At 70.4% G+C, this 230,686-nt stretch carries 191 protein-coding genes, 5 tRNA genes and 4 pseudogenes (1 of these 200 cut by a window edge); 76 read left to right on the top strand and 124 right to left on the bottom strand.

Annotated elements, in window-relative coordinates; all coding sequences use genetic code 11:
* Positions 1–43: 43 nt before the first annotated feature.
* Positions 44–916: a spermidine synthase gene (locus OG622_RS31715; RefSeq protein ID WP_371580036.1), complete on the bottom strand. Its 873-nt coding sequence runs from the start codon at positions 914–916 to the stop codon at positions 44–46.
* A 103-nt stretch (positions 917–1,019) separates the two neighbouring features.
* Complete coding sequence (locus OG622_RS31710; RefSeq protein WP_371580035.1) at positions 1,020–1,394, bottom strand: hypothetical protein; 375 nt, start codon at positions 1,392–1,394, stop codon at positions 1,020–1,022.
* A 258-nt stretch (positions 1,395–1,652) separates the two neighbouring features.
* Here OG622_RS31710 and OG622_RS31705 point away from each other — a divergent pair, with 258 nt between their 5' ends.
* The gene (locus OG622_RS31705) at positions 1,653–3,164 is read left to right on the top strand and encodes a hypothetical protein (RefSeq protein WP_371580034.1); all 1,512 of its coding nucleotides are present in this window, start codon (positions 1,653–1,655) and stop codon (positions 3,162–3,164) included.
* Positions 3,165–3,295: 131 nt separating this feature from the next.
* Here OG622_RS31705 and OG622_RS31700 read toward each other — a convergent pair whose 3' ends face one another.
* Positions 3,296–3,889, bottom strand: coding sequence for a histidine phosphatase family protein (locus tag OG622_RS31700; RefSeq protein WP_371580033.1), 594 nt, complete (start codon positions 3,887–3,889; stop codon positions 3,296–3,298).
* A 204-nt stretch (positions 3,890–4,093) separates the two neighbouring features.
* On the opposite strand from OG622_RS31700, the gene OG622_RS31695 reads away from it, so the two are divergent.
* From OG622_RS31695 to OG622_RS31665, 7 genes are all read left to right on the top strand, one after another.
* The gene (locus tag OG622_RS31695) at positions 4,094–5,125 is read left to right on the top strand and encodes a phosphatase PAP2 family protein (RefSeq protein WP_371580032.1); all 1,032 of its coding nucleotides are present in this window, start codon (positions 4,094–4,096) and stop codon (positions 5,123–5,125) included.
* Positions 5,076–6,269, top strand: coding sequence for a hypothetical protein (locus tag OG622_RS31690; RefSeq protein WP_371584285.1), 1,194 nt, complete (start codon positions 5,076–5,078; stop codon positions 6,267–6,269). The genes OG622_RS31695 and OG622_RS31690 overlap by 50 nt, the downstream gene beginning before the upstream one ends.
* Positions 6,260–7,891: a hypothetical protein gene (locus tag OG622_RS31685; protein ID WP_371580031.1), complete on the top strand. Its 1,632-nt coding sequence runs from the start codon at positions 6,260–6,262 to the stop codon at positions 7,889–7,891. The genes OG622_RS31690 and OG622_RS31685 overlap by 10 nt, the downstream gene beginning before the upstream one ends.
* A complete protein-coding gene (locus OG622_RS31680; protein WP_371580030.1) occupies positions 7,888–9,231 on the top strand; it encodes an AAA family ATPase in 1,344 nt (447 codons plus the stop codon). Before OG622_RS31685 ends, OG622_RS31680 begins: the two co-directional genes overlap by 4 nt.
* 238 nt (positions 9,232–9,469) lie before the next feature.
* On the top strand, positions 9,470–9,832 hold the full coding sequence (locus tag OG622_RS31675; RefSeq protein WP_037703437.1) for a hypothetical protein: 363 nt from the start codon (positions 9,470–9,472) through the stop codon (positions 9,830–9,832).
* Positions 9,833–10,142: 310 nt separating this feature from the next.
* The gene (locus tag OG622_RS31670; protein ID WP_371580029.1) at positions 10,143–10,832 is read left to right on the top strand and encodes a bifunctional DNA primase/polymerase; all 690 of its coding nucleotides are present in this window, start codon (positions 10,143–10,145) and stop codon (positions 10,830–10,832) included.
* Positions 10,823–10,896: transfer RNA gene (locus tag OG622_RS31665), tRNA-Lys, on the top strand. Before OG622_RS31670 ends, OG622_RS31665 begins: the two co-directional genes overlap by 10 nt.
* A 100-nt stretch (positions 10,897–10,996) precedes the next feature.
* On the opposite strand, the gene OG622_RS31660 is transcribed toward OG622_RS31665, so the two are convergent.
* Complete coding sequence (locus tag OG622_RS31660; protein WP_371580028.1) at positions 10,997–12,412, bottom strand: M6 family metalloprotease domain-containing protein; 1,416 nt, start codon at positions 12,410–12,412, stop codon at positions 10,997–10,999.
* Between the two features lie 536 nt (positions 12,413–12,948).
* Between OG622_RS31660 and OG622_RS31655 the strand changes: the two genes are divergently transcribed.
* Entirely contained in the window at positions 12,949–14,670 is a 1,722-nt protein-coding gene (locus OG622_RS31655) for a putative bifunctional diguanylate cyclase/phosphodiesterase (protein WP_371584284.1), read from the top strand.
* A 22-nt stretch (positions 14,671–14,692) separates the two neighbouring features.
* Here OG622_RS31655 and OG622_RS31650 read toward each other — a convergent pair whose 3' ends face one another.
* From OG622_RS31650 to OG622_RS31640, 3 genes are all read right to left on the bottom strand, one after another.
* The gene (locus OG622_RS31650) at positions 14,693–15,808 is read right to left on the bottom strand and encodes an LLM class flavin-dependent oxidoreductase (RefSeq protein WP_371580027.1); all 1,116 of its coding nucleotides are present in this window, start codon (positions 15,806–15,808) and stop codon (positions 14,693–14,695) included.
* Positions 15,809–16,016: 208 nt separating this feature from the next.
* Entirely contained in the window at positions 16,017–16,748 is a 732-nt protein-coding gene (locus tag OG622_RS31645) for a decarboxylase (RefSeq protein WP_371580026.1), read from the bottom strand.
* Positions 16,745–17,554: a decarboxylase gene (locus OG622_RS31640; RefSeq protein ID WP_371584283.1), complete on the bottom strand. Its 810-nt coding sequence runs from the start codon at positions 17,552–17,554 to the stop codon at positions 16,745–16,747. Before OG622_RS31640 ends, OG622_RS31645 begins: the two co-directional genes overlap by 4 nt.
* Positions 17,555–17,781: 227 nt before the next feature.
* Between OG622_RS31640 and OG622_RS31635 the strand changes: the two genes are divergently transcribed.
* Together OG622_RS31635 and OG622_RS31630 are read left to right on the top strand one after the other, a co-directional pair.
* On the top strand, positions 17,782–18,741 hold the full coding sequence (locus OG622_RS31635) for a D-2-hydroxyacid dehydrogenase (protein WP_371580025.1): 960 nt from the start codon (positions 17,782–17,784) through the stop codon (positions 18,739–18,741).
* A 20-nt stretch (positions 18,742–18,761) separates the two neighbouring features.
* Positions 18,762–20,177: an amidase gene (locus OG622_RS31630; RefSeq protein WP_371580024.1), complete on the top strand. Its 1,416-nt coding sequence runs from the start codon at positions 18,762–18,764 to the stop codon at positions 20,175–20,177.
* A gap of 161 nt (positions 20,178–20,338) precedes the next feature.
* Here the strand turns inward: OG622_RS31630 and OG622_RS31625 are convergent, their stop codons facing one another.
* A complete protein-coding gene (locus OG622_RS31625) occupies positions 20,339–20,833 on the bottom strand; it encodes a DUF3830 family protein (protein WP_371580023.1) in 495 nt (164 codons plus the stop codon).
* 130 nt (positions 20,834–20,963) lie between these two features.
* Between OG622_RS31625 and ehuB the strand changes: the two genes are divergently transcribed.
* The 6 genes from ehuB (at position 20,964) to OG622_RS31595 (ending at position 25,200) form a co-directional block, all read left to right on the top strand.
* Complete coding sequence (gene ehuB / locus OG622_RS31620) at positions 20,964–21,887, top strand: ectoine/hydroxyectoine ABC transporter substrate-binding protein EhuB (RefSeq protein WP_371580022.1); 924 nt, start codon at positions 20,964–20,966, stop codon at positions 21,885–21,887.
* Complete coding sequence (gene ehuC, locus OG622_RS31615) at positions 21,884–22,597, top strand: ectoine/hydroxyectoine ABC transporter permease subunit EhuC (protein ID WP_371580021.1); 714 nt, start codon at positions 21,884–21,886, stop codon at positions 22,595–22,597. The genes ehuB and ehuC overlap by 4 nt, the downstream gene beginning before the upstream one ends.
* Positions 22,597–23,247 carry an ectoine/hydroxyectoine ABC transporter permease subunit EhuD gene (gene ehuD / locus OG622_RS31610; RefSeq protein WP_371580020.1) on the top strand — a complete coding sequence of 217 codons (651 nt, stop codon included), beginning with the start codon at positions 22,597–22,599 and terminating at the stop codon, positions 23,245–23,247. Before ehuC ends, ehuD begins: the two co-directional genes overlap by 1 nt.
* A 10-nt stretch (positions 23,248–23,257) precedes the next feature.
* Complete coding sequence (ehuA, locus tag OG622_RS31605; protein ID WP_371580019.1) at positions 23,258–24,040, top strand: ectoine/hydroxyectoine ABC transporter ATP-binding protein EhuA; 783 nt, start codon at positions 23,258–23,260, stop codon at positions 24,038–24,040.
* A gap of 214 nt (positions 24,041–24,254) precedes the next feature.
* Positions 24,255–25,013 carry an IclR family transcriptional regulator gene (locus OG622_RS31600; protein WP_371580018.1) on the top strand — a complete coding sequence of 253 codons (759 nt, stop codon included), beginning with the start codon at positions 24,255–24,257 and terminating at the stop codon, positions 25,011–25,013.
* Positions 25,014–25,126: 113 nt separating this feature from the next.
* Positions 25,127–25,200 (top strand) — tRNA-Lys (locus tag OG622_RS31595).
* A 57-nt stretch (positions 25,201–25,257) separates the two neighbouring features.
* Here the strand turns inward: OG622_RS31595 and OG622_RS31590 are convergent.
* The 7 genes from OG622_RS31590 to OG622_RS31560 all read right to left on the bottom strand — a co-directional run bounded on the left by OG622_RS31590 (position 25,258) and on the right by OG622_RS31560 (position 33,214).
* Positions 25,258–25,911 (bottom strand): response regulator, encoded by a 654-nt coding sequence (locus tag OG622_RS31590; RefSeq protein WP_371580017.1) that lies wholly within the window; start codon positions 25,909–25,911, stop codon positions 25,258–25,260.
* Positions 25,896–27,134 carry a sensor histidine kinase gene (locus OG622_RS31585; RefSeq protein WP_371580016.1) on the bottom strand — a complete coding sequence of 413 codons (1,239 nt, stop codon included), beginning with the start codon at positions 27,132–27,134 and terminating at the stop codon, positions 25,896–25,898. Before OG622_RS31585 ends, OG622_RS31590 begins: the two co-directional genes overlap by 16 nt.
* Positions 27,135–27,205: 71 nt before the next feature.
* Positions 27,206–28,852: a long-chain-fatty-acid--CoA ligase gene (locus OG622_RS31580; RefSeq protein WP_371580015.1), complete on the bottom strand. Its 1,647-nt coding sequence runs from the start codon at positions 28,850–28,852 to the stop codon at positions 27,206–27,208.
* Positions 28,853–28,892: 40 nt separating this feature from the next.
* Complete coding sequence (locus OG622_RS31575) at positions 28,893–29,360, bottom strand: DUF3592 domain-containing protein (RefSeq protein WP_371580014.1); 468 nt, start codon at positions 29,358–29,360, stop codon at positions 28,893–28,895.
* 119 nt (positions 29,361–29,479) lie between these two features.
* Complete coding sequence (locus tag OG622_RS31570) at positions 29,480–30,097, bottom strand: lytic polysaccharide monooxygenase (protein WP_371580012.1); 618 nt, start codon at positions 30,095–30,097, stop codon at positions 29,480–29,482.
* A gap of 97 nt (positions 30,098–30,194) precedes the next feature.
* Complete coding sequence (locus tag OG622_RS31565; RefSeq protein ID WP_371580011.1) at positions 30,195–31,340, bottom strand: SPFH domain-containing protein; 1,146 nt, start codon at positions 31,338–31,340, stop codon at positions 30,195–30,197.
* An 89-nt stretch (positions 31,341–31,429) separates the two neighbouring features.
* Positions 31,430–33,214, bottom strand: coding sequence for a peptidoglycan-binding protein (locus OG622_RS31560; protein WP_371580010.1), 1,785 nt, complete (start codon positions 33,212–33,214; stop codon positions 31,430–31,432).
* 1,016 nt (positions 33,215–34,230) lie between these two features.
* On the opposite strand from OG622_RS31560, the gene OG622_RS31555 reads away from it, so the two are divergent.
* From OG622_RS31555 to OG622_RS31535, 5 genes are all read left to right on the top strand, one after another.
* Positions 34,231–34,887, top strand: coding sequence for a hypothetical protein (locus OG622_RS31555; RefSeq protein ID WP_371580008.1), 657 nt, complete (start codon positions 34,231–34,233; stop codon positions 34,885–34,887).
* 247 nt (positions 34,888–35,134) lie between these two features.
* Positions 35,135–36,298, top strand: coding sequence for an ISAs1 family transposase (locus OG622_RS31550; protein ID WP_371580007.1), 1,164 nt, complete (start codon positions 35,135–35,137; stop codon positions 36,296–36,298).
* A gap of 91 nt (positions 36,299–36,389) precedes the next feature.
* A tRNA-Lys gene (locus OG622_RS31545) sits at positions 36,390–36,463 on the top strand.
* 473 nt (positions 36,464–36,936) lie between these two features.
* Complete coding sequence (locus OG622_RS31540) at positions 36,937–38,934, top strand: glycosyltransferase family 2 protein (protein WP_371580006.1); 1,998 nt, start codon at positions 36,937–36,939, stop codon at positions 38,932–38,934.
* Positions 38,931–40,868 carry a galactose oxidase-like domain-containing protein gene (locus OG622_RS31535; protein ID WP_371580005.1) on the top strand — a complete coding sequence of 646 codons (1,938 nt, stop codon included), beginning with the start codon at positions 38,931–38,933 and terminating at the stop codon, positions 40,866–40,868. The genes OG622_RS31540 and OG622_RS31535 overlap by 4 nt, the downstream gene beginning before the upstream one ends.
* Before the next feature lie 204 nt (positions 40,869–41,072).
* On the opposite strand, the gene OG622_RS31530 is transcribed toward OG622_RS31535, so the two are convergent.
* The 6 genes from OG622_RS31530 to OG622_RS31505 form a co-directional block, all read right to left on the bottom strand.
* Positions 41,073–42,095, bottom strand: coding sequence for a glycoside hydrolase family 6 protein (locus tag OG622_RS31530; protein ID WP_371580004.1), 1,023 nt, complete (start codon positions 42,093–42,095; stop codon positions 41,073–41,075).
* Between the two features lie 582 nt (positions 42,096–42,677).
* Positions 42,678–43,382, bottom strand: coding sequence for a class F sortase (locus OG622_RS31525; RefSeq protein ID WP_371580003.1), 705 nt, complete (start codon positions 43,380–43,382; stop codon positions 42,678–42,680).
* A 9-nt stretch (positions 43,383–43,391) separates the two neighbouring features.
* On the bottom strand, positions 43,392–44,105 hold the full coding sequence (locus OG622_RS31520; RefSeq protein WP_371580002.1) for a hypothetical protein: 714 nt from the start codon (positions 44,103–44,105) through the stop codon (positions 43,392–43,394).
* Between the two features lie 138 nt (positions 44,106–44,243).
* On the bottom strand, positions 44,244–45,023 hold the full coding sequence (locus tag OG622_RS31515) for an HAD-IIA family hydrolase (RefSeq protein ID WP_371580001.1): 780 nt from the start codon (positions 45,021–45,023) through the stop codon (positions 44,244–44,246).
* Positions 45,024–45,159: 136 nt separating this feature from the next.
* Positions 45,160–46,101, bottom strand: coding sequence for a cell wall protein (locus OG622_RS31510; protein WP_371580000.1), 942 nt, complete (start codon positions 46,099–46,101; stop codon positions 45,160–45,162).
* A 226-nt stretch (positions 46,102–46,327) separates the two neighbouring features.
* On the bottom strand, positions 46,328–47,503 hold the full coding sequence (locus OG622_RS31505; RefSeq protein WP_371579999.1) for an ROK family protein: 1,176 nt from the start codon (positions 47,501–47,503) through the stop codon (positions 46,328–46,330).
* Positions 47,504–47,559: 56 nt separating this feature from the next.
* On the opposite strand from OG622_RS31505, the gene OG622_RS31500 reads away from it, so the two are divergent.
* On the top strand, positions 47,560–48,645 hold the full coding sequence (locus OG622_RS31500; protein WP_371579998.1) for a Gfo/Idh/MocA family oxidoreductase: 1,086 nt from the start codon (positions 47,560–47,562) through the stop codon (positions 48,643–48,645).
* Complete coding sequence (locus OG622_RS31495; protein ID WP_371579997.1) at positions 48,642–49,157, top strand: heme-degrading domain-containing protein; 516 nt, start codon at positions 48,642–48,644, stop codon at positions 49,155–49,157. Before OG622_RS31500 ends, OG622_RS31495 begins: the two co-directional genes overlap by 4 nt.
* Before the next feature lie 290 nt (positions 49,158–49,447).
* Here the strand turns inward: OG622_RS31495 and OG622_RS31490 are convergent, their stop codons facing one another.
* From OG622_RS31490 to OG622_RS31465, 6 genes are all read right to left on the bottom strand, one after another.
* Positions 49,448–50,305 (bottom strand): fumarylacetoacetate hydrolase family protein, encoded by an 858-nt coding sequence (locus OG622_RS31490; protein WP_371579996.1) that lies wholly within the window; start codon positions 50,303–50,305, stop codon positions 49,448–49,450.
* Between the two features lie 147 nt (positions 50,306–50,452).
* Positions 50,453–51,262 (bottom strand): YidC/Oxa1 family membrane protein insertase, encoded by an 810-nt coding sequence (locus tag OG622_RS31485; protein WP_371579995.1) that lies wholly within the window; start codon positions 51,260–51,262, stop codon positions 50,453–50,455.
* Positions 51,263–51,434: 172 nt separating this feature from the next.
* On the bottom strand, positions 51,435–51,746 hold the full coding sequence (locus OG622_RS31480; RefSeq protein ID WP_037703485.1) for a DUF6412 domain-containing protein: 312 nt from the start codon (positions 51,744–51,746) through the stop codon (positions 51,435–51,437).
* Positions 51,747–51,980: 234 nt separating this feature from the next.
* Positions 51,981–52,229, bottom strand: coding sequence for a hypothetical protein (locus OG622_RS31475; protein WP_371579994.1), 249 nt, complete (start codon positions 52,227–52,229; stop codon positions 51,981–51,983).
* Entirely contained in the window at positions 52,226–53,560 is a 1,335-nt protein-coding gene (locus OG622_RS31470; RefSeq protein ID WP_371579993.1) for a S8 family serine peptidase, read from the bottom strand. Before OG622_RS31470 ends, OG622_RS31475 begins: the two co-directional genes overlap by 4 nt.
* Positions 53,561–53,830: 270 nt before the next feature.
* The gene (locus tag OG622_RS31465) at positions 53,831–54,535 is read right to left on the bottom strand and encodes a class E sortase (RefSeq protein WP_371579992.1); all 705 of its coding nucleotides are present in this window, start codon (positions 54,533–54,535) and stop codon (positions 53,831–53,833) included.
* Between the two features lie 272 nt (positions 54,536–54,807).
* Between OG622_RS31465 and OG622_RS31460 the strand changes: the two genes are divergently transcribed.
* The 3 genes from OG622_RS31460 to OG622_RS31450 all read left to right on the top strand — a co-directional run bounded on the left by OG622_RS31460 (position 54,808) and on the right by OG622_RS31450 (position 58,019).
* Positions 54,808–56,367, top strand: coding sequence for a beta-1,6-galactanase (locus tag OG622_RS31460; RefSeq protein ID WP_371579991.1), 1,560 nt, complete (start codon positions 54,808–54,810; stop codon positions 56,365–56,367).
* A 199-nt stretch (positions 56,368–56,566) separates the two neighbouring features.
* The gene (locus tag OG622_RS31455) at positions 56,567–57,583 is read left to right on the top strand and encodes an SEC-C metal-binding domain-containing protein (protein ID WP_371579990.1); all 1,017 of its coding nucleotides are present in this window, start codon (positions 56,567–56,569) and stop codon (positions 57,581–57,583) included.
* A 130-nt stretch (positions 57,584–57,713) separates the two neighbouring features.
* Complete coding sequence (locus OG622_RS31450) at positions 57,714–58,019, top strand: barstar family protein (RefSeq protein WP_371579989.1); 306 nt, start codon at positions 57,714–57,716, stop codon at positions 58,017–58,019.
* Positions 58,020–58,102: 83 nt separating this feature from the next.
* Here the strand turns inward: OG622_RS31450 and OG622_RS31445 are convergent.
* Together OG622_RS31445 and OG622_RS31440 are read right to left on the bottom strand one after the other, a co-directional pair.
* Positions 58,103–58,279: pseudogene (locus OG622_RS31445) on the bottom strand (transposase); the annotation flags it as partial.
* Positions 58,280–58,382: 103 nt separating this feature from the next.
* Positions 58,383–59,152: pseudogene (locus OG622_RS31440) on the bottom strand (transposase).
* Between the two features lie 72 nt (positions 59,153–59,224).
* Between OG622_RS31440 and OG622_RS31435 the strand changes: the two are divergent.
* Together OG622_RS31435 and OG622_RS31430 are read left to right on the top strand one after the other, a co-directional pair.
* Positions 59,225–59,608: a hypothetical protein gene (locus OG622_RS31435; RefSeq protein ID WP_371579988.1), complete on the top strand. Its 384-nt coding sequence runs from the start codon at positions 59,225–59,227 to the stop codon at positions 59,606–59,608.
* Between the two features lie 307 nt (positions 59,609–59,915).
* The gene (locus OG622_RS31430; protein WP_371579987.1) at positions 59,916–61,031 is read left to right on the top strand and encodes a hypothetical protein; all 1,116 of its coding nucleotides are present in this window, start codon (positions 59,916–59,918) and stop codon (positions 61,029–61,031) included.
* Between the two features lie 19 nt (positions 61,032–61,050).
* Here the strand turns inward: OG622_RS31430 and OG622_RS31425 are convergent, their stop codons facing one another.
* On the bottom strand, positions 61,051–61,896 hold the full coding sequence (locus OG622_RS31425; RefSeq protein ID WP_371579986.1) for a DUF6602 domain-containing protein: 846 nt from the start codon (positions 61,894–61,896) through the stop codon (positions 61,051–61,053).
* A 148-nt stretch (positions 61,897–62,044) separates the two neighbouring features.
* Here OG622_RS31425 and OG622_RS31420 point away from each other — a divergent pair, with 148 nt between their 5' ends.
* On the top strand, positions 62,045–65,206 hold the full coding sequence (locus OG622_RS31420; RefSeq protein WP_371579985.1) for a DUF3427 domain-containing protein: 3,162 nt from the start codon (positions 62,045–62,047) through the stop codon (positions 65,204–65,206).
* Between the two features lie 14 nt (positions 65,207–65,220).
* Here OG622_RS31420 and OG622_RS31415 read toward each other — a convergent pair whose 3' ends face one another.
* Positions 65,221–65,874 carry an ATP-binding protein gene (locus OG622_RS31415; RefSeq protein WP_371579984.1) on the bottom strand — a complete coding sequence of 218 codons (654 nt, stop codon included), beginning with the start codon at positions 65,872–65,874 and terminating at the stop codon, positions 65,221–65,223.
* 203 nt (positions 65,875–66,077) lie between these two features.
* Here OG622_RS31415 and OG622_RS31410 point away from each other — a divergent pair, with 203 nt between their 5' ends.
* The 3 genes and pseudogenes from OG622_RS31410 to OG622_RS31400 form a co-directional block, all read left to right on the top strand.
* On the top strand, positions 66,078–66,923 hold the full coding sequence (locus tag OG622_RS31410) for a helix-turn-helix domain-containing protein (RefSeq protein WP_371579983.1): 846 nt from the start codon (positions 66,078–66,080) through the stop codon (positions 66,921–66,923).
* Entirely contained in the window at positions 66,923–67,123 is a 201-nt protein-coding gene (locus tag OG622_RS31405; protein WP_371579982.1) for a DUF397 domain-containing protein, read from the top strand. Before OG622_RS31410 ends, OG622_RS31405 begins: the two co-directional genes overlap by 1 nt.
* A gap of 238 nt (positions 67,124–67,361) precedes the next feature.
* A pseudogene (locus OG622_RS31400) lies at positions 67,362–68,219 on the top strand (glycosyltransferase); the annotation flags it as partial.
* 63 nt (positions 68,220–68,282) lie between these two features.
* Here OG622_RS31400 and OG622_RS31395 read toward each other — a convergent pair.
* On the bottom strand, positions 68,283–70,913 hold the full coding sequence (locus OG622_RS31395; RefSeq protein ID WP_371579981.1) for a valine--tRNA ligase: 2,631 nt from the start codon (positions 70,911–70,913) through the stop codon (positions 68,283–68,285).
* 535 nt (positions 70,914–71,448) lie between these two features.
* On the bottom strand, positions 71,449–71,874 hold the full coding sequence (locus OG622_RS31390; RefSeq protein WP_371579980.1) for a MerR family transcriptional regulator: 426 nt from the start codon (positions 71,872–71,874) through the stop codon (positions 71,449–71,451).
* Positions 71,875–71,944: 70 nt separating this feature from the next.
* Between OG622_RS31390 and OG622_RS31385 the strand changes: the two genes are divergently transcribed.
* Together OG622_RS31385 and OG622_RS31380 are read left to right on the top strand one after the other, a co-directional pair.
* A complete protein-coding gene (locus OG622_RS31385; RefSeq protein WP_371579979.1) occupies positions 71,945–73,183 on the top strand; it encodes an MFS transporter in 1,239 nt (412 codons plus the stop codon).
* 185 nt (positions 73,184–73,368) lie between these two features.
* Positions 73,369–73,989 carry a GNAT family N-acetyltransferase gene (locus OG622_RS31380; protein ID WP_371579978.1) on the top strand — a complete coding sequence of 207 codons (621 nt, stop codon included), beginning with the start codon at positions 73,369–73,371 and terminating at the stop codon, positions 73,987–73,989.
* A 97-nt stretch (positions 73,990–74,086) separates the two neighbouring features.
* Here the strand turns inward: OG622_RS31380 and OG622_RS31375 are convergent, their stop codons facing one another.
* The 5 genes from OG622_RS31375 to OG622_RS31355 all read right to left on the bottom strand — a co-directional run bounded on the left by OG622_RS31375 (position 74,087) and on the right by OG622_RS31355 (position 79,011).
* The gene (locus OG622_RS31375) at positions 74,087–74,833 is read right to left on the bottom strand and encodes a dienelactone hydrolase family protein (protein WP_371579977.1); all 747 of its coding nucleotides are present in this window, start codon (positions 74,831–74,833) and stop codon (positions 74,087–74,089) included.
* Positions 74,834–75,101: 268 nt separating this feature from the next.
* Complete coding sequence (locus tag OG622_RS31370) at positions 75,102–75,461, bottom strand: hypothetical protein (protein WP_371579976.1); 360 nt, start codon at positions 75,459–75,461, stop codon at positions 75,102–75,104.
* Positions 75,458–75,937, bottom strand: coding sequence for a hypothetical protein (locus OG622_RS31365; RefSeq protein WP_371579975.1), 480 nt, complete (start codon positions 75,935–75,937; stop codon positions 75,458–75,460). The genes OG622_RS31370 and OG622_RS31365 overlap by 4 nt, the downstream gene beginning before the upstream one ends.
* A 285-nt stretch (positions 75,938–76,222) precedes the next feature.
* Positions 76,223–77,770, bottom strand: a complete 1,548-nt coding sequence (locus OG622_RS31360) for a hypothetical protein (RefSeq protein WP_371579974.1) — start codon at positions 77,768–77,770, stop codon at positions 76,223–76,225.
* Between the two features lie 278 nt (positions 77,771–78,048).
* Complete coding sequence (locus tag OG622_RS31355) at positions 78,049–79,011, bottom strand: alpha/beta fold hydrolase (RefSeq protein WP_371579973.1); 963 nt, start codon at positions 79,009–79,011, stop codon at positions 78,049–78,051.
* Between the two features lie 124 nt (positions 79,012–79,135).
* Here OG622_RS31355 and OG622_RS31350 point away from each other — a divergent pair, with 124 nt between their 5' ends.
* Positions 79,136–79,438: a hypothetical protein gene (locus OG622_RS31350; protein ID WP_371579972.1), complete on the top strand. Its 303-nt coding sequence runs from the start codon at positions 79,136–79,138 to the stop codon at positions 79,436–79,438.
* A 219-nt stretch (positions 79,439–79,657) separates the two neighbouring features.
* Here the strand turns inward: OG622_RS31350 and OG622_RS31345 are convergent, their stop codons facing one another.
* Positions 79,658–80,608 (bottom strand): GlxA family transcriptional regulator, encoded by a 951-nt coding sequence (locus OG622_RS31345; RefSeq protein WP_371579971.1) that lies wholly within the window; start codon positions 80,606–80,608, stop codon positions 79,658–79,660.
* A 196-nt stretch (positions 80,609–80,804) separates the two neighbouring features.
* Between OG622_RS31345 and OG622_RS31340 the strand changes: the two genes are divergently transcribed.
* Positions 80,805–81,329, top strand: a complete 525-nt coding sequence (locus OG622_RS31340; RefSeq protein ID WP_371579970.1) for a protease — start codon at positions 80,805–80,807, stop codon at positions 81,327–81,329.
* Positions 81,330–81,377: 48 nt separating this feature from the next.
* A complete protein-coding gene (locus tag OG622_RS31335) occupies positions 81,378–81,878 on the top strand; it encodes a levansucrase (protein ID WP_327748853.1) in 501 nt (166 codons plus the stop codon).
* Between the two features lie 33 nt (positions 81,879–81,911).
* Here OG622_RS31335 and OG622_RS31330 read toward each other — a convergent pair whose 3' ends face one another.
* The 3 genes from OG622_RS31330 to OG622_RS31320 all read right to left on the bottom strand — a co-directional run bounded on the left by OG622_RS31330 (position 81,912) and on the right by OG622_RS31320 (position 85,604).
* Entirely contained in the window at positions 81,912–82,370 is a 459-nt protein-coding gene (locus OG622_RS31330) for a hypothetical protein (protein WP_371579969.1), read from the bottom strand.
* A 185-nt stretch (positions 82,371–82,555) separates the two neighbouring features.
* Complete coding sequence (locus tag OG622_RS31325) at positions 82,556–84,046, bottom strand: MFS transporter (RefSeq protein ID WP_371579968.1); 1,491 nt, start codon at positions 84,044–84,046, stop codon at positions 82,556–82,558.
* A gap of 193 nt (positions 84,047–84,239) precedes the next feature.
* A complete protein-coding gene (locus tag OG622_RS31320) occupies positions 84,240–85,604 on the bottom strand; it encodes a DUF445 domain-containing protein (protein WP_371579967.1) in 1,365 nt (454 codons plus the stop codon).
* A gap of 237 nt (positions 85,605–85,841) precedes the next feature.
* Between OG622_RS31320 and OG622_RS31315 the strand changes: the two genes are divergently transcribed.
* The gene (locus tag OG622_RS31315; RefSeq protein ID WP_371579966.1) at positions 85,842–87,167 is read left to right on the top strand and encodes an SGNH/GDSL hydrolase family protein; all 1,326 of its coding nucleotides are present in this window, start codon (positions 85,842–85,844) and stop codon (positions 87,165–87,167) included.
* A gap of 83 nt (positions 87,168–87,250) precedes the next feature.
* Here OG622_RS31315 and OG622_RS31310 read toward each other — a convergent pair whose 3' ends face one another.
* The 4 genes from OG622_RS31310 to OG622_RS31295 all read right to left on the bottom strand — a co-directional run bounded on the left by OG622_RS31310 (position 87,251) and on the right by OG622_RS31295 (position 91,019).
* Positions 87,251–88,102: a DUF1707 domain-containing protein gene (locus tag OG622_RS31310; protein ID WP_371579965.1), complete on the bottom strand. Its 852-nt coding sequence runs from the start codon at positions 88,100–88,102 to the stop codon at positions 87,251–87,253.
* A gap of 116 nt (positions 88,103–88,218) precedes the next feature.
* Positions 88,219–89,226, bottom strand: coding sequence for an ATP-binding cassette domain-containing protein (locus OG622_RS31305; RefSeq protein WP_371579964.1), 1,008 nt, complete (start codon positions 89,224–89,226; stop codon positions 88,219–88,221).
* 13 nt (positions 89,227–89,239) lie between these two features.
* Positions 89,240–90,055, bottom strand: a complete 816-nt coding sequence (locus tag OG622_RS31300) for an ABC transporter permease (RefSeq protein ID WP_371584282.1) — start codon at positions 90,053–90,055, stop codon at positions 89,240–89,242.
* A gap of 163 nt (positions 90,056–90,218) precedes the next feature.
* On the bottom strand, positions 90,219–91,019 hold the full coding sequence (locus tag OG622_RS31295) for an ABC transporter permease (RefSeq protein ID WP_371579963.1): 801 nt from the start codon (positions 91,017–91,019) through the stop codon (positions 90,219–90,221).
* Between the two features lie 1,235 nt (positions 91,020–92,254).
* Between OG622_RS31295 and OG622_RS31290 the strand changes: the two genes are divergently transcribed.
* Positions 92,255–94,606 carry a transglycosylase domain-containing protein gene (locus OG622_RS31290; RefSeq protein WP_371584281.1) on the top strand — a complete coding sequence of 784 codons (2,352 nt, stop codon included), beginning with the start codon at positions 92,255–92,257 and terminating at the stop codon, positions 94,604–94,606.
* A 137-nt stretch (positions 94,607–94,743) separates the two neighbouring features.
* Here OG622_RS31290 and OG622_RS31285 read toward each other — a convergent pair whose 3' ends face one another.
* Positions 94,744–95,085: a co-chaperone GroES gene (locus OG622_RS31285; protein WP_371579962.1), complete on the bottom strand. Its 342-nt coding sequence runs from the start codon at positions 95,083–95,085 to the stop codon at positions 94,744–94,746.
* A gap of 34 nt (positions 95,086–95,119) precedes the next feature.
* A complete protein-coding gene (locus OG622_RS31280) occupies positions 95,120–95,458 on the bottom strand; it encodes a DUF3618 domain-containing protein (protein WP_371579961.1) in 339 nt (112 codons plus the stop codon).
* Positions 95,459–95,563: 105 nt separating this feature from the next.
* Between OG622_RS31280 and bcp the strand changes: the two genes are divergently transcribed.
* The 3 genes from bcp to OG622_RS31265 all read left to right on the top strand — a co-directional run bounded on the left by bcp (position 95,564) and on the right by OG622_RS31265 (position 97,373).
* Complete coding sequence (gene bcp / locus OG622_RS31275; RefSeq protein ID WP_371579960.1) at positions 95,564–96,031, top strand: thioredoxin-dependent thiol peroxidase; 468 nt, start codon at positions 95,564–95,566, stop codon at positions 96,029–96,031.
* Between the two features lie 272 nt (positions 96,032–96,303).
* Complete coding sequence (locus OG622_RS31270) at positions 96,304–97,233, top strand: HNH endonuclease (protein WP_371579959.1); 930 nt, start codon at positions 96,304–96,306, stop codon at positions 97,231–97,233.
* A 57-nt stretch (positions 97,234–97,290) separates the two neighbouring features.
* Positions 97,291–97,373: transfer RNA gene (locus OG622_RS31265), tRNA-Leu, on the top strand.
* Positions 97,374–97,433: 60 nt separating this feature from the next.
* On the opposite strand, the gene rdgB is transcribed toward OG622_RS31265, so the two are convergent.
* From rdgB to OG622_RS31245, 4 genes are all read right to left on the bottom strand, one after another.
* Positions 97,434–98,036, bottom strand: a complete 603-nt coding sequence (gene rdgB / locus OG622_RS31260) for an RdgB/HAM1 family non-canonical purine NTP pyrophosphatase (protein ID WP_319767326.1) — start codon at positions 98,034–98,036, stop codon at positions 97,434–97,436.
* Between the two features lie 41 nt (positions 98,037–98,077).
* Complete coding sequence (locus tag OG622_RS31255; RefSeq protein WP_371579958.1) at positions 98,078–98,476, bottom strand: hypothetical protein; 399 nt, start codon at positions 98,474–98,476, stop codon at positions 98,078–98,080.
* Positions 98,477–98,633: 157 nt separating this feature from the next.
* Entirely contained in the window at positions 98,634–99,371 is a 738-nt protein-coding gene (gene rph, locus OG622_RS31250) for a ribonuclease PH (RefSeq protein ID WP_371579957.1), read from the bottom strand.
* 77 nt (positions 99,372–99,448) lie between these two features.
* A complete protein-coding gene (locus tag OG622_RS31245; RefSeq protein WP_371579956.1) occupies positions 99,449–99,682 on the bottom strand; it encodes a glucose PTS transporter subunit EIIB in 234 nt (77 codons plus the stop codon).
* A gap of 271 nt (positions 99,683–99,953) precedes the next feature.
* On the opposite strand from OG622_RS31245, the gene OG622_RS31240 reads away from it, so the two are divergent.
* Positions 99,954–101,231 carry a PTS transporter subunit EIIC gene (locus OG622_RS31240; RefSeq protein ID WP_371579955.1) on the top strand — a complete coding sequence of 426 codons (1,278 nt, stop codon included), beginning with the start codon at positions 99,954–99,956 and terminating at the stop codon, positions 101,229–101,231.
* Between the two features lie 67 nt (positions 101,232–101,298).
* Here the strand turns inward: OG622_RS31240 and OG622_RS31235 are convergent, their stop codons facing one another.
* Positions 101,299–102,051 carry an MBL fold metallo-hydrolase gene (locus OG622_RS31235; RefSeq protein ID WP_371579954.1) on the bottom strand — a complete coding sequence of 251 codons (753 nt, stop codon included), beginning with the start codon at positions 102,049–102,051 and terminating at the stop codon, positions 101,299–101,301.
* A gap of 327 nt (positions 102,052–102,378) precedes the next feature.
* On the opposite strand from OG622_RS31235, the gene OG622_RS31230 reads away from it, so the two are divergent.
* Complete coding sequence (locus OG622_RS31230; protein WP_371579953.1) at positions 102,379–102,867, top strand: type II toxin-antitoxin system PemK/MazF family toxin; 489 nt, start codon at positions 102,379–102,381, stop codon at positions 102,865–102,867.
* 163 nt (positions 102,868–103,030) lie between these two features.
* Here OG622_RS31230 and OG622_RS31225 read toward each other — a convergent pair whose 3' ends face one another.
* From OG622_RS31225 to clpS, 8 genes are all read right to left on the bottom strand, one after another.
* Positions 103,031–103,981: a PLP-dependent cysteine synthase family protein gene (locus OG622_RS31225; RefSeq protein ID WP_371579952.1), complete on the bottom strand. Its 951-nt coding sequence runs from the start codon at positions 103,979–103,981 to the stop codon at positions 103,031–103,033.
* Between the two features lie 6 nt (positions 103,982–103,987).
* The gene (locus tag OG622_RS31220) at positions 103,988–104,266 is read right to left on the bottom strand and encodes a MoaD/ThiS family protein (RefSeq protein ID WP_371579951.1); all 279 of its coding nucleotides are present in this window, start codon (positions 104,264–104,266) and stop codon (positions 103,988–103,990) included.
* A gap of 114 nt (positions 104,267–104,380) precedes the next feature.
* Positions 104,381–104,476 carry a putative leader peptide gene (locus OG622_RS31215; protein ID WP_338898029.1) on the bottom strand — a complete coding sequence of 32 codons (96 nt, stop codon included), beginning with the start codon at positions 104,474–104,476 and terminating at the stop codon, positions 104,381–104,383.
* 101 nt (positions 104,477–104,577) lie between these two features.
* Complete coding sequence (locus OG622_RS31210) at positions 104,578–105,645, bottom strand: LacI family DNA-binding transcriptional regulator (RefSeq protein ID WP_371579950.1); 1,068 nt, start codon at positions 105,643–105,645, stop codon at positions 104,578–104,580.
* 118 nt (positions 105,646–105,763) lie between these two features.
* Positions 105,764–106,186: a Mov34/MPN/PAD-1 family protein gene (locus tag OG622_RS31205; RefSeq protein ID WP_371579949.1), complete on the bottom strand. Its 423-nt coding sequence runs from the start codon at positions 106,184–106,186 to the stop codon at positions 105,764–105,766.
* 77 nt (positions 106,187–106,263) lie between these two features.
* Complete coding sequence (locus OG622_RS31200) at positions 106,264–107,709, bottom strand: amino acid permease (protein ID WP_371579948.1); 1,446 nt, start codon at positions 107,707–107,709, stop codon at positions 106,264–106,266.
* Between the two features lie 453 nt (positions 107,710–108,162).
* Positions 108,163–108,765: a DUF2017 domain-containing protein gene (locus OG622_RS31195; protein ID WP_371579947.1), complete on the bottom strand. Its 603-nt coding sequence runs from the start codon at positions 108,763–108,765 to the stop codon at positions 108,163–108,165.
* A gap of 11 nt (positions 108,766–108,776) precedes the next feature.
* Entirely contained in the window at positions 108,777–109,094 is a 318-nt protein-coding gene (clpS, locus tag OG622_RS31190; RefSeq protein ID WP_371579946.1) for an ATP-dependent Clp protease adapter ClpS, read from the bottom strand.
* Between the two features lie 111 nt (positions 109,095–109,205).
* Here clpS and OG622_RS31185 point away from each other — a divergent pair, with 111 nt between their 5' ends.
* Both OG622_RS31185 and OG622_RS31180 read left to right on the top strand, forming a co-directional pair.
* Complete coding sequence (locus OG622_RS31185) at positions 109,206–110,534, top strand: nicotinate phosphoribosyltransferase (protein WP_371579945.1); 1,329 nt, start codon at positions 109,206–109,208, stop codon at positions 110,532–110,534.
* Between the two features lie 383 nt (positions 110,535–110,917).
* On the top strand, positions 110,918–111,505 hold the full coding sequence (locus OG622_RS31180; RefSeq protein WP_371579944.1) for an isochorismatase family protein: 588 nt from the start codon (positions 110,918–110,920) through the stop codon (positions 111,503–111,505).
* A gap of 23 nt (positions 111,506–111,528) precedes the next feature.
* Here OG622_RS31180 and OG622_RS31175 read toward each other — a convergent pair whose 3' ends face one another.
* The 3 genes from OG622_RS31175 to OG622_RS31165 form a co-directional block, all read right to left on the bottom strand.
* Positions 111,529–112,899 (bottom strand): protein kinase, encoded by a 1,371-nt coding sequence (locus OG622_RS31175; RefSeq protein WP_371579943.1) that lies wholly within the window; start codon positions 112,897–112,899, stop codon positions 111,529–111,531.
* A gap of 158 nt (positions 112,900–113,057) precedes the next feature.
* Complete coding sequence (locus OG622_RS31170) at positions 113,058–113,546, bottom strand: hypothetical protein (protein WP_371579942.1); 489 nt, start codon at positions 113,544–113,546, stop codon at positions 113,058–113,060.
* A 123-nt stretch (positions 113,547–113,669) separates the two neighbouring features.
* Positions 113,670–116,024, bottom strand: a complete 2,355-nt coding sequence (locus OG622_RS31165; protein ID WP_371579941.1) for an immune inhibitor A domain-containing protein — start codon at positions 116,022–116,024, stop codon at positions 113,670–113,672.
* 466 nt (positions 116,025–116,490) lie between these two features.
* On the opposite strand from OG622_RS31165, the gene OG622_RS31160 reads away from it, so the two are divergent.
* A complete protein-coding gene (locus OG622_RS31160; RefSeq protein ID WP_371579940.1) occupies positions 116,491–116,781 on the top strand; it encodes a hypothetical protein in 291 nt (96 codons plus the stop codon).
* A 200-nt stretch (positions 116,782–116,981) separates the two neighbouring features.
* Here the strand turns inward: OG622_RS31160 and OG622_RS31155 are convergent, their stop codons facing one another.
* Positions 116,982–117,671 carry an RDD family protein gene (locus tag OG622_RS31155; protein WP_371579939.1) on the bottom strand — a complete coding sequence of 230 codons (690 nt, stop codon included), beginning with the start codon at positions 117,669–117,671 and terminating at the stop codon, positions 116,982–116,984.
* Between the two features lie 93 nt (positions 117,672–117,764).
* Positions 117,765–119,441, bottom strand: a complete 1,677-nt coding sequence (locus OG622_RS31150) for an RDD family protein (protein WP_371579938.1) — start codon at positions 119,439–119,441, stop codon at positions 117,765–117,767.
* Between the two features lie 265 nt (positions 119,442–119,706).
* Between OG622_RS31150 and OG622_RS31145 the strand changes: the two genes are divergently transcribed.
* Positions 119,707–120,120 (top strand): SsgA family sporulation/cell division regulator, encoded by a 414-nt coding sequence (locus tag OG622_RS31145; RefSeq protein ID WP_371579937.1) that lies wholly within the window; start codon positions 119,707–119,709, stop codon positions 120,118–120,120.
* Between the two features lie 25 nt (positions 120,121–120,145).
* Here OG622_RS31145 and OG622_RS31140 read toward each other — a convergent pair whose 3' ends face one another.
* A complete protein-coding gene (locus OG622_RS31140; protein ID WP_371579936.1) occupies positions 120,146–121,546 on the bottom strand; it encodes an FAD-binding oxidoreductase in 1,401 nt (466 codons plus the stop codon).
* A 97-nt stretch (positions 121,547–121,643) separates the two neighbouring features.
* Between OG622_RS31140 and OG622_RS31135 the strand changes: the two genes are divergently transcribed.
* Positions 121,644–123,044, top strand: coding sequence for a tetratricopeptide repeat protein (locus OG622_RS31135; RefSeq protein WP_371579934.1), 1,401 nt, complete (start codon positions 121,644–121,646; stop codon positions 123,042–123,044).
* Positions 123,045–123,337: 293 nt separating this feature from the next.
* Here OG622_RS31135 and hppD read toward each other — a convergent pair whose 3' ends face one another.
* Positions 123,338–124,492, bottom strand: a complete 1,155-nt coding sequence (gene hppD, locus OG622_RS31130) for a 4-hydroxyphenylpyruvate dioxygenase (RefSeq protein ID WP_371579933.1) — start codon at positions 124,490–124,492, stop codon at positions 123,338–123,340.
* Between the two features lie 123 nt (positions 124,493–124,615).
* Here hppD and OG622_RS31125 point away from each other — a divergent pair, with 123 nt between their 5' ends.
* A complete protein-coding gene (locus OG622_RS31125) occupies positions 124,616–125,086 on the top strand; it encodes an Lrp/AsnC family transcriptional regulator (protein ID WP_371579932.1) in 471 nt (156 codons plus the stop codon).
* 34 nt (positions 125,087–125,120) lie between these two features.
* On the opposite strand, the gene OG622_RS31120 is transcribed toward OG622_RS31125, so the two are convergent.
* Positions 125,121–125,921, bottom strand: coding sequence for a S16 family serine protease (locus OG622_RS31120; protein ID WP_371579931.1), 801 nt, complete (start codon positions 125,919–125,921; stop codon positions 125,121–125,123).
* A 99-nt stretch (positions 125,922–126,020) separates the two neighbouring features.
* Positions 126,021–126,497 (bottom strand): MarR family winged helix-turn-helix transcriptional regulator, encoded by a 477-nt coding sequence (locus OG622_RS31115; protein ID WP_371579930.1) that lies wholly within the window; start codon positions 126,495–126,497, stop codon positions 126,021–126,023.
* Positions 126,498–126,581: 84 nt separating this feature from the next.
* On the opposite strand from OG622_RS31115, the gene OG622_RS31110 reads away from it, so the two are divergent.
* Positions 126,582–127,421, top strand: coding sequence for an alpha/beta fold hydrolase (locus OG622_RS31110; RefSeq protein WP_371579929.1), 840 nt, complete (start codon positions 126,582–126,584; stop codon positions 127,419–127,421).
* Between the two features lie 101 nt (positions 127,422–127,522).
* Here OG622_RS31110 and OG622_RS31105 read toward each other — a convergent pair whose 3' ends face one another.
* The 5 genes and pseudogenes from OG622_RS31105 to OG622_RS31085 all read right to left on the bottom strand — a co-directional run.
* Positions 127,523–128,164 (bottom strand): IclR family transcriptional regulator, encoded by a 642-nt coding sequence (locus OG622_RS31105; protein ID WP_371579928.1) that lies wholly within the window; start codon positions 128,162–128,164, stop codon positions 127,523–127,525.
* A 338-nt stretch (positions 128,165–128,502) separates the two neighbouring features.
* On the bottom strand, positions 128,503–130,296 hold the full coding sequence (locus OG622_RS31100) for a DEAD/DEAH box helicase (protein ID WP_371579927.1): 1,794 nt from the start codon (positions 130,294–130,296) through the stop codon (positions 128,503–128,505).
* 160 nt (positions 130,297–130,456) lie between these two features.
* Positions 130,457–130,846: a type II toxin-antitoxin system death-on-curing family toxin gene (locus OG622_RS31095; protein ID WP_371579926.1), complete on the bottom strand. Its 390-nt coding sequence runs from the start codon at positions 130,844–130,846 to the stop codon at positions 130,457–130,459.
* Positions 130,843–131,043, bottom strand: a complete 201-nt coding sequence (locus OG622_RS31090; protein ID WP_327729476.1) for a CopG family transcriptional regulator — start codon at positions 131,041–131,043, stop codon at positions 130,843–130,845. Before OG622_RS31090 ends, OG622_RS31095 begins: the two co-directional genes overlap by 4 nt.
* Positions 131,034–131,531, bottom strand: a pseudogene (locus tag OG622_RS31085) (MFS transporter); the annotation flags it as partial. The gene OG622_RS31090 and the pseudogene OG622_RS31085, both read right to left, overlap by 10 nt.
* A 127-nt stretch (positions 131,532–131,658) precedes the next feature.
* Here OG622_RS31085 and OG622_RS31080 point away from each other — a divergent pair.
* Positions 131,659–131,730: transfer RNA gene (locus OG622_RS31080), tRNA-Cys, on the top strand.
* Positions 131,731–131,868: 138 nt separating this feature from the next.
* Here OG622_RS31080 and OG622_RS31075 read toward each other — a convergent pair.
* The 11 genes from OG622_RS31075 to OG622_RS31025 all read right to left on the bottom strand — a co-directional run bounded on the left by OG622_RS31075 (position 131,869) and on the right by OG622_RS31025 (position 144,683).
* A complete protein-coding gene (locus OG622_RS31075; protein ID WP_371579925.1) occupies positions 131,869–132,123 on the bottom strand; it encodes a hypothetical protein in 255 nt (84 codons plus the stop codon).
* 175 nt (positions 132,124–132,298) lie between these two features.
* Positions 132,299–132,913: an SUKH-4 family immunity protein gene (locus OG622_RS31070; protein ID WP_371579924.1), complete on the bottom strand. Its 615-nt coding sequence runs from the start codon at positions 132,911–132,913 to the stop codon at positions 132,299–132,301.
* 167 nt (positions 132,914–133,080) lie between these two features.
* On the bottom strand, positions 133,081–135,396 hold the full coding sequence (locus OG622_RS31065) for a xanthine dehydrogenase family protein molybdopterin-binding subunit (RefSeq protein ID WP_371579923.1): 2,316 nt from the start codon (positions 135,394–135,396) through the stop codon (positions 133,081–133,083).
* Complete coding sequence (locus OG622_RS31060; protein ID WP_371579922.1) at positions 135,393–137,234, bottom strand: 2Fe-2S iron-sulfur cluster-binding protein; 1,842 nt, start codon at positions 137,232–137,234, stop codon at positions 135,393–135,395. The genes OG622_RS31065 and OG622_RS31060 overlap by 4 nt, the downstream gene beginning before the upstream one ends.
* Positions 137,231–138,124: a xanthine dehydrogenase family protein subunit M gene (locus tag OG622_RS31055; protein ID WP_371579921.1), complete on the bottom strand. Its 894-nt coding sequence runs from the start codon at positions 138,122–138,124 to the stop codon at positions 137,231–137,233. The genes OG622_RS31060 and OG622_RS31055 overlap by 4 nt, the downstream gene beginning before the upstream one ends.
* A 287-nt stretch (positions 138,125–138,411) precedes the next feature.
* The gene (locus tag OG622_RS31050) at positions 138,412–140,184 is read right to left on the bottom strand and encodes a beta-N-acetylhexosaminidase (protein ID WP_371579920.1); all 1,773 of its coding nucleotides are present in this window, start codon (positions 140,182–140,184) and stop codon (positions 138,412–138,414) included.
* Position 140,185: 1 nt separating this feature from the next.
* Positions 140,186–141,028 (bottom strand): carbohydrate ABC transporter permease, encoded by an 843-nt coding sequence (locus tag OG622_RS31045; protein ID WP_371579919.1) that lies wholly within the window; start codon positions 141,026–141,028, stop codon positions 140,186–140,188.
* On the bottom strand, positions 141,025–141,972 hold the full coding sequence (locus OG622_RS31040) for a carbohydrate ABC transporter permease (protein WP_371579918.1): 948 nt from the start codon (positions 141,970–141,972) through the stop codon (positions 141,025–141,027). The genes OG622_RS31045 and OG622_RS31040 overlap by 4 nt, the downstream gene beginning before the upstream one ends.
* Before the next feature lie 4 nt (positions 141,973–141,976).
* On the bottom strand, positions 141,977–143,278 hold the full coding sequence (locus OG622_RS31035; protein ID WP_371579917.1) for an extracellular solute-binding protein: 1,302 nt from the start codon (positions 143,276–143,278) through the stop codon (positions 141,977–141,979).
* A gap of 341 nt (positions 143,279–143,619) precedes the next feature.
* Positions 143,620–143,904 (bottom strand): DUF3039 domain-containing protein, encoded by a 285-nt coding sequence (locus tag OG622_RS31030; RefSeq protein ID WP_371579916.1) that lies wholly within the window; start codon positions 143,902–143,904, stop codon positions 143,620–143,622.
* A 206-nt stretch (positions 143,905–144,110) separates the two neighbouring features.
* On the bottom strand, positions 144,111–144,683 hold the full coding sequence (locus OG622_RS31025) for a YqgE/AlgH family protein (protein ID WP_371579915.1): 573 nt from the start codon (positions 144,681–144,683) through the stop codon (positions 144,111–144,113).
* A 309-nt stretch (positions 144,684–144,992) separates the two neighbouring features.
* Between OG622_RS31025 and murA the strand changes: the two genes are divergently transcribed.
* The gene (gene murA, locus OG622_RS31020) at positions 144,993–146,339 is read left to right on the top strand and encodes a UDP-N-acetylglucosamine 1-carboxyvinyltransferase (RefSeq protein WP_371579914.1); all 1,347 of its coding nucleotides are present in this window, start codon (positions 144,993–144,995) and stop codon (positions 146,337–146,339) included.
* Between the two features lie 182 nt (positions 146,340–146,521).
* Here murA and OG622_RS31015 read toward each other — a convergent pair whose 3' ends face one another.
* The 10 genes from OG622_RS31015 to OG622_RS30970 form a co-directional block, all read right to left on the bottom strand.
* Positions 146,522–146,803: an HU family DNA-binding protein gene (locus OG622_RS31015; protein ID WP_005486790.1), complete on the bottom strand. Its 282-nt coding sequence runs from the start codon at positions 146,801–146,803 to the stop codon at positions 146,522–146,524.
* Positions 146,804–147,050: 247 nt separating this feature from the next.
* Positions 147,051–148,463 (bottom strand): NAD-dependent malic enzyme, encoded by a 1,413-nt coding sequence (locus OG622_RS31010; protein ID WP_371579913.1) that lies wholly within the window; start codon positions 148,461–148,463, stop codon positions 147,051–147,053.
* Between the two features lie 404 nt (positions 148,464–148,867).
* Complete coding sequence (locus OG622_RS31005; RefSeq protein ID WP_371579912.1) at positions 148,868–151,174, bottom strand: UvrD-helicase domain-containing protein; 2,307 nt, start codon at positions 151,172–151,174, stop codon at positions 148,868–148,870.
* A 104-nt stretch (positions 151,175–151,278) separates the two neighbouring features.
* Positions 151,279–152,067: a zf-HC2 domain-containing protein gene (locus tag OG622_RS31000; protein WP_371579911.1), complete on the bottom strand. Its 789-nt coding sequence runs from the start codon at positions 152,065–152,067 to the stop codon at positions 151,279–151,281.
* A gap of 29 nt (positions 152,068–152,096) precedes the next feature.
* Positions 152,097–152,672 carry a sigma-70 family RNA polymerase sigma factor gene (locus tag OG622_RS30995; RefSeq protein WP_013003188.1) on the bottom strand — a complete coding sequence of 192 codons (576 nt, stop codon included), beginning with the start codon at positions 152,670–152,672 and terminating at the stop codon, positions 152,097–152,099.
* 290 nt (positions 152,673–152,962) lie between these two features.
* Entirely contained in the window at positions 152,963–153,547 is a 585-nt protein-coding gene (locus OG622_RS30990; protein WP_371579910.1) for an ABATE domain-containing protein, read from the bottom strand.
* 328 nt (positions 153,548–153,875) lie between these two features.
* A complete protein-coding gene (locus OG622_RS30985; protein WP_371579909.1) occupies positions 153,876–155,096 on the bottom strand; it encodes a uroporphyrinogen-III synthase in 1,221 nt (406 codons plus the stop codon).
* Between the two features lie 162 nt (positions 155,097–155,258).
* The gene (locus tag OG622_RS30980; RefSeq protein ID WP_371579908.1) at positions 155,259–156,641 is read right to left on the bottom strand and encodes a nitrate/nitrite transporter; all 1,383 of its coding nucleotides are present in this window, start codon (positions 156,639–156,641) and stop codon (positions 155,259–155,261) included.
* Between the two features lie 280 nt (positions 156,642–156,921).
* Positions 156,922–158,670: a fatty acyl-AMP ligase gene (locus OG622_RS30975; protein WP_371579907.1), complete on the bottom strand. Its 1,749-nt coding sequence runs from the start codon at positions 158,668–158,670 to the stop codon at positions 156,922–156,924.
* A 153-nt stretch (positions 158,671–158,823) separates the two neighbouring features.
* The gene (locus OG622_RS30970; protein WP_371579906.1) at positions 158,824–161,061 is read right to left on the bottom strand and encodes an MMPL family transporter; all 2,238 of its coding nucleotides are present in this window, start codon (positions 161,059–161,061) and stop codon (positions 158,824–158,826) included.
* A gap of 379 nt (positions 161,062–161,440) precedes the next feature.
* On the opposite strand from OG622_RS30970, the gene OG622_RS30965 reads away from it, so the two are divergent.
* A complete protein-coding gene (locus tag OG622_RS30965; RefSeq protein WP_371579905.1) occupies positions 161,441–162,637 on the top strand; it encodes an acyltransferase family protein in 1,197 nt (398 codons plus the stop codon).
* A 170-nt stretch (positions 162,638–162,807) separates the two neighbouring features.
* On the opposite strand, the gene OG622_RS30960 is transcribed toward OG622_RS30965, so the two are convergent.
* Together OG622_RS30960 and OG622_RS30955 are read right to left on the bottom strand one after the other, a co-directional pair.
* Positions 162,808–164,559, bottom strand: coding sequence for a serine hydrolase domain-containing protein (locus tag OG622_RS30960; protein WP_371579904.1), 1,752 nt, complete (start codon positions 164,557–164,559; stop codon positions 162,808–162,810).
* Between the two features lie 192 nt (positions 164,560–164,751).
* The gene (locus OG622_RS30955) at positions 164,752–165,492 is read right to left on the bottom strand and encodes a TetR/AcrR family transcriptional regulator (protein ID WP_371584280.1); all 741 of its coding nucleotides are present in this window, start codon (positions 165,490–165,492) and stop codon (positions 164,752–164,754) included.
* Between the two features lie 317 nt (positions 165,493–165,809).
* Here OG622_RS30955 and OG622_RS30950 point away from each other — a divergent pair, with 317 nt between their 5' ends.
* Positions 165,810–167,339 (top strand): MFS transporter, encoded by a 1,530-nt coding sequence (locus tag OG622_RS30950; RefSeq protein ID WP_371579903.1) that lies wholly within the window; start codon positions 165,810–165,812, stop codon positions 167,337–167,339.
* A gap of 194 nt (positions 167,340–167,533) precedes the next feature.
* On the opposite strand, the gene OG622_RS30945 is transcribed toward OG622_RS30950, so the two are convergent.
* The 16 genes from OG622_RS30945 to OG622_RS30870 form a co-directional block, all read right to left on the bottom strand.
* Positions 167,534–168,796, bottom strand: a complete 1,263-nt coding sequence (locus OG622_RS30945) for an acetylornithine transaminase (RefSeq protein WP_371579902.1) — start codon at positions 168,794–168,796, stop codon at positions 167,534–167,536.
* A complete protein-coding gene (argB, locus tag OG622_RS30940; RefSeq protein WP_371584279.1) occupies positions 168,793–169,731 on the bottom strand; it encodes an acetylglutamate kinase in 939 nt (312 codons plus the stop codon). The genes OG622_RS30945 and argB overlap by 4 nt, the downstream gene beginning before the upstream one ends.
* A gap of 59 nt (positions 169,732–169,790) precedes the next feature.
* Complete coding sequence (argJ, locus tag OG622_RS30935) at positions 169,791–170,942, bottom strand: bifunctional glutamate N-acetyltransferase/amino-acid acetyltransferase ArgJ (RefSeq protein WP_371579901.1); 1,152 nt, start codon at positions 170,940–170,942, stop codon at positions 169,791–169,793.
* The gene (argC, locus tag OG622_RS30930) at positions 170,939–171,979 is read right to left on the bottom strand and encodes an N-acetyl-gamma-glutamyl-phosphate reductase (protein ID WP_371579900.1); all 1,041 of its coding nucleotides are present in this window, start codon (positions 171,977–171,979) and stop codon (positions 170,939–170,941) included. The genes argJ and argC overlap by 4 nt, the downstream gene beginning before the upstream one ends.
* A gap of 209 nt (positions 171,980–172,188) precedes the next feature.
* Positions 172,189–172,686, bottom strand: coding sequence for an AAA family ATPase (locus tag OG622_RS30925; RefSeq protein WP_371579899.1), 498 nt, complete (start codon positions 172,684–172,686; stop codon positions 172,189–172,191).
* 242 nt (positions 172,687–172,928) lie between these two features.
* On the bottom strand, positions 172,929–174,158 hold the full coding sequence (locus OG622_RS30920) for a cytochrome P450 (protein WP_371579898.1): 1,230 nt from the start codon (positions 174,156–174,158) through the stop codon (positions 172,929–172,931).
* Between the two features lie 469 nt (positions 174,159–174,627).
* A complete protein-coding gene (locus OG622_RS30915; protein ID WP_371579897.1) occupies positions 174,628–175,524 on the bottom strand; it encodes a dimethylarginine dimethylaminohydrolase family protein in 897 nt (298 codons plus the stop codon).
* Complete coding sequence (locus OG622_RS30910; RefSeq protein ID WP_371579896.1) at positions 175,521–175,736, bottom strand: MbtH family protein; 216 nt, start codon at positions 175,734–175,736, stop codon at positions 175,521–175,523. The genes OG622_RS30915 and OG622_RS30910 overlap by 4 nt, the downstream gene beginning before the upstream one ends.
* Positions 175,737–175,776: 40 nt before the next feature.
* A complete protein-coding gene (locus OG622_RS30905) occupies positions 175,777–177,105 on the bottom strand; it encodes a lysine N(6)-hydroxylase/L-ornithine N(5)-oxygenase family protein (RefSeq protein ID WP_371579895.1) in 1,329 nt (442 codons plus the stop codon).
* An 83-nt stretch (positions 177,106–177,188) separates the two neighbouring features.
* A complete protein-coding gene (locus tag OG622_RS30900; protein WP_371579894.1) occupies positions 177,189–177,884 on the bottom strand; it encodes an FMN-binding negative transcriptional regulator in 696 nt (231 codons plus the stop codon).
* A gap of 115 nt (positions 177,885–177,999) precedes the next feature.
* Complete coding sequence (locus tag OG622_RS30895) at positions 178,000–194,265, bottom strand: amino acid adenylation domain-containing protein (protein ID WP_371579893.1); 16,266 nt, start codon at positions 194,263–194,265, stop codon at positions 178,000–178,002.
* A 6-nt stretch (positions 194,266–194,271) separates the two neighbouring features.
* Positions 194,272–197,907 carry an amino acid adenylation domain-containing protein gene (locus tag OG622_RS30890; RefSeq protein ID WP_371579892.1) on the bottom strand — a complete coding sequence of 1,212 codons (3,636 nt, stop codon included), beginning with the start codon at positions 197,905–197,907 and terminating at the stop codon, positions 194,272–194,274.
* Positions 197,908–198,063: 156 nt separating this feature from the next.
* Entirely contained in the window at positions 198,064–198,978 is a 915-nt protein-coding gene (locus OG622_RS30885; RefSeq protein ID WP_371579891.1) for a hypothetical protein, read from the bottom strand.
* 68 nt (positions 198,979–199,046) lie between these two features.
* Positions 199,047–202,964 (bottom strand): SDR family NAD(P)-dependent oxidoreductase, encoded by a 3,918-nt coding sequence (locus OG622_RS30880; RefSeq protein ID WP_371579890.1) that lies wholly within the window; start codon positions 202,962–202,964, stop codon positions 199,047–199,049.
* Positions 202,961–203,821: a thioesterase II family protein gene (locus OG622_RS30875; protein ID WP_371579889.1), complete on the bottom strand. Its 861-nt coding sequence runs from the start codon at positions 203,819–203,821 to the stop codon at positions 202,961–202,963. Before OG622_RS30875 ends, OG622_RS30880 begins: the two co-directional genes overlap by 4 nt.
* Before the next feature lie 335 nt (positions 203,822–204,156).
* Positions 204,157–205,275: a ParB/RepB/Spo0J family partition protein gene (locus OG622_RS30870; protein WP_371579888.1), complete on the bottom strand. Its 1,119-nt coding sequence runs from the start codon at positions 205,273–205,275 to the stop codon at positions 204,157–204,159.
* A 491-nt stretch (positions 205,276–205,766) separates the two neighbouring features.
* Between OG622_RS30870 and OG622_RS30865 the strand changes: the two genes are divergently transcribed.
* Complete coding sequence (locus tag OG622_RS30865; protein WP_371579887.1) at positions 205,767–206,423, top strand: ScbR family autoregulator-binding transcription factor; 657 nt, start codon at positions 205,767–205,769, stop codon at positions 206,421–206,423.
* A gap of 321 nt (positions 206,424–206,744) precedes the next feature.
* Here OG622_RS30865 and OG622_RS30860 read toward each other — a convergent pair whose 3' ends face one another.
* Entirely contained in the window at positions 206,745–207,395 is a 651-nt protein-coding gene (locus tag OG622_RS30860; RefSeq protein WP_371579886.1) for a ScbR family autoregulator-binding transcription factor, read from the bottom strand.
* A 503-nt stretch (positions 207,396–207,898) separates the two neighbouring features.
* The gene (locus OG622_RS30855) at positions 207,899–208,363 is read right to left on the bottom strand and encodes a helix-turn-helix domain-containing protein (protein WP_371579885.1); all 465 of its coding nucleotides are present in this window, start codon (positions 208,361–208,363) and stop codon (positions 207,899–207,901) included.
* Between the two features lie 359 nt (positions 208,364–208,722).
* On the opposite strand from OG622_RS30855, the gene OG622_RS30850 reads away from it, so the two are divergent.
* The 8 genes from OG622_RS30850 (at position 208,723) to OG622_RS30815 (ending at position 212,643) form a co-directional block, all read left to right on the top strand.
* Positions 208,723–209,505, top strand: a complete 783-nt coding sequence (locus OG622_RS30850) for a hypothetical protein (protein ID WP_371579884.1) — start codon at positions 208,723–208,725, stop codon at positions 209,503–209,505.
* Complete coding sequence (locus OG622_RS30845; protein WP_371579883.1) at positions 209,505–209,723, top strand: hypothetical protein; 219 nt, start codon at positions 209,505–209,507, stop codon at positions 209,721–209,723. The genes OG622_RS30850 and OG622_RS30845 overlap by 1 nt, the downstream gene beginning before the upstream one ends.
* 294 nt (positions 209,724–210,017) lie before the next feature.
* On the top strand, positions 210,018–210,425 hold the full coding sequence (locus OG622_RS30840; protein ID WP_371579882.1) for a hypothetical protein: 408 nt from the start codon (positions 210,018–210,020) through the stop codon (positions 210,423–210,425).
* A 100-nt stretch (positions 210,426–210,525) separates the two neighbouring features.
* Entirely contained in the window at positions 210,526–211,104 is a 579-nt protein-coding gene (locus OG622_RS30835) for a phage tail protein (RefSeq protein WP_371579881.1), read from the top strand.
* A gap of 132 nt (positions 211,105–211,236) precedes the next feature.
* Positions 211,237–211,524, top strand: a complete 288-nt coding sequence (locus OG622_RS30830) for a hypothetical protein (protein WP_371579880.1) — start codon at positions 211,237–211,239, stop codon at positions 211,522–211,524.
* A 65-nt stretch (positions 211,525–211,589) separates the two neighbouring features.
* Positions 211,590–211,952 (top strand): hypothetical protein, encoded by a 363-nt coding sequence (locus tag OG622_RS30825; RefSeq protein ID WP_371579879.1) that lies wholly within the window; start codon positions 211,590–211,592, stop codon positions 211,950–211,952.
* Positions 211,953–211,973: 21 nt separating this feature from the next.
* The gene (locus OG622_RS30820) at positions 211,974–212,120 is read left to right on the top strand and encodes a hypothetical protein (protein WP_371579878.1); all 147 of its coding nucleotides are present in this window, start codon (positions 211,974–211,976) and stop codon (positions 212,118–212,120) included.
* Between the two features lie 139 nt (positions 212,121–212,259).
* Positions 212,260–212,643, top strand: a complete 384-nt coding sequence (locus OG622_RS30815; protein ID WP_371579877.1) for a hypothetical protein — start codon at positions 212,260–212,262, stop codon at positions 212,641–212,643.
* 90 nt (positions 212,644–212,733) lie between these two features.
* Here the strand turns inward: OG622_RS30815 and OG622_RS30810 are convergent, their stop codons facing one another.
* Entirely contained in the window at positions 212,734–213,129 is a 396-nt protein-coding gene (locus OG622_RS30810) for a hypothetical protein (protein WP_371579876.1), read from the bottom strand.
* 394 nt (positions 213,130–213,523) lie between these two features.
* On the opposite strand from OG622_RS30810, the gene OG622_RS30805 reads away from it, so the two are divergent.
* From OG622_RS30805 to OG622_RS30765, 9 genes are all read left to right on the top strand, one after another.
* On the top strand, positions 213,524–214,024 hold the full coding sequence (locus OG622_RS30805; RefSeq protein ID WP_371579875.1) for a hypothetical protein: 501 nt from the start codon (positions 213,524–213,526) through the stop codon (positions 214,022–214,024).
* Positions 214,025–214,033: 9 nt separating this feature from the next.
* Positions 214,034–215,134 carry a hypothetical protein gene (locus OG622_RS30800; protein WP_371579874.1) on the top strand — a complete coding sequence of 367 codons (1,101 nt, stop codon included), beginning with the start codon at positions 214,034–214,036 and terminating at the stop codon, positions 215,132–215,134.
* Positions 215,135–215,227: 93 nt separating this feature from the next.
* Positions 215,228–216,067 (top strand): hypothetical protein, encoded by an 840-nt coding sequence (locus tag OG622_RS30795; RefSeq protein WP_371579873.1) that lies wholly within the window; start codon positions 215,228–215,230, stop codon positions 216,065–216,067.
* Entirely contained in the window at positions 216,054–218,474 is a 2,421-nt protein-coding gene (locus OG622_RS30790) for a hypothetical protein (protein ID WP_371579872.1), read from the top strand. Before OG622_RS30795 ends, OG622_RS30790 begins: the two co-directional genes overlap by 14 nt.
* Positions 218,467–218,868, top strand: a complete 402-nt coding sequence (locus OG622_RS30785; RefSeq protein WP_371579871.1) for a hypothetical protein — start codon at positions 218,467–218,469, stop codon at positions 218,866–218,868. The genes OG622_RS30790 and OG622_RS30785 overlap by 8 nt, the downstream gene beginning before the upstream one ends.
* Entirely contained in the window at positions 218,865–219,512 is a 648-nt protein-coding gene (locus OG622_RS30780; protein WP_371579870.1) for a hypothetical protein, read from the top strand. Before OG622_RS30785 ends, OG622_RS30780 begins: the two co-directional genes overlap by 4 nt.
* A 99-nt stretch (positions 219,513–219,611) precedes the next feature.
* Positions 219,612–220,469 carry a peptidoglycan-binding protein gene (locus OG622_RS30775; protein ID WP_371579869.1) on the top strand — a complete coding sequence of 286 codons (858 nt, stop codon included), beginning with the start codon at positions 219,612–219,614 and terminating at the stop codon, positions 220,467–220,469.
* 18 nt (positions 220,470–220,487) lie between these two features.
* Complete coding sequence (locus tag OG622_RS30770) at positions 220,488–220,721, top strand: hypothetical protein (RefSeq protein WP_371579868.1); 234 nt, start codon at positions 220,488–220,490, stop codon at positions 220,719–220,721.
* Positions 220,708–220,968 (top strand): hypothetical protein, encoded by a 261-nt coding sequence (locus OG622_RS30765; RefSeq protein WP_371579867.1) that lies wholly within the window; start codon positions 220,708–220,710, stop codon positions 220,966–220,968. Before OG622_RS30770 ends, OG622_RS30765 begins: the two co-directional genes overlap by 14 nt.
* Positions 220,969–221,055: 87 nt before the next feature.
* Here OG622_RS30765 and OG622_RS30760 read toward each other — a convergent pair whose 3' ends face one another.
* Both OG622_RS30760 and OG622_RS30755 read right to left on the bottom strand, forming a co-directional pair.
* Positions 221,056–222,546 (bottom strand): ATP-binding protein, encoded by a 1,491-nt coding sequence (locus tag OG622_RS30760; protein ID WP_371579866.1) that lies wholly within the window; start codon positions 222,544–222,546, stop codon positions 221,056–221,058.
* A gap of 78 nt (positions 222,547–222,624) precedes the next feature.
* Positions 222,625–223,116, bottom strand: a complete 492-nt coding sequence (locus OG622_RS30755) for an ATP-binding protein (RefSeq protein WP_371579865.1) — start codon at positions 223,114–223,116, stop codon at positions 222,625–222,627.
* 215 nt (positions 223,117–223,331) lie between these two features.
* On the opposite strand from OG622_RS30755, the gene OG622_RS30750 reads away from it, so the two are divergent.
* Together OG622_RS30750 and OG622_RS30745 are read left to right on the top strand one after the other, a co-directional pair.
* Complete coding sequence (locus OG622_RS30750; protein WP_371579864.1) at positions 223,332–224,183, top strand: helix-turn-helix domain-containing protein; 852 nt, start codon at positions 223,332–223,334, stop codon at positions 224,181–224,183.
* Between the two features lie 11 nt (positions 224,184–224,194).
* Entirely contained in the window at positions 224,195–224,410 is a 216-nt protein-coding gene (locus OG622_RS30745) for a DUF397 domain-containing protein (RefSeq protein WP_371579863.1), read from the top strand.
* On the opposite strand, the gene OG622_RS30740 is transcribed toward OG622_RS30745, so the two are convergent.
* From OG622_RS30740 to OG622_RS30720, 5 genes are all read right to left on the bottom strand, one after another.
* A complete protein-coding gene (locus OG622_RS30740; RefSeq protein WP_371579862.1) occupies positions 224,386–225,255 on the bottom strand; it encodes a hypothetical protein in 870 nt (289 codons plus the stop codon). The genes OG622_RS30745 and OG622_RS30740 overlap by 25 nt on opposite strands.
* A 163-nt stretch (positions 225,256–225,418) precedes the next feature.
* A complete protein-coding gene (locus OG622_RS30735; protein WP_371579861.1) occupies positions 225,419–226,600 on the bottom strand; it encodes an acyltransferase in 1,182 nt (393 codons plus the stop codon).
* Positions 226,597–229,053 carry a glycosyltransferase gene (locus tag OG622_RS30730; RefSeq protein ID WP_371579860.1) on the bottom strand — a complete coding sequence of 819 codons (2,457 nt, stop codon included), beginning with the start codon at positions 229,051–229,053 and terminating at the stop codon, positions 226,597–226,599. Before OG622_RS30730 ends, OG622_RS30735 begins: the two co-directional genes overlap by 4 nt.
* Entirely contained in the window at positions 229,053–229,832 is a 780-nt protein-coding gene (locus OG622_RS30725; RefSeq protein WP_371579859.1) for a hypothetical protein, read from the bottom strand. Before OG622_RS30725 ends, OG622_RS30730 begins: the two co-directional genes overlap by 1 nt.
* Before the next feature lie 525 nt (positions 229,833–230,357).
* On the bottom strand, positions 230,358–230,686 hold the 3' end of the coding sequence (locus tag OG622_RS30720; protein WP_371579858.1) for a LysR family transcriptional regulator. It continues 646 nt past the right edge of the window; the window shows 329 of its 975 coding nt (coding positions 647–975); its start codon lies beyond the right edge, outside the window — the gene reads right to left on this strand; the stop codon is at positions 230,358–230,360.

Genomic DNA, 230,686 nt, shown 5'->3' with positions numbered 1-230,686 from the left:
ACCGGCGCTTCCGCGGACCGTTACGTCTGAGAACCCCGCGCCCTCAGCGGAACACCGACGACGGCGGCACGGGCGAGGCCACCGCCCCCGCGTCCGTCACCGGCACCGCGCCGCCCGTGAAGTCGGTGAGCGCCCTGCCGTGTTCGACGCGGCCGGGGTGCGGGTCGGAGGCGGCACGGCGGGTCAGTTCGGCGACGGGGAGCGGCTGGTCGGAGGCGACCAGGACCGCGTTGCCGAATCGTCTGCCCCGCAACACCGTGGGGTCGGCGATCAGTGCCAGCTCCGGGAAGACGGCGGCGGCGGTGGCGATCTGGCCGCGAAGATGGGCCAGCGGCGGGCCGTCGGCGAGGTTGGCGGCGTAGTACCCGCCGGGCTTCACCACCCGCCGTACGTCCGTGAGGAATTCCGTCGACGTCAGGTGCGCCGGGGTGCGCGCCGCGCTGAACACATCCGCGATGACCAGGTCCGCCCACCCGTCCGGCACCTTCGCGAGCCCTTCGCGCGCGTCCGTCGACCGCACCCGTATGCGCGCGTTCGGATCCAACGGCAGTTCCCGCCGGACCAGTTGGACGAGTGCCGCGTCACGTTCGACGACCTGCTGGGTGGAGCGGGGGCGCGTGGCGGCGGCATACCGGGCGAGGGTGAAGGCGCCCCCGCCGAGGTGTACGGCGTGCACGGGCCGCCCGGCCGGGGCGACGAGATCGATGACATGTCCGAGCCGGCGCTGGTACTCGAACGACAGATACGCCGGATCGTCGAGATCGACGTGCGACTGCGGTGCCCCGTCGACCAGCAACGTCCACGCCCGAGGCCGGTCCCGATCGGGTTGCAGCTCGGCAAGCCCCCCGTCGACCTCCTCGACAACGGCGTCGGCCCCTTGCCCACGCCGCCCCTGCCCCTTCTTGGACCTGCCCACCAGTCCATTATCGGGCCTGGAGGGCGGTGGGCGCGACGAGCCCACGACGAACCGCAGCCGCCGACGAACCGGGACCGGAACTCCTACGTCGACCGGGCGCGACTCACCGGCAGTTGTCCGCCGCCTCGATCAACCGCGCCGCCTCGTCCAACGCCGCCCGCAACACCGTCGGATCGGTCGCGAGGTCCGCCTCGCCAAGCGGAAGCAACCAGTCCGCCCCGTCCGCGGGAACGAGCACCGCCCCCCGACCGTCGCTCTGCGTACACGTGCTCCCCGGCACGTCCCACGCGTCAGCCGTACCGGGCGGCACCAGAAACCCGAGGGTGTCGCAGGTGTCGTCGTGCAGGACGGGCCCGACCGTCATGACGGGCCCCACCACGTCGAGGGCACCCCGACGGAGAATGTCGACCGCCTCCAGCCCTTGCCGGGCGGGCACGGTCACCATGTCGCACTCGGAACGGGGTTCGAGATTCTTCATCCGGGCCTCCCAGGCCTGCCAGCCACCTGCCCAACGCGCCACTCCGTCAACGGCTACGGCGAAACTGCGCCGCAAAGGATGGCAGTTCATGGCAGATCCGGGATGAGATATCCGGTTTGTAGCCAAACCTCGCGTGGGGGCACCGACGGGGCGGGTACGTTCTTGCCCCGCCGGACACAGCGGAACCAACCGTGCAGCACGCACACAAGTCCTAATGAATCCGGCATGGTTCGACGGTTCGCGAGAGAGGGCCCGGCCATGACGTCGTCATCGGTGACCTCGTCCCAGTTTCCCCGGCCACAGCGGCCGAACCTCGCCTTCAGGCGGCTGCGCGGGCAGCGTTCGCCGGGCGAGTTCGCCGCGGCGGTACGGCGGGCCGCGCGTGAGATCGGCGAGCGGGTGAGCTGTGACGCGCGGTACGTCGGGCGGGTCGAGGCGGGCGAGATCCGCTGCCCCAACTACGCGTACGAGCGGGTGTTCCTGCACATGTTTCCCGGCCGCACACTGACCGACCTGGGGTTCGCGCCCCGCGCGGAGGTACGCGGTCGGGGGGCGCGCCCCGCCGAAGAGGCGCCCTCCCCTCGCAACAAGAGCCGCTCTCACCTCTCACACGGAGTGAGGGGTGAGACGGAAGGGGCGTACGAGCCGTATGACACGCAAGAGATGTACGACATGCAGGACCCGCGGGGCGACACGGGCTACGTGCGCGGCCGGCGGGGCTCGCAGCACACGTACCAGAACCACGAGGAGAGCGACGTGCAACGTCGCGCATTCATGACCGGAGGCAGCGCCGCGGTGGCGGCCGCCTCGCTCGGCCCCTTCGCCCTGGGGGGCACCGCGTCGGCCACCGGCCGTCCCGTCCACCGGGCGGGCACGGGGGAGGCGGGGGCCCTCGAAGCGGCCGTACGCAAGATCCGGCTGCTCGACGACCGGCACGGGGCGGACGGGCTGTACCGCAGGGCCTCGGCGCCGCTGCGGGCGGCGTACGCGCTGCTCGACGCGGGCACCACCCGGCAGGCCACCGCCGACCGGCTGTACTCGGGGGCGGGAGAACTGGCCATCTCGGTGGGCTGGTTGGCCCATGACTCGGGGCGGTTCGACGACGCCCGCTCGCACTACGCGGAGGCCCTCGCCACGGCCCGGATGTCGGGGGACCCGGGGCTGGAGGCGCACGCCTTCTGCAACACCGCGTTCCTCGCGCGGGACGCGGGCCGGCCGCGCGAGGCGGTACGGGCGGCGCAGGCCGCGCAGCGGGTCGCCCGGCCGCTGGGCTCGCCGCGACTGATGTCCCTGCTCGCGCTGCGGGAGGCGGGCGGCTGGGCGGGGCTCGCCGACCGCACCGGGTGCGAGCAGGCGCTGGCCCGGGCGCACGCCCTGTTCGGGCGGGGGGCCGGCGAGACCGACCCGGAGTGGATGAGCTTCTACGGGGAGGCCGAGCTGGAGGGCCTTGAGGCACAGTGCTGGTCCACGCTGGGCGACTGGCCACGGGCGGCCCGGCACGCGCGCCGGGCGGCCGGGACGCAGAACCCGCACTTCACGCGGAACATCGCGCTGTACACCGCCGAGCTCGCCGACGACCTCGCGCGCGGGGGGCGCCCCGACGAGGCCGCGGCGGCCGGAACGCGGGTCCTGGACCTCCTCGACGAGGTCCAGTCCTCCCGTGTCCAGCAGATGCTGGCGGCAACGGCCCGGGTACTGCTGCCGCACCGCCGGGCCTCGGGGGTGTCGGCGTTCCTGGAACGGCACGCGGGGGTCGCGCGGACGGCTTAGGAGTGGCTTAGGCGGCGGTTTCGAGGGTGCCCCCAGCCGCGCGGCCGGGCGGGGGCACATCGCGTGGCCCGGCGCTCACGGGGTGCCGCCGCACCCACCGGTGCCGCCCCCGACGGCACGACTGCCCGCGGTCATGACAGATGCCCCGTGTCGTTCCAGGACTCGATCGCCGGGTCGCCGTAGGCCCAGCCCAGCACCGACAGAGAGGTCGGGTTGAGGCGGACGCGGGCCGCGAAGCCGACGTCCAGCCCCAGCCAGCGCGCGGCTATGGACCGCAGGACGTGCCCGTGGGCGAAGACCAGCACATCGCGGTCCTCGCCGCGCGCCCACGCGACCACCTCGTCCGCGCGCGCGGAGATCTGCTGAAGGGTCTCCCCCTCGGGGACGCCGTCGCGCCACATGAGCCAGCCGGGCCGGAAGGCCTGGATCTCGGCGGGCGTCAGCCCCTCGTACGCCCCGTAGTCCACCTCCATCAGCGTGTCCCACTCGGTGGCCCGCTCGCCGAAGCCGGCCAGATCGCAGGTCTCACGCGCGCGGGACAGGGGACTCGTCCGGACGTCGACACCGGGCAACCCGTCCAGGGGCGCCCGGTGAAGGCGCTCCCCGAGGAGCTTGGCACCGCGCCGGCCCTCTTCGAGGAGCGGGATGTCCGTCCTGCCGGTGTGCTTCCCGAGCAGGGACCATTCCGTCTGTCCATGCCGGGCCAGCAGGATGCGCGGTGCCATGGGCGACCTTTCCAAGGCCTTCTGCGAGAAGGGAGAATTCGGAGGCGGATGATTCCATCATCGCGCACGCTGTCGGGGGGCAACCCGTAAGGCGATCTCTGCGTCTTGGACTTCGTCCTGCACTAGGGCCACAGCTGAACCACGCACAGATGAACACCGCACACGGGCGGACACCGAGGCACGCAGATGGGGGAGGACGTTCGGATGTCGCAGACCGAGGCGACCGAAGCACCGGTTACCAGAAGGACCGGCGCACCGGTTACCGAGGGGGCGCCGAACGCGCGGCTCCGCTGGTGGACCGAACTGCCGCTGATCCTGCTGGTGTACGGGGCGTACTCGGCCGGGCGGCTGCTCGCCCGCGGCGACACCGCCCACGCCGTCGACCACGGCCTGGAGCTCCTGCGGATCGAGAAGGCCCTGTGGCTCAACGCCGAGCATCCGCTGAACCGCCTGTTCACCCGTGAGCCCTGGATCGGGATACCCGCCGACTTCTGGTACGCGTCACTGCACTACCTGGTCACGCCCGCGCTCCTGATATGGCTCTTCAGGTCCCGTACCGTGCGCTATCGCGCGGCCCGCACCTGGCTGCTGACCTCCACCTTCATCGGCCTTGTCGGCTTCACCCTGCTCCCCACCTGCCCGCCCCGGCTGCTCGACCCGTCCCACGGATTCGTCGACACCATGGCCTACTACAGCTCGTGGGGCTGGTGGGGCGGCGAGGCCAGCGCGCCCCGGGGCCTGGGCGGCATGACGAACCAGTACGCGGCGATGCCGAGCCTGCACGTCGGCTGGGCCCTGTGGTGCGGTGTGATCCTCTGGCGCTTCGGCGGCGGCTCGCGGCTCGTGCGGACCGCCGCCGTCGCGTACCCGCTGATCACCACGATCGTGGTGATGGGCACCGCGAACCACTACTTCCTCGACGCGGTGGCGGGCGCCGCCGTGATGGGGGCGGGCCTGCTGCTGACACCGCTGGTGCTGCGGACCGCGGACCGGTGCCGGACGGCGCTCGGCCTGCGGACGATGACCGCGGGCCGGTTCGACGGCGGTGACCGACCGCACGGTGAGGAGCCCGTCGTTCCAGCCACGGCCGCCTCTCGGGGCTCAATTTCCCCCATTGTCAGTGGTGGATGCCAGACTTCCCCGGGTGAGCGAATTCCACGGCAGCGGATCATCGAACCCGAGCCGGGTGCCGCCCCCTCGCAAGCAGGGGACGGCGCTGCGGCAGCGGCTCGCTGAGCTGCGCGGCCCCGAGGTCCCACCCAAGGCGCTGGACGCGCGCGCCCTCGCCGCGCTCGCGGCCAACCCGGGCTGTGAGCGCCGCGCGCTGCTGGACGGCGCGGGCGTGAACAAGGCGGTGCTGGCGGACGCGCTCGGCTCGCCCTCCGCCTTCGGCCAGTCCCAGTTCGCCTTCATGCGGGGCAACGCCTTCGAGGCCAAGGTCAAGGCGGACGGCGGCGCGGAGCTGCTGCGGCTGGTGCACGAGAGACTGGACCCCGGCGCCGAGCCACCGACCTCCGCCAAGGTCCCCGACCTCACCGCCGTGGGCCCCGAGGGCCGCGCCGCCCGTACGGCACTGGCGTTGCGCGACGCCACGGACGCCGGCGGCTGGGCGCTGCTCGACCACCCCATGCTCGCGCTCGACGTCGCGGGCACCCCCGCGTTCCTGGAACCGGACGCGGTGGTGGTCCACCCGGACGGCACCTGGTCGGTCGTCGAGATCAAGTCCTTCCCGATGCTGGACGGTTCGGCGGACCCGGCGAAGGTGGGCGCGGCGGCCCGCCAGTCCGCGGTGTACGTGCTGGCGCTGGAGGAGGTCGCAGCCCGCCTCGGCGGCGACGCCCGCGAGGGCGCCCCCACCCCCGAGGTGCGTCACCGGGTGCTGCTGGTCTGCCCCAAGGACTTCACCAACCTCCCGACGGCCGCCGCGGTGGACGTTCGCAAGCAACGGGCGGTCACACGCCGCCAGTTGACGCGGCTGACCCGCATCGAGGAGATCGCGGACACCCTCCCCGAGGGCACCTGCTTCGCCACCGACCTCCCCCAGGAGCAGCTGACGACGGCCGTCGAGGCACTGTCCGCCTCCTACGCCCCCGAGTGCCTCGCCGCCTGCGAGCTGGCCTTCCACTGCCGGGCCCGCTCCCGCACGGAGGGCGCGGTGACCTCCCTGGGCCGGGCCACGCGCGCCGAGCTGGGCGGCCTCACTACGGTCGACGACGTCCTGGCGGCGGCCCACGGCAGGGCCGGCGACCCGGACGACCCCGCCGTGGCCGCGCTGCGCAGGGCGGCGGAGCTGCGGGCGGAGGCGTTGGGAGTCCCTGCCGAGCGCCCGGTAGCCACCGCCCTCACCGGTTCGGCCCCGGAGGGGGTTCCGTGTCGCTGATCTCCACCCTGGCCCGCCTCGAAGCCGTCAGCACAGGCCGCGCCCAGCCCGCCGCGACCGTCCTGCACCGGCATCTCTCGGACCGCCCCCTGGTCCTCGTGCCGCTCACCACCGCCGGTGAGGCCGGGGCCCCGCTCGGCGCGCTCGTCGGCACCGACCGGGACGCGCCCCGGCTGCTGGTGGTGCCCCAGCCCCGGGACCGGGACCTGCGCTTCGCGTTCCTGGCCGAGCTGGCGGACATCGTGCTGCCGTACGTGGACTCGTACGCCGACGTCGTGGAGGCGGCCGAGCGCAGCGAGACCGACCCGGAGACCGGCAAGCGCGTCAAGGTGGAGGTCGAACTGTGCGCGGACGCGCCGCAGTTGATCCTGCCGAGCCGGACGGGCATCGACTTCGTACGGCTCCTCGGGCGCTCCATGCGGTTCCGGCGCACCGCCGAGCAGGACCCGGAGGCGCCCCATCCGGCGCCGCCACGCGTGCCGTTGCTCGGGCGGTGGCTCACGCACTTCGGGGAGCGGGCCCGGGTGCCGGGCTCCTCGCTGCTGCTCGCGCTGACCGACCTGTTGTCGCGGCACTGGGCGACCGGGCAGTCCGGGGTGGAGGACCAGCATCTGGCGTCGCTGCTCGCCTGGATCGACCCCCCGGAGGGGGAGCCGGGCGAGGCGGCGGCGCGGCGGGCCGAGCTGGCGCGGGACGCCGGGGGCCAGTTGCTGTGGCCGCCCGCCGGGCCCGCGACCGATCCGGCGTTCGACAACAAGCTGCTGGCCCCGGCCATCGAGCGGTACGACCGGGCGCGGCTCGCCCTGGCCGCCGCCGAGGACGGTCTGGAGGCCGACGACCGGCTGGGTGCGCTGACCGCCGCCGAGCGGGAGATCCACGCCCTCGTCGAGAGCCGCACCCGGCCCACGTGGGACGCGGTCTGGCACGGCCTCGACCTGCTGCGCGCCCTGCCGGAGGGCGCCCACGCGGCCGACCGGTGGACCCGCGACCGCTGGTCCTTCACCGGGCACCGGGACCGGATCGTCGCCGGGGAGCCCCCACAGCCCCGGATCGACGACGCGGTCACCGCCGCGAACAAACTGGCCGCGCGCGAGCGGGAACAGGCCCGCCTCGACGCCCAGGAGGCCCTGGACGACCCCCTCGTCATGGCCGGGCGACGGCTGGCCGGGGAGGCGTTCGCCGGTGAGGTCACGGACGTCGTCATGGCCTACAGCGAGAGCAAGCGGCCCAGCCCACGGCCCCTGGTCACCGTACGGACGCGGGACCGGCCGCATCTCGGGGAGCGGGCGAAGGTGTACCGCTCGCTGGGCGGGAAGCCGCAGGCGGCGGAGTTCGTGGGGTACGAGGGGAGCGAGGGGGACGAGGAGGACGGAACCGGCGGTCACGACGGCGGGCTCCTCGTCCTGCGGATCATGGACAAGATGGGGCGGGGCAAGGAGCCGGAGGTGGGGTCGGTCCCCGAGAAGGGGGACCTGCTCTGTTTCACCCTCTTCGAGCACGACCAGCGGGGCGGGGCGAAGCTGCCGGACCCCGAGGAGACACCGTGGACGCACGGCGGGCCGCCGGGTGAGCCCGACGCCGTACCACTGCCGGATCCGGTGACCGCGGAGGATGTCCTGTGACCCCCACCGAGGCCGTACTCGACCCCGGGGCGGCGGCCGGCCGGGCCACCGACGCGATCCTGCGCGACACGCTGCACGGCGACGCGCGCGGTGTCGTCGTCGACTCGCCGCCCGGCGCCGGGAAGTCGACGCTCGTCGTCCGCGCGGCGCTCGAACTCGCCTCCGCCGGACGGCCCCTGATGGTCATCGCGCAGACGAACGCGCAGGTCGACGACCTGGTCATCCGGCTCGCCGAGAAGGACCCGGACCTCCCGGTCGGCCGGCTGCACAGCAGCGACAGCGACCCGTACGACAAGGCACTGGACGATCTGGCGAACGTACGGAAGTCGACGAAGGCGGCCGATCTGGCCGGGCTGGACGTCGTGATCTCCACGGCCGCGAAGTGGGCGCACGTCAACGGGGTCGAGCCGTGGCGGCACGCGATCGTCGACGAGGCGTACCAGATGCGGTCGGACGCGCTGCTGGCCGTGGCGGGGCTGTTCGAGCGGGCGCTGTTCGTGGGTGATCCCGGGCAGCTGGACCCGTTCGCGATCGTGGGCAGCGAGCAGTGGGCGGGGCTGTCCTACGACCCGTCGGCCTCGGCGGTGAGCACCTTGCTGGCCCACAACCCGGAGCTGCCCCAGCACCGGCTGCCGGTGTCCTGGCGGCTCCCGGCGTCGGCGGCGCCCCTGGTCTCCGACGCGTTCTATCCCTTCACCCCCTTCCGCAGCGGTACGGAGCACGGGGACCGGCGGCTCGGGTTCGCGGTGCCGTCGGACGGCTCCGGTCCGGACCGGGTGATCGACGAGGCGGCCGAGTCGGGATGGGGGCTGCTGGAGCTGCCGGCCCGGCACACGCCACGGACCGATCCCGAGGCGGTACGGGCCGTCGCCCTGGTCGTACGTCGACTCCTCGACCGGGGCGGGGCGGCGACCTCGGAGCGGTCCGAGGAGCCCGTGCCGCTGACCGCCGACCGGATCGCCGTCGGCACGGCCCACCGCGACCAGGCCGCAGCGGTGCGCTCCGCGCTGACCGAGCTGGGCGTCTGCGACGTGGTCGTGGACACGGCCAACCGGCTCCAGGGGCGCGAGTACGACGTCACGGTCGTCCTGCACCCGCTGTCCGGGCGCCCCGACGCGACGGCGTTCCACCTGGAGACCGGGCGGCTGTGCGTCCTCGCCTCCCGACACCGGCACGCCTGCGTCGTGGTGTGCCGGGCGGGCGTCACCGACCTGCTCGACGACCATCCGTCGATCGAGCCGGTGCAGCTGGGGGTGACCGTGAAGTTCCCGGACGGCTGGGAGGCGAACCACGCGGTGCTGGCGGAGCTGGGGAAGCACCGGGTGGGTTGGCGGCCCTAGCCGGGGCCGGTGGGACAGCGGGTCCGACGCCCTGACCGGGGGCGCGCGGTGCGGGCCGCCCCGGGCGCGTGCGAGCGGGCGGCGCCTTCGGGGACGTAGGTGTGTGGAGGTCGGCGGGTGGGGAGCCTGGGCAGGGTCGATGCCCACTTGCGCGGTCACGAGACAATGGACGGTGGCCCTCCACTCGGGACACCCCCGGGGACCGGCCCACAGAACCGTCGTACGAGGAGGAGAAGACATGGCGGAGCCCACGTCGCGTCGGAACGAACCGCGGCTACGCCCCGCGCCCCTGCTCTTCGAGCCGGCGGAGGCGGCCGGCGATCCCGAGCACTTCTTCGATCTGGAGTCGATCGACGATCCGCGGGCGTTGCTCTCGCGGGCGACGGAGTTGGCGCAGGCGTTCCGGGCGGCGGCCGACCGCGCCGTGGAGTTCCAGGCGATCGCGGCGGCTCAGCTGGCGGATCCTCGACGGTTCGATCGGCTGACCTCGGCGGATATCGCGGAGCGCGCGGAGTGGACCGAGGACTACGCCAAGAAGATGGTCGAGTACGGACGGGAGCTGCTGCGGGGGCGGGACGTCAGCGGGCCGGAGTCCATCTGAGCGGGGGGTCGTGCGGCCGGGGTTCCTGGTGACCCGGGGCCGGGCTCGGGGCGGGGTCTCGCTCACCGGCGCTTGCCGGGTGCCGCTTCGCCCGCCCTCCCCCCGTCCGCCCATCGCTCCCAGCACGCCCCGTGCCCCCGTGCTCCCGGGGGCACGGCTGCGCCGCAGCCACGCGGGAGGCCGCATATGCAATACCCGAAACGACGTCTGGCATATGCCGGTTGGGCAAGATACCCCACTTGCCCATCTCCCGTACCAGTTTCTGGCAACTGCACGGGTTCGGGCCGTCACGGGCGGTAGACCTGGATGCATGAGCGGTGGAGTTGAGACGGGCAGGTACCCGCAGGACGGGGCAGATGTCGCGAGGGTCACGGCGGAGGGGGCGGCTTGGCTGGCCTCGGCAGGAACGTATCCGCGCAGCACGTTGACGCTGTGGGAGGAGCGGCCGGCCGCGCCGGTGGTGCTGCCGTGCGGGAGCGTGTTCGACGTCGTCAGCGTGCCGGCGATCTTCGGGCGGCGCATGCTCGACCGGTTATGGGACGAGGGCGCCGGCTCCGGGCCGGTCGCCGTCTACCGCGGACGCATGCTGCTGTTCGCCTCCCCCGGCACCGCCCACCGGCTGCCCACGCTCCTGGAGTGGGAGGAGTGGGGCTCCCCCGGCCGCACCGGCGCCGTCCCGCCGCTCCTCTGCCACGGCGCGGGCGACGCCGTGACCGTCCCGGCCGTCCTCCAGACCGGAGGCGACAGCGCCCTCGAAGGCGGCACCAGGGGCAGCGGCGAGGCCGGCGGCAGCACGCCGGACGCGCCCGGTGTCGCCCGGATCGGGTCCCGTTGGCTCGTCGCTCCGGACACCCGCCGACCTTGGCTTCCGGGGCCCGAGGTACTGCTCTGGGCGGCCGTCCGGGCGGCCCGCGCGAGTGCCTCCGCGACCGTGCGCGTATCGATTTTTCCTCCCCCCGATCAGGGTGCTAAGGTCTACGACGTCAGCAGGCGCCGCTAGCTCAGTTGGTTAGAGCAGCTGACTCTTAATCAGCGGGTCCGGGGTTCGAGTCCCTGGCGGCGCACGACACGGAAGAAGCCCCTCGCGGAAGCGGGGGGCTTCTTCCGTCGCCGCGCCGCCCTCCCCCGCCCTCCCCGCCCGCACCCGGTCTCCCCATCCGGCCGCTACCGCCCCGTCGTGATCCGCACCGTCCACGCGCCGGTCGCCGTACGCCCCTCCACCTCCACCTCCACGGCCTCCCCCGGCACCTTGAAGCTCTCGCCCACACCCACCGGCGCGTCCGCGAGGGGCGGGTACACGGACTCCTCCCAGCAGGCCTCCGTGCGCGGGTGGGCGTCGAGGACCTCGATGGGGCCGCCGCCGGACTCGGCGCCGCCGCGGACGCGGTAGACGAGGACGCCCTGTGTGCAGACGGAACCGTCGTTGCCGACCGCGCCGCGCGCCTCGATCGCGAGCACGCTGTCGGAACCCGTACGGACGACCGCCAGCTTCTTGCCCCGTCCGGCCCCGAAGGCCCGCGCCCCGACACCGGCCACCGCCGCGCCCTCACCCGCACGCCCGACGGCCTCACCACCCCCGACCTCGCCCGTCTCGCCCGTCTCGCCCGTCTCGGCCATCTCGGCCATCTCGGCCATCTCGGCCATCTCGGCTTCCGCCGTCTCCCCCTCGTACGCCCCCCGTGGCCCCGCCCCCACCGCCTCCAGCGTCAACCGGGTGCCCCCCACCCCCCGTACGCACGTCACCTGGCGCGGTTCCAGCCAGCCCAGCTTCCACTTGTGCCAGGCGAACAGATCCGGGGCCAGGGCGAACTGGCTGCCCATGAGGTCCCAGTCGCCGACATGGGTGTCCCAGTCGCCCTTGCCGTCGACGGGGCGGTGGTAGAGGTCGGGGAGATCGAAGACATGGCCCGTCTCGTGGGCGAGGACGAGCCGGTCCGGTGGATGCCGCTCGAACACGGTGACCACCCGGCGGAGGCCCGTGCCGTCGACCTCCAGCGGGGATTCGAGGTTGACCACCTTCGTCGCGTCCGAGTCGACGCCGGGCGCGTGCGGGTCGGCGACGAGGTACACGACGTCGTACCGGGAGAAGTCGACGTGCGGGTCGGCCGTGGCGAGCGCGTCCCTGAGGTAGGCGGCCCGGTGCGACGCGTTCCAGTCACGCCGTATGGCGTACGCCGTCGACGGCTGGGGCATCTCCAGCCACTCACGTCCCGGATGGGGGTGAAGTGCGAACTTGCCGTACGAGGCGCGTTCGAAGAACTCGCTGGTGGCCGGAAAATGATCCGCGGTCAGCTCGGCCGGTGTGGTGAGAGGGGCCGCGTCCGGGAATGACAAGAATACGAGTACGGCGTCGAGGTCGCGGGTGGGGCGTGGATACGCGGAGTTCCAGGTGTCGAGACCCTCCGAGTGATGTGCCTGGGTGCGTCGCAGCGTGCACGGCTCCGACAGCGGCACGGCGGAGGGGGCCGCGATCAGGGAGGTCGCGGCGAGCGCGGTGAGGGAGGTGAGCATGGCCGCTGTACTGCGCAGAGCGGGCGCCCGGTCGCCCAGGAGTTCCTTCCAGAGGAGCGGACGCTGCACGGAGACCTCCGGATGCGGATCTTGTGGACACCGCGTCCAGATTTTCGGAATTAGTAGTACTTTGCCCTGTTTGCCTGCACCAAAAGAGTGAGGAACGGGCGAGAAGGAGCCGGATCACCACCAATGGCCGACACCCCGAGTGCTCACGGAACGTCACAATCGGTCGACAGAGCGAGGAAGCCGTTCAGGTCGGGGCAGAAACGATCTGTCAGATCAGGTCGTTGTTCAGGGAGACTGGAGAGTGGCTAGAAGGCCCAGAGGGCAGCCTCTATGATCGGCACACTTTCCTGCACGGACACGGCTTGAGCGCCCGTACGTACCTGGTTGGGCCGCTCCGACGAGACACATGAGACCGTACGAAAACGAGTGCACTGCGGGAGCGAACGGTGAGCGGAACGTCCCAAGGGCCGGCGCCCGTGGCAGACCTCGTCCGGCCGGCGATCACAGAGCGTCACGTCAATGCGTCAGTTCAGTCGAGCCAGTCGTCGGGGGAGAGTCCCACCGCACCCGCCGCCTTCTCCGTCGCGCCACTCGCCATGGCCGTGGTCGACCGGGACGGGCTGGTCGTCACCGCCAACGGGGCGATGGGGACGCTGCTCGGGACAGGCGCGGAGCCGCTGGTCGGGCGGGTCGCCGCCGACCTGGTGGACCTCGCCTCGGACACCCGCACCTGGCACGCCTACCGCGAGGTGCTGCGCGGCCGGCAGGCCCGGCTGCGCTGTACACGCCGACTGAAACAGCCGGACGGGACCTGGCTGTGGGTGCAGGTGTCGGTGGCGCCGCTGCCCGAGGAGGAGCGGGCGGTCCTCCTCTCGGTCACCGACATCAGCGCCAACCGCCTGCTTCAGGCCAGGCTCCATCACCTGCAGATGCACGACCCGGTGACCCGGCTCCCCAACCGCACCCTCTTCTTCGAACAGCTCTCCGCCGCCCTCGAACGGGAAACGTACGACGAGGTCGGCACCGGCCGGATCGGTCTGGTCTATCTGGACCTGGACGGCTTCAAGGCGGTCAACGACACCCTCGGCCACCGTGTCGGCGACCGGCTCCTCACGGCCGTCGCCGAGCGGCTCACCCGGTGCGCCGACGAGGCCGCCCTCCTGCGCACGGCCGGTACGGCGGCCGGGGCGCCGCTGGTGGCCAGACTCGGTGGTGACGAGTTCGCGCTGCTCGTGGAGGACTCCACCGGCACGGAGCAACTCGCCGACCTGGCCGACTCGGTCCTCAAGGCCCTGCAGGCCCCCTTCGACCTGGCCGGTCAGCGGCTGTCCGTCTCGGCCTCGATCGGCGTCGTCGAACGGCAGTCGGCGAGCACGACGGCGACCGGGCTGATGCAGGCCGCCGACACGACGCTGTACTGGGCGAAGGCCGACGGAAAGGCCCGCTGGACGCTGTTCGACCCGGAGCGCAACGCCCACCGCATGACCCGTCAGGCCCTGTCGTCCACGCTGCGGGCGGCCGTCGGACGGGGCGAGTTCGCCCTGGAGTACCAGCCGCTGGTGGGCATGGCGGAGGGCGAGGTGCGCGGGGTCGAGGCGCTGGTGCGCTGGCATCACCCGCAGTTCGGCCTGTTGACGCCGAATCGGTTCATCTCATTGGCGGAGGAGGACGGCTCGATCGTCCAGCTCGGGCGGTGGATTCTGGCCACCGCCTGCCGGCAGGCCCGCCGCTGGCAGATCGACCACCCGGACCGGGCGCCGATCTTCGTCAGCGTGAACGTGGCCGTCCGCCAGGTCTGGGACTCCGACCTGGTCGCCGACGTCGCCGAGATCCTCGCGGAGACCGGGCTCGCCCCGCACCTGCTGCAGCTGGAGCTCACCGAGTCCGCGCTCATGGGCTCCGCCGGCCGCCCCCTCCAGGCCCTCAGGGCCCTCAGCGACATGGGCGTACGGATCGCCATCGACGACTTCGGCACCGGGTACTCCAACCTCGCGTACCTGAGCCGGCTGCCGGTGTCGGTGCTGAAGCTGGACGGGGCGTTCGTACGGGGGTTCCAGTACGAGAGCGCTGAGGAGAGCGGGGCCGCCGGGGACGACGGGCAGCCCAACCCCGCCGACGAGATCATCGTCGAGGCCCTCGTACAGCTCGCCCACCGGCTCGGGCTGTCGGTCACGGCGGAGGGCGTGGAGACCGACGCGCAGGCCGCCCGGCTGCGCCGGCTCGGCTGCGACACCGGGCAGGGGTGGCTGTACTCCCGCGCGGTGTCGCCGGAACGGATCGCGGAACTGCTGGGGGCGGCGGCCTGCCCTCAGGCCTGAGGTCCTGACCTCAGGCCTGCGCTCAGGCCTGAGGTCCGGCTTCGGTACGGGGGACGCGCGGCAGGTCGTAGGCGTCCGCGATCAGTTCGTACGAGCGCAGGCGCAGGTCGGCGCTGTGGGCGTGGCTGGTGAGCATCAGCTCGTCGGCGCCGGTGCGCTTCTGGAGGTCGTCGAGGCGGGTGCGGACCTCGTCGACGGTGCCGTGGACGACGTCCGCGTTCCAGGAGTCGATGAAGTCCTGTTCGGCCACGCTGAATTCGTACGCCTCCGCCTCCTCCGGCGTCGGGACGAGGCCGGGGCGGCCGGTGCGCAGGCGGATCATGTTCAGCGCGGCGGCCCTGACCTGGCGGCGGGCCTCCTTCTCCTCGTCCGCGGCGAGGGCGGAGACGCCGATCAGCGCGTACGGGACGTCGAGGACCGGCGAGGGGCGGAACGACTCGCGGTACAGGTCGAGCGCCGGGATCGTGTTCCGCGCGGAGAAGTGGTGGGCGAAGGCGAAGGGGAGGCCGAGGGAGCCGGCCAGGCGGGCGCTGAAGCCGGAGGAGCCGAGCAGCCAGACCGGGGGGCGGTGCGGGGACTGCACGCCACCGGGTGAGGTGCTCTGGATGGGGCCCGGGACCGCGTGGATACGGCGGTAGGGGTGGCCGTCGGGGAAGTCGTCGTCCAGGAAGCGGGTCAGCTCCGCGAGCTGCTCCGGGAAGTCGTCGGCGCCCTCGTTCAGGCGGGCCGAGCGGCGGAGGGCGGCGGCGGTGGCGCCGTCCGTGCCGGGGGCGCGGCCGAGGCCGAGGTCGACGCGGCCGGGGGCCATCGCTTCGAGGGTGCCGAACTGCTCCGCGATGACCAGCGGGGCGTGGTTGGGGAGCATCACGCCGCCTGAGCCGAGGCGGATGCGGGTGGTGTGGGCGGCGAGGTGGGCGAGGATCACCGCGGGGGAGGACGAGGCGACGCCGGGCATGGAGTGGTGTTCGGCCACCCAGTAGCGGTGGAAGCCGCGGACTTCCGTCTGGCGGGCGAGGGCGACGCTGGTGCGGAGGGCGTCTGTGGCGGTGCGGCCGGCGCCGACGGTGACCAGGTCGAGGACGGAGAGGGGGACCGGGGCGGTGCCCTTGGCTTCGCCTCGTATCTCGGCTGTGGTCACGGCGGGGCCTCCTGCGGGCGGGCGGTTTGTGGGTACGGGGTGGGGTAACAGGAGGGTGGCTCCGGTTATTCCCCGCCCCCGCCGCCCCTAGGCGTCCCATCCAACGTCCCGTCCTCAAGGGGCCGCGCCCCTTTGACCCCCATCCGCGGACTCGTCGTGGTTGCTCGCGCGGTTCCCCGCGCCCCTTTGGGGCGCGGGGGGCCCGTGGCTATACCTGCACGATCGGTTCCCTGGTGAACAGGGCGCCCAGTTGTGGGGCGTTCACCCTCCTGTCCGCCAGCCTCAGGGCCTCCCAGACCGTGACCTGGTTGGCGGTGAGGACCGGTTTGCCGAATTCCTTCTCCAGGGTGGGGATGTGGGAGGCGGTGTGCAGGGCCGTGTCCGGGAGGAGCAGGGCGTGCGCGTCCGGGTGGTCGGCCGCGCGGGCGAGGGTGAGGATCTCGTCCAGGCCCCAGGTGCCCACCTCCGCCGCCGTGACGATGCCCGCGCCCCGCACCGCGAGGACTTCCACGCCTGCCGCTGCCAGGAAGTCGACGAAGAGCCGGGCCACGTCGTCGGGGTAGGTCGCGGCCACGGCCACCCTGGTGGCTCCCACCTCCCGGGCCGCGTGGACGAAGGCGAAGGACGTGGAGGAGGCGGGGAGGCCCGCCGTGCGGGCGAGGGTGCGGATCTGGTCGTGGGCGCCTTCGTAGCCGTAGACGAAACTGCCGCTGGTGCAGGCCCAGACGATGGCCTCCGCGCCGGAGAGACGCAGGGCCTCGCAGCCGGCCGCCAGTCGTTCGGGGGCGCCCATCTCGCGCAGGGCGTCCACGCGGTGGGCGTCCTCACCGATGTCGGTGTGCACCACGTCCACCCGGATGTCGCTGGCGAGCAGCTGCTCCATACGCGGATAGTCGTCCTCGGCGGAGTGGCCCGGATAGAGGAAACCGAGTGCGGTCATGCCCAACCTTCCTGTTCTTCCGGCAGTACCGGCGGTGGCGGAACAGGTCCCGCACCGAACGTCTGCCTGGCCGACTCGTCGAGCAGAGCCTGGTACGGACCCACCGCCCGGGTACCCAGATGACGCAGCGCCGCCCACATCGTCACCTGGTTGGCCGAGAGAACGGGCATCCGCAGTTCCGCTTCCAGCTGGGGGATGACGTCGTACGTGGGGAGGTTGGTGCAGGAGACGAAGAGGGCGTCCGGCGTCACCGTACGGACCGCGAGACGGGCCATGGCGACCACATCGTGGTACGGGACCTTCCAGATGTGCCGGACCAGGCCGAGCGAGGCGCGGCCGGTGACCAGGATGCCCGCCTCCGCGAGGTACTCCTCCAGGGACCGGGTGACCGAGACGGTGTACGGGGTGACCAGGGCGACACGGCGGACGTTCAGCTCGGTCAGTGCGGTGAGCAGCGCGCCGGAGGTGGTGACCGCGTGCGCGGCGCCCGCGCGGGTCATCGCCTCGCCCATCGCCCGCTCCCCCGCGACCCCGCCGACGAAACTGCCGCTGGTGCAGGCGTAGGCCACGACCTCGGGCGCGACCTCGTTCAGGGCCCGGACCGCGTGGTGGAGCGTCTCGTGTTCGGAGACCAGGCGGGCCAGGTCGAGGCTCACCTCGACCGGGACGTACGGGGTCCGGGTGAGGTGGAGGGAGACGTCGTTCGGGACCCAGCGCCACAGCTCACGGTCGAGGGCGAAGTCGAAGGGGGCGATGACACCGACGCCGCGCTGCGGCCGGGGTCCACCGAGGAAGGAGACATTCATGACGGTCACCGGCCTCACGGAGAGAGATGTGCGGACGACAGAACGTGCGCAAGTCCGTGTTGACGAAGGTAGGTTCGGGTGCGAGCGTGGTCAATCAGTGCACGTCACACGCATCTCGTGGGGCCGGTGGAACCGCTTCCGTCGTGAGCAGAACCGCTTCCGTCGTGAGTAGAGCCGCTTTCGTTGTGAGTAGAGCCGTTTCCGTCCGTGATTGGTGTCCTACGCCTATGACCTCGTCGCATCGCCCGAATCTCCTCGTCCTCGACACCGAGCCGCGGCCTCGGCTCGGGCGGCTCACCGGGCGGGCCACGATCGAGTACGCCGACGCCTCGACGCTGGCCGCGCGGCTGCCGTACGCCGATGTGCTGCTGGTGTGGGACTTCGCGTCCCGCGTGGTGCGGGACGTCTGGCCGGATGGCGGGCCTCGGCCGCGCTGGGTGCACACGGCGAGCGCGGGCGTCGACCATCTGCTGGGTCCCGGGCTCGCCGCCGACGAGGACACGGTGGTGACGAACGCGCGCGGGGTCTTCGAGGCGCCGATCGCCGAGTACGTCGCCGCGCTCGTCCTGGCCATGGCCAAGGATCTGCCGCGCAGCTGGGAGTTGCAGGGGCGGCGGGAGTGGCGGCACCGGGAGGCGCTGCGGGTGGCGGGCGGCCGGGCCTGTGTGGTGGGCTCCGGACCGATCGGGCGGGCGATCGCGCGCCACCTCAAGGCCCTCGGCCTCCATACGGCCGTGGTCGGCCGGGCCGCGCGGGCCGGCGTCCACGGTCCGCAGGACCTCGACCGGCTGCTGGCCCGCGCCGACTGGGTGATCGCGGCCGCGCCGCTGACGGAGGCGACGTACGGCATGTTCGATGCCCGCCGGTTCGGGGTCATGCAGCCGTCCGCGCGGTTCGTGAATGTGGGGCGTGGGCAGCTCGTGGTGGAGGACGCGCTCGTCGAGGCGCTGCGGAAGCGGTGGATCGCGGGGGCGGCGCTGGATGTCTTCGAGCGCGAGCCGCTGGGCCCGGACGATCCGCTGTGGGAGGTGCCGGGACTGCTCGTCTCTCCCCACATGAGCGGGGACACGGTGGGGTGGCGGGACGAACTCGGCGCCCAGTTCGTGGAGTTGTTCGAGCTGTGGGAGGCGGGGAAGCCGCTGCCCAACGTGGTCGACAAGCAGCGCGGGTACGTGCCCGGACACTGAACTCCCCTGGGAGGGGCCGCATGTCGGAGCCGACGCGATTGACGGAGCTGTCCGCCGTACGACTCGTCGAGGGGTATCGCAAGGGTGAGTTCAGTCCCGTGGAGGTGGCGCGGGCGGCCCTGGAGCGGGCCGAGCGGGTGCAGCCGGACGTGAACGCGTTCGTGCGGATCGACACCGAGTCGGCCCTCGTGCGGGCGCGGGAGTCGGAGGGGCGCTGGCGGCGGGGGGAGCCGGCCGGGGCGGTGGACGGGGTGCCGGTCACGGTGAAGGACATCCTGCTGATGCGGGGCGGGCCGACCCTGAAGGGCTCCAGGACCATCTCGGCTTCCGCGGAGGGCAGTTGGGACGAGGACGCGCCTTCCGTGGCCCGGCTGCGGGAGCAGGGAGCCGTCTTCCTGGGGAAGACCACGACGCCCGAGTTCGGCTGGAAGGGCGTCACCGACTCGCCGTTGAGTGGCGTGACGCGGAATCCGTACGACCTCTCGCGTACGGCCGGGGGTTCCAGCGGGGGTGCCGCGGCGGCCGTCGCGCTCGGGGCGGGGCCGCTGGCGCTGGGCACGGACGGGGGCGGCAGTGTGCGTATCCCGGCCGCCTTCTGCGGGGTGTTCGGGCTGAAGCCGACGTACGGGCGGGTGCCGTTGTATCCCGCGAGCGCCTTCGGCACGCTGGCGCATGTCGGGCCGCTGACGCGGGACGCGGCGGACGCCGCGCTGATGCTGGACGTCATCTCCGGGCCCGACGCGCGGGACTGGTCGGGGCTCGGGCCGGCGTCCGGGTCCTTCACGGACGCGCTCGCCGGCGGGGTGCGGGGGCTGCGGGTCGCGTACTCGGCGTCGCTGGGTGGGCAGGTCGCCGTGCAGCCGGGCGTCGCCCGCGCGGTGCGGCGGGCCATGGAGGGGCTCGCCGGGCTCGGCGCGCACGTCGGCGAGGCCGACCCCGACTTCTCCGATCCCGTCGAGGCGTTCCACACGCTGTGGTTCAGCGGGGCGGCGCGGGTGACGCAGCGGCTGGGGCCGCGTCAACGGGAGGTGCTGGACCCCGGGTTGCGGGAGATCCGGGAGCTCGGGGCGCGGTTGTCCGCGCTGGACTATCTGGCCGCGGTGGATGTGCGGATGGATCTCGGACGGCGGATGGGGGCGTTCCACGAGCGGTACGACGTTCTCGTCACGCCCTCGTTGCCGGTGACCGCGTTCGAGGCGGGGGTGGAGGTGCCGGGCGGTTCCGGGTACCGGCGGTGGACCGGGTGGACGCCGTTCACGTATCCGTTCAACCTGACGCAGCAGCCTGCGGCGAGTGTTCCCGTGGGGGTGGACGGGGGTGGGTTGCCCGTGGGGGTGCAGGTGGTGGCTGCTCGGCATCGGGATGATCTGGTGCTTCGGGTGGGGCATGCGTTGTACGAGGCGGGGGTCGCGGGGGTTGTGCCGCCCCGGCTCTGATCGCCCCCGCCGCCCCTACCCGTCCCTCCGCCAGGGGCGCTGCCCCTTCGACCCCGAGGGGTTCGTTGTCGGGTGCGGGTGGGTGGGGCTTCTCGCGCAGTTCCCCGCGCCCCTGAGAAGCAGGGGCTGATACGCCCCCGAGCCATGGGGCGCCCGCACCGTCATGCCCGGCTGAATCGCAGGCTCTCCCCCAGCGCCCCCGCCCTCCACAGGTCGTTGCACGCTTCCGCCATCTCCTCCAGGCCGTCGACCACCTGGCCCCAGACGATTCCCGGCACCCACCCCACGTCGCCGTTCAGCAGCAGGTTGTTGCGTTCGTAGAAGAGGGCCAGGTCGACGAGGGTCGTCCCCGGGCGGACCTCCTCGTCGTAGCCGTACGCGTTCGTGGCCAGCTCCGTGCCGGCGAAGGAGAAGTAGCAGAGGTCGCCGGGGATGGGGGTGACGGTGGGGTTCTCCAGGGGCGGCTCACGGTCGGCGAAGGGCGGGAAGAGGGCGTAGATCTCGTTGCGGGCGTATTTGGCGTGGTAGACGTCGCCGGCCAGGGGCAGGGCGCCCCAGACGGCGGCGCAGGTGAGCGGCGCACGGTCGTCGAGGAGTTTCGCCCGGCACACGACCTGGCGCTTGAGCAGGGAGATCTCTATGTAGCGGTCGGCCATGTCTTCCATGGTGCAGCCGGGGTCAAGGGCGCCTCGGGGTCCGGCCGGTTCCCGCCGGGTGTGTGCAGGGGGCGTGAAGGCCCCGGCAGTGGCGCGAATACATCGCATCGGGTCGGGTAGCCGCGCGGCCATGGCTCCAGCAACAGAGACCTCCGGGAGAACCGGGAAGACACGCGACCCCAGCCGCCGGGCACTGCTCGCCGGCGCCTCCGCGCTGGCCACGGCGGGCGCGCTGGGCGCCGCCGGGTGCAGCCGGGTGGCAACCGCCTCCGGCACGGAGGGGGGTGAGCTGCTGGACCGGCTGCGGGCGCAGGGCGTCGTGCGGCTCGGTATCGCGGGAGAGATCCCCTTCGGCTACATCGACACGGACGGCGAACTGACCGGCGAGGGGCCGGAAGTGGCCAGGGTCGTCTTCAAGCGGCTGGGCGTGGGGCGGGTTCAGCCCGTTCCCACCGAGTTCGGCTCGCTCATACCCGGGCTGAACTCCCAGCAGTTCGATGTCGTCTCCGCCGGGATGTACATCAACCCCGACCGCTGCGCGGAGGTCATCTTCTCCGAGCCCGACCATCAGATGCTGGACGCGTTCGTGGTGCGGAAGGGCAATCCGAAGGGCCTCAACGACTACGCGGACGTGATCCGTGCCAAGGCCCGGTTCGCCACGGGATCGGGGTACGCGCAGATCGCGCATGCCGTCGAGGCCGGGTACCCGGAGAGCGACATCGTCATCGTGCCCGACCAGGTGGCCGGGTTGAACGCCGTGGAGGCGGGGCGGGTCGACGTGTTCGCGGGGACGTCGCTGACCACCCGCGAGGTGGTCAAGAAGTCCCGCACGACGGAGGCGACCAAGCCGTTCGCCGCGCTCGTCGACGGCGAGCCGCGGGTGGACGGCGCGGGCTTCGCGTTCCGGCCGGCCGAGACGCGGCTGCGGGACGCCTTCAACGTCGAGCTGCGGAAGATGAAGGAGAGCGGCGAACTGCTGCGCGTCCTGCGGCCCTTCGGCTTCACCAAGGTCGAGATGACCGACCTGACCACGAAGGAGCTCTGTCGCGCATGACACAGGGACTCTGGGAACTCGTCCTGCGCGGCGTCTGGGTCACCCTCCAACTGCTGGTCCTCGGCGCGCTGCTGGCCACGGTCGTCTCCTTCGTGGTGGGGGTCGCGCGCACCCACCGGCGGTGGATCGTCCGCTTCGTCGCGGGCCTGTACACCGAGGTCTTCCGCGGCACCTCCGCACTGATCATGATCTTCTGGGTGTACTTCGTGCTGCCGCTGGCCTTCGGCTGGCAGCTGGTCCCGATGTGGGCGGGCGTCCTCGCCCTCGGGCTGACGTACGGGGCGTACGGCGCCGAGATCGTGCGCGGCGCCCTGACCGCCGTGGATCCGGCGCAGCGCGAGGGCGGTATCGCGCTGAGCTTCACCCCGTGGCAGCGGATACGGCTGATCCTGCTGCCGCAGGCGGTCCCGGAGATGATCCCGCCCTTCGCCAACCTGGTGGTCGAACTGCTCAAGGGCACGGCGCTGGTGTCGATCATCGGCATGGGTGACCTGGCGTTCAGCGGCAGCCTGGTACGGCTGGCGTTGCAGGAGAGCGTGGAGATCTACACCTATCTCCTGCTCATCTACTTCGTGATCGCGTTCCTGCTCACCCGGGGCATGCGGGTGCTGGAGCGGCGGCTGAAGGCCGGGATCGGCAAGGCCCCGGTGAAGACGACCGTGGCGCCCGTACGGGTCGCCGAGGGCGCGAGCGCCGGAGGTGGTGCGTGATGAACTGGGACTGGAACGCGGTCGTCGACTTCCTGCCGCACTTCCGGAAGGGCCTGCTGGTCACCCTGCAGGCGCTGGCCCTGGGCTCGGTCGTCTCCTTCGCCCTCGGACTGGTGTGGGCGCTGCTCGTGCGGACACCGACCCGCTGGGTGAGCTGGCCGGTAGGGGTCGCCACGGAGTTCGTCCGGAACACTCCTCTGCTCGTCCAGCTGTTCTTCCTCTTCTATGTGCTGCCGGCCTGGGGGCTGACCTTCTCGGCGCTGACCACGGGCGTCTTCGCGATCGGGCTGCACTACTCGACGTACACGATGCAGGTCTACCGCGCCGGCATCGAGGCGGTGCCCGTGGGCCAGTGGGAGGCGGCCACGGCGTTGAACCTGCCGATGCGGCGCACCTGGACGGTGGTGATCCTGCCGCAGGCGGTCCGCCGGGTGGTGCCCGCGCTGGGCAACTACGTGATCTCGATGCTCAAGGACACACCGATCCTGATGGTGATCACGGTCCCGGAGATGCTGGGCGAGGCACGGCTCTACGCCCAGGAGACCTTCCGTTTCACCGAGCCCCTGACCGTCATCGGGGTGGCCTTCATCCTCATCTCCTATCTGGCCTCCCTCCTTCTGCGAACCCTGGAGCGACGTCTTGTCCGCTGACACCCCGCTGATGAAGCAACCCGACGCCGAGTCCGGTTCCGGCGCCCCCGTGGACAGCGCCGAGCTGATCCGCTTCGAGAACGTGACCAAACGATTCGGCAGCAACACCGTCCTCGACCGGCTGGACTTCTCGGTCGACGCCGGCAAGCACGTCACGCTGATAGGCCCGTCCGGCTCCGGCAAGACGACGATCCTGCGGCTGCTGATGACCCTGACCAAGCCGGACGAGGGCACGATCACCGTCGGCGGGCAGCAACTGTTTCCGGCGAGCGAGAAGCAGTGCCGTGAGGTCCGCAAGAACATCGGGATGGTGTTCCAGCAGTTCAACCTCTTCCCGAACATGAAGGTGCTGCGGAACATCACCGAGGCGCCCGTCAACGTCCTCGGGCTCTCCAAGGACGAGGCCGAGGCGCGCGCCCGCGAGCTTCTCGACCTGGTGGGGCTCGCCGACAGGTGCGACTCCTACCCGAGCCAGCTCTCCGGCGGGCAGCAGCAGCGGGTGGCCATCGCGCGGGCGCTGGCGATGCGCCCGCAGGTGCTGCTCCTCGACGAGGTGACCTCCGCGCTCGACCCCGAGCTGGTCGCGGGCGTCCTCGACCTGCTCAGGGACATCGCCCGCACCACCGACATCACGATGCTCTGTGTGACCCACGAGATGAACTTCGCCCGGGACATCTCGGACCAAGTTCTGATGTTCGATTCTGGCCAGGTGATCGAGTCGGGCAGCCCCGAGAAGATCTTCGGCGATCCGTCGCACGAACGAACGCGCGAGTTCCTGGGAGCGGTCATCTGACGACTCCGAGTGAACGGGCGAACGCGTGGGAACATGCGAGGTCCGCCCGCCGGGCCACGCCTCTGGCATATGCCAGAGTGCTGGTCCGGCAGTTGAGAGGCCTGGAGGTGCCGGGAATTTCTCGTGAACAACCCCTCCACGCACGGCTCTTGGGCCGTATCGTGGGAAACGGCAAGCTGTCCGAAAAACGGCCCGAGAAGCGCAGGGGGAAACCGTGGCGCTCAAGCACGAGCCGACCGCGCCGTACCACTCGGCCCAGGACGCCCTGCGCGTCCTGGAGACGGTGGCGCAGCACGCAGGTGGCGTCACCGACGCCGAGATCGCCCGTCGCACCGGTGTCGACAGCGAGCGGCTGACCGCGCTCCTGCGGATGCTGCGTCGCGAGGGATACGTGGAGCAGACCACCGACGGCGCCTACGTCACCGGTGCCGCACTCGCCCGGCTGGGCTCCGCGGAAGGCCATGACCAGGCCGTGCGCGAGCAGCTCCAGCACACCCTCGACCGGCTGCGCGACTCAGTGGGCGCCGCCGTCTACATCACCCGATACCTGGACGGCGAGATCCAGGTCACCGGCTGGGCCGACAGCCCGGCCATGCCCGCGGTCCACGAGTGGGTCGACTTCCGCTCCTCCGCCCACGCCACCGCCTTCGGCAAGGGCCTGCTGGCCCAGCTCGACCTCAACGGCCGGCGCGACCACCTCTCGCGCCACCGCCCGGCCCGGCTCACCGCCCGCACGATCACCAACGAGAAGGTGCTGCTGAGCAAACTCGCCGCCCAGACACCCACGGTCCCGGTCCTCGACCTCCAGGAGTACGCACCGGGCACGGTCTGCGCGGCCGTCCCCCTCACCGCGGGCTCCGCCGTCGGCTGCCTCGCGCTGTCGCTCCCGCTGGAGCACGCGCACCGGTTGCGCGCGGCGGCGAACACGTTGAACCGGGGAGCCGCTCCGGTACTGCTGTCGTTGGCGATCTAGTGGCTGCGTGTCCGTCGGAGATCCAGCTCACGTTTAACTGGTCGAAGGCACCCGTGCGGACCAGGTAGTATTTTCTCTGTCGCCAGCCGCCGAAGGCGGGGGCGACAGAGTCTGCGCCGCTAGCTCAGTTGGTTAGAGCAGCTGACTCTTAATCAGCGGGTCCGGGGTTCGAGTCCCTGGCGGCGCACAGAAAGAAGGCCCCTCGCTCCGGCGAGGGGCCTTCTGCTTGCCCTCGCGCGTCACGTCACGCCCGTAGATACGTGAGCACGGCCAGCACCCGGCGATGCGTGTCCCCCGCCGGCGGCAGGTCCAGCTTTCCCAGGATGTTGCCGATGTGTTTGCCGACGGCCGCCTCGCTGACGACCATCGCGCGGGCGATCGCCCCGTTCGACTTCCCCTCGGCGACCAGCCCGAGCACTTCCCGTTCGCGCGGGGTGAGCGCCGCCAGCGGATCACGCCGGCGCCGCAGCAACTGCCGTACGACCTCGGGGTCGACGACCGTGCCGCCGGCCGCGACCCGCTCCACCGCCTCCGCGAACTGTTCGACCTGGCCGATGCGGTCCTTGAGGAGATAGCCGACGCCGGTGCCGTCGCCGGTGTCCAGCAGCTCGGCGGCGTAGGCCCGTTGGACGTACTGGCTGAGGACGAGGACGGGCAGGGAGGGGTTCGCCGCGCGTAGTTCGAGGGCGGCGCGCAGGCCTTCGTCCGTGAGGCCGGGCGGCATGCGTACGTCGGTGACGACGAGGTCGGGGGCGTACGACGCCACGGCCGCCTTGAGGGACTCCGCTTCCCCGACCGCCGCGACGACCTCGTGCCCGAAGCGGGTCAGGACGCCGACGAGTCCTTCACGCAGCAGCACGCTGTCCTCGGCGAGCACGATCTTCAGCGCTGCGGGCACGGGATCTCCAGGGACAGGACGGTCGGGCCGCCGGCCGGGCTGTGGACGGACAGTCTCCCATCGAGCACGGCGAGCCGGTCGGCGAGCCCGGTGAGGCCCGTGCCCCGCGCGGGGTCGGCGCCGCCCGTCCCGTCGTCCCGCACCTCCATCCGCAGCCGCCCGCCCGCGTACCGGCCGCTGATCCACGCCCGGTCCGCCCCGCTGTGCCTGCCGATGTTGGCGAGCGCCTCCCGGACCGCGAAGTACGCGGCCGACTCCACGGACTCGGTGAAACGCGGGAGTTCGACGTCCACCTCCACGGGTACGGCGGAACGGTCGGCCGCGTCGGCGAGGGCGTCCGGCAGGCCGTAGTCGGCGAGAACCTGGGGATGGATGCCCTGGATCAACTCGCGGAGTTCACCCAGGACTTCGTCGGCCTCCCGGTGGGCGGTGGCCAGCCGGTCGGCCAGTTCGGGCGGGGCGTCCAGCCTGGCCAGGCCAAGGGTCATGCTCAGGGACACGAGCCGCTGCTGGGCCCCGTCGTGCAGATCGCGCTCGATCCGGCGCCGCTCCGCCTCGAAGGCCGCCACCAGCCGGGCCCGCGACCGTGTCACCTCTGCCAGCCGCCGCTGCGCCTCCGCCTCGCTCGGCGCGAGCAGCAGCCGGGCGAGCGCGGCGCGGGCCCGCGCGTACTGGACGAGGGGCCACAGCAGCGCGAGGAGGAGGACGACGCCGAGGGCCGTGCACCACAGGGCCTGGCCGTAGGAGTCGATCAGCCAGAGCTTGGCGATCCGCGCGTCGCCACCGGCACTGCCCGTCGTCGCCAGCCGCACCGGCGCCCCGATCAGCGCGCCGGGCATGCCCAGCGCCCCGAACAGCACGAGCGCGTCCAGCGGCCACAGCACGAACCCGAAAAGCCCCGTGTACGCCAACTCCCGCCAGGTCGCCCGCTCGGCCAGCCGCAGCCGGGCCCACGCGGCGAGACCGGGCTCGGCAGGGGTGGCGTGCGGGTCGGGCGGCGCCGGAGTGCGGGTGAGGGCCAGCCGCCGCCGTTCGAGCGCACCGACGGGGATGCCCGACAGGACGGCCACGGCGAGCAGCGGCAGACCCACGAGAACCGGGGCCAGGGCGAGACCCAGCGTGCCCAGGACCAGGAACACCACGAGCAGCGGGCAGCCGACCAGGACACCGCTCACGAGGTAGGCCACCGCGCGCCACACATCCCGTACGACCGTTCGGATCATGAGTTCACGGTATGCGGGGGCGGCGGGCGACGGCCATATGCGCAGGGGGCGTTCGGGAGGTATGCCCAGCCCTACCTCGCCAACAACTCCTCCCGCCCCCGCGCCCGGTACTCCGTCACCAGGCGGGCCAGATCCACCGCGGAGAACTTGCGGTAGGCCCACTTCCCCGGCGGGCGCCACCAGACCGGGTCCGGGCAGCGGAAGCCCTCGCGGCGGAGGGTGGCACGCTGGATCTTGTTGGTGGCGGTGACGGGCATGGCCGGGACGACGCGTACGAAGCGTGGGGTCATCTTCGTGCCCAGGTCGGGCTGGGACACGAGGAACTCGGCGAAGCCGTCCGGGTCGAAGGCGCCCGCGATGGTCGCCATGACCTGGTCCCCGGCGACCGGGTCGGGGACCGCGTAGACGGCGACGGCCTCGGCGCCCTCGTAGCGGGCGAGGATGTTCTCGATGACGGCGGCGGCGAGGTTCTCGCTGTCGACGCGGAGGCGGTCGTCGGTGCGGCCGGCGAAGTAGAGGAAGCCGCCGGGGTCCCGGTAGAAGAGGTCGCCGGTCCAGTACCAGCCGTCGCGGCGGCGGGCGGCGTCCGCCTCCGGGTTGCGCCAGTAGCCCTCGAAGGGGTTGGGGCCGCGGTTGACCAACTCCCCTATCGCCTCGGTGCCGTTGAGCAGACGGCCGTCGTCGGCGAGGAGGGCCGGGGGGCACTCCTCGCGGGTCTGCGGGTCGACCACCGCGAGGTCGTCGCCGGGTGCCGCCCGCCCGATCGCGCCCGGCGGCGCCCCGGCTGTCCGCTGGATCGCCGCCCCGCCCTCGGACGACCCGTATCCCTCCACGAGCCGCACCCCGAACCGCTCCTCGAACGCCGCCGCGTCCACCGCCCCCGCCTCCGTGCCGAAGCCCATGCGCAGCGGGTTGTCGCGGTCGTCGGGGCGGGGCTCGGTGGCCAGGACGTACTGCACGGCCCGTCCGACGTAGGTGAAGTACGTGGCCCCGTACGCCCGTACGTCGTCCAGGAAGCCGGAGGCGGAGAACCGGCGCCGTAGCGCGATCCCGGCTCCGGCGACCAGCGCGGGGGCCCAGTCGGCGATGACGGCGTTGCCGTGGAACAGCGGCATGCAGACGTAGTGCACGTCGTCCCGTCGCACCCCGAAGCGGTCCACCAGCGCCCGCCCGGCCGCCGCGAGCCGCCCCTGGGTGCAGATCGCGGCCTTGGGGGCGCCGGTGGAGCCGGAGGTGAAGTAGAGGAGGAGGCGGTCGGCGGGGGTGGCCCGGGTCGGGTCGGGCGCGGCACCGACGTACGGGGCGAGGAGGTCGGCGTAGGCCTGAGTGTCCGTCACCAGGGTCTGCACGTCAGGGAGTTCCAGGTCGCCGAGGAGCGGCAGGTACGCCCGTTCCGTGATCAGTACCCGGCACTCGGTGTGCAGGATGTCGCGGGCCAGTTCGGGGCCCCTGCGGGTGGGGTTGATCCCGGCGACGGCGGCGCCCGCGAGGGCTGCCGCGCTCAACCACAGGGGAAATTCGGGGGTGTTGTCGAGGAGGACGCCGATGTGCGGTTCGACGGCCGGTGGCAGGAGGTCGGCGAGCAGTGCCGCGCGGGCGGCGGCTCCGGTGGTGATCTCGTGGTGGGTCAGGACCTGTTCCTCGAACCACAGCCCGGGCCGGTGGTCGTCCCACCGGTCGGCGACGAGCTGTGCGACCGTGCGCGTCGTGGACTCCATGCCCGCGCACGGTAGTTGACGTCCCGTCAGTTGAGGAGGGTCACGGCGTCGGGAAGGAGGTGTCCGTGGAGAACTGGTGGTAGGTGACCATGAAGAAGACGCAGAACGCGAAAGCCACCCCGAGGAAGCTCAGGAGGCCGAGGCTGGCCGCCGCCTGCTTGACCCGGCCGGGCTCGTGGGCCGTGGCCACCACGTCCGGGCCTTCGGTGTAGTAGACGGTGACGAAGTCGCCCTCGACCGTCGTCATCGGCCCGTCCTCCTCCTCGAAGCGGATGGCCTGGCCGTCATGGGTCCTGAACTCGTACACGTGGTGGATCGTCGTGCGCACACGGCTGTGCTCACCCACGCTCTCGCTGACCGTCGTGAACGTCTTCAGACAGCGCGCCTCGGCCGTCAGGCCGCTGTTCCAGGCGCTTCTGATCTGCAGCCAGCGGCGCAGCACCCGGTACGCCTGGAAGGCGATGACGGTCATGATGACCCCGGGAATGAGGTAGAAGAAGGCGTCCATGGTGTTCCCCCGCGGTTCGGCCGCCGCCCTGGTCGGCGGCTTGTGGGGAACGTACCCGTGCGGGGGCCCCGCGCAGCTCAAGGGATGCTCAGAACTCGCGGGGCCGGGTGCGGCGATGCTCAGAAGGTGACGTCCGAGCAGGCGTAGAACGCGTTGGTGGTGTCCGCGACCGTCCAGACCGCGAGGATGATGTGGTGACCGCTCAGCCCGGACGGCAGACGGCCGGTGTGGGAGAGCGTGGACGGTGGGCGCTGGCCGTTGTACGGGACGGTGAAGAACGGGGTGAGGTTGAGGTCGGAGCGGGCCAGGGCGTGGTTCTGGTTCCAGCCCGCCCTGGTGACGTAGTACTTGAAGTCGGTGGTGGCGTGCATGGCGGTGAACTGCCAGCGGAACGTGTAGTTCTGATTGCCCGTCACCCTGGTGGTGGGCCAGGCGCCGCCGCCCGGCCTTGTCGACGCGTCGAGCTGGTTGAACCTGCTGTTGCCACCGGAGCAGAGCCGGCCGTCAGCCGGCCCTGAGCCCGGGAAGCCCTTCGGTCCTTCGACACTCTGCGGTTCCCACTGGATGTCGCCGCAGTTGGTGACGGTGCCGTTCTGACAGAGCTTCTGCCGGCTGACGGGGAGGTCGGTGTAGCCGTGGCCGCTGGCGCCACCGCTGGAGAGCACGAGCGCTCCGGTGGTGGCGAGGCCGACCGTGGCCGCATACCACTTGGTCCTGCTTCGCGCGTGATTGCGCATGCTGCCGCTCCCTGGAGTACGTGGGGATGTTTCCAGGTCTAGACCAAGTCCCAGATTATGAGCGACCCCTGAACATGTCCATACCAATTGCAGTGGTTCACGACGACACTTCGCGCCGCCCTGTGCAGAACGCCACCGTCAGGTCCTTCACCAGCGCCTTGCGTTCGTAGTCGTCCAGCTCGACCAGGCCGCGCAGGGTCAGCCGGGTCACCGTGTCCTCGACCGAGTCGACGACGGAGGTGAGGACGGTGTCGCGGTGCTGGGCGTCGAGCGCGGCGATCCGGCGGCGCTGCATCACGGCGGCCACCTCGGGCGCGTACTCGATCAGGGTCGGCTGGACCGAGAACACCTCCATCCCGACCGGCGCCGCGTCCGCCACCACCAGCCGGGTCAGCGCCTCGCCCACCGCCTCCGTGTTGCGCAGCGTCGCGTCCCTGACCAGCGCGCCCGGCGGCACGTCCGCGGGCAGCTGTGCCAGCACCCGGGAGACCGCCGCCTCCACGCACTCGCGCAGATACCGCTCGTGGTCCTCGATCCCGAGCAACGCCCGCGCGGTGTCCCTGACCCGCCACACCACGAGGACGACCACCCGCAGCGCGACCCCGTTCGCGTCGACGGCCGCCATCGGCTCGCTCCGCCAGTGCCGCAGCCGTACGTCGACCCGGCGGCGCAGCACGAGCGGGTTCACCCAGAGCAGCCCCGTGCGGCGGACGGTCCCCCGGTACCGCCCGAAGAGCCCCAGCACCCAGGCCCGCCCGGTCCGCCCCCGCGCCAGCCCGCCGAACCCGAACAGCGCCAGGGCCCCGGCCCCGGCGTACGCGGCCCACTGCGCCGGGCCGAGTCCGGCACCCGCGTACGCGGCCGGCAGCCCGAGCGCCCGCACCGCGAGCCCCGGCAACGCCCCGGCCCACCACGTGGTGAGGACACATCCGGCCACCCCGCACACCCCGCCCAGCACCCCCACCACCCCGGGCACCACCCGCGCCGGCCGCTCGACCAGCTCGGGGTCGACCTCGACGGCGGGGCGCGGCTTCGCGGACGCGGGCCCCTGCCGCACCCTCGGCTGCTCGCCGGTGCCCCGCCGCCGGCCCACGACGGCGGGGATGACCGGTACGGCCACCGGGACGGGGTCGTCCCGGAACAGCAGATGCACGGGGATCTCGGTGGTGGTCTCGTTCTGGATGAGCCGGGCGGGCCGGGCGGCCCCTTCGGGCTCCGGTGTGGTCGAGGTGGTCGTACTCATACGTGCCTCCGTGCCTCCGCGCAGGAAGAGCCGTGGTGAGAGCGTTCGAGGGGGTGGTGGTCCGGGTTTCGGAGGGGCGGGTGCAGGCGTCAGGAGAAGAGCCGACGCCAGGTCTCCGGGCCCGGATAGCCGTCCGCCGCGCCGCCGCGCCACCCCTGGGCCCGTTGGAACGCCTCGACGTTCCGCCGGTCCGGCTCGCCCCAGCGCGGCCCCGGACCCGAGGTGTAGTACTTGCCGAACCCCTTCTTGACCAGCTGTTTCCCCAGCTGCGTGACGTACGCGTTGTCCGCGCCCGGCCGGAACATGCCGCGCCCCGGATAGCCCCGGACACCGTGCGAGGCGGGCGTCACGGGAGCCCTGGGTGTCATGGGAGCTCCGGGTGAGGCGGGGACGGGGGCCCCGGGCGAGGCGGGCCCGCTGGGCGGGACGGGCTTCCCGGGGATGGCGGACCTACCAGGGGGAGCGGGCTTACCGGGGACAGCGGGCTTACCAGGCATGGCGGGTTTCCTCGATTCGCCGGGCGCGGTCGGTTCTCCCGGAGCTCCGGGTGCTCTGGTTGCGCCAGAGGTGCGGGAGGTGACGGAGGTGGCGGGCTCTTCCGGGCTTCCCGGTGGCCGGTGGACCACCGGTGGCTTGGGCGTCGGCGGCTTGGGCACCGCCGGCTTGGGCACCGCCGGCTTGGGCACCGCCGGCTTCCCCTTCGGACCCGCGTTCCCGGCCAGTGGGATGTCCTTGCCCCTCCCGGTGACCAGATACGACCAGGTCAACGGGCCCGGAATGCCGTCCGCGAAGCGGCCCGACCAGCCCTGCGCCCGCTGGAACGCCAGGGTGGCCCGGAGGTCGGATTCCGACCGGATCGGCCCCGGTCCCCCGCTGCAGAAGCGGGCCCCGCCGCGCCGCACCAGCATCTGCCCCAGCCGGGCGACGTACTTGTTGTGCGCGCCGGACCCGAAGGCCTCGGGGCCCGGGAAGCGGCCACTACCCGGCCCGGCGGCCCCCTTCGCAACCGACTTGTCCGGCTCGTTCGACCCGTTCGGCCTATCTGGCTTATCCGGCGGGGCAACGGGTGAACCGGAGCGGCCGGAGGCGTCCGGCTCGTCGTCCGGCCGGCCCGCGCCGTCGCCGATCAGTCCCCTGTGGCGGTACGGCACGTAGCTGGTCGCGTTGTCCCAGTACGCGTACGGGGTGGCCCGCCTGCGGGCGTACGGACGGGTCGACTCGTAGGCGATGTAGTGGGTCTCGGCGTAGTCCGTCCAGCCGCCGAAAATGACGACGTGCGAGCCTGTTTGAGGGTCCTTCGGATTATGGAAGAGCAGCATGTCACCCTGCTCCAGCCGGTCCTTCGAAATCCGCTGCGCGAACTTGTCGAGGCTGCCCGTCCATTCGTTTCCGGGGAGGCCCCAGGCCATCGAGACGAACCCCGAGCAGTCCTGCCGATATCCGTCGGACCAGTACTCGCGCATGCTGTACGACACCTCGGCCGCGATCCAGGTCTTGGCCCGCCTGATGATTTCGGCGCGGGTGGCGGGCGGCGTCATCACCTCCTTCGGCGGCTCCTCCCCGTCCGCGGGCCGACCGCCGGGGCCGTGCAGCGGAGCCTTCTTCCCCTGGGGAGTATCTGGCCCCTCACCTGCGGGAACGCCACCGGGATGAGCCGGGCCGTGGGCCACCGCGACCGCCGGCACGACATGCCCCGCGCCGAGTGCGGCACCGGCGGCGGTGGCCACGACAAGGGCGTTCCTGACGGTTCTGGCCGCCGGGTGACTCAGATGGGCGTACTGGGCCGAGTACGGCATGACCCGCCGCCAGTGGACACAACCGGGGCATTCACAATCGGCCCCCGGTTCGATCTCCTCGAATACCGGAGTCTCCATGCGATTCCCCTCGCGAACCGACCGAAGAATTCCACGCTTCTGCACGCCCGTCAGTTTCTCAACTGTCATCCGGTGCCGCATGCTGACGGTCCAAATGATGTACACGGCCCACCGGTCCCCTCGCCTCGCCCGCACCGGCCCCGTGGACTAGGGCCGGCTCCCGTCGGCGACGATCTCGACCTTCCCGGCTTCCCGGCTTCCCCAGCCATCTCGGCCATCCCGGCCTCGCCGCCGACCGCCGGTCGACGACCGCGTCGAGTCGCGAGCGACCGCCCCAGGCCCCCCGTGACGGTTCGTCAGAAGCGAGCAACACCCATGCGGGGGCGCGTAGTTACCGAACGGCTTAGTAATTCCACAAGGTGACTCCCGAGTAGAGTTTCGTTCATTGAGTCCGCTCGCGATCAACCTTGACGGCCCGGCCCGCCGGCTGCATGATCAGCGCTGAACCAGAGCCGCATGACCCGAAGAAGTCCCCCTTGAGGCTTGACCAGTCCCACACGACTTCTTCACATGGGAGAGCGAGGCACGGGGGTTTCGGACAGGCACGCCAAAAGTGCCGCCTTCCCTCGATGTCGCGCCTCTTCCGCCGTTGCCTGCCTGCGCGTTCGCGGAACCATCTCCAAAGACCCCCCACCTTCTTTGGGAGCCGTTCATCACCCCCCACCCACTCCCGTCCCCTTCGCGTACCCTCCTTCATTTTTCGTGACCTCTTTCCTCACCCTCTGGCATTTTTCGTAGGGGCGAAAGGGGTGTTTACAGCTGCCCGAAAAATGCATTCCCTGCACACTCACTGAAATCCCTCTCAAAACTGTCCGACAGCGTTGACTGCGTAAGTGGTGAGTGCCATATTCATCACGTCAGAAGGCATCGCCCCTTGAATGCAGAGGTTCCTTCCGTGCTGGAACGCATTGGGAGCGATGAGGTCCCGGTAGTGCCATCATGTCCACGTGATTCCTGTCATGCAGAGTCGCACCTGTCTGCATACGTCAGGTTTTTCGTGTGGAGAGAGGATGAGAATGAACAAGAAGTTGTGGACCCGTCCACTGGCCACGGCTCCGTTCCTAGCCTTCGTGGTTCTTTTCTCGGCGGACCCTGCCCATGCGGTGGGAGGTTGCCTCCGTGACTCGGACACGGACCAGGTACAAATCGCTCCGAAAGCTACTTCATTCAAGGAGCAAGCCAGGTCCGTGGCGCGGCAGCAAGCCGCGAACAGCTGGCAGGACGTGGTCTGGAGGGGGACTGAAAAGAAGTGCGCATCCAACTCTCCAGGCAACTGCAATTACTCCTGGAGCGTAAACAAGACCACAAGCTTTGGTTGGGCTGTAGGTGGTCAGGTCAGCCTCGGTAACGCTAGTTCGCCGAGCAAGAAGTGGTACAACTTCGTTTTGTCTCTCATCCCCTCGATCCAAAAGTCGTCCACGATCAGCACCACGGAGACATTCGAGCAACCGGTCCCCCCTAATGGGTTTGGTCAGCCGTGGCAGGTGGTCCAGCGTCGGTGGAAGTCGGGCGACTATGTGGGCGGATGGGTCAACCAGAACAGGGCATGCACCTTTGGCCTCAACCAGGCCGGTCACGTATACACCTGGGACCCGAACGTGAGATGGGGTTATTGGCAGGCCAACATCCGGGAGCGAGAGTATGACGGGATCGCGGTGAACGGTAAACTCTGACCTCACATCCGCGCCATGCTCGTCACCCGTAAGCCGGGGTGACGAGCATGGCGCGGATCGCTGACTTCGGCTCAGGGGCCGTTGCGTGATCACGTTTCGTCCGGAGCGCCGTGCCGGCCCGTCTTTGGAGGGGAAGTCCCGGTTCGGGCGGGAGCGGACGCAGTGCAGGCACGGTCTCAGTGATCATGTGAGCGTCGAAGTCCCATGAACACCTGGCGAGTTTGTGCCTGCTCCTGCGTCTTCTCCCATGTCCACCGCGCCGGCCCAACTGGGCCGGACTGCCGCGCCGGTCCCGCCGGCGGACGCGGTCGCACTGTCCGGCTTCCTGGACCTGGTGCCCGACCCGCGAGGCGTCCGTGGCCGCCGCTACCGGTTGTCCGCCCTGGTCGCCGCGGCCGCGGCGAGTGTCCTGGCCGGTGCCCGCCCGCTCACCGCGATCACGGAATGGATCAGCGACGTCCCCGCGTGGGCCTGCCGGATTCTCGGCTTCCCCACCGACCCGCTCTCCGGCACCGTGTCCGTCCCGCACCCCCACACCCTGCGCCGTCTGCTCGTCCAACTCGACGGCGACGCCCTGGACCGGGCGATCGGCGCCTTCCTTACCGCCCGCGCCACCCCGGCCGGCCCCGGACTGCGGGCGATCGCTGTTGACGGCAAGGCCCTGCGCGGCTCACGCACCCACGTCACCGGGCACGTCACCCTGCTCGCCGCGATGGACCACACCGGTCACGTCCTGGCCCAGCGCCAGGTCGCCGACAAGAGCAACGAGATCCCCGCCTTCCGGCCCCTGCCGGACAGCGTCGACCTGACCGGCACGGTCATCACCGCCGACGCGCTGCACACCCAGCACGCTCACGGCACCTACCTCCGCGAGCGCGGTGCCCACTACATCGCCCAGGTCAAGGCCAACCATCCCGGTCTCTTCAACCGCGTCCGCCGCCTGCCCTGGCGCGAGATCACGCTCGACCACTACGACCGCACCCGGGCCCACCACCGCCTGGAGATCCGGCGGCTGAAGACCGCCGCCTTCGCCCACCTCGACTACCCCGACGCACGCCAGGCCCTGCAAGTCGTGCGCTGGAGGGCGGACTTCACCACCCGCAAGCTCACCATCGAGCGCGTCCATCTGATCACCAGCCTGCCACCCGGCGCGGCTACCGGCGCCCAGCTCGCCGACTGGATCAGAGGGCACTGGAAGATCGAAAACCTTCTGCACCACGTCCGTGACCGCACATTCCGCGAGGACGACTCCAAGATCCATGCCGGCCATCTCCCGCGCATCATGGCCGGCCTGCGCAACCTCGCCATCGGCGTCCACCGTCAGGACGGCCACACCAACATCGCCGCCGCCCTACGCCACACCGCTCGCGACAGGCGAAGGCCCCTGACCGCCCTCGGCATCACCGGATGAATCCGGACAGACCACGATCATGCAAAGGACCCTGGGCTCCCCGCCCCCGTGGTCAGGAGCACCCCCACCCCTCCGCTAAGCTTTTTCTCGCGCGCCGCTAGCTCAGTTGGTTAGAGCAGCTGACTCTTAATCAGCGGGTCCGGGGTTCGAGTCCCTGGCGGCGCACCGTACGGAGAGGCCCCTCGCCAGAGCGAATCGCGAGGGGCCTCTCCGTATGTGCACGTCGCCCCGCACAGTCCCCTCTCGCTCCCCTCCCACTCGCCACAGATCCTCCACTGATGCCCCAATAACCGCGTATGACCGGTAAACGCCGCGTTCGCGTCTTGTGATCAAGCTTCACAGCATAGAACCCTGGGCCGCAAGAGACTGCGAATACGCGGCAGTTGGGGGACCGCGAGCGGATTCTGCCCTGGGATGGGTGTCCTGGGACCTCGCCGACGCACACCGTGCACGCGCCCACCGAACAAACGTGCCAAAGGGGCATTAATGCAACCGGAAGGTCGTCGTCGAGTGTCTCCATGGTGTAGATCACATGGTGACGATGACCCACTGATGTGTCCGTAACGGTCGAGGGGGACCGATTCGGATGAAAAGCCGACGAACACACACTCGAAGAAGTGTGTGCGGGGGGATAACTCATGACGTCGACGCCGACGGGCGCCCGGCACAATTACGACCCATCCGAAACGACCCGGCTCAAGGTGCCGTCGCACCGGACCGGAGCCTTCCGCAGGCTCAAGAAGACACTTCCCAGATACGACTACGAGCACTACAGCCGACTCGCCGGGCCGCTGACCCAGCCCGATCCGACCAAGCCCTACACGGTGCAGTACCGCTCACTGATCTCCCAGGAGCCGCACCGACTGCGGGTCGCTCTGATGCTGACGGCCGCACCGCTGCTCTCCCTGGTCCTGCTGGCCTGGCTGCTGCAGCAGGAGCACTGGACCAAGCGCGACTACGTCGAGTACGAGTTCCTGCCCGCCCTCGACATGGTCATGCTGATCTCGATCGGCCTGATCGAGTTCTTCCGCTGCATGAACGTGCTGTCGAACGCGCACGCCACCCTGGTCGCCCGCGATCCGATCCCGGTGGTGCCCGAGACCGGCACCAGAGTCGCCTTCCTCACCTCCTTCGTGCCCGGCAAGGAACCGCTGGAGATGGTGACGAAGACACTGGAGGCCGCGGTCAGGCTCCGCCACCGCGGGCTTCTGCACGTGTGGCTGCTCGACGAGGGCGACGACCCGGATGTGCGGGCGGTCTGCGCGCGTCTGGGCGTGCACCACTTCTCCCGCAAGGGGATCGCGAAGTGGAACCAGCCGAAGGGCCCGCACCGCGCCAAGACCAAGCACGGCAACTACAACGCCTGGCTGGACGCGCACGGTGACGGCTACGACTTCTTCGCCTCGGTCGACACCGACCACATCCCGCTGCCCAACTACCTGGAGCGGATGCTCGGTTTCTTCCGCGACCCGAACATCGGCTTCGTCATCGGCCCCCAGGTGTACGGCAACTACGACAACTTCGTCACCAAGGCCGCCGAGTCCCAGCAGTTCCTGTTCCACGCGCTGATCCAGCGCGCCGGCAACAAGTACGGCTCCCCCATGTTCGTCGGCACCTCCAACGCCGTACGGATCAAGGCGCTCAAGCAGATCGGCGGCCTGTACGACTCGATCACCGAGGACATGGCCACCGGCTTCGAGATCCACCGCCACAAGAACCCGGCGACGGGCAGGAAGTGGCGCTCGGTGTACACGCCGGACGTGCTCGCGGTGGGTGAGGGGCCCAGCGCCTGGACGGACTTCTTCACCCAGCAGATGCGCTGGTCGCGCGGGACGTACGAGACGATCCTCAAGCAGTACTGGAAGGGCTGGTACTCGCTGCCGCCGAGCAAGCTCTTCAACTACACGATGATGATCATCTTCTACCCGATGTCCGCCCTCAACTGGATTCTGGCGGCGCTGAGTTGCGCCCTGTTCCTGGGCCTGGGCGCCTCGGGTGTGAACATCGATCCGACCGTGTGGCTGATGCTCTACGGCAACGCCTCGGCACTTCAGATAGGCCTGTACGTCTGGAACCGCCGGCACAACGTCTCCCCGCACGAGCCGGAGGGCTCCGGCGGTGTGGCAGGCATGGTGATGTCCGCGCTGTCCGCGCCGCTCTACGCGAAGGCGCTGATCGACTCGGCCCTGCGCCGCAAGAGCAAGTTCGTGGTCACGCCCAAGGGGGACTCGGCGAGCCCCGACAGGTGGTTCGGCACCTTCCGGTACCACTGGTACTTCATCGTCATCTTCGGGGCCTCGATCACCGCCGGTTTCGTCTTCGGCAACGCGCACCCCGCGATGATCACCTGGGCCGTCTTCGCCATGACGATCACCGCTCTGCCCATCTTCGCCTGGCGTTACATGCTGCGGCAGGACAAGAAGAAGGCCGCCGCCGCGGCCGAACTGCAGGGTTCCATGGTGGCGCCGCCCGAGGCGGCTCCCGCACCGTTCGCGCCGCCACCCACACCGCACGCCCCACACGCACCTCACGCTCCCCAGCACAAGCCGAGCTGGGCGGCGTCCGGGTCGGGCAGCGGGGGTAGCGACCAGACCATGCAGATCGCCCTGGGCGGACTTGGGGGACGTAAGGAATGAAGGACCGTGCAGGCCGCCGCCGCGCCCGTCGCCTCGCGATCGGCGGGGCGGTGGTCCTCGCGCTCGCCGGGATGAACGGGCCATGGGTGTACCGCTTCAGCACCGAGAAGTACCACGACTACAAGATCAACAGACCCGAGTACAAGGCGGCCAACGGGCACTGGAAGGTCGTGGAGTTCCCGGAGGAGTACCGGCAGAACACGATCCACGCCGCCCTCCTGCACACCGGCAAGATCCTGCTGATCGCGGGTTCGGGCAACGACGCCGACAACTTCGACGCGAAGAAGTTCGACACCCGCGTCTGGGACCCGGTCAAGCAGACGATCAAGCGCGTACCCACCCCGGCCGACCTGTTCTGCACGGGGCACACCCAGTTGTCCAACGGCAATCTGCTGATCGCGGGCGGCACCAAGCGCTACGAGAAACTGAAGGGCGATGTCACCAAGGCCGGCGGCCTGATGATCATCCACAACGAGAACCCCGACAAAGGGATGCGGATCAAGGCGGGGACCGAGTTCGTCGGCAAGGCGAACGGCAGGACGTTCGTCCTCAAGGACACCGTCGACATCAAGAAGGCCGTCAAGACCTTCGATCCGGACACCGGCAAGTTCACCGGCAACAAGCCGGGGATCGCGCGCGCCTACGTCGAGGCCGAGCGGCGCGGCAAGAAGTACGAGACGGGGACGGAGGACAACTACCGGATCGTGGGCCTGAAGGGCGAGGACGCGCGGAACACGTACGGCATCGCGCAGAAGCTCGCCCTCGACAAGAAGGACTTCCAGGGGATCAGGGACGCCTACGAGTTCGACCCGGTCGCCGAGAAGTACATCAAGGTCGACCCGATGAACGAGGCCCGCTGGTACCCGACGCTGACCACCCTCACCGACGGCACGGTCCTCAGTCTCTCCGGCCTCGACGAGATCGGTCAGCTGGTCCCGGGCAAGAACGAGGTCTACGACCCCGAGACCAGGAAGTGGACGTACACGAAGGGCGTCCAGCAGTTCCCGACGTACCCGGCGATCTCCCTGATGCAGAACGGCAAGCTGTTCTACTCGGGCGCGAACGCGGGGTACGGGCCGGACGACATCGGGCGTGACCCCGGTGTCTGGGACCTGAAGAGCAACAAGTTCACCAAGCTCCCCGGTATGAGCGACGGCAAGCTGCTCGAAACCGCCGGGACCGTGCTGTTGCCTCCGGCGCAGGACGAGAAGTACATGGTCATCGGGGGTGGCGGGGTCGGTGAGTCGGAGCGGTCCAGCAAGAAGACCCGGCTGATCGATCTGCTGGCCGACGAGCCGAGGTTCGTGGACGGGCCGGAGATGGCGAAGGGCACGCGGTATCCGCAGGCCTCGATCCTGCCCGACGACACGGTGCTCATCTCCGGCGGCTCGGAGGACTATCGCGGGCGCGGCGACTCCAACATCCTTCAGGCGCGGCTGTACGACGCGAGGAGGGGCGGGATGCGACGGGTGGCCGACCCCCTGGTCGGCCGGAACTACCACTCCGGGTCCATCCTGTTGCCGGACGGGCGGGTGGTGTTCTTCGGGTCGGACTCCCTCTACTCCGACAGGGCCAACACCAAGCCGGGGGAGTTCGAGCAGCGGATCGAGATCTACACGCCGCCGTATCTGTTCCGCGACGCGCAGCCGACGTTGACGGGTGGGCCGAAGACGGTCGCGCGCGGCGGGAAGGCGACGTTCGGCACGCGGCACGCGTCGGCGGTCAGGTCGGCGCGGTTGATCCGGCCGAGTGCGTCGACACATGTGACGGATGTGGACCAGAAGTCGATCGAGGTGGACTTCGAGGCGGACGGTGATCGGATCACGGTGACCGTACCGAAGAATCGCAATCTGGTGCAGTCGGGGTGGTACATGCTGTTCGTGACGGACGACGCGGGGACGCCGAGCAAGGCGCGGTGGGTGAAGGTTCCTTAGGGGCCGCGTCGGGGTTGCTTTTCGGGTGCGGGCGCAGGTGCGGGTGCGGGTGCGTGGGGGCTGGTCGCGCAGTTCCCCGCGCCCCTTAACAGCATGGGTGGCGCCCGGGGTCTTTTAGGGGCGCGGGGAACTGCGCGACCAGCCACGAACAACTCGCAGCCGCCCAACACCCCCGCGCCCTCACCCCATTAGGCGCCCCGGTCCTCAGTCAGACGCCTTCGCCAGGTCCAGCGCGTACTCCGGCCACCACTCCCCCGCCTTCGGTCCGCCCTTGCACTCGCCGTCCGACTCTCCCGGCCGCTTCACCCACAGATACGCGTCCACCAGCGAGTCCGCGGTCTTGGTCGTCGGGGTCTCCCCCAGCGCCCGCCCCGGCGGGTTGCACCAGCGTTCGTCCTCGTCGCCCTCGGTCCAGGGGCCGTTGCCGTTGCGGCTGGTGTCGACGACGAACGGCTTGTCGCCGATCTTCGAGGAGAGCTGCCTGCCGTACTCGATGGAGTCCTCGGTGGTGTAGAAGTTCGAGACGTTGACGGCGAAGCCGTCCGCCTGTTCGACGCCGGCCCACTTGAGGGGGTCGTAGATCTCCTCGGGGTCGCCCCAGCCGGCGTTGCCCGCGTCCAGATACACCTTCGTGTTCTTCAGCGCGCCGAGCCTCTCGATCGCGCCCTTGAGCAGGTCGTACCGCTCCTCGTGGAACTCCTCCGGGGTGCAGCCGTCCACCACGTGAAGCACCGCGTCGGGCTCCAGGACGACCGTGGCCGCCCGGTCCCCGATGCCCTGGGCCACGCCGTCGATCCACGACCGGTACGCGTCGCCGTCGGCCGCGCCGCCGCCGGAGTACTGGCCGCAGTCGCGGTGCGGGATGTTGTAGAGGACGAGGACGGCGTCCCGGCCGGCCTTCTCCGCGGCCTCGGTGAAGCCCTCGGCCTCCTGCTCCGGGTTCTCCGGGCCGATCCACTCGCCGGTCGGCTGCTCGGCGATCATGCGGATCAGCTTGGCGTCCTTGTCCTTGCCCGCCTTCTCGTAGGCGGCGACCTGTATCGCCGCGTTCCCTCTCGGATTGACCCAGAACGGGGCCGTGCCGCGCGGCTGTTGGGTGATGTCGGAACCGGAGGACCGCTCGCCCTCGCCGTCATCGCTGTCTCCCCCGAAACACCCGGCGAGCAATAACGCCGCCCCTGCCACCCCCACGGACGCCCGAACCCCGGCCCCCCTACTGCCGTACATCCAACTCCCCCTTGGGTGCACCGTCGTAAGCACCAATCCTGACATAAGTTGCGCCTCGCCCACGGGGTCGTCGCCGCCTTGGCCGAGAAGCTGTCACTCCTGACCACGACGGGTGGGAGGCGTGTGCGGATGGGGGCGGAATCCGCCCGTATCGCCGGGCGGAGCACCAGGACGGCCGACTCGCGGAAGAAGCCTGCCGTCCCGCCTTCACCTGGACTGATGACATAGAGCCACGGCTTGTCGACTTGGCGTCAAACAGCCTCTAGCCGGTGGCGCCCGCACGCTCTAGAGTCGCAGACGAACGGCCCCGGCCCCCGGCCCCGGCCTGTCGTGCCCTTCCGGGTGGTCCGAGTCGCAAGACCTCCCGTGTCGCCGTCGGGTTACTCCCGCAGCCCGAGCGCGCACGGTCGAGGACCAGCCCGGTCGGCGCCCCCAGGGGGGAGCGGGTCGTCGACCGGGCCAGGTGTGCACTCCCGGGGGCCGCTCTCACGGTCCTGTTCAGGTCGGGATCCTGTTCCGGTCGGGAGTTCCGGGTCGGGATCACGCTCAGGCGGGCCCCGTTCCCGTCAGGTCCCGTTCCACTCAAGGTCCCGTCCCGCTCAAGTACGCGGAGACGACGACGTTCGCCGTATAGGTGCGGCTCGTCTTGTCGAAGGTGCCGCCGCAGGTGACGAGGCGGAGTTCGGCGCGCCCCGACTGCCGTACGCCGTAGGCCTGTTGGGCGTCGAAGTCCTTGCGGCCGATGACCTGGACGTCGTCCACGGTGAACTCGACGATCCGCCCGTCGCTGCGGGCGACCCGGATCTTCTCGCCGACGCGCAGCGCGCTCAGCTTGTAGAAGACGGCGGGCCGGGTCTCGGTGTCGACGTGCCCGACGAACAGCGCGGTGCCGGTAGCCCCCGGCCGCGCACCGCCCGCGTACCAGCCGACGACGCCCGGCTGACCGTAGGAGGGCGGTTCGATCGCCCCTTCCCGGTCGAGGCCGCGCGCCACGACCGGCGCCTGCACACCCATCGCGGGGATGTCCAGCCGCTGCGGGCGCGCGCCTCTCAACGGCTCGGCGGCGGGCGGCAGTTCCGCATGGGCGGGCCGCCCGACCGCCGCCACGTCGCCGGTGGTCGGCGCGGACCCACCCGCACGTACGTCGGTGACCTTCAGGCTCCACAGCCACAGGCCGAGCAGCAGCACGGCCCAGGCGACACCGGCGACGACACGGCCGGTTCCGCCGCCGGACCTGGTCTCATCCCAGGTTCCGCCGTCGTCGTCGAAGTAGTCCCGTCCGGACACGGCGCCTCCTCACTCCGTACCGCGGGTGCGGCTCCGGCGTGCGCCCCGCGCCACGACCGCCGCCGCCGCGACCCCGACGAGGATCAGCCCGACCACCGCGTGGCGGGTGCCGGGGCCGGCGTGCCGGGCGTCGTCCATGAAGTTGGCCGGATCGGCCGAGCCCCGCCCGTCCGCCGACCCGGCCGCCGCGAGCCGGGCCGCCGCTCCGCCGCCGCCCGCCCGCACGGGGGCGACCGGGGAGGCGGGGGACGAGGGCCGCGGGGAGGAGGCGGGCCTGGTGGCCGGCGGTTTGGAAGCCGGTGGTTCCGTGGCCGGCGGTTTGGAAGCCGCTGGTTCCGTGGCCGGTGGCTTGTGGCCGGCGGGCTTCCCGTCGCCGACCTTGATGGCCCCCGTGACCTTGTCTTCCTTGCCGTCGCAGGTGATCCGTACTTCGTAGGTGCCGGGTTCGAGCGAGGACCGTACGCGGGTCTCCCCGGCGAGCGTGCCGAGGCTCCTGCCTCCGAGCTGGGTGAGCAGCGCGTCCGCGACGAACGCCTTCGAGGCGGCCGTTCCGGACCTGCCCCCGCAGCCCTCGGCCCGCACCTGGATGTCGCTGCCGGGCGCCGGTGAGGCCGGCACCACCGAGACGTTTCCCGAATCGGCCGCGCGGGCCGGGGACGCCGACGCGGTCAGCGCGGCCGCCACCACCGTGGCGGCACAGAGAGCGACTCTCAATGAGCCCATGGTGAACCTCCAGACACCTGAGACTCCCCCGCCGGACACCGGGCCGCATCCGGGGAGGGCCCGCGGCTGCTCCGTACGGGTGTCCGGAGGTTTATCCCGCCGCCCAGGGGCTCAACGGGTTCGGTGGACTCAGCGGGTTCAGATGCGGTCGACGAGGTCCGCGATCGAGTTCACGACCTTCGACGGGCGGTACGGGAACTTCTCGATCTGCGCGGAGGTCGTCAGGCCGGTGAGGACGAGGAAGGTCTCCATCCCGGCCTCGATGCCCGCGAGGACGTCCGTGTCCATGCGGTCGCCGATCATCGCGCTGGTCTCGGAGTGCGCGCCGATCGCGTTCAGGCCGGTGCGCATCATCAGCGGGTTCGGCTTGCCCGCGAAGTACGGCTTCTGCCCGGTCGCCTTGGTGATCAGCGCGGCCACGGCTCCGGTCGCCGGCAACGGGCCCTCGGTGGAGGGGCCGGTCTCGTCCGGGTTGGTGGCGATGAACCGGGCGCCGCCGTTGATCAGCCGTACCGCCTTCGTCATGGCCTCGAAGGAGTATGTGCGGGTCTCTCCGAGGACGACGTAGTCGGGCTGGTGGTCGGTGAGGACGTACCCGATGTCGTGCAGCGCGGTCGTCAGGCCCGCCTCGCCGATCACGTACGCCGTGCCGCCGGGCCGCTGGTCGTCCAGGAACCGTGCGGTCGCCAGGGCGGAGGTCCAGATGTTCTCCACGGGCACGTCCAGGCCCATGCGGGCGAGGCGTGCGTGCAGGTCACGCGCTGTGTAGATCGAGTTGTTGGTGAGCACCAGGAAGGGGCGCCCGGATTCGCGCAGCTTCTTTATGAAGGCATCGGCGCCCGGGATCGGCACGCCCTCGTGGATGAGCACACCGTCCATGTCGGTGAGCCACGACTCGATGGGCTTGCGCTCTGCCATGTGCGATCTCCTGCCGGCCTCTGTCGATTTCCCGCCGTACGTCCGTACATCCGTACGTCCGAGTCCGCCCCAACCCTAGTGAGGCCTGGCTGAAAAGAGGAGGCCGATCTTGGCCGCTGAGATCGTCCTCATCAGGTCAGCGGGCACGTCGGCGGACGGCCACCACCAGGAGCCCGCCGACGGACAGGAGGAGAAGCCCGGTCACATAGGGCAGCGCCTCGCGCGTACCCGATTCGGCCAGCTCGTCGGCGTGCGGCCGCCCGCTCCGTACGGCCTCGGGATCACCGTCCGCGGCACCGCCGCCGTCCTGGTCGACCTCTTTCCCTCCGGTTTCCTTCCCGACTTCCTCTCCGTCTTCCTCCCCTGCTTCCTCTCCGTCTTCCTCTCCGTCTTCCTCCCCTGCTTCCTCCCCTGCTTCCTCCCCGTCTTCCTCCCTGGCTTCCTCTCCGTCTTCCTCTCCGTCTTCCTCTCCGTCGGTGATCCGGAAACGGTAGTCGTCCGACTCCCCCACCCACTCGCCGTCGTCGCCCCGCCGCTCGACGACGGCCGCTTTCGCCACGACGTCGTTCGGTACGGCCGCGTCGGAGGTGAGGGCGAGGCGGACCCTGACGGTGAGGGTGCGGCCGGGCGGCACGGTGAAGCCTGTTCCGCCGCCGTCCCCATCTCCGCCGAGGACCCCGACCAGTTCGTCCGAGTCGGTCCGTTCGAAGGTCACCGGGTGGGCAGTGGTGCTTTTGGCGTCCTCGTAGAACTCCAGCTGCGGCTGCGTCCGCTTCAACGTGCGGGCGCCGTCCACCAGCACGACCACCGGATGGATGTTCGCGCAGGTACGGGAGGTGGTGTTGGTGAGCTCCAGCGCCCAGGTGTGGAAGCCGCCGCCGGCGACGTAGGTGGCGGGGCCGCCACGGATACGGGTCCGGATCGGGAAGGCGCCGCTGTCGGCACCGGCACAGGTGGGCTCACGGTCGTCCGCTGCCGCGAGCGAGGGCTCGGGGGCACCGTCGAGCGCCACCGCGGGACCACTGACGAGGGCGGCCGCTGTGGCGAGGGCGAGGGGCAGACAGGGACACAGTCGCATGAACACATGACCATGCCATCTGCCTGCGCCAAGGGGCCCCGCCACGCCTTGGGGGCGGAGGACTGGGGCGGAAGTCCGCTCGATCAGCCGAGCGAGGGGCGCTTCCTGCCGGACCGGACCGGGCCGTCGGACCGGGCCGTCGGACCGGGTTGTCGGACGGGGCCGTCGGACGGGACCGACCCGGACATCGGGCCGGACCGGCCCTGAGCACCGCCTCGAAGGCCCCTCACCCGTCCGCACGCCCGAACAACGGCGCGAGCAGCAACTGAGCCGCCCCCTCCGCGACCCACGACGCCCCGCCCTCGACCGCCCGCACCGGCACGTCCGGATCCTCTCCCTGCCGCCGGGCCCACGCGTCGAGCACGAACCCCACCCCCCGCACGAACGCCTCGGGCCGGGCCTCGACCGTGCGCCCGCCCAGCAGGACGAGCTCGATGTCGAGGAGCCCCACGAGGTTCGCGGCACCGGTACCGAGCACCCGCGCCGCCTCGTCCACGTCTCCCCGCGCCATCGCCGCGAGGCACAGCGCCTCGACACACCCCCGGTTCCCGCACTCGCACAACGGCCCGTCCAGCTGGACGACCTGATGTCCGAACTCACCGGCCCGGGTCCGGGCCCCCCGGTGCACCGCCCCGTCGATCACGAGCCCGGCGCCCAGCCCCGTACCGAGGTGGAGGTAGGCGAAGGAGCCGTGCGCCCCCGAGACCGCCGCGAGCCCGAGCGCCGCCGCGTTGGTGTCCTTGTCCACCACCACCGGCATCCCCAGCCGCCGCGCCAGCGCCGCCCGCAGCGGAAACCCGTCCCACTCCGGGAACCCGGTGACCCGGTGCAGGACGCCGTGCAGATGGTCGAGGGGGCCGGGGAGGGCGACACCGACGCCGAGTACGGGCAGGAGGGGAGAGCCGTAGGAATCGTGTGCGGGGTCGACCGGCATCGCGGTGCGGCTCTCGCTCACCCCCGTCAGCAGCGCCTCCACCTCCCGCGCGGCACCCTCGACCACGGTATCCGCCCCGGCTCCCAGGTTCAGCGGCGCATGCCGCTCCGCGACCACCGCGCCGGTCAGATCGCAGAGCACGGCCGTCAGCTCGTCGCGGTCGAGGTGGAGGCCGACCGCGTGCCCGGCGTCGGGCACGAGTCGCAGGACGGTGCGCGGCTTGCCCCCGGTGGACGCCCGGTACCCCGCCTCCGTCAGGAGCCCGTCCGCGCGCAGCCGGGCGGTGATCTTGCTGACGGCCTGCGGGGTGAGCCCCGTCCGGTCGGCCAGCTCGAGCCGGCTTATCCCGGCCAGGCCGGCGGTACGCAGCAGGTCCAGCACCAGCGCTCCGTTGTGGCTGCGCAGGGCGAGAAGATTCACGCCGGTCACTCCTGCGGTACGCCCGTTGCCGTTGCCGTTGCCGTTCACCCCTCCATTGTCCCTCGCGCTTGCACTTTGGCAACAGCGTTGCTTAAGTGGGCGGTATGACAGGCACCAGCACAGACAGGCCCCTACGCGTCGCCGTGGTCGGCTACGGCCTCGCCGGCTCCGTCTTCCACGCCCCGCTGATCGCCGCGACGGAGGGCCTGACCCTCGACACGGTCGTCACCTCGAACCCGGAGCGGCGGGCACAGGCCCGCGCCGAGTTCCCGGAGGTACGGTTCGCGGCCACGGCGGACGAGCTGTGGGGCCGGGCGGAGGAGCTGGACCTGGTCGTCGTCGCCTCCCCGAACAAGACGCACGTCCCCGTAGCCACCGCCGCGCTGGAGGCGGGCCTCGCGGTCGTCGTCGACAAGCCCGTCGCCGGTACGGCGGCCGAGGCGCGCGAGCTGGCCGCCCTCGCGGACTCCCGGGGCCTGCTCCTCTCCGTCTTCCAGAACCGCCGCTGGGACAACGACTTCCTGACTCTCCGGGGGCTCCTCGCCGACGGCGAGCTGGGCGAGGTCCGTCGCTTCGAGTCCCGCTTCGAACGCTGGCGCCCCCAACTCAAGGGCGGCTGGCGCGAGTCCGGCGACCCCGCAGAGATCGGAGGTCTCCTCTACGACCTGGGCAGCCACGTCGTCGACCAGGCCCTCACCCTCTTCGGCCCCGCCGCCCTCGTGTACGCCGAGTCCGACCTCCGCCGCCCCGGCGCCGAGACGGACGACGACACGTTCATCGCCGTCACCCACGCGAGCGGCGTCCGCTCCCACTTCTACGCCTCTGCCGTCACCCCCCAACTCGGCCCGCGTTTCCGGGTGCTGGGCTCCGAGGCGGGTTACGTCAAGTACGGCCTCGACCCCCAGGAAGCGGCCCTCCGCGAAGGCGAGCGTCCCGCGCCCGGCGCCGACTGGGGCCTGGAACCCGAGAACCTCTGGGGCCGCGTGGGCGCCGGCGACTCCCCGCTGACCGACGGCGGCCGCCCCGTCCCGACCCTCCCGGGCGACTACCCGGCGTACTACACGGCCGTGGCCGCCGCCCTGCGCGGCACCGGCGAGAACCCGGTCACGGCACACGAGGCGGCCGCCGCGCTGGACGTACTGGAAGCGGCGCGGAAGTCGGCGAGCGAAGGTGTGGCGGTGAAGCTGTGACAACCGACGCCAAAACCTCCCCCTCCCCCTCCCCTGCCTCTGCCCCCGCCGCCCCGAGCATCGACGAACTCGAAGCCCAGGAACGCCGCCTGATGCTCCCCCGGTTCACACACGAGGACGCCTGGACCTTGGGCTCCCTGCTGGTGGACCTGGCCCGTGAGCGGAACGCCCCCGTCGCCATCGACATCCGCCGCGGCCCCCAACAGCTCTTCCACGCCGCCCTCCCCGGCTCGACCCCGGACAACGACGCCTGGATCGACCGCAAACGCCGAGTGGTGGAGCACTACGCCAACTCCTCCTACCTCATCGGCGCCCGTTTCCGAGCCAAGGGCACGACCTTCGAAGCCTCGTCCCGCCTGGACCCCGACCACTACGCGGCCCACGGCGGCTCCTTCCCCCTGGCGGTAGAGGGCACAGGCGTGATCGGCACGGTCACGGTCTCGGGCCTCCCCCAACTGGAGGACCACGCGATGGTGGTGGAAGCACTGGAACGCTTCAAGCGCGACCTGTAACTACCGGGTCCGAGCCGCGCCCCTTCACCCAGGGGCGCGGAGAACCGCACGATGCTTCAGGACCGGGGAGAACTGCCCGTTTCCAGGACCACGGCAAACTCCGCGCCGCTCTACGACCGAGGGAACCCACGCGTTTTCAGGGCCACGGCGAACTCCGCGGCGCTTTACGACCAAGGGAACCCACGCGTTTCAGGGGCGCGGGGAACTGCGCGACAAGCCACACCCAGCCCGCAGCCACCAACGAACCGCAGCCCCCACCCCCTCAGGCACCCGGCCCCCAAGCGGAGCGCCTACGCGTTCTTGAACTCCTGCCGTTGCCGGCCGAGCCCATCGATCTCCAGCTCCACCACAGCCCCGGCCCGAAGGAACGGCTTCGGCTCAGGCTCCCCCAGAGCCACCCCCGCCGGCGTCCCGGTGTTGATGACATCCCCGGGATAGAGCGTCATGAACTGACTGACGTACCGCACGACTTCACTCACCGCGAAGATCTGCTCCCCGGTCGTCCCGTCCTGCTTCAACTCCCCGTTGACCCACAACCGCAGCCCCAGCTTCTGCGGATCGGGAACCTCGTCCGCGGTCACCAACCACGGCCCCAACGGATTGAACGTCTCGCAGTTCTTGCCCTTGTCCCACGTGCCCCCGCGCTCCAACTGGAACTCCCGCTCGGACACGTCGTGCGACACGGCGTACCCGGCGACATGCGCGAGCGCCGCCTCACGCGACTCGACGTACCGGGCCGTACGCCCGATGACGACCGCGAGCTCGACCTCCCAGTCCGTCTTGGTCGACCCGCGCGGCACCAGCACCGTGTCGTGGGGCCCGACCACCGTGTCCGCCGCCTTGAAGAAGATCACCGGCTCGGCGGGCGGCTCGGACCCCGTCTCACGCGCGTGGTCGTGGTAGTTGAGCCCGATGCAGACGATCTTGCCGATACGGGCGAGCGGCGGCCCGATCCGCAGCCCCGCCGCGTCCAGGACGGGCAGCTCACCGCTCTCGGCAGCGGCCCGGACCCTCCCGAGCGCCTCGTCGTCCGCGAGCAGCGTGCCGTCGATGTCCGGGACGACGCCCGACAGGTCCCGCAGGACTCCCTCGGCGTCGAGCAGCGCGGGGCGCTCCGCACCCGCCGTACCGACTCGCAGCAGCTTCATGGTCGCCATCTCCCTCGATCGTCCGCCGCCCGACCGATGGGTGCAGCCATCGGAGGACTGGTCGATCCTCCAAGGTCACGGTCCACTCCGCAATACCCGGCTCACGGACTGGACCGCCCCACGCCCCGCTCCTCCCCGCCCGCCGCTCTACCGGGCGGCGGCGGCCGACGAGGCACCGGTACCGCTGCCGGTGCTGGTACCGGCAGCGGCCCCGGCCGCGGTCACGGGCAGCGGGTAGAGGAAGGCCCGCTCCACCGCACTCCACGTCGTACTGGTCACCACGTACAACGCGGCCGCCAGCGGCACCACCGCCACGCTGACCAGCGTGAAGAAGGACATGAACGGCATGAACTTGCTGACGGCCCCCATGCTGGCCGCCATCCCGGGCACCTGCTCGTCCGACACGGCCGGCATCCCGGCCGCACCCGCCGCCATCATCCGCTTCATACGGCGGAAGTTGAACGCCGCGACCCCGGTGACGATCACGAACAAGCCCACGTAGACGAGCCCCTGCGCCCCGAACACGCCGCCGTCGCCCAGCGCGTCGTGCCAGCGGTCGCCGAGCGGGGCCGCGAAGAGCCGGTGGGTGAGGAGGGCGTTGGCCTCGCCGCCGATCGTCCGGTTGGAGAACAGGTGGTAGAGGAGGAAGAAGGCCGGCAGCTGGCAGAGGCTGGGCAGGCAGCCGGAGAGCGGCGACACCTTCTCCTTCGTGTGCAGCTCCAGCATGGCCTTCTGCAGTTTCTCCGGGTTCTTCGCGTGCTTCTTCCGCAGCTCCGCGATCTGCGGCTGCAACGCGACCCGCGCCCGCTGCCCCCGCGCCGCCGCCCGGGACAGGGGGTGCACGAGCAGCCGTACGAGTGCCGTGAACAGGACGATCGCGACGGCCGTCGCGGAGGCGTGGAACAGCGGCTGGAGCAGATCGGCGAGGCGCGCGACAAGGTCGGCGAAAACGGACATGAGTGGGAGCCCTCCAGGGGGTCTCGTCGTGCCAGGAAGGGGTCGTCCGGGGACGAGACGTCGTTCGGTGACGCCGTCGGGTGATGTCGTCCGGTGACCCGGGGAATGGCGCGACGGCCCGCGGAAAGGGCACGTGCAGACAGGTACTACGTCAGCTGGCTGGGAGCGTGCCCTACGCGGTGGCCGTCAGGAGGGCACGTCCGGGCGCCCGGGGCCGTGTACGGCCGCGAGCGTCGGGATCACGTTGGGACAGGAACGCCGTACGGCGCTCACGGTCCCGTATGGCTGTCCGTACGCGTGTACGGGGCACGACGGGCGCGCAGCGCGAGGCGATCACCGCGCAGGCGGCGAACGCGGAGCCGGCCGCGGCGGTCGCGGCGAAGGCGACGGCAGCGGAGAGCGTGCCGGTGTCCAGCACCGAGAGTTCGAAAAGGACGAGGAGCAGCACGGCGACGGGGCGCGGATCGGCCCAGGCCCGGAACATGGCTCACTCCCCCTTCTGACGCTTCGGCCTCATGCTGTCGCTTCGGCCTCATGCCTTGGTGACGCACTTTCGGCCCGTACGGCCGGTCACCCTTTCCGTTTATACAGGACGCCACTGACGATCGGGGCGGTGGGCAGTGGGTCGCCTTGCTGGATGGCCGGGGGTTCTGGGCGGTGGCCAGGAAGACGGAGAAACGCCCCGGACGGCAGGGCCTGTCCGGGGCGGTCCTCCGGCTCACTGGATCGGGGAGTCGGGCGGGGGAAGCCGGATGACGCGCTCCCGGTCGAGCGATTCGACGCCGTCGATCGCCTCCAGGACCGGGATCCGTTCCTCCGCGACGGTTCCGGAGAGCGTGCCGACGATCGGCTGCTCGCCCGTGACCGTCAGTCCGGCCCGGCGTAGGGCCTCGACGACTTCCGCGAACCGGTCGGGGTCGACCGCGAGGACGACCCCGACCGGCTCGGACGGGGACGCCTCGCTCACGGGGCCTGGAGCAGGCCCGAGCCGACATCCCTGACGGGCTGCGCCATCGGGAACGCGCCGGCCTTCAGACGGGCCACGAGATCGGCCGCGGACACGTTGGGGTGCGCCTCGGCCAGCAGGGCGAGGACACCCGCGACGTGCGGCGTTGCCATGCTCGTGCCGCTCAGGTTCTGGTACCTGCCACCAGGGGCAGCCGAGCGCACGTCCCTGCCGGGAGCGGCGATGTTGATCTCGCCGCCCTGGCCGTTGACGCCTCCGTTGGAGAAGGACGACGGTGTGAGTGCCCTGTCGAGAGCGGCCACCGCGAGGATGGAGGGGCAGTTGGCGGGCCGGCCGACAGGCTGAATGACCGGGGGCCGCTCGCTTTCGTTGCCCGCCGCGGCGACGATCACTGTCCCGCGCTCGAGCGCGCGCTTGGCCAGGATCTCGTACGTCTGCGGGAAGAGCTCACCCTGCTGGACCCCCGCGCCGAGCGACATGGAGATCACCCGCGCGCCACGGGCGACGGCCCAGGCCATGCCCGCCAGGACCTGGCCGTCGGTGCCGCTGCCCCTGTTGTTGAGGACCTTTCCGGCGAGGATGCGGGCGTCGCAGGCAACGCCGTAACGGGGTCCCTCCTGGGGTTTGGCCGGGCCGGCGACGGTGCCGATGCAGTGGGTGCCGTGGCCGTTGCGGTCCTCGACCGCCTCGCCGACCACGAAGGACATGGTGTCCTCGATGCACCCGACCAGGTCCGGGTGGGTGATGTCCACGCCGGTGTCGAGGACGGCGACCATCACACCGCGTCCGGTCAGATGGGTCAGGTTCGCCCGGATCGCCTGCAGGCCCCAGGTGAAGCTCTGTTCGTCCGAGGCCGGGCCCTGGGCGGCGGCGATTTCGGCCCTGGTGTGGCGGTCGACAACCTCGTCGTCACTGCGGTAGGCCGGGTAGAACTCGGTCGGCGCCTGCGTCGGGGCGGTGATCGGCATGGCGTACACCATGCGCTCCGGCTCCGCCGCGATGATCGCCGGGTCGGCCTCGGCCGCGGTCACCAGCGCGTGGCGCTGGTCGGGCCGCACCTCGACGACGGCGGCGGCCAGTTCCTCGAAGTGCACCGAGACGTCGGGTCGCTCCAGCAGTTCGGAGACGTTCCCTACCTCGGTTCCGCGGACACGTTCGACGGTCGCGATGTCGGCGGAGGAACGCAGTGCGTTCAGTCCGCTCTCCTGGTTGCTCGGGTCGAGCAGGACCACGTACCGACCGGTGTACTCCGCACCCTGGCCGGTGGCGGCACCATTGGGTCGGTTGGGCTGCCCGTCGAAGGCACGCCTGTCCATGGGTCCGTTCGCCATTGAATTTCCCGCTTTCTGTGCGCTACCCCCGAGGGTTCGTGGACGCGCGTCGAATCATGGGGCGTCGGCAGTTGAGGATGCGCCAGGTTCGTGGGCGCGGCCGAGCCGCGCGTCGACGCGCGGCGCCATCGCCTCCGGCGACGCAGTCCGTGCTGGACCGTTGCCTGCGCGAGGCGCCTCGAACACCGTCGCATCGGGCGCGAAGGTCGGCAACACAGTGCCGCCGCACGTGGCAGGAGCCGGCCCCACAGCCCTGGCAACGGCCCCCGTTCACCTGAGCCGCACCGACCGGAGCTTCCCCCACACCACAAGGCGGTACGTGGAGGTGTAGGCGGGCGTGCAGGTGGTGAGCGTGAGGTAGTGGCCGCGCTCGCCGTACCCGTACGACGGCCGCACGTCGCTGCGCGGGACGGACCGCAGGACCCCGCCGTCGCCGGGCGCGGTCTGCGGGAGCGTCCGGTCGACGACGTACGTGTGGACGGCGTCCCGGGTCTCGACGCGGACCTCGTCACCGGGTTCGAGCCGGTCGAGGTGGCGGAAGGGCTCGCCGTGGGTGTTGCGGTGCCCGGCGAGCGCGAAGTTCCCGGGCCGGCCGGGCTGCGCGGTCCCCGGGTAGTGCCCGGCGTACCCCTTGTCGAGGACGTCCGCCCGGCCGACCCCCTCGGCGACGGGCACGCGGAGGTGGAGGCGGGGGATGACGAGGACGGCGTAGGCCTCGGCCGGGCGTGGCGACGTGGACGGCCCGGTGAGCGGGGCCGGGGCGGCGAGCGGTACCCGCCCCTCGTCGAGGTCACCGGTGGCCGACCGCTCCCTCCCCCAGTCCCTCTCCAGCGCGGCCACCTCCCGAGCCGCCCCCTCCTGGGCCTGCCGGTTGGTCCACCACAGCTGATGGGCGACGAAGAGCAGGAGGACGAGCCCGAGGGTGACGGCACACTCGGCGGCGACCCGGAGCGCACGGGAGTGGGCGACTTTCATCTCCCCTTCTCACAACCCTTGAAAGAAAGAGGAGAAAGCGCTGTCACACCTCTCGACAACCTCACCTTTCACCCCTGACTCTTCCGATGGCGCAACTGAGCAGTTGTCCCCACTGAGCAGTTGCCCGCACCGAGTAGCTACCTGCACTGAGCAGTTGTCCGGCATTGAGAGTTGTTGCACTGCGTAGTTGTTGCACCGAGCAGTTCGGAAGGTGGCCGGTCCCCCAACCCCACCTTTCCCTCCCTTCGGCACCCGCATCCCCCGGAGCTGACATGACTGCATTCCCCGACCCCAAGGACAACCAGGCGAAACCCACCGCGGAGACCCCGGCCCCGGCCACCGAAGGCCCCCCGACGGCCTTCGGCCGCAGAGCCCTCCTGGCCGCGGCCGGCGGCGCGGTGGTCGGCACCGCCCTCGGCACGGGCACGGCACACGCGGACGCGACCATCGCCATCAACCCCGCGACGAAGTACGGCACTTGGGAAGGCTGGGGCACCTCGCTCGCCTGGTGGGCCAACGTCTTCGGCGCCCGGGACGACTTCGCCGACCTGTGGTTCACCACCAAGACGACGACGTACAACGGCACGGCCCTGCCCGGCCTGGGCATGAACATCGCCCGCTACAACCTCGGCGCGAGCAGCTGGAACACGGTGGAGGGCTCGACCATGGTCGAGTCGGCGAACATCCCCGCGTTCAAGCAGATCGAGGGCTTCTGGCAGGACTGGAACAACGAGGACCCGAACTCCTCCGCCTGGGACTGGACGGCGGACACGAACCAACGCGCGGCCCTGACGAAGGCGGTGTCCCGGGGCGCGACCACCGAACTCTTCGCCAACTCCCCCATGTGGTGGATGTGCTCGAACCACAACCCCTCGGGCGCGTCCGGCGGCGGCAACAACCTCCAGACCTGGAACTACCGCCAGCACGCCTCCCACCTGGCGGCGGTCGCCCTTCGTGCGAAGAACAACTGGGGCGTGAACTTCGCGACGGTCGACCCCTTCAACGAGCCGGCGGCGTCGTGGTGGACGGCGACCGGCACCCAGGAGGGCTGCCACATGGACCCGGCGGTCCAGGCCGCCGTACTCCCGTACATGCGCAGCGAGTTGGACGCGCGCGGCCTGACGTCGGTCCGCATCGCAGCCTCGGACGAAACGAACATCGACACGGCCCGCTCGACGTGGAACTCCTTCGGCGCCTCCACGAAGTCCCTGGTCAGCCAGGTGAACGTACACGGCTACCAGGGCGCGAACGGCCGCCGCGACCTCCTGTACACGGACGTGGTCACCACCGCCGGCAAGAAGCTCTGGAACTCGGAGACGGGCGACAGCGACGGCACGGGCTGGACCCTCGCCCGCAACCTCTGTTACGACTTCCGCTGGCTGCACCCCACGGCCTGGGTCTACTGGCAGGTGATGGACCCGACGGCGGGCTGGGCGATGATCGCGTACGACGCGAACACCCTCCAACCGACGACGGTCCAGACCAAGTACTACGTAATGGCACAGTTCAGCCGCCACATCCGCCCGGGAATGACCATCCTGGACACGGGCTCCAGCTACACGGCGGCGGCGTACGACGCGGCGGCGAAGCGCCTGGTGATCGTGGCGATCAACACCGCCACCTCCGCCCAGACCTTCACCTTCAACCTCTCGGGCTTCACCACGGTGACCGGCGGCACGAACGGCCTGGTCCCCCGCTGGAACACCCACACCTCGGGCGGCAGCGACCGCTACCGCGCCTACTCGGACACCCGCCTGAGCGGCAAGTCGGTGGCGGTGCCGTTCGCGGCGGGAGCGGTGCAGACACTGCAGATCGACGGGGTGACGATCTAAGGAGCCGACCGGAGTCGGACCGGAGCCGAGCGCGGGCGCGCGGGCCGGGGGTCACCCCCGGCCCGCGCCCCGGCTCGGGGCGGCCCGGCGCGGAGGACGCTCTCGCTTCCCGCGGCGCCCTGGCCTGCTCCCCGCACCCCTGCACCTACCTCAACCCGTACCTCACCTCCGTCCCCCATGGGGCAGTACCGTGTCGTCCATGCGCCCCGACACGCCTGCCGAGAACGTCGACCACAACGCCGAAGCGGCACGCCTGGAGCGGACCGCCGACCTCTACCCGGAGGACGCCGAGCACCTGCTCCTGCAGGCCGCGGCCCACCGGGAACTCTCCGGCGACCGCCCCACCGCGACGGCCCTCTACGACCGCCTACTGTCGTCGTCCGTCCCTCTCGACAACCCCCACCTCGTACGAGCGCTGAAAGCCGCCAACCTCTGGGAGTACGGCCACGAGGCGGAGGCCCGCGCGATCATCGACGGAGTCCGCGCCGCGGCCCCGCGTGACCCGGCCCCCTGGGTGATCGTCGCCGAGGCCCTGGAGTCCCACGACGAGCTGGAAGCGGCCCAGGACACCTTCACGGCAGCCGTGACCCTCCTCCTGACAGACGTCCCGGAACCCCCGTACGCCACCCGCGCCCTCCTCTTCGGCCGCCACCGCGTCCGCCGCATGCTCGGCTCGGTCCACGACGAGTGGGACGCCGTGGCGGACACCCAGCACTCCTCCTCGGTCTCCCTGGACGAGCTGCACGACCCGAAGCGCGTGTGGTCCCTGGGCTCGGACAACCCGGCGGAACTCCAGGCCGAAATCTCCCGCCTACGGGCAGAGTTGGGCGCCTACCGCGAGGCCCTGTCCCGCCCCTTCCCGGTAGCGGTCCTCCACTGGCCGGCGAACGAACTGAGCGAACTGGTAACGGCGTACCCGGGCCTCTCCACCGAATACCCGTCCCACGAGGAGCACTTGGCGACCATAGAGTCCTCGCTACGAGAGCTCTCCTCCTCAGGCACCCCGAACCTGGGCATCGTCACGGGCACGGTCCCGTCCTACGAGGCCTTCGCCGCCTCGGAGGGCTCCTCCCCGGCCGACGCGACACTGCTGCCGCAGTACGCGACGACGTTGGCTGCGCGGGGGTTGGCTGTGGAGTGGCCGCCGCAGCGGGGGCGCGCTTGTTGGTGTGGGTCGGGGCGGGTTTATGGGGAGTGCCACGGTAGCGAGGGGTGATCAACAGGCTGGTGCGGGGCAACCCACCCGGGGCGCCCCTCTCAGCAACCCGGCTCGGCACCACGAGGGACTACTCCCTCGTGCACAAAGAGCGCCGCCGCCTTAGATGAGGGTTGATTACTCTGTCCTGATGACCAAAAGGATTGAGTCGGAACTGGTGGTTGACCTGCGGGGTAGGCCGATCGAGACGCTCGACGACTTCTGGGACGCCGTAACTGAGCCTTGCGGACTGCCGGGGTGGTTCGGCCGGAACACGGAAGCCTGGCGGGACACCATCCAGACACGAGGCATCTCCGAGGCCATCGACAGCTACGACGTCCTGGTCGTGCACGTGGACAAGCAAGGAGTCTTCGCTGCCCGGAACCGTGAGGCCCGCGCCCTGCGAAGTGCCTTTTCGGGGAAGCAGTCGCGACTGGTCGTGCACGAGCTGCTCTGATCACCGCGTCGAGCGGGATCAGGTGAGGATGGCCGCCAGGTGCCGTCGACGGCACACCTGATCAGGCCTTTGTGTGCCGTCTAGAAGGAACCGAGCTCGTCCGGCAGGTCCCGCCACGGCGAACAGGTGCGGTACTTCCACGCGATGGCTTCAAGGGTGCGGCGGCGGTCGGCCCACCGCCGACCGCGGACCGGATTGGCCGGCATCAGCGGCTTGATCTGGCCCCACATCGCATCAGTGATCACTAACCGGATGGACACGTCTGATCAACTGACCAGCCCACCAAAGAGACACGCCCTAGCGCGCCCTAAGCGCTGTCCCGCAAATGATCGACGATGTGTTCGTTGACCAGCCTGTTCTTCGTCAGCCGGCCAGGGTGAGGTTGTGGAGGCGGGCGATGCCGAGCATGGCGTAATGGACGCCGTCGCCCTTGAGACGGCAGTCGCGGAGGATCTTCCAGGTCTTCATCCGGGCGAAGGTGTGCTCGACGCGGGCGCGGACCTTGCGATGGGAGGTGTTGTGTTCCTCCTTCCAGGCCGGGAGTTCGGTCTGGCCCTTCTCGCGGCGGTGAGGGATGACCAGGCCGGTGCCCCGGCAGCCGCCGTCCGCGATGACCGTGGTCTTACCGACGGCCTCCTTTGCGCCGGACAACTCCCATGCCTTGCAGTCGTTGCGGTTGCCCGGCAGTGGCCAGCCGACAGCGACGACGAGTCGTGTGTCGGCGTCGATGACGACTTGATGGTTGGTGGAGTACCGGCAATTCTTCGACTGCTCGGCGACGGTGTGGTCGCGTGTGGGCACCAGGGTGCCGTCCACGATCAGCACGGTGTCCCGGCGGAACCGCTTGCGTGGCTGGAGCGCAAGCGCCGGGCCGAGGTCGTCGACCATGCGATCGGCCGCGGACTTCGACACCCCGAACAGTGGTGCGAGTTGGCGCAGTGTGAGGTTGGTGCGCCAGTACGCGGCGACCAGCAGAACCCGATCCTCCAGGGGCAGGCTCCACGGCCTGCCCTTGCGCACCGGATCCGCACCCTCACAACGCAACGCGCTGATCTGCTTGTTGAACTGACGCGGGCTCAACCCGGTGAACGGGCTTTCCAGGACGGCTCCGACGCCGTGATCACACCAGCCACGGCGAGATCATTTCAGTTGCCGTCGCCCGTTCCTCAGGCCGATCCTGTGGGCTCGGTCAACGAGGAGGACACGTGGGGCTCGTTCTGTTCCCAGGAGACGACGACACCAGCAGCCCGGATGTGTCCTGGTCCCACACCGGCTTCGGAGTGTTCCGGCGGTGGCTGGCGCAGGCCGAGGGGTTCGAACTAAACGAGATGGGCGGCTTCGGTGGACAGCGCCCCTGGAACGACGTCTTCACCACCCTGGCACCACTCCTCAATCATCCCGACGACGACGGCCCCGACCTGACACCGATCCAGTGCGCCGCGATCCTGCCCCGCCTGCGAGAGATCGCCGACCAGCCGCAAGAGGGAAGCATCGACCCGCTCCTCCAACGCCACCTCGACGACGCCCGCCAGTTCGTGGTCGTCCTGCAGCTCTGCATCGAGAAGGACGTCGACCTCCTCTTCGGCTGACGTCGGCCGGCGCCAACGGCTAACTGTGACCAGCAGTTACGGGACAACTCTTAGGGAGCCCGGAGGAGCGTGTCAGCTTCGAGCCAAATCGGCCGCTGGAACAGGGCCTGCCGTCCGCAGGGCTCCCACTGGTGAAGGCCAACGCGACAGCCGCTCGGGCCTAGTCGGGCAACGACAAAGGGCTCCCGACACCTGCGGGTGAGCTCGGAGCCACACGCCGACATCGACGAGCCTTCCCTAGCTCACGGGCTCGCTCATCACCGCCACCCACTCATGTCACCGAATTGACAGTTGTTAGGGTCATGACATGACGACCAAGGCTAGCGCGATCGTTCCCGGAGATGTGCGCACGCGGGCAGAGATCAGGCAGGCATTCGGAGGAAGCGGACAAGGCGGCATATGCCCCTCCGTTGAAAAGCAGAGTGTCAACCTCTATTCGGACCCCGCTGTCGGAGAGGTCAACGGATACTACGATGGCTGGCTGGTCGAGGAAGACGAACTGGGGCCCACTTTCGAGTACACCGGGGCTGGGAAGTCCGGCAACCAGACATTCGCCGGGATCGCGGGCTCAGGCAACCGAGCCATCTTACGTCACGCTGAACAGAATCGAACGCTACGAGTTTTCACACAGGTCGGCTTAGTTCCCAATAGTGGAACCAAGACTCATCAGTACCTCGGGGAATTCACTCTGGACACACTGGAACCTTACGTGTGGCGCAGAGTACACGGCGAGGACGGCAAGGAACGCAACGTAATCGTTTTTTGCCTTCGGCCAGATGGGGACTTTCAGCGCTCATCAAAGAACCTGATCCCAGCCGCGACAGATACCACCTGGGAACTTGTCCCCTTCGAGATAGTGACCGCGGCCACCCTCCATCGTGATCCCGCGACTACCGGGGAAATGCTAACTTCCAAGCAGCGAAAGAAAAAAGCGAGCCCTCCACGAAAGGCTGCCGAGAATTCTGCCACCAGTGGCACATTTGTCGTGTCAGAGGCTTTCAATAAGAAGATGAGTCTCCGCTCGTCCGCCGCTGCCCACATCGCCGTTCGCCGTGAAGCCGAACTGACTCGCACCTACATGGCCTATCTGAAATCTGTCGGACATAAAACCGGCGCCTTCCAGATAAAAGTCAAAGGCCTCACGTCCACCCTAAAGACAGATCTCTATGACGCGACGGAACATGTGCTCTACGAAGCCAAAGGTTCTAGCGCACGTGAGGAAGTAAGAATGGCCCTGGGACAGATTCTGGACTACAGCCGTTACGTGCGGACCAAGGATCACCCCGAGCCGCCCAAGCGCGTCATCCTTCTCCCAGCAGCGCCCGACCTGGACATGTTCGACCTGTGTAAATCGCACGGAGTGGAAATAGTATACAGAACAGAAAATGGTAGCTTCATCGGGGAATCATTACCCGCCGATTAGCCCATTGGCGCCTTCTCCCTCACGGGCCTTCCAACATCTTAAGGGGCCTACCCGCGGGAGTCATGCGCCAGCGACGCGAAATAACGCCGAGGCGAGTGGCTCCCGCATACGGCACAAGGTCCAGCGGATTCATCCACGCATCAGAGAAGTGAATATTTAAGTGCAGCGCGAGAGCCAGTAAAATATCCTGAGATGCATCCGTATCGATTTGCGCGAGCAGTGACCCCGGCCCGGGTGAGCGTTCGAGCAGATGATCAACGGGGTTCTGCCACTGAAGTTGCCCCTTGCCCAGCACCCAGACACTATCAGGCCATTCGACTGGCGGCCGGGTTTGACACCATTCCATGAGGTGACTACCAATGGTCTCCAATTTGAGACTACTAAAGGCGATGATGATCCCAGAGGTTGGGAAGAAGTCGTAAGTTTTCCCGTAGGCCGACGTTTTCCGCGAGATAAGGCCAGGCGTCGGGCGATATGAATTCTTCGACATACTCCGCAGCTTGCTGATCTTGTTACACGCGTCTACGAGTTGATCCTTGTCCAGTTTGGTCTTCACTTCGACAACGCCATAAACGCACTCATTTGGGAGGATTCGATACCCGTTCAGAGTAGTGAAGGGTGGGGTACCTCGATCCGCGAGAACGATGTCGCACTGAGGAGAGGTCTCCCCTGAAGCAGTGACAATCTCGGCGTTATGTATCGTTTCCACATGGGATGGCAGATAGCTGGCGAGAAACTCACGAACAAGAGCTTCTCGGGAAGTTCCCGCTTCTCCGTTGTGACTGAAGTTCCTGGACTGCTCGAAGTCTGCGCGCATCCGCATGGCAACTGAGCTGAGGATGCTTCCAAGTTTCTCTTGAGGCATGAAATAATTCTAGGCAGGTACACCGGCCACTGCAGCTACGGAAGGCAACTCGGCCCTCTCCCCCATCCAGCAGTCGGCCATCCTCTGCGCACTGTCAGCGCCCTCTGTTACACATGGGCACAACTGCTGAGCGTTCAAGGGAGTCAGAGTGTCTGAGTCGGGGGATCTCGCGCAGCCGGCCGTGGGGGCGTACGAGCAGCTCATCACCGTGCGCTTCGAGCAGACGCTGAAGGAGTTCGCAAACCTCGGATGGCATCCGGTGAGCGACACGGTGGGAGCCGAATCCGTACCCCACGTCCTAGCAAGGCACATCGCCCGGACAGTACGTCGCGTACTGCAAGGCCTCCCTGCCGAGGAGCGGGTCTACGCGGTGAACCACATCCTGGAGTCCATCAGCACGCTGAAGGGAGCACAGGAGTGGGTGGAGTTGGTGGCGGACGGACCTCGTCAACTCCTGGCGCTGACCCGACAGGAGGCCCCCGGTGTCTTCGCTGTCCGACCCGGTATCCCACTCTCCGACACCGCACTCATCACCAACGCACCGGAAGACCCCAGCCTGGGCTTCGAGTTGCGTGCAGAGCTCGCCACTGCTGATCGCGTCGACCTGCTCTGCGCGTTCGTGAAGTGGCACGGTCTGCGCATCATCGAGCAGTCCTTGAAGGCAGCCCGCGAACGGGCCGTGCCCGTACGTGTCATCACGACGACGTACATCGGTGCCACCGAGCGGCGCGCACTGGATCGGCTGGTGCGGGAGTTCAACGCGGAAGTCAGGGTCAACTACGAGACGAGGTCAACTCGCCTCCACGCCAAGGCTTGGCTGTTCAGGCGAAAGAGCGGTTACGACACTGCGTACGTCGGCAGCTCCAACCTCTCCAAGGCCGCGCTGCTCGACGGGTTGGAGTGGAACGTCCGGCTGTCGTCCATCGCCACACCCGACGTATTGCGAAAGTTCGACGCAACCTTCGAGGCGTACTGGAGCGACCCGTCCTTCGAGCTGTACGACCCGGACACCGACGGCGCTCGACTCCAGGAAGCATTGGCGATCGCCGGGGGCACCTCGAACACCTCAGCCTCGGATCGCAGGATCACCCTGTCCGGTCTCGAAGTACGACCCTACGCCCATCAACGCGACATGTTGGAGCGCCTCGAAGTCGAGCGCAAAGTGCATGACCGGCACCAGAATCTGCTGGTCGCGGCGACAGGTACCGGCAAGACCGTGATGGCAGCACTGGACTACAAGCAGCTACGCAAGAAGCACGGCCGTGACCTGCGGCTGCTGTTCGTCGCTCATCGCAAGGAGATTCTCCAGCAGTCCCTACGGACCTACCAAGACGTCTTGGTCGACGCGAACTTCGGCGAATCCCTGCACAGCGGGGAGATTCCGGAGCGCTGGACGCATGTTTTCGCCAGCGTGCAGTCACTGAACGCGCGCACCTTGGACCAGCTCGCTGCTGATCACTTCGACGTGATCGTGATCGACGAGTTCCACCACGGGACTTCGCCGACGTACCGGAAGATCCTCGATCACTTCGAGCCGCTGGAGCTGCTTGGACTGACTGCGACTCCCGAGCGCATGGACGGCAAGAACATCCAGGACGAGTTCTTCGATGGGCGCATCGCTGCCGAGATGCGGTTGTGGGAGGCCTTGGAGAACGACCTACTTAGCCCCTTTCACTACCTCGGCATCAGCGACAACACCGACCTGAGTGCGGTGAAGTGGCATCGCGGGGCGTACGACGCAAGCGCGCTGAGCGATGTGTTGTCCGCCAACCGCGCGCGGGCGTTGCTGGTCTTGAAGGCCGTTGAGGAGAAAGTCGCCGATCCAAGTGCCATGCGCGCCTTGGGCTTCTGCGTCTCTGTTGCGCATGCGCACTTCATGGCGGAGTCCTTCCGCAAGGCTGGCCTCAACGCCGTTGCCCTGTCTGCCGGGACCTCTGCCGAGGAGCGCAAGCAGGCCCTGGCTGACCTCACCTCCGGGGCGTTGCAGGTGATCTTCTCGGTCGACCTCTTCAACGAGGGCCTGGACATCCCCGACGTAGACACTCTGCTCTTGCTACGCCCCACCTCCAGCGTCACGGTGTTCTTGCAGCAGCTCGGCCGAGGTCTCCGGCGTACCGAAAACAAGGCGGTGCTGACCGTGTTGGACTTCATCGGCCAGCACCGCAAGGAATTCCGCTTCGAGAACCAGTTCCGCGCCCTGACGAACCTGACCCGCAAGCGGCTCTTGGACAACATCGAGCACGACTTCCCGCAGCTCCCGTCCGGCTGCCAGATCATCCTTGAGGAGAAGGCCAAGAAGACCATCATCGCCAACATCAAGGACCAGATCGGCGTCAACGTCACAGCACTGGCGCGCGAGGTGGCGGACTACGCCGAGCTGAAACTCAGCCGCTACCTCGACGAGAGCGGGCGCGAGCTCAAGGAGCTGTACCGGGGCAACGGAAACGCTTGGACGGGTCTACTCCGCCGCTCCGGCCTCCTGAAGGGTGAGGCTCCGGAAGGCGAGGCCGCACTGCTCAAGCGCATCTCCGCGTTCCTCCACGTGGACGACCCGCTACGGGTCGCCGCGTACACGCGAATGTTGGAAGACGATGCCCCCGCCTACACCGCCCTGGACGAGCAGGGGCAGGCCTATGCTCGTATGCTCTTCTTCCAGTTGTGGCCACTCGGCGGCATCGTCCGCAAGGGGTACGCCAACTACGACGCCGGGTTTGCAGCCCTGCAAAAACAGCACGCGGTCCGCAGTGAGCTGCGCCAGGTACTGGAGTACAACCTCGCCCACACCGAGCACGTACCAATCCCTCTCTTGGGCTTGGGTGGTCAGGGAGGCGTCCCCCTCACCGTGCATGCCTCGTACAGCCGCGAAGAGATCCTGCCTGCGTTGGGGCAGTCGTACATCGGCGGCTTCATGCCGGCCGACTTCCGCGAGGGCGTGAAGTGGTGCGACTCGATCAAGACGGACGCGCTCCTCATCACGCTGGAGAAAGACGAGAAGGACTTCTCGCCGCAGACCAGGTACCACGACTACGCACAGAGCGAGACTCTCTTCCACTGGGAGTCCCAGAATCAGACTTCCGTGGCTTCCCCCACTGGCCTGCGCTATCAGCATCATGTCGCTGAGGGCAGCCACGTCCTGCTCTTCGTGCGCCGCTACAAGAGCACCGACATGGGCGGCGCCCAGCCGTGGATACTCCTCGGCCCGGCTGAGTACGAGAAGCACACCGGAAGCAAACCGATGGCGATCACGTGGAAGCTGAAGCACGAGATGCCAGCGGACGTGTGGACGTACTCGACGATCAAAGCCGGGTAGCGCCACAGGTCGAGTCAGCCCACCACCCCCACTTCCGCTGCAAAGCGCATCTGGGCTCGGTCCAATGCGTCATCAGCATCCCTGCCATGCGCCCGGAGCCAGTGGAGAAGATCAGCAATAGCACCGATCGCTGCTTCCTCTCCCGTAGCTGCACGCAGCCGACCGGACCCAGCTGCGGGCGGCGGCTCTGCCGCGGTGTAGAGGCAGAGCACCTCCTCCGCTCTCGTAACGTGGGGCCCCCCGCGATGCCCGTCGGGCGAGATCAAGGCGGTAGGGAGCTCGCACCACGTCACCTTGCGATCGGCGAAGAGCTGGACGCCCCACCGGTCAGCGATGAGGGCAATGAGCTCCATTCCCCTTCCGTTTTCGGAGTTGACGCCTTGACTCAGGAGCATGGGCAGAGCGCGAGTATCGGGGTCATGGACCTCGATCCGCAAGCGGGTGCTCTCCATGGAAACCGCGAGGGTGGTGGGAGTACCAGGACCGACGTGAGTGATCACGTTGGAAACGAGCTCGCTGACGCAGAGCTGAGCTGCGTCGATGAGATCGTCGAGGCCCCAGAGCCCCAAGTGAACCCTCAGCACACGCCGTAGAGCTGCAACTTCCTCGGGCTCCGCCAGGAACTGAAGATCCCAGGGCTTCCTTGGCATGCAGATCGTGCAGTCCATGCTCAACTCCTTCTCGCCTGCATCAAGTTGCGCAACGCATCCAGCCGCACACTTAGAGTTGCACTGGAAGTCTCAAAATGGAACTCTCATCAGCGTTGGAGTAGGAGCGCGCTGTCACACCTCACGCCCCCGGCGCACACCATCTTGCCGACCTATCCAGGCAACCAGGACGATCTAACGGATCGATACGAAGGGCAGCAAACATGCCAATTGGACCCACCACGCGCAGGCGCCAACTAGGTGCGGACCTGCGCCGCCTTCGCGAGCTCAAGGGGCTGACCCTTGAGGAGGCAGGCACACGCGTAGGCATCTCAAAGGCGACGCTGAGTCGCTACGAGACGAAAGAAGGCACAGTCAAGTGGCCGGCCGTGGACGCCCTTTGCCGCGAGTATGGAGCCATCGACGAAGAACGTCTGGCTCTGGTCGAGCTCGCAAAGGGAGCCAAAATTCAGGGCTGGTGGCGGTCGCTCGACGATCCGATCCCCGACTCCATGAACCTCATGCTCACGCTTGAGGACGAGGTTGTACGCGAAGACCACTACGCCTGCATGTACATCCCTGGCCTGCTCCAGACCCGCAAGTACGCGGAAGCCGTTCACCGAGCTTCGGAGGTCGAATGCGCGGAGCGGGAAGTGCAGCACATGGTCGACATCCGAATGAAGCGACAGGAGCTCCTTGAACGGGACGAGCCCCCGCACGTCTGGTGCGTTATCGACGAAGCAGCCATCCGGCGCAGGGTCGGGGGGCGTGAAGTCATGCACGAGCAGCTACAACACCTACTCATCATGGGCGAGCGCCCAAACATCACAGTCCAAGTACTCGCCTTCTCAACAGGCGCTCATGCAGCGGCAGTTGGCAGCTTCGCTATCCTGCGCGGCCCGAAGCCCGAACTGGACGTGATCTACGTCGACCTGCTCGGTGGGGGGCTCTTCATGGAGAAGCCTCAGGAACTGGGGCGCTATAGGTTGGCGTTCCAGTACCTGAGCGCGCAGGCGCTCGATCTTGAGTCTTCAGCGACACTGATCGACCGTCTTAAAAAGGAGACGTGATGACCGCATTGCCCAAACACTTCTGGTTCAAGTCCTCTTACAGCGGAGGGAGCGGGACAGAATGTGTCGAGTGCGCGCACACCGGAGACGCTACTCTCATACGCGATTCAAAGCGTTCCAGAGAAGCTCTAGTCGTTGTTCGAGGTCAAGCATGGAATTCATTCACAGAAGCACTTAAAAACACGACGTTGGGAAGCTGAGACCAATCATTTTTTGTACTTTAGTCAGGGCCCGCGACGGATGCTCTTCGTACTCAGGGCACCGAGTGGAGCCGCCGTTACGTACTGGACGCCGTCCAACTGTTCCTGACCGTCGACTTCAGGGAACAGGCCCAGGACCGAACATGTTCACCCCACCCCCCAGAAAGATCTCACCTCAGACGCGAGCGTGTAGGACACTCCTCATGGGACTGCGGACGACAAGGAGCAGAAGTATCGCGTCGAAGCCGTGGAGTCCCTGATCCAGCAGCCCCACGCGTTCCCGTACGAAGTCGTGGTCGTGGATGACGGCTCCGACGACCACCGCACGCTTCGTGCCATCTCGCTGTGCGCCGAGCGCACCGGCGTCCGCATCGTCCGCCAGGAGCACAGCGGGCACCACGCCGCGAGGAACGCCGGCATCAACGCTGCCGGCTTCGAGTTCGTGATGCAGCTCGACGCCGACGACCGGCTCGCCACGGCACCCGAGTTGTTGCAGGCCGGCAGCTACCCGGACCAAGCCGTCAAGCTCCTCACGACGCACCAGCACGTGGCCTTCGTCCACACCATGTCTCGGATGATCGGCGACTTCGACGGGCTCACCATCTCCTCCTACCCCTGCCGCGAGGAGTTGGTCCTGCGCAAGCACCACGTGCCCACCTCGATCGTCTGCCGCCGTAACGACGCCGTCTGCGGTGGTCTCTACGACCCGCACGTACGGAAGTGGGGGGACTGGGCGTTCGCCGTGAACCTCCTCGCCGGGCGTTTCCGCAGGGGCGACCAGAACCACATCGTGTGCATCGGCGGCCCGCTGCACGAGTACCGGATCCACTCGCGCACACGACGGGTCTCCAACGTCGAGATCTCCGAGTTCGAGATGACACTGCTCGTGGTCGAGAAGAACCTCGACCTGTTCCGGCACCACTTCAACCGCGACGACTCGGCCGAGGACATCACGCGCGACGTCCTCGCCTCGAAGCCGTCTCGGCTCGTCGACCTGATCCGGATGGCCGAGTTCGACCTCGAACAGGCCCTGACGGTCGCCCGCCAGCGGGAGTTCTCTCTGTCGAGCCCCTTCGAGTGGCTGGGAATCCCATAGAGAGAACCCACTTACGAAGGAAGCCCCGGACGATGTCCGGGGCTTCCTTCACTGCTCTGGCTACTACACCGGCGGCAGGTTGCTGATCTGATTCTGCAGCCGGACGATGTCCCCTTCGGCCTTCGTCAGGCGGGTACGGATCTTCTCGACCACGTTGTCCGGGGCCTTCGCCAGGAACGCCTCGTTGCCGAGCTTTGCCTCCGCCTGAGCTTTCTCCTTCTCGGCCGCGGCAAGGTCCTTGGCCAGCCGCTTGCGCTCGGCCGCGACGTCGATCGTGCCGGACAGGTCGAGCGCGACCGTGGCGCCGGCGACCGGGAGCGTCGCCGTGGCGCTGAAGCCGTCACCCTCCGGCTGCAGTCGCAGCAGCTGACGGATGGCGGCCTCGTGGGCTGCGAGCTGCGTACCCGACAGGTCCAGGCGGGCCGGGACCTTCTGACCAGGCTGCAGCCCCTGGTCCGACCGGAAGCGCCGAACCTCGGTGATCACCTGTTGGAGGCTCTCGATCTCCGCCTCGGCGGCGGCATCGCGGAACCCCCTGTCCGTCGGCCAGTCGGCGATCACGATGGACTCGCGGCCGGTGAGCGTGGTCCACAGCGTCTCCGTCACGAACGGAACGATGGGATGCAGCAGTCGCAGCGTCACGTCCAGGACCTCGCCCAGGACGCGAGCCGAGACCTTGGCCGCGTCGCCGCCGGTCATGAACGTCGTCTTGGACAGCTCGACGTACCAGTCGAAAACCTCGTCCCACGCGAAGTGGTACAGGGCATCGGCGAGCTTCGCGAACTGGTAGTCGTCGTAGTACGCGTCCGCCTCGGCCACCACGGTGTTCAGCCGGGACAGGATCCAACGGTCCGTGGCCGAGAGCTGCTCGGCCGGGGGCAGCTCACCCTCGACCGTGGCGCCGTTCATCAGCGCGAACCGCGTCGCGTTCCAGACCTTGTTGGCGAAGTTCCGGGACGCCTGGACCCAGTCCTCGCCGATCGGCACGTCGGTACCGGGGTTGGCGCCCCGGGCGAGCGTGAACCGCAGAGCGTCGGAGCCGTACTTGTCCATCCAGTCCAGCGGATTGACCGTGTTACCGAACGACTTCGACATCTTCTTGCCGTGCTCGTCACGGACCATGCCGTGGAACGCGATGGTGTGGAAGGGAACCTCACCGTCCATCGCGTACAGGCCGAACATCATCATCCGGGCGACCCAGAAGAACATCAGGTCGTACCCGGTGACCATGGCCGAGTTCGGATAGAACTTGGCCAGGTCCGCGGTCTTCTCGGGCCAGCCCAGCGTGGAGAAGGGCCACAGGCCGGAGGAGAACCAGGTGTCGAGGACGTCGGTGTCCTGCTCCCAGCCCTCGCCGGTCGGCGGCTGCTCGTCGGGGCCGACGCACACGGTCTCGCCGTTCGGACCGTGCCAGACGGGGATCCGGTGGCCCCACCACAACTGCCGTGAGATGCACCAGTCGTTGAGGTTGTCGACCCAGTCGAAGTACCGCTGCGACAGGTCGGCGGGGTGGATGTCCACCCGGCCGTCGCGGACCGCGTCACCCGCGGCCTTGGCGAGCGTCTCGACCTTCACCCACCACTGCAGAGACAGCCGCGGCTCAAGGGTTGTCTTGCAGCGGGAGCAGTGGCCGACCGAGTGGACGTACGGCCGCTTCTCGGCGACGATCCGGCCGTCGGCGCGCAGCGCGGCGACGATCGCGGAACGCGCCTCGAAGCGGTCCAGGCCCTCGAAGGGGCCGTGGACGGTGATGACGCCGCGCTCGTCCATGACGGTCAGCGACTCCAGGCCGTGGCGCTGGCCGATGGCGAAGTCGTTGGGGTCGTGGGCGGGCGTGACCTTGACGGCACCGGTGCCGAACTCCGGGTCGACGTGCGTGTCGGCGACGACGGGAATCGTGCGGCCCGTCAGCGGCAGCACGATGCGCCGACCGACGAGATGCTTGTATCGCTCGTCGTCCGGGTGAACGGCGACGGCGGTGTCACCGAGCATGGTCTCCGCACGCGTGGTGGCGACGACGACCGTGTCGTCCCCCTCGCCGTACTTCAGTGAGACGAGCTCACCGTCGTCGTCCTGGTAGTCGACCTCGATGTCCGAGATGGCCGTCAGGCAGCGCGGGCACCAGTTGATGATGCGCTCGGCGCGGTAGATCAGGCCGTCGTCGTACATCTTCTTGAAGACGGTCTGGACGGCACGGGACAGGCCCTCGTCCATGGTGAAGCGGTCGCGGCTCCATGCGACGCCGTTGCCCAGGCGCCGCATCTGGCCGGCGATCTGCCCGCCGGACTCGGCCTTCCACTGCCAGACTCGCTCGACGAACGCCTCGCGGCCCAGGTCGTGGCGGGACTTGCCTTCCTTGGCGAGCTCCCGCTCGACGACGTTCTGTGTCGCGATGCCGGCGTGGTCCATGCCCGGCTGCCACAGCGTCTCGTAGCCCTGCATGCGCTTGCGGCGGGTGAGGGCGTCGATCAGCGTGTGCTCGAAGGCGTGGCCCAGGTGGAGGGAGCCGGTGACGTTCGGCGGCGGGATGACGATGGTGTACGCGGGTTTGTCGCTCTTCGCATCAGCCTCGAAGTAACCGCGCTCTACCCAGCGCTCGTACAGCGTTCCCTCTACCTCGGCCGGCGTGTACTGGGTCGGCAGTTCGGGGGCGCTGTTCGGCCCACTGTCGGGGCGCTGAGTGTTGTCGGTCACGACGGCCATTCTAGGGCCGTGGCACTCGTCGCCTCGCCTGACTATTACTCGCACGCCATGCCATGGTCAGGGCAGAAAAGTGGCCGCACGGAGGTAATTCGAGTGTGACCAAGAACACTCCCGTGCGACCAGTTTCAAGCCTACCTCTCCGCCTCACCGGAATCGCAATTCTCCAAGCCGCTCCATGCACCCGGCGCTGTCGCCCTGCTGCGTGGCCCGAAGAAACGGGGTGTGGGGGGCCGTGCTGTCGGCACGCTGGAACGAGCGAACGGCGCCACCACATGCTGCCGCCGGACCCCTGCCCAGGTCGGCGCGGCGCTGGGCTGGAGCGGCTCCAAGGTCAACCGGATGGAGACGGGTAACGGCCGACATCGATGCCCTCTGCCAGACAGGCCTTGGTGCACAAGAACCCCGTGTAGTCAGGTCCAGCACCCCGCGTACGTGGCTTGGAGGGGAGCGACCGGCTGACCTGGCCTCGCCGATGAGCCATTTTGACGCGAGGAACGCCTCGCTCTCTTGACCTGGGTGTTGCGGGTCAGGACGTTGCTGACACCACCGAGGGGGAGTTCGGTGTTCCGTGGGGGCTGCCAGGCGCCGGCGCTCGGCATTGTCCGACTTCAGTCAGGTACTCGCTCATCGCATCACGGTTGCGGATGAGTACGTCGATCCGCTCGGTGAGCCGGTCTCGCTCGGCGGCCAGCAAGGCCAGCATCTCCGGTGTCGCATCGGGAAAGTGGATCGATCGAGGTTTGTCCAGGCACGGAAGGATCTGCTTGATGATGCGAGTGGGGAGCCCTGCATCCAGCAGGCCACGGATTTGGTTGACCCGGTCCACGTAGCGGTCGTCATACTCCCGATACCCGTTCGCGCCGCGGTCCGGGACAATCAGCCCCTGCTCCTCGTAGTAGCGAAGTAGCCGACGGGACGCACCCGTCAGTCGCGACAATTCACCGATCCTCACACCCGCCGAAGCTACTCGGCGCACCTCGACTTGACCATCACATCTATGTGAAGGTTTCAAGATTCGGTCCATGACCACCACGTCTTCTGACACACAGTCTCGTAAGCGACAGGTCGGCCTGCCATGGTCGGCGCTGTTGGCACTGGCGACTGCCGTCTTCATCACGAGCTTGACGGAGACTCTGCCTGCCGGTGTGCTGCCCGAGATGTCGGCCTCACTGGGCACCAGTTCAGGTGCTACCGGCCAGGCCGTCACCGTCTATGCGGCCGGTACGGCGTTGACCGCGATCCCGCTCGCCACGGCGACAGCATCTGTTCCGCGGAAACCACTGCTGCTCGGCGCCATGGCCGTCTTCCTGGTCGCCAACACGCTGACTGCGGCTGCACCGGGATACATCGTCCTGCTTGCGGGCCGGTTCCTCGCCGGTGTGGCCGCGGGCCTGGCGTGGGCGATCCTCGCCGGCTACGCCCGTCGTATCGCACCTGCCGGCTTGGAAGGCCGCGCCATCGCAGTGGCGATGGCCGGGATCCCTGTGGCGTTGTCCTTGGGGGTTCCGGCCGGCACGCTGATCGGTGAACAGGTGGGATGGCGGGCAGCGTTTGGCGCTGTCTCCCTGGTCACTCTTGCCGTCATCGGCTGGATCAGCGTGTCCGTCCCCGGCGTGGGGCAACCCGCCATTGAACAGGCTGACACCAACCGTTCGGACCACGCACCAGAATCAGCGAAGTCGCCCCTGCGGCAGACCCTGGCGGTGCCCGGTGTCGCGGCGATCATGGTCACGGTCACGACGTTCGTTCTCGGACACACGATCATCTATGCCTACATCGCTCCCTACCTACAGCACGCCGGGCTCGGGTCAGCGACCGACGCGGTTCTCCTTGCTTTCGGTGTCGCATGCCTGGTGAGCATCTGGTATGTCGACCGCCGGCTACGGGCTCTGATGGTCACCGGCGCAGTGCTGTTCACTCTCGCCACCGCAGCTCTTGCCGTCACCACAACCCACTCGATCGTTTGGGTCGCCGCTGTTCTTTGGGGCCTGGGGTGGGGCGGCGCCCCGACCTTGCTGCAAACCGCAGCCGGACAAGCCGGAATGCGGCGCAGCGGCGCTGCTGCTGACACCGCGCAAGCGGTCCTCGTCACCCTCTGGAACGCCGCGATGGCCCTTGGTGGCATCATCGGTGGGCTCCTGCTGCAGAGCTCGGGCGTCAACGTGGTCGCAGTGTCAGCCGCCGCCCTCGGGGCAGTCAGCCTGCTCATCGTCGTCGGGGCCCGACACCACGCATTCCGCAACACTCAGGCCACGCCATGACACACGCCGACTGCTTTACGTCCCGTCCCGGATCTGGCGTACCAGCCAATCACCGGTGAGGAATGGGGCCGGGAGACCCGGTACTCCTATGAGTCCTACTCGAACACGGGAGCGTGGGCCGAAGCTTCCGACCTGGTGGGCAATTGCCTCGCGCACGAGCCGCCCCGCGATCTACCCTCGCGGCCATGACGCCATACGATGCGCCTGAAGGCTCCTTGATCGCTCCCGGTGGTACCGGTGATACCGGCCTGGTGATCCGGCAAGAGACCGCTGACGATCACCGAGATGTGCGCGAGGTTCATAGACGCGCCTTCGGTGACGGCGACCGGGTTCCCGGGCTCGTGGAGGCACTTCGCGTTGCGGAGGCGGCGTTGGCGCCGATGTCCTTCGTCGCTGCCGTTGGTGATCGGGTCGTCGGGCATGTCCTGCTGAGCGCGGCGCGGTTGGACGCTCCGCGCCGGATCGTGGACGTCCTGTCCCTGTCACCGCTGGGCGTGGTCCCGGAGTTCCAGCGTCAGGGCATCGGTGCTCGGCTCGTCGCGCACGCCCTCGCGGCGGCCGACAGCCAGGGTGTGCCGTTGGTGTTCCTGGAGGGTTCGCCGCACTACTACGGCACGCGGGGCTTCGAGGGTGCCGGCGCGGTGGGCTTCCGTTCGCCGTCGCTGCGTATTCCTGAAGCTGCCTTCCAGGTCGCGCGGTTGTCCGCTCACGAGCCGTGGATGACGGGCACCTTCGTCTACTCGGAGGTGTTTTGGGCCTTTGACTGCGTCGGCCTGCGCGACCCCGGCGATTCCTCCCCGGCGTGATCGCCGGGGCCTCCTCGCAAGAAACAGGTGAACGAACTCCGCTGAACGCGCTGATCAGGCGCGGAGCCCGATCAGCGCGTCGCGGGCAACGGGGATGTCAGCTCAGGTGCCGGGTGAAGAACCTCAGTGCGCTGTCCAGCTCGAACATCGGGATCTCCGCGTGTTTGCCGGGATTGGCGTGCAGGGTCTTCTCGGTTGAGGCGAAGAGGTCGAAGAGGGCCAGGCTCGCTGTCCGCGGGACCATCTCGTCGTCCCACTGCACCAGGAACTCCAGCGGGACGGTGATCCGGGCGGCGGCCTCGGCCGAGGTCTCCGCTCCGTTAAGGCCCAGGACCGCCGCGCGGACGCGGGGCTCGGCGGCGATGAACGGAACGCCGAGTGCGCAGCCCAACGACATTCCGCAGTAACCCACCGGACCGGCGCCGACGTGGTCGAGCTGTTGGAGCGCGTCCAGGACCGCCCGCCATTCCGGGACGCTCTGGCCGGCGAGGAGTGTGTGGAACCGGGCGAGTGCCGACGTCACTTCGCCGCCGGTCCGCATGCGGGTCCGCAACTCCGAGATGGCCTGGTTGTGTTCCTCGTCGCGTGGCCGGTCGCCGTGGGCCGGCGCGTCGACGGCCGCCACCGCGAAACCGCACTCGGCCACGAAGCGGCGGGCACGTGCCTCGATGCCGGGGGCCTTTTTGTGCTGGCCGCCTCCGTGTCCCATCAGGATCAGGGGGCGGGGCCCGGCGGCGGCGCCGTCCGGAGTCCACAGCACGCCGGGGATCTCACCGGAGGTGAAGGAGAGGGTGAAGAACTGTTCGGTGACGCCGTCGGACGACGTCTGGGAGGTGAAGCGCATGTGCGTTTCAAGCCTTTCGGGATGCCTTCTACGGGCACTCCCTAGCCGATACAAGGGAGGGAGGCCCGACCTGTCACAGCGTTGATCGGTCTCACCTCCTCGGCTCCCAGCGGCACTTGGCAGCGCCGAACGTACCACGACCGACCGGCTTCCCCTGTCCGCGATCACGGCAGGCCGAGACCCGGGCCCGGCCACGCTGCATGACCTGGGATGGAACACGGCCGTCGATTCCTGGCGTCCGGTTCGGCTTCTCCTCCACTGTGTGGGATCAGCTCTTGTCCGTGGCTCTCGGATGCCCCGTGCCGGCGAAGGCGATCCAGCAGGTGTCGCGGGCTGTGTCCAGGAGGTACCAGACGCGGCCGCCGCCGGTCACCTCGATCTGCCACTGCTCGCAGGTCTGTCCGCGGTGGGTTCCGTGAGCCAGAGCACCCTTGAGCCGGTGCTGCCGGGGTGTCTCGATCGTCGGCCTGGGGTTGGTTCGCATGGTGACCCAGGCTCGGTAGGTGTTCTCCCGGGCCTGCTGGGCGAGGCTCTCCCAGCCTTTGGCCGAGGCCGCGTCCGCGAAGCGCACTTCCCAGTGGCCGTGTGGTGCCGGTGGTGCGGCGCGGTCTCCGCGGCCCGCGGTCATGCGATGTCCCGGGGGTCGGGTACCGGGCCGTAGTCCTCGGAGTGGTGCCGGGTGAGCGCGGCCAGGAGTTCGGGGTCGGAGTAGACCTCCGCCGTGTGCTGCCAGGCGATGAGCAGCTGGGCGACGGACGCGCTGTTGCCGATCGAGTCGGCGGCCCGCATGGTGTCGACCAGTTCGACGGCGAAGGCGTGGAGATCGGGCTCGGGCAGGAAACGGACCCATGGGAAGGCGTCCGGCAGTATGTCGAGGAGCAGTTCCGTGCTGCCGGGCTCTCGGCGAGCCATCGCGGCCAGCATCCGGGTGGCCGCGGACACCACGGTCTGGTCCTGCTCGGCCCGCGCCGCGGTGGTGAGGACCAGATCCTCGCCGTCTCGGCGGTGCAGAAGCAGTCTCGGCGATTCCTGGAGCCGGGCCAGCGTCTGCTTGTTCTTGTTCACCAGCTCGGAGAAGTTCACAACGGCACTCTCGGTACTCATAACTTTGAAAGTACTTCGAAACTGACGCGGGCGCCATCACTCGCAAGAGGGACGCGGGAGCAGTGACACGACACGCACCACACGAGCAACCAAGCGCCTGCGGCCGTCCCCAGCGCCTCCGGACAGTTGACGGGCGAGCGTGGCCCGGTTGAGAGCGCGGGCGGTGAGCTTCCTGGTCCCCATGGCGCGATTCTCTCGCACCGGGGTCCGACGCAGCAGGCCCTGTTCCACCCCTTCGTACGGGGCGGAACAGGGCCTGCGCGGAGGGAGCAGGGGCGCGACCTACTACGTCGTCTTCGCCTCGCCCTTCGTCAGCAGCCACTCCTCGTGCAGGGCGCCGAGGGGGATCTTCGTCTGGAAGATCGGGGTGCCGAAGATGGAGAGTTGGAGGTTGAGCGTGCCGGTGAGGTCGATGCCGCCGTACAAGGCCCAGGAGCCGGAGGCGGAGCCCGTGCCGTCCGACGATCCCTCGGCTGTCGCGTCGGCCTCGGCGCGGAGGTAGGGGGCCACGTCGGCGGTGACGCCGACCGTGCCGTAGAGGCCGATCGTCGCCTCGGCGCCCATCGCGGCCTTGACGTCGCCGACGGCGGTGACCGTCGTCTTCAGCGGCTCACCGGTCATGTGGGACTCGCTGACGCCGGTCCAGCCCTTGGCCCAGGTGAAGTTGCCACCGACCTTGAAGTCGCCCTTGAGGTCCTGCTCGACGTCGACCGTCACGCGGCCGTCGGCGTCCACCTGGAAGTAGCAGACGAGGTCCAGGTTGACGACGATCGGGACCGGGCCGACCTGGATGACGGGGTCGGCGTGCAGTTCCGCGAAGGGGATACGGATCGGCTTGCCGTCGGTCGAGCCGGCCGCGCGGCCCTTCAGCGACCACTGGGAGGCCCAGTCGCCGGTCAGGCCCAGGAACGCGCCGCCCGGCGAGGAGCCCGTGCCGGACCCGGAACCGTCGTACGAGAAGGCGACCTCGGGGGCGAGCTGGACGAAGCCCTCGACCGACGCGGCGGCCGAGGCGGGGGCGCCCGGGGCGGTCTCGACGGCGGCGCCCACGTCGATGCGCAGGCTGCCCAGCGGGAGCTTCGCGCCCTCGGGGCCGAAGGTGAGGTCGCCGGTCTTCGCCCAGGAGACCTTCACGCCCTGGACGAGCGGGTCGACCTCCAGGGTGGACGGGTCGACGGGGACCGTGCCGTCCGCCTCGCTCTCGCCCAGGACCGAGTTGAGCTTGGCCGGCTCCGTCTCGACCGTCGTACCGCCGTCCGCCGCGGTCTCGACGATCTCCGTCACCTCGGCCAGTACGCCGTCAGGGGCGCCGGGGGCGGGTGCGCTGGCTATGACGTCGCCGACGGCCACGGCGGCCTTCGGCTTCGCGTCGCCCCCGGTGCCCGTGCCCGTGTCGGTACCGGTGCCGGTGCCGGTGCCCTGGGACGTGTCCGAGTCCGCGCCGGAGCCCGTGTTCTCGTCCGGGTCCGGGGAGCCGGTGGCCGTCTTCGACGGGGCCGTCGACGGCTCGGCGTCCGAAGCGGACGACGGCGCCGAGATGACCGCCCGGCCGCTCTTGCTGTCGTAGGACGCGACCTTGAGCGTGGACTTCTTGGCCTTGCCCTGGTCGGCCGCGTCGGCGTCGGCCACGGCGGTGGGGGTGGCGTCGCCGGTCGGGGCGGAGACGACGGCGAGTTGTTCCTCGGCCGCCCCGGGTCCGGGGGTCTCGGCCGTCGTGGCGGCGGCCTTGCCGACGGTGGCGGGGGAGTTGGTGGAGCAGCCGGTGGCCAGCAGGGTCGCGACGGTGATCGCCGACAGTGCCGAAACCAGGGCATGTCTTCTGAGCTTGTACACGCGTGAGTCCTCGGGAGCGATGACAGGGGGGTGCGCTTCAGGAGGGACGCCAAGGCGACATGACGAAGGCGGCATGACGCGATGACAGAGAGCAGGCGCGAGTGGAGAGAGGGCACCTGGCGGTGGGGGGCGGCCGTGACGGCTCAGCTGTCCTCATGACAGTGCGCACGCGGCGGTTACCCCCCAGTAGCCATGCATGAGCATGCCAGGACTACGGGGGCGTCGCGGACCACTTCCCCCACGTCCCGGAGGTGACGTGGGTCACAATCGCGCGCGACTCAACTGCTGGCCACGGAAAGGGAATTGAGGAATCCCGCCATCGCGGCATGCAGCCTGTGCGGCTGGTCCAGGTGTACGTCGTGGCCCGCGCCCTCGATGACGGCGAGGTCGGTCCTGGCACCCGGGGCCCGACCGGCCGGCATCCTCGCGGCGTCGGCCGCCGGCATGGTGCCCCGGGCTCCGCGTACGACGAGGGCGGGGCAGATGGTGGCGGCCCACTCGGAGTCGTACGACGCCTCGGTCAACTCCTCGATCGCGGCGAGCATCGTGGCGCGGTCGGCCCGGGGGTGCCAGCCGTCGGCGCGGCGTTCGAGGTTGCGGGACCAACTGGCGTGACCGAAGAAGTCGGTTGCCCGGGACGGGGAGTCGAAGGGGGTGGGCCAGCTGTCCATCCAGGCGGCGATGTTGGCGGGGAGGGCGGGGTCGGGGGCGCCCGGGCCCGCTTCGATCAGGATCAGGGAGTGGATGAGGTCCCGGTGGGCGGCTGCGGCGAGGAAGGCCGTGTGGCCGCCGAGGGACTGGCCCACCAGGGTCAGCGGGGTCCGGTGCACTTGAGGGGACTGGCGGTCATGAGGAGGCCGGGGCGTCTGAGGGGGCCGGCGGTCATGAAGAGGTCGGGGCGCCTGAGAGGGCCAGCGGGCATGAGGGGGGAGGTGGGGCCGGTCCCGGTCGTCGCCCAGCCCCAGTTCGCGGATCACCGTCACCGCGTCCCGCACGCAGGCCGCCCTGCTCATGTCCGCCGGGCGGCCGGTGCTCGCGCCATGGCCCCGGGCGTCGTACGTCACCACGCGGTGGCCCTCCGCCAGGAGCGGCGGCAGCAGCTCGTCCCACTCCCCCATGTGACCGGCGAGGCCGTGCAGGAGGAGGAGGGTGCGGTCGGCGGACTTCTGCTCCGGGACGTGGTCGCGGTAGGCGAGGCGGATGCCGTCCGGGGTGGTGAGGGAGCCGGTTGTGGCATGCATGGGCTGATGGTTGCCGTACGGCCGGGCAGGATCAACCGGGTTTCCCTCTGTGGGGCCGGTGGGTCGCGGCGCAGTAGCCTCGGGCTCGACACAGGCCGGTACGGCCGGGAGGTTGGAGGCAGGGATGGCGAAGATTCCCACGGCGGCGGTGGCCGCGAGCGGGCTCATCGGTGGGTACGGGGTGGCTCGCTGGACGAAGAAGCGGCCGCTCGGTGGAGCGGTGCTCGCGGTGGCGGGGGCCGCGGCGGCTCGGCAGTGGCAGCGGGCGGCCGGAGGCACGGCGGCGGGGGCGCTGACCGCCGGGTATGTGGCCGCGTTCGCCGGGTCGCATCCGTTGGCGAAGAAGGTGGGGGCCTGGCCTGCGGTGTTCGGGGTGGCCGGGGTGGTCGCGCTGGCCTCTTGGGTGGTGGCCGACCGGAAGGGTTAGGGATTCCGCCGTCGGGGAGTGCGGGTTGTTCGTAGCTGCTCGCGCCCACGCGGTGGAGCCGCGCGAAGTCACAGCCCCCGCGCCTTTGCAAGACGGAGGCGCGCCCCTGGAAGACGGACGAAAGCGTGCCTCTGCACGACAGCCAAAGGCGCGCCGCTGAAACCCGAAGGCGCTCCCCTCACTTCGCCCCTCATTTCGCCGCTCACTTCGCCGCCGCCGTCACTCCCCCCTGAACGCCCGCCGGTACGCGTACGGGCTCGTCCCCACCACCCTCTTGAAGCGGTCCCGGAACGCTGTCGGGGAGCCGAAACCCGCCTGGGTCGCGACGCGTTCGACCGTGTGGTCGGTGGCCTCCAGGAGGTACTGGGCGCGGCGGACCCTTGCCCGGTGCAGCCACTGCAGGGGCGTCGTGCCGGTCTGTTCGCGGAAGCGGCGGTTCAGGGTGCGGGCGCTGGTGCCGGCGTGGAGGGCGATGTCGTCCAGGGTCAGATCCCGCTCCACGTTCTCCTCCAGCCAGCGCAGCAGGGGTTCCATCGTCGCGCCGGCGGGGGCCGGGGGCTGGTCCTGGACGATGAACTGGGCCTGGCCGCCCTCCCGTTCGAGGGGCATGACGCACATCCGGGCGGTGAACGCCGCGACCGCCGAGCCGTGGTCCCTGCGGATCATGTGCAGGCACATGTCCATGGCCGCAGCGGCGCCCGCCGAGGTCAGGAACTGGCCGTTGTCGACGTAGAGGACGTTCGGGTCGACGGTCACCTCCGGGTGCCTGGCGGCCAGATCGGGGGCCGCGATCCAGTGGGTCGTGGCGCGCAGCCCGTCCAGCAGGCCCGTCGCCGCGAAGAGGAACGCGCCGACGCAGATCGAGGCGATCCGCGTCCCGCTCGCCGCCGCCGCGTGCAGCGCCTCCGTCACGCCCGGCGGCAACGGCACGGTCGGGTCGGCCGTCCCCGGCAGGATGATCGTGTCGGCCTCGGCCAGCGCCTCAAGGCCGTACGGCGCGCGCACGCTGAACGGCCCCGCCCTCACTTCCCCGCCCCCCTCCACGGAGCAGACCCGCACCCGGTACGCCTCCCGCCCGTCCGGCAGCCGGGCCCAGCCGAAGGTGTCGATGGGGGCGGACAGGTCGAAGGGGATCACGTCGTCCAGCGCGAGTACGGCCACGGTGTGCATGGCGGGAGTGTAGGCCTGCGCCGAGATTCCGCCATGCGCCCTGACGCTCCCGTTCCGCCAAGGGACCGCCCCCTCGGATGAACCCCGGCCCACTCTCTTTGAGGCCTTGGCGACCCAGGCGACCCTGGCGAGAATCCGTTGACCTCTGGCAATCCCGCCACTTCTACGAGATCGTTCCGCGCCCTACCGTCCCAGCGTGACCAAGTTCCTGCTCTCCCTCCACGTCCTCGCCGCGATCATCGCCGTCGGGCCCATCACCGTCGCGGCCAGCATGTTCCCGCCGAGCGCGCGCAAGGCCCTGGCCGAACCCGGGAGCGAGCGGGCGGTGTCGGCCGTACGGCTGCTGCACCGGATCTGCCGGGTGTACGGCGGTGTGGGCATCGCCGTGCCCGTGCTCGGGTTCGCCACCGCGATGAGCATGGGGGTGCTGAAGGACGCCTGGCTGATCGTGTCGATGCTGCTGACCGCCCTCGCGGCCATGGTCCTGCTGGCGCTGGTGCTGCCTCGGCAGGAGGAGATCCTGGAGGGGATCGGCGGAGAGGACGGGAGCGGGACGGCCGACGAAGCCGGGACTGACGACGGGGCCGGGGCCGGGACCCGGACCGCCGTCGGGGTCAAGGCCACCGCCCAACTCGCCATGTTCACCGGGGTGTTCAACCTGTTGTGGGCGACGGTCACGATCCTGATGATCGTCCGGCCCGGTTCGACTACGGGGGCCTGACTCCCACCCGGCTTCCCAGCGGCGCTCGCGTGGGTGCATGATCCCGCCATGCATCCACAGCAGTCGCCCTCCCAGGCCTACCTCGCCTCCGTGGCCGCCCGTCTCGCCGCCGACGAATGCCAGACCTGGTGGGAGGACTGGGGTGGGGTACCCGTGCTCGTGGGGCGGCGGGCCGACTTCCGGCTGCGGTGGTTGGCGAAGATACATCTGTTCACGGTGGCGGTCGCTGTCCCGGAGATCACGATGCCGACGATCGGCACCTTCACCTTCCAGGCGATGGAGTACGCCAAGCGCGTCAAAGGCGGGCTGCCGGCCGGCCTGCAGACCGGGATAGGTATTTTCCCCGTGCTGGTCAGCGACCGGGTGGACCCGGCCGCCATACAGTGGGCGGAGGCACAGGCGCGCCACGAGTGGGGCATCACGGCCCGGCCCGTCGTGGTCGACAGCGCTCGCCAGTATGTGGGTGTCTGTCGGCGCAAGGGTTTCGTGGGCAGGGCCTACGCGTCGCACATGCTCAAGAAGGGCGGGCTCTATCTCGACGGCCGGTGACGCGGCGGTGGCGCCGCCCGCCCTCACGATGGCTCACCGCTGGGCCCTGATCAGCCACTCCTCGTCGGCCGGCTCCGTCCGGAACCCCCGTGCCACCGATGCCGCCACCAGCACCCACGCGCCCAGCACCAGCGTGAAGAAGGCCCAGGACAGGGGCCAGACAGAGGCGTCCAGGGGTTCGGGATGGGTGTGGAAGGTGGTGTACATCAGGGCGGACGGCGGGACGGCGACCAGGAGCACCGGCCAGGCCAGGGCGTCCCGGTGGCCGAAGTAGGCCGCGAGGAGCAGCAGGACGAGGGCGAGGACGACGACCCCCGTGACGGTCACGGGGGTCGTCTCCGTGAGGGAGCCCTTCAGTTCGGGACGGTTGTTCAGGTCCCACGGGAGGCAGAGGCGGTACGCGGCCGCGGCGAGGGCGGCGCCGAGCAGGCGGGTCAGCCAGCGTTCCGGCCAGGGGCGCGTGCGCAGGGGGCGGAGCAGCTTCTCGGTCATACGTACGAGGGTTCCGGGGTGGGCGGCGGGCCGACAGAGTACGGGTACTCAGACCGGCCTGCTCCCCCGTACCCAGAGCGGCAGCGCCCCGAAGGGCGCGGGGAACTGCGCGATCACCCACGACGGCGCCGCGGACGACCGACCACCCATCCCGCAACCACCCACCCCGCGCCCTCAGCGGAGCGTCACGCCTTCGCCGACAGCGGCTCGGCGATGTCCTCCAGGGAGCGCCGCTCCGCGCGCACCGCGAGGAACGCGGCCACCAGGCCCGCCGCGCACATCAGGCTCGCGCCGATCTGGAAGGCGAGGACGGTGTCGCCGACGACGCCGGACTTCGTCAGCTCCGCGAAGATCAGCGGGCCGCTGATACCTCCGGCGGCCGTACCGAGGGCGTAGAAGAAGGCGATGGCCATCGCGCGGGTCTCCATGGGGAAGACCTCCGAGACCGTCAGATAGGCGCTGGAGGCTCCGGCCGAGGCGAAGAACAGCACCACGCACCAGCAGGCCGTCAGGGTCACCTCGTCGAGCGAACCCCGGCCGAACAGCCAGGCCGTGCCGAAGAGCAGGACGCCGGACAGCAGGTACGTCGACGAGATCATGATCTTGCGGCCGACCGTGTCGAACAGCTTGCCGAGCAGCAGCGGGCCGAGCAGGTTGCCGGCGGCGATGACGGCGAAGTAGTAGCCGGTGTCGGAGGTCGGGACGTCGTAGAACGTGGTGAGGATCGCGCCGAAGCCGAAGGTGATCGCGTTGTAGAGGAACGCCTGCCCGATGAAGAGGGAGAAGCCGAGGACCGCGCGGCGGCGGTAGTGGGAGAACACCGTGCGGGCGATCGTGCCGAAGCCGACGCTCCCGCGCTGATGGATGGTCATCTCCCGGTCGGCCGACGGCAGTCGGCGGCCCTGCTCCGCCTCCACCCGCTCCTCGACCTCCCCCACCAGCCGTTCGGCCTCCTGTTCCCGGCCGTGGATGAGCAGCCAGCGGGGGCTCTCGGGGACGTTCCGACGGACCAGCAGGATCACCAGGCCCAGCACCACACCGAGGGCGAAGGTCAGCCGCCAGCCGACGTTCGCCGGGAAGATGTCGGTGTTCAGGGCGACGATCGACAGCAGTGAGCCGCCGATCGCGCCGAGCCAGAAACTGCCGTTGATGACGATGTCGACGCGACCCCGGTACTTGGACGGGATCAGCTCGTCGATCGCCGAGTTGATGGCCGCGTACTCGCCGCCGATGCCGAAGCCGGTGAGGAAGCGGAAGAGGAAGAACCACCAGGTGGAGAAGGACACGGCCGTCAGCGCGGTCGCCGCCAGATAGACCACCAGCGTCACCATGAACAGCTTCTTGCGGCCGAACCGGTCGGTCATATGGCCGAAGAAGAGGGCCCCTAAGCAGGCGCCGGCGACGTACAGGGCGGCCGCCGCGCCCGTGACCTGCGCGGACGTGATCGGTAGACCACTGCCCTCCTCGGAGAGCCGACCCGCGATATTGCCGACGACGGTCACTTCCAGACCGTCGAGGATCCACACCGTGCCGAGGCCGATCACCACCGTCCAGTGCCAGCGCGACCAGGGAAGACGGTCCAGGCGCGCCGGTACGGCGGTGGTGATCACACCCGGAGACTTCGGTGAACCGGGTTCACCGGGTGAACCGGGTGACTTCGGGGCTGTGACGGACATGGGCTCCGGCTCCCTCCACCTTGAGCGAACCGGACCCGGGTGCCCTCACCCACAGGGATTAGGCCCCACCACGCACCGGACCCCACCACCCACCGGACTCGGTCACCCACCGGACTCGGCCACGCACCGGCCCCGACCACCCACCGAACTCGACCACTCACCGGACCCGACCGGGTCACCCGGACGGACGGCCCTACGCCCCCATCGCCCGCGACACCGTGTAGATCAGCAGGCCCGCCAGGGACCCCACCACCGTGCCGTTGATCCGGATGAACTGCAGGTCGCGGCCGATGTTGGCCTCGATCTTCTTCGTGGTGTGCTCGGCGTCCCAGCTCGCGACGGTCTCGGTGATGAGGGAGGTGATCTCCGCGCGGTAGGTGGCCACGACGTGGACGGCCGCCCCCTCAACCCACCTGTCGACCTTGGCCTGCGCGCTCGGCTCGGTGGCCATCCGGGTGCCCAGCGAGAGCAGGGACGTGCGGACCCGCAGCCGCAGTTCGCTGCGCTCGTCCTCGGCGGCGGACACGATCATCGACCGTACGGCCGTCCACGCTGAGGCGATGAGGTCCTGGACCTCACCCCGGCCGAGCACCTCACCCTTCAGCCGCTCCACCCGCGCACGGGTCTCCGTGTCGGACTGGAGGTCGGTGGCGAAGTCGGTGAGGAAGCGGTCGAGGGCGCCGCGCGCCGGGTGGGTGGGCGAGTCACGCATCTCGGTGGTGAAGCGCAGCAACTCCTTGTAGACCCGCTCGCCGATCCGCCGGTCGACGAACCGGGGGGTCCAGCCGGGGGCGCCGCCCTCGACCGCGTCCATGACCTGCTCGTCGTGAAGAATCAGCCAGTTCTGGGCGCGGGCGCAGATGAGATCCACGATCCGCCGGTGGCCGCCGTCGGTGACGATCTTCTCCAGCATCTTGCCGATCCCGGGCGCTATCTCCTGCGCGTTCGCCCGCCGGGTGATCGCCTCCCCGACCACGGCCTGCACGTCCGAGTCGCGCAGCACGGTCAGCGCGCCCCGGAGCGCGGTCGCCAGCTCGGCCGTCACCCGGTCGGCGTTCTGCGGCTCGGCCAGCCACGCGCCGAGCCGGCTGCCGATGCCGACGGCCCGCAGCCGCTGCCGTACGACATCCTGGGAGAGGAAGTTCTCGCCGACGAACTCACCGAGCGAGACGCCCAGTTGGTCCTTCTTGGTGGGGATGATCGCGGTGTGCGGGATGGGCAGCCCGAGTGGATGCCGGAACAACGCGGTCACCGCGAACCAGTCGGCCAGCGCACCCACCATGCCCGCCTCGGCGGCCGCCGCGACATAGCCGGCCCAGGCGCCCGCGCCCTCGTGCGAGGCCCACTTGGCCAGCACGTACACCACGGCCACGAAGAGCAGCAGCCCGGCCGCGATGAGCTTCATCTGCCGGACGCCGCGCTGTTTCTCCTCGTCGGCGGCGCTGAAGGTGGTCATGGTGCGGTGCGACAGACGCGGCTCGGCGCTCGCTGCCGCGTCCGCGGCATCGGCCGCTTCAGCCGCCGCCTCGTCCGTCGCTCCCGCTTTCGTACGGTCCATTCGCTCCACCCGTTCCTGTCCCCCGTACACATTGTCCGTTCTTCGACGCTTCAACTCTTGGTGACGTACTCCATAGATCTACAAAGACCTACTCCTGGAACGGAACAGGAGTTCCCCGCGTCTGTCCGGGCGGGGGAACCGATGGGGGTTCTCGCAAGCAGCCCCCATCCCATGCCGCATCATGGGGTGATCACAGCGGAGCCTCGTGGCTCCACAGCCCGAGGAGTAGCACACCGCATGACCAGGCATCACGGTTATGCACTTCTGGCGGCCATCGCCGCCCTGGTCGTGGCGATCTCGGCCGCGATATACGTCGGCGTCGGCATCGACGACGGCGCCCCCCGGCAGGAGACCTTCGCCCGCGCGCCCCGCAACAGCGCCGCCCCCGCCTCCACCGGCGTCTGGGTCGGCGCCTGGGCCGCCTCGCCGAGCGGATCGGAGCCGGGCACCGAGAGAGACGGCCTCGCCGGCCACTCGGTACGCAACGTGGTGCACACGACCGCCGCCGGTACGAGTGCCCGCGTCACGCTGTCCAATCTCTACGGCCAGCAGCCGCTGACCATCACCCACGCCTCGCTCGCCGTGGCCGCCTCGACGGACACCCCGGCCGCGGCGGCCGACACCATGCGCCGCCTCACCTTCGGCGGCAGCCCGACGGTCGTCATCGCGGCCGGTCAGCAGGTGGTGAGTGACGCCGTACGGGTGGCGATCCCGCACGACAGCGACGTACTGATCACCACCTACTCCCCGACCCCGTCCGGCCCCGCGACCTACCACGCGCACGCCCGGCAGATCTCGTACACCGCCGAGGGCGACCGGGCCGAGGACGTCACCGGGGAGCCGTACACCACCCAGTCCCTGCACTGGCGGTACGTCACCGCCGTGGACGTGCTGAGCAACGAGTCCGACGGCACGGTCGTGGTCCTCGGCGACTCGCTCACCGACGGCGTCACCTCCACGGTCGGCGAGAACCGACGCTGGACGGACGTCCTCTCCGGCCGCCTCCGCGCCGCCACCGGTTCCTCCGACACACCCCGCTACAGCATCGTCAACGAGGGGATCAGCGGCAACCGCGTCCTCACCGACGGCAACGGCCGCCCCGCCGAGAACCCCAGCGGTCTCTCCCGCTTCCAGCGCGACGTCCTCGGCCGTACGGGTGTCAAGGCCGTCGTCATCGACCTCGGCGTCAACGACATCCTCAAGAACCCCGGCCAGGCCGACCCCGACGCCATCACCGCCGGCTTACGCAGGCTCGTCGACCAGGCGCACGCCCGCGGTCTCCGCGTCGTGGGCACCACCCTCATGCCCTTCCACGGTCACCGCGGCTACTCCGACCAGCGTGAATCCGTCCGCCAGACCATCAACGCCAAGATCCGCTCCGGCAACGTCTTCGACACCTACGTCGACTTCGACAAGGCCCTACGCGACCCCTACGCCCCCCGCCGCCTCCGCCCCGACTACGACTCGGGCGACCACCTCCACCCGAGCGACAAGGGCTACGAACGGATGGCGGAGGTCTTCGACCTGGAGAAACTGAAGGGCGCGGCGCCGGCAGAGCTGTAGCCCGGTGAGGGGCGCGGGGAACGGCGCGGGGAACCGCGCGAGCGCGCGAGCCACAACGCACCCGCAGCCAATCCGGCCTACCGCTACCGCTCCCGTCTCCGCCGCCGCTCCCGCTCCTCCTCGCGTCGGGAGCGCACCGCGTCCCTGATCTGGTCCATGGCCTCACGATGCGCCTCGTGCATCTCATGCCCGTGGTCACGATGGGACGCGTGCAGTTCGCGCCGGGCCTGCCGGCGTTCCAGCCGCTCCTGCCGCCGGGCCTCCTTCAACCGCTGCCGCTCGGCCCTCGGGACCTTGCGCTCGACCCCGACCCCGCCCCAGAACGCGAACCCGGTGATGATCACGCGCGGAGCGCCCGGCTCCCCCGGAACGCCCTCCTCCCTGTGGTCGAAGCCGCCCATGATCCCGATGCCCCGGACGACGACCTCGACCCCGGGCGGCACGATCACGTTGATCCCGCCCATGATCGCCACGCAGTTGATCGTGACCTCTCGGTCCGCGAAGTACGCGTCCCGCAGATCCAGTTCCCCGCCGCCCCAGAACGCGAAGCAGTCGAACCGCTCGGGCACGGTCCACTGCCCCTTGCGTTCGAAGCCGGACATGACCGCGACGCCCCACGTGGACGTACCGTCGCCGCCGACGATCCGCTCGGGCCAACTCGCCTCCCCCGCGGGCCCCTTGACCAGTGAGACGGGCGGCGGCGGCACGACCGCCGGCGGTGCCACGGCTCCCGCGCCGGGCAGATCACGGGTGATCGGCGCCAGCTCGCCGTACGTCCGCGCCTTGTACGTGGCGTCCAGCCGTTCCTCGAACTCCTCCATGTCGAGCCGCCCTTCCGCGAGGGCGTCCCGCAACTGCTCGGTGACTCGTTCACGATCGGCGTCGGAGGCACGAAGGTCCGCGGCGGCCGGAACATCCGGCAGGTCGTCCGTCATACGAATCAGCGTACGAGGAACCCCCGCGCGGGGCTACGAGACGACCCCACCCGACTCCAGCCCGTCACCTCACCCCGCCCCCTCCCCGGCCTACGACACCGTTCTACGACCCCGCCCTACGACACGGCCTGCCCCGTCTCCGCCGCCCGCTCCGCCACCCGCTCCGCCTGTTGCGCGTACATCTGGGCGATCACGGCCTCGATGTCCGGCTCCCGCACCGACAGGTCCAGCAGCGGATACTCCGCGGCGATCCGCGCCACCAGCGGGGCCGCCGACTCCGACGCCGGGAAGGCGAGCCACTGCCGGGGCCCCTCCACCCGTACGACCCGGGCGGGCGCGGCCTCGATCGGCGGCAGCTCGCGCTCCAGGTCGACGACGAGTGTCCGCTCGCTCTCGCCCACCTCGTGCAGCCCGGTCAGCGGCCCGTCGTACATCAGGCGCCCGTGGTCGATGACCATCACCCGGCGGCACAACTGCTCGATGTCCTGGAGGTCGTGCGTGGTGAGCAGCACGGTCGTGCCCTGCTCGGTGTTGAGTTCCTTGAGGAACTCCCGGACCTTGGCCTTGCTGATGACGTCGAGCCCGATCGTCGGCTCGTCCAGATACAACACCTCGGGGTCGTGCAGCAGGGCCGCCGCGATGTCCCCGCGCATCCGCTGGCCGAGCGAGAGCTGCCGTACGGGCACGTCCAGCAGGGCGCCCAGTTCGAGGAGTTCGACACAGCGGTCGAGGTTCTCGCGGTAACGAGCGTCGGGGATGCGGTACATGCGGTGCATCAGCCGGTAGGAGTCGATGAGGGGAAGGTCCCACCACAAGGTCGTACGCTGCCCGAACACCACCCCGATACGCCGGGCGAGACGCGTCCGCTCGCGGGACGGGTCGATGCCGGCGACCCGCAGCCGACCCCCGCTCGGCGTCAGGATTCCGGTCAGCATCTTGATCGTCGTCGACTTGCCCGCGCCGTTCGGCCCGATGTAACCGACCATCTCCCCTCTCGCCACCGTGAAGGAGATCGAGTCGACCGCCCGCACCTCATGCCGCTCCCGCCGCATGAACCCGGTCTTCTTGCGGACGTCGAAGACCTTCTCCAGCCGGTCGAGTTCGATGAACGTGCTGTCTGCCACGCCTGGCTCCTCCCTAACTCCCCGTACTCCGATACGAACGCAGCCCCGCCCGCCACGCGAGCCCCGCCAGCGCACAGCAGGCCACACCGACCAGCGGAGGTGCGAAGGCCAGCCAGGTCGGCAGGTCGAGCGGATAGGGGCGGCCCAGGACGTACAGCCCGGGCACCCAGTTGACGAAGGCGAGCGGCAGGACGAACGTCACACCGCGCAGCAGGTCCTTGGCGAAGAGGGCCGGCGGGTACTGCAGCAGGGTCGCGCCGCCGTACGTGAAGGCGTTCTGCACCTCGGAGGCGTCCTGCGCGACGAACTGGAAGGCCGCGCCGGCGACGAACACCGCCGCGAAGATCAGCCCGCCACTGCACACCATCAGCGGGATCATCAGCACCTTGGCCGGTGTCCAAACGATGTCGAGCGTGGTCAGGGCGTACCCGAGGACGAACAGGCCCTGGGTGATCCGGCCGAGGCGGCGCAGCGCGAACTTGTCGGCGGCGACCTGGGCGAGCACCGGCACCGGGCGGACGAGAAGGGTGTCCAGGGTGCCGTCACGGACCCGGCGGCCGAGCCGGTCCATGGAACCGATCATCAGATCCGCGAGGCCGAACGCGACCCCGGAGGTGCCGTACAGGAGAGCGATCTCGGGCAGGGTGTAGCCGCCCAACTCGTCGACCTGGGAGAACATCAGCAGGATCGCGACGAAGTCGAAGGAGGTCGCCGCGAAGTTCCCGAAGGTCGTCATGGCGAAGGAGGCGCGGTAGGCCATCGTGGAGCGGATCCACATGGCGGCGATCATGCGGTAGGCGCGCAGACCGTCGCGGACACGGCTGTACAGGCCGTACTCGCCGAACGGGTTCTCCGCGGCCGTCCCCTCGCCCGGCGCGCCCACGCCTCCACCCGCCCGGCCGCCCGCGCCTCCTTCGGCCCGTCCGCCTGTTCGTCCGCCTGTTCGTCCGCCCGCGGGTTCGCCTGCCCGCTCCTCCGCCCGCTCGTCCACGTCAGCCACCCTGGACCACCACCTTCCGCGTCGCCGCCGACTGGATCAGCCGCCCGACCGCCAGCAGCGCCGCCGCCCAGGCGAGCTGGAAGGCGTACGTCCCCCAGGGGTCGGCCTCGCCCAGCAGGACGTCCGCCGGGGCCTGGAGCAGCGCGGACCAGGGCAGGAGGCGGGCGAGGTCGCCGAGGGCGCCGGGGAAGACGTTCAGCGGGAGGAGCATCCCGGAGAAGAAGACTCCGGTGAGCCAGGTGATCTGCATCGCTCCGGCACCGTCGAGGAGCCAGAACGCCCACAGCGCGACGATGTACCGGATCGCGAAGCTGACGACGGCCCCCAGGACGACCGCGACGAGACAGGCGAGCCAGGGCAGCGGACCCGAGGGCAGCGCCAGGTCGAAGAAGAGCGCGCCGCACACCATGGGGACGACACCGCGTCCGAGCAGCTGGAACAGGGCCCGGCCCATGTCCGCGGCGAGCCACCACATCTGGAGGTCGACCGGCCGGTACAGATCGACCGCGATGTCCCCGGTCCGGATCCGCTCGATCAACTCCTCCTCGAACCCCACACTCCCCAGCACCATCACCGCGAACATGGCCTGGCCGACCCATACATAGGTGAGAGCCTGCGCCTGGTCGTAGCCGCCGAGGTGAGGCTTCTCGTGCCAGAGCGCCAGGTAGGTGTATGCAAGGATGAAGCCGAAGACGGTGTTGGTGAACACCCCCGCGGCGGTGGCCACCCGATATGTCGCGTACCGCCTGAAACCACCGGCGGCGACGGCGGCGTACAACCGCCCTGTGCCCACGTGGAAACCCCCATCCGCTGCGAAGAGTTAGGCGAAAGGCCGAGGCCTGGACCGATTCGGGCCGAAGCGAAGAAGCCTAGTCCGCCGCCGGAGGGGCCTGCCACGCGTTTTCGGGGGCGGACGGTGGTGCTCGTGGAGTGTGCGGGGCACGTGTCGGGATCCGGGAACGGATCGAGCGGTACGAGAGTCTTTACTCAAGGGCACAGAACCGGCCCGGAGCGGGCGCAAAGCGTACGAGTCCGTACGGAAATGAACGTACGACGCGAAAACAGGAGCACGGCAGCACGATGAGCGACGAGCCGCAGCCGAAGCGGAACGGCCCGGGCTGGGCACCGAGAGACCCGGAGCGACGCACTCCGGGCACGACTCCGGGGTCCGGCGACAACGCCGCCAAGGGAAACACCGACGCCAAGCCCGGCACGACGCCGGGCGGGAGCCCGGACCCGGCGCCCACCGGGACGCCTGACCCGGCCTCCCCCCGGAGGCCTGACGCGGCGCCCACCCGGAGGCCTGACGCGCCATCCGCCCGAAGGCCTGACGCGGCGTCCGCCGGGAAGCCCGGTGCGCCATCCGCCGGGACGCCCGGCACTCCGCCCGGCGGGAGGCCGGACGGAAAGTCCGGCTCGGCGTCCGGCGGGAACCCCGGTACGCAGTCCGGTGCGGCTGCTGGCGCGCAGTCCGGTGCGGCGGCCTCCGGCGGGAAGCCCGGATCGGCTCCTTCCGGATCGGCATCCGGCGGGAAGCCCGGCTCGACTCCGCCCGGGTCGAATCGTCCCGGCTCGGCTCCCGGCGGAACGCTCGGTGCGGGATCCGGATCCGCCCGGACACCGGAGGGCAAGCCGACGTCGGCCTCCGACGGCAAGCCCGTCGGGGCTCGTGACGGCCGGCCCGCCGGGGCCCACGACGCCAAGCCCGCCGCCGGACGCGACGGCGCCCCCTCCGGGGTCCCGGACGCCAGGGCAGCCAGGGCCGCCAGGGCTGCCCGAGCCGCCGGAGCACGTGACGGCAACCCCGCCGGCGCCCGCGGTGGGTCCGCCCCCCGGCCGCCTGCCGCGGCAGCCGGCACGGCAGCCGCCGCCGCTGACGACAGCCCCACCACCACCCTGGGCATCACGCCGGGCCGGAAGTCCGCCGCCGCGCCCGCCCGGCCCGCGGCCGACACGCCGACCCAGGCCCTGGGCGTCATCCCCGCCGGGACGGCCACCGCCGCCCCGGCACCCGCCACCGCGCCCGACATCACACCCGACCCGGCGGCCGGAGACGGCAAGGCGAAGAAGGGCAAGCGGCCCAAGCGCAAGGGCTGGAGGCGGCTGTTCCCCACCTGGCGCATGGTGCTCAGCGCCTTCATCATCGGGCTCATGTTGATCGTCGGCGCCTTCGTACTGGGCTACAACATGGTCCACATCCCCAAGGCGAACGCGTTCGCGACCAAACAGAGCAACGTCTACCTGTACGCGGACGGCAGTCAGATCGCCCGCGACGGCGAGGTCAACCGCGAGAACGTCCCGCTGACGAAGGTCTCCAAGGCAGCCCAGCGCGCCGTACTGGCCGCCGAGGACCGCGACTTCTACTCCGAGCCGGCCATCGACCTCAAGGCGATGGCCCGCGCGGCCTGGAACACCGCGACAGGCAAGGGCAAGCAGTCCGGTTCGACGATCACCCAGCAGTACGTGAAGAACTACTACCTGGCCCAGGACCAGACCGTCACCCGCAAGGCCAAGGAGTTCTTCATCTCGATCAAGCTGGACCGCGAGGTGACCAAGGACGAGATCCTGGAGGGCTACCTCAACACCAGCTTCTTCGGCCGCAACGCCTACGGCATCCAGGCCGCCGCCCAGGCCTACTACGGCATCGACGCGGACCGTCTCACCGCCGAGCAGGGCGCCTACCTCGCCGCCCTGGTCAACGCCCCGAGCATGTACGACGTCGTCGCCCACCCCGAGAACAAGGACGCGGCCGTCGCCCGCTGGAACTACGTCCTCGACGGCATGGTCAAGGAGGGCTGGCTCAAGCAGTCCGAGCGGACCGGCGCGAAGTTCCCGATGCCGAAGCAGGCCACCACCTCCACCGCCTTCTCCGGTCAGCGCGGCTACCTGGTCGAAGCCATCAAGTCGTACCTCATCAGCAACAAGATCATCGATGAGAAGGCGCTGGAGAACGGCGGTGGCTACCGCATCACCACCACCATCCAGCCCAAGATGCAGGACGCCTTCATCAAGGCCGTCGACAACCAGCTGATGGACAAGCTCGACAAGAAGAACCGCAAGGTCGACAACTACGTCCGCGCCGGCGGTGTCTCCATCGACCCGAAGACCGGCAAGGTCATCGCGATGTACGGCGGCATCGACTACACCAAGCAGTACGTGAACAACGCGACCCGCCGCGACTTCCAGGTCGGCTCCATCTTCAAGCCCCTCGTGTTCACCTCCGCCGTGGAGAACGCCTCCAACAACCAGAGCGGCCAGGCGATCACCCCGAACACGGTCTACGACGGCACCAACAGGCGCCCCGTGACGGGCTGGACCGGCGGGACGTACGCGCCGGAGAACGAGGACTACCACAACTACGGCAACATCACCGTCCGCCAGGCCACCCAGAGCTCCGTGAACTCGGTGTACGCGCAGATGGCCGTGGACATCGGGCCCGAGAAGGTCGAGAAGACCGCGATCGACCTCGGCGTGCCGAAGAACACCCCGGACATGAACCCGTACCCGTCCATCGCCCTGGGCACCGCCACCGCGAGCGTCCTCGACATGACGGAGGCGTACGCCACGCTCGCCAACCACGGCAGGCACGGCACGTACACGATGATCGAGAAGATCAGCAAGGACGGCGAGGTGGTCGAGATCCCCTCCACGGAGTCCACCCAGGCCGTCAGCCGCAAGGCCGCCGACACCACCACCTCCGTCCTGCAGAGCGTGGTCCAGAGCGGCACCGCCACCGCCGCGCAGGCCTCCGGCCACCCGGTCGCCGGCAAGACCGGCACCGCCGAGGAGGACCAGGCCGCCTGGTTCGCGGGCTACACCCCGGACCTCGCCACCGTCGTGTCCGTCATGGGCCAGGACCCCAAGACCGGCGCCCACAAGTCGCTGTACGGCGTCATGGGCCTGCAGCGCATCAACGGCGGCGGGGCGCCCACGGAGATCTGGGCGCAGTTCACCAAGGCCGCCCTCAAGGGCAAGAAGGTGAAGGACTTCGACCTCGACCTCCAGGTCGGCGCCGACGTCGTCTACACCCCGCCCAGCACCCCCGCCGACGAGCCGGGCGCCACCGGCGAGGAGGAGACCGGCGGCGCAACGGGCGACGAGGAGACCGGCGGCCCCACGGACGAGGACACCGGCGACAGCACGACCACCGGCGGCACGCCCACGACCGACGGCGGCACGACGTCCACGGGCGGCACGTCGACGGACGGAGGTACCACGTCCACCGGCGGCACCACGACAGACGGCGGCACGACGTCCACCGGCGGCACCACGACCGACGGCGGAACCACGTCCACCGGCGGCGCCACCACCGACGGCGGCGGCACAACGGACGGCGGAGCGACAACAGGGGGCGAGACCTCGGTGGGACCGTTCGGCTAGCTACGGCTGCTCAGTGACCGGGGGGCCTTCACCCCCACCCGGGCAGAAGGCGGTAGAAGGCGGTGGGGGTGGTGACCATGGTCACCACCCCCACCGCCTTCTACCGCCTTCTACCGCCTGCGCATCAGAGATACAGGTCAGAGATACAGGCCGGTGGAGTCCTCCGACCCCTCGAACCGGTCGGCGGCCACGGCGTGCAGATCGCGCTCGCGCATCAGGACGTACGCGACGCCCCGGACCTCGACCTCGGCACGGTCCTCGGGGTCGTAGAGGACGCGGTCGCCGGGCTCGACGGTCCGGACGTTCTGGCCGACCGTGACGACCTCGGCCCAGGCGAGGCGCCGGCCGACGGCCGCCGTCGCGGGGATCAGGATGCCGCCGCCGGAACGCCGCTCGCCCTCGGCGGTGTCCTGCCGCACGAGCACACGGTCGTGCAGCATCCGGATGGGCAACTTGTCGTGCTGGGTCTTCTCGCTCACGCCCCGAACCTACCTGTCCCGATCCCGGTCCGCGTCAGGCCCTGCGACGCCGCGTGCCGAGGGCGAGGAACCCGACGACTCCGACGACACCGACGACCACGAGGGCGACGGGCACGATGCGCTCGACCCGGGGCGCCCCGCCCTCGTCGACGAACTGGCCCCTGACGTCACTCACCACACGGTTGACCGAGACGTAGGCCTTGCCGAGGGTGTGATCGATGTTCGAGACGACCTTGGCCTTGGCGTCGCCCACGATCGTCCTGGGATGCACGCGGACGCCGATCTCGTCGAGCGTCTCGGCGAGGTTGTCGCGGCGGCGCTTGATGTCCGCCTCGATCTCGGCCGGGGTTCTGATGTCCGAGGTCTCCGCCACCGCGCGGCCTCCCGTTGTCGGTTGTCCCTGAAATCTCTTGGTTGCGGACAGTCTGTCAGCTCGACCCGGCGCCGTACCGCCAGGGCCCGCCATTACGCTGGACCGATGAGCGAGCGACTCCAGCCCGGTGACGTGGCCCCCGCCTTCACCCTCCCCGACGCCGACGGCAACGAGGTGTCCCTGTCCGACCACAAGGGCCGCAAGGTCATCGTCTACTTCTACCCGGCCGCCCTGACCCCCGGCTGCACCAAGCAGGCCTGCGACTTCACCGACAACCTGGAGCTCCTCGCGGGCGCGGGGTACGACGTCCTCGGCATCTCCCCCGACAAGCCCGAGAAACTCGCCAAGTTCCGCGAGAAGGAGTCCCTGAAGGTCACCCTTCTCGGCGACCCCGACAAGACGGTCCTCGACGCGTACGCCGCCTTCGGCGAGAAGAAGAACTACGGCAAGACCTACATGGGCGTCATCCGCTCCACGATCATCGTGGACGAGGAGGGCAAGGTCGAACAGGCCCTGTACAACGTCCGCGCGACAGGCCACGTGGCGAAGATCATCAAGGACCTGGGCATCTGAGCTCCACACCAGCCACCCTCACGGCCCGCACCGGAACGATCCGGTACGGGCCGTTCCGCATCTTGGGCGTGACTGTCCGATTAGCGGTTCGTTACTCCGTACGAGACTGCGAACGCACAGTCGGAGATGGAGGGTGGAAGGGCGTGCAGAACAAACCAGGACCTGGACCTTTGACATGGGGAAGCTCTGAGCACAGGCCGACGCCGCCTGATCCGTACAGCAAGGAACGACTCGCGCTGCTTGTTCCCGAGGCTCGGAACTGGACAGACCTGATGCGGCGGCTCAGCCTGAACACGAGTGGGGGGCAGCGGCGCATAATCCAGCAGAAGGTCGCCGGTCACGGGCTGGACACGAGCCACTTCGCCAAGCGCAGCCCGTGGCGCAAGTACCCAGATGCCGCCATCGCCGAAGCCGCCGCCTCTTCGTCTTCACTGCGCGAGGTAGCACTCAAGCTGGGCGCCACTCCGGCCACCGGCACGCTGTCCCATATCCGACGCCGCATCGACGCGGCAGGAATCGACATCAGCCATTTCCCCGGCATCGACCGCCCCGAGCTGGACCTACCCTTCACCACCGAGGAGTTGAGAGCAGCCGCAGGCACAGCGCACAGCGTGCGCGGCGTGGCGCGTTCATTGGGCGTTGCAGACGACAGCCGCTCGCGCGCCACGCTGCTCCGCATGTTGCGCGAACGGGACGTTGACACAAAGCACTTCTCCCACACCCGTTTGCCGATTCACGAGGACACACTTCGCACCCTGATCCCACAGGCATCGAGCTATGCCGATGTGATGCGTGGCCTCGGTCTGGCCGTTAATGACACCAACCATCGACGCGTGCGGCGTGCCGCGGCGCGCCTCGGACTCGACACCAGCCACTTCAGGCGCCGCGCCTGGGGCAAGCCGGACAGCCCGGCCCCCGCGTCGACGGCCCGTCGCGTACTCGTCGTCCTGCCCGAGCACGCCGGACGAACCAACAGGGCCCAGTTGCACCGAGCCCTGACCGAAGTCGGAGTGCCGTACGCGTGCGCAAGTTGCGGCAACACCGGTGAATGGCTGGGCCGCCGCATCACCTTGCAGATCGACCACGTCAACGGGGACTGGCACGACAACCGCCAGGAGAACTTGCGGTACCTGTGCCCGAACTGCCACGCACTGACGGATACGTGGTGTCGACAGAAAGAGCGAACGTCGCTCGCCGGATAGGTGCCGATCACCGTACACTTGCAGCCGCCCGTCATGCCCGACGACGACGGGCGGCTAGCGGCCTTGGCGGAACGGTAGACGCCTCGCATTTAGGGTGCGATGGGAGTAATCCCGTGAGGGTTCGAATCCCTCAGGCCGCACTTACCTTCACTTTCAAGGTCCGGCTTGCGAATTTCACAAGCCGGACCTTCTCGTGCACCTCAGCCCAACAACTCCCGCAACACCGGCACCAGCCCCCGGAACGCCTTCCCCCGGTGACTGATCGCGTTCTTCTCCTCGGCGGTCAGCTCGGCGCAGGTTCGGGTGTCGCCGTCCGGCTGGAGGATGGGGTCGTAGCCGAAGCCGTTCGTGCCGGTGGGGGTGTGGCGCAGTGAGCCGCGCAGCCGGCCCTCGACCACCCTCTCCGTGCCGTCGGGCAGCGCGAGGGCCGCCGCGCAGTTGAAGTGGGCGCCCCGGTGTTCGTCGGCGATGTCGCCGAGTTGGGCCAGCAGCAGCTCCAGGTTGGCCCTGTCGTCGCCGTGGGTGCCTGCCCAGCGGGCGGAGAAGATGCCGGGGGCGCCGTTCAGGACGTCGACGCAGAGGCCGGAGTCGTCGGCGATGGCGGGGAAGCCCGTGGCCCGGGCCAGGGCGTGTGCCTTCAGCAGGGCGTTCTCGGCGAAGGTGACGCCGGTTTCCTTGACGTCGGGGACGTCGGGGTAGGCGTCCGCGCCGACGAGCTCGTGGGCGAGGCCTGCGTCGGCGAGGATGGCCTTCAGCTCGGTGAGCTTGCCGGCGTTGCGGGTGGCGAGGATCAGGCGGGTCATGCCCACCAGTATCGCGATCCCCGCCGCCCGGTTCGCATGGGTTACGAGGTGCAGACCTTCGTCAGTTCGCCCGCCGCGTCGGTGATGCCGCTGATGTCGGGGGTCGTGTCGCCGTTCTCCACGGCGGTGCGGGTGTCGGTGACGGCCCCCTGGAGGGAGTCGACGGCCTTGGTGACGTCGGTGTTGTCCGTCTTGTCACCGATCTCGTCGAGGTTCTTGTCGATGGAGTCGAGGGACTCCTCCAGCTGCGTCGGGTCGTTCGCCGCGTTCTGCACGGCCTGCTGGAGGTCGTCCACGCTCTGGGCGATGGCGTCGGCGGTCTGGACGCAGTCCAGGGCCTTGTTCACGGCGTCGCAGCCGGTGGTGAGGCCGGCCGTGAGGGCGACGGCAGCTACGGCTCCGGCGATGGTGGTCATACGGCGTCGGCGGCTCGCGGCCATGGAACGGTCCTCCTACTGGTTGCAGGCCTGACGGCCCCGGGAACGGCTGGTGCCGGTGTGGCCGGGCGCACGGTGGTGTGCCGTGCGCCCGTATGTGCAAGGACGCGGGCGGGGCCGCCGTGGTTGCTGTCGGCGGCCATCGCTCTTGGGGTGCCCTTTACCTTTCGAGGACCGTATCAAGTGCCTTGCGCTGCAGGAGCGCCAGATCCGTGCAGCCGGAAACGGCGAGGTCCAGCAGCGAGTTGAGTTCCTCGCGGGCGAACGGCTCGGCCTCGGCGGTGCCCTGGACCTCGACGAAGCGGCCGTCGCCGGTGCAGACGACGTTCATGTCGGTGTCGGCCTTCACGTCCTCCTCGTAGCAGAGGTCGAGGAGGGGGACGCCGCCGACGATGCCCACCGACACCGCGCTGACCGTGCCGGTGAGGGGCTGACGGTTGGCCTTGATCAGCTTCCTGCCCTGGGCCCAGGACACGGCGTCGGCCAGCGCGACGTACGCGCCGGTGATGGCCGCCGTACGCGTGCCGCCGTCGGCCTGGAGGACGTCGCAGTCCAGGACGATCATGTTCTCGCCGAGCGCCTTGTAGTCGATGACGGCGCGAAGGGAGCGGCCGATGAGGCGGGAGATCTCGTGGGTGCGGCCGCCGATCTTGCCGCGTACGGACTCGCGGTCGCCGCGGGTGTTGGTGGCGCGGGGGAGCATGGAGTACTCGGCGGTGACCCAGCCCTCGCCGCTGCCCTTGCGCCAGCGGGGGACGCCTTCGGTGAAGGAGGCGGTGCAGAAGACCTTCGTGTCGCCGAAGGAGACGAGGACGGAGCCCTCGGCGTGCTTGCTCCACCCGCGTTCGATGGTGACCGGGCGGAGCTGTTCGGGCGTGCGGCCGTCGATTCGAGACATGGCGCCGAGCCTAGCGGCACATGCGGAGAGGGCCCTCCCGCGCCGGGAAGGACCCCCGTCGGTGGAAGCGGGCGCGGTTACATCATGTCTTCGATCTCCGTGGCGATGGGGTCGGCGTCCGTGCCGATGACGACCTGGATCGCGGTGCCCATCTTGACGACTCCGTGGGCGCCGGCGGCCTTGAGTGCGGCGTCGTTCACGAGGGAGGCGTCATGGACCTCGGTGCGCAGGCGCGTGATGCAGCCCTCGACCTCTTCGATGTTGTCGAGGCCGCCGAGCCCGGCGACGATCTTCTCAGCCTTGGTGGCCATGGCGATTTCTCCTTGGTCTGCCTGATCCGGACCGCTGTGCCCTACGGACCGTATGCGACTGGTCTACACCACCGGGCGGGTGCCCGCCAAGCAGAAACGACCGGTGACGGCCGGGCGAGATCACGAAGGCATAAAACGGGAATCGCGGGTTCCTTGGGTGACCCTCAGCGTGCTACAACAGGTCTACACCACTGAATGGTGTAGACCTCTCCCGTGCTGCCCTCCCCCACACTCCCGTCCCTGGGCGGCGCCCTGCCTACTGGAGGAAGTTGTGACCACGGCCAGCGCCGCTCCCGCGGCCGCAGACAACAAGGGCCCCGGCCTGGGCTCCCGCACCATGGCTGTCCTGCAGCGTATCGGCCGCAGCCTGATGCTGCCGGTCGCCGTCCTGCCGGCCGCCGCCCTGCTCGTCCGCCTCGGCAACAAGGACATGCTCGGGCGCGAGGCGTTCCCCGACTTCGTCACCAAGTTCGCGGGCTTCATGGCCGCGGGTGGCGGTGCGATCCTCGACAACATGCCGCTGCTGTTCGCGGTCGGCATCGCGATCGGCTTCGCGAAGAAGTCGGACGGCTCGACCGCGCTCGCCGCGGTCGTCGGCTACCTCGTCTTCCAGAAGGTCCTCGGCACCTTCACCGACCCCAGCCTGCCCCAGGTGGCGACGGCCGTCGACGGCAAGGTCGTGATGGTGGACAAGGCGGTCGACGCCGGTGTCCTCGGCGGTGTGGTGATGGGCCTCGTCGTCGCCCTGCTCTACCAGCGCTTCTACCGCACCAAGCTGCCCGACTGGGCCGGCTTCTTCGGTGGCCGCCGTCTGGTGCCCATCCTGGCCGCCTTCGCGGGCCTGTTCATCGGCATCGTCTTCGGGTACATCTGGCCGGTCCTCGGCACGGGGCTGCACAACTTCGGTGAGTGGCTGGTCGGTTCGGGCGCGGTCGGCGCGGGCATCTTCGGTATCGCCAACCGTGCGCTGATCCCGGTCGGCATGCATCACCTGCTCAACTCGTTCCCGTGGCTCCAGGCCGGTTCCTTCGATGGCAAGAACGGTGACATCGCGCGCTTCCTGGCCGGTGACCCGACCGCCGGACAGTTCATGACCGGCTTCTTCCCGATCATGATGTTCGGTCTGCCGGCCGTCTGTCTCGCGATCTACCACACGGCCCGCCCCGAGCGCCGCAAGGTCGTCGGCGGCATGATGTTCTCCCTCGCGCTCACCTCGTTCATCACCGGTGTCACCGAGCCGATCGAGTTCACCTTCATGTTCATCGCCCCGATCCTGTACGCCATCCACGCCGTGCTCACCGGTGTCTCGATGGCCCTGACCTGGGCGCTCGGTATGAAGGACGGCTTCGGTTTCTCGGCCGGCGCGATCGACTTCGGCCTCAACCTCGGCATCGCCACCAATCCGTTGGGGCTTCTCCTGGTCGGTCTGTGCTTCGGCGCCCTCTACTACGTGATCTTCCGGTTCGCGATCGTCCGGTTCAACCTGCCGACCCCCGGCCGGGAGTCGGACGAGGAGCTGGCCGAGCTGCAGAAGGCGGAGGCCAAGTAGCCGTCGCGGCTCCCCCGAGCGCGAAGAAGGCCCCCGGATTCCGGGGGCCTTCTCCGTACGTCCGGCCCTAGATCTCGTACGACATCCTCGGCACCGCCAGTTCCACCGGGCCGTCGTACACCTCGCGGGCGTCGGCGAGGTTGACCTGCGGGTCGGTCCACGGCGGGATGTGGGTGAGGAGGAGACGGCGGGCGGCTGCCCGGGCGGCCGTCTCACCGGCCTCGCGGCCGTTGAGATGGAGGTCCGGGATGTTCTCCTTGCCGTGCGTGAAGGCGGCCTCGCACAGGAACAGGTCGGCGTCGCGGGCCAGTTCGTCCAGGGTGTCGGTGACGCCGGTGTCCCCGGAGTACGTCAGGACCCGGCCGCCGTGCTCGATCCGGATGCCGTACGCCTCGACGGGGTGGGCGACCCGTTCCGTGTGGATGGTGAAGGGGCCGATCTCGAACGTGCTCGGCTTGACCGTGTGGAAGTCGAAGACCTCGCTCATGGAGGAGGCGGACGGGGTGTCCGCGTAGGCCGTGGTCAGGCGCTGCTCGGTGCCCTCGGGCCCGTAGACCGGGATGGGGGCGCAGCGGCCGCCGTCATGGCGGTAGTAGCGTGCGACGAAGTACGCGCACATGTCGATGCAGTGGTCGGCGTGCAGATGGCTGAGGAAGATCGCGTCGAGGTCGTAGAGACCGCAGTGGCGCTGCAGCTCGCCGAGGGCACCGTTGCCCATGTCGAGAAGCAGCCGGAAGCCGTCGGCCTCTACGAGGTAGCTCGAACAGGCCGATTCCGCGGAAGGGAACGACCCCGAGCAGCCGACGACGGTGAGCTTCATGAGAGCTGGAACCTCCGCGCTGGCGTGAAGTCGTGACAGTCGTGTCAGTCGTGACGTGCAGACGGGTTGCGGATTGCAGTTAGCGGGGTTGCGAAGGACGGGCAGGGGTGCAAAGAGAGTTGTGCGGTCCGTTGAGCGTAAGGCGCAAAAGGGTGGGTCGCTCCTCCGCCAGGGGTCGTTGTGGGCGAACTCACCTGTGGTGTCACCGGTTCGGCTGGTGGCAGGGCTGTTGAGGCGCGCGTGGGCCGGGGTGAGGTGGTACCGAAGAGCGCGGAGGCGCGCGTCAGGGCGGGCGTGAGCGCGGTGCGCGCCGGTACCGTCGTGGCTATGGACACAACATGGTGGCTGGCGCTCGCGGCAGTGGTGTTGCTGGCGCTGGTCGCTTCGGTCGTCGACGGGTGGGGGCGGTCGCGGCGGCCGCCGCGGCGATCGGGGCGGCCGGGTGGGCGGAGTCGGCCGCCGGGGCGTTCCGAGCGGTCGGAGAGGCCCGGCGCCGGGCCCGTGCCGCGGCCCCGGCCCGCCGAGATCTGGTGGGCGAGCGTGCCGTTCGAGGACGGGCCCGGTGGCAAGGACCGGCCCTGTCTCGTCCTGGCCGTGCGCGGGGACCGGGCGCGCGTCGCCAAGATCACCAGTCGGTACCGTGACGAGCGCCCCGGGGTGATTCCGCTGCCCCCGGGCACCGTCGGCGACAGCGGGGGCCGGCCCAGTTTTCTGGAGACGGGCGAGCTTCGTGAGGTGCCGGTCCGCGACTTCCGGCGGAAGGCGGGCGTGGCGGATCCGATCCTGTGGGACCAGGTCCGCCACCTGTCGAACTGACGGGGACTTTTTTCGCCCCCGCCGCCCTTACCCGTCCCACCCCATCCCCAGGGGCTGCGCCCCTTCGACCCCCACCCGCGGGCTCGGTGGGGCTTCTCGCGCAGTTCCCCGCGCCCCTGAAAAAGCAGGGGCTACGGGCCCCGTGCAGGCAGCGTGCCCGCTCCTACGCCCAGAGCTGGCCCTGCAGTGTCTCGATGGCCTCTTCCGTCGTCGCCGCCGTGTAGACGCCCGTCGAGAGGTACTTCCAGCCGCCGTCGGCGACGACGAAGACGATGTCGGCCGGCTCGCCGGACTTCACCGCCTTGTTGCCGACCCCGATCGCGGCGTGCAGCGCGGCCCCTGTGGAGACCCCCGCGAAGATGCCCTCCTGCTGCAGCAGCTCCCGCGTACGCGTCACGGCGTCGGCGGAGCCGACGGAGAAGCGGGTGGTGAGGACGGACGCGTCGTACAGCTCGGGGACGAAGCCCTCGTCGAGGTTGCGGAGGCCGTAGACGAGGTCGTCGTAGCGCGGCTCGGCTGCGACGATCTTGACGTCCGGCTTCTGTTCGCGCAGGAAGCGGCCCACGCCCATCAGGGTGCCGGTGGTGCCGAGACCGGCGACGAAGTGGGTGATGGAGGGGAGGTCCGCGAGGATCTCCGGGCCGGTCGTCGCGTAGTGGGCGCCCGCGTTGTCGGGGTTGCCGTACTGGTAGAGCATCACCCAGTCGGGGTGCTCGGCCGACAGCTCCTTGGCGACGCGTACGGCCGTGTTGGAGCCGCCCGCCGCCGGGGACGGGATGATCTCGGCGCCCCACATGTTGAGCAGGTCGCGCCGCTCCTGGGAGGTGTTCTCGGGCATGACGCAGACCATGCGGTAGCCCTTGAGCTTCGCCGCCATGGCGAGGGAGATGCCCGTGTTGCCCGAGGTGGGCTCCAGGATCGTGCAGCCGGGCGTCAGCCGGCCGTCCTTCTCCGCCTGTTCGATCATGTGCAGGGCGGGCCGGTCCTTGACCGAACCCGTCGGATTGCGGTCCTCCAGCTTCGCCCAGATACGGACGTCGGCGGACGGCGACAGCCGCGGCAGGCGCACCAGAGGGGTGTTGCCCACCGCGGCCAGCGGGGAGTCGTAGCGCATGGGTGATCAGGCCATACCGCCGGCCACCGCCGGCAGGATGGTCACGTTGTCGCCGTCGGTCAGCTTGGTGTTGATGCCCTCCAGGAAGCGGACGTCCTCGTCGTTCAGGTAGACGTTGACGAAGCGGCGCAGTTCACCGGCGTCCACGATGCGGGCCTGAATGCCCGTGTGGCGGCTCTCCAGGTCGGTGAACAGGTCGGCGAGGGTGGCACCGGCTCCCTCCACCGCCTTCTGACCGTCGGTGTACTGGCGGAGGATGGTGGGGATGCGGACCTCGATGGCCATGGTGTGCGGCTCCTGTCGGGAGTGGTCGGGTCGGTTGCGCGGGGCAGCGCGAAGTGCGTGGTCACACGGGTGGTGGCGCCGCCACTCACGGCCGTACGGCGGCAGGGGTCGGCGTCAACAGATGGCGCTGGCAAGCCTGCACAGGTCGACGTGCAGCCGCGCCACGAGCAGTACGCCCGGCGTCTTCTCGCTCACGTCGTCAAGAACCATGCGCTCATCGTATCGATTCCCGGTCCGGGTCCCGGAATGTGATCCCACATGCCGGACGGATTCGGGCCGGGGAGTGAGACCGGGGCACTTGGAGACCGGTTTCAGGCCGACTGGCGGACGACCAGTCGTGTGGGTGTGACCACGGAGGACAGGGGGTGTCCGGCCGCCGGGTCCCTTCCGTCCGCCTGCTCCTCCGTGCTGCTGAACAGCAGCCGGGCCATCAGCCGGCCCATGCCCTCGATGTCCTGGTGGACGGTGGTGAGCGGCGGGTCGGTGTGCTCGGCGATGGGCGCGAGGTCGTCGAAGCCGACGACGGCCACGTCGTCCGGCACCCGGCGCCCGCGCTCGCGCAGTACCTGGAGCGCGCCGGAGGCCATGAGGTCGGAGGCGACGAAGACGGCGTCCAGGTCGGGGCGGCGGTCGAGAAGCGCGGCCATGGCGTCGACGCCGCCCTGCCGGGTGTAGTCGGACTGTTCGACCAGGAGGGGCGAGGCGTCCGGCAGGACGTCCCGGTAACCGTCCAGGCGGTCGAGGGCGGAGGCCTCCCGGTCGACCGGGCCGGTGATCGTCGCAACGTGTTCCCGGCCCAGCGAGACCAGATGGCGGACGGCCTCGCGGGCCCCGCCCCGGTTGTCGGCGTCGACGTACACACGGTCGTGCACGGGCTCGCCGTCGCGGACCATCGGCCGGCCGCCGAAGACGGCGGGCAGGCCGAGCTTGTCGATCATGCCGGGCAGCGGGTCGTCGGCGCGCAGGGAGAACAGCAGGGCGCCGTCGACGTGGCCGCCGCCCAGGAAGTCACCGACGCGCGGGTACTCCTCGGGATCCTCCAGGAAGAGGAGGACGGGCTGGGCCCCGTGGGCGACCAGTTCCTTGCGGATGCCCCGGAGGTGGAGGTCGAAGAAGGGGTCGATGAAGAGTCGGTTCTGCGGCTGGCTCGCGACGACGGCGATGGCGTTGTTGCGGCGGGTGACCAGCTGGCGGGCGGCGGAGTTCGGCACGTAGCCCAGCTCGGCGATGACCTCCCGGACCCGTTCGACGACCGTCGCGCGCACCTTGTCCTCGCCGTTGATCACCCGCGACACGGTGGACTTCGACACCCCCGAGCCGCGTGCGACATCGTCGAGTGTGGGGCGTCGGCCGTGCAGTCGTCGTGCCTGTTGTGTCAACACCGTCTCCGTCGCGGGCCGTTGTGTGCGTGCGTGCGCGTGCGTACGAACACCGTAGCCGCCAACTCCGGTTGTCGTCGGCTCGGTACGCGTCGACGATCCGCATCTTCTCCTCGGTTCAGTACGCGTCGACGATCCGCACCTCCTCCTCGGTCACCTCGCCCTCGACGATCCTGAAGGAGCGGAACTGGAACTCGCCGAGTCCGTCGGTGTCGGCCGTCGAGACGAGGACGTAGTGGGCGCCGGGCTCGTTGGCGTAGGAGATGTCCGTGCGGGAGGGGCGGGCCTCGGTGGCGGTGTGGGAGTGGTAGATGACCACCGGCTCCTCGTCGCGGTCGTCCATCTCGCGGTAGAGCTTGAGCAGGTCGCCCGAGTCGAACTCGTAGAACGTGGGCGACATGGCCGCGTTCAGCATCGGGATGAAGCGTTCGGGCCGGTCCGAACCCTCCGGTCCCGCGATGACGCCGCACGCCTCGTCGGGATGGTCCTTGCGCGCGTGGGCGACGATCTGGTCGACGAGGGCCTGGGTGATGGTCAGCATGCCGGCCAGCATAAACAGAGGGGCTGTCCCGTACCGAGGAGTGGTACGGGACAGCCCACATGCTGAGCGGTAGAGCCTCAGCCGACCTTCTCGAACTCCGTCTCGCGGCGGTCCGTGACCTCCGGGCTGCGGGACTTCAGTACGGCCCAGCCGATGCCGAGGGCCGCCGCCCAGCCGGCCATGACGTACAGGCTGACGCGGGCCTCGTGGTCGTAGGCGATGAGGCAGGTGACGAAGAGCAGGAACACGATGGCGATCCAGCTGCCCACCGAGCCGCCCGGTGCCGGGAAGGAGGAGGCGGGCAGCCGGCCTGCGTCGACCGCGCGGCGGTAGCGGACGTGGCTGAACAGGATCATCAGCCAGGTCCAGATACCGGCGCCGGTGGCGACGGAGACGACGTAGCCGAAGGCCTTCTCCGGGACGATGTAGTTCAGGATCACGCCGAGGCCCATGAAGAGCACGGACACGGCGATGGCGAAGGCCGGCGTCTTGGTGACGGACAGTCTGTTGAAGACCTTGGGGGCCTCACCGCTGTCGGCCAGGGTGCGCAGCATGCGACCCGTGGAGTACATGCCGGAGTTGCAGGAGGACAGGGCCGCGGTCAGGACCACGAAGTTGACGATCGCGGCGCCCGCCGGGATGCCGATCTTCGCGAAGGCCGCGACGAAGGGGCTGACCCCGGGGGCGAACTCGGTCCACTTCACCACGCACAGGATGACGGTGAGGGCACCGACGTAGAACAGGCCGATGCGCCAGGGCAGAGTGTTGATCGCCTTGGGGAGGGTCTTCTCCGGGTTCTCGGACTCACCGGCGGTGACGCCGACCAGTTCGACGGCGAGGTAGGCGAACATCACGCCCTGCAGGGTCATCAGCGAGGAGCCGATGCCCTTGGGGAAGAAGCCGTCGAAGGCCCAGAGGTTGGAGACGGCCGCCGTGTCACCGGCGGCGCTGAAGCCGAAGGTGAGGACGCCGAGACCGATCACGATCATGCCGATGAGGGCGGTGACCTTGATCATCGAGAACCAGAACTCGATCTCGCCGAACAGCTTCACCGAGATCAGGTTGGCCACGAACAGGATGACCAGGAAGATCAGGGCCGTCACCCACTGCGGGACGGACGGGAACCAGTAGTTGATGTAGATCGCGGCCGCGGTCAGCTCCGCCATGCCGGTGACGACCCACAGCAGCCAGTACGTCCAGCCGGTGAAAAAGCCGAAGAACGGGCCGAGGAACTCGCGGGAGTACTCCGCGAAGGAGCCCGAGACGGGGCGGTAGAGCAGCAGTTCGCCGAGCGCCCGCATGATGAAGAAGATGATGACGCCTGCGACGGCGTACATCAGGATGAGGCTCGGTCCCGCCTTGGCGATGTTCGTGCCGGCGTTGAGGAAGAGGCCGACGCCGATGGCGCCGCCGATCGCGATCATCTGGACCTGGCGGCTGCCGAGCCCGCGCTCGTACCCCTCTTCGGGTGCGTCGCCGCGCACGGCATCGTCGCCGTTCTTGTTGACCTGAGCGGAGGTCATGTGTGGTGCGCCTTTCTCCACGCTGGGCCGATCCGGGCCGTTCGTCAGCCCCGGATCGGGTTCCGATCCCCCCGGATGTGATGGAGCGGTGCCTGGCCGACGGTCGTCGGCTCGATGGCCCGCCCGAGCGGAACATGGGTGGCGTCCGCCGGGCGGTCGTGAAGATTTATCACGGTCGCAATCTTGATCCACTGGGCGTTCTGTGGCGTACAACACAGGGAGAACTGGACAAAAAACACCCGCGAGGGCATCCCTCGCGGGTGTGGTGACCCGATCGTTATCCGGATCTGAGTGCCCTCTGAGCGAACGCTGAGCGGCCGTGGAGAAGACATGGAACGAACGTGCGGCGGGTGTGGAGGGGTGCCGGGAAGACGGCCCCCTTCCCGGCCTCAGGGCATCAGGGCCTGACCTCGGGGCAACGCGTCAGAGCATCCGGGATCAGGGCGTCAGGGATCAGGGCATCAGCGTCGTGACGAGTGAGTCCTGAAGGCCGCCCAGCCACAGGTAGGCCATCACCATCGGCTTGCGCGGGTCCTCGTCCGGGAGGCGGTAGAGGAGGTCGGTGTCCTCCTCGTCGACGACGTCGAGCCGGGAGCCGATGGCCAGACGCAGGTCGTTGAGGCAGCCGAGCCAGTGCCGGGAGTCGTCCGCCGACAGCTTCAGCACGGCCCCGCCCTCACCGGTCGCGGCCAACGCGTCCAGGGAGTGGATCACCGCGAGGGCCTTCTCGCGCTTGCCGGCCCGCAGGTCGTTCTCGGTGAAACGGCGGAACTCCGAGGAATACGCCCGCTGCTCCTCCGCCTGCTTGGCCGTCGGCGTGCCCTCGGGGTCGCTGTAGGCGTCCGGGAACAGCCGCAGCAGGACGGGGTCCTGGGGCGGCTCGCTCGGGCCCTCGGCGAAGAGCTCGGCGAGCGGATCGTCGCCGGCGTCCTCCGCGGGTCCCGGGCCGATCAGCTCCAGGAGCTGCACCGCCAGTGAGCGGATGATGGAGATCTCGACCTCGTCGAGCGCGACGGCCGCGCCGCCGCCGGGGAGCGATTCGAATTGTCCTGGCATCAGGTGCGTCGCTACTTCCGGTCCTGCTGGAGGGTGGCCCACAGACCGTAGCCGTGCATGGCCTGTACGTCGCGTTCCATCTCCTCGCGTGATCCGCTGGAGACGACCGCGCGGCCCTTGTGGTGGACGTCGAGCATGAGTTTGGTGGCTTTGTCCTTCGAGTACCCGAAGTACGCCTGGAAGACATACGTCACATAGCTCATGAGGTTCACCGGATCGTTGTGGACGATCGTGACCCACGGAACGTCCGGTTCGGGTACGGCGAAGACCTCCTCCGCCGATTCGGTCTTCTCGATCTCCATGGGTACGGCTGCCGTCACACCGCCCATGCTGCCACCACAGGGGGGTGCCCGCACAAATGCGGCCCTCCGACCAGGGCATCCGGGAAACGATCACCCGGAAATCGTCAGATTGACGAGATGGGAGTACGATCCCTTGCCATGAACACAGCGGACCTTGGTTTGCCGGTCGACGTCCCCTCGACCGCGCTCTTCACGGACCACTACGAACTCACGATGCTGCAGGCCGCGTTGAAAGCGGGTACGGCCGAGCGGCGTTCGGTGTTCGAGGTCTTCACGCGGCGGTTGCCGGAGGGACGCAGGTACGGCGTGGTGGCCGGCACCGGACGGGTGCTGGACGCCGTGGAGAACTTCCGTTTCGACCCGGGCGTCCTCGGCTTCCTGAGGGAGCGCTCCATCATCAACGCGGAGACCCTCGACTGGCTCGCCGGCTACCGCTTCGGCGGAGACGTGTGGGGTTACCAGGAGGGCGAGGTGTACTTCCCGGGCTCGCCGATCATGCGGGTCGAGGGCACCTTCGCCGAGTGCGTCCTCCTGGAGACCGTGATCCTCTCCATCCTCAACCACGACTCGGCGATCGCGGCCGCCGCCTCCCGGATGTCCAGCGCCGCCGGGGGGCGCCCGCTGATCGAGATGGGCGCCCGGCGCACGCACGAGCTGGCCGCCGTGGCCGCCTCCCGCGCCGCGTACCTCGGCGGCTTCACCTCCACCTCGGACCTGGCGGCCGGCTTCCGCTACGGCATCCCGACGGTCGGCACCAGCGCCCACGCCTTCACCCTGCTCCACGACCGAGAGCGGGACGCCTTCCAGGCCCAGGTGGACTCGCTGGGCCGGAACACCACGCTGCTCGTCGACACCTACGACGTCACCGAGGCCGTACGGACCGCCGTGGAGGTCGCCGGGCCCGAGCTCGGCGCCGTGCGCATCGACTCCGGTGATCTGCTCCTCGTCGCCCACCGGGTGCGGCAGCAGCTGGACGAGCTGGGCGCGACCGACACGCGGATCATCGTGACCTCGGACCTCGACGAGTACGCCATCGCCTCGCTGGCGGCGGCGCCGGTGGACGCGTACGGCGTCGGGACGCAGCTGGTGACCGGCTCCGGTCATCCCACCTGCTCGATGGTCTACAAGCTCGTCGCGAGGGCGGAATCCGCGGACCCCAAGGACCCGCTGGTGGCCGTGGCGAAGAAGTCCAGCGGCGGGAAGACGTCCGTCGGGGGCCGCAAGTGGGCGGCCCGGCGGCTGGACGAGCACGGCGTGGCGGAGGCCGAGGTCATCGGCACCGGGCCGGTGCCCGACGATCTCCAGGAGCGCCAGCTTCTCGTCCACCTGATCAAGGACGGCCGGGTTCTCTCCCGGGAGCCCCTGGACGTCGTGCGCGAACGGCATGTGACCGCCCGGGCGAACCTGCCGCTGTCGGCGACGCAGCTGTCGCGCGGGGAAGCGGTCATCCCGACGGAGTACGTCTGAGCCGCCCGACGGAGTACGTCCGGGTCGCCCGACGGAGTACGTCCGGGCCGCCCGACGGAGTACGTCTGAGCCGCTCGGGTACGTGCTGGGTGGCGGGCGGGCGCACGCTGGGGGCGGATCGGAGTGAACGTGTCCGGCGCGCCCTGCCGCGAGCCCCCGAGCGCCCGCGTGTTCGGCCTGTGCTCCGGTCCGCGCATCGGTCGAGCGCCGGATGCCCCCTCCCGAACAGCTCTCGAAGTCTCTAGGCTCGGAAGTTCGTAGTTTCGAAGTCCAGCGTTCGAAGTCCAGGCTTGAAGTCCAGGGCTTGAAGTCCAGCGTCCCGAAGTCCAGCGTTTCGTGTCCCACCCACCCGAAGAACCGAAGAGTCTAAGGACACCGACACCATGCGCCGCGCCTTGATCGTCGTTGATGTGCAGAACGACTTCTGCGAGGGGGGCAGCCTCGCGGTGGCCGGCGGTGCCGATGTGGCCGCCGCCGTCACCGAGCTCATCGGCCAGGCGGCCGGCCCCGGCTACCAGCATGTGGTGGCCACCCGCGACCACCACATCGCGCCCGGTGGCCACTTCTCCGACAACCCCGACTACGTCCACTCCTGGCCCGCGCACTGTGTCGCCGGGACGGAGGGGGTCGGGTTCCACCCCAACTTCGCCCCCGTGATCACCTCCGGGGCGGTCGACGCCGTCTTCGACAAGGGGGCGTACTCCGCCGCCTACAGCGGTTTCGAGGGCGCCGACGAGAACGGCGTGACCCTCGTGGACTGGCTCCGCGCCCGCGAGATCACCGAGATCGACGTCGTCGGCATCGCCACGGACCACTGTGTACGGGCCACCGCCCTGGACGCCGCGAGGGAGGGCTTCCGCACCCAGGTGCTGTTGGACCTCACCGCCGGGGTGTCCGAGGAGACGACGGAGCGGGCCCTGGAGGAGCTGCGGCAGGCGGGCGTGGAGCTGTCGGGCAAGCCGGTGGTCTAGTTGTACTGCCCAGCCGGTTCGGTCTAGCTCTCCAGAATCCCCAGCTCGTTCAGCAGCCCGGCCACGACCATCGCGACCACCACGAGCGCCACGGCCACGGCGATGATCTTCAGCTGACGCCCCGCACCGCCGGGCCCACGGTTCGACCGGCCCTTCGGACGGTGCGAGGCCCCGGCCCGAGCGTCGTCCTGATGTCGTCCGGCGGCAGACGCCGTCGCCTGCGCCGCGAGCCCCGTCTGCGGCGGAGCGAAGGCGGCCGGTTCGGGGAGTTGCCGCAGGCCCGACGCGACCGGTTCGGGGAGCTGCCGCAGCTCCGACGGGGCCGGTTCGTGGGCTCCCCGCAGACCCGACGGGGCCGCTTCGTAGGTCTCCTGCGGACGCGCCGCCCCCGGCTCGTAGGGCAGGCGCGGATCCCGTGCGGCCGGTGCCTGAGGCTGTCGGTCGTCCTTCGCGGTCGTTCGGTACGACGCGGGCGCGGGCGGTAACGACGTCGCGGCCACATGCTGTGACGCGCCCTCAGCCACTGGGGTCGCCGCCGGAGCCGGTTGCCACCAGTCCTCGCCACGGATCAGCGTCGTACCCTCCGCCGCGGCGATCCGGTGACACTCCTCGATGATTTCGGAGAGCGCGGCCCGGTCCGTCGGTTCCTTGGCCAGACAGCGCGCGATCAAGGGGCGCAAGGGCTCGGGGCACTCCGCCAGATCCGGCTCCTGGGCCACGATCCGATACAGCAGCGCATGGCCGCCGCCCTCGCCGAACGGATGCCCGCCGGTCGACGCGAAATGCGCCAGGAGGCCGAGCGCGAAGACGTCGAGTGCCGAAGTCACGGGTTTGCCCTCGGCCTGCTCCGGCGACATGTACGCGGGCGTGCCCAGGCGCATGTCGGTGCCGGTCAGCGCCGTCGCGTCGGTGGACCGGGCGATGCCGAAGTCGATGACACGGGGACCGTCGCCGGCGAGCAGTACGTTCGTCGGCTTCAGATCGCGGTGCACCACGTCGACCGCGTGGATGGCCTGGAGTGCCTCGGCCACGCCCGCGGTAAGCAGCAGCACGGTCCGCAGGGACAGCGGCCCGTGTTCGAACACGGCGCGCGCCAGCGAGGGCCCAGCGACATACGCGCTGGCCAACCACGGTTGCGGTCCCTCGGTGCTGCTGTCGAGCACCGCCGCGGTGTACGCCCCCTGCACCCGGCGTGCCGCCTGTACCTCGCGGGCGAAGCGGCGCAGGAACTCGGGGTCCTGTGCGAACTCCTGCCGGATCACCTTCAGGGCGACGGGCTGGCCGCCTCGGCTGTGGGAGAGGTAGACACTGCCCATCCCGCCCTCACCCAGCTTTCCGCGCAGCACATATCCCGATATCTCAGCCGGATCCGCCGGCCCCAGAGGCTCGACCATATGAAGTTCGTGCCCGCCTTCCCGATTCCCGACCTCCGATCAAGGTCGGCGGCCAGGCTATGGGAATTTGTGATTCGCGATGGGCGGTTTCGAACAAGGGTTCCGGGCAGAGGTGGTTCTCAGCCGCGTGGGCTTGTGGCGGGCCAGGAGTCACACGCTTAACTTCGCCTCCTCAGCAGCGCCCTGATCGGATGCCACAGCTCGGGGGCCGTCGCGGCCGGGCACGCGAGTGAGCCGCGCCATATCAGGCCGTCCGGGTGGTGCAGGACGGCCGTGATCTCGTCCGGGGTCGGGGGCGCCGCGTTGCCGCGGAGGTAGATCGCCCGTATGCCCAGGTTGCGGAGCCGGGTGAGGGCCCGGGCACGGTTCGCGGCGAGGACGAGGACGCGTACGGCCCCGTCGCCCGGCACAGCCCCGGCCGGAACGTCCGACATGGCCCCGGAGGGAACGCCGAACGCCGCCCCGGACACAGCCGGAGCAGCGGACCCAGGCCCGACCGCGGTCGCGGCGCCGGTCACGGCCCCGACCACATCTCCGGAGCCGGCCACGGGCAGCATGCTCTCCGCGCCCCGCGCCGGCGTTCCCGGCAGGTTGAGCGCGACGACGACATTGCCGTCCGGCAGATTGCAGAAACCTCCTGCGGCCATGCAGGTCACACCCCCGTGCGCGTCAGTGTCAATAAGAAAGCCACAGCACGCACCTAAACACGTCCGGCCGCGACCCGCCAAGGGGGTCGCGGCCGAACATGCTCTGACCTGCGGAAATGCGATTTACTTCACTGCGGGGCCGACCTTGACCGACATCGTGGAGCCGTCCGCGGCCTCCTTGACGATCTCGATCTTGGTGTTGGTGTCAGTGATCTTGACACCGGCGAGCGGGGTGGCCGCGTCGTAGTAGGTGTTGGTCCGGTCGTTGAACACGGACACACCCGCCGACGACGGGATCGTCGTCAGCACGTCCGCCTTGTGCAGCTTCAGACCGTCCGTGCGGTAGAGGCTGAACGGCGAGTCGTAGGACTGGATCCGGCTGCGCATCGCCGTGCCGTCGGCCCACTTCAGCGCCGCCGGGTGGGAGTCGACCGGCAGGACCAGACCCGCGCCCGGGTGGACACTGGTGTTGTTGTCCGCCTGCGAGGTGTCCCACTTCCAGATCAACAGACCGTTCTGGTACGGGAAGTGCTCCACCCAGTCCGGACGCGTGGTCGAGAAGCCGAAGTTGTACGGGCCGACCTTCAGGGTCTCGTCGTACGACACGTACTGACGGTTCTCGGCGATGTAGTACTGCGCGTAGTCGTCCGTGATCGACGCGCCCACGCGGGAGAAGCCCTTGGCGGTCCAGGCCGCGTCCGCGCTCTCCGCGTTGTCCGAGAAGAGGACGGAACCATCGGCGGTCACGGCGATCGAGTCGGCCGCGAAGCCCTTCGGGGCCACGCCGCCGTCCGTCGCGTAGCGGAAGCGGAGGTCGAACTTCTTGCCCGCGTAGGCGTTCAGGGAGTACGACAGCTTCTTGTACGCGGCGGAGGAACCGGTCAGCGCGGGCTTGCCACTGGCGTCGCGCGGGATCGCCGCGCCGTCCACCGTGCCGTCGACCGTCGTCCAGTTGGCGCCGCCGTCGGTCGACACCTCGGTGTAGAGGTAGTCGTACTCGGCCTCGATGTCGTACCAGCCGTCGAGGGTGAGCGCGGCCGAGGACTTGCCCGTGAGATCCACGGAACGGGTCAGCGTGTTGGAGAGGTTGTCACCGCTGCCGCTCCACCACTGGGTCGAACCCTGCGCCGGCTCGACGATCTCGGTGGCGACCTTCTTCTTCGGCAGCTCGACCACGAGGGCCTGCTTGTCCTTGCTGTTGTACTCCGCGACCCCGAGCTTGTGCCGCGACTTCGTCGCCGCCTTCGCCGTGTCGTAGTCGAGCCAGCCGAGCTGCAGCTTGTCCCAGGCCGTCATGTCGCCGGGCAGGTCGCCGATGGCGTCCTTGCCGGTGCCGAGCCAGGAACCGGACGACATCAACGTCCAGAAGCCGGTGGAGTTGTCGCCGCCCGCGGTGTCGTAGTGGTCCGGCAGACCGAGGTCGTGACCGTACTCGTGGGCGTAGACACCGAGTCCGCCGTTCTCCGGCTGGACGGTGTAGTCGCCGACCCAGATGCCGGTGTCACCGATCTTGGCGCCGCCGAGCTTGTTGTCGGCCGGGCCCGTCGCGCCCGCGTCGGAGCCGAACGCGTACCAGCGGTGGGCCCAGATGGCGTCCGTGCCCTGCGCGCCGCCGCCGGCGGACTCGTCCTCACCGGCGTGCACGACCTGGAAGTGGTCGATGTAGCCGTCGGACTCGTTGAAGTCGCCGTCGCCGTCGAAGTCGTAGCGGTCCCACTGGTCGAACTCGGCCACGTCCGCCTTGATCTCGGCGTCGGTGCGCCCCGCTGCCTTCTGCTGGGCGACCCAGGACGTGACACCGTCGCTGACGATGTTCCACACGCTGGAGCAGTTGGTCTGACCGCAGGCGTTGTTGCCGTAGCGGGCCTCGTTGTAGGGGACCTTGACCCAGTCGGAGACCTCGCCCTCGACCGAGTAACGACCCGAGGACTGCTTCTCGTAGTACTTCTTGACCGACTCGTCGTTCTTGCCGGTGCCGAAGTAGAGGTCCTGGAAGTACTGCTGGTCGTAGTCCGCCTGCCAGGCCGTGGAGTTGTCCTTGGCCCGGTCCGGCTCGGCTATCTCGTTGTGCGCCGGGCCTGCGGTGCCGCCGTAGCGGCTGTCGATCTTGTCGCCGAACTCGACGAGGATCGTGAAGATCTTGTCGGTCTTCTCGCGGCCGAGCTCGACGTACTTGCTCTTGCCCTTCTTGCTCTCCAGCTTCACGACCTGCGAGCCGTCACGGTCCTTGACCGTGGCGTCGCCGGATATGACCTGCTGCAGGGCTTCCTCGCGCTGGGCCTCCTGAGTTTTGCTCAGGGGCCCGTCGAGGTCGTGTTCGCCGGCGTGCTCGTGGTCCGCCGGGTCGTGCCGGTCCACGGACGCCGCCGGTGCGGCGTCCGCGGCCTGCGCCACCGTGAGGGCCGACATGGTCGCGGCCGCCGTGGCGACCGCGACGCCGATGGCTGCCGCTCTGAACGTCCAGGGTCTGCTGGTCACTTGAGGTCCTCCCCCGCGTCCGTTCGCGCGGACGGGGATGGTCCTGTGTGGAGGAATCCGCGCGCGGTATACGCGTGTAGTCAAGTGACGTCATTCGATCGGAGTTTCGAGACAAAAGACAGATCTTGACTTGGACAGGTCAAGTGCATTAATGGGCGTCCACAGGAAGCGCTTGTTCGTTATGCGGACGTTATGTGTATCGCTCACATGTCTCTCGAACCGGCGCGCGTGCGCGTCCCCTTGCCTGACCCATGAATCCGTGCGCCCCCTGTGCACCCGGCACCGTGTGTCAGGTCACGCTTACCCGTCGTTCCACTCGGGCACCCTGGCGAATAGAGTCGATTGGCGGAGCGCCGGAAGTCGGTGAAAGCCAAGCCGACGGCACTGCTTCACCTGTGATTCGTATCCGCACCCTCCCCTTCATCGTGAGAGGCACGGGGAGACCCCACCCGAGGACACGATTGCCATGCCTCGTCCGACGACCGCACAGCTCGCCTACGGCTCCTGCACCGTGATCCTGTCCACCCTCGCCATGCTGCTGCTCTCACAGACGACTTCCGGCGCGGGCATCGCGGTGATCGCCCTTGCCGCCCTGGCCCTGGGCCTGCTCGTCGCACTGACCGTGCCGCTGCCCAAGCCCGCGCCCGGCGCCGCCGCGCGCCGCCCCCACGCATCCGTCGCCGCCCCGGCCCCGGCCCCGGCGGCCGTGGAGTCCGAGATGGTCCGGGAGCCGGTGCACGAGCCGACGGGCTCCTGAACCGGCACTCGGTGACAGCTTGCTGAAACGCTTCGGCGGGCCCGGGGACCAAGATCCCGGACCCGCCGTCGCCGTGTCACCGGCCGTCGCCGTGTGACCGGCCGTCGCAGTCGTGTCGACCTCCGCCGTCGTGCCGTCGGCCGTCGCCGTCGTGCCGCCCGCAGTCGCCGTGTCGCCGCGCGCCCGGCAAGCGCCTCGGCTCACCCGATGCTGACCACCACCGTCTTGGCCGCCTTGTCGTGCAGACCCTGCTTGTAGGGCTTGTCGAAGAAGCTCCAGCCGCCCGCGATCGCCGTCCAGATGCAGGCACAGCAGAAGGCGAAGGGGATCCACAGCACGGCCGCACGGATCAGCGCGGTCTGCACGGAAGGGGTGGAGCCGTCGTTGAGGTTCGCCACCCGCAGCTTCAACAGCTTCTTGCCGAGGGTCTGGCCGTTCTTGACGGTGAAGACCGTGTCGTACGCGATGTAGAGGACCGCGGCGAGCGTCTCCTGCGCCAGGGACTTGCCGAACTCGAAGCCGTCCGAGTCCACGGTGTACTGGCTGATCCGGAACGCCCACGCCAGCAGCCCCACCACGATCGCCACCAGGATCATGTCGATGATCCGGGCCAGCACCCGCTTCCCGCTGTCGGCGAGCGGCGGCATGCCCGAGAGCGGGTCATTGGGGTACTGCCCACCGCCGTAGGGGTCACCGCCGTGGGGCGGGGGCTGACTCCCGTACGGCGGCTGACCCCCGTACGGCGGTTGCTGCCCGCCCCCGGGCGGCGGCGGTTGCCGGGGCGGCGGGTCGTACGGAGAGCCGCCGCCCTGGTGTGGTGGGGGCTGCTTCCTGAACTGGTCGTCGTCCGGGGACTGACCGGAGCCGAAGGGCGGCGGTTCGGTACTCATGGCCCGAGTCGACCGCGAACCCCCCGGCTCCGCATCCGGCACAGGGCCGTACGGGGTACTTGGTTCCCGTGCGGCCCTGTCCCGCCCGTACCGCTACTTCCCCGCCACGAACGTGTGCGCCGCCTTGTCGTGCCAGCACTGGCGCCACGGCTTGTCCCACACGCACCACAGGACGCCGATCACGCCGATACCGAGCAGACCGGAGACGGTGTGAACGAGCCAGCGGCGCAGGGAACGCCCGAACGACGGGGGCTCGTGGCCCTCGATGTCCCGGACGTCGAGGCCGAACAGTTTCTTGCCGAGGGTGCGGCCCCACCGAGCGGTGGGCAGCACTTCATAGACGGCGCTGACCAGGAACAGGACACCGACGATGATGCCCAGGTAGACGGAGGTCGTGCCGTCGACCAGCCAGACGGTGACCCTCTCACCGGACAGCTTGGCCGCGTCGATCTTCTCGTCGATGTGGTCCATCGCCTTGGTGCCGAACGGCACGGCGGCCGCGGCCGTGACGGCGCCGACGACCAGGCTGTCCACGAGCCGGGCGGCCAGCCGTCTGCCGAGCCCCGCGGGTCTGACCTCGGACTGCCGCCGCGCCGCCGCCTGGAAGGGGTCCTCCACCACCGGCTTCCACGGCGCGACCAGCTGCTCCTCCTCGCCCCCGGCCAGCCGGTGCACCTGCTGGGCCCAGGAGGGCTGCCCACCGCCGAGGCCGACGGCCATGGGGGCCTCGGCCGACTGCCGGGCGGCGGCCTGCGGGGGTACGCCCGGCGCGGGCTGGGCGATCTGCGGGGCGGAAGCGGCCGGCGGGGCCTGCGGGGCCTGCTGCGGGAAGGCGCCGCCGAACTGGGAGTGCTGCGGCTCCGGTTGCCGCGCGGCCGGGAGGACAGGGGCGGCCGGGGCGGCCGGAGCGATCGCCGCCGGGGCCGCCGGGGCGGTGCCGCCCGGCTGCGGCCCCTGCTGCGGAGCCGGCGGGCCCTGCGGCGGCTGCGGCCCCTGCTGGGGGCCGGACGGTGCCGTCGAGGGCGCGCCGGACTGCGGGGCGAGGCCCAGGGCCTGCTGGGCGGCGACCTGGGCGGGGGTCAGGGGCGAGCCGAAGGGGGCGGGGGACGCGGGTGCGCCTCCGTCCTGCTGCCCGGCGCGCGAGGAGGGCGGACCGAACGCCATGGTGCCGTCCGACCGCGAGGGGTCCGCACCCTCGGCGGCCTCGGGGCGCCCGGACGGGGTGGGGCGGCGGAACACCACCGTGCCCTCCGGGGCCCCGGCGTCCTCGTCTGCCGCCGCCGGCGGGTTCGTCGCCGTACCGTCCGTGCTCGCCGTACGCCCGAAGTCGCCACTGTCGGCGGGGCCGTCGCCCGGGTCCGCCGCGAGGGAGACCCGGGGGTCGCGCGGGTCCGCGCCGGGGGTCGAACCCCAGGACACCCGGCGGTCCTTGTCGCCGCCGAAACCGGTCTGGCGGGAGCGGTCGGCGCCCCACGCGGAGGCGGGCTCGGGACGGATGCCGTGCAGGGGCTTGTCGGCGGCCGGGCGGCCCTGTTCGCCGTCGGGCGCGGGGTCCTCGTCGAAGAAGTGCGGGCCCGTCTCCTCCACGGCGCCGGACGGGCCGGAGCCGGGCGGCGGGGCGAGCGGCTCGCCGTCGGAGGGCGCCGGACGGCTCGTACCCGGCACCCAGGCCGCGCCGTTCCAGTACCGGACATATCCAGGAATGGACGGGTCCGGGTAATACCCTTCGCGGGGCCTGTCGTCGCCGGGGGCCGGGGTTGGGGCGCTCATGTCCGTCGTCCCGTATCTGCTCGTGGGTTTGATGGAGGCATCCAGATCTACCAGACGCCGGCGCGGTCCATGACCGCTGCCTCCGGACTCGCCCCATTCACGCACGGATCTGCTACGGACGGACAGGGCCGCCGGTCACCGGGAGCCGGTCGGTGAACTCGTCGAAAAAAAGTTTCGTGAACCCGCGTAATGCTTCGGGGCCCCCGCCCCTCTCACTCGTACGGGCCCACGCACAGGGCCCCTCTACGAGAGAGGAACGACCACCATGCGGCACACCGTCGTGGAGCGCGAACTGGAGATCGGACTCGTCCTGTCGCCCGAGCGCAGCATCCCCGTACCGGCCAAGCTCGGCTTCCGCAGCGACGACCCGTACGCCGTCCACATCACCTTCCACGTCAACTCCGACCGTCCGGTCCACTGGACGTTCGCGCGGGAGCTGCTGGTGGAGGGGGTGTTCCGGCCGTGCGGGCACGGGGATGTGCGGGTGTGGCCGACGAAGGTGTCGGGCCGGAGCGTCGTGCTGATGGCGCTCAGCTCGCCGGACGGGGACGCGCTGCTCGAAGCGCCCGCCGCCGCCGTGTCGGCCTGGCTGGAGCGGACCCTGCGGGTGGTGCCGCCGGGCTCGGAGTTCGACATGCTGCGCATCGACGACGGGCTGGCCGATCTCCTCGCCCAGTGAGGCGCGTGCCTCGGAACCGAGGGGATCAGAACAGCTTGCCCGGGTTGAGGATGCCCAGCGGGTCGAAGGCGGACTTCACCGCCCGCTGCATCTCCATGCCCACCGGGCCGAGCTCCCGCGCCATCCACTCCTTCTTGAGGATGCCCACGCCGTGCTCGCCGGTGATCGTGCCGCCGAGTTCCAGGCCGAGGGCCATGATCTCGTCGAAGGACTCGCGGGCGCGCCGGGACTCGTCGGGGTCTGCCGCGTCGAAGCAGACGGTGGGATGTGTGTTGCCGTCGCCGGCGTGTGCGCAGACCCCGATGGTCAGGTCGTACTTCTCGGCGACGCGCTCCACGCCCTCGATCAGCTCGCCGAGCTTCGAGCGCGGCACGCACACGTCGTCGATCATCGTCGTGCCCTTCACCGCCTCCAGCGCGGTGAGCGACAACCGCCGCGCCTGGAGCAGCAGTTCGGACTCGGCCGCGTCGTCCGCCGGTACGACCTCGGTGGCGCCCGCGGCCTCGCACAGCGCCCCGACCGCGGCGAGGTCGGCGGCCGGGTCCGGGGTGTCGAAGGCGGCGAGGAGCAGCGCCTCCGTGGTCTCCGGCAGGCCCATGTTGGCGAGGTCGTTGACGGCTTTCACCGTCGTACGGTCCATGAGTTCGAGCAGTGAGGGGACGTGCCCGCCGGCCATGATCCGGCACACCGCGTCGCACGCGGCGGCGGCCGACGCGAACTCCGCCGCCAGCACCAGCTGCTGCGGCGGCTGCGGCCTGAGGGCGAGGGTCGCCCGCACGACGATGCCGAGTGAGCCCTCCGAGCCGACGAAGAGCCGGGTGAGGTCGTAGCCGGCGACGCCCTTCGCGGTGCGCCTGCCGGTGGACATCAGCCGGCCGTCGGCGAGCACGACGTCCAGGCCGAGGACGTACTCGGCGGTCACCCCGTACTTCACACAGCACAGGCCGCCGGAGGCCGTGCCGATGTTGCCGCCGATCGTGCACATCTCCCAGCTGGAGGGGTCCGGCGGGTAGCAGAGTCCGTGCTCGTTGACCGCGCGGGAGAGCGTCGCGTTGATGACGCCGGGTTCGACGACGGCGATGCGGTCGACGGGGTTGATCTCCAGGATCCGGTCCATCTTGGTGAGGGACAGGGCGATACAGCCCTCGGAGGCGTTGGCCCCGCCGGACAGACCGGTGCGGGCGCCCTGCGGGACCACCGGGACGCGCAGTTCCGTGGCGACGCGCATGACGTGCTGCACCTGTTCGACGGTCCGGGGCAGCGCGACGACCGCCGGGACGCCCGCCTCGCAGAAGCTCGCCATGTCGTTCGCGTACGAGGCCGTGACGTCCGGATCGACGAGGACCGACTCCGGCGGCAGGCCGCTCAGCAGACGGTCGACGAGGTTGCCGGTCGCTTCGTCACTGGGGGCTTGGATACGGCTCATGATCCAAGCTTCACACTCACGGCCATCGGTGTGAACCCGTCGGCGCGGGCGTTCGGGTGCCGGATGTGGTCGTCGTATTTGACGCACAGTGAACGGCATGTCTGTGGAGAACGAGCGGCGGGCGGCACGGCGGTGGGTCGCCGGGTGGGTACAGAGGCAGGGGCCGGGGCGGAGGGTGGCCGCGGCTGTCGTCGGGTGTTTCGTGCTCGGGGGTGTGCTGATGGTGGTGCCGCCGGACGGGGGTGCCGGGGGCGGCGGGCGGGCGGCACGGGTGGTGGGTGCGGCCGGGCCCGAGGGGCGGCGGGCGGGGGCCGTGATGGCGGCCGGGGTGCCCGCCGCGCTGCCCGAGGTCGTCGCGACCGTCCGGGAACGTGCGGCCGGGGTGCGGGCCCGTCCACGTGACCACGCCTCGTGGGCGGTGCTCGGTGTGGCGTACACCGAGCGGGCCCGGCGGACCGGTGCCGTCGCCGACTACCCGAGGGCCGAACGCGCCCTGCGCACCTCGCTGCGCCTCCGGCCGAGCGGCAACGCGGACGCCCTCGAGGGCCTGACCGCCCTCGCGAACGCCCGCCGCGACTTCCGGACGGCGCGGCACTGGGGCGAGGAGGCCGTACGGGTGTCGCCGCGGCGGTGGACCTCGTACGCCCTGCTCATCGACGCGTACGACGGGCTCGGCCGGTACAGGGCGGCCCGCGCGACCCTGGACAGGATGCTCGCCGTGCACTCCGGGCCGGCGGCGCGGGCGCGGGCCGCGCAGGTCTACTGGGACCAGGGGGCGCGCGAGGACGCGGCCGCGGCGATCTCGGACGCGGCGGCTTCGGAGACGACGGCGGCGGGGCCGTCGGCCGTGGGCGCCGCGTGGTGGGCGCTGGCCGGGGAGCTGGCCTGGGAGCGGGGGGAGGCGGCGGAGTCGTTGCGGTACTGCGCGGCCGCGCGGGGTGAGCCGGAGGGCGACGCGTGCCGGGGGCGGGCGCTGGCGGCTTTGGGGCGTACGGCGGAGGGGGTGCGGGCGTACCGGGTTTCGCTGTCCCGGCGGCCGTCGGCGCGGGTCGCGCTGCGGTTGGGCGAGTTGTACGAGTCGCTGGGACGGGCGGCGCGGGCGCGGGAGCAGTACGGGGTGGTGCGGGCGCTGGTGGCGCGGTCCGCCGCGGCCGGGGTGAACGAGTCTCTCGTCCTCGGCGCGCTGGAGGCGGACCACGGGGATCCGGGGGTGGCGGTGCGGGTGCTGCGTGCGGAGTGGGGGCGGCAGCCGAGTCCTCGGGTGGCGGATGCGTTGGGGTGGGCGTTGCATCGGGCCGGGGCGGACGGGGAGGCGCTGGGGTTCGCGCGGCGGGCGACGGATCGGGCGCGGGGTGGGGAGGTGCGGAGTGCGGCCTACGCCTGTCACCGGGGGGTGATCGAGCGGGCCCTGGGGTTGGAGGCTCCGGCGCGGCGGCATCTGGCTGAGGCTCGGCGGCTCAATCCGTATTTCTTGGGGGGTGGGGGATCGTTCGCGTGAGGGGGGCGCGTGAGGGGTGGGGTGGTTCGCGTGAGGGGGTGGGGGGTTCGGTTCGTTGGCGGGTGCGGGGTTCGGTGGGGGCTGGTCGCGCAGTTCCCCTCGCCCCTGAAAGATCAGGCCCTGCGGGCCTGAAAGGGCGAGAGGACCGTGGGCCTGGCAGGCGACGGGACGGTGGGCCGAAAAGCATGGGGCGCAGCCCCTGCTTCTCAGGGGCGCGGGGAACTGCGCGACCAGCCCCCACGCGCCCGCGGTCGCCCGATCGCAGTCACCCCCGAGCTATGAGGCGCGCCCGGTCACAGGTTGCCCCTCTTCTCCTGCTCCCTCTCGATCGCCTCGAACAGCGCCTTGAAGTTGCCCTTCCCGAAGCCCATCGACCCGTGCCGTTCGATGATCTCGAAGAAGACCGTCGGCCGGTCCTGGACCGGCTTGGTGAAGATCTGCAACAGATACCCGTCCTCGTCCCGGTCCGCGAGGATCTTGAGTTCGCGGAGGGTGTCGACGGGGACGCGGGTGTCGCCGACCCACTCCCCCAGCGTGTCGTAGTACGAGTCGGGCGTGTTCAGGAACTCGACCCCGGCCGCCCGCATCGTCCGTACGGTCCGGACGATGTCGTTCGTGTTGAGCGCGATGTGCTGGACGCCCGCGCCGCCGTAGAACTCCAGGTACTCGTCGATCTGGGACTTCTTCTTGGCGATGGCGGGCTCGTTGATGGGGAACTTGACCTTCAGGGTGCCGTCCGCCACGACCTTCGACATCAGCGCGCTGTACTCGGTGGCGATGTCGTCGCCCACGAACTCCTTCATGTTCGTGAAGCCCATGACCCGGTTGTAGAACTCCACCCAATCGTTCATGCGTCCGAGCTCGACGTTGCCGACGCAGTGGTCGATGGCCTGGAAGGTGCGGCGGGCGGGCGGCTCGACAACGGGGTCGGCGGCCACGTACCCGGGAAGGTAAGGGCCGTCGTAGCCGGAGCGCTCGACGAGGGTGTGCCGGGTCGTGCCGTACGTGGCGATCGCGGCCAGGACGACCGTGCCGTGCTCGTCCTTCACCTCGTACGGCTCGGCGACGCCGCGGGCGCCGTGCTCGATGGCGTAGGCGTACGCGCGGCGGGCGTCCGGGACCTCGATGGCGAGGTCGACGACGCCGTCGCCGTGCTCGGCGACGTGCTCGGCGAGGAAGTGGCCCCAGGTGGTGGCGGGTTTGACGACCGAGGTGAGGACGAACCGGGCCGAGCCGTTCTCCAGGACGTAGCTCGCCGTCTCGCGGCTGCCGGTCTCGGGGCCGGAGTAGGCGACGAGGCGCATGCCGAACGCGGTGGAGTAGTAGTGGGCGGCCTGTTTGGCGTTGCCCACGGCGAAGACGACCGCGTCCATTCCCTTGACCGGGAAGGGGTCTGCCTGCCGGGCGGTGTCGGGGATGTGCTGTGTGTGCGCGGAGGTGGCTGCCATGGCCGCAGACTCCTCCCGCATCCACAAGGTGCGCAACAGTTCGTGTTTCTGCTGGACAATCTGTTCAGCGGAGCACGCCCAATCCCGCTTGTTCTGTACAGGATGACCATCCCGGGAGGTCTCATGGCGATCGATCATCTGGACGGGCGGCTGATCCTCCTGCTCGCGCGCGAGCCGCGGATCGGGGTACTGGAGATGTCACGGCGGCTGGGGGTCGCGCGGGGCACGGTGCAGGCCCGGCTCGACCGGCTCCAGTCGAACGGAGTCATCCGCGGGTTCGGACCCCAGGTCGATCCGGCCGCGCTCGGCTACCCGGTCACGGCGTTCGCGACGCTGCAGATCAGGCAGGGGCAGGGGGCGGACGTACGGGCCCACTTGGCGACCGTGCCGGAGGTGCTGGAGCTGCACACGACGACCGGCAGCGGGGACATGCTGTGCCGGCTCGTGGCCCGTTCGAACGCCGATCTCCAGCGGGTGATCGACCGGGTCGTCGGTTTCGACGGCATCGTCCGGGCCGCCACGGCGATCGTCATGGAGAACCCCGTTCCGCTGCGGATCATCCCGCTGGTGGAGCAGGCGGCGCTCCACGAGTGAACGGGCCGTCGTCTCCGGGGGGCAATAAGCCGGGTCAGCAGCCGGGTACGGAACCCTTGCCCGTCTCCAGCGCGACGAGCGAGCCGACCGCGCCCTTCAGGGTCGTCACCGGGATGAGCCGCAGCCCCTTGGGCAGTTCGGCCTTCGCGTCGGAGCACTCGGCCTTGGGGACGAGGAAGACGGTCGCGCCGTCGCGCCGGGCGGCCTGGGTCTTGAGGGTGACCCCGCCGACCGCGCCGACCCGGCCGGCCGGGTCGATGGTCCCCGTACCGGCGATGACGCGGCCGCCCGTGAGGTCGCCGCCGCTGCCGTCGCCGTCGAGCTTGTCGACGATGCCGAGGGAGAAGAGCAGGCCGGCGCTGGGGCCGCCGACATCGGCGAGCCGCAGGGTGACCTTGATGTCGCCGGGCTCCTCGCCGAGGTAGGCGAGCGCCGCCTCGGTCGCCGTGTCCTGGGACTCCTTCATCTCGGCCTCGTTGTACTCCTGGATCTCCTCGGTGGTGTCGCCGCTGGGGTAGACCGCCTCGCGCGGCATGACGGCCTGGTCCGTGCGGAACCAGCCGTCGAGCACATCACCGAGTCCGACGCGGGTGGCCGGCCCCGTCGCCTCGATCGTCGTCATCCGCAACTGCCCGCTGGTCGTCCGGGCCTTGGCACCGCTGATCGTGATCACCGGCTCCCCCTTGTTCTCGCCCAGCACGTTCGCCGTCATCCCCGGCTGCGCCACGGAGAACGGCAACGGCGCGAACACCGCCGTGGCGAGCAGCCCCACCACGGGCAGGGCGCATACGGCTACGGCCACGGGACGCGAAAGGCTGGAGAGACGAGAGAGCACGGGGTCAATCTAACGCGAGGGGCACTTCCGGCCAGGGGCCGGTGGTACCCGGGGGCGCGGTACCCAGGGGCGCGGGCCGGCTCGGTGGGCCGGCGGGCCTCAGTTGACGTCCACGTCCTCGAAGAGTCCGAGGAGATGCGTCAGCACCCGTACGCAGGCGTCGACGTCGGCCCCCGTCAGCTCACCGCTCGCCTGTTTCAGCAGCACGCTCTCCCGGGCGACCAACGCGTCGATGGTCGCCCGGCCGGCATCGGTCAGCCGGATCAGGGAGGACCGCTGGTGCGCGGGGTTCGGGATGGCCTCGACGAGCTCCCGCCCCGCCGCCTCGTTGACCATCCGCTGCACGAACTGTCTGCTCAGCGCCAGCGTCCGGCCCATCTGCGGCACGGTCATGGGCCGCCCGCCCATGCGCAGCAGCTCCAGGACGGCGCGTACGCCGACGGGGAACCCCTCTTTGCGCTCCTTCAGCTCCAGCGCGCGGGTCGTCCGCCGGTAGAGGGGCCCCAGGACGGCGAACACCTCGGACAGTCGCCCGGCGAGCACGTCGGGCGGCAGCGGCTCATTGGTCTCTGTCACGGGGTCATTCTCTTTCACACTCCACTGCCGAGCAGAATGACAACCCAGTTGTCATCACCCTCCCAATATGACACCTTAGTTGTCATGACTGATGCCTCACAGGTACGCACGCACACGTTTCAGTCCGACGACGGTCCGCTCGCCTACCTGGACGTCGGTTCGGGCACCCCGCTGGTGCTGCTGCACGGCGGCTTCACGGATCACCGCATGTGGCGCGACCTGGTGCCCGCCCTGGCGGCCGACCACCGCGTCATCGCACCGGATGCCCGGGGGCACGGCGCCTCCGCCAACGCGAGCAGGCCGTTCCGCCTCACCGACGATCTCGCCGCGCTGCTGCGCCACCTGGACACAGGCCCGGCGGTCCTGATCGGCATGTCGATGGGCGGAGGCACGGCCGTCGACACGGCACTGGAGCACCCCGGACTCGTACGCGCCCTCGTCGTCAGCGGCGTCGGCACCAGTGAGCCCGAGCACACGGATCCCTGGACCAAGGACAGCGTCGCCCGCTACTACGGCACACTGATGTCCGGCGACATCGAGGGCTGGCTCGATGTGGTCGCCGAGGCCGTCGCCGGCCCGCACCGCACGGTCGACGACGTGGACCCCGACATCGTGCGGCGCGTACGGGAGATGAGCCGCGCCACCGCCGCCAAGCACACCGTGGGCGAGACGGACTGGCACGTCCCGGTGACCGACACCTGGGCCCGCGCCGCCACCGTCACCGCCCCCACCCTCGCCGTCAACGGCACCCTCGACGCCCCCGACCTCATCGCCATGGCCGAACGCCTGACCAGGACGGTCGCGGGCAAGGGCCGGGCCATCTCGATCGAGGGGACCGGCCACTACGCCAACATGGAACAGCCGGACACGTTCACCAAGCATCTGCTGGACTGGCTGAGCACGCTCAACGCCGAGGCGGCGTAACCGCGCGAGCGACCGACCGGCCGACGCCACCCCGCGACGCCACCCCGCGTCACCGCTCCGCGACGCCACCCCGCGTCACCGCAGCGCGTCACCACCCCACGTCACCGCAGCGCGTCGGCCACCTCTCGGGCCGCGTCCATGACACGCGGCCCGACCCGCTCCGGCACCGCGTCGGCCAGCATGACGACTCCCACACTGCCCTCGACCCCGGTCACCCCGAGCAGCGGCGCGGCGGCCCCGCTGGCCCCCGCCTCCAGCTCCCCGTGCGTGAGCGCGTACCCGGGCCAGTCCCCCGGCTGCTGCCGGCCCGACAGGATCGCCCGCCCCGCGGCCCCCCGGTCCAGCGAGTGCCGGAAGCCGGCCCGGTACGCCACGTGATAGTCCGTCCACGTCGGCTCGACGACCGCGACGGCCAGCGCCTCGGTCCCGTCCACGAGCGTGAGATGCGCGGTCGCCCCTATGTCCTCGGCCAACGAGCGCAGCGCGGGCAACGCGGCCTCCCGCACCAACGGATGCACCTGCCGCCCGAGCTGCAGCACACCCAGCCCGACCCGGGCACGTCCGCCCAGGTCACGTCGGACGAGGGAGTGCTGTTCCAGGGTGGCGAGCAGGCGGTACACAACGGTTCGGTTGACCCCGAGCTTGTTGGACAGCTCGGTGACGGTCAGCCCGTGATCGGTGTCGGCCAGCAGCTTGAGGACACGCAGTCCCCGATCAAGCGTCTGAGAGGTCTCCGCGGTCACGACGCCCACTCCTTCTTGGTGAGGGCGGCGACCCCTGTCACGGCTGATGCGTCACCGGTCCCGTTCGGCGTCGCGCTACAGAGGCCGCCGATCGGCTGAACCCGGATGATCCGGGCGGAGTCGCTTCACGGCTGCGCTCCGCGGCGGCGCTGCCACGGGGCGTGTACGTAGCGGGGACAGTAACGAGCGGGTTCGCTGAGCGGAAGACTCCGTCCAGAATCCGGTCAGCGACCGGTACGGACTACTTCGATTTGTGACTATATGTACGGGCGCATCACACACAGCGCACTCCCTGGGAGCGCACTCCGCGGAGCCCACCACTCCCCGCGCCCCGGACGTCACTTCATCCGGGTGGCCCACTCCTGCACCTTGGCGATCCGCTGCCGCAGCTGCCCCGCCGTGGCCTCGGCACTCGGTGGTCCACCGCACACCCTGCGCACCTCGGTGTGGATGACACCGTGCGGCTTGCCGCTCTGATGGGAGTAGGCGCCGACCATGCCGTTGAGCTGTTTGCGCAGCTCAAGCAGTTCCTTGTGGGTGACGACGGGCCGCCGGTCGGCCGGCAGCTCCACCAGGTCGGCCTCGGCGTCCGGCCTCTTGCGGCTGTGCGCGATCTGCCGCGCCTGCCGCTTCTGCAGCAGCAGCTGCACCTGGTCCGGCTCCAGCAGCCCCGGAATCCCGAGGTAGTCCTGCTCCTCCGCGCTCCCGGGGTGGGCCTGCATGCCGAACTCGGCGCCGTTGTACATGACCCGGTCGAACACGGCGTCGGACTCCAGCGCCTCGAACGGCAGCATGTCCTGGTCGCCGGTGTCCTCGTCCTGCTCCCTCTCCGCCTCCGCCAGGAGCTTGTCCTCCTCGGCGTACGGGTCCTCCTCGCCCTCCTTCTTCGGCTTGTCGAGGGCGTGGTCCCGCTCCACCTCCATCTCGTTGGCGAAGGTGAGCAGGTCGGGGATGGTCGGCAGGAACACGGACGCGGTCTCGCCGCGCCGCCGGGACCGTACGAAACGTCCGACGGCCTGGGCGAAGAAGAGCGGGGTGGAGATGGTGGTGGCGTAGACCCCCACGGCCAGCCGGGGCACGTCGACGCCCTCGGACACCATCCGCACGGCGACCATCCAGCGGTCGGTGCCGGCGCTGAACTCGTCGATGCGGTTGGAGGCGCCCGAGTCGTCGGAGAGGACGACCGTCGCGCTCGTCCCCGTGATCTCGCGGATCAGCTTGGCGTAGGCGCGGGCGGAGTCCTGGTCGGTGGCGATGACGAGGGCACCGGCGTCCGGGATGCCCTTCCTGACCTCGGTGAGCCGCTGGTCGGCGGCGCGCAGCACGCTCGGCATCCACTCACCGCGCGGATCGAGGGCCGTACGCCAGGCCTGGCTGATCGCGTCCTTGGTCATGGGCTCGCCGAGGCGCGCGGCGATCTCGTCGCCCGCCTTGGTCCGCCAGCGCATGTTGCCGCTGTAGGAAAGGAAGATGACGGGCCGCACGACGTTGTCGGCGAGCGCGTTGCCGTAGCCGTAGGTGTAGTCGGCGGACGACCGCCGGATCCCGTCCGTCCCCTCCTCGTACGCCACGAAGGGGATGGGGTTGGTGTCGGAACGGAAGGGTGTACCGGTGAGCGCGAGCCGCCGGGTGGCGGGCTCGAAGGCCTCCAGGCACGCCTCGCCCCAGGACTTGCTGTCCCCCGCGTGATGAATCTCATCGAGAATGACGAGGGTCTTGCGCTGCTCACTGCGGTTGCGGTGCAGCATGGGCCGCACACCCACACCCGCGTACGTGACCGCGACCCCGTCGTACTCCTTGCTGAGCGGCCCCGCGCTGTACTCCGGGTCCAGCTTGATCCCTATCCGCGCCGCGGCCTCGGCCCACTGCTTCTTCAGATGCTCCGTGGGCGCCACGACCGTCACCTGCTGCACGACGTGGTGGTGCAGCAGCCAGGACGCGAGCGTCAGCGCGAAGGTGGTCTTCCCGGCGCCGGGGGTCGCGACCGCGAGAAAGTCCCGCGGCTGCTCCTGGATGTATCTCTCCATCGCCCCCTGCTGCCAGGCACGCAGCTTGCCGGCGGTACCCCATGGGGCGCGGCCGGGAAAGGCCGGAGAGAGGTGGTGGTTCGAGGAGGCGGCGGTGGTAGTCACGGTCTCCGGTCTGGGGGTCGAGCGGCTCGGCGGGTAGCCCCGGGCGACTCGCGCAGCGACCCGCCCACCACGGCTACGTATGACAACCGGGCCACCCTACCGGCGACCCGCTTGCGCCAACGCGCGAACTGGACCGGGTCGGCCGCAGATGGGACTCAGCTCACATCGGCTGCTCGGCAAGCTCCCGCAGAGCCTCGGAGATGGCCTTGACCTCATCCATGTCACCGGTGGCCACGGCGATCACAAGGCGTTCGGCAGCGTCGATGTCCGGCCGGAGCTGCACGTCGTTCATGGCGAGAAAGACGACACAGGATGTCCAGGCCGTGCGCTTGTTGCCGTCGACCAGGGGATGGTTGATCACGAGCGACTGCAGGAGGGCCGCCGCCTTCCCGAACAGGTCGGTGTACGCCTCCTGCCCGAACATCGAGGCAGAGGGGCGATGCACAGCCGACTCCAACAGGCCCGCGTCCCGAACGACAACGCCCTGGTCATCGACGGCAAGCTCGGCGATGGCCAGGGCGTCCTCAGCCGACAGGTAGACGCATGTCACTTGAGCCGCTCCAACAGCTCGGCCCACTTGACGGTCTGCTCCTTGGCGGCCTTTCGTACGAGGGCCTCATGAGCCGTCCTGGCCAGGTAGTCGTCCACCGCCTTGAGCAGTATGGCGTGCATGCTTGTGCCCTCCTCGTCGGCACGCAGCTTCAGAGCCTCGGTCTGGTCGTCACGAAGACGTAGGTTCATAGCCATACCAAAACGGTACCACTAGAGGGGTCAAAGTGGTACCACTTTGAGATGGACGTGGCTCGCACCCGCATGGTCACCCAAGCGCCCACCAGCGCCACCCCCGCCATCGGCAGGAACACCGCGGCGAAGGCGGCGGCCGGGTGCGAACCGGCACCGGAGGCCGTGGTGGTGGCCGTGTGGGCGACCGTGCCGCCGCCCAGCGCGGCGAAGGCGCCGCCACCGGCGGCGAGGAGGAGCGCGTCGGAGAGTCCGGCGGACATCTGGAGGGCGGCGGAGTTGATGCCGGCCTGTTCGGGCGCGGAGAGGTGGAGCAGAAGGACACTGGTGGAGGAGATGACGAGCCCCATCCCGAAGCATCCGAAGGCCCACGCCACGGCCACGGTCCACACCGGGACGGAGTGGACCAGCGCGCCCGGCAGCGTGGTGATCGCAGCCGCGGACAGCACCACTCCCACCGCCATCAGCCGCTCCCGGTACGGCTCCACCCGCGGTTCATGAACGGCGTATGGCAGTCGCGTTGCAGCACCCCCGCGCCCCTTGAGCCCCTGCCGAGCCCCCGCCTACGGTCTACACATCGAGTTCGGAGCGCCAGGCAGCCAACGCTGACGCTTTCGACCCGGCCGTGTGCCCGAGTGGTTCAGGGACTCGCCTGCAAAGCGAGTTACGTGGGTTCGATTCCCGCCACGGCCTCTGAATTCCTGAACGGACAGAACGAAGTGGCGGCACCCCGCGAGGGGTGCCGCCATTTCGGTCGCCGGAGCGCATGCCGGCGCCTCCTTGGAGAAGCCGGGACGTGGAATTGCTCCCCTTGCGTCGCCGTGGGGACTGCTATTTCACGTTGTGAGAGAACCAGCCGTGGGGGCAATGGCCGCACTTACCGTCCTCGCCAGTGGTCCATCCCGAGCACGCACTGCAGGCCAGGCAGTTCAGCGTGTCCGTTCCATCCCCCAGCCCCGCTCGCTCCAGGCGCGACAGCGCCTCTTCGCGCACCTTGTCCAGCTGAGGTTGCAGCTTTGCCAGGTCGTCCGCGTTCTCCTTGAACGCTTTCTTCTGCGCCTCGGTCAAGTCAGTGTAGAGGTCCACTGTCTTCCCTCATTTCGCAGTACTGAAGCCGTGGTGCGTCCATACCGATTGTCGCCCAAGCGAGACGGGGGAGCATCTGGAGAAATTAATTACCGGATCACGGTCAACTCTTTCTTCGGCAAAACGGCAAAGAATCAACAATTCAGTGGTCGGCCGTCTTTGCGTGCCCGTGGTCTCAGAGACCCGCGCAGGCCTTGTTGCGCAGTGTCTCCACCCAGCAGCCCGCGACTGTCCCTTCGCGCTTCTCGCGGTGGAGGAGCCAGAGGGTGAAGGCGAGGGTGGAGATGTCGGCGTCGAGGGGGCAGAGGGCCGACTCGGGCTCGCTCCAGTTGAGGATCGCGCCGGTGGTGCCGTCGACGACGAGGCTGTCGCCCTCGACGAAGTGGCCGAGGCGGATCAAGTGGGCGGCTCCGGCCGGGAATCGCCCGGGGGTGAACTCGCCGGGGCGTTCGTTCGCGTGGTACTCGGCGAGGGTCGGCAGCGGGATGTCCGTGTCGAGCTGGAAGAAGCCGTGGTTCTCGGGCAGGCCCATGTCCCGCAGGAAGCGCCGGGTCGGCTCGTGGGTGAGCGTGGCCGGGAAGTCGAAGTCCTCGAAGCGCCACACCGCGCTCTGGCCGAACTCCTCGTCCAGCAGCCGGGCGGGCAGGTCCAGCGCCAGTCCGGAGCGGGTGGCCGGTCCCCCGGTCGGCACCGCCAGGTCGTTCAGGTGGTGCGGGTCGTTCAGGTGGTGCAGATCGTTCAGGTCGTTCAGGTCCGTCAGGCCCATTGTCCCCATCGTCATTGTGCTCATGGCTCCCCCCGGCACATGGTGCGCAGCGTGCTTCCCCCGGTGGGGATGCCGTGCCGCCGAGCGGACATTCTCCCCACTGCCAGAACCATACGCGGCCCCACTGACAACGCCCGACGTACGTGCGAACACGCACCTCAGGGGCTACGCGGGGGTCCGTTCACGTACCCCTACGCGCCCGTCACCACCGCTGCCTGCGGCCGGATCGGGAGGCGGTTCACGGGGCGTCCCGTGGCCGCCCGGACCGCCGCCGCGATGGCCGCCGGAGAGGTGACCACCGGCACCGCGCTGGCCGCCTTCGCACCGAAGGGGGCGATGACGTCCCGCTCCTCGACCAGTTTGACGATCTGGATGTCGGGGGTGTCGAGGGCGGTGGGCAGGGCGTAGCCGGTGAGGTCGGGGTGGCGGATGAGACCTCGGGGGGTGCGGAGGTTCTCCGTGAGGGCCACGCCCACGCCCTGGGTGACGCCCGCCTCGATACGCGCGGCGAGTTGCGTCGGGTTGAGGATCCGGCCGACGTCCTGGGCGACGGCCAGCTCCACGACCCGTACGGAGCCGAGTTCGATGTCGACGTCCACGACCGCGCGGATCGCGCAGAACGCCAGACCCACGAACGCGTCGCCCTGGCCGGCGTCGTCCAGCGGCTCGGTCGGATGGGGGCGGCACTGGGCGGTGGCCCAGAGTTCCTTGCCGTCCAATGCCTCCGCGACCGTGGTCGACAGGACACCGTCGTACGACGTGATCTTGCCGTCGGTGATCTGCAGCAGCTCCGTGGACATGCCGAACTTGTGGGCCAGGGGCTGGAGCAGTTGCGTGCGGACCATCTTCGCCGCTCGTTCCACCGCGCCGCCCGAGACCCAGGTGTGGCGGCCTCGGCAGCTCGGGCCCGCCGGGGGCTGGTCGGTGTCGACCTGGGCGATGTGGACCTCGTCGATGCCCAGGGTCTCCTGGACGATCTGCCGGGCGAGGGTGGAGAAGCCCTGGCCGGTGTCGACGGCCGCGCACAGGACGGTCGCGATGCCGTCGTGGACCTTCACGGTGGCCGTGGAGACCTCGTCCGCGCCCTCGGCGCCGAGCATGTGGACCATGCCGAGGCCGTAGCCCACACCGCGGCGGACGGCACCCGGCTCGCCCGCGCCCTCGGGGCCGCCCGGGAGCAGCCACTCGTCCTCGGGGGTGTCCTTGGGCAGCGCCGGGAGCGGGAACTCCTGGACGGCCTGGAGGAGTTCGGCGACCGGGGCCGGGCAGGTCACCGACTGGCCCGTCGGCAGCACGTCGCCGGTGGACATCACGTTGCGCATGCGCAGCTCGGCCGGGTCGAGGCCCAGCTTCTTCGCCAGCTTGTCCATCTGGGCCTCGTACGCGGCGCAGACCTGCATGGCGCCCTCGCCGCGCACATGGCCGGAGGGCGGGTTGTTGGTGCGGACCGCCCAGCCCTCGATGAAGGCGTTCGGGACGACGTACGGGCCGCAGGCGAACGAGACGGCGGCGGCCAGCGCCTCCGACGACGTGTCGGCGTACGCGCCCGCGTCGAGCAGGATCTGTGCCTCGACCTTGATCAGCTTGCCCTCGGCGTCCGCGTGGTGGCGGTAGCGCAGCAGTGTGGGATGTCTGTGCGCGTGGCCCAGGAAGGATTCCTCGCGGGTCGCCGTCAGTTTGACCGGGCAGCCGGTCTTCAGGGCGAGGAGGCCGAGCGGCAGCTGGAAGCCCTGGTCCTCACGGTCGGCGGTGGCGCCGGGGACACCGGTGACGACGATCTTGACGCGGTCGGGGACCAGGCCGTAGCAGGCGGCGGCCGCGTCGCGGTCGGCGTGCGGGTCGGTGGAGGCCACGTACAGCTCGACGCCGCCGTCGGGGCGGGGCACGGCGAGGCCGGCCTCCGCGCCGATGGGGGCCGGGTCCGCGCGACCGATGCGGTACTGGCCCTCGACGACGATCTCGCCGGCCGCGTTCGGGTCGCCGTGGCGCAGCGGGATGTGGCGGATGAGGTTGCCGTCGGGGTGCAGGGGTTCGGCCTCGAAGGCCTGCTCCGGGTCGATCACCGGGTCGAGCACCTCGTACTCGACGATGACGGCGGCGGCGGCCATCCGCGCGGTGTCGGGGTGGTCGGCGGCGACGGCCGCGATGGGCTCGCCGTGGTGGCGTACGACCTCGGAGGCGAACAGGGGCCGGTCGGCCTTGCCGCGGCCGTGCAGGGAGACGCCCGGCACGTCCTCGTGGGTGATGACGGCCCGTACGCCGTGCATCTCGCGCGCGTGGGACGTGTCGATGGACACGATGCGCGCGTGCGGGTGCGGCGAGCGGAGCACGGCGGCCCACAGCAGGCCCTCGGCCCACAGGTCGGCCGCGTACGGGAAGGTGCCCTCCGACTTGGCGCGGGCATCGGCGGACGGCAGGTTCGCGCCCAGGCCGTGCGGCAGCTGCTCAGGGGCGGGGTGGGCCTCGCCGGGGCCCGCCGGCGTCGCGATGACGGTTTCGTTGCTCACGTCTGGCCTCCGTCCTGGCCGAACGACCGGCCCTGACCGCCGTACGAGTCGTCCTGGCGGCCGAAGGACTGCCCCTGACCGCCGTACGAGTCGTCCTGGCGGCCGAAGGACTGCCCCTGGCCGCCGTAGGTGTCGTTCTGACCGCTGAACGACTGCCCCTGACCCCCGTAGGTGTCGCCCTGGCCGCCGAACGACTGCCCCTGACCCCCGTACGAGTCGTCCGGGCCGGTGAACGACATGCCCTGGCCGCCGTAGGAGCGGTCGGGGTCGTGCGGTGCCGGTGGGGGTGCGCCCTGGGAGTCGTACGCCGCCGTGTTGACGCCGCCCGCGCCCGGCCCCGCCTGGTGCGGGATGCGTGCCTCGTCGGCGTCCGCGGCGGCCTCGTTCTCGGCGGCCGAGTGCGCCTCGCGTCCGGCGACGACGTCGCGGACGGCCGCCAGGACGCCCCGGTAGCCGGAGCAGCGGCAGAGGTTGCCGCAGAGGGCCTGGCGGGTCTCCAGGTCGCTGGGGGCGGGGTTGCCCTCCAGGAGGTCGTGCACGGTCATCGCCATGCCGGGCACGCAGAAACCGCACTGCACGGCACCGCATTTGGCCAGGGCCCGCTGCACGTCCGAGGGCTGCCCGTCGGCGGCGAGGCCCTCGACGGTGCGCACCTCGCTGCCCGCGGCGGTGACGCCGGGCACCAGGCAGGACGCCACGAGCCGGCCGTCGACCTGGACGTTGCAGGCTCCGCACTCGCCCTGCGAGCAGCCGTCCTTGGCACCCGCGAGGCCGAGCCGCTCGCGCAGTACGTAGAGCAGCGACTCGCCGATCCAGGCGTCGCTGACGGGCCGTTCGGTGCCGTTGACGCGCAGGACGTAGGAGGCGAGGGGGTGGTCGTCGTGCGGGGGCGGGGCGGGCTCGTCGGCCGACGCCGGGTCGCCCTCGGCGTCGGTCCCGGCAGCCGCGGCGGCCCCGGACGTCTCAGGGGCCGTCTCCGGCGCCTCGGGCCGTGCGCGACCCTCGGCCTCCGTGTCGGCCTCACCGATCGGCCCAGCGGGCTCCTGGGCGGCTTCCGGGGCCTGCCCGGCGGTCTCGGGTGCCGGGTCGGCGTACGCCTCCGCAGGGGCCACGGAGGGCTCCTCGGGGGCATCCGGGGCCATGCCCGCCGCGCTCTCGCCCGGCATGCGGTTCCCGGCCGCACGCTCCTCGGGCCGGTGCTCCGCGGGCCGGTGCTCGTCGCCGCGGTGCTCGTCGGTCCGGGCCGGGGGCGACGTGGTCCACGCCGTGCCGATCTGCTCGGTCGCCCAGGGCGCGGCGGCGCCGCCGGGGAGCGTGGCGGGCGGGTTGCCGCCCCACTGCTCGACGAGGGCCGATGTGCTGAACTCGCCGGATTCGTCCGGAAGGTCACCCCTCGCGACCGGAATCGACCACTCGCCGGTCACATCGTGACCGGGAGCGGCGCCTTCCTGCGCGGCCGGCTCCTCGAACGTCCACTGCCCGGTCGAGCCGGGGTTGTACGTGAACCCGTCCTGCGTCGGGGGCTGCGGCTGCCCGGCGTTCGGGTCGTGCCACTGGGCGCCCCCGGCCGGCATCGCCCAGGCGCCCGGGGCGGACGGGTCGGTTCCGGCGGTGTTGGCCGTGTTCGCCGTGTTGATGGAGTTGGCCGCTATCTGCGGCGGCACATAGCCGTGGCCGGGCGCGGCCAGCGGGCTGTCGGCGGCGAGCAGCGCGTCGATGCCCCCTTCGGGGAGCTGTACGAAGGTGGTGGCGCCGTCGTCGTAGTCGCCCTGCGGCAGCCGCTCCCAGCCGCCCTGGCCCTGCTGCGGGGTGCTCTCTCCGTGCTGGTCGTCGGTCACGACAGTGCCCTCCCCAGTGCTCGTCGGGCCAGCGCGGCGACGGTGCGCCGCAGGTGCAGTACGGCGGGTGGAAGCGGCGGTACGGAACCGTCGACCTCGGGGGCCGGGTCGGGGATGCAGGCGGCCGCGACGTACTCGCCGAAGGCCTGCAGCGCCTCGGGGACGAGGCTGCGCTCGCCGTCCCAGTCGATCAACTGGCCGACCCAGGTCTCGGCGTCCAGGGGGCGCAGCGGCATCGGCGCTATGGCTCCGACGGCGCACCGCACCCCGCGCCGGGCGGGGTCGAGGACGAGGGCGACGGAGGCGACCGCGCGGCCGGGGCCGGTGCGGCCGGTGGCCTTCAGGAAGACCTGGGGCGCGTGCAGCAGCGGCACGCGCACGAAGCCGATGAGTTCACCGGGCCGCAACATCTCCATGCCGGCCAACAGGTGCGAAACGGGCATCTCACGGCGCGCCCCGCCCGGGCCCGCGATGATCAGCGTGGCCTCCAGGGCGGCCAGCACGGGCAGCGCGTCCCCGGTGGGGGCGGCCGTCGCGATGTTGCCGCCGAGGGTGCCGGCGTTGCGGATCTGCGGTGGTCCGGCGGCGCGCGCGGCTGCGGCGAGCGCCGGAATGAGCGCCGCGAAGTCCGGGCGCCCCATCCGGGCGTGCGTCAGTCCGGCACCCAGCAGGGCGTGTCCGTCCTGGTACTGCCAGCCGCGGATCTCGCTGATCTTGCCGAGCCCGACCAGTGCGGCGGGCCTGAGTTGTCCGGAGTTGACCGCTGCCATGAGGTCCGTGCCACCCGCCACCGGAACCGCCCAGGGCATGGCGGCGAGGGCCGCCACGGCCTCGTCCAGCGAGCCGGGCAGAGTCACGGCCTGCGCCGCCTGCGGTGCGTGCGTGGTCAAACCGGCTACCCCTTCCCGCTGCCCCACCTGGTCCGCCTGTGTTGCCGTACGGTACGTGCTGACAGGGCGGACGTGGCAACTCTGGCACATTCTCGCGAGGTCCGAACGCGGGGGTCCGACAGGAGGCATTCGCCCACCCCGCCCGAGAGATGGTCCGTTTTGGCACGACATAACCCATAGGCGCGAATTAACACTTACGGCGCCACTTGACCCCCTTGCGCCTCTTGTTCTCTCTGTGGCCACAGTCGCAGGGCACGCGCTTTCGGTCCCACCGGTTCGCGGTCGCCTCACACGTTCGGGGGCGTCCCCTCGATCGGACGTCCGAGCACACCGGGCCGCCGCTGCCACGGACGCGGACCCGAGGGCGGCCGATATCCGACGCCGAGTGCGTCAAGTCGCGGGTAGTGGGCCGTCATCCGGCGCTCGAAGTCGGCGAAGTCACGCTCGGCGGGTTCCGGCAGCCGGCTCCAGGCCACCTCGGCGAAGGCCACCAGGCGCGGGAAGGTCTGGTAATCCACGCGCGCGGAGTCCTCCATCACCTCGGTCCACACATTGGCCTGGGTGCCCAGCACATGCCGCGCCTCGTCGGGCGTCAACTCCGGTGGCACCGGCTCGAACCGGAAGACGTCCTCCAGGGTGCGGACGAAGCCGATGGGCACCGGCTCGTCGGGGCCGCCGTCCTGACGGTGGTCCAGATACACCTGCTGCTCGGGGCACATGACCACGTCGTGGCCCGCGCGGGCCGCCGTGATGCCGCCCGCGTAGCCCCTCCAGGACGACACGGCCGCCCCCGGCGCGAGGCTGATTCCTGTCGCCTCGCCTCCGGGCGCTCTGATCCCCTGTCGACTCCCCCAGCCTCCGGCCGGGGGTGCCCCCACCTCGTCGAGCGGTCGCTTCGCTCCCTCCTCCTCGTCGCTTTCGACAGGGGCGCGCCCTTCGGCTCGGCTCCCGCCCTGCAGGATCTCGTCCCATCCGATCAGGCGACGCCCGCGCGCGGTCAGCCAGTTGTCGAAGTGCCGGACGAACCACGACTGCAACTCGTCCTCGTCCGCGAGCCCCAGCTCCCGGATGCGGGCCTGCACGGTGGCCGACTCCTTCCACTGGTCCTTGGCGCACTCGTCGCCGCCGATGTGCACGAAGGACGACGGGAACAGCTCCAGGACTTCCTCGAACACCCCCTCGTAGAAACGCAGGGTGTTGTCGGTGGGGGCGAGTACGTTCTTGCTGATGCCCCAGGTGTCCCAGACTGTGAGGGAGGTCGTGTCGATGACATCGGTGTTGCCGAGTTCCGGATACGCGGCGATGGCGGCCTGGCTGTGTCCCGGGATGTCGATCTCGGGGACCACGGTGATATGCCGCGCGGCCGCGTAGGCGACGATTTCGCGGATGTCGTCCTTCGTGTAGTAACCCCCGTGCGGCTTCTCCTCCCAGAGGGGTGACGCGCGATGGCCAATTTTCGTGCGCGCCCGCCAGGAGCCGACCTCCGTCAGCCTCGGGTATCGCTCGATCTCGATCCGCCAGCCCTGGTCGTCCGTCAAGTGGAAGTGGAGGACGTTGACTTTGTGCGCGGCCATCAGATCGAGGTAGCGCAGGACCTGGTCCTTGGGCATGAAGTGCCGGGCGACGTCGAGCATGAGGCCGCGCCAGGGGAAACGGGGGGCATCCTCGATCCTGACGTGCGGCACGGCCCAGGTGCGGTCGCGCCCGAGAGGGGCCCTGCGATACGCGTCGGGGCCGAGGAGCTGCCGCAGTGTCTGGGCTCCCCAGAAGACGCCGGCCGCGCTGCCGCCCTCGACGAGGACGCCGGACGGGTCGCTGACGAGGCGGTACTCCTCGGGGCCGAGTCCGGGGTCGAGCCGGAGCCCGATGCCGTCCTCGTCGGTGTCGTCGAGCTCCCGCCCCTCGCGCAGCGGCAGGCCGGTGGCCTCCCGCAGGACGGTGCGCAGCCAGTGGCCGACGCCCTCCGTCCCGTCGTGGGCGTGGAGCCGGGAGTGCGGAGTCAGCCGTACCTCGCCTGAACCGGCGTCGACGCGGCGGGGCGCGGGAATCAGTTCACTCACGTCAGTCCTTGACCGCGCCGCCCAGTCCGGAGACCAGCCGTCGCTGTACGAGTACGAAGAAGATCAGCACCGGAATCGTCATCACCGTGGACGCCGCCATCACGCCGCCCCAGTCCGGCTCTTCGGGCTTGTAGAACACCAGGAGGGCCATCGGCAGGGTCGACTGGGACGTGTCGCTGATGATGAACGACTTGGCGAACAGGAAGTCGTTCCAGGCGGAGATGAAGGAGAAGACGCTGGTGGCCACCAGCCCCGGGAAGACGAGGGGGAAAAGGATCTGCCAGAGGAATCGGGAACGGCTCGCCCCGTCGAGTTGGGCCGCCTCCTCCAGCGCCTCCGGTACGGCCTTCACAAAGCCGCGCAGCATCCAGATCGCGAACGGCAGCGAGAAGGCGATGTGGGGCAGGATCAGCGCGCCCAGGGTGTTGAGTAGGCCGAAGTCCCGCATCTGGAAGAAGAGCGGGATGGTGAGCGCCTCCACGGGCACCATCTGGGCGACCAGGAACATGATCAGCAAGGTGGTCCGGAATCGGAAGCGGAATCGGGTGACCGCCGTCGCCGCGAGAAACGCGATCAGCGCGGAGACGACCACCACCGTGCAGGCGACGACCAGGCTGTTGACGAAGTAGCGGCCGAATTCCTGCTGTCCGAAGACGCGGCGGAAGGAATCCAGCGTCGGCGAGAGGGTCCATGGCCGAGGCTCGGCCGACTCGATCTCACCCGTCGGCTTGAACGCGCTCAGCACCATCCAGTAAAGCGGGAACGCCACCACGACCGCGATGACCAGGGCCGATGCCTCCGCCGCGAGCCGCCGGGGCCGCCTCGGGAAACCCCTTGCATTCACAGCTCCTCCCCCTGTCCGCGCAGCAGTCGCAAATACACCAGGGTGACCGCCAGCAGAATCACCAGCATCACCACGCCGATCGCCGAACCGAGGCTGTACTGGGAGGACGCGAAGGCCTTCTGGTAGGCGTACACGTTCAGTACGAGGTTCTGGCCCGCGATACCGCCGCCGCCCGTCATCACATAGATCTGGGTGAAGACCTTGAAGTCCCAGATGATCGACTGAATGGTGACGACGACGAGGATCGGCCGGAGCATCGGCGCGAGGACCGACCGCCAGATCCGCCACTGCGAGGCGCCGTCCAGGGCCGCGGCCTCCAGGACCTCGGAGGGTACGGAGCGGATGCCCGCGTAGACGGTCACCATCACGAACGGGAAGGAGCACCACACCACTTCGAGCAGGACGAGGAAGAAGGCGCTGTAACGCCCGTACGTCCAGGAGTGGTCGCCGAGGCCCAGGATCCGGTTGACCGGGCCGAAGTCCGGGTCGAAGAGGAGCAGCCACACCGTGGACCCGGTGATCGCGGGGGTCGCCCACGCCCCGAGCGCCGCCAGCATCAGCGCGAGGCGCGGCACGGCCCGTACTCGTGTCAGCAGCACGGCGAGCGCGCACCCGACGGCGAGCGTGGACACCACGCAGGCCGCCGCGAACACGGCGGTGGCCAGCAGGACCTGCCGGAACTCGGGGTCCCCGAACAGTTCGGCGTAGTTCCCGAACCCCTGGAAGGTGGTCGGTTCGCCGCCGCTGACCTGGGCCTGGGTGTACTCCAGGAGCGAGATCAGGCCGAGCTGCCAGACGGGATAGACGAGCAGCCCGCCGAGTACGACGAGCGCGGGGGCGAGATGGATCCAGGGGGTCCAATCGCGCCTGCGGGGCGGGCGGGTCGCGGCTCCGGTGAGCGCGACCCGCCCGGCGGTCTTCTCGACCGTGCCGTGCGCCGCCATCGGTTCAGCCGACCGTGCCGAACACGTCGTTCATCTGCTCGGCCGCGTCCTTCGACGCCTCGGCCACGTCCTTCTTGCCGCTGACGACCTCCTGGAACATCGTCGGCAGCACCAGCGACGCGTCGATCTGTGCCCACGCCGGGGAGGCGGGCACGAACTTCGTACCGGAGGAGAGCGTCTTGACGAACGGCTCGATGAACGGCTCCTGCTCGGCCGCCTCGGCCCGTACGTCGGTGTACGTGGGCAGGAAGCCCATCGCGTCGAAGAGTTCGCCCTGGGTCTCCTTGGACGCCAGCCGCTTCATCAGGTCGACGGCGAGGGTGCGGTGCGTGGTGCTCTTCAGGACGCCGACGTTGTTGCCGCCCGCGAACGCCGGGGCCACCGAGCCGGACTTCACACCCGGCAGCGGGACGACCGCGTACCTGCCCTTGACCTTGCCGGCCTCGACGGCCGCGTGGCTGAAGTCGCCGCCGATCGCCATGCCCGCCTTGCCGGCCGCGAAGGCGGTGACCGTGTCGTTGCCGCCCATGCTCGCGCACTTGGCGGCGGGGCAGTTGTCGTCGCCGAAGAGCGAGGTGTACGCCGCGATGCCCTTCCGGGCGGCCGCGCTGTCGATCGTGGAGGCGTACGAGCCGCCCTTGCCCTCGGCTATCTCGCCGCCGTTGGCCCAGACGAAGGGCATCGCGCCGTAGGTGTAGGCGCCGCCGACGACGAGGCCGTACAGGTCGGGCTTGGCGGCGCGGATCGTCCTGGCGGCGGTGGTCAACTCGTCCAGGGATTTCGGGGCTTCGAGGCCGAGCTCGTCGAAGACGTCGGTGCGGTAGTACAGCGCGCGCACGCCCACGAAGAAGGGTGCCCCGTAGATCCTGCCGTCGACCGTCACGGAGGTCTTGGCGGTCGGGTCGGAGTCCTTGGCCTCGGACCAGTCGTGGAACTCCGTGGTGACGTCGGCGAGTCCGCCGTCCTTCACATAGCCGGCCGTGTCGGTGTTGCCGTACTCGATGAGGTCCGGGGCGCTCTTCGGGTCGTTGAAGGCGGCCTTGACGCGCTGGGCGCGGGTCTCGACGGGGATGTACTCGACCTTCACCCTCACGCTGTCGTGCGCCTTCTCGAAGGCGGAGACCACCTTGTCGACGACCTTCTGCTTCGGCGCGTTGCTCACCTCCTGGAAGAGCCAGACCCGGAGGGTGCCGGTCTTCTCGTCCCCCTCGGAGGAGTTGTTGTCAGAGGTCTGGGGGGCGCAGGCGGTCAGCCCGGCGAGGGCTAGGGCCGCTACGGGCGCGGCGATTCTGGCGGCGAGCTTCATGAGCGGGTCCTCCGGTGGGGGGAGCGGAGCGTTGCATTCTCTGCAACGGGCGTTCTGCTCTGTACAACACACCGGAGGCTAGGGAGTACATGGACATGACCACAAGAGGTCTCAACCACCTTGTGATCCCGGGAAGCGTTCCGTGCAACGGGGGCGGGGGCGGGCGGCGCGACAAAGCCCGGGAGCACGCGCGCGTCGGCGGGTACGGGTGGGTGGGGCCGCACGCGCCCCTGAAGACATGGGCGCCCCGCGCTTTTCAGGGGCGCGGGGAACCGCGCGAGCAACCACACACCACCCGCACCCGCCGACGTACCGGTGCTCCCGAGCTGGTGTCCGCCGTGTTACTTCTTGCCGTCGCCGCCCTGGTCGCCGCCGCCGGCGCCGAGGGATTCGAAGATCTCCTTGCACATGGGACACACGGGGTATTTCTTCGGGTCGCGGCCCGGGACCCACACCTTGCCGCACAACGCCACGACGGGCGTGCCGTCGAGGGCGCTCGCCATGATCTTGTCCTTCTGGACATAGTGGGCGAAGCGCTCGTGGTCACCGTCGCCGTGCGACGTCTGCGGCGCCGGCTCGACGAGGGTCCCCGTACCAGTACCGCGCTCGGGCTCAAGAGTGCTCATGACTGCAAGGGTAATCAACTGCCGAGGAGTGTGGGTCCCTGCCTCGCACAACGGACGCGACCGGTGCCGACGCCGTGTTCGCGTCCGGTCCCGACCCGCCGGAGCGGTGGGGGACAGGGACCGTCGAGGCCTCGGCGGCAGCCCGGCCTCCACCACCGGCGAAAGAGCGATCCGCGACGACATGCGTCATTCGCGCCTGTCCCGCATCAGTTGAGCGAGGGGTCGTCCGGGTACGTGGCCACCATCGCGAGTTCGTTGCGCTGTCGGCGCAGGACCTCGCGCCAGAGTCTCTCCGGGCAGGGCGAGGAGACGTCGCCGGGTTCGGACTCGACGACGTACCAGGCCCCCTCCACCAGTTCGTCCTCCAACTGACCGGGTCCCCAGCCCGAGTATCCGGCGAAGATGCGCAGCGAGCCGAGCGCGGAGGCCAGCAGCTCCGGCGGGGCCTCCAGGTCGACGAGGCCGATCGCGCCGTGGACGCGCTTCCAGCCGAGCGGGGCCCGGTCCGCGGAGCCGCCGCCGGGGATCACCGCCACTCCCAGGGCGGCGTCCAGCTGCACCGGGCCGCCCTGGAAGACGACCCCCGGTTCGCCGGCGAGGTCCGCCCAGCCCGCCAGGATGTCGCCGACGCCCACCGGGGTCGGCCGGTTGAGGACCACGCCGAGCGAGCCCTTCTCGTCGTGGTCGAGGAGGAGCACCACAGCGCGGTCGAAGTTCGGGTCCGCCAGGGCGGGCGTGGCCACGAGCAGCCGCCCTGTGAGCGAGGACACCTCGGTCATGCCAGACATGATCCCGCATCCTGCCCGCGCGCGGGGAGTCAATGGCGGTAGCGGCGTGCACGCAGCTCACCGCACGGGGAGGCGGCGGGGGCGTACGGCTGTGACGGTGACCCCGTGTGGCCGATGGTGAACGGTTCGTGTTGTGGCGAACCCATGACGTGGCTTAGGGGTCCTTGGACTTCCGGAATGGGGGTGGGCGGCGCTTACGCTAGCTCTCCGGCCCACGCCGCGCCGGCCCCGCACCAAGGGTCCACCGGTCGGCCGTCCACGCCGGAAAGCCTCTGCCCAACTCCACGGAACGCGAGATCCATGACCGTCAACGGCTCTGACGACGTACTGCTTGTACACGGCGGCACCCCGCTCAGTGGCGAGATCCGTGTCCGCGGTGCGAAGAACCTCGTACCCAAGGCCATGGTCGCCGCGCTGCTCGGCAGCGGTCCGAGCCGGCTGCGCAACGTGCCCGACATCCGCGACGTGCGGGTCGTGCGCGGACTGCTGCAGCTGCACGGCGTAACGGTCCGCCCGGGTGACGAGCCGGGCGAGCTGGTGATGGACCCGACGAACGTGGAGAGCGCGAACGTCGCCGACATCGACGCCCACGCGGGCTCGTCGCGCATCCCGATCCTGTTCTGCGGCCCGCTGCTGCACCGGCTCGGCCATGCGTTCATCCCCGGTCTCGGCGGCTGCGACATCGGCGGCCGGCCGATCGACTTCCACTTCGAGGTGCTGCGGCAGTTCGGCGCGAAGATCGAGAAGCGGGAGGACGGGCAGTACCTGGAGGCGCCGCGGCGGCTGCGCGGTACCAAGATCCAGCTGCCGTACCCGTCGGTGGGCGCGACCGAGCAGGTGCTGCTCACCGCCGTCCTCGCGGAGGGCGTGACGGAACTCGCGAACGCGGCGATCGAGCCGGAGATCGAGGACCTCATCTGCGTTCTGCAGAAGATGGGCGCGATCATCGCGATGGACACCGACCGCACGATCCGCATCACCGGTGTGGACTCGCTCGGCGGCTACAACCACAAGGCGCTCCCGGACCGCCTGGAGGCCGCCTCCTGGGCGTCCGCCGCTCTGGCGACCGAAGGCGACATCTACATCCGGGGCGCCCAGCAGCGCTCGATGATGACGTTCCTGAACACCTTCCGGAAGGTGGGCGGCGCCTTCGAGATCGACGACGAGGGCATCCGCTTCTGGCACCCCGGCGGCCAGCTGAAGTCGATCGCGCTGGAGACGGACGTCCACCCCGGCTTCCAGACCGACTGGCAGCAGCCCCTGGTCGTCGCCCTGACGCAGGCCACCGGCCTCTCGATCGTCCACGAGACGGTCTACGAGTCCCGGCTGGGCTTCACCTCGGCGCTGAACCAGATGGGCGCGCACATCCAGCTCTACCGCGAGTGCCTCGGCGGTTCGGTCTGCCGCTTCGGCCAGCGCAACTTCCTGCACTCCGCCGTCGTCTCCGGCCCCACCCGCCTCCAGGGTGCCGACCTGGTCATCCCCGACCTCCGCGGCGGCTTCTCCTACCTCATCGCCGCCCTCGCCGCCCAGGGCACCTCCCGGGTCCACGGCATCGACCTCATCAACCGCGGCTACGAGAACTTCATGGAGAAGCTCATGGAGCTGGGCGCGAAGGTGGAACTGCCGGGCAAGGCGCTCGGCTAGCGGCACGGCCGTACGGGGCGCGGGGCTGTGGCACCCGCGCCCCCGCCGCGGGGTGCGACCGGCCACGACGGACCCGCAGCCTCGTCCCCACGACGATGGGGGCGGCACCTGGAAGACCAGGTGCCGCCCCCATCAGGCGTTCTACGCGCCGTACACCATCCCGCGAGCGGGAGGCGGCAAGGTTACTTACCCTTGGCGGCTTCCTTGAGCTTGCTGCCCGCGGAGACCTTCACGCTGTAGCCGGCCGGGATCTGGATCGGGTCGCCGGTCTGCGGGTTACGAGCGGTGCGAGCGGCACGGTGGGTGCGCTCGAAGGTCAGGAAGCCGGGGATGGTGACCTTCTCGTCGCCCTTGGCGACGATGTCGCCGACGACCTCGGCGAACGCGGCCAGCACGGCGTCGGCGTCCTTGCGGGTCACCTCGGCACGGTCGGCCAGCGCGGCCACCAGCTCACTGCGGTTCATGTTGTTACTCCCGTGTTCTTCTTGCCGTTGAGGCGGACCCGGGTCCGTCGTCAGACCCTCGCGCCCAGAAACGCATCCTGCACTCACCTGCGGCGGGAAAGCCAATCCAGCACCCCTGGGAGTCACACGAACACCCTTGGGAGTCGCGGCAGGCCTGAGCTTGGCCGCCACACTAAAGGGCGGCACAAGCCCTCCGGCCGCGCGACGCGCCGATGGCGCGGGGCGTGGCAACCGTCACAGCGCGGGCTCAGGCCGACGCCGCCGCCTTCGCGGCCTCGCGCACCGCCCCGGCGACCGCGCCCGCGACCTTGTCGTTGAAGACGCTCGGGATGATGTAGTTCGCGTTCACCTCGTCCTCGGTGACGACGTTCGCGAGAGCAGTCGCCGCGGCGAGCATCATCTCGGTGTTGACGGTGCGGGACTGGGCGTCGAGGAGACCGCGGAAGACACCCGGGAAGACCAGCACGTTGTTGATCTGGTTCGGGAAATCGGACCGGCCGGTGGCCACGACGGCCGCCGTCTGCCGGGCGACGGCGGGGTCGACCTCGGGGTCGGGGTTCGCGAGCGCGAACACAATGGCGTTGTCCGCCATGGCGGCCACGTCGTCGCCGTCGAGGACGTTCGGGGCGGAGACACCGATGAAGACGTCGGCCTCGCGCACGGCCTCCTTGAGGGTGCCCGTGAGGCCCTCGGGGTTGGTGTTGTCCGCGATCCAGCGCAGCGGCGAGTCGGCGGCGGCCTCGACGAGGTCGGCGCGGTCGCAGTGCACGACACCGTGGATGTCGGCCACGACGGCGTTCTTCACCCCGGCGGCGATGAGCAGCTTGAGGATGGCCGTACCGGCCGCGCCGGCGCCCGACATGACGACGCGGATGTCCCCGATCGCCTTGCCCGCGACGCGAAGTGCGTTCGTGAGGGCGGCGAGGACGACGATCGCCGTGCCGTGCTGGTCGTCGTGGAAGACGGGGATGTCGAGGGCCTCGCGCAGGCGGGCCTCGATCTCGAAGCAGCGGGGCGCGGAGATGTCCTCCAGGTTGATGCCCGCGAAGCCGGGGGCGATGGCCTTGACGATCTCGACGATCGCGTCGGTGTCCTGGGTGTCCAGGCAGATGGGCCAGGCGTCGATGCCGGCGAACCGCTTGAAGAGGGCCGCCTTGCCCTCCATGACCGGCAGGGCGGCCATGGGGCCGATATTGCCGAGGCCCAGCACGGCGGAGCCGTCCGTCACGACCGCAACGGAGTTGCGCTTGATGGTGAGGCGGCGGGCGTCCTCGGGGTTCTCGGCGATCGCCATACAGACACGGGCCACGCCCGGCGTGTAGATCATCGAGAGGTCGTCACGGTTGCGGATGGGGTGCTTCGACGCCATCTCGATCTTGCCGCCGAGGTGCATCAGGAACGTACGGTCGGAGACCTTGCCGAGCGTCACGCCCTCGATGTGGCGCAGCTGCTCGACGATCTCGTCGGCGTGCGCGGTGGAGGTGGCGGCGATGGTGACGTCGATGCGGAGCTTCTCGTGGCCGGACGCGGTCACGTCGAGGCCGGTCACCGAGCCTCCGTGGGACTCGACGGCTCCGGTGAGCTGGGAGACCGCGGTTCCGCTCGCGGGCACCTCCAGCCGGACCGTCATCGAGTAGGAGACGCTGGGCGCCGTTGCCATGGCCGACTTCCTCTGCTTTCGCTGCTATGCGTTTGCCGCGTTTTGCCGTCCGATCGTCGCACCTACCGCCGGGTAGGCGTTAGCCCGTCCGGGGTTGCGAACGTTTTGTTCTCAACGAGAAGAGGTCCACGTCACTTTCGACGTGGACCTCTTCGCGTTCAGTGGCACCGACCCGCCATGCTCGCCTCGCGGCAAGTGGTCGCTCTGAGCGACGAAGGTTGGGCCCGGGGGCTTGGATCGAGCCGGTGCCACTGCCCAGGCTAACAAACAGATCCCGTAAGGCCATTCCCGTACGGCAAGTTGTTTTCGGGGCGCTTGGAGCTCGGGGGGTCGGGGTGTGTCGGCGGGTGCGGGTCCGGTGGGGGTCGCTCGCGCGACTCCCACTCGGCCGCGGGCAGAAGGAGTCAGTCGCGCAACAGGTCGGGGACGCCCTTCTCGTCCGGGTCGTCCCGTTCGCCCGACACCAGGGTGAGTTGCTGCGTCGCCCTCGTCAGCGCCACGTACAGCACCCGCAGCCCCGCCGGGGACTCGTCCGCGATCTCCGCCGGGGAGACCACCACCGTGGCGTCGTACTCCAGGCCCTTCGCCTCCAGGCTGCCGAGGGCGACGACGCGGTCGCCGAGGCCGGCCAGCCAGCGGGCGGCCTCGTCGCGGCGGTTCATGGCGACGACGACGCCGACGGTGCCGTCGACGAGGTCCAGCAGGCGCGCGGCCTCCGCGCGGACCGTGCGGGCCAGGGATTCCCGTACGGCGGTGACGAAGCGCGGCTCGACGCCCGTGGAGCGGACCGCCGACGGGGACTCGGAGCCCGGCATGGCCAGCGCGAGCACCTTCGCCGCCAGTTCGGCGATCTCGGCCGGGTTCCGGTAGTTGACCGTCAGGGTGAAGCGGCGGCGCGGGCGGCTGCCCAGGGCCTCGTCACGGGCCTGCGCCGCCTCGTCAGGGTCGGACCAGGACGACTGGGCGGGGTCTCCCACGACCGTCCACGTGGCGTGGCGGCCACGCCGCCCCACCATCCGCCACTGCATCGGCGTCAGGTCCTGCGCCTCGTCGACGATGACGTGCGCGTACTCGGTCCGCTCCTGCGCCAGCCGCTCGGCCCGCTCGCGCTGGGTCTCCTCGCGGACGGGCATCAGCTCCTCCAGGCCCGTGAGCTGGTCCAGGGGGTCGTGATCGCGCTTCCTCCTGGGGCGGGCCGGGAGGCCGAGGACGGCCTGCAGTTCGTCCAGCACGGCGACGTCGTGGACCGAGAAGCCGTCCCGTTTCAGGGAGCGGGCGACCCGGCGGACCTCACCCGGATTGAAGATGCGCCGGGCCCAGCGGCCGAGGCGACGCTCGTCGGCCATGGCCGCCAGGACCCCGCGCGGGGTGAGCTCGGGCCACCAGGCGTCGAGGAAGGCGATGAAGTCGTCCTCGCTCGTGATGTCCTCGTCGAAGGAGGAACGCAGTTCGGCGGCCAGCTCCGGGTCGCTGTGGCGGCCTGCAGCCCCCGACCGGGCCCACAGGGCGTCCAGGAGGAGCTTGCGGGCACGGGGGCGCAGGAGGTTGACGGGGGCCGTGCCGCTCAGCGCGTTGTGGCGGATGCGGTCCAGTTCGGGCGCCTCCAGTTCGACGCGGCGGCCGAAGGCGACGACCCGCAGGCGGGTGGGCGCGTCGCCCGACTCCAGCGCGCCGTGCGCGGCACTCCGCAGCACCTTGAGCATGCGGTACGAGCCCTTGGCTCGGGCCACGGCCGGGGAGTCGTACAGCGTGGCCTCGGCGCCGCCCGTGTCCTCGGCCAGTGAGCCGATCGCACGGATGGCGACCTGGCCCTCCTCGCCGAGGGACGGCAGGACGCCCTCGGTGTACGCCACCAGCAGCGGGGTCGGGGAGACGATCAGGATGCCGCCCGCGTACCGGCGCCGGTCCTGGTAGAGGAGGTACGCGGCCCGGTGCAGGGCGACGGCCGTCTTGCCCGTCCCCGGGCCGCCCTCGACATACGTCACGGAGGCGGCGGGGGCGCGGATCACCAGGTCCTGTTCGGCCTGGATGGAGGCGACGATGTCACGCATGGTGTGGCTGCGGGCCTGGCCGAGGGCGGCCATGAGGGCACCGTCGCCGATGACGGCCAGATCGCCGCCGTCGAGGGAGGCCTTCAGCTCGGGGCGCATCAGGTCGTCCTCGACCCCGAGCACCTTGCGGCCCTTGGAGCGGATGACCCGGCGGCGTACGACCCGGCCGGGGTCGACCGGGGTCGACCGGTAGAAGGGGGCGGCCGCCGGGGCCCGCCAGTCGATGACCAGCGGCGCGTACTCCGAGTCCAGGACACCGATACGGCCGATGTGGAGGGTCTCGGCGATGTCGGCGGTGTTGTCGGGGCGGACGGCGCCCTCGGCCGCTTCGACGGCGGTGTACGCGCCGTCCGGGCCCTTCTTGCCGTCCTTGCCGAGCAGCAGGTCGATACGGCCGAAGAGGAAGTCCTCGAACTCGTTGTTCAGGCGATTGAGGTGGATGCCCGCCCGGAAGACCTGGGCGTCCCGCTCGGCGAGCGCGCCGGGGGTGCCGACCTGACCGCGCTGGGCCGCGTCGTTCATCAGGAACTCGGCCTCGTGGATTTTCTCCTCAAGACGCCGGTATACCCGGTCCAGATGTTCCTGTTCGACGTCGATCTCCTTCTCACGAACCGAGTCGTGAGCGGAGTCGAGCGTTTCCTGCTGAACCTGAGCGGCCACCCGGGCCCCCTTCTGACGTGCTGGGCAGCCGTCTACCGTACGCGAAAAGGACCCCGACAGGCTATGCGCCCGGCCGGGGTCCGTTCACCACTGGCGTAGATGTGTCATGCCTTGACCGAGACAAGCTTCTTCCCACTGAAGGTCAGAACCTCGAAGTGATCGATCTGGTCCGGGGTGAAGGCGGCGCCGCCGTGGACGTAGAGCGGGTTCCTGGCCTGCTCGGTCGCGGCGTTCTTGATGCCGTAGCCCCACTTCGGGACGGACCAGGAGGTGACGGTCTCGCGCTCGCCGTTCTTGCCGACGGCGATGAGCGAGCACTTCTCCGGGCCCTTGACGTTCTTCAGCTCCAGGACCGCGTGCGTGCCCCAGGCCTTGGACTCCATGCCGACCGTGGCGCTGACCTGGGTGGCCGCGTCGGTCCCCGAGATCTTCTCCCCCGCGGACATCTTGATGAAGGCGTCCTTGGCCGGGCTGGCGGCCGTCGGCGGCTTGTCCGAGGCGTCGCCTCCGCCGGTCGTCGCGAACACCGCCGTCGGGCCGCCGACGATCAGGGCGACGCCTGCCGCCAGCATGAAGAAGTTGCGTCGGGTCTTCTTCGCACGGTGCTGGACGACCTCGCCGACCAGTCGGTCCGCGAGTCCGGTGGTCGGCTTCGCGGACAGGGACTCGCCGATGGCGGGTGTGCCCTGGGCAGCCGGCAGGTCCGCGAGCGCGGCCAGCATCGGTTCCATACCGGCCAGCTCGTCGAGCTGCTGGCCGCACCATTCGCACGTGGCGAGGTGCATCTCGAACTGGGTGGCCTCGGCGTCGTCCAGTATCCCGAGGGCGTACGCGCCGACGGTTTCGTGGATGTTGTCACCGGAACCTTGGGCTCCTTGCACAGACCCGGGCATTCCCGGTCCATACCCCCCGTAGATGTTGCTCATGCCGTCACCCCGCGCTCCTCTAGAGCCAGCTTCATCGACCGTAGGGCGTAGAACACCCGGGAGCGAACGGTGCCACTGGGGATGCCAAGCGTCTCGGCCGCCTCATTGACCGTACGCCCTTTGAAATAGGTCTCGACCAGGACTTCCCTGTGAGCAGGGGTCAGGTCGTCCAGCGCGTCCGACAGTGTCATCAGCCACAACGCCTTGTCGATCTCGTCCTCCGCGGGGATGACCTCCAGCGGCGACGGGTCGACCTCCTGCGGCCGGGCCTGCCGGCTGCGGTGGCCGTCGATGACGATGCGGCGTGCGACCGTCACCAGCCAGGGGCGTACCGATCCGGTCGCTCGATTGAGCTGACCGGCGTTCTTCCAGGCCCGGATGAGAGTTTCCTGCACAACGTCCTCGGCGCGCTGGCGGTCGCCCGCGACCAGACGCAGCACGTACGCGAGCAAGGGTCCAGCGTGCTCGCGGTACAGCGCGCGCATCAGCTCCTCGTCAGGCTCTGAGGGCTGCGATGCGCGATGTCGTGCCCTGTGCGGGCGTTCATCGGCCACAGCGGAATCCTTGCGCACGGCTACCTCCGGTGTCCGGGGGTTCCCCCAGTCGGTCGCTCACATCGGGATACGTAGGTAATCAGTTGTGTGTTCAGAGTTGAGCCACAACTTTCTCGATTCAACTGAGGAAAGGCGGGGCAGCGGTGGGATAAGTGCGTCCATATCCATGCTTAAACCGTCACTTGTGGACGGGAGTTGTGAAGATGTCCGAGTAGCGATGTGAAAAACAGCACTGCTGCTTCTTTACGGCTGCCCGAGGTCTGCCCAACTGGGCGATGACGTAGGAAAAATGGCCAATCCCACCCCAACTACGCGCGGGCCAGGGCCGCTCGGCGGCGGTGGCGGTGGCGGGCCACGCGTGCGCGGTTGCCGCAGATCTCGCTGGAGCACCAGCGGCGGCGTCGGCCGCGGGAGGTGTCGACGTACACGATGGGGCAGTCGTCGCCCGCGCACCGGCGCAGGCCCGCGCAGGCCACCGGGTCGGTGAGCAGCTCCACGGTGTCGCGGGCGATCAGGGCGAGCAGGGCGGCGCGGTCGGGGGTGTCGTCCAGGGCGCGGGTGAGGGTGCCGTCGTCCGTGCGGACGGCCCGGAGGGCCGGGGTGGCCGCGCGGGCCAGTTCGTTGACTCTCGCCAGGGAGATGTCGAAGGGGCGGGAGTCGGGCTTGCGGTCCGGTTCGCCGCGGACCAACTGGCCGATGTGTCCCCGGAGTTCCCGGAAGCCGGTGAGCCAGGGCGGGGCGATGTGGTCGAGCGGGGTTCCTTCGGGGACCAGGCGGGCCGCGGTGATCCACCGGCGCAGTCCGTCCGCCGAGTCGAGCTGCTCGTCGGGGTGGGTGGTCGCGAGGAAGTCCAGGCAGAGGTGACCGCAGTCGAAGCGGGGGTCATGTGCCATGCGCCTGTCACCGCCTTGGGGTGCCTGACGGCAGGAGGTGTTTAGGGGTACCTACCCCTACAGTGCCTGGTCGCGCCCTGCTCGGGAACCCTCCGGGTGTCGGCTGGATCCGCTCGCCCCGCCGCCTCTACCCGTCCCTCCCCCATCCAGGGGCTGCGCCCCTTCGACCCCCACAGCGCGGGTCCGGTGGGGGCTGGTCGCACAGTTCCCCGCGCCCCTTGAGGGCCTACGGTCACTCAGGGGGCGAAAAGCGCGGGGCGCAGCCCCTGCTTTTCAGGGGCGCGGGGAACTGCGCGACCAGCCACGACGAGCCCGCGGACGGCAATCCTCATGCGTCGTACTTCGTGTCCGCCGCCGGGTCCAGGGCCAGGCGGTAGCCGCGCTTCACCACCGTCTGGATCAGCTTGGGGGTGCCGAGGGCCGTGCGGAGGCGGGCCATGGCTGTTTCCACGGCGTGTTCGTCGCGGCCGGCGCCGGGGAGGGCCTTGAGGAGGTCCGAGCGGGGGACGACCCAGCCCGGCCTGCGACAGAGCGCGCGCAGCAGGGACATGCCGGCCGGGGGGACGGGGCGCAGGTCGCCGTCGACCAGGACCGCGTGGCCGCGGATCTCCACCCGGTGGCCGGCGATGGGCAGGACGCGGGCGCGGCCGGGGAGTTCCTGGCAGAGGAGCTGGACGAGGGGGCCGAGGCGGAAACGCTCGGGCTGGACCGTGTCCACGCCGTGGGCCTGGAGGGGGAGGGCCGTCACCGGGCCCACGCAGGCGGGGAGGACGTCGTGGCTGAGGGCGTTGAGCAGCTCCGGGAGCAGGCCACGGTCCTCGGCACGGGAGAGCAGGGACGCCGCCGCCGGCGCGCTGGTGAAGGTGAGGGCGTCGAGGCCGCGGCCGATCGTCGAGTCGAGGAGGCGGTCCACGGGGGTGATGTCCTCGGGGGGCATCCAGCGGTAGACGGGGACGCCCACGACCTCCGCTCCGGCGGCGCGCAGGGACTCCACGAAGCCGGGCAGCGGTTCGCCGTGCAACTGGATGGCGATACGGGTGCCTTCGACGCCGTGCTCCAGCAGCCGGTCGAGTACTTCGGCCATCGATTCGGAGGAGGGGGACCACTCCTCGGTGAGACCGGCGGCCCGGATCGCGCCCTTCACCTTCGGTCCACGTGCCAGGACCTCGACGCCCCGCAGCCGGTCGAGGAGGACCTCGCCCAGGCCCCAGCCGTCCGCCGCCTCGATCCAGCCGCGGAATCCGATGGCGGTCGTCGCCACGACGATGTCGGGTGCCTGGTCGAGCAGGTCCTTGGTCGCGGCGAGCAGTTCGCTGTCGTCGGCGAGCGGCACGATGCGCAGGGCGGGGGCGTGCAGGACCGCGGCTCCGCGGCGCTGGAGGAGCACTCCGAGTTCGTCGGCCCGGCGGGCGGCCGTGACCCCCACGGTGAACCCCGCGAGCGGCCCGTGTTCCGTCTGCGCTGTCCGGTCCATCCGATCCATCAGAACCGTCCTGTCTGGTCGATCGGCTCGATCTGTTCGCTCGGGTCGCTGCTGTTCGTCGTACATAACTCTCGTCCCGCAGTCGAGTCGTTGCACTCGGTCGATGCACTCCGTGATGCACCGATTGGTGCGCCCACATGCCGAACGAGCCTGTCAACGGTGCGTGACAGGCTCGGTTCGGGTTGATGTCGCTGGTGTTACGTCACACGTGTCACGGCATGGGCGATGTCACACCTCGGCATAGCTGAGCTGCGGCTTCGCCTCCGTCGTGGCCGTGGTCGCGGAGGTGTTCGAAGCCGGGCGGCGAAGGTATACGGCCCAGGTCACCAGGAAGCAGAGGCCGTAGAAGGCGAGGAAGGTGACGAAGGCGCCGGTGCCGGAGCCGACCGAGAGGAAGGACTGGCGGAAGGCCAGGTTGATGCCGAGGCCACCGAGGGCGCCCACCGCGCCGATGATGCCCATGGATGCGCCGGAGAGGCGACGTCCGTAGGCCGCGGCCTCCTCGCCCTCCAGGCCCTTGGCGAGGGCCTTGGCCTGGAAGATGCCCGGGATCATCTTGAAGGTGGAGCCGTTGCCAAGGCCGGTGAGGACGAAGAGCACGATGAACGCGGTGGTGAACAGCGGCAGCGACTTCTGCATGGAGGCGATGACGATGACCCCGGTGGCGCCGGCCATGCCGACGTAGTTCCACAGGGTGATCTTGGCGCCGCCGTACTTGTCGGCGAGCGCGCCGCCGAGGGGCCGGATCAGCGAGCCGAGCAGGGGGCCGATGAAGGTGACGTACGCGGACTCCAGGGGCGTACGGCCGAACTGGGTCTGCAGGACGAGGCCGAAGGCGAAGCTGTAGCCGATGAAGGAGCCGAAAGTGCCGATGTAGAGGAAGGACATGATCCAGGTGTGGGCCTCCTTCACGGCGTCCTTGGCGGCACCGGTGTCGTTCTTCACGGACGAGATGTTGTCCATGTAGATCGCGGCGAGCACGGCGGCGATGACGATGAAGGGGATGTAGATCCCGAGCAGGACGCGCGGACCACCGCTGGCGCCGATGACGGCGAGGCCGATGAGCTGCACGACCGGAACACCGATGTTGCCGCCGCCCGCGTTGAGACCGAGCGCCCAGCCCTTCTTCCGCAGCGGGAAGAAGGCGTTGATGTTGGTCATGGAGGAGGCGAAGTTGCCGCCACCGATACCGGCGAGCATCGCGCAGACCAGGAACGTGTTGAACGAGGTCCCCGGCTCCATCACGACGAAGGCCGCGACGGTCGGGATGAGCAACAGGCTCGCCGAGACGATCGTCCAGTTGCGGCCGCCGAAGATCGCCACCGCGAAGGTGTACGGGATGCGGACGATGGCGCCGACCAGCGTGGCCATCGAGACGAGGAAGAACTTGTCGGCCGGGGTGAGCCCGTACTCGGGGCCCATGAACAGGACCATCACCGACCAGACGGTCCAGATGGAGAAGCCGATGTGCTCCGAGAGCACCGAGAAGAGAAGGTTGCGGCGGGCGACCTTCTCGCCGGTCTCGTTCCAGAAGGCCTCGTTCTCGGGATCCCAGTGCTCGATCCAGCGGCCTCCCCTGCTTGGTGCGGGGGCAGTGCTCGGGGCTGTCATGACGCCTCCACGTTCTCCGGGCTCAGGTGGTGCGATGCGGTGATGAGGGGTGATGAGTCCCGAAGGTAGGGAGGGCGCGTTTCCTGTTCTGTGGCACCGGGTGACCGGAAAGGAACTTTGCTCTCACGTCGACGAGGGTCCGCCGGTGAGGAAGACGCCACATGGCCGCCCCACACAGGGGCGCGGGGCCCGCCCGTCGTGCGGCTCCCGCCGCCGCGGGGCCGCGACCAGCCCAAGCTACCCGAAGCCCGCGCGGACCCCGCCCCCATCGCGGGTCCCCTCAGCCGGTGACACCCCCCAGTTCGCCCGCCGCGTAGAGCTTCCGGCAGGCCCGCCGCTGCACCTTTCCGCTGGTCGTACGCGGCAGTGCCCCCCTCCGTACCACCACGACCTCGTCCGCTGGCAGCCGCTGCCCGTCGTGCACGGCGGCGCGCACCGCCTCGCGCAGTGCCTCCGCCCCGGTCCGGCGGAGCACCCGCCCGTCCGTCTCCACGACGACGACCAGCCGTTCCCGCTCTCCGTCGTCCACGGAGAACGCGGCGGCGCAGTTCGGCCGCAGCCCCGCCACCGCCGACTCCGCGGACAGCTCGATGTCCTGCGGGTAGAAGTTCCGTCCGTTGCGGATGATGACGTCCTTCACCCGGCCCGCGACGAACAGTTCCCCCTCGTGGAGGAAGCCGAGGTCGCCCGTGCGGAGATGTCTCGTCGCCCCGCTCTCCCCCGCGATCCGTCCCCCGAAGGTCTCCTCGGTCTCGCGCGGGCGCTCCCGGTAGCCGAGAGCGACACACGGCCCGTCGATCCAGATCTCCCCGATGCGGCCGGGCTCGCAGGGCGTGGCCGTGGCCGTGTCGACCACCCGGACCCGGGTCGTCGACGACGGGAATCCGGATCCCACCAGCGGCTGGGCACCGGGCGCCGACTCCCCTGCCACCTCCACGCGGCCGTCCTTCAGGGCCGCCGAGGACACCCACAGCACGGTCGGTGGCCGGTCCGCGGGACTCGCGGTCGCCTTGAGGGTGTTCTCCGCCAGCCCGTACCCGGGGGTCATGGCCCGAGGGTCGAACCCGTACGGGGCGAACGTCTCGGTGAACGTCCGCACCGCCCGCCACCGCACCGGTTCGGCCCCGTTCGCGGCGACCCGCCACGACGAGAGGTCCAGCTCGGCGCCCTCGGCGGCCCGCAGCGCGTCCACGCACAGCTCGTACGCGAAGCTCGGCGCTGCCGCGTGTGTGCCCCGGTAGGCGGAGATGGCCTCCAGCCAGCGCAGGGGGCGGCGGATGAAGGCGGACGGCTCCATCAGGTAGGCGGGGATGCCGGAGCAGAGCGGCAGCAGGACACCGAAGAGCATGCCCATGTCGTGGAAGAGGGGCAGCCAGGAGACGACGACGCCGTCGGGTCCGGTGGGCCAGATGTCCTCGGTCTCGGTGACGTTGGCGAGGAAGTTGGCGTGGGTGACCATCACGCCCTTCGGGTCGCCGGTGGAACCGGAGGTGTACTGGAGCAGGGCGATGTCGTCCGGGAGCGGGGCGGGGCCGTGCCAGGCGACCGGGGAGTCGGGCAGTGCCTCGGTGTCTATGAGGGTGAGGCCGGCCAGTTCGGGCAGATCGGCGAACTGCCGCTCCAGGTCCGCCTTGAGCGCCCCGGTGGTGAGGATGGTCGTGGTGCCCGCGTCGTCGGCGATACGGCGCAGCCGCTCCATGCCGCGCCGCCGGGTGGGCACCTGCACGGGTGCGGCGGCGACGCGGGCGTACATGCAGCCCAGCAGCGACCGTACGAATTCGAGGCCCGAGGGGTAGAGCAGCAGGACGCTGTCGCCCGCCGCCAGTCCGGCCGCGGTGAGGGCGGCGGCCCGGGTATGGGCGTCGGTCTCCAGCCGGCCGTAGGTGAGGGAGCCGTCGGGAGTCTCGCCGTCACGGAGGTGGACGTACGCGATCTCGTCGGGCTGTTCGACGCCGCGCCGGTGCAGGGCCTCGGTCACCGTGGTGACGCGGGTGGCCGGTGGCGGGAGGAGCGTGCCGGCAAGAGCCATGGTGATGGTCCGTTCTTCGGTCGTGGATGAGGTGCGACTTCAGGAAGGGACCGCGACGGTGGGGGGTCGGTAGGGGTGCCGAGGCGTGCGCGGGGAGGTAAGGGACCGGCCCGGCGCCTTGTGGTGGTCGCCGGGCCGGCCCGTGGGGTGGGGTCAGTCCACGAGGGACGGTTCGCGCGGGGTGCGCTGGTGCGGGATGGAGGCGCGGCGGCCGGTGCCGAGCTTGGCGCCCTCGACGTCCATGTCGGGCAGGACGGCGTCCAGCCAGCGGGGCAGCCACCAGGCCGAGCGGCCCAGGAGGGCGAGGACGGCGGGCACGATGGCCATGCGGACGACGAAGGCGTCGAGGAGCACGGCGATGGCGAGGCCGAAGCCGATCATCTTGACGAAGTCGTTGGCGTCGAGGATGAAGCCGGCGAAGACACTGGCCATGATGATCGCGGCCGCGGAGACCACCCGGCCGCCGTGCCGGAAGCCGGTGACGATCGCGTCGTCGGCGCGCTCGCCGTGGACGAAGGCCTCGCGCATCCGGGTGACGAGGAAGACCTCGTAGTCCATGGCGAGCCCGAAGACCACGCCGATCATGAAGATCGGCATCGTGCTCATGATCGGCCCCGGCTGGTCGATGCCGAAGACGTCCTTGAGCCAGCCCCACTGGAAGACGGCCACGACGGCACCGAGTGCCGCGGTCACCGACAGCAGGAACCCGAGGGCGGCCTTGAGCGGGACCAGGATCGAGCGGAAGACGAGGACGAGCAGGACGAAGGCGAGTCCCACGACCAGGCCCAGATACGGGACCATCGCCTCGTCGAGGGTCCCCGAGAAGTCGATGAACAGCGCGGTCTGGCCGGTGACCAGGACGCTCGCGCCGAGCTTCTTCTCGAAGCCCGCGGCGGTGTCGCGGATCGAGTGGACCAGGTCCTCGGTCCGCTTCTCGGTCGGGCCGGTCTCCGGGATGACGTTGACCATCGCCGTGTCGCCCGCCTTGTTGACCGTGGCGGGGCTGACGGAGGCGACCCCGGGCCGCGCGGCCAGATCCTCGCCGACCCGGTCGGCGGCCGCCCGCGCGTCCTTGGCCTCGACGGTGATGAGCAGCGGGCCGTTGAATCCGGCGCCGAAGGACTCCGACAGCAGGTCGTAGGCCTTGCGCTGGGTGGTGTCCTCGGCCATCGTGCCCTCGCCGGGCAGCCCCAGCTCCAGGCTCGCGGCGGGTACGGCGAGCGCGCCGAGGCCGACGACGCCGAGGAGCAGGACGGCGACCGGGCGGCGCAGCACCCAGCCGGCCCAGCGGGAGCCGAGGTTGGGCCCGGCCTTGGCGGCGCGCTTGGCGGCCTTGCGCTGCCGGCGGGCGCTGAGCGGCTTGGCGCGGTACTGCCCGCGTTCGTGGCGGGGCAGCACCTTGACGGGGGCGTAGGCGAGGAGCGCGGGGACGAAGGTGATCGCGATGAGGACCGCGACGGCGACCGTGCCCGCCGCGGCGAGTCCCATCTTGGTGAGCATCGGGATGTCGACGACGGCGAGGCCGGCGAGGGCGACGATGACGGTCAGGCCCGCGAAGACGACGGCGGATCCCGCCGTGCCGATGGCGCGTCCGGCGGCCTCCTCGCGTCCATGGCCCTCGGCCATCTCGGAGCGGTAGCGGGAGACGATGAACAGGGCGTAGTCGATGCCGACGGCCAGGCCGATCATCAGGGCCAGTGTGGAGGTCGTGCTGGACAGGCCGAGGGTGCTGCCGAGCGCGGTGATGCCGCAGATGCCGACGCCGACGCCGATGACGGCGGTCAGCAGCGACATGCCGGCGGCGATCATGGAGCCGAAGGTCAGCAGCAGGACCAGGGCGGAGACGAGGATGCCGAGGGACTCGGCGTTGTTCTTGGCGGCCTCCACCGTGACGGCGTCGCCGCCGGCCTCGACGGTCAGTCCGCTCTCACGGGCGTCGGCCGTGGCCTCGGTGAGGGCGTCCTTCGCCCGGTCGGTGAGCTGGGTGGCGGCCACCTCGTACAGAACGGTCGCGTAGGCGGTGGTGCCGTCCTCGCTGACGGCGCCCGCCTGGTAGGGGTCGGCTACGCCCTTCACGAGGGGCGCCCCGGACAGGTCGGCGAGGAGTCGCTCGACCTTGGCCCGCTGATCGGGATCGGAGATGTCGCCCTTGGGTGCGCGGATGACGACGCGGGCGGTGGCACCGTCCGCGCTCGCCTCCGGGAAGCGCTCCTTGAGCAGGTCGAAGGCCTTCTGCGACTCGGTGCCCGGCATCGAGAAGGTGTCGGCGGGTGGTGCTGGGGCGGCGGAGGCGGCATAGCCCACGCCGACCAGGATCAGCAGCCACAACAGTGTCGTCCGGCCTCGCCGTCGGAAGGCGAGTCGGCCCAGTTTGTAGAGGAACGTAGCCACGGCGAAGGGGACTCCCGTCGGGGTTTGCTGGGTGGGGGTCGGGAAACTCCCTCACCATAACAAACCAGCAGTGCGGTTTATGTGATTCGGTGAGCCGAGCAGATCGGACACTTGAACACCAGGGAAAAGCCAGGCAGCCGCCCCGATCGCAGACGCCCAGGCCAGGACCCTCAGGAACCTCAGGCGCCAAGACCGTCACGAGCGGAGGGCCAGCGGCCACTTTTCGCCAATCTGGAAAACCGCGCGACTGGTTTGTTAGCGTCCCGGCATCTCCTGCATCACCCACTGAGACGAGAGGCCCTTCGCCGTGACAACTTCCCTGGACAGACCTCGTCCGGCCCCGCCGGCGAGCCCCACGGCCGGCGCCGGGGCATCCCCCGTGCGGGCCGAACGGACCTTCGAACCCGCGGTGGACGGCCTGCGCGCGGTCGCCACGCTGATGGTCGTGGTCGGCCACCTCGCCCAGTGGACCGGCGCGCTGATCGACAAGACAGGCAAGGAAGGGCCGTTCGCCCCGGTGATGACCGGCGTGCTGTCGGCCATCCCGATCTTCCTCATCATCAGCGGCTACCTGCTCTACCGCCCCTGGGCCGACGCGGCGCTCGGTGGCCGCAAGGCGCCGAACACCCTGCACTACTACTGGCACCGCGTCCTGCGGATCTTCCCGGCCTACTGGCTGTTCCTGATCACCACGCTGCTGGTGTTCAACCGTGAACAGCTCGGCGACGGCTGGCGCACGCTGCGGCTGCTGACCGTGCAGCACGTGCAGAACTGGGCGGACCTGCGCACCGATCCGGGCATGACCAACTGGGCACAGACCTGGAGCCTCGCCACCGAGGTGCACTACTACATCGCTCTGCCCATCGCCGCGTTCGTGCTGCACAAGGCGCTGCGGGCGACCAGGAGCCTGAAGCTCGCCGGGGCGCTGCTCACCCTGGTGATCGTCGCCGACTTCACCTGGCTGGTCGCGACCAGCCCGTCGAGCCCGCTGGGCCCGCCGTCACTGTGGTGGCTGCGCGGCTATCTCGGGTTCCTGGCGGCCGGCATGCTGCTCGCCCTGGTCGCCGCGAAGGCGCGCACCGGGCAGCGGCTCGCCTTCGTGGAGTTCGTCCGCAACCGTCCGTGGACCTTCTGGGGGGCGGCGGCCGTCGCCTACGCGCTGGCGAACACCGACTGGGCGGGCAGCATCGCGTCGATCGTGCTCACCAAGGACGAGGCCGCGTTCAAGTACGTCTGCCACATGGTGATCGCGGTCGGGCTCGCGACGCCGCTGCTGCTGGCACAGGGCAGTGGCCCCGAGCGGCTGCTGTCGCGGCCGACGATCGTGTGGCTCGGGCGGAACTCCTGCGGGATCTTCCTGTGGCACCTGGTGATCATGCAGGTCACCGTCTGGTACCTGCTCGACAGCGACTTCGGGCAGCTCGGCACCGGCGCGTTCTTCGCTCTGCTGCCGTTCGTCCTGGCGTTCTCGGTGCTGGCGGGGTGGCTGTCGTACACGTTCGTCGAGATGCCGTTGCTGAGGCGGTTCCGGATTCGGTCGCACCGGCCGATCGCCGAGCCGGAGCGCTCCGCTTGAGGGTGTGTCATGTGCGTGAACGCCGGTCTCCTGGGGAGCCGGCGTTCACGCGCGCCCACGCACTCGGGGGGTTCGGTCGGTTCGGCGGGTGCGGGTGCGTCGTGGCTTGTCGCGCAGTTCCCCGCGCCCCTGAGAAGCAGGGGCTGCGCCCCGTGCTTCTCGAAAGCGGCTCACGCCGTCTTCGGGGCGGCCCTCATACCGATGTACGCGTACTTGGAGCCGTCGCTCATGGTGGCGAAGACGACCGGCATCCAGTCCTCGGCGAACGAGGCGCCGCCGCCCGCGCCGGCGAAGACGGTGTCGGAGAGGGGGACGAGCTCCATCTCGAGGTCCGGGGAGTAGCCGGCCATGCCGTCCACGAAGGCGTAGACCAGGTGGGGCCTGCCCTCCTTCTCGGAGACGGTGATGAGCACGCCCTCGCGCTTGTAGGTCCCGGCCCAGGGGGTGATGTCGACGGTGGGCGGCTGCTCGGCGGGGGCGAAGGGGGCGGGCATCGTGACACCGGCCAGCTCGGAGAGCAGTTCGCGCATGAGGTCGGCGTAGAGGAGGCGGGAGCCGCCGCCATTGGTCAGGAGCGCGACGGCCACGCCCGCGCCCGGCACCACGCGGAGGTAGGCGTACTGGCCGATGGAGGCGCCGTCGTGGCCGAAGCCGGGGACGCCGTCCCAGTCGTACAGGGTCCAGCCGAGGCCCCAGCCGTCGGCGCTCACGGTCCACTTGTCGGGCACGTCCGTCTCGCGATGCCGCATCGCGGCGACCGAGTCGGGTCCGAGGAGGCGGGTGCCGTCGGCCGACCTGCCGTTGTCGAGGTGCGGCCTGGCGAACCGGACCAGATCACCCGCGGTGGCGCACACCCGGGCGGCCGGGCCCGCGGCGCGCGGCATGAGGTCCCAGGCGGGGGCGAGCATCTGTTCGCCCTCCGGACCGGCGAGGTGTCCCATGGCCGCACGGAACGGAAGCACCTCCTCCGGAAGCGTCATGGTGTGCGTCAGGCCGAGCGGGGTGAGCAGCCGGTCCTTGAGGGCCTGGTCCCAGGTCGTGCCGGTCAGCACCTCGACGACGCGGCCGAGCACCACGTACCCGATGCCGCTGTACGACACCGCCGTGCCCGGCGGACAGTCCATCGCCACGCCCTTGGCGGCCTCGACGTACTTGGCCAGGCTGTCGTCGCCGCGCCCGGTGTCGAGGTGGAAGTCGCAGGTCAGGCCGCTGGTGTGGGACAGGAGCATGCGGGGGGTGATGACCTTCGTGGCCTCGGGGTCGATGGTCGCGAACTCCGGCAGGACGGTGACCACCGGGGCGTCGAGGTCGAGGTCGCCGGACTCCACCAGCTGCATGATCAGGGCGGCCGTGTAGACCTTGGCGATCGAGCCGAGCTGGAAGACGGAGTCGGTGGTGGCCTCCACCCCGGTCCTGCGGTTGAGGACACCGCTGGCCAGCTCCTGGACCTCGTCGTCGATCACGAAGGCGAGGGTCGCGCCGGGCACGTCGTGCGCCTCCCGCAGCTCGTCGAGGCGGTGCTGCCAGTGGCCGACGTCGATACGGCGGCCGGTGGCCGGCTCCACGGCGTCGGCGTTGGCGTCGGGGTCGGCGTCGGATGCGGCGGTGGTCTCGGGGGCGGTGTCGGGGGTGGCCACGATCTTGAGGACGGGGGCTGTGGGGGCGGAGGCCGCGGGGGCGGGGTCCGCAGGGGGCCGCGGGGGCGCCGCCGGATTCGCGCTGCCGAACGTGCCCCTCGTGCTGTCCCTTGCGCTGTCTGTCGTGCTGTCCGTCGTGCTGTCCGTCGTGCTCTCCCAGGTGCCGGAGGCGCCGTCCATCGTCCAGGTCCCGGTCAGACCCCAACTGTCACTGGCCTCCCAGCTGCCGGTCGCGATCCAGCTGCGGAGGTCGTTCCACTGCGATCCCTGCGTCTTCTTCGACATGGCGTGTCCTTATGGGGGTTGGGATACCGATGGCCCTGCCCGGACCACACGTTGTACGGCGTGGGGAACACTGTACGAACTGCGAACAGTGTGCGCAAGTCCGTACGGCGTTCAGAACCGGCCGGAGAAAACCGCCCACGGCCGGTACTGATCACCGTGGACGGTTCGCCGGGAACGCGGACCGGGCCCGGTTCAGCCCTTCACGGAAGGCCGGTCGAGGCGGGCCTGGAGGCCGTCGAGAACCCAGTCGAGTCCGTGGCCGAAGTTGTCCACGAGGACCTCGGACGTACGGCCGCCTTCCTGCGCGGCATAGCGCCGACGGAGGTGCGGATAGTCGCGGGTGGCCTGTTCGACGGCCGGCCACACCTTGCGCGTCCAGTCCTCCTGGCTCTGCCCGCTGCGGGCGAGCATCGTGAGCCAGGCCGCCTCGCTGGTGGTCATGCCCATCACGTACGCGAAGAGGATCCGCACCACGTGGTCGGCCTGTTCGAGGTCGAAGCCCGCCTCCTCCAGCATGGCGAGCATGCCCTCCGTGAGCCGCATCGAGTTCGGCCCGAGGGAGACACCCACCTCGCCCAGCATCGGGGCGCTCCACGCGTGCCGCAAGATCGTCGAGCGAACACCGTGGGCACAACGGGCCGCGGCCGCCCGCCAGTCGGCGGCGGCGTCCGGGCCCGGCGCCTCCATCTCGCCATAGACGTGGTCGACGACCAGTTCGATCAGCTCGTCCTTGTTCGCCACGTGCGAGTACATCGAGGTCGCGCCCGCGTTCAGCCGGGCGCCGAGGCGGCGCATGCTCAGCGCGGCGGCGCCCTCCTCGTCCAGCAGCTTCACGGCCTCCGCCACGATGACCTCGCGGCTCAGCGCGGGCTGTTCGCGTTTCTGGCGCCGCGGGCGGGTCCATACGGACCCGATCACCTGGTTCTCGGACATCGCGGCCTCCTCGTCCTTGTCCTTGCCCTTGCCTTTGTCGACTTCCCGGAGCCCACAGAGCTCACGGAGCCCCCAGAGCTGCCGGAACTCCCAGAGCTGCCGGAACTCACACACGCCCCTCTCGCACGTCAGGGTACCGACCCCCGAAACGCCGTACGGGATTGCGCACACTGTACGCTCCCCGTACGGCGTGCGCTCGACGGCGAGAAGGTGATGAATAGGCGAGGCGCAAAATCGACTGGATAACAAACCGCGTTGCTGGTTTTATTGAAATTCGGAGCAGCCCCGCCCCACATCTCCGTTCGAAAGGTTTCGTCATGGAAGTCGACGTCAAGGAACGTCATCCTCGCCGCTGGCTGATCCTGATCGTGTTGTGCCTCAGCACGCTGGTGCTGGTCATCGACAACATGGTCCTGACGGTGGCGGTGCCGCCGATCGCGGAGGATCTGGAGGCGAGCGCCCAGGACATCCAATGGATCCTGGAGTCGTACATGCTGGTCTTCGCCGGTCTGCTGCTGACCGCGGGAAGCCTGTCCGACCGGTACGGCCGCCGCAAGGTCATGATCATCGGCCTGGCGGTCTTCGGGGCCGCTTCGGTGCTGGCCACCTGGGCCGGAAGCGCGGAGATGCTGATCTTCGCCCGGGTGCTGATGGGCATCGGCGGCGCTCTGTTGATGCCCAGCACGCTGTCGATCCTCATCACCGTCTTCGACGAGGAGGAGCGGCCCAAGGCGATCGGCGCGTGGAGCGCCGTGGCCATGATCGGTCTGGTCGGCGGCCCCGTGTTCGGCGGTGTGCTCATCGCCCACTTCTGGTGGGGCGCGGTCTTCCTCATCAACATCCCGATCGCCCTGCTCGCGATCGTCTCCGCGCTGGTGCTGATGCCGGAGTCCAAGGGGCCGTGGCGCAAGCCCGACCCGGTGGGCACCGTACTGTCGGTGGTCGGAATGACCGCGCTGGTGTGGACGATCAACGAGTGGCCGAAGGACGGCATCACGCACCCGGGCACGCTGGCGGCGGCCGTCGTGAGCGTGCTGGCACTGGTCGGCTTCGGGATCTGGGAGACCCGGATCGACTCGCCGATGATCCCCATCTCGCTGTTCAAGAACCGGGTGTTCACCGGGGCGAGCTTCTCGCTGGTCCTGCTGACGTTCGCCAACGGCGGTCTGATGCTGGTCCTCACGCAGTACCTCCAGTTTGTGATGGGCTACTCCCCCACCGAGACGGGTCTCGCCTTCATGCCGGCCGCCGTCGCCTCACTCGTCTTCAACGGCGTCGGCGCCGCGCTGGCCAAGAAGATCGGCAACCGGGCGCTCGCCGTCAGCGGACTCCTGGTCATCGCGGGCGGGTTCGCCACGCTGTCGACGCTGTCCACGGGGGACGGTTTCGGGACGCTGGCAGTGGCGATGACGCTGATGGGCGCGGGTGCGGGTCTCGCGATGCCGGCCGCGATCGCCGCGCTCATGAGTGCGGTACCGGAGGAGCACGCGGGGGTGGGCTCGGCCCTCAACGACACCATCCAGCAGGCGGGCGCCGCGTTCGGTGTGGCCGTGCTGGGTGCGGTGCTGTCCAGCACGTACTCCTCCGGGATGCCCGCCTCGGCGCCGGCCGCTGCGCGGGAGTCCATCGGCGACGGGCTCGCCGTGGCGGCGCGGACGAAGGACACCGGGCTTCTGGACTCCGTGCTGGATGCGTTCACCGGTGCGGTGTCCAGCAGCTTCACCGTCGGGGCGGCCGGGGTCGTGGGTGCGGCTCTGCTCGCGTTGTTCCTGATGAAGGGGGCGGGCAAGGGAGAGGCTCCGCCGGTGGCCGAGGAGAAGGCGCCGGAGGTGGTGGGGGTTCACTGAGGGCGGTCGAGGCCGTGACGACGGCGGGGCTCCACGGGTGGTCCGTGGAGCCCCGCCGTCGTTTTTGGGTGCCTACGAGCTCGGGAGGTTCTGGTGCGTGGGCCGGTGCGGGTTCGTCGTGGCTGGTCGCGCCCGCGCGGCGGAGCCGCACCTCGACACAGCCCCGCGCCCCTGAGTGGCGGCTGCGCCGCCGACTAGGGGTGTGTCGTCGGCGGTTCGTTCAGGATCGACGGGAGTTCGCGCAGGAACAGGTCCACGTCCTCGTCCGACAGGATCAGGGGTGGTGTCAGGCGGACGACGTGCGGGGTCGCCGCGTTGAGGAGGAAGCCCGCCCGCTGGGCCGCGTGCTGGATCCGGGCGGCCGCGGGCTCCCTCAGGACGATGCCCAACAGCAGGCCCGCGCCCCGGACTTCGGACACCAAGGGGTGGGACAGCGCCTCGATACCCGTGCGCAGGCGCTCGCCGACGCGTTTCACATGGGCCAGCAGACCCTCGTTCGCGATCGTCTCCAGGACCGCGAGCGCCGCCGCGCAGACGACCGGGCCGCCGCTGAACGTGGAGCCGTGGGAGCCGGGCGTCAGCAGGTCCGCCGCCCGGCCGTGGGCGAGCGTCGCGCCGATGGGCAGGCCGCCGCCCAGGCCCTTGGCCAGCGTCGTCACGTCCGCCTCGACGCCCTCCGCCCGCGCCGCGAACCAGTGGCCGGTACGGCCGATGCCGGTCTGGACCTCGTCCAGGACCAGGAGGGTGCCGGTGGAGGCGGTGATCTCCCGGGCCGCTCGCAGATAGCCGGGAGGCGGCGTCACCACGCCGTTCTCGCCCTGGATCGGCTCCAGGACGAGCATCGCGGTGTCCTGGGTGACCGTCGCGCGCAGGGCGTCCACGTCGCCGTACCGGACGAAGTCGACCGGGCCCGGGAGTGGGGCGAACGGGGCCCGCTTGGCGGACTGGCCGGTCAGGGACAGCGCGCCCATCGTGCGGCCGTGGAAGCCGCCCAGCGTGGAGACCATGTGCGGGCGGCCCGTGCGGCGGCCTATTTTGAAGGCGGCCTCGTTGGCCTCGGCGCCGGAGTTGGAGAAGTACACCCGCCCCGCGCGGCCGGACAGGTCCAGCAGGCGCTCCGCCAGGGCCACCGTCGGTTCGGCCACGAAGAAGTTGGAGATGTGGCCGAGGGAGGCCGCCTGTCCGGTGACGGCGCGCAGGATCGCGGGGTGCGCGTGGCCGAGGGAGTTGACCGCGATGCCGGCCAGGAGGTCCAGGTACTCGTTGCCGTCCGTGTCCCACACACGCGTGCCCTGCCCGCGCGCCAGGGCCAGGCGTGGGGTGCCGAAGTTGTCCATCATGGCGCCCTGCCAGCGGCGGGTGAGGTCACCGCCCGCCCCGCGTCCGGTACCGCTCGTGTCGCCGTCCGTATCGCCGTTCCTATCGCCGTTCGTATCGCCGTTCGTATCGCCGCTCATGCGGCCGCCTCCATTCGGCTCGTGGACCGGGTCTCGTCCGGCACGACCATCGTGCCGATGCCCTCGTTGGTGAAGATCTCCAGCAGGACGGAGTGCTGCACCCGGCCGTCGATGACGCGGGCTGTGCGCACTCCGTTGCTGACGGCGTGCAGGCAGCCCTCCATCTTGGGGATCATGCCGCTGGCCAGGCCGGGCAGCAGGTCGCGCAGTTCGCTCGCGCTGAGCCTGGGGATGACCTCCTCGCTGTGCGGCCAGTCGGCGTAGAGGCCCTCGACGTCGGTGAGGATGAGCAGCATCTCGGCGCCGAGCGCGGCGGCCAGGGCTGCGGCGGCGGTGTCCGCGTTGACGTTGAAGACGCCGCCCCCGGCCGCGTCCTTGGCGTCGGAGCTACGGGCGATGGAGGAGATGACGGGGATGCGCCCGTTGTCGATGAGGGCCTGGACCACGCCTGCGTCGACGCTGGCGACCTCGCCGACCCGGCCGATGTCGACCGGCTTGCCGTCGACGTCGGCGTAGCACTTCACGGCGGTCATCAGCCGGGCGTCCTCGCCGGTCATCCCGACGGCGTGCGGCCCGTGCTCGTTGAGCAGCCCGACCAGCTCGCGCTGCACCTGACCGGCGAGGACCATGCGGACGACATCCATGGTCTCGTCGGTGGTGACCCGCAGACCGCCGGTGAAGTGGGACTTCAGGCCGAGGCGTTCGAGCTGGGCGCTGATCTGCGGGCCGCCGCCGTGCACGACGACCGGGTTCAGGCCGGCGTGCCTCAGGAACAGGATGTCCTGGGCGAAGGCGGCCTTGAGTGCCTGGTCGACCATGGCGTTGCCGCCGAACTTGATGACGATGGTCTTGCCCTGGTGGCGGGCCATCCACGGCAGTGCCTCGACGAGCGCGTGGGCCTTGGGCAGCGCCTTCTGTCTGCGGTCCGCGGCCAGGCCGGTCGGGGTCAGATGGCTTTCGGGTCCGGCGTCGGCGCCGGTTTCGATGACTGTGGTCACGACGAGTACTCGCTGTTCTCGTGGACGTACTGGGCGGTCAGGTCGTTGGCCCAGATCACGGCGGACTCGGTGCCGGCTGCGAGGTCGGCGGTGATGCGCACCTCGCGGCCGCTCATGTCGACCAGTGCGCGGTCCTCACCGACCGAACCGCTCTTGCACACCCAGACGTCGTTGATGGCGACGTTCAGCCGGTCGGGGTCGAAGACGGCGGCGGTCGTACCGATCGCGGACAGCACTCGCCCCCAGTTGGGGTCCTCGCCGTGGACGGCGCACTTGAGGAGGTTGTTGCGGGCGATCGTGCGGCCCACCTCGACCGCGTCGGCCTCGCTGTCCGCGCCCACCACCTCGATGCGGATGTCCTTGCTCGCGCCCTCGGCGTCGCCGATGAGCTGCCGGGCGAGGTCGGCGCAGACGGCGCGTACGGCCTCGGCGAACTCCTCGGGTCCCGGGGTGACTTCGGCGGCTCCGGAGGCGAGCAGCAGGACCGTGTCGTTGGTGGACATGCAGCCGTCGGAGTCGACGCGGTCGAAGGTGGTCCTGGTGGCGGCGCGCAACGCCGTTCCCAGCGCGGCGCTCGGCACGTCGGCGTCCGTGGTGAGGACGGCCAGCATGGTGGCGAGACCGGGGGCGAGCATGCCGGCGCCCTTGGCCATACCGCCGACCGTCCAGCCGTCCCCCTCGTACACGGCCGTCTTGTGCACGGTGTCGGTGGTCTTGATGGCGACGGCCGCCTGCTCGCCGCCGTCCGCGGAGAGTCGGGCGGCGGCCGTCTCGACCCCCGGGAGCAGCCTGTCCATCGGCAGCCGTACGCCGATGAGTCCCGTGGAGGCCACGGCCACCTCGTCGACACCGCGGCCGAGGACCTCCGCGGTCCTCCGGGCGGTGACGTAGGTGTCCTGGTCGCCCTCGGGCCCCGTGCAGGCGTTGGCGCCACCGGAGTTGAGGACGACCGCGGACACATGGCCGTCGGCCAGGGCCTGGCGGGACCACCTGACGGGGGCGGCCTGGACCCGGTTGGAGGTGAAGACACCGGCGGCGGCCGACCGCGGACCGTTGTTGACCACGAGGGCGAGGTCCGGATTGCCGTTCTGTTTGATCCCGGCGACGACGCCCGCCGCCCAGAACCCTTTCGCTGCGGTGACGCTCATGGTGCGACTCCGATCGTGGAAAGCCCCAGGTCCTCGGGGAGCCCGAGGGCGACGTTCATGCTCTGGACGGCACCCCCCGCGGTGCCCTTGGTCAGGTTGTCGATGGCGCTGATCGCGATGATCCGGCCGGCCGAGGCGTCGAGGGCGACCTGGATCTGTGCCGCGTTCGACCCGTACACGGCGGCCGTGGTGGGCCACTGCCCCTCGGGCAGCAGCCGGACGAACGGTTCGTCGTGCAGGGCCTTCTCGTACGCGGTCCGTACGTCGTCGGCGGTGACCCCCGGCTTCGCCTTCGCGCTGCAGGTGGCGAGGATGCCGCGGGGCATGGGCGCCAGCGTCGGGGTGAAGGAGACGGAGACCGGCTCCCCCGCGGCGGCGCCCAGGTTCTGCATCATTTCAGGGGTGTGCCGGTGTTCACCACCCACGCCGTACGGGCTCATCGACCCCATGACCTCGGAGCCGAGGAGGTGCGGCTTGGCCGCCTTGCCCGCACCGGAGGTCCCGGAGGCGGCGACGACCACGGCCTCGGGTTCGGCGAGGCGGGCGGCGTAGGCGGGGAAGAGGGCGAGCGAGACGGCGGTCGGGTAGCAGCCCGGGACCGCGATCCGGTTCGTACGGGCCAGCTCCGCGCGTGCTCCGGGCAGTTCGGGCAGGCCGTAGGGCCAGGTACCGGCGTGCGGGGAGCCGTAGAAGCGCTCCCAGTCGGTGCTGCGGCGCAGCCGGAAGTCGGCGCCGCAGTCCACGACGAGCACGTCCGGGCCCAGCTCCCTGGCGACGGCCGCCGACTGGCCGTGCGGCAGGGCGAGGAACACCACGTCATGCCGTCGGCCCTGCCCGGCCAGCACCTCCGTCGTCGTCGGCTCCAGCACCCGGCCGGCCAGTGGCGGCAGGTGCGGTTGGAGGCCGCCCAGCAGCTGCCCCGCGTTCGCGTTTCCCGTCAGGGCACCGATCTCCACCTCGGGGTGCCCGAGTAGCAGGCGGAGAAGCTCACCTCCCGCATAACCGCTCGCTCCGGCTACCGCTGCTCGCACTGTCATGACCCCTCCCGGGTTGGCATGGGCTGCCGTTGTAACCGGCGGCGGACCGGCCCAACAAGATGTTTCATCATGAACATGACAAGACCAAGGGACGAGAACGGGGCGGTGGCATCAGCCCGATGCCACCGCCCCGTTCACCGTTCATTGCCCGGCGCCCGGCGCCCGGCGCCCGCCGTTCGCTGGGCTCGGGGCGCCGTACGCCGGGCGGTTCAGCCCACGAGCCGCAACGGCCCCCCGTACACGGCCTCGACATACCCGAACCCCTCCGCCGGGAGGTCGGGAGTGGCGTCGACCGTCTCCGCGTACTGGAGGCGTACGGCCTCGTCGGGGACGCGGCGTTCCGGCGGGCGCCGGGCGTTGCGCTCCAGACAGGTCTCCAGCGGGGTGGTCAGGATGAGCGCGGCCGCCGGGACGCGGTGCCGGCCGGCGATGTCGAGCAGTTTCGCGCGCACCGCGCGGTCGGGGCCGTCCGCGTCGACGACCGTGGTCAGCCGGCGGGCCAGCCGCGCTTCCAGCACCTCCCCCATGACATGGACCGCCTCGTCGGTCGCGTCCTCGTCGACCGGGTCGTCGCAGATCCGCTCCCGGAACGCGTCCAGTTCCAGCACCGCGCTCGGTGGCCAGGCTCCGGCGAGCGCGCTCTTGCCGCTGCCTGTCGCCCCCAGCAGCACGATCATGATCGGGTCGGGCAGAACCGCGTCGGCCATGGCTCGTCTCCTCTCGGGTCTGGGTGGACGAGCCGGGTGCTGCCCCGGGGAACCCGTACATGACCGAACGGCCCGCTCCGGGCGGGCCGTCGATCAGGGTGTTCAAGGAGTACGGGGTGTACGGGGATGTCCGAGGGAGGTGAACCCGGCCCCCACGACTGTCCGTCAAGGATCGTCCAAGGGCGGGTGTCCAGTCCAGAGTTGACCGCGGAGGACGGAAAGGTCAGGGGTTCCCGGCCGGCTCAGAGCCGCACGGGCAGCGACACCAGGTGGATGCCGTCGCCCGGCATGGCCACGTACTCCAGCGCGTCGCGGTCCACGGCGAGGGTCAGGCCGTCGTTGCGGACGAACAGGGTGTCCAGGACCACCTCGGCCTGGAGGCGGGCGAGGGCGGCGCCGATGCAGAAGTGCGGGCCGTGCCCGAAGGCCATGTGGCCCACTCCGCGCCCGAGTTCACGGCCGATGTCGAGCTTGTCGGCGCCGCTCGGGAACTCGTGCGGGTCGTGGTTGACGCCGAGCAGCGCGGTCGTGACCGCCTCGCCCCGCCTGACGGGCATCCCGGCGAACTCCAGGTCCTCGGTGGCGTACAGGGGGGCACCGATCGGCACCGGCGTGGTGAAGCGGAGGAGTTCCGGGACCGCGCGGCCGGCGAGCAGCTCGGGCTCCTCGCGCAGGCGGGCGAGCTGGTCGGGGTGGTCGAGCAGGGCGAGGATCGCGTCGGCGATGAAGTGGGCGGGCGGCATGATGCCCGTGTTGATCAGCAGCAGGAAGATGGCGACGATCTCCGTCTCGCCGAAGTCGCCCTCCTCCTGGCTCACCCGGATCAGTTCGGAGATCAGGTCGTCCGACAGGGCGGCCGTGCGCTCCTCGATGAGCTTCTTGCAGTGCTCCACCATGCCCTTGAGGGCCGGGATGAAGCGCTCCGGGTCACCGGAGATGTAGTCGCGGATCCAGGCGCAGATCTGGGGCTGGTCGGCCGCGTCCACGCCGATCAGTTCGCAGACCCCGAAGCCGGCCAGGGGGTGGCTGAGGCTCTCCAGCAGGTCGGCCTCGCCCCGGGCGGCCATCGCCGCGTACAGGTCCTGGGTGATCTTCTCGATCCTCGGGCGCAGGGCGTTGATACGGCGGGCCGTGAAGGCGCGGGTGATCAGGGTGCGTATCCGGGTGTGGTCCTCGCCGTCGGCCAGCACGAGGATGCCGAGGTAGTCGCGGTACTCCGCGGGCAGCCCGTACGCCTCGATCATCTGGTCGGCGATGCTCGGGCCGTCCTGGCCGGGCAGCTTGGCGCTGTCGCGCACGAACCGGGGGTCGGTGAGGGCCGCCTTGGCGTCCGCGTAGCGGGTGATCAGCCAGACGGGGGTCTCGACATCCGGCAGCGTCACCCGCACCAGCGGCGCCTGCTCGCGCAGGCTCGTGAAGCCGCCGGGGGTGCTGACGAACTTCGAGGTCAGGCTGAGGACTTCCTGCGACATGGTCTCTCCATCCGTGGGACGTGTCCGCCGACAGCAGGGCCGACCGGATGGCCTGAAACATACCGGTAGAGCGGTATGTTTCCTACCGCGTTCAACTGTCCGGGATGGTGTGCGGTGTGGTGCGGTGTGCCTGCGGCATGGCTGAGGGCCGCGCGGCGGGTGCGCTGCGCGGCCCTCGGGGGAGCTCGGGGGTCCGGGGTTGTCGGGCGACCGCGGGTCCGGTGGGGCTTCTCGCGCAGTTCCCCGCGCCCCTGAAAGACCAGGCCCTGCGGGCCTGAAAGGCGACGGCCAGCGGGCCCGACGGCGACAGGCCCGTAGGCCTGTCGGCGGGCCCGTAGGCCTGTCGGCGACGGGGCCTGCGCGGGCCGAGAAGCACGGGGCGCAGCCCCTGCTTTTCAGGGGCGCGGGGAACTGCGCGACCAGCCCCCACCGGACCCGCGGTCGCCCGACTACCCCGGCCCCCGAGCCGTCACGCGCCCGGCCCCAGCTCCAGCGTGCAGGACCTGACACCGCCGTCTCCCCGCAGCAGCTCCGAGAGGTCCGTCCCGATCGGGCGGAAGCCCCTGTCGCGCAGGCCCGCAGCGACACGATCGGCCCCCTCCGGCAGGACCACGTGGAGGCCGTCGCTGACGGCGTTCAGGGCCGGTGCCGCCGCGTCGGGCTCGTCCACCACCAGGGCGTCGGGGAAGAGGCCGGCCAGGACGTCCCGGCCGGCCTCGGAGAACGCGGCGGGGCAGTACATGATCTCGTCGCCGTCCAGGACGGTGAGGGCGGTGTCGAGGTGGGGGAAGCGGGGATCGGCCAGTTCCAGGCTGATCAGGGGGCGCCGGAAATAGCCGCGGGCCTCGCGGTGGGCGTCGGGCGGGCCGGCGGACCGGTGGCCGGCCAGGAGCCGGCTGCCGGTGGCCAGGAAGTCCCGGGCGCCCTCGTTGGCGTACGCGGCGCCCCGCACCTCGGTGAAGCCATGGGCGCGGAACCAGTCCAGATACGCCGGTTCCCCGTCCCCTTCTCCTCGGCGCGCCCCCAGCACCAGGCCGTCCACCACCGTGGCGGTGGCCGCCGCCCGGACCGCGTCGGGGAGTCCGGGCAGCGGGCCGATCAGGCGTACGTCGTGGCCGAGGGAGAGATAGAGGCTGTAGAGGCGGCCCCACTGCGTCAGGGCGCGCCGGGAGGTCAGCGCTCGCCCCGCCGTCCGGTCCGTCCAGGGACGGTCCGCCTCCGCCGCGTCGAACGGATACGGCTGGCACATCAGGTACCGGCGGCGGGTGGCGGAGCGCTCCCCACGGCGGTACGCGGGCCGGAGGGGGGTCCGGCCGCGTACCGCCGCGCGAGGGCGGGGGAGGACGCCCTCGCGGCGGGCGCTCATACGGCGGCCATGGCCTCACGCAGGCTCTTGGGGCGCAGGTCGGTCCAGTGCCGCTCGATGTACTCCAGGCACTCCTGCCGGCCCGCGTCGCTGAAGACCACCCGCCAGCCCGCCGGGACCGGGGTGAAGGTCGGCCACAGCGAGTGCTGCTCCTCGTCGTTGACGAGGACGTGGAAGGTGCCGTTGGCGTCGTCGAACGGGTTGGTGCTCATGACGGGTTCAACTCCCTTTTTCTGCGGGTTGGTTGGTGGATCAGCCGATCGTGGACCGGGCTGTCGTGTGCTGTCGTGCCGCCAGGTCGATCGCGATGGCGTCGGCTATCTCGCCACTGCGGATGGCGATGTTGGACAGCAACGCGGAGGCCAGGCCGTGGGTGTGCTCGGTGCCGCCCTGGAGGTAGATGCCGACGTTGAGGTCCGGCGACGTGACGAGGCGGTAGTCGCGTTCGACCCGCAGGCGGCCCTCCTCGTCGCGCAGGCAGTGGGGCGCCAGATCGCCCAGCAGCGCCGTCGGGTCCATGGAGTCGTAGCCCGTGGCGAAGACGATCGCGTCGACGTCGAGGCCGTACGTGGAGTCGTCCCGTACGGAGTGCATCGTGAGCCGGGCCCCGTCGGCGGTCTGTTCGACGGTCCGGACCCGGGAGAGGTTGAGCAGGTGGAGGCGCTTGATCCGGGCGACCTCGTCGTCGTACGCGCGCTGGTAGAGGTCGCGGATGACCTCGTCGTCGGCGACGCCGTAGTTGGTGTTGCGGTGGTAGCGCCAGAACGACTCGCGGGTGCGGTCGGTGCCGCCGTAGTAGTCGTCGACGGCGTCGGCGTCGAAGATGCGGTTGGCGTAGGGGGTGTCGTCGGCGATCGAGTAGCCGTACGACGGCATGATCGCGTAGACCTCGGCGTTCGGGACCGTGTCGTAGACGTACCGGGTGATCTCGGCGGCGCTCTGGCCGGCGCCCACGACGGCGAAGCGCCGGACGCGGTCCCGGTCGAGGGTGTCGAACCGGCCGAGGAACTCGGAGCTGTGCCAGACGCGTTCGCCGCGTTCGATGCCGGTGGGCATCTTGGGGACGAGGCCGGTGGAGACGACCAGGTTGCGTGCCTCGACGAGGCGGGTGCCGCCGCGCGGGCCGTTGTCCTTCACCTCGACACGCACGGTGTCGACGGGCCCGCCGGTGTACCCGTCGGGGAGGTGGACCGCGTTCACCTCGCAGTTGTAGGTGACCCGGTCCGAGAAACTCGACTCCGCCCAGTCGAGGTAGTCGTGGAATTCGTTCCGGGTGGGGAAGAAGTCCTGGTTGTTCACGAACTGGGCCAGGCGGCCGGCGGCGTGCAGATAGGCGATGAAACTCCACTGGGAAGCCGGATTGCGGAAAGTCGCCAGATCCTTCAGGAAGGAGATCTGCATCTTCGTGTCGGGAAGCAGCATGTTGCGGTGCCAGCCGAGGGAGGCCTGCTTCTCGAAGAAGGCCGCGGTGAGCGGTTTCTCGTCCTTTCCGCGCTGCTCCTCCAGTGCGATGGCGAGCGACAGGTTGGACGGCCCGAAGCCTATTCCCACGACCTCGTACGCGTCGGTGTGAGCTTCCATGAGTTCTCCCGCAAGTGGTGTGCTGGAAAGGTACGTTGCGTCTTTTTGGGGCGTCAACGACGGTGGTGGTCGGACAGTTGAACTCAGTGATGGACCGGGCAGCCCTGGACAGTGCCCGTCTTCTCCATGCGGTCCATCAGGTCCGCCGTCTCGCGGTACTGGGTGGAGTCACGCAGGGCGAAGTCCTTCTGGACCCGCTCGCGGATCTCCTGGTCCTGTTCCTGGCTGAGCTTGAACATGCCCTCGGCGCCGGTGATCTCGACGCGGAAGGCGCCCACCGCGGGCAGGATCGTCGCGAAGTAGTCGATGGAGCGGGACATGTCCCAGGCCTTGGCGGCGCCGAAGTCGCGCTCGTAGGCCTTCACGGTGTCCTTGCAGACCTCAAGCGTGTCCTCGCCGGGGGCGGCGGCCTCGATCTTGTGGAAGACACCGTGGACGTGGACCGAGGTGAAGTCCCAGGTGGGTGCGGCAGGGGTGATGTCGTACACCGTGGGCGACACATAGGCGTGCGGGCCGGTGAAGGTGATGAGGACGGGGGTGCCGGTCTCCAGGGCGGTCCAGTGCGGGTTCTCCCTGTTCATGTGGCCGACGAGCCGGCCGCCGGCCAGGTTCTCGGTCCACTCGCCGGTCCACTCCGGATCACGGAGCACGGGGAGGTGGGTGGCGTACGGGTCGGCGTCGGCGGGACCGTTGGACACCAGCAGGGCGAAGGGGTTGAGGCGGATCAGCTCGGTCATCCACGAGCCGTCCGGCTCCCGGTACGGATCGGGAACGAACATTCGGACCTACCAATTCTCGGCGCTACAGGGGGTTTTTCCGTCCCCGGGGCGTTCCTTGTGGGTTCGCCCCGGGGACGGATTCGCGGGGCCGGGGGGTGGGGGCTCCGCGAAGGGGTCAGGACGGTTTGCCGTCCCGGGCCTTGTCGAGCTCGTCGAGCTTGTGGCCGATGACTTCCGCCATTCCGGCGGCGTGCGCCGGAAGGCACATCTCGTGGTGGGTGCTGTGGACGTCGTACGCCGTCACCTCGCCGTCGACGTACGGCTTCCACTGGCCCGTGTAGGGCGCTTCGGGGTTCAGCGTCGCGTTGAAGAAGAGGACGTCGCCCTCGAAGACCGGCGGCGTGTGCTTCTTCAGCAGTTCGACGTGGTGGACCACGAACGCGGACGATTTCTCCAGGAGGATTTCCCGGTCCGCCTCGCCGATGCTCCCGTCGAGATCTCCGACGAATTCACCGAGGAGGCCGCGCACCTGGGCCAGTTCGAGTTCCGGGTCGTTCGCGAAGTGGCCGCCCGGCGCCGCGTCGAGCAGGCCGAGGAGGGCGACTTCGTGGCCCCTGCGCTGGAATTCCGCGGCCATCGCGTGGACGACCGCCCCGCCGAAGGACCACCCGACAAGGTGATACGGCCCTTCGGACTGAATAGAGAGTATCTCTCCCACGTATTCCGTCACCAGGGATTCCAGCGAATTCGGCAGCGCCGAACGGCCGTCAGCCGGGGAGGACCACGCGGGCGACTGGATTCCGTACGCCGGCCGGTCGGCGGGGAGGTGCCCCGCGAAGGACAGGTAGGGCCAGGCGAGTCCACCGGTGAGGTGGACGAACCACAGGGGTTCGCGGTCACCGTCGGCCTTGAGGGTCAGGACGCGGGCGAAAGGATCGGTGTTCTCCCGTACGGCCCGGGTCCCGTACGCGGCGAGCCCGGCCACCGTGGGTGCCTGGAACACCGCCCGCATGGGCAGCGCCAGCTCCAGTTCCCGGCGGACGCGGCTGACGAGCCGGGCCGCCAGGAGGGAGTGGCCGCCCAGGGCGAAGAAGTCGTCGTCGATGCCGACCTTCTCCAGGCCGAGCACATCCGCGAAGAGGGCTGCCAGAGCCTCCTCCCGGCCGGTGCGCGGCGCCCGGTAGGCCTCACCGGTGAACTCGGGTTCGGGCAGCGCCCGGTGGTCGAGCTTGCCGTTCGGGGCGAGCGGCAGCCGGTCGAGGTGTACGAAGGCGGCGGGGACCATGAACTCCGGGAGCCGCCTCGCCACGTGCGCGGACAGGTCCTCGGTGTCGGGTTCGCCCCCGGGGGCGGCCACGACGTAGGCGACGAGCCGCTTGTCGTTCCCGTGGGGTCTGGCGACGACCGCCGCCCGGTCGACGGCCGGGTGAGCCGTCAGGGCCGCCTCCACCTCGCCCGGCTCGACGCGGAAGCCGCGCACCTTGATCTGTACGTCGCCGCGGCCGGCGTACTCCAGCTGCCCGTCGGCGTTCCAGCGGGCCAGGTCGCCCGTGCGGTACATGCGGGAGCCGGGCGGGCCGAACGGGTCGGCGACGAAGCGGTCGGCGGTCAGGTCCGGGCGGCCCCGGTAGCCGCGTCCGATGTTCCCGGCGACGTACAGCTCCCCCACCGCGCCCGGCGGTACGGGCGTGAGCCCCGGACCGAGCACGTACGCCCGCATGTTGGCGAGCGGGGCGCCGATCGGCGCGCTGCCCGTGGCCTCCCCCACGCGGGAGACGGTGGCGTAGAAGCTCTCCGTCTGGCCGTACGCGTTGACCACGCGCACCCCTGGGAACGCCTCCCGCACCCGTCGCAGGAGCCCGGACGTCAGGGCCTCGCCCGCGAAGACCAGCGTGTCCACGGAGGTCGTGCCGGCGAGCTGGTCGACGAGTTCGGCGAAGACCGACGGGACCGTGCTGATGACGGAGCCCTGCCAGCCGTCCCGTTCGCCCAGGGCGAGCACGTCGCGGACGATCTCGACGGTGCCGCCGTGGGCGAGCGTGGTGAACAGCTCGAACACCGAGACGTCGAAGTTGACCGACGTGCCGGCGAGCATCCGGCGTCCGGGGGCCATGCCGACCGGACCGGCGAGCCGCAGCACGCCGTTGACCACGTTGGAGTGGGTGATCGCGACGCCCTTCGGGGTGCCCGTCGAGCCGGAGGTGTACATCACGTAGGCGAGGTTCTCCGGCCGGACCGGACGCCCGAGGTCGGTGTCGTCGGCCGGAAGGACCAGCTCGTCGACATACAGCTTCGGCACGGACGTCGGGGGCAGTACGGAGAGCGTCCCGGAGTCTGTGAGGACCAGGGTCGGCCGCGCCTCGCCGAGGATGTACTCCAGGCGGTGGCTCGGGTACTTCGGGTCGATCGGCAGATAGGCGCCGCCCGCCTTCAGCACGGCCAGCAGGGCGACCGCCAGTCCGGCCGTGCGCGGCAGGGACACCGCGACCACCGACTCCGGACCGACACCGTGGGCGACGAGCTCCCGGGCGAGCCGGTTGGCCGCCGCGTTCAGCCCCGCGTACGACAGTGTCGTGTCGCCGCATTCGACGGCGGGCGCGTCCGGGGTGCGCGCGGCCTGGCGCTCGACCAGTCCGGCGACGGTGACCTCGGGGGTGTCCGCGGCCGTGCCGCTCAGCTCGGTGAGCCGCTCCCGCTCGGCCGGTTCGAGGAGGTCCAGCCGGCCGACCGGCACCGACGGGTCGATCGCGATCTGCCGCAGGATCCGGACGAGCCGGGCACCCAGCGTCTCGACGGTCCCGCGGTCGAAGACGCCCTGCTGGTACTGGAGCACGAGCTGGAGGTGCGGGTCGGCGGCCGCCATCACCGTCAGCGGGTAGTGCGTGCCGGAGAAGGGGCGGATGCCGGTGAAGGCGATCCCGGAGGCGCTGTTGGCGGAGTCGATGCCCTCCTTGTCCACGGGGAAGGACTCGAAGACGACGAGGGTGTCGAAGAGCGTGCTCAGACCGGTGGTGCGGTGGATCTCGCTCAGGCCGTGGTGATGGTGGTCGAGGAGCGCGGCCTGCCGGCGCTGGAGCCCGGTGAGCAGGTCGGCGAGGGTGTCGCCGGGGCCGTGTTCGACGCGTACGGGCAGGGTGTTGATGAACAGCCCGACCATGGAGTCGACGTCCGTCACCGTCGGCGGCCGCCCGGAGACGGTCGCGCCGAAGACGACGTCCTGACGGTTCGTCGACAGGCTCAGCAGAACCGCCCAGGCGCCCTGCACGAGCGTGTTGACGGTGACGCCGAGTTCGGAGGCGCGGCGGTTGAGCGCGCGGGCCTCGTCCAGGGGGAGCCGTACGTCGATCTGACCGACGCCGGTGGCATCGCCGTCCGCGGTGTGCGGGGCGAGGAGGGTGGGTTCCGTCACGCCTTGCAGTTCCGCCGCCCAGGCACGGGCCGTCGCGTCCCGGTCCTGCCGTGACAGCCAGGCGAGGAAGTCCTTGAAACCGCGGGTGCGGGGCAGGACGGCCGGGTCGCCGGCGGAACCGTACAGGTGGAGCAGGTCCTGCATGAGGATCGGGAAGGACCAGCCGTCGAACAGCACGTGGTGGGCCGTGAGGACCAGTTCGGAGCGTTCGTCGGTCATCCGGACCAGCGACAGCCGCAGCAGTGGTGGGGCGGCCGGGTCGAAGTGGGCGGTGTGGTCCTCGGTGAGGAACCGCTCGAAGGCCTCCTCCCGCTCGGCCTCGGGGAGTTCGCGCAGGTCGGTCTCCCGCCACGGCAGCGTCACGCCGTCCACGACCGCCTGGACCTGCTGTCCGGCCGAGTCCGTCACGAACGCGACCCTCAGGTTCGGGTGGCGGTCGAGCACGGCCTGACCCGCGGCCCGCATCCGGGCGGGGTCGACGCGGCCGGAGACGTGGAAGGCGATCTGCATCTGGTAGGCGTCGTGTTCGGCGCCGTCGTCCAGGAGGGACTGGAAGAGCAGGCCGGACTGGAGCGCGGTCAGCGGCCAGACGTCGGTGAGACCGGGGTACGCCCGCTCCCACTGCTCGATGTCCCGCTGGGTCACGTCCACGAGGGGGAGGTCGGACGGGGTGAGTCCGCCGGCCTCCGGGTCCTCGGCGACGTGCGTGGTGATCGCGTGCAGTGCCTGTGACCAGAGGTCCATGAGGTCCTGGACCTCGGTGGGGGTGAGGACGCCTGCGGGGAAGCCGACGTTGGCGTCCAGTTGGGCGCCGAGTTCCGTGTCGATGACGGCCGAGTTGATCTCGATGGTCGTCATCGCCGGCATCTCGCCGAGGTCGGCGGTGAGGCCGGCGGCCGGCAGTTGGGTCCAGCCGAGGCCCCTCAGTTCTTCGGGCATGTCCGCGGCGGAGAAGCGGCCCAGGTAGTTGAAGCCGATCTGCCCGGCCACGCCGAGGCCCTTGAGGCCGGCCCCTGTTTCCTCGTTCAGGTAACGCAGCAGGCCGTAGCCCAGGCCCTTGTCCGGGACCGACAGCAGTTGCTCCTTGATCGCCTTGACGACTCCGCCTGTCGCGCCGCCTCCCTCGAACGCCTCGTCCAGGTCGAAGCCCGTGGTGTCCAGGCGGACCGGGTACATGCTCGTGAACCAGCCGACCGTGGAGGAGAGGTCCGCGCCCGGCACGGCCTCCTGCTCGCGGCCGTGGCCTTCGAGGCGGATCAGGGTGGACGGCTCGTCCAGGCCCCTGCCCCGCCGCCACTTGGCGACCGCGAGCGCGAGGGCGGCGAGGAGGCCGTCGTTGACTCCGCCGTGGAAGGCCGTCGGGACCTTCGTCAGCAGCGCCTCGGTCACGGCGACCGGGAGGCGGACGGACAGGTGGTCGAGGGTGGAGCGGGTGTCGACCGTGGGGTCCAGCGGGCGGGAACCCAGGTCGGGGTCCGGGCCGTCGAGGATGCCGCGCCACAGCTCCAGCTCTGCCGTGCGCTCCGGGGAGTTGGCCTCCTCGATCATCGCGTGCGTCCAGCGGCGTACGGAGGTGCCGACCGCCGGGAGTTCCGCCGTGCCGTTCCTCCTGACCTGCTTCCAGGCCTCGGCGAGGTCGGGGACCAGGATGCGCCAGGAGACGCCGTCGACGACCAGGTGGTGCAGGGCGACGAGGAGACGACCGGGGGTGTCGGAGGCACCGGTGTCGAACCAGACGAACTGCGCCATGACCCCGGCCGCCGGGTTCAGCCGGCCGGTCGCCGCGTCGAGTTCGGTGGCCGCCGTGCGCAGCCATGTCTCGTCCCACACTCCGTCGCACCCGATCCGCCGGATCAGCGCGGCCGTGTCCACCGACCCGGCCTCCGCGACCTCCAGGCTCTCCCCGGCCAGCCGCGACCTGAGCAGGTCATGGCGGTCGAACACGGCGTCCAGGGTGGCCGCGAGGCCGGCCGCGTCGATGCCGTACGGCAGTTCCAGGGGCAGCGACATCGAGAAACGGTCGAAGTCGCCGCCCAGCTCCAGCATGTACTTCGCGACCGGCAGCAGCGGCAGCGTGCCCGTGCCGCCGCCCTCGAACTCCTCCAGGAGTACGGCGGTGCCGGTGGTGCGGGCCACCCGGGCGAGTTCGGCGACCGTGCGGTGTTCGAAGATCTCGCGGGGGGTGACCTCGACGCCCTGGGCGCGGGCCCGGGTGACGACCTGGATGGAGCGGATGGAGTCGCCGCCCACGGCGAAGAAGTCGTCGTCGACGCCGACGCGGGCGTGGCCCAGGACGTCGGTGTACACGGCGGCGAGGATCTTCTCCTCGGGGGTCCGGGGGGCCCGGTACTCCCCGCCGCTGAACTCCGGTTCGGGCAGTGCCCTGGTGTCGAGCTTGCCGTTCGGGGCGAGGGGTAGCCGGTCGATGACCACGAAGGCGGCCGGGACCATGAACTCCGGCAGCCGCTCGGCGACGAATCCGCGCAGGTCGCGGGAGGTGAGCCCGGCGGTGAGGTCGAAGTCGGTGTCACCGAGGTTCTGACCGCCGTGGCCGGAACCCGCGTCCGCGGGCACCACGTATCCGACGAGCTGCTTGCTCTTGCCGTGCTCCCGCACCACGACCGCCGCCCGGCCGACGCCCGGGTGCGCGGTGATCGCGGCCTCGACCTCGCCGGGCTCGATACGGAAGCCCCGCACCTTGACCTGGGAGTCGGCCCGGCCGGCGTACTCCAGCTGCCCGTCGGCGTTCCAGCGGGCCAGGTCGCCCGTGCGGTACATCCGCGAGCCGGGCGGGCCGAACGGGTCGGCCACGAACCGCTCGGCGGTGAGCTCGGGCCGCCCGCGGTAGCCGCGGGCGATGTCGCCGGCGATGTACAGCTCACCGACCACGCCCATGGGGGCCGGGGTGAAGCCGGGGCCGAGCACGTACGCCCGCATGTTGCCCAGCGGGGTGCCGATGGGCGCGCTGCCGGTGCCGCCGCCGGAGCCGTCGGCGGTGAAGGTGGTGGCGTAGAAGGACTCGGTCTGACCGTAGGCGTTGATGACGCGGACGCCCGGGATCTGCTCCCGCATCCGCTCCACCAGGGCGGTGGGCAGTGCCTCGCCGGCGAAGACGACCGTCTCGACGGTGAGCCGGCCCGCGAGCTGGTCGAGCAGCTCGGTGAAGGCCGACGGCACGGTGGAGATCATCGTGCCGTTCCAGTTGTCGCGTTCGCCGAGGACGAGGACGTCCCGGACGATCTCGGCGCTGCCGCCGACGCTCAACGTGGTGAACAGCTCGAACACCGACACGTCGAAGTTGATCGACGTACCCGCGAGGATCCGCGAGCCCTTCCTGACACCGACCCTCGGGATCAGCCGCAGGATGCCGTTGACGACGGTGTGGTGGCTGAGGGAGACGCCCTTGGGCACACCCGTCGATCCCGAGGTGTACATGACGTACGCCAGGTTCTGCGGGTGCGCGGTGGCCGGCAGGTTGTCGGGCGACCGGTCCGTGAGGTCCAGGTCGTCGACGTACAGCTTCGGCAGGTCCGTCGCGGGGAGCACGGAGACCGTCTCGGAGTCCGTCAGGACGAGCGTCGGGGCGGCCTCCGTCAGGATGTGGTCCAGGCGGTGGCTCGGGTACTTCGGGTCGATCGGCAGATAGGCGCCGCCCGCCTTCAGCACGGCCAGCAGGGCGACCGCCAGTTCGGCGGTGCGCGGCAGGGACACCGCGACGAGGGTCTCGGGGCCGACTCCGCGGGCGACCAGCTCGCGGGCGAGCCGGTTGGCGCGGGCGTTCAGTTCCCAGTACGCGAGCGTCGTGTCGCCGGAGACGATCGCGACCGCGTCCGGGGTGGCCGCGACCTGCTTCTCGACCAGTTCGGCGACGGTCACCCGCGGGGTGGACTCGGCGGTGTCGTTGAGGCGGTGCAGGACCTTGTCGCGCTCGGCCTCGTCGAGGATGTCCACCGCGCCGACACGGGCCGCCGGGTCGGCGACGAGCTGGCGCAGCACCCGGACGAAGCGGTCGGCGACCCGTTCGGCCGTCTCGCGGTCGAACAGGTCGGTGGCGTACTCCAGGAGGCCCTCGACCTCGCGTCCGTCCGGGCCCGTCACCTCGGTGAGGTTGAAGAACAGGTCGAACTTGGCGGTGCCGGTCGGCGTCGGGACGTAACCGACGGCCAGGCCCGGCAGGTCGAAGTCGGCCTGGGCGAAGTTCTGCCAGGCGAACATGACCTGGAACAGCGGGTGGTACGCCGTGGACCGCTCCGGGTTGAGCAGCTCCACCAGGCGCTCGAAGGGCGCGTCCTGGTTGGCGTACGCGGCCAGGGCCTTGTCCCGGACCTGCGCGATCAGTTCCTCGAAGGAGGGGTTGGCGGACAGTTCGGCGCGCAGCACCCAGGTGTTGACGAAGAACCCGACCAGGTCGGTGAGGGCCTCGTCGGTGCGGCCGGCGATCGGGGAGCCGATCGGGATGTCGTCGCCGCCACCGAGCTGGTGCAGGAGCACGGCCAGCACGGACTGCATGACCATGGACACGGTCACGTCGTGGTCGCGGGCCAGCTTCTCGACGGCGACGAGGAGGTCGTCGTCGAGGCGGAAGTCCAGCATCTCGCCCCGGTAGCTCGCCTTCGGCGGGCGCGGCCGGTCGACGGGCAGCCGCAGCGGCTGCGGTACGGCGGCCAGTTCCCGCCGCCAGTACGACGACTGGGCGGCCAGCGGGCTGTCCGGGTCCGTGGCGTCGCCGAGCAGGTCCCGCTGCCAGAGCGTGTAGTCGGCGTACTGCACCGGGAGTTCGGCGAACTCGGGGGCCAGGCCTTCCCGGCGGGCCGCGTACGCGGTGGAGATGTCCCTGATCAGCGGGGCCATGGACTCGCCGTCGCCGGCGATGTGGTGGATGAGCAGGGTCAGGACGTGCTCGCCCGGCCCGCAGCGCAGGACGCCGGCGCGGACGGGGATGTCGGTGGCCAGGTCGAAGTGGTGCCCCGCCGCTCGGGCGACCGCGCCCGGCACGTCGTCCGGCGCCACTTCCACGACGGGGACGGCCAGGCTGAACTCGCCCGGTTCCAGGACGACCTGGTACCCCGTCCCGTCGGCTTCCTCCCCGTACACGGTCCGCAGGCTCTCGTGCCGGGCCACGACGTCCCGGATCGCCTCGGCCAGGGCCTCGGTGTCCAGGTCGCCGGTCAGCCGCAGCGCCATCGGAATGTTGTAGGTCGCCGACGGGCCCTCGAACCGGTCGATGAACCACAGCCGGCGCTGGGCGAAGGACAGCGGCAGCCGCTCCGGGCGGTCGCGCACGCGCCGCAGGGGGGTGCGGACGGTGTCGCCCGAGGAGAGGCGGGCCGTGAGTTCGGCGACCGTCGACGCGCCGAAGACCACCTTGATCGGGATCTCCACGCCCAGTTCGGTACGGATGCGGCTGATCAGCCGGGTGGCGAGGAGCGAGTGGCCGCCCAGGTCGAAGAAGTTGTCGTCGATGCCGACCTCGTTGACACCGAGCACCTCCGCGTACAGCCGGGCGAGGATCTCCTCCCGCTTGGTGCGCGGCGCGCGGTAGGGCACCCCGGCGAACTCGGGCGCGGGCAGCGCGGCCCGGTCGAGCTTGCCGTTCGGCATCAGCGGCAGCCGGTCGAGGACCACGTAGGCGGCCGGGACCATGAACTCGGGGAGCTTGCGGGCCGCGAAGGCCGCCAGCTCCTCGGTGTCCACCTCCGTGCCGGGCACGACGTACGCCACGAGCACCTTGCCGGCGTTGGTGCCGCGCCCGTCGCGGGCGATCACCGCGGCCTGGGTGACGCCCGGGTGGGACGCCAGAGCGGCCTCGACCTCGCCGGGCTCGATACGGAAGCCGCGCACCTTGACCTGGGTGTCGCCGCGGCCGATGTACTCGATCTGCCCGTCCTCGTTCCAGCGGGCCAGGTCGCCCGTGCGGTACATGCGGGAACCGGGCTCACCGAACGGGTCGGCGACGAATCGGTCGGCGGTCAGGTCGGGCCGTCCGCGGTAGCCGCGGCCGAGGTTCCCGGCGACGTACAGCTCGCCGACGGCGCCCGGCGGTACGGGCGTGAGGCCCGAACCGAGCACGTACGCCCGCATGTTGGGCAGCGGGGTGCCGACGGGGGCGCTGCCCGTGCCGTTCCAGCCGGCCGTGTCGAACGTGGTCGCGTAGAAGCTCTCCGTCTGCCCGTAGGCGTTGATCACCCGGACGCCGGGGAAGGCCTCGCGGACCCGGGAGACCAGGGTCGACGGCAGGGCCTCGCCGGCGAAGACGACCGTGTCCATGGCGGTCCGGTCGGCGATCTGGTCGAGGAGTTCCGCGAAGGCCGACGGCACGGTGCTGATGACGCCGCCGCGCCAGTGGTCGCGCTCGCCGAGGACCAGGACGTCCCGGACGATCTCCGCCGTGCCGCCGTGGACGAGCGTGGTGAACAGCTCGAACGCGGAGACGTCGAAGTTGATCGAGGTGCCGGCCAGCACCTTCGAGCCCGCCTGGATGCCCATGCGGGCGGCGAGCCCGAGGACGCCGTTCACGAGGGTGGAGTGCGTGATGGCGACGCCCTTGGGGGTGCCGGAGGAGCCCGAGGTGTACATCACGTAGGCGAGGTTCTGCGGGTGGACGGTGATGCCGGGGTCTTCCACGGACGCGTTCGTGAGGTCGAGCCCGTCGACGTACAGCGTCGGCACCGAGGTGGCCGGCAGCACGGCGACCGTCTCGGAGTCCGTCAGGACCAGGGTCGGCCGGGCCTCGCCGAGGATGTACTCCAGGCGGTGGCTCGGGTACTTCGGGTCGATCGGCAGATAGGCGCCGCCCGCCTTCAGCACGGCCAGCAGGGCGACCGCCAGTTCGGCGGTGCGCGGCAGGGACACCGCGACGACCGTCTCCGGACCGACACCGTGGTCGACGAGGACGTGGGCGAGCCGGTTGGCGCGGGCGTCGAGCTGCTCGTACGTCATGCGGGCGCCCTCGAAGACGAGCGCGACCGCGTCCGGGGCCGCGGCGGCCCGCTTCTCGAAGAGCCGGGTGACGGTGGCGTCCGGGGTGGGCGCGGAGGTGCCGCTCAGCTCCAGCAGGCGCTCGTGCTCGGCCGGCTCCAGGACGTCGACCAGGCCGATCGGCAGGGTCGGGTCGGCCGCCAGCTGCCGTAGTACGAGGGCGAGCCGGGCCGCGTACGACTCGACGGCCACCCGGTCGAGGACGTGTTCCTGGAACTGCAGGGCCAGGCGCAGATGCGGGTCCGCGTCCGCCATCACGGTGAGCGGGTAGTGGGTGCCCGTGGAGGGGCGGATGGTGGTGAAGGCGATCCCGGCCGCCGCGTTGGCCTCGTCGAGGCCGGCCCGGTCGACCGGGTAGGACTCGAAGACGACCAGGGTGTCGAAGAGGGTGCTGAGCCCGGTGGTCCGCTGGATCTCGCTCAGGCCCTGGTGGTGGTGGTCGAGCAGCGCGGCCTGCCGCCGCTGGAGCCGGGTCAGGACATCGGCGAGGGAGTCGCCGGGGGCGTACTCGACACGGACGGGCAGGGTGTTGATGAAGAGGCCGATCATCGAGTCGACGTCCGGGACCGCCGGGGGCCGTCCGGAGACGGTCGCGCCGAAGACGACGTCCTGACGTCCGGTGAGCCGGCCGAGGAGAACCGCCCAGGCGCCCTGCACCAGGGTGTTGACGGTGACGCCCAGTTCGGCGGCGCGCCGGGTGAGCCTGCGGACCTCGTCCAGGGGCAGCGGGACGTCGACGGAGCCGATGCCGTGGCTGCCGGTGGCCGGGGCGCCGCCGCGCACGAGGAGGGTGGGCTCCTCGACGCCTTCCAGCTCCCGCGCCCAGGCCCGGTCGGACGCCTCGTGATCCTGGCGGGCGAGCCAGCCGAGGAAGTCCTTGAATCCGCGTACCCGGGGCAGGACGGCGGGGTCGCCGCCGGAGCCGTACAGGTGGAGGAGGTCCTTCATCAGGTGGGGGAAGGACCAGCCGTCGAAGAGGACGTGGTTGGCGGTGAGGACCAGCTCGGAGGTCTCCCCCGTCATCCTGACCAGGCTCATGCGCAGCATCGGCGGGACGGCGGGGTCGAAGGCCGCCGCGTGGTCCTCGGCGAGGAAGTGCTCGAAGGACGCGTCGCGCTCCGCTTCGGGGAGGTGGGTCAGGTCGATCTCCCGCCAGGGGAGTTCGACACCCTCGACGACGGCCTGTACCTGGCGGCCGGAGGAGTCGGTGACGAACGCGGCCCGCAGGTTCGGGTGCCGGTCCAGCAGCGCCTGGCCCGCCGCGCGCATGCGGTCCGCGTCGACCTGTCCGGTGACGTGGAACGACATCTGCATCTGGTAGGCGTCCCAGGAGTCGTCGTTCAGCATCGTGTGGAACAGCAGGCCCGACTGGAGCGCGGTCAGCGGCCAGACGTCCGCGAGACCCGGGTACGTCCGCTCCCAGCGCTCGATGTCGTGCTGGGTGACGTTCACGAGGGGGAGGTCGGAGGGGGTGAGGCCACCCGCGTTCTCATCGCCGATGTGCTTGACCAGCGCCTCCAGGGCCGCGAACCACAGGCCCACCAGCTCCTCCACGTCCTCCTTGGCGAAGAGGCCCGCCGGGAAGCCGATGTCGGCGTCCAGTTGGGCGCCCTCTTCTGTGTCGATGACCAGGGAGTTGATCTCCAGGGCGGACATGGCGGGCATGTCGGCGTCCAGGGGGGCGGAGAGTTCCGAGAGCTGGGTGAAGCCGAGGCCTCGGAGGTTTTCGGGCATGTCGGCGGTGGAGAAACGGCCGAGGTAGTTGAAACCGATCTGCCCGCGCCCCTGAAGGGGCGCCTGCGCAGCCCTTGTTTCCTCGTTCAGGTAACGCAACAGGCCGTATCCCAAACCCTTGTCCGGGATCGCCAGGAGTTGTTCCTTGACGGCCTTCACGGCGCTTCCCGCCGCGCTGCCTCCCGCGAACGCCTCGTCCAGGTCGAAGCCCGCCACGTCCAGTCGGACCGGGAACAGGCTCGTGAACCAGCCCACCGTGGACGACAGGTCCGCGCCGGGGACGACGTCCTGTTCGCGGCCGTGGCCCTCCAGCTTGAGCAGGGTCGAGGACTCGTACACACCCCGTGCGCGCCGCCACTTGGCCACCGCCAGGGCGAGGGCCGCGAGGAGGCCGTCGTTGACGCCGCCGTGGAACGCGGCCGGGACCTTGGTCAGCAGGGCCTCGGTGACGTCGGCGGGGAGCTGGACGCGGACGTGGTCCAGGCTGCCCCTCGTGTCGATGGTGGGGTCGAGCGGGCGGGTGCCGAGGAGCGGGTCGGGGCCGTCGAGGATCCGCTTCCACAGACCCAGCTCGGCCGTTCGCTCCGGCGAGTTCGCCTCCTCGATCAGGGCGTGCGTCCAGCGGCGTACGGAGGTGCCGGTGGCCGGCAGCTTCGCGTGGCCGTCGACGCGGACCTGCTGCCAGGCGGCGGCGAGGTCCGGCAGCAGGATGCGCCAGGAGACACCGTCGACGACCAGGTGGTGCAGGGCGATGACGAGGCGCCCGGGGACCTCGGGGTCGGCCGGGTCGAACCACACGAACTGCGCCATGACCCCGGCGGCCGGGTCCAATCGCCCGGTCGCCGCGTCGAGTTCGGCGGCCACCCGCGCGTCGCGGGCCTCGTCCCACTCCCCGTCGTACCCGACCCGGCGCACCAGCGGGCCCGCGTCCAGCGACCCCGGCGCACTCACCGCGAGGCGGTGGCCGTCGAGCCGTGACCGCAGCACGTCGTGCCGGTCGAGGACGGCGTTCAGCGTGGCGACGAGCCCGGCGCGGTCGATGCCGACCGGCAGCTCGGCCAGTACGGCCATCGAGAACCGGTTGTGGGAGCCGCCGAGTTCGAGCATGTACTCGGCGATCGGCAGCAGCGGGAACTCGCCGGTGCCGCCGCCCTCGTACTCCTCCAGGACGACGGAGGCCGCCGCCCGCTCGGAGACGACGGACGCCAGCTCAGCCGCCGTACGCCGTTCGAAGATCTGCCGGGGTGTGACCTCGACGCCCTGGGCGCGGGCGCGGGAGACGACCTGGATGGAGCGGATGGAGTCGCCGCCGACGGCGAAGAAGTCGTCGTCGACACCGACCCGTTCCAGACCGAGCACCTCGGCGTAGACCTCGGCGAGGATCCGCTCGCGCTCGTTGCCGGGCGCCCGGTACGCGCCGCCGGTGAACTCCGGTTCGGGCAGCGCCCTGCGGTCGAGCTTGCCGTTCGGGGCGAGCGGCAGCCGGTCGAGGACGACGAAGGCGGACGGGACCATGAAGTCGGGCAGCCGCCGGCCCACGAACGCGCGCAGCTCGGCGGTCTCGACGCCGGCCCTGAGGTCGGTGCTGGTGGAGTCGCTGCTGTAGGCGGGCACGACGTACCCGACGAGCTGCTTGGTGGTGCCGTGCGGGCGGGCCACGACCGCGGCCTGCGCGATGCCGGGGTGGGCGGTCAGCGCGGCCTCGACCTCGCCGGGCTCGATACGGAAGCCGCGGACCTTGACCTGGGTGTCGCCGCGGCCGAGGTACTCCAGCCGGCCCTCGGCGTTCCACCGCGCGAGGTCGCCCGTGCGGTACATGCGGGACCCGGCGGGCCCGTACGGGTCGGCGACGAACCGGTCGGCGGTCAGCTCGGCGCGCCCGTGGTAGCCGCGCGCCACGTTGCCGGCGACGTACAGCTCGCCCGCCACGCCCTGCGGTACCGGGGTCAGGCCGGGGCCGAGGACGTAGACGCGCATGTTGCCCAGCGGGGTGCCGATGGGCGCGCTGCCCTCGCCGTGCCACCGCCGGGTCTCGTCGATGGCGAACGCGGTGGCGTAGAAGCTCTCGGTCTGGCCGTACGCGTTGACGACCCGCACACCCGGGAACGCCTCGCGCACCCGTGCGGCCAGCGTCGAGGGCAGGGCCTCGCCGGCGAAGACGAGCGTCTCGACACGCGTCGTGCCCGCGATCTGGTCCATCAGCTCGGCGAAGACGGACGGGACGGTGCTGATGAGGGTGCCGTTCCAGCTCTCGCCCCGGGCCGCGCGCTCGCCGAGGACGAGGACGTCCCGGACGATCTCGACCGTGCCGCCGTGGGTGAGCGTGGTGAAGATCTCGAAGACCGACACGTCGAAGTTGACGGAGGTGCCCGCGAGGGTCCGCGAGTCCTTGCCCAGGTCGACGCGGTCGGCGAGCTGGAGCACCCCGTTGACGATGGTGTGGTGGGAGAGGGCGACGCCCTTCGGGGTGCCCGTCGAGCCCGAGGTGTACATGACGTACGCGAGGTTGTGCGGGTGCGCGCCGACGTCGGGGTTCTCCGCCGGCCGCCCGGTGAGGTCGAGCTCGTCGACGTACAGCCGCGGTGTGTCCGTCGCCGGCAGCACGGAGACCGTGTCGGAGTCCGTCACGACCAGCCGCGGCCGGGCCTCGCCGAGGATGTACTCCAGGCGGTGGCTCGGGTACTTGGGGTCGATCGGCAGATAGGCGCCGCCCGCCTTCAGCACCGCGAGCAGGGTCACGACCAGGTCGTGGGAGCGGGGCAGGGACACGGCGACGACGCTCTCCGGGCCGACGCCGCGGTCGACGAGGACGTGGGCCAGCCGGTTGGCGCGGGCGTTGAGTTCGCCGTACGTCAGGGAAATGCCCTCGTACACGACCGCCTCGGCGTCGGGGCTGAGGGCGACCTGCTCCTCGACCAGCCGGGCCAGGGTGACCATGGGGGTCTGCTCGGCGGTGGCGTTCATCTCGACGAGGAAGCGCCGGCGCTCGGCCGGGTCGAGGGTGTCGACGGCGCCGACCGGCAGGGCCGGGTTCGCCATCAGCTGCCGCAGGACGCGGACGAAGCGGGCGCCGATGGATTCGGCGGTGGTCCGGTCGAACAGGTCGAGGGCGTACTCGATGGTGCCGCGAGCGCCCTGCCCGTCGTGGTGCCGGGCGATGTTGAACTCCAGGTCGAACTTGGAGGTCTTCGTGTCGAGCTGCTCGAAGTCGAGGCGGGCTTCGAGGCCGGGCAGGTCCAGCTCGGGACGGGTGATGTTCTGCCAGGCGAACAGGACCTGGAACAGCGGGTTGTAGGCGGTGGAGCGCTCGGGGCTGAGCCGGTCCACCAGCATCTCGAAGGGGGCGTCCTGGTTGTCGTAGGCGTTCAGGGCCCGCTCGCGGACCTGCTCCAGGACGTCCTCGAAGGTGGGGTTGCCGTCCAGACCGACGCGCAGCACCCAGGTGTTGACGAAGAAGCCGACCAGGTCCGCGAGGTCCTCGTCGTCGCGGCCGGCGATCGGGGAGCCGATCGGGATGTCGTCGCCGCCGCCGAGCTGCTGCAGCAGGACCGCCAGGACGGACTGGAGCACCATCGACACGCTCAGGCCGCGCTCGGTCGCCAGCTCCTCGACCTGGGCGAGGAGTTCGGGCTCCAGCGCGAACTCGACCGTGTCACCCCGGTGGCTGGCCACCGAGGGGCGGGTGCGGTCGACGGGCAGCTGCAGCGGCTGCGCCATCCCGGCCAGTTCGGCCTCCCAGTGCGCGAGTTGCCGGGACACCAGGCTGTCGGGGTCGTTCTCGTCGCCGAGCAGCTCGCGCTGCCAGAGCACGTAGTCGGTGTACTGCACCGGAAGCTCGGGGAACTCCGGTGCCCGGCCCGCCCGGCGGGCCGTGTAGGCGAGGCCGAGGTCCCGCAGCAGCGGGGCGCCCGACTCGCCGTCGGCGGCGATGTGGTGGAAGAGCAGCAGCAGGACGTGCCGGTCCGGGGCCTGGCGCAGGATGCGGGCGCGGACGGGGATCTCGGCGTACAGGTCGAAGGTGTACGAGACGGCCTCGGCGACCGCTTCGGAGAGCCGCCCGGGCTCGACGTCCACGACGGGGATGTCGGGCCGGACCTCCTCCGGCGGAAGTATTCGCTGGTAGGGGACGCCGTCCTCGTCGTAGAGGATCGTGCGCAGACTCTCGTGCCGGCCCACCACGTCGCGGATCGAGGCGGCGAGCGCGCGCGTGTCCAGCTCGCCCGTGAGGTGCAGGGCGAGGGGCACGTTGTAGGTGGCAGAGGGGCCCTCGAAGCGGTCGATGAACCAGAGCCGACGCTGGGCAAACGACAACGGGATCACTTCGGACTACTCCTTGTTCATTCTGCGCAGACGGGGCCTGCTCGGGCTGGACGCGGGGGATCCGGCGGATCCGGGTGCGGCGGGTGAGGCGGGGGCGGCGGCGATGTGGTCGGCGAGTTGGGCGACCGTGGGGCTGGAGAAGATCGTCTTGATGGAGACCTCGGCGCCGAGCTGCTTGCGGATGCGGCTCTTGAGGCGGGTCGCCAGCAGCGAGGTCACGCCCAGGTTGAAGAAGTTGTCGTGGACGCCGATCCGGTCGGGCTCGACGCCGAGGACGTCCCCGAACAGGGCGCACAGGGCCTGTTGTCCCGTGGTGGGCGGGGCGCCGTCCCCGGTGGGCACCGCCGGATGCGGCACGGTCGTCTCCGCCGCGGCGACGACCGGTGCGCCGAGGTCCAGCGTGCCCACCGGCCGCTCCGGGTCGACGGCCAGCGCCAGCAGCACCGTGCGCAGGCCGGTGGCGACCCGGTCGGCGGTGTCCTCGTCGAAGACACCACGCCGGTACTGGAACGTCAGCCGCAGCCGCGGGTCGGTCTCGGCGATCAGGGTCAGCGGATAGTTGGAGCCGCCGAGCGAGCGCGTCCCGGCGAGGGTCAGGCGGGCGTCGGCGGAGGCCTCGGCGAGACCGGACTCGTCGACGGGGAACGCCTGGTAGACGAGCAGGGTGTCGAAGAGAACGCCCAGGCCGGTGGCCTCGTACAGGCCGCTCAGGGGCTGGTGGTGGTGGTCGAGCAGCTCGGTCTGCCGCTCCTGGAGACCGGTCAGCAGCGCGCCGAGGCCGTCCTCGGGGTTGTACCGCACGCGTACCGGCAGGGTGTTGATGAACAGCCCGACCATCGACTCGACCCCGGGCAGCCCCGGCGGCCGGCCGGAGACGGTGGCGCCGAACAGCACGTCGTCGCGTCCGGTGAGCCTGCCGAGGACGACGGCCCAGGCGCCCTGCACGAGCGTGTTGAGGGTGACGCCCAGTTCGGCGGCCCGCCGCACGAGCCGCTCGGCCTCCTCGTCCGTCAGCGGCACGTCCGTCGTGCCGGCCTCGGAGCCGGACACCTCGTCGCGGGCGACCGCCGTGCCGCCCAGCAGCGTGGGACGGTCCACGCCGGCCAGTTCGGCGGCCCAGGCCTCGGCCGCGCTCCGCTCGTCCCGCCGGGCCAGCCACGCGAGGTGGTCGCGGAAACCGCGGACCGGCGGGACGGACGCGGGGTCGCCCCCGGTCGCGTAGAGGCGGAGCAGGTCCTGGGCGAGGACCGGCTCGGACCAGCCGTCGAGCAGGGCGTGGTGCAGGGTGAGGACGAGCGCGGCCCGCTCGGCGCCCAGCCGGACGAGCGTCATACGCAGCAGCGGCGGGGTGGCGAGGTCGAAGGGCTCGGTCTGGTCCCCGGCGAGGAAGCGCTCGAAGGCCGCCTCCCGCTCCTCGGGCACCAGGGTCCTGAAGTCCAGCTCCCGCCAGGGGAGTTCGACGCCGTCCACCACCAGCTGGACCAGATCGCCGGACGTGTCGGGGGCGAAGGCCGCGCGCAGGGCGGAGTGGCGGTCGAGGAGGGCCTGTCCGGCGGCCCGCATCCGCCCGGGGTCGACGCGGCCGGCGAACGTGAACACGGACTGCATGCGGTACGCGTCGTAGCCACTGTCGCTGAGCATCGACTCGAACAGCATCCCGGACTGCATCGGGGTCAGCGGCCACACGTCGGACAGGTTCGGGTGGCGCTCACGGAAGGCCGCCAGGTCCTCGTCGCCCAGGGAGACCAGCGGCCCGGACACGTCCCCGTACGTCTCGGTGGGCGTGCCCGCGTGCGGGGCGAGCCGGGCCACGGTCCGGTGCGTGAGCAGCTGCCGCTGGGTGATCTCCAGACCCCGGGTACGGGCCAGAGCCACCACCCTGACCGAGCGGAGCGAGTCACCGCCGATCGTGAGGAAGTCGTCGTCGGCGCCGACCCGGTCGAGGCCCAGCACCTCGGCGTACACCTCGGCGAGGATCCGCTCCCGCTCGCCCTCCGGCTCCCGGTACTCCCCGCCGTCGAAGACCGGTGCGGGCAGCGCCTTGCGGTCGAGCTTGCCGTTGGGCGAGAGGGGCAGCGCGTCCAGGAACACGAAGGCGGCCGGGACCATGAACTCGGGCAGCCGCTCGGCGGCCAGGGCCTTCAGCCCGTCGGCCGTCACTCCTTCGGCGCCCGGGGCCCGCGGCTCGACGGCAGGGCCCCCGTCCGCCACCAGATAGGCGACCAGCTGCCGGCCCTCGTGGGCGACGACCGCGGCCTGCCGTACGGCAGGGTGGGCCAGCAGCACGGACTCGATCTCGCCGAGCTCGATGCGCAGCCCGCGCAGCTTGATCTGGTGGTCGGTGCGCCCGAGGTACTCGACCTCGCCGTCCGCCGTCCACCGCGCGAGGTCGCCGGTGCGGTACATCCGCTCCCCCGCCGGCCCGTAGGGGTCGGCCAGGAACCGGTCGGCGGTGATCTCCGGCCGCCCCAGGTAGGCGCTGGCCAGCTGGGCGCCCGCGAGGTACAGCTCTCCGGACTCGCCGACCCCGCAGGGCCGCAGCCCGGCGTCGAGGACGTACAGCCGGGTGTTCCACACGGGCTTCCCGATGGGTACGGGCCCGTCCGCGCCGGTGTCGCAGGGGTGGTACGTCACGTCGACGGCGGCCTCGGTCGGCCCGTACAGGTTGTGCAGTTCCACGCCCGGCAGCAGCCGCCCGAACTCCCGCACCGCCTCGCGCGGCAGTGCCTCGCCGGAGCAGAACACCTGACGCAGGCCGGTGCATCCGGCGGCCTCGGGCTCGGCGAGGAACACCTGGAGCATCGACGGCACGAAGTGGCAGGTGGTCACGGACTGTTCGCGGATCGTCCGCGCGAGATACGCCGGGTCCTTGTGACCGCCGGGCTCCGCGATGACGATCGCCGCCCCTTCCCGCAGCGCCCAGAAGAACTCCCACACGGACACGTCGAACCCGGACGGCGTCTTCTGCAGCACCCGGTCGCCGGCGGTGAGCGGGTACTCCGCCTGCATCCACCGCAGCCGGTTGTCGATCGCCGAGTGCGGGACGACGACACCCTTGGGGCGGCCGGTGGAGCCCGAGGTGAAGATGATGTACGCCGGGTGGCCGGGGGTGACCGGCGGCGCGGGATCGGTGGCCGGGCGGCCGTCCACGGCGGGCCCGTCCTCGTCGAGTGCGACGACGGTGATGCCCTCCGGTACCGGCACCCGCCCGGCGGTGTCCGCGACCACGCAGGCCGGGCCCGTGTGCTCCAGCATGTAGGCGAGCCGGTCGGCCGGGTAGTCGGGGTCCAGCGGCAGATAGGCGCCGCCCGCCTTCACCACGGCGACCAGGGTGACCAGGAGTTCCAGGGAGCGGGGCACGGCGACGGCGACCGGAGTGCCGGGGCGGACGCCGAGGGCGGCAAGGTGGTGGGCCAGCCGGTTGGCGCGGGCGTTGAACTCGGCGTACGTCAGTGTCTCGGTGCCGAAGACCAGGGCCGTCGCGTCCGGGGTGCGCCGGACCTGCTCCTCGAAGGGCGCGACGAGTGCGGTGACCGGCAGCTCACGGCCGGTGTCGTTGAACTCCTCCAGAACCAGGGCGCGTTCGGCGCCGACTGTCCGACGGGCCGACTCCACCTCCGGGGAGCGCTGTTGGCCGGTCAATTTCCACACCTCTTCTCTCACTGGATATTGCCTGAATTGACAAGGGGATACAGATACCGTCCGGGCATTTCACGAACGGAGGGAAAGGAAAGTAATTCCGAAAGAATGGGATTCACCAACGACCCTAAGGTCGCCGACATTGCCCAACAAGCCTGTTCAGATGACCGATCGGGCGAGCTGGAGCTGGAATTCACCCACGGGTGGGAGCTCTGCCCGGGAACCGGCCGCGATCCGCCTCAACACCCCGGCCAACCGGTCCGCGGTGTCCGTCGCCGGCCCGGGGCCGAACAGCCCCCGCTGGCCGCGCAGCCGCAGCTCCAGCGGCCCCGGGTCGGCGCGCATGACGAGAGTCAGCGGTGGCTGCCCGTGGTGGATGGCCCGGACCCCGGTGACCGTGACCCGCCCGGCGGGACCGGGCCCCGGGGTGCCGAGGCCGGGGACGCCGAGGACCGCCTCCCGGCGCCCGGCCCCGCCCGCGAGGACCGCCGTCCAGGCGCCGCGTACGACCGTCTCCAGGTCCACGCCGAGCCCGAGCGCGCGCAGGGTGAGCCGTCCGGCGTCCGCCGCGGACAGCGGCACCACGGTCTCCTCGACCGGCGGCTCCCCGCCGCTGGACCGGACCATGCCCGCGCCGGCGTACGCGCGCAGCAGGTCCCTCAGCCGCGCACGCAGCGTGCCCTCGTCGAGGTGCGGATGCCGTGCGGTGAGCACCAGCAGGTGCCGTTCCCAGGCCAGTCGGACGAGCACGGCCCGCACCTCGGGGCCGGGGGAGCCGACGCTCCTGCGGCCCGCCGCGAGGAGGGCGTCCAGGGCGTCGGTGCGCTCTCCGATGGTCAGGACACCGAGATCCAGCTCCCGCCAGAGCGGCGTCGAGCCGTTCCGGCCGAGGAGCGACTTGACGGCCGTACGCATCCGAACCGCGTCGACCCACCCGGCCAGATGCACGACGAGCTGAAGCGGCCCGGTGCCGGGAGCGGCGATCAGCGTGGGCGCCGCCGCGAGTACGGACGCGGCCGAACGCGACGGGGGTACCAGCTCGGCCGACCCCGGCGCGGAAGCCCGTGGAGGCACTCCCGGCGCGGAAGCCCCCAGGGACGTCCCCGGTGTGGGTGTCGGGCCCGGTCGGGGCGCCGGCCGGGTCACTGGCCGGCTCCCGCGGCTGTCGGCGCTCCCGCCGCCACCCTCGCCGCCATGCCCTCGACCGTCGGACTCTCGTACAGCTCGTGCGTGCTCAGCCGGACGGCGAGTTCGGAGCCGACGCGGGCCAGCAGGCGGGTGGCGCGCAGGGAGTTGCCGCCGAGGTCGAAGAAGGACTCGTCGCGGCCGACGGTCTTCTGCCCGAGGACGTCGGACCAGATCGCGGCGATCCGCTGCTCCAGCTCTCCTTCCGGCGCGGTGTGCCTGCGCCTGCCGAGGGCCGCCCGGCGTGGCGCCATGTCGAGCAGCAGTTGGGTCGTGTCGATGGCCCCGCTGCCGTCCTTGGGGATGCGGGTGACCTCCATCAGCCGTACCGGGACGGGGAGTTCGGCCAGGGCCGGCGCGAGCGCCGCGTGGACGGCGGCCGGGTCGGCACCGTCCGAGGTGTAGGCCACGAGCACCTCGCGCACGCTCAGCTCGTCCGGCGCCAGCTCGCCCACGATCACCGGGTTCCGCGCGTCGAGGCCGATGAGCTGGTACGGGTACGGCAGTGCCGTGGCCGTGAGGAAGCAGCGCAGGCCCCGCTCCGCGTCGATCGCGCGGAAGCCGCGCAGGCGGGCGGGTGCCGTGGAGCGGCCCTGGCTCATGCCGATGTCGTCCCACATGCTCCAGGCCAGGCAGCGCACGTCCCGGCCACGCTCGTGGTGCCAGTGGTCGGCGAAGCCCACGAGGAAGGCGTTGGCGGCGGAGTAGGCGCCGAAGGAGTGGCCGCCGAACTCGCCGTTGACCGATCCGAAGAGGACCAGCGAGGCCTCCGGCCGGCTCTCCAGGACGTCCGCGAGGGCGAGGCTGCCCGCGACCTTGGCCGCGTACTGGGCGCGGAAGCCGTCCTCGGACTCCCGGGCCAGCGTGTGCCGTTCGAGGTTCTTCCACTGCTCCGAGACATCGGCGGCGGCCAGGTGCAGTACGCCGTCCAGCGGGCGCCCCCAGCGCTGCTCGGCGGCGGCCACCACGGACTCCAGCTGCTGCCGGTCGGTGATGTCGGCCTGCCGGTAGGTGACCTCGCCGAGTTCGGTGAGGTCCTTCAGCCGGGCCGCCCTGTCGCCCTCGGCGGGCGACCGGCCCACCAGCAGCAGCCGGGCGCCGTAGGCGGCCAGCAGATACCCGGCGAGGTCGCTCGCGATACCGCCGAGACCGCCGGTGACCAGGTACAGCCCGCCGGCCACCAGCGGCGGCACGGCCCGGGCCTCCGTCTCCTCGTGGACCGCGCGCAGCCTGGGCTGCCAGCGCAGCCCCTCGCGGGCGGCGACCACTCCGGCGTGGGTCGGGTCGGCGAGTTCGGTACGCACCGCACGCGGCCACTGCGCGCGGTCGGCGGGCAGATCGAGCTGGCGCACGGTGATCAGCGGGTTCTCGGCGGCCGCCGTACGGACCAGCCCCGGCAGGGCGCACACGCCGAGGTCGACGCGGTCGCCGGGCCGCACATGGACCGCGCCCTCGGTGAGGACGAGCAGCAGCGGGGCGCCGAACTCGTCCAGTACGCCCGTCAGCGCGGCGAGTTGCGTGCTGAGGGCGGTGAGCCGGGCGGCGGGCTCGGCGTCCTTGCCGTCCAGCGGCCAGGCGAACACCACCGAGTCGATGGGCCCGTAGTGCGCGGTGACGTCGGTGAGGACGCGCCGCAGGTCCTCGGGGTCTCCGGGCGCGACCCGGTACCGGTCGAGGTCCACCTCGGCGAAGGACCGGCCCCTGCCGACGACCACCGCGGGCTCGTCGTCGAGCCCGAGTGCGGCGAGCTGTCCCTCCTCGGCGAACACGACCCGCGTACCGCAGTCGGCGGAGAACACGAGCCGGGAGGACCCGCTGTCGGCCGGGGCCTGGGCCGCGGGCAGCCGCGACCACTGCCGCCGGAAGAACCACGTGCCGGACTCCTCCGTGTCCTCCTCGTCGGCGATGCGGTCGGCGAACCGGCCGGCCCGCAGGTCGGCGACGAGCGCGGCCCGCTGGATCTTCCCGCTCGCCGTCTTCGGGAACTCGGCGTCCGTGACGGGCACGACCACGTCCGGGGCGATCCCGGCCTCCCGTACCAGCGCGGCCCGTACGTCCTGGAAGGTCCGCGCGAGCGTCTCGGCGTCCCACCGCGTCGGCACGAAGAAGATCACCAGCCGGTCGGACCCCTCGCCCGGTTCACGCACCCCGGCCGCCGCCGAGAACGTGACACGCACACCCTCGACCTGCTCGACGACGCTCTCCAGCTCGTGCGCGACGAAGTTGGCGCCCCGCACGATGATCTGGTCCTTCTTCCGCCCGGCGATCACCAGCGACCCGTCGCGCACGAAGGCGAGGTCACCGGTCCGGAACCAGCCGTCCTCGGTGAACGCCTCCCGGTTGGCCTCCGCGTTGCCGTGGTAGTGCCGCAGCATCGTCACACCGCGGATCTGCAGCTCCCCGACCCGGTCCCGCGGCAGCGTCCGCCCCTGGTCGTCGACGACGCGGATGGTGACACCGGGGACGGGGCCGCCGACCTCGGTGAACGCGACGGCGTCGGCGCCCTTGCGGCCCGACGTCCGGTAGACCAGATCCCCGTCGAGCGAGGCCTGCGAGACGACGGCCGTCCCCAGCTCTCGGTCGTCCCGGCTCTGCCGTGTGTACGTGACGCCCGAGCAGGTCTCCGACATCCCCCAGCACGGCACCATCGCGTCGGCCCGCAGCCCGTGCGGGGCGAGCAGTTCCAGGAAGCGGTGGCTGGTGGCGGCGACCACGGGTTCGCCCGCGTTGACGAACTCCCGCATCCGCGACAGGTCCCAGCCGCGCCGGCCGATCTCCTCGGCGCACTCGTTGACCAGGTTGTACGCGAAGTTCGGCGCCCAGGTGTTGGTCACGCCGTACCGGTCGATCCAGTCCAGCCAGAGCAGCGGATCGCCGAGGACGTCGTCGATGCGTCCGTTGACATGGCGGCACCGCAGGAACATGTCGCGGACGTTGTAATAGACCATCGTCACGTGGTCGAGCGGCATCCAGATGAGGCTGACGTCCTCGCCGGTGTAGCCCCGCGCCTGGATCACCGCCCACTCCCGCGCGGCGACGGAGGCGTTGGTGTGCCGCACGCACTTGGGGACGCCGGTGCTGCCCGAGGTGAGGAGGTTGATCACCGGGGAGTCCGGGGTGGTCGCGTACCAGTCGGAGTCCCGCTCGTGGCCGGTCAGTTCGTCGACCCGGAGGATCCTGAGGTCCGGCTCCTCCCACAGCCCGTGCAGCGCGGCGAGCGCCGGCGCGGTGGCCCGGTCCGTGAGGAGTACCGGCCGGTCGAGCAGCCGCCACGCGTTGTACAGCTTGCGGTTCGTCTCGTTGTGGCTCCCGTACGTCGTCGCCACGGCCACCGGTGTCGGGACGAACCCGCCGAGCACACAGGCCCAGAAGGCGGTCATGTACGCCCGGTGGTCCTCGAACTGGAAGAGCGCCGCGTCACCGGGGGTGAGCCCCGCGGCCCGGAGCCCGGCGAGGACCCGCTCGGCCTCCACGAGCAGCTCGGCGTACGTCTGCAGGTCGGGCTCGCTGCCCTTGCGCAGATACAGGGTCCCCTGCTCGGGAGCGAGTTCGGCGGCCTGGCGCAACCCTTCCTGCAGGGTCATGGGCGCCCCGTCCGGGATGCGCAACTCGCCGCCGAAGGTCTCGGAGGAGGGCCGGTCGACGGACGGCACACCGGCCGGGACGGACTCGGCGCCGGTGGGCTCGGCGGACGCCGCCGGCATGCCGCCCCCGTCACCGTCGACGGTTCGCGCCCCCTGTCGTACGACGACGGCCGCGTCGCGAACCCCCGGTACCGCTCGGGTCGCGGCGGCGAGGCGGGCGGCGACGGTGGGGTCGAGGCCGGGGGTGGGGTCGGGGGTGGGGGTGGGGGTGGGGTCGGGTATGTGGGTCATCGCGCGCTCCCCGCGAGTTCGGTCGCCGGGCTGGACGTGCCGGCGTGGGTCTGGCTGCCGTGGGACCGGCCGCCGAGGGCCTGGCCACCGAGGGATTGACTGCCGAGCGCCTGGCCGATGTAGGCGACCAACTCGGTCGGATCGTCGAGGAAGTAGAAGTGGCCGCCCGGGTAGAACCGGGTGCGGAAGGCACCGGTGGTGTGCGCGGCCCACCCGTAGAGGGTGTCCTTCGGCGCCCTGGGGTCCGCGTCACCGCTGAGCACGGTGATGGGGGTGTCCAGTGCCGCCCCCGGACGCACCTGGTGCCGCTCCCACAGCGAGAAGTCGGCCCGCAGCGTGGGCAACAGCCCCTCCATGACCTCCTCGTCCTCGGCGATCTCGGGCTCGATCCCGCCCAGGCGCACGACCTCGGCACCGAGTTCCTCGTCGGAGAGGGTGTGCATCACCGGAACCCGGCCGACGGTGCCGGGCGCGGGCTGCGCCGACAGGAACAGCTGGCTGGGCCGGGGCCCGCCCTTCTCCCGCAGCGCCTTGGCCACCTCGTACGCCAGTGCCGCGCCCCCCGAGTGCCCGAAGAAGGCGAAGTCCCCGTCCAGCACCGGCCGCAGCGCCTGCGTCAGCACCTTCACCAGCGGCCCCACCTCGGTCACCGGGTCCTCCGCGATCCGGTTCTGCCGCCCCGGCAACTGGACGGCGGCCAGCTCGATCTCCGACGGCAACAGCCGGGCCCACTCGCCGTAGGCCCCGGCCCCGGCCCCCGCATGCGGAAAGCAGATGAGCCGCAGCCGGGCCCGGGGCCGCCGGGCCCGCCATATCCAGGGGGTCTCGACCACGAGATCGGGACTGTGATCACTCATTGGGTTCCTCCATAAGAAGGTGCTTCAAAAAAGGTGCTCGAAGTACTCGAAGAAGGTTTTCGAAGTGCTCGAAGAAGGCGCTCGAAGAAGGTGTTTGAAGACGGTGTTTGAAGACGGTGTTTGAAGACGGTGTCTGAAGACAATGTCCGAAGAAGGTGCTCTTCGAAATGACGCCCCGGAAAGGACGCATCGGGAATCCATGTCACGTGCAGCCGCGCCCTACAGGGGCGCGGGGCCATATCGATATGCGGCTCCGCCCCGTGGGCGCGACCAGCCACGACCAACCCGCGGTCGCCATCCGAGAAGGAACCCCCACGGCGGCCCGGCGAAAGGAATCAACCCCGCCGCATCTCCAGCTCGTTGGCCAACCGCAGCCAATGGTCCGCACAACGCCTCGCTGCCTGCGCCAGCACCGGCGCCCGATGCCCCGGGACACTCTGCGCGAGCCGCCGCCACCTCGCCTCGTCCCCGATCGAGTGCATGCCGAGCATCTGCAACAACATCCGCCCCGCCTCCGTCCGCAGCGACGGATCCTTGCGAAGGTTCGGCAGGATCAGCCCGATGGCCGCCGCCGACATGTGCGAGGTGTCCCGGCCGCCGGCCCCCCGCCCCGGCTCCTCCCGCGGAGCGACGCGCGGCTTGACCGGCTGAGCCTGGGGAACGGGGTCCTGCCCCCTGCGTATTCGGTCCCGGACATCCTTGGCCGTGGCGGTGGCGATCCCGGCCCGCGCGGCGATCTCGCGGAGCGACGCGGTCGGGTTCGCGGCGATGACCTGGCTGGCCCGCAGCCTGCCCTCGGTCGCCTGCAACGGCCGTACCCGGCCGTCCCGCCCGACCCGGGGAGCGTTCAACTGGTCGCTTCGGCCCGTTGAACGGCGTCGGATCGACGCGACCGTGCTGGGCGCGAGCCCCGCGTTGGTGGCGACGCGGCGGTCGGACCAGTAGGGGTGGGTTGTGAGGATGCGCTCGGCGGCGGCCGCGCGGTCGGCCTGGGACAGCGGGAGGCCGTGTGCGATGTTCAGTTCGACGGACAGAGCGAAGACCTCGCCCTCGTCGCCGTCGAAGTACTCGACCTCGATGGTCGTGGTCCCGCGCAGCCGGGCCGCGGCGAGCCGGTGCATACCGTCGATGACCCGCATCGACGGGTGATGCACCAGGACCGGCGGCAGCGGCTCCTCCTGCTCGGCGAGCATCCGCGCATGGTCGCCGTTCTCGCCGCCGAGGCGCGGTGAGTCGGACGCGCGGAGCGAGTCGATGTCCACGACCGCGGTCCGCCGCGCCCGGCTCCGGTCGCCGACCGGACCGCTCCGGTCGCCGGACGGACCACTCCGGTCCTCGGTGTGTGCGGCGCCGGAGGGCGGCGCCTCGATGCCCGCCGCGACGGCCAGACGCAGCCCCGGCCTGGGCCCCTCCCGGCGGTCAGTGGTTTCGGCGTGAGCGCCTGAGACGTTCATGACGTGTTCGCTCCTCCCCGTACGGGCGGGCCACAGCGCGCGTTCCCCTGCGGCCCTCTCAACCGTCGCCAGAAACATACCAGCCTCGCGGATTTTTTTACCCCCCGCGTCGGCCGGTTTCCCGGCCCGAAGCGCCACCGATCACGCGGATAAATGCACGCAAAAAGCCCGCAGCCGCGCCCCGGGGGATGTAGGCGCGACTGCGGGAGTCCGTTTTGCCACAGAACAGGATGGCTCCCTTCAGGGTTCGCCCCCTGCCCGTCGACTTCCCCTCAAGGAAAACATACCGCGCTCCTGGTTTGCAATACTCTGGCTTGACGCTTTCCCGACAGGTAGGCGCCTGCACGCTTCCGGCCGTGCCGCGCGACGTCGAGGGTGCCCGCACGACCCGCACTGGACAGGCTGGACAGGAAAGACCGCAGGGTAGAAAAGAAACCGTTCGGTTGGTTTTATGAAACCCCAACCCTGCGATGTCACCCGGAGGAGCCACCGTGCTGAAGCAGGAACGCGCCCTGCGCACCCGCCACTCGCTCGTCCGCTCGGCGGCGGAGGTCTTCGAGCGGCACGGGTACGCACAGGCGAAACTGGCGGACATCAGCGCGGGCGCGGCGGTCACCCCCGGCGCCCTGCACTTCCACTTCGCCAACAAGGCGGCCGTGGCCGTGACGGTCCAGGCGGCGGCCGCCGAAAGTCTGCGCCGGGCGGCCCACGTGGCGACCCGGCGCCCCGGACTCGACCCCCTGCAACGCCTGACCGACGCCTCGCACGCCCTGGCCGACCGGTTGCGCCGCGACGTGGTGGCCCGGGCCGGCTCGCGACTGAGCGACGACGAGGCGTGCCGTACCCATCTGGACCTGGACCTGAGCCGCGAGTGGGGGACTTGCGTGCACCGACTGCTCACGGAGGCGAAGCGGGAGGGGCTCCTCGCCGACGGTGTCTCCCGCGCCGACGCCATCGCCTCCCTCGTCGCGGCCACCACCGGCCTCGAAGTGCTCGGCCGCACCGACCCCGAGTGGCTCTCCCGCCCCGCCCTCACCCGCTTCTGGGAACTCGTCCTCCCCCGCCTGGCCACACCCGAGGCCCTCGCAACCCTGTCACCGGGCGGCACACGGTGGACCGGCCCGGGAACACCCGCGCCGAGGCTCTGACTCGACCCCTGGGGACGCCATCGTTACGCAGAGGCCCTGCGGGGAGCTGGGTGCGCAGGCACGGCGGAGCCGGACCGGGCATGAGCGGACCGGGCATGAGCGGACCGGGCATGAGCCGGACCAGGCAGAGCCGGACCCGATGGTCGGCCCCGATGGTCGGCCCCGATGGTCGGCCCCGAAAACCGGACCTGAACGGCTGGGCAGAGGCGTCCCGGTGACGAAGCCCCTCGCCTTCGGCCTCGGCCTCGGCCTCGGCCTCGCCCCGGTTTCGCCCTCGCCCTCGCCCCGCCCTCATCCTCGGCGGCTTGACACGGCCCCCTGTCAGCCGACGCCCCGCGGGCCAGTGCCGTCGGCGCCGGTCCCCGTCCCCGTCCCCGTCCCCGACGGCACCAGTGTGTGCAGCGCCGACGTACGGGCCAGGCGCGGCAGCAGCAGCCGCCAGAAGCGGGCGAGGGAGTCGGGGGAGAGCCAGCGGGGGTCGCGGCGGCCGAGGGATTCGAGCCCGGCGGTCGCCGCGACGACGACGACCGCCGCGTCCTCGGCGGAGACACCACGCGCGAGGGCGCCCTCCGCGGCGGCCCGCGCCAGCACGTCCTCGACCCACTCCTGCCAGGCCCGGCGCACCCCCGCACCCGCCCGGCCGAGCCCGTCGCTCAGGTCGAACCCGGCACGCAGGACGGTGTCGTGGCCGAGGCCGCCGACGAGGGCGTAGGTGGCGTCGATGAGTGTCTGGAGGGTGTCCTCGGCCTCCTGGACGGTGATCCGGTCGAGGCGCACGGCCGCCGCCCGGCCGACCGCGTCGGCGAGATCCGCCTTGCCGGCGAAGTGGAACCGCAGCGCCCCGCTGCTCACCCCGGCCCGGGCACTGATCATGGCGAGGGACGCCGTCTCGAAACCGTCCCGGTCGAACAGCTCGGCAGCGGACTCGATCAGCGCGTTGCGCGTGCGCACCGCGCGCTCCTGTTTGGCCATGGGGCGCTCCGTCACTACGCAGGGGACCTGTGTGGATCTATGTGCTCGGGACCCCCCGCCGGACCCTTCCGTCCATTCCCTCGCGTGAACCAGATTATCAAACCGTCCTCGCGGTTTCTAGATGGCCTTTCCATCAATCCCGCCGGCGATGCTCGGCTTCGGCATCGGCGCGCCGGTCGGCACCTCTTTCGGAGGGCGCCTCGGCGACCGTTGGCCCTGCGCCACGCTCATCCCGGCCACCGCCCTCACCTCCGCGCTTCTGGCCGCCACCACCCTGTGGGCTACCAACAGCGTCGTGGCCGCGGTCCTGGTCGGGCGCCGTTGCCCGGGGCCGCGTCACCTCCGCGCCGCGTCACCTCCGCGCCGCGTCTCCGCCGGGCACCGCAACCGGCCCGGCACACGAAACAGGGGCCGGCGCAGTGCGCCGCCCCCTCGGTGGAGCTGCTTCCCGTCCGACGCCAGACCCCACCCCCGTGAGGGCCGGGCGTCCGGGAGCGTTCGACTCAGGTGCCCGCCTGCCCGTCCGCGCCCGCCTCCGGGATCGCCGGGCCGGCGGCCGTGCCGAGTCTGAGCTGTTCGGTGATCTGCACGAAGGCCGCCCGGAGGTGTTCCGGGATGCCGAGCGCGGTCGCCGCCTGTTCGGCGGAGAGCGCCTGGTCGCCGGGGACCGTACCGGTCTCGGGTGGCGCCGGGGCCTGAGGCAGATCCTGCTCGGTCAGCTTGCCCGATCGGATCAGGACATCCCGGACCGGGATGCCGAGCGCGCGGGACAGGCCCCGCATGGTCTCCAGGTCAGGCATGCTCTGGCGTTGCAGCAGCCGGGTGATGGCCGCCCGGTGCACCCCCGCGTCCTCGGCGAGTTTGGTCTTGCCGCCGCCGCGCGGGCTGTCGATGTCGTACCCACGCGCCCGCATCACGCCTTCGATCCAGGCTGCGAACTCGTCGATGCGTTCGGCATCGCTCTTCATGTGTGGACGCTCCCCTCAGCTGCCCCCCACCTTAACGGTCGTGCGCACGCGAACTATGCAGTTGCGCGCACGCACGAGTAAAGGTTCAGAGAGGGCCATTCGTCAATCCGGCCGCGTTCTGACCTCGATCCGCCTCGAACCGGCCGTCGGCCGATTTTCGGCGCCCCTCCACTCCGACTGTCGAGATGATCCTCGATCTCCGTTGCGCGCGAGATCGCAACATGTGAAGCTGTGTGCGGGCTCGCAACAACAGGAGACTCTCCTTTCCCTTCAGTTGCCGCCGCCCCAGCTCTTGGTTGCCGTCGGTCGACTTCCGCCACCGAAGGCTCCTGGTTGCCCTAGATCGGAGTGTGTCCACCATGACCTCAGGCCTCGCCGCCCAGCACACCGCCCGCGCCGCCCGCTGGATCGACATCCTGCGGCGCCAGTTCCCCGAGCTGCTGCGGGAGTTGGCGCCTGGCCGGCCGGGCGCCGGGACCCGTTCCCGCCCACCGCTGGGCACGGGCGCGCTCCGCGCCCTGGGCGAACGGGACTCCGCGGAGCGTGCCGAGGCACTGCTCGGCGAACAGCACGGTCTCGCCCCACTGGGCACGAGCGCCGCCCCGATCCGCCTCCATGTCTCCGACGCCGTCCGGGACATCACCGACGGGGTGGTCGAACTGGAGGAGGCGGTGCGGGAGAAACTCGGGCTCGGCCGCCCCCCGCGCGCGGACGTACCGCAGCGGCTGTCCCGGATCGCCGCTCTGCTCGACGATGCCGCCGGGGATCCCGTACTCGCCCGGCACGTCCTCGACGAGTGCCGCCGGATGGCCCGCCGCTGCGGCCGTACGCTCGGCGACCCCGAGACCCTGGTCCGCGTCAACGGCCGTTGCCCGTGGTGCGATTCGGTCTCCCTGCGGGCCATGCCGGCCTGGCGCACGGTCCTGTGCGTCAACCCCGGGTGCCGTTGCACCGACGAGGAGTGCCCGTGCGATGACAACACCGCCCACCGGCACAGCTGGACGGAGACCGGCTGGGCGCAGCTCGCGGCGGACGCGGGGGCCGACGCGGACGAGATAGCCGCGCTGATCGACGCCGACGAGATCGCTGGGCGGGTCGACACCGGCGGAACCCGTGGCTCGGCCGCGGCGGGGGCCGCCTGATGGGGAACTCCCTCGCGGGGCCGACCGGTTCCTCTCCCACGCTGGTGACCGGTGCCGCCGCGGCGACCGAGGCGGGGGTGGCCCCCGCGACCGTACGGAAATGGGTTCAGCTGGGCCATCTGGAGGCCACCGGACGGCAGGGGCGGACCCATCTCTACCGGCTGGAGGACGTGTTCGCGGCGGAGCGGGCCACGCGGGGGCGTGCCCGACGCGGCTGAGAGAACACCGGCAGTACCGAGGTCCGCCCCCACCGACCACCGGCAGTACCGAGGTCCGCCCCCACTGAACACCTCGCCCACCGAGCGTCTCCACACACCGAACGTCTTCGCCCCGCCACACCTCCGGGTGTGGTGGGGCGACGTGCGTCCGGGGACCGTCCGACAGACCCGCGGGAACAATTAGTTGCGCGCGCGCTCGCAACGTGTCACAGTTGGTGCAGCGGCGGAGCTGTGCCCCCAGGGACACGGCCCCGCCGTTTCGCATACCTCCGACACAAGAAGGGAGGTCTCACCGTGGCCGATCCGACGGTCACCTTCCCGGATGTCGAACGACTCGTCGTCGACTTCCTGACCGACCGCCCCGAACTCTCCACCGCGACCGTGGACAACGTTCCGCCCGGCGGGTTCGACGGCACACAGCGGGTCGTCCTGGTCTCCCGCGCCGGCGGGGCCTGGGTGGACGACCTGCGTCTGGACCAGCCGCTCGTGGACTTCGAGGTCTACGGGCCCACCAAGACGGCGGCGCACACGCTCGCCCTGACGGTCCGTTCCGCGCTGCTCGCCTTGCGGGGGACGTCGTACGGGACGGCGTACGTCGCGGATGTGGTCGAGGCGGATGGGCCCCGCTGGCTGCCGGACTGGAACCGGGCCGCCGCGAATCGCTACTACGCGACCGTCCGACTGCACGTCCGTCCCGCCTGAGAGCAACACCCGAGCGCAGCACGTGAGAGCAACACCCGAGCGCAGCACGTGAGAGCAGCACCAATACCCCTCTGTATTCATCTCTCCCAAGGAGTTACGCATGGCAGGCACCAACGCCAACGAGATCCGTGTCGCCGGTACCGGGCGGATTCTGGTCGCCCCGGTCGGGACGACCGCGCCGACCGATGTCGCCACCGCGTGGGCGGCCGGCTGGAAGGACCTCGGCTACACCTCCCAGGACGGCATCAAGCTGGCGAAGAAGGACAAGCTCGACCCGGTCGAGACCTGGCAGTCCGTGTCCCCGGCCCGGTTCATCTACTCGGACCGCGACCTGACGGTGAAGTTCCAGCTGCTCCAGCTGAACGAGGACACCCTGCCGTTCTTCATGGGCGGTGACGCCGTCGCGGAGACGGCCGCCAACTCCGGCATCTACAAGTACGACCTGTCCGCCGACCCGAAGTTCAACGAGAAGGCCCTGGGCATCGAGTTCAGCGACGGGACGGCCATCACGTACCGCTTCGTCGTCTCGCGGGGCCAGGTCACCGAGACCGAGGAGCTGTCGCTGACCCGCACCGGCTCCATCAAGCTCGGTGTCACCTTCACCGCGCTGTCGGTCGACAACACCAAGCCGCTGGCCAGCTTCCTGATGAAGGACCCGGCGTACAGCACGGCCTCCTGATCCACCGGCCACCGCCCCACCCCCGGGCGGTGGCCTCTCCGGCGGGCGGGCCGGGATCTTCCCCCTTCCCCGGCCCGCCCGCCACCTCCGTCACCACACCCACCACGCGAGTCACGAACAAGGAGTAGCTCCATGGCATTCGACGTCGGCGCCGCCCGTGCCCAGCGGCAGGAGGCGCTCGGCCGCGCCTGGTCCTTCACCATCGAGGGAGACACCTTCACGCTCCCCACCGAGCTGACCCGTAAGACCGCGCGCGCCCTGCGCGACCTCGACGACAACGACGTGGACGGTCTGCTGCGCGTCCTGCTGGGCGACGCCCAGTACGAGCGGTTCGACCGCCTCGACGTCACCATGCAGGACATCGCCGCGATCATGGAGGCGTACGGCAAGGAGACCGGGCTCGGCCTGGGGGAAGGCTGAGCCTCGGCGAGTTCGTCGACGAACACGCCGAGGCCCTCGAAGCGGACCTGCTCCGCCACTACGGCGTGGACCTGCTCGACTGGCACCGCGGCCGGCTCTCCTCCCGTCGGCTCGCGGTGCTGGTCAAGCACCTGCCACGCGACAGCGCGACCCTCCAGGACATCCACGGCGAGGCCTCCCACTGGTCCGTCGCCGACTATCTGCTGGCGTCCGTCGTCGATCAGCTCGCGGAGGCGAACTGGATGTTCGCCACGGTGAACCGGGACGAGGACGCGGACCCGCTGGACTACCCGCAGCCGGTGCCACGCCCGGCGACGGCGGAGGACGAACGGACCGGACCGGCGCCCACGGCCGGCGCGGCCACGTCACCGTCCGCCGAGCCGAGACCCAACCCGACACCCACCGAACTGGCCCAGTTCTTCTCATGAGTTCCCATCCCGAGTTCTCGAATGCCTCCGAGCGACGACGTACACGCCGTGGGGTCCGGTCTCGGCCTCACCCCCCACCTCGGCCGGCTCGACAGCGGCGTGCTGCTCGGGTTCGCCCGGGCGAACGGCAACATCGTCCGGGGCGGCGGCTCGTACGAGGTGGCGTGAGCCTTGGCCGTGCGGTGGAGGTGGCCGGGAACCGCCTCCCTTTTGCCCTGGCCGCCACAGGCACTTCGGGTATCCTGCGAAGTGGAATCGAGCATATGTTCGAAGCACATGTGCGAAGTCTGCGGGGAGTGGGGGTCGAGTGACGAACAACGAGGGCGAGGCGTGGGGCGGCGTCGAGCTGGACAGAGCCGAGGCCGAACTGCGGCAGGTCCTTGCCGTGCGCATGCAACGGGCCGTCCCGGCAGACCTGGTCGTCACCACCCGTACCGAGATCGAGAAGCGCGAGTTCAAGGCGTACGGGCAGGGCTGGCGGGACCGGGGCGAACACGAGGACCAGCGGCGGCGGTCCGCGGCCGCGCTCCGCGGTCAGAGCCAGGCGCAGGGGCAGGCCGCACCGCCCCGCCGCGACCCCGGCGGCAAGATCCTCCCTTTCCCCCAGCAAGCGCCGCCGCCGGCTACGCCCCCGCACCCCCATCCGCACCCGCCGACCGCGCGCCCGCACCCGTCGGACGACGACCTGTAGGGCGCCGACCCGAAGGACAGCCCACGCACCACCGGCCCGCCGCGGAACAAGGACGCACACGCGTCCACGGTTCGGCGGCGGGCACACGTGTCAATGGTCAAAAAAATCCCGGCGGTCCGGCCGCCGGGATGACCCACGTTCGAGCTTCGGGATGGTCGGCGACTTCGATCGAGCGCTCTTCTCGACGAACCGGGGCCGCCGTTTGCGGGGCGGCGGGTCGGGATCCTCGGTTTCCCCCTGGCCGACGCCGTGGGAACCCTCGACGTCCAGCTCCCCCGGAAATGGAATGATCACGCCGCCTTCGAGCAGCGTCAGTTCGGGCCGCCGCAACTGCGGAGGCAACGACGCCAGGGCGTCGTTCCAGCCATGCGCATAAGCGGCGAATTCCCGCCGCTCCATCTCGTCCGCGGTGAACAGCACGACATCCGAACCGCCGTGCGCCCGCACCAGCCTGACCAACTCGTCGACGAGTAACGCGACATCCACATCCGGAGCCGCATTCCCCGTCCCTACCCCCGTACCGCGCTCCCCGTCCACGCCTTACCCCCGTTACGCCTCCACGAAGAAGGCCACTCATCCCCGTTGCCGGTCCCCCCTCGGACCGGCGCCCACCCGCCGACGACTCCGTAGAACGACATTGACCTGCGAGTTTTGAGCAAGCGGAGAATACTCGACCAAGCTGTGTTCGTCACGCACGCAAATTGTGAAGTAAGCGTATTTCACCGCAAGACGGTCGAGGCTCAGAACACAAACCGGCACACAATGCCGGAGATTCCAGTCAAATCGGCTATTCATCGATCGTCGCTCACGAATCGGGCCTCCTTGGGATTGCTCGGGTCGTGGACGATGCCGGCCGCGTCACCATTTGGAAGGAGGGGTCGTGACCGACTCCAATAGCGGCGATATCCTCACCAGGATCCAGGAGATCAAGACTCGACTGACGGACCAGAGTGCCAATGGCCTGGTCACCCGCGCCTATCTCGACCAGAAACTCAAGGCGGGTTCCGAAAAGAAGAGCGAGGAAAAGCCCCCGCCAGACCTCCTGGAACAGTTCTTCGAAGTATCTGGACTCAAGCCTGTCATCGATGCTTTCAAGTCCGGCGGGTGGCTCGTGGGCGCGGGAGCGATCCTCGCCGCGGTCGGTGTGAAGCTGATCGATTTCGAGATTCTTTTTTCCGGGATCCTCGCCAAGGCCCGAGTCCAGTCGGGAACCACCACGTACGGTCTCCCCACTCTCAGCCGCGTACCCCGCGAGCCGGTCGTCGCCGAGGCCGGCAGCCAGGCCGAGAAGCTACAGAATCTCAACAAGGCGGCAGAGGAACTGACCGCCAGCCTCCGCGTTTTGTCAACAGCGATGCAGCAAGCGGAAAACAGAGCCTAGGAGAATGGCATGGGACTGAAGAACTCTTTCCTGGCAGCCGCCGGCGGGGCGTCCAAGATGCAGAAGAGCATCAGTGGAGCGACCTCCAGCCTGCAGCGGATCCAGAACGTCGCAAGGACCGCGGCGGCTTCGGTCGGAAGCCTCAAGAACCCGGCGAACCAGGCCGCGCCCGCTGTCGGACAGGTGAAGAACCACGCGGACCGGACCGCCTCCTCGCTGGTGAAGCTCAAGACCTCCGCCACCCAGGGCGGTACCGGCCTGAGCAAGCTCAAGTCCGAGGCGAACGGCCTCAACACCGGTGTCGGGAAGGCCAAGGGCGGCAGCGACAAGCTCAAGTCCTCGCTCGACAAGCTCAAGTCGTCGGCCGACAGGACCAAGACGGCCCTGCAGGGTGTCAAGAAGCAGGCCGACGCCGTCGAGACGTCCGTCGGAAAGGCCGGGAAGAACGCCGACAAGGGCGGGAAGTCCATGGGGAACCTGGGCAAGGGTCTCAAGGGGGCCTCACTTGCCCAGAAGGGGCTGAATCTCGCCATGGCGGCCAGCCCGTTCGGGCTGATCATGACCCTGCTGGCGCCGCTGATCGCCAAGTTCGTGAACATGGACAAGGTCACTGCGGCGCTGGGCAAGGGCGTCAGGATCGCCATGAAGTACATCGGTACCGCGGTGTCCGGGCTGGCGAGGATGGCCGGGCCGCTGTTGCGCGGGCTCGGCAACGCCATGCTCGCGCCGATGACCGGCCTCGCCATCGCGCTGAACGCACTGCTCGGCGCCCTGGCCAACATCAAGATCAACATACCGGACTGGGTGCCCAAGTACGGCGGCCGCTCCTTCGGCTTCCCGCGCCTGCACGTCCCCGTCCCCCGCCTCGCCAAGGGCGGCATCGTACAGGCCCGTTCCGGCGGCACGCTCGCGCTGCTCGGTGAGGCCGGCGAGCACGAGGCGGTCATCCCGCTGTCCAAGCTGGAGCGGATGCTCGGCTCCGGCGGCGGTCTGCGCACCCTCACCTCCGCCGTGGAGCGGCTCGCCGACCGGCCCGTCGTCGTCCAGGTCGACTCCCAGGAGATCGCCCGAGCCGTGTTCCTGGGGCAGCGGCAGCTCGCCCGGCGGTAACACCACGGAGTCCAGCAGCAGTCGATGGCATGCGGCACAGCCGCCGCCCTCGGCTTTTTTCATGCCCTCAACCGCCTACCACCAGGGGAAACCATGGGAAACCTTTGGATCGGCCCGCCCGGTTCCATGTACGAGATCGATCAGGCGGCCAAGTCCTTCGACCGCACCGCCGACCTGGGCATCAGCGAGTTCAAGTCGCTCGGTGGCCGGGTCACCGTCACCCGCAACCTCGCTCCGGTACGCCGGATCAAGCTGGCCTGGGACCTGCTGCCGCCGGCCCACGCCCGGGCGCTCGACCGGATCGCCCGGCGCGTCGACAGCTCGCTCGCGCCGACCGTGTTCCTCGTCGACCCGGCCGCCGGCAACGTGCTCACCGCCGGCCAGGCCCTCGGCCGGGGCGCGGCCAAGGCCACCGACATCACGGGGCTCGCCCAGTGGTTCACCACCTCGACCGGCACGGTGGCCGAGAGCACCCCGGCCGCGGGCGCCTTCACCTTCACCGCGGTGGACGCGAACAGCGCCGTGGCCTGGCGCTGCGCCGGCACCGTCGGCAACTTCCCGGTGTCGCCGGGGCTCCAGCTCTCCTTCCGTGCGCCGACGGCGATGGCCGCGCTGGGCACGGTCAGTGTGGGCCTGGACTTCAAGAGGGCCAACGGCTCGTACATCAGTACGGCCTCCGCCGTCGGCCCGCTGGTCGCCGGTACCGTCCCGGCCGACGCCGCGTTCGTCACGCCGACCGCCAAGCCCGGCGCGGCGGGCACGTACTCCTTCGCCGGTGCCTGCCTCACGTACGGCGGTACGGCGGCGGACGGCGTCCCGGGCGACGGGCTGCCGCCGATGTCGGTGACCGGCTACAGCGACACGCCCGGCCGGCCGCTGCCGTTCCGCAACTTCGGTCTCGACCTCGTGGAGGTGTCCGGTGCAGCAGGCTGACGACGCCACCGAGTCCGCGCTCGCGGCCGGTGAGCGCACCACCACCCACACCACCCGCCTGGGCGGCAGGAACGTCTCGACGCAGGTCCAGTCCTGGCAGGTGGAGCGGTCGTACGCGACCGACCTGCCGGCCGCGATGCGCGCCTTCTCCGGCTCGTCCGCCGCACAGTTGCAGGTGCAGCTGTCCGGTACGGGCGGGGCATCGGCGCCGGAGATGTACTCGCCGTGGGCGGCCCGGAAGACCGGCGACGTCGTACGCCCCGGCCAGTCGGTCGTCCACGAGAGCGGGGTCGGCGGCGGCAGGCTGCCCGCCTTCCGGGGGACGGTCCGCTCCCGTTCCGCCACCTCCGGCACCGACAGTGCGCAGATCACGGCCCTCGACGGGGCCGAGCGGCTGCGCGGCCCGGCCGAACTGCCGAAGGCGGACGCCGGGTTCCGGCTCAGCCGGCCCATGTCGTCCGCGACCTGGTGCGTCTCCGAACTGCTGCGCCAGGGCGGCCTGAACGCCTGCCCGCCGGCCCGGTACCCGGACTTCGAGGAGGGCAAGCCGCTCACCCTCGTCTACGCCTCACTGCACGGCGGCTTCAGCACGCCCTACGGCCAGCCGCTGGACGTGCCCGCACCGGACACGTACGTCTTCAGCCGGGAGGGCGCGCCGCACGAGCTGGCGCTGGTGCCCAAGGTCACCCAGCTGCGGGCGAGTTGGACCCCGCGCAGCCGGATCACGTTCCCGGGCAGTCGGCTCTTCGCCGAGTTCTGGGTCAACAACGCGCTCTCGTACGGCGATCTGGACCCGGCCGCGCCCCGGAGCAACGCCGACAGGGCCGTCCTCCAGCTGGACCTGAACCGCAACGGCACGACCACCGGCGAACTGAAGATGGAGGTCGACTTCGCCGAGGGGTGGATCCGGCTGGTCTCCATGGACTCGAAGGACGGCGGCTACTACCTGCCGTGGACGTTCAGCGACTACGCGCCCTGGCGCGGGGTGTGGAGTCAGCGAGGCGTCTGGCACGTCGGCGCGTACTTCGACAGCACCGACACCGGCACCACCATTCAGCCCCAGCTGACGGCACCCGACGGCACCAGCGTGATCGGACCGCCGTACACGCTGGCGCAGGACCGGGCCGTCCAGAAGCCGGCCGAACTCCAGCAGGTCACCCTCTACACCGACATGCCCACCGAGTGCGTGCAGGTCACGGGCGGGGTGCCGGGCATGCCGACGGCGTCCGAGTTCCGGCAGGACGGCTGGGTCAAGAGCGTCGAACTCGACGATGTGGTCCTCCCGTTGTACGCGCTGCCCCGGGTCACCGGTTCGCAGTGGGAGGTGATCTCGCAGATCGCCAAGGCGAGCATGTCGACCGCGGAGATCGACGAGCGCGGTGTCTTCCGCTGGCGGAACTACACCCGGTTCGCCACCAGGCCCACGACGGCCGACCTCACCCTCACCAGCGTCCGGGAGATCGCCTCCCTGACCGCCACCGAGGAGATCGACGCCTGCCGCAACTACTGCGTCCAGCCGTACAGGGACTGGACGGGCATCGGTTCCGAGGTGGGCACCACCCTCGCGGACAAGGAGGTCCGCGCCATCCTGCCCGGGACGACGACCGTCAAGTACCTGATGTCGGACGACGAGTACGACGTCAGCCCGCCCACCACGGACGACGACACGATCGTCACCCCGGGCACGAACGTCCGCTTCGCCCTCACCGGCGGCGGGACCGGAAGTGCCGTCAAGGGCAAGGTCGACCTCATGGTCCGCCGTGAGGACGGTTACCTGGTGGTGCGCTTCAGCAACCGGCACTCGCTGCCGCTGTACACGGCGACGAAGACCGGCACGCCGTCCTTCTACCTGGAGACCCGCAAGCCCACCGCCGAACCGGTGGAGCGGCAGGCCGTCGCGATGCTCGCCCCGACGGCCGGGAACCCGGATCCGGACGGGGTGGCCAGCGAGAAGTACTACGGGCGCCAGGAGTACACGGCCGAGTCCAGCGACTGGGTCCAGGACGCGGACACCGCCCTGGCCCTCGCGAAGGCGATGCGCGCCGCGGGTGTCCTGCCGGTGCCGGTCATCGGCGACGTCGACGTGCTGTACGACCCGCGTATCCAACTCGGCGACGTCGTCAGGGTGGTGGACACCACCGGCGCCGCCCTCAACACCCTCGCCTGGGTCATCGGCATCCGCACCGCGGGCACGGCCGACGGCGGGGTCCAGCAGACGCTGACGCTCCGTGGTGTCGACTCCGGTGACCTGCCGGCCGACTTCGAGCTGACCCCGGACAAGCCCAGCGAACCGGCGGCGGTGACGTACGCGACGTACGCCTCCGTCACGAGCGCCTTCCCGACCCTCGCGGCGCTGACCGCGTCCGGGCTGACCTGGGGAGAGATCAGGGAGTCCGCACATGTCTGAGAGCCATTCGGAGACGGTGCCGGTGGTGCTGTCCGAGGAACAGCTGCTGCGGCTGGCCTCGGCCGTGGCGACCAGCCTCACCGCGTATTTCGAGGCGAAGGAGGAGCAGAGCTCGGTGGTGCTCACCGACCCGGTGCTGGTGACGGTCTCCACAGGCCTGCCCGGCGCGGACCCGCAGGAGGGCACGGGCGCCGCCGACCCGACCGGGGACGACGGGACGTCCTCCCCCGACACCGGCGGGCAGACAGGGCCGACAGCGGAGGAGACCGGAGAGACACCGGCGGAGACCGCCCTGGACGCCGGCACGGAGACACCGACAACGACAGGTACCGACACCGGGTCCGACACCGGGTCCGACACCAGGACGAGCACAGCCGAGGAGGCTTCCGCGTGACCGCCTACACACCGCTGAACGGTCTGCCCTATCCCCAGCCCACCGACGCGGCGAACCTGCCCCTCCATCTCCAGTCGCTGGCCGAGGGGGTCGACGGCCGCACGGTCATGCGGTTCGGGGACGCCGCCGCCCGGGACGCCGCGATCACGACCCCGGCGCCCGGCATGGTCGCCTGGCTGAGCACCCCCGGCCAGCTCACCCACTACACGGGCTCGCTCTGGGCCCCCGTCACCCCGGGCCTGGTGTACCTCCAGAACAACAATGTCGGTTCGACGACCGCGACCAGTGCCACCGATACGCTGACCAGCGGAGACCCTCTGGTGGCCGCCTTCACCGCGCCGCCGACCGGCAAGGTGGTCGTCACGGTGGGCGCGATGATGTTCAACTCGACGGCGACCACCGGCTACATGAGCGCGGCGATCAAGAAGGTCTCCGACGGCTCGGTGTTCCTGCCCTCCTCGCTCGACCGCTGCGCCATCCTTCTCAGCACGGACCGCGTGTCGACATCGAGCCAGTTCCTGGTCTCGGGCCTGACGGCGGGTACGGCCTACTCGGCGACGCCGACGTACTGGTCGGCGACGTCCGCGACGACCAACACGGTCACCTACGACAACCGTTTCATCAGGGTCGATCCCGTCCTCTGACCCGTTCCCCCGTTCCACAGCAGCCCCGGTACGCCGCTCCCCCGCGCGGCGCACCGGGGCTTTCTCCTGCCCGACTCCTGCCCGAAAGGAAACAGGCCCATGGCCACACCCCTCTCCGCCGCCGCGTTCGAGGCGGCACTGCGCGCCGAAGGCGTCACCGTCAAAGAGCACGGCAACTGGTCCACCCACAACCGCAACACCGTCGGCGCCTGGGGCCCGGCCCAGGGTGTGATGCTGCATCACACGGCGGGCCGCGACAGCGTCGCCCTGTGCCGCACCGGTATGACCGGCCTCCCGGGCCCCCTCTGCGTCGCGGTCATCGCGAAGGACGGCACGGTCCACCTGGTCGGCTACGGCCGCACCAACCACGCCGGCCGCGGCGCGACGGCCACCTACAACGCCGTACGGAACGCGACGGCGATCCCCTCCCGGCCGGGCGCGGACGCGGTCGACGGCAACGCCCATTTCTACGGCTTCGAGATCGAGAACCTCGGCAACGGCCGCGACCCCTACCCGGACGCCCAGCTGGCGGCCGTGGAGAAGGTCGCGGCGGCGGTGTGCCGGGCGCACGGCTGGGCCGCGTCCCGGGTCATCGGCCACAAGGAGTGGACGACCCGCAAGATCGACCCGACCTTCTCGATGGCGGCGATGCGGACGAGGATCGCGAAGCGCCTGGCCGGCACGACGACCGGAGGCACGGAGCCGGTCTCGTACGCGCCCTTCCCGGGCGCCGCGTTCTTCACCACCGGCCGCCGCAGCGCGGTCGTCACCGCCATGGGCAGACGGCTCGTCGCCGAGGGCTGCGGCCGCTACGAGGTGGGCCCCGGCCCGTCCTGGACCGCCGCCGACCGCCGCTCGTACGCCGCCTGGCAGCACAAGCTCGGCTACTCCGGCACCGACGCGGACGGCGTCCCGGGCCGCGCGAGCTGGGACGAGCTGCGCGTCCCGCGCACCTGAACGGAGGTTGAGGCAACGATGACCGACTCGAACCGCAGAGCAGTACGTACGGCGATCCAGGCCCTGTTGGCGGTGGCGGCCGCCGTCCCGCTGCTCGCCGACACCCCCGGGATCGCCGACCTCCCCGGCTACGCCACGCTGGTCGTCGCGGCCACGGCACTGAGCCGGCTGATGACCATGCGGTCGGTGGAACGCCTGCTTCCACCCTGGCTCAAGGCCGGGACCGAAGGGGGCGCCGATGGTGAGCAATGACGAACGGGCCTCCGTGGTACTGGAGTTGGAGCGCCTGCGCAGAGCCGTGGACGTCGGCTTCGCCACCACCCGGGGCGACCTCGCCCTCCTCCTCCAACGCGCCGACCAGACCGACAAGACCCTCTCCGAACACGAGGACCGCCTGGACACCCTCGAACGCTCCCGCTGGCCCCTGCCGTCGCTGGCCGCGGTGACATCGTGCGCGGCCCTGGCCGTGGCGGTGTGGTCGACGACGAGCGGAAAGTAGACCCACAGCAAGGGGTGGGGGCGGGTTCTCCGCCCCCACCTCCGCCCGCCACGGCTTGTGAGCGCTCGCCCGTCCGGTGTGTGACCGTCAGGCAGGAGCGCCGTACAGATCCCGCATCCCCACGACATGCGCGTGGCGCCTCTCCCGCACCGCCTCGGACAGATCGCGCGCGGGCTCGCTTCGCGTATAGACCGCAAGAGCGGCCCCGTCCGCGTTCCACCCCAGGGCGCACAGAAGGTCACGGATATGCTCAAGTCGGCGCAGATCAGCGGCTGTTCGGGGCTTGTTCGTCGCCTTGGCCTCGCCGAGGAGAGTGATGCGGGCGTTCCTGTCACGGGGGCGGGAGGTACGGCTGAGGGCGACGACGTCGATCTCGTGGCCCCGGTGTTCGCGGCAGGCGACGGTCGTCGTGCCCACCTGCCCGATGTCGTCGAGGCCGCGCTCGCGCCCGTACCGGAGAGTCCACTGGCGGGCCAGGTCCTCGAAGTGCGGGCCGAGGACCTTGGAGGAGAAGGTCTCCTTCGAACGTTCCCATGCCGCCCGCCCCTCCCTCAGTTCGAAGTCGACGAGGTTCGGGCGGACGATCAGGTCGTGGAAGCGGACGATCGGGTCGGCGACCGTGATGATCGGCTTGCGCTGGAGGAGCACGTCCTGATCGTGCCGGATGAAGGCCGCCGCCTTCATGATGTTGAGGTGATACGTCAATGACTTGGCGTCCATCCCGACGAGCCCACCGATCTGTGTGGGCGTCGCGGCGCCGGACGACACCGCCTCCCAGATGGCGTGGTAGGTGGCCCGATCGCTTATGCGGGGGTCCTCGGCCAGCAGGTACTCGGGCTCCGTGAAGAGGATGTGGGAGGGGTTGAAGACGCTGCGGGCCAACCAGTCGTAGAAGCCCTCCTGGCCGGGTTCGGGCGGGTCCCCGACGACATCCCGGTACCCGGCTGCTCCCCCGAGCACCGCGTCCACGAGAAACGCCGTCTCTGGATCTTCCACCCGCCAGTACTCCGCCGCGTCCCGGAAGCCGAAGGGGCCGATCCGCATGTCGATCACCGCTCGCCCCCGCAGCGCCTGGTCGCCGGCGAGCAGCGTCGACATGGTCGAGATCGCGGAGCCACACAGGATGATCCGCAGGGCCGGTTTCCCGGAGGACGGGCCGCGCTGGTCGTAGAGCGCCTGCAGAGCGGACGGCAGCTCCGGAGAGTGCGTCACGAGGTACGGGAACTCGTCGAGGACCAGGAGCGGGGGCGACGTGCGGTCACTGCGGCTCGTGAGTACGTCGGCCGCCGCGTCCAGAGCTTCGACCCACGAGGTGAACCGCCCGATCCGGAAGCCGCTCGCCCGGGCCAGGCTGTCGGCGAAACGGTCGAGAGCCATGACTCGGCTCTGCTGGAGAGCGAGGGTGTAGACGCCGTCGACGGCTCGGCACAGGTGCTCCAGCAGGAAGGACTTCCCGTGGCGCCGCCGACCGCGTACGACACCGATACGCAGGCCCGGCGCCGTGTCGGTGCAGAAGCGGGCGAGTTCACCCCACTCGTGGGTACGGTCGAAGACGGCCGGGGGTTTGGGGATGGGCATGTGCTCGCCTCCTGGCCGGCCCTTCTCAGCCGGACTCCAATTAGCCTAAACCAATTCAGGCTATCCGTACGACCGTAATCAGACGGCTACACGTTGAGGCTCCACCCCTGCCCCACCCAGCTCGAACCACATCAGCTTCCCCCCACCCCTCCCGAGGCTCCCACCCTCCACCGGCCAGCACCCCCACCGGTCGGCGCACTGCCGGATGAGGAAGAGGCCCCGGCCGTGGTCGATGTCCGTCGGGGACGAGGGTGGGACCAGGATGGCATCGGGGTCGTCGAACGGAGGGGGGACGTACGCGCTGTCGTCCCAGACGAAGACGCGCAGACGCCCGCCGCCGAGGGCGACCAGGCGTACGGAGGAGGGGCCCTTCGTGTGCTGGTACGCGTTGGTGACCAGCTCCGAGGTCAGCAGCTCGGTGACGTCGACGATCTCGTGGAGCCCGTGGCTCGACAGGATCGCCCGCACGGTCACGCGGGCGATACGGGCGGCCCGGGGGTCGCAGGGCAGACGAAGGGCGTACTTCCAGCATTCGGGCGAACGGGAGTCGAGCGGGGATACGGTGACCATGAACGTCTCCGGGGAGAAAGGGGACTTGGGCTCGCTCAACGGCCGCGGCTCAGCGGTGGCAGTGCCTGGGGTGGTGCGCTTCCGGCTTACGGGCGGGGCCAGTTGGGCGGTACGTGTCCACCGTAGGGCAGATGGTTAGATGGATCTAACCAAACCAACTGAAAGCATCAGCGCTTCACTCTTGTGAGGGATGCACACCGCTGAGGGGAGACGTCTTGCCGCCCACGAACAGTCCTACGCTGCGCCAGAGGAGACTGGGCGCCGAGTTGCGCAAACTCCGCGAGCGCGCAGGGCTCACCGCGACCGGTGCCGCCACACTGCTTGGGGTCAACCAGGCGCGCGTCAGCATGATGGAGACCGGCCGCACCCCCATCAGCGCCGACCGAGTGCGCTCCATGGCCCGGGCTTACGACTGCTTCGACGCGGCGTACGTCGACGCACTGGCAGCGATGACCGGACGGCGGACGCGTGGCTGGTGGGAGGAGTATCGCGAACACCTCCCGGCCAACTTGATCGACCTCGTGGAGCTGGAGCATCACGCGGCCTCACTGCGGGTGGCCCTGTTCGTCCATGTTCCCGCGCTGCTCCAGACCACCGAACACGCCCGGGCGCTCTTCCGGACAGTGGTCCCCCCACTGCGGCAGTACGAGATCGAGCACCGTCTGACTCACAGGATCAAGCGACAGGGAATCCTCTACCGGAGCAGCCCCACCCCGTATCTGGTCACCATCCACGAGGCGGCTCTGAGGATGGGATTCGGCGGCCGAGCCGTGGCCGTCGAACAGCTCAGGCACCTTGTCGACATGAGCGAACTCCCCCATGTCACCATCCGGGTCATCCCCTTCGGCGATGCGAGCTTCCCAGGCGCGGGGCAAAGCATCACCTACGCCGCCGGACCCGTTCTCCAGGTTGACACCGTGCAGTTGGACAGCCACCACGGTTGCGAATTTCTGGACAGTGAGGCCCAGCTCGCCAAGTACCGATCAGTGATCGACGGCCTGGAGGCTTGCGCCCTCGCGCCGGAGAAGTCGCGAGATCTGATCCACAGCATCGCGAACGACCTGTGAAAGGCACCGGCATGTCCAGGCTTCACTGGCAGAAGTCCACCTATTGCGGCGACGCCTCCAACTGCGTCAACCTCGCCAACGCCCCCACCGGACACATACTCCTCCGCGAGAGCGACACCCCCACCACCATCCTCACCACCACCCACGCCCCCCTCCGCTCCCTCATACGGACCCTCAAGGGAGCGGAGGCAGAGAAGAAGGGTCAGCTCGACGACTCGCCCACATAGCTGAGCGTGTCCGTGCCGCCGGCCTCCCAGGTGATGACCACGTCGTCGCCGGAGCGGCGGACCGTGGCGAAGGTGATGTCGTCGTCGCTGACGTCCTTCGAGGCCATGGGGGTGAGGGCCATGCGGAAGTTGTTGTCGTCGCGGTATTTGCCGACGCCGGTCATGATGCCCTTGCCGCCGACCATGTCGATGTAGGACAGCGGGTGCTGGCCCTTGGCCTCCCCGGCGCTCTGCTCGGCGCCGATCGTCAGGGTGCGGGCCTCGTCGTCCTGCCACTGGCCCTCGACGCCCTTGGCCGGCGCGGTGCTGGAGCCACCGTCGTCCAGACCGCCGTCGGGCGTGTCACTGGCCACGTCCGTGGCCTCGTCGGTGGCCTCCTCCGACTCCGACGTGCTCTCGGACTCGCTCGCCGACGCCGACACGCTCGGCCCGGGCTTGGCCGTGTCGGCGTCGTCCCCGTCGCTGGTGAGGAAGAAGATGCCACCGCCGATCACCGCGAGCGCCGCCACGGCGGCCACGATGATCAGCGCGACTTTGCCTCCGCTACCACCGGAGGGCGGGGGCGACGGATAACCCCCGTACTGCGCACCGTAGTTGGGCGCCCCCGGCATGCCCGGCGCCCCGTACTGCTGTTGCGGAGCCGTCGGGTACGGCTGCTGCGGAGCCGCCCCGTACGGCTGCTGAGGAGCCGTCGCGTACGGGTTCGGCGGCTGGCCGGGGACCTGGCCCGGGACCGGCGGGGGCCCACCGGCCGCAGGCGGGGGCGGGTACGGCCCCGGGTACGGCTGCTGCGGCGGCTGGGCGCCGTAACCGTCGTACGGCGGCTGGCCGGGAGGCTGAGTCATCGGCGGGTGTCACTCCTTGAGTCGCTTCGGCGAGGCAAGAAGTGCGAGAACGCCTGCCTCCAGCCAGCCCAACATCCACCACCCGCCGAGTCGTACGCAAGTGCGTATCCCGGTTGGTTACGCGGTCAATACATGACCGACCGTCCCCAAGCTCCGCACCGCGTCACGACCTTCGCGGACTCCGCCCGCCGCCCCCACTCCTCGGCCACAACCGCGGCCTGCGCCGGGCGGCCAGATCCTCCGCCCAGCCGAACGCGACGACGCAAGCGACGACCAGCAGCCAGGTCAGGACCAGCACGGGCCAGACGCTCTCCAGCAGCCACGGGGCGTTCTGTTCGAGGAACACCACGTCCCACAGCCGGTCCCACTGGGTCGCGGCGATCATGATGCAGGTGGTGTGCCAGAGATAGATCGTCACCGCGCGGGAGTTGAGGAAGGTGACCACCCCGTTCCAGCGGCGCAGCCGGGGCGGCCACTGCGGCCACGACGGGCTGAAGTGCAGCAGCAACGCCACCACCGCGACGGACCACAGGGACTGGGCGAACGGCATGTCGTCCAGGTCGATGTCGGCGCCGTAGTCGTGGCGCAGGGCGTACCAGAGGCCGACCAGGGCGACCACCGGGGCCACGGACGGCACGACGTACCTCGGGAGGCGCTTGAGGATGCCCTCCTGGTGGGCCATGCCGAGGATCCAGCAGGCGCCGAAGGTGCTGAAGTCCGTCAGCCCCGAGGCGAGCCGCTCGCCGGGGACGACCAGCCAGCCCAGCTCGAACACGGCCGCCAGGGCGATCGGCGCGAGGACCGTCACCACCGGCACCTTCCGCAGTGCGCGAAGCAGCACCGGGGAGAGAACGACGAACCAGATGTAGGTGCGGACGTACCAGAGGGGCCCGGCCAGTTCCACGGCCCAGTCGGCGCCGATGAAGCCGTGCACCCCGGGCAGGCCGTCGGCGTACGGCGGCTCGCTGACCGGGAGGATCCAGAACGCGAGGTGGAACCACCACCAGAGGGGGTGCCAGTACGGATCCGGCGCCCAGCCCTGGGCCACCATCCCCGTCACGCCGACGACGCCCAGCAGCCACACCGGCGGCAGCAGCCGGCGGAGCCGGCCCCTGATGACGTCCAGGGCCGGGCGCTTGAGCGAGCGCGCCATGAGGTTGCCGGCGAGCGCGAACATCACGCCCATGGAGGGGAAGACGAGCGGCAGCCAGCTCCAGCCGGCGAGGTGGTAGAGCACCACCCGGAAGATGGCGAGGGCCCGGAGGAGGTCGAAGTAGCGGTCCCGGCCGGGCGCGGGTGGCGCCGACGGGGTCTGCGGGGTGGAGTCCTGTGTGAGTGTGCTCATCCGACCGGCCTCCGCTCGCCGCCTGCCCGCTGCTGGGGCAGCGACGGCTCCTGCGGCGCACCGGGCAGCCCCACGGCACCCGTCCGCCGCAGCTTCTGCCAGCGCAGCCGGCCGCCGATCAGCGCCGTGATCCACGACTGCAGCAGCACCACGTACATGAGCTGGCGGTAGAGGATCTGCTGGAGCGGGAGCGAGATCAGGTGGGTCATGCGCTCCTTGTCGAGGCGGAACGCCAAGGCGGCACACACCACCTGGACGGCCAGGACGCCCAGCCAGGCGCCGATCGTCTTCTCCGTCGGCCCGAAGATCAGCCCGTAGAGCAGGAACACGTCGATGAGCGGGGCCAGCAGGGGCGCCACGACCATGAACAGCGACACCAGCGGCAGGCCCACACGCCCGAAGCGGCCCGACGCGCCGCGGTCGAAGACCGCGCCCCGGTGCTTCCAGATCGCCTGCATCGTGCCGTACGACCAGCGGTAGCGCTGCGACCACAGTTGCTGGACGGATTCCGGGGCCTCGGTCCAGGCCCGCGCGTTCTCGGCGTACACCACGTGCCAGCCGTCGCGGTGCATGGCCATGGTGATGTCGGTGTCCTCGGCGAGGGTGTCCTCGCTCATGCCGCCGACGCGGTCGAGGGCCTCACGCCGGAACGCCCCGACCGCGCCGGGGATCGTCGGCATGCAGCGCAGGATGTCGTACATCCGGCGGTCGAGGTTGAAGCCCATCACGTACTCGATGTGCTGCCAGGCGCCGATCATGGTGTCGCGGTTGCCGACCTTGGCGTTGCCCGCGACCGCGCCGACACGGGGGTCGGCGAACGGCTGGACCAGCTCACGGACGGTGGACTGTTCGAAGACCGTGTCGCCGTCCATCATGACGATGATCTCGTGCCGGGCGTTGGCGATGCCCCGGTTGAGGGCGGCGGGCTTGCCCGCGTTGAGCTGCCGTACGACGCGGACGCCCGGCAGATCCCTGCCCAGCTCCTCGACGATGTGGGCGGTGCCGTCGCTGGAGCCGTCGTCGATGACCAGCACCTCGATGGGGTGGTCGCTCGCCACCAGCGAACGGACCGTCTTCTCGATGCACTTGGCCTCGTTGTACGCCGGGACGAGCACCGACACCGGTTCCGTGACGGGCCCGTTCGGACCCCAGCGGAAACCGCGTCTCCTGACCTTGCGGGCGTGGGCGATCGACAGGATCAGCATCAGGCCGAAGCGGGCGAGGACGAGGACGCCGACGACCGCGAGGGCGACCACGAGGACGCTCGTCGTCTTCTCCGAGACCTGCACCAGCGTCACCCAGACCTTGCCCTTCACCAGACCGAGGCCCGTGACGGGGGTGTGCGCGCTGGGCGCCTTCAGGGCGCCGGTCAGGGTGTCGAACCTGTAGCCCTTGACCTGGAGTCCGCCGATGTACCGGTCCAGCGCGGCGACGGTCTGCGAGCGGTCGCCGCCGGAGTCGTGCATCAGCACGATGGCGCCGTCGTCGCCCTTGGGCGTGGCCCGGCGGATGATCTCGTCGACGCCCGGCCGGGCCCAGTCCTGGCTGTCCGTGTCGCTGACGACGGTGATGTACCCGCGGCTGCCGATGTACTGCGTCACCGGCCAGGTCCGGTTGTCCATCTGCTCCGAGAACGAGGAGTACGGCGGCCGGAACAGCGAGGTGCGGATGCCGGCGGCGCCCGCGAGCGCGAGCTGGTTCTGCGACAGCTCCCAGTCGATGCGGTCCTTGGACTGGAGCGAGAGGTCCGGGTGGTTGAAGGTGTGCAGGCCGATCTCGTGGCCCTCGTCGGCCATCCGCTGGACCAGGTCCGGGTAGCGCGAGGCCATCGTGCCGGTGATGAAGAAAACGGCCTTGGCCTCGTGCTTCTTCAGCACGTCGAGGACCTTGGGCGTCCACTCGGGGTCCGGCCCGTCGTCGAAGGTCAGGACCAGCTCGTGCTCGGGGACGTCGAGGCTGAGCAGGCGGCCCGAGCGGGTGTCGATCACGGGCCCGCCCTTCAGTATCTTCTTCGGCACCCGGTCGTTCGACACCGGCGGCCCGACCCGGTGGTCCGCGAGGATCTCGCTGTGCACGTATCCGCGCAGCATCAGCATGGCCATCAGGGCGAGGAGCAGCACACAGGGCAGCAGATGACGCAGCGGCACCCGCCGCCCGAAACGCTTCTGCGGGCTCTTGCGCGGGCCCTTGCGCGGGCCCTTCCGCGATCGCTTCGAGGAACCCTTCGCCGCGCCGGCGGCCGTGGTCCCGGGTGTGCCCGCAGCCACGGTCCCGGCCATGTTCTCCGCTGGGATCTCGGCCGTGAATTCGGTCGTGGTCTCGGCCGTGAATTCGGTCGTGGTCTCGGCCGTCGTGTCGGCCGTGCCGCCCTCGGGGCTCTTCGGTGAAAGCGGTGAGCGGGTATGGCGCTTGGCGGCACGCGAAGGCGTGCCGCCGCGCTTGGAGCGGGTCATCAGGCGGGGCTCTCCGGGTTCTGCGGACTCTGCGGGCTCGACGGCTCCTGCGGGCTCTGCGAGTTCTCCGGCGTCGACGGGGCCGGCTCGACCGGCGCCGGGGACGCCGGGCCGTCGGCGACGGTGTCCGTGCCGGAGCCCGGAGCGGGGTCGGGGGCGCCGGTCTCGGAGGGCGAGGGTGAGGGCGGGGGCGAGGCCGAGGGGCTGGGGTCGACCTTCGGCGGCTCGGACGCGGACGGCTCGGGGTCCTTCACGCCGACGCTCGGCTTCGGCTTCGGCTTCGACGTCACGCCGGCACTGGGCCCGGCCGACGGCTTGGCGCCGGCGGACTTCTCCGGCTGCTTGGCCCTGCCCGACGAACCGGTCGGGGACTTGGCGGCGGGCGAGGACGTCGCTCCCGCAGGGCCCCCGCCCGGACCCGAGTCCGGTACAGAACCGTCCGCCTCGTCGGACCGTTCGTCCGACTCGGCCGGCAGCGGAGGTGTGTCCACCTTGCCCGCCGGCTTGTCGTCCTTCTGCATCGGCACCGGCAGCCAGGGCGCGTCCGAGTTGCCCGACACCAGCGTGCCGACGATGACCACGGCGTACGCCGCGCAGGCGGTGCCGACGGCGATACCGAGCCGCCGGTACAGGTTCCTGCGCCGGCCCGACTCGTCGACGAAGACCGGCCCTTCGGAGTCCTGACCGGTACCGGTACCAGCCGCGTCCCCGTCCCTGCCCGCGTGCCTGCCCGGTCCCTCGTGCACTTCGCGCCCCACACCGTCGAGTTGCACGGTCACCTCGTGCGGATCGTGGTTGCGGCCCGGCTGATCGGGCTGCTCCCAGGGCGCCGGGACGACACCTGCCCGTCCCGGCGCACCCGTGGCCCCAAAGACCCCGAGGTCCCCGGAAGAGGTCGGCTGCCGAGGCACCCCGACTCCGGCGCCCGCCCGCCCGGAGATCCCCGCCTGCCCGGAGATCCCCCTTCCGTGGTCCCGCTCCGTCCGGGACACCGCTCCGGTTCTGTCGGCCGCCTCGGGCCAGACCACCTCGCCCCCGGAGCCACTACCACCACGACCTCGACCGAGGCCTTCGACTTCGCCATCGGTCCGCTTCGGCTCAAAGCCCTTCGGCTGAATGCCCTTGGGCCAGTTCTCGACGTGCACGCACTTCCCCCCACGGGATCGTTCCGGGTGCGTGTTCGATGCCGGGCTGTCGCACTTTCCTGTACCGGACCGGACCCCCATCCGATCCGGGGCGCCCCGCCCATCACACACACCCGGGCCCCGAATGTAGGGGTGGGAGAGATGTCCACGTGTGTGATATCAGGTGAAGGTCATCATGATGAGTGCATCTGTGACCGGAATCCACCCGCCCTCCGGATCCGACAGCCATAATCCCGCCCCCGCCAACTCGGCGGCGGCCCGCCGCAACGCGTCGAGCCCCGGATGCGCGAATCCCTTCCGCCACACCAGGGAGACGGGCGACAGCGGGACGGGGTCGACGAGCCGCCGCGCCACCGTCCCCGGCATGGGCGGGAAGTCCACCACCGCCAGCACGGGCGACCTCGTCCTGGCCATGATCCGCCGGAACTCCTCCTCCCCCACGGCCAGCGGGGCAGGCGCCGCGACCTCGATCCCCCGCCCCTCGAACA

Source organism: Streptomyces sp. NBC_01314 (genome assembly GCF_041435215.1).
Lineage (GTDB): Bacteria > Actinomycetota > Actinomycetes > Streptomycetales > Streptomycetaceae > Streptomyces.
The sequence above is the reverse complement of the archived record's forward strand: the minus strand, read 5'-3'. Positions and strand labels throughout refer to the sequence as shown.

Coding starts and splice junctions, on each gene's coding strand:
- OG622_RS31710 (WP_371580035.1), bottom strand. CDS start 1,394: ATGAAGAATCTCGAACCCCGTTCCGAGTGCGACATGGTGACCGTGCCC.
- OG622_RS31705 (WP_371580034.1), top strand. CDS start 1,653: ATGACGTCGTCATCGGTGACCTCGTCCCAGTTTCCCCGGCCACAGCGG.
- OG622_RS31700 (WP_371580033.1), bottom strand. CDS start 3,889: ATGGCACCGCGCATCCTGCTGGCCCGGCATGGACAGACGGAATGGTCC.
- OG622_RS31695 (WP_371580032.1), top strand. CDS start 4,094: ATGTCGCAGACCGAGGCGACCGAAGCACCGGTTACCAGAAGGACCGGC.
- OG622_RS31675 (WP_037703437.1), top strand. CDS start 9,470: ATGGCGGAGCCCACGTCGCGTCGGAACGAACCGCGGCTACGCCCCGCG.
- OG622_RS31670 (WP_371580029.1), top strand. CDS start 10,143: ATGAGCGGTGGAGTTGAGACGGGCAGGTACCCGCAGGACGGGGCAGAT.
- OG622_RS31655 (WP_371584284.1), top strand. CDS start 12,949: ATGGCCGTGGTCGACCGGGACGGGCTGGTCGTCACCGCCAACGGGGCG.
- OG622_RS31645 (WP_371580026.1), bottom strand. CDS start 16,748: ATGACCGCACTCGGTTTCCTCTATCCGGGCCACTCCGCCGAGGACGAC.
- OG622_RS31640 (WP_371584283.1), bottom strand. CDS start 17,554: ATGAATGTCTCCTTCCTCGGTGGACCCCGGCCGCAGCGCGGCGTCGGT.
- OG622_RS31635 (WP_371580025.1), top strand. CDS start 17,782: ATGACCTCGTCGCATCGCCCGAATCTCCTCGTCCTCGACACCGAGCCG.
- OG622_RS31630 (WP_371580024.1), top strand. CDS start 18,762: ATGTCGGAGCCGACGCGATTGACGGAGCTGTCCGCCGTACGACTCGTC.
- OG622_RS31625 (WP_371580023.1), bottom strand. CDS start 20,833: ATGGCCGACCGCTACATAGAGATCTCCCTGCTCAAGCGCCAGGTCGTG.
- ehuB (WP_371580022.1), top strand. CDS start 20,964: ATGGCTCCAGCAACAGAGACCTCCGGGAGAACCGGGAAGACACGCGAC.
- ehuC (WP_371580021.1), top strand. CDS start 21,884: ATGACACAGGGACTCTGGGAACTCGTCCTGCGCGGCGTCTGGGTCACC.
- ehuD (WP_371580020.1), top strand. CDS start 22,597: ATGAACTGGGACTGGAACGCGGTCGTCGACTTCCTGCCGCACTTCCGG.
- ehuA (WP_371580019.1), top strand. CDS start 23,258: ATGAAGCAACCCGACGCCGAGTCCGGTTCCGGCGCCCCCGTGGACAGC.
- OG622_RS31585 (WP_371580016.1), bottom strand. CDS start 27,134: ATGATCCGAACGGTCGTACGGGATGTGTGGCGCGCGGTGGCCTACCTC.
- OG622_RS31580 (WP_371580015.1), bottom strand. CDS start 28,852: ATGGAGTCCACGACGCGCACGGTCGCACAGCTCGTCGCCGACCGGTGG.
- OG622_RS31575 (WP_371580014.1), bottom strand. CDS start 29,360: ATGGACGCCTTCTTCTACCTCATTCCCGGGGTCATCATGACCGTCATC.
- OG622_RS31570 (WP_371580012.1), bottom strand. CDS start 30,097: ATGCGCAATCACGCGCGAAGCAGGACCAAGTGGTATGCGGCCACGGTC.
- OG622_RS31565 (WP_371580011.1), bottom strand. CDS start 31,340: ATGAGTACGACCACCTCGACCACACCGGAGCCCGAAGGGGCCGCCCGG.
- OG622_RS31560 (WP_371580010.1), bottom strand. CDS start 33,214: ATGGAGACTCCGGTATTCGAGGAGATCGAACCGGGGGCCGATTGTGAA.
- OG622_RS31555 (WP_371580008.1), top strand. CDS start 34,231: ATGAACAAGAAGTTGTGGACCCGTCCACTGGCCACGGCTCCGTTCCTA.
- OG622_RS31550 (WP_371580007.1), top strand. CDS start 35,135: ATGTCCACCGCGCCGGCCCAACTGGGCCGGACTGCCGCGCCGGTCCCG.
- OG622_RS31540 (WP_371580006.1), top strand. CDS start 36,937: ATGACGTCGACGCCGACGGGCGCCCGGCACAATTACGACCCATCCGAA.
- OG622_RS31535 (WP_371580005.1), top strand. CDS start 38,931: ATGAAGGACCGTGCAGGCCGCCGCCGCGCCCGTCGCCTCGCGATCGGC.
- OG622_RS31530 (WP_371580004.1), bottom strand. CDS start 42,095: ATGTACGGCAGTAGGGGGGCCGGGGTTCGGGCGTCCGTGGGGGTGGCA.
- OG622_RS31520 (WP_371580002.1), bottom strand. CDS start 44,105: ATGGGCTCATTGAGAGTCGCTCTCTGTGCCGCCACGGTGGTGGCGGCC.
- OG622_RS31515 (WP_371580001.1), bottom strand. CDS start 45,023: ATGGCAGAGCGCAAGCCCATCGAGTCGTGGCTCACCGACATGGACGGT.
- OG622_RS31510 (WP_371580000.1), bottom strand. CDS start 46,101: ATGCGACTGTGTCCCTGTCTGCCCCTCGCCCTCGCCACAGCGGCCGCC.
- OG622_RS31500 (WP_371579998.1), top strand. CDS start 47,560: ATGACAGGCACCAGCACAGACAGGCCCCTACGCGTCGCCGTGGTCGGC.
- OG622_RS31490 (WP_371579996.1), bottom strand. CDS start 50,305: ATGAAGCTGCTGCGAGTCGGTACGGCGGGTGCGGAGCGCCCCGCGCTG.
- OG622_RS31485 (WP_371579995.1), bottom strand. CDS start 51,262: ATGTCCGTTTTCGCCGACCTTGTCGCGCGCCTCGCCGATCTGCTCCAG.
- OG622_RS31480 (WP_037703485.1), bottom strand. CDS start 51,746: ATGTTCCGGGCCTGGGCCGATCCGCGCCCCGTCGCCGTGCTGCTCCTC.
- OG622_RS31470 (WP_371579993.1), bottom strand. CDS start 53,560: ATGGCGAACGGACCCATGGACAGGCGTGCCTTCGACGGGCAGCCCAAC.
- OG622_RS31465 (WP_371579992.1), bottom strand. CDS start 54,535: ATGAAAGTCGCCCACTCCCGTGCGCTCCGGGTCGCCGCCGAGTGTGCC.
- OG622_RS31460 (WP_371579991.1), top strand. CDS start 54,808: ATGACTGCATTCCCCGACCCCAAGGACAACCAGGCGAAACCCACCGCG.
- OG622_RS31455 (WP_371579990.1), top strand. CDS start 56,567: ATGCGCCCCGACACGCCTGCCGAGAACGTCGACCACAACGCCGAAGCG.
- OG622_RS31450 (WP_371579989.1), top strand. CDS start 57,714: ATGACCAAAAGGATTGAGTCGGAACTGGTGGTTGACCTGCGGGGTAGG.
- OG622_RS31430 (WP_371579987.1), top strand. CDS start 59,916: ATGACGACCAAGGCTAGCGCGATCGTTCCCGGAGATGTGCGCACGCGG.
- OG622_RS31425 (WP_371579986.1), bottom strand. CDS start 61,896: ATGCCTCAAGAGAAACTTGGAAGCATCCTCAGCTCAGTTGCCATGCGG.
- OG622_RS31415 (WP_371579984.1), bottom strand. CDS start 65,874: ATGGACTGCACGATCTGCATGCCAAGGAAGCCCTGGGATCTTCAGTTC.
- OG622_RS31410 (WP_371579983.1), top strand. CDS start 66,078: ATGCCAATTGGACCCACCACGCGCAGGCGCCAACTAGGTGCGGACCTG.
- OG622_RS31405 (WP_371579982.1), top strand. CDS start 66,923: ATGACCGCATTGCCCAAACACTTCTGGTTCAAGTCCTCTTACAGCGGA.
- OG622_RS31385 (WP_371579979.1), top strand. CDS start 71,945: ATGACCACCACGTCTTCTGACACACAGTCTCGTAAGCGACAGGTCGGC.
- OG622_RS31380 (WP_371579978.1), top strand. CDS start 73,369: ATGACGCCATACGATGCGCCTGAAGGCTCCTTGATCGCTCCCGGTGGT.
- OG622_RS31375 (WP_371579977.1), bottom strand. CDS start 74,833: ATGCGCTTCACCTCCCAGACGTCGTCCGACGGCGTCACCGAACAGTTC.
- OG622_RS31370 (WP_371579976.1), bottom strand. CDS start 75,461: ATGACCGCGGGCCGCGGAGACCGCGCCGCACCACCGGCACCACACGGC.
- OG622_RS31365 (WP_371579975.1), bottom strand. CDS start 75,937: ATGAGTACCGAGAGTGCCGTTGTGAACTTCTCCGAGCTGGTGAACAAG.
- OG622_RS31355 (WP_371579973.1), bottom strand. CDS start 79,011: ATGCATGCCACAACCGGCTCCCTCACCACCCCGGACGGCATCCGCCTC.
- OG622_RS31350 (WP_371579972.1), top strand. CDS start 79,136: ATGGCGAAGATTCCCACGGCGGCGGTGGCCGCGAGCGGGCTCATCGGT.
- OG622_RS31345 (WP_371579971.1), bottom strand. CDS start 80,608: ATGCACACCGTGGCCGTACTCGCGCTGGACGACGTGATCCCCTTCGAC.
- OG622_RS31335 (WP_327748853.1), top strand. CDS start 81,378: ATGCATCCACAGCAGTCGCCCTCCCAGGCCTACCTCGCCTCCGTGGCC.
- OG622_RS31330 (WP_371579969.1), bottom strand. CDS start 82,370: ATGACCGAGAAGCTGCTCCGCCCCCTGCGCACGCGCCCCTGGCCGGAA.
- OG622_RS31325 (WP_371579968.1), bottom strand. CDS start 84,046: ATGTCCGTCACAGCCCCGAAGTCACCCGGTTCACCCGGTGAACCCGGT.
- OG622_RS31320 (WP_371579967.1), bottom strand. CDS start 85,604: ATGGACCGTACGAAAGCGGGAGCGACGGACGAGGCGGCGGCTGAAGCG.
- OG622_RS31315 (WP_371579966.1), top strand. CDS start 85,842: ATGACCAGGCATCACGGTTATGCACTTCTGGCGGCCATCGCCGCCCTG.
- OG622_RS31310 (WP_371579965.1), bottom strand. CDS start 88,102: ATGACGGACGACCTGCCGGATGTTCCGGCCGCCGCGGACCTTCGTGCC.
- bcp (WP_371579960.1), top strand. CDS start 95,564: ATGAGCGAGCGACTCCAGCCCGGTGACGTGGCCCCCGCCTTCACCCTC.
- OG622_RS31270 (WP_371579959.1), top strand. CDS start 96,304: ATGCGGCGGCTCAGCCTGAACACGAGTGGGGGGCAGCGGCGCATAATC.
- rdgB (WP_319767326.1), bottom strand. CDS start 98,036: ATGACCCGCCTGATCCTCGCCACCCGCAACGCCGGCAAGCTCACCGAG.
- OG622_RS31255 (WP_371579958.1), bottom strand. CDS start 98,476: ATGGCCGCGAGCCGCCGACGCCGTATGACCACCATCGCCGGAGCCGTA.
- rph (WP_371579957.1), bottom strand. CDS start 99,371: ATGTCTCGAATCGACGGCCGCACGCCCGAACAGCTCCGCCCGGTCACC.
- OG622_RS31245 (WP_371579956.1), bottom strand. CDS start 99,682: ATGGCCACCAAGGCTGAGAAGATCGTCGCCGGGCTCGGCGGCCTCGAC.
- OG622_RS31235 (WP_371579954.1), bottom strand. CDS start 102,051: ATGAAGCTCACCGTCGTCGGCTGCTCGGGGTCGTTCCCTTCCGCGGAA.
- OG622_RS31230 (WP_371579953.1), top strand. CDS start 102,379: ATGGACACAACATGGTGGCTGGCGCTCGCGGCAGTGGTGTTGCTGGCG.
- OG622_RS31225 (WP_371579952.1), bottom strand. CDS start 103,981: ATGCGCTACGACTCCCCGCTGGCCGCGGTGGGCAACACCCCTCTGGTG.
- OG622_RS31220 (WP_371579951.1), bottom strand. CDS start 104,266: ATGGCCATCGAGGTCCGCATCCCCACCATCCTCCGCCAGTACACCGAC.
- OG622_RS31215 (WP_338898029.1), bottom strand. CDS start 104,476: ATGGTTCTTGACGACGTGAGCGAGAAGACGCCGGGCGTACTGCTCGTG.
- OG622_RS31205 (WP_371579949.1), bottom strand. CDS start 106,186: ATGCTGACCATCACCCAGGCCCTCGTCGACCAGATCGTCGCCCACGCG.
- OG622_RS31200 (WP_371579948.1), bottom strand. CDS start 107,709: ATGACCTCCGCTCAGGTCAACAAGAACGGCGACGATGCCGTGCGCGGC.
- OG622_RS31195 (WP_371579947.1), bottom strand. CDS start 108,765: ATGCCAGGACAATTCGAATCGCTCCCCGGCGGCGGCGCGGCCGTCGCG.
- clpS (WP_371579946.1), bottom strand. CDS start 109,094: ATGGGCGGTGTGACGGCAGCCGTACCCATGGAGATCGAGAAGACCGAA.
- OG622_RS31185 (WP_371579945.1), top strand. CDS start 109,206: ATGAACACAGCGGACCTTGGTTTGCCGGTCGACGTCCCCTCGACCGCG.
- OG622_RS31180 (WP_371579944.1), top strand. CDS start 110,918: ATGCGCCGCGCCTTGATCGTCGTTGATGTGCAGAACGACTTCTGCGAG.
- OG622_RS31175 (WP_371579943.1), bottom strand. CDS start 112,899: ATGGTCGAGCCTCTGGGGCCGGCGGATCCGGCTGAGATATCGGGATAT.
- OG622_RS31170 (WP_371579942.1), bottom strand. CDS start 113,546: ATGGCCGCAGGAGGTTTCTGCAATCTGCCGGACGGCAATGTCGTCGTC.
- OG622_RS31160 (WP_371579940.1), top strand. CDS start 116,491: ATGCCTCGTCCGACGACCGCACAGCTCGCCTACGGCTCCTGCACCGTG.
- OG622_RS31155 (WP_371579939.1), bottom strand. CDS start 117,671: ATGAGTACCGAACCGCCGCCCTTCGGCTCCGGTCAGTCCCCGGACGAC.
- OG622_RS31150 (WP_371579938.1), bottom strand. CDS start 119,441: ATGAGCGCCCCAACCCCGGCCCCCGGCGACGACAGGCCCCGCGAAGGG.
- OG622_RS31145 (WP_371579937.1), top strand. CDS start 119,707: ATGCGGCACACCGTCGTGGAGCGCGAACTGGAGATCGGACTCGTCCTG.
- OG622_RS31140 (WP_371579936.1), bottom strand. CDS start 121,546: ATGAGCCGTATCCAAGCCCCCAGTGACGAAGCGACCGGCAACCTCGTC.
- OG622_RS31135 (WP_371579934.1), top strand. CDS start 121,644: ATGTCTGTGGAGAACGAGCGGCGGGCGGCACGGCGGTGGGTCGCCGGG.
- hppD (WP_371579933.1), bottom strand. CDS start 124,492: ATGGCAGCCACCTCCGCGCACACACAGCACATCCCCGACACCGCCCGG.
- OG622_RS31125 (WP_371579932.1), top strand. CDS start 124,616: ATGGCGATCGATCATCTGGACGGGCGGCTGATCCTCCTGCTCGCGCGC.
- OG622_RS31110 (WP_371579929.1), top strand. CDS start 126,582: ATGACTGATGCCTCACAGGTACGCACGCACACGTTTCAGTCCGACGAC.
- OG622_RS31090 (WP_327729476.1), bottom strand. CDS start 131,043: ATGGCTATGAACCTACGTCTTCGTGACGACCAGACCGAGGCTCTGAAG.
- OG622_RS31070 (WP_371579924.1), bottom strand. CDS start 132,913: ATGAGCACAATGACGATGGGGACAATGGGCCTGACGGACCTGAACGAC.
- OG622_RS31040 (WP_371579918.1), bottom strand. CDS start 141,972: ATGGCGGCGCACGGCACGGTCGAGAAGACCGCCGGGCGGGTCGCGCTC.
- OG622_RS31035 (WP_371579917.1), bottom strand. CDS start 143,278: ATGAAGCTCGCCGCCAGAATCGCCGCGCCCGTAGCGGCCCTAGCCCTC.
- OG622_RS31030 (WP_371579916.1), bottom strand. CDS start 143,904: ATGAGCACTCTTGAGCCCGAGCGCGGTACTGGTACGGGGACCCTCGTC.
- OG622_RS31025 (WP_371579915.1), bottom strand. CDS start 144,683: ATGACCGAGGTGTCCTCGCTCACAGGGCGGCTGCTCGTGGCCACGCCC.
- murA (WP_371579914.1), top strand. CDS start 144,993: ATGACCGTCAACGGCTCTGACGACGTACTGCTTGTACACGGCGGCACC.
- OG622_RS31015 (WP_005486790.1), bottom strand. CDS start 146,803: ATGAACCGCAGTGAGCTGGTGGCCGCGCTGGCCGACCGTGCCGAGGTG.
- OG622_RS31010 (WP_371579913.1), bottom strand. CDS start 148,463: ATGGCAACGGCGCCCAGCGTCTCCTACTCGATGACGGTCCGGCTGGAG.
- OG622_RS31000 (WP_371579911.1), bottom strand. CDS start 152,067: ATGCCCGGGTCTGTGCAAGGAGCCCAAGGTTCCGGTGACAACATCCAC.
- OG622_RS30990 (WP_371579910.1), bottom strand. CDS start 153,547: ATGGCACATGACCCCCGCTTCGACTGCGGTCACCTCTGCCTGGACTTC.
- OG622_RS30985 (WP_371579909.1), bottom strand. CDS start 155,096: ATGTACGACGAACAGCAGCGACCCGAGCGAACAGATCGAGCCGATCGA.
- OG622_RS30980 (WP_371579908.1), bottom strand. CDS start 156,641: ATGACAGCCCCGAGCACTGCCCCCGCACCAAGCAGGGGAGGCCGCTGG.
- OG622_RS30975 (WP_371579907.1), bottom strand. CDS start 158,670: ATGGCTCTTGCCGGCACGCTCCTCCCGCCACCGGCCACCCGCGTCACC.
- OG622_RS30960 (WP_371579904.1), bottom strand. CDS start 164,559: ATGTCGAAGAAGACGCAGGGATCGCAGTGGAACGACCTCCGCAGCTGG.
- OG622_RS30955 (WP_371584280.1), bottom strand. CDS start 165,492: ATGTCCGAGAACCAGGTGATCGGGTCCGTATGGACCCGCCCGCGGCGC.
- OG622_RS30950 (WP_371579903.1), top strand. CDS start 165,810: ATGGAAGTCGACGTCAAGGAACGTCATCCTCGCCGCTGGCTGATCCTG.
- OG622_RS30945 (WP_371579902.1), bottom strand. CDS start 168,796: ATGAGCGGCGATACGAACGGCGATACGAACGGCGATAGGAACGGCGAT.
- argJ (WP_371579901.1), bottom strand. CDS start 170,942: ATGAGCGTCACCGCAGCGAAAGGGTTCTGGGCGGCGGGCGTCGTCGCC.
- argC (WP_371579900.1), bottom strand. CDS start 171,979: ATGACAGTGCGAGCAGCGGTAGCCGGAGCGAGCGGTTATGCGGGAGGT.
- OG622_RS30925 (WP_371579899.1), bottom strand. CDS start 172,686: ATGGCCGACGCGGTTCTGCCCGACCCGATCATGATCGTGCTGCTGGGG.
- OG622_RS30920 (WP_371579898.1), bottom strand. CDS start 174,158: ATGTCGCAGGAAGTCCTCAGCCTGACCTCGAAGTTCGTCAGCACCCCC.
- OG622_RS30915 (WP_371579897.1), bottom strand. CDS start 175,524: ATGAGCGCCCGCCGCGAGGGCGTCCTCCCCCGCCCTCGCGCGGCGGTA.
- OG622_RS30910 (WP_371579896.1), bottom strand. CDS start 175,736: ATGAGCACCAACCCGTTCGACGACGCCAACGGCACCTTCCACGTCCTC.
- OG622_RS30905 (WP_371579895.1), bottom strand. CDS start 177,105: ATGGAAGCTCACACCGACGCGTACGAGGTCGTGGGAATAGGCTTCGGG.
- OG622_RS30900 (WP_371579894.1), bottom strand. CDS start 177,884: ATGTTCGTTCCCGATCCGTACCGGGAGCCGGACGGCTCGTGGATGACC.
- OG622_RS30880 (WP_371579890.1), bottom strand. CDS start 202,964: ATGACCCACATACCCGACCCCACCCCCACCCCCACCCCCGACCCCACC.
- OG622_RS30875 (WP_371579889.1), bottom strand. CDS start 203,821: ATGAGTGATCACAGTCCCGATCTCGTGGTCGAGACCCCCTGGATATGG.
- OG622_RS30870 (WP_371579888.1), bottom strand. CDS start 205,275: ATGAACGTCTCAGGCGCTCACGCCGAAACCACTGACCGCCGGGAGGGG.
- OG622_RS30860 (WP_371579886.1), bottom strand. CDS start 207,395: ATGGCCAAACAGGAGCGCGCGGTGCGCACGCGCAACGCGCTGATCGAG.
- OG622_RS30855 (WP_371579885.1), bottom strand. CDS start 208,363: ATGAAGAGCGATGCCGAACGCATCGACGAGTTCGCAGCCTGGATCGAA.
- OG622_RS30850 (WP_371579884.1), top strand. CDS start 208,723: ATGACCTCAGGCCTCGCCGCCCAGCACACCGCCCGCGCCGCCCGCTGG.
- OG622_RS30845 (WP_371579883.1), top strand. CDS start 209,505: ATGGGGAACTCCCTCGCGGGGCCGACCGGTTCCTCTCCCACGCTGGTG.
- OG622_RS30835 (WP_371579881.1), top strand. CDS start 210,526: ATGGCAGGCACCAACGCCAACGAGATCCGTGTCGCCGGTACCGGGCGG.
- OG622_RS30830 (WP_371579880.1), top strand. CDS start 211,237: ATGGCATTCGACGTCGGCGCCGCCCGTGCCCAGCGGCAGGAGGCGCTC.
- OG622_RS30820 (WP_371579878.1), top strand. CDS start 211,974: ATGCCTCCGAGCGACGACGTACACGCCGTGGGGTCCGGTCTCGGCCTC.
- OG622_RS30800 (WP_371579874.1), top strand. CDS start 214,034: ATGGGACTGAAGAACTCTTTCCTGGCAGCCGCCGGCGGGGCGTCCAAG.
- OG622_RS30795 (WP_371579873.1), top strand. CDS start 215,228: ATGGGAAACCTTTGGATCGGCCCGCCCGGTTCCATGTACGAGATCGAT.
- OG622_RS30785 (WP_371579871.1), top strand. CDS start 218,467: ATGTCTGAGAGCCATTCGGAGACGGTGCCGGTGGTGCTGTCCGAGGAA.
- OG622_RS30775 (WP_371579869.1), top strand. CDS start 219,612: ATGGCCACACCCCTCTCCGCCGCCGCGTTCGAGGCGGCACTGCGCGCC.
- OG622_RS30770 (WP_371579868.1), top strand. CDS start 220,488: ATGACCGACTCGAACCGCAGAGCAGTACGTACGGCGATCCAGGCCCTG.
- OG622_RS30765 (WP_371579867.1), top strand. CDS start 220,708: ATGGTGAGCAATGACGAACGGGCCTCCGTGGTACTGGAGTTGGAGCGC.
- OG622_RS30760 (WP_371579866.1), bottom strand. CDS start 222,546: ATGCCCATCCCCAAACCCCCGGCCGTCTTCGACCGTACCCACGAGTGG.
- OG622_RS30755 (WP_371579865.1), bottom strand. CDS start 223,116: ATGGTCACCGTATCCCCGCTCGACTCCCGTTCGCCCGAATGCTGGAAG.
- OG622_RS30745 (WP_371579863.1), top strand. CDS start 224,195: ATGTCCAGGCTTCACTGGCAGAAGTCCACCTATTGCGGCGACGCCTCC.
- OG622_RS30740 (WP_371579862.1), bottom strand. CDS start 225,255: ATGACTCAGCCTCCCGGCCAGCCGCCGTACGACGGTTACGGCGCCCAG.
- OG622_RS30735 (WP_371579861.1), bottom strand. CDS start 226,600: ATGAGCACACTCACACAGGACTCCACCCCGCAGACCCCGTCGGCGCCA.
- OG622_RS30730 (WP_371579860.1), bottom strand. CDS start 229,053: ATGACCCGCTCCAAGCGCGGCGGCACGCCTTCGCGTGCCGCCAAGCGC.